This is a genomic window from Streptomyces sp. GESEQ-35 (genome assembly GCF_017948485.1).
In the GTDB taxonomy this organism is placed as follows: domain Bacteria; phylum Actinomycetota; class Actinomycetes; order Streptomycetales; family Streptomycetaceae; genus Streptomyces.
Map to the genome: position 1 here is coordinate 168,392 of NZ_JAFFSX010000007.1, position 201,086 is coordinate 369,477.

A 201,086-nucleotide genomic window follows, 5' to 3' on the forward strand; every position below is an offset into this window, starting at 1 on the left:
CAGCGCACCGCCCCGGAGATCGTCCACTTCATCGGCAGCGGCTACGAGAAAGCAGCCGACAACTACGAGGCCGACCTCGAATTCCTCGCCCGCGTCGCCAACAAGGTCGCACGCATGGAAGAGGACCTCGGCAAGGTCAACGCCGTCCTCGCCGACGCCGTACAGCGCAGGATGACCGGAGACCTCGGTGCCGACTTCGACGTCGAGCGGGCTGAGGCATACGCGGGCCGCAAGGCCAAACGCGGCGGCAATGTGACCGCCGAGCGCGACGTCCAGGCACAGGCCCAGCGCCTGAAGGATCAGGTTGACGCCACCGTGAGCACGCTCGGCATCACGCCACCGAGGGTCGCGCGAGTGGTCTCCACAGCCCTTCCTCTCGCCCGCCAGCAGGACATCACCCCTGTCATCGACGACCGGGAATTCGCTCCGGGCTTCTACGAAGTCCCCACGCTCACCGGCTCATGGGAGCGCGCCAGCCAGGGACTCGCAGACAAGCTGCGCCCGGAGATCCAGCGCCCCATTACGTTCGACGCGCAAGGCGCCAAGGGCCGCGACGACGTGGTCCTTGCCCATCTCGGCCACCCCCTGGTCACCATGTCCACGCGCCTGCTCCGTGCGGCTGTGTGGAACAAGGACCAGACCGGCCTGGCCCGGGTGGCCGCCGTTGTCAGCGACCACCCAGAGCTGGAGACCACCCTCGTAGGTGCCTTCGCTCGCTTCGTGCTGGTCGGCGCGGACGGCGTACGCCTCCACGAGGAGGTCCTCCAGGCGGGAGGCTGGCTCCGCGACGACGAGACGTCAGCCGGCTCGGTCCGCTTCAACCGCCTTGAGAAAATCACCACGTTGCGCGAGATCCTCGACAACGCACTCGCTGACTCAACCAAGGCTTCCACGCTCCTCGAGCGCCGGCTGACCGATGCCTGGCCTCACGTGAGCGAAGCCCTGGTCTCCTCTCTCGAATGGCGCGCCCGCAACCGCCAGACCGCGCTGGAGGGCCGCCTCGAAAACCGCCGCCGTGAGGAGACGGAGCGCATCGCCGCCAACATCGACGCCTTCCGCGCCTCGCTGCGCGCCGCCATCGGCAAACCGGCCGAGGAGGAGGAAGGTCAGCTGGAGCTCATCTTCGACGAGGCCGAGCAGCAGCGCCGAGACCGCGAGAACTGGGCGAAGCGGCTCGATGCCCTGGAGACCGAGAAGGAACGCGAGTTCGCCTCGATCGCCGCGCGCTACGCCCAGCCCAAACCGCTGCTGTTCCCCGTCGCCGTCGTCTTCGTCGTTCCCCGCCGGGAGGCCGTGAAGTGAGCACCACCGTCCGTACGAACCACGGCCGCGGACGCGCCCGCAGCGGGGCACCGCTGCCGGACGGCAGGCAGCAGCACCTGGACTGGCTGAGCCTGGTAGACGTGTCGGGACCGTTCCTGACGCTGCCCGTGCTGCTGAGGACCTGGCAGCAGCTCGACTCCATCGACAAGCCGATGCGTGCGCGGCTGCGGTATGAACACGGTGTCTGGCTGTCCGACCAGGAGACGGGGCAGGAGGCGTGGATCCACTTCCTTCTGAGTGAACTCCTGGGCTGGGGCGATGCGTTGGGGCAGGGTGCGGGGCTGACCGATGCCCTCGCCGTCGATGTCCCGGAGCATGACGAGCGTGTCGCGCCGACGTTCGCGCTACTCGACCCTGGGGTGGAGGGGGAAGGGGACGACACGGCCGCGCTCGTGGCTGGCACTTCGATGCTCGGTCTGACGGTCCCGGCCGGACAGCACCCTGCCCGCCGCATCCCGGACTCACCCTGGTCGGCCACCCCGATCGACCGCATGGCCCACCTGTGCCGTCACCACGGTGTGGAGCTGGGCCTGGTGACGGACGGCCGCTGGTGGGCCCTCGTGTGGGCACCGCGCGGCGGCGTCGCCACGTCGGCCGTTTTCGACACGGTGGCCTGGACGGAACAGGCCGAGCGCGTGGTGGTACGAGCCTTCGTGTCGCTCCTGAATCGGCGCCGCTTCTTCTCCGTCGAGGACGACCAGATGCTGCTCCCGCTGCTGCGGGAGTCCCTGGACAACCAGGAAGACGTGACGGACGCTCTCGGCGTCCAGGTCCGCCAGGCTGTCGAGCTGTTGGTGGAGGCGATCGGCCGGGCCGATATCAGCGAGCGCGCAAAAGGGGGCAGGGGTCTCGCCGACGTCCCCGCGCAGGAGGTCTACCGGGGCGCGGTCGCCATCATGATGCGGGTGGTGTTCCTGCTGTTCGCAGAGGAGCGCGGCCTACTCCCGAGCGACAACGAGCTGTATACGCAGGCGTATTCGGCAAGCCGCCTCGCCGAGGAACTGGAGCGGCGGGCCAGGGAGACCACCGAGGAGGACCTGGAGCAGACGAGGGCAGGCTGGCATCGGCTGATTGCCTTGTTCAACGCGGTGTACGGGGGAGTGGAGCACCCCAAGCTCACCATGCATGCGTACGACGGCTCGATCTTCGACCCGAACGCCTACCCCTGGTTGGAGGGGCGCGGAACGGGTGAGGACGACCCGAGCGATCCCCTGCCGATCGACGACCGGACTGTCCTGCACATGCTCCAGTCGGTGCAGCATGTCTTGATCGGTGTAGGCAAGAAGCGGGAACGGCGGCGACTGACGTTCCGGACGCTGGACGTCGAACAGATCGGTTACGTGTACGAGGGCTTGCTCTCGTATCAGGGGCGGCGGGCCGAAGACACGGTTGTCGGGCTGGTGGGGAAGCCGGGGCTTGAGGCGGAGGTGCTGCTCTCATGGCTTGAGGCGAAGGCGGCCGGTGTCCAGGAGCCGGCGGACCTGGGGGCGCTCCTGGCGGACGAGTACAACAAGACGACAGGGCTGGGCAGTGCGGCCAAGGTCGCCAAGTCGCTTGCCCCGCTGAGTGATTCGGAGCGCGAGGCCGCGCGGCGCAAGTTGCTCGCCGCGACGGGCGGCGACGCGGAGCTGACGGAGCGGCTGCTCCCGTTCTACGGGATCATCCGGCGTGATCTGCGGGACCTGCCGGTAGTCATCCGGCCGGGCGCGCTTTACGTCACAGAATCCGCACTCCGGAAGAACACGGGCACGCACTACACGCCCAAGTCCCTTGCGCAGAAGGTGGCGGATGGGGCGCTGGAGCCGCTGGTGTACGAGGCCGAGCATGGGCCGCTGGCGACCTCTGACCGTTCGCAGTGGCGGCCGAAGTCGTCGACCGAGCTGCTGAAGCTGAAGGTCGCGGACATCGCGATGGGCTCGGCGGCATTCCTAGTCGCTGCTTGCCGGTACCTCGCCCATTCCTTGGTCGAGGCGTGGGCCCGGGAGAGGGATGCGCGGGCTATCGCGTATCTGGAGGCGGCGCGGTCGCTTTCTGCTTCTGCGGTGGACGCGGAGGCCGACCCGGTGATGGTCGAGGCACGGCGACAGGTTATTGAGCATTGCTTGTACGGGGTCGACATCAACCCGATGGCTGTGGAGATGGCCAAGCTGTCGCTGTGGCTGGTGTCCATGGACCCGGAGCGTCCCTTTACGTTCCTGGACGACCGGCTGGTGGCGGGGGATTCGCTGCTGGGGATCACATCTGTGGAGCAGTTGGAGGCCATGCATTTGGATCCGGTGCGGGGGCGTCGGATTCATGGGGATGGGATCGACTTCACGGGGGGTGTGCGGCGGCTGGTGCGTGAAGTCGCCGATGAGCGGAGGAAGCTGGCGGGAATTCCAGGAGCTGGGCTGGAGGAGCTGGTGGAGAAGCGGGCGATTCTGGCTTCTGTGCGGAAGAAGACTCGGCACGCCGGGGTGTTTGCGGATTTGGTGGTGGGGGCGGCCATGGCGGGGGCTGGACGAGGGGAGAAGGAGCGGGATCAGCTGGCGTTTGAGGCGGTTACGGCGGCTCATGCGGTGGTTGATGCGCAGGATGACGAGGTGGTGGCTGCGGGGCGGTTGGGACTGGCTGAGGGGCTTGCGCAGGGGTGGCTGGCTACGGGGCAGCCGGAGGGAGGGTTTGATCGGGAGCCTGTGCATTTGCCGCTGGCTTTTCCTGAGGTTTGGGAGGAGCGGGGCGGCTTTGATGCAGTGGTGGGGAATCCGCCATTCCTGGGGGGCACAAAGATCAGTGGCTCCATGGGGGTGTCATATTTCAGATTTCTCGGCGAATGGATCGCCGGAGTTAAGGCTGATCGGTGCGATCTGGTTGGGTACTTTGTTCTGCGAATTGACAGCTTGCTCAATGAAGCAGGGCAAGTGGGTGTGGTGGCAACAAACTCATTGGCCCAGACAGATACCCGGAAAGCCTCCATTGGTCGGCTAGCGTCCGACGGGTCGGTAATTCGAGCTGCAGTAAAGAGTGAGCCTTGGCCGTCGAAGTCTGCCATGCTCGAATATTGCGCTGTATGGTTGAGCAGAGCTCCAGTCGCAGATGGTGTCGTCAGAATATTGGACGGTGTCGAGGTTGTCGCGATCTCCCCGTCTCTAACTCCGGAGAGCAGAGCCGAGGGAGAGGCCCATCAGCTCGTAGCCAACCGTGGGATCTCATTCGAAGGATCGAAACTTACGGGAATGGGTTTCGTTCTGACGGAAGAGGCGGCAAACCAGCTGTTGAAGGCAGATCCTAAGAATCATTCTGTCCTCTACCCGTATTTGGTTGGAGACGACGTCGGGAAACGTTCAGATGGAAGTGCGAGTCGCTGGGTTATCAATTTTCACGACTGGTCGATTGAGCATGCTCAACAATATGGTGACGTCTTCCGTATTGTCGAGAGTGAAGTGAAGCCCGAGAGGCAGAGGCGCAAGTCGGACGGTTCTTACGTATTGCGTAAGCCCTTGCCTGAGAGGTATTGGCAGTATGCGGATAAGCGCCCGGCGATGGTCAAGGCTATTAGTGGACTGTCGCGCGTAATCGTCATTATTAAGCACAGCAAGACGGTGATGCCGGTAATGGTGCCGACTGGGCAAGTTTTTTCGCATGCACTAGCTGTCTTTGCGGCAGACGATTTGGCGCTTCTCGGCTTGCTGAGCAGTGCGGCACACTACTGGTGGGTGGTTGAGCACGGATCGACTCTTGAAACCCGGATTCGATATACCGCTTCCGACGTGTTCGAAACTTTCCCTCGCCCGGAATACACCCAAGATCTGCGGGATTTGGGCGCTCAGTTGGACACTCGCCGTGGTGAAGTCATGCGCACTCGTGGCGGCCTCACGGTCACCTACAACCTTGTCCACGATGAGACCTGCACGGATCCGGATATCACTGAACTCCGCGCCATTCACCGGGCCATCGATGAAGAAGTAGCCCGCGCGTACGGCTGGCAAGATCTCCTTGGCCAGCCCAGCAGCCTTGACCACGGCTTCCATGACACCCGCCAAGGCCCCCGGTGCACCGTCGGCCCCGTCGTTCGCCAGGAGATCCTCGACCGTCTCCTCGAAGAGAATCAGCGCCGCTACCAGGCCGAGGTCGACGCGGGCCTGCACGCCAAGAAGCAGCCCAAGGAGTCCATCCCGGCCATGGCCAAGAAGGCGGCTCGCCCCAAGCCTCCCGCCGAGGAGCCCCCGGGCCTCTTCTGACCTCACCTCAACAAAGCTGTGGCCCCGGCAAGTTGTCCGCCGGGGAGCCACACTCATGTGCCGTACCGCTCAGCCCGCCTCACGCACAAGCGCGACGAACGCGGCCCACCCCTGCGGGCTGAAGCCCAGACGCGCGCCCTGCTTGTTCTTTGAGTCGCGTACGTGGACCGTGCCGGGGCAGGCCGCGACCTCGACGCATTCGGGGCCTTCGTTGCTGCTGTAGCTGCTCTTGAACCACTCCAATCCGGCAGCACCGTCGGCAGAGGGCTTGATCGTCATGTCTCTCCCAGCACTTTCTCGATGAACGCCAGTGACTCCCGTGGCGTGAGAGCCTGCGCGCGGATAATCCCATACTGGGCTTCCAGGCGGCGGACTTCATTCCGTTCAGGGATCACGCGACTGAAGCGCTGCGCCTCGATGTGCCCCACCTTTGGGCCATGGTGCGGATCGACCAGCATGAACGAGCCGCCCATCGCAGCGTGGTCCTCGCGGTCCGTCGGCATCACCTGGAGGTCGGCACGCCGCGAGCGGCCCACTTCCAACAGTCGTTCGAGCTGTAGCCGCATCACCATCTTGCCACCGAGGGGGCGCCGTAGCGTCACCTCCTCCTGGACGAAACTGAGGACGGGAATGGGGCGCCGCTCGAAGATCTGCTGGCGTGCCATCCGCGCTGCGACGTATTGCTCGATCGTCTCCTCATCGAGCATGGGGCGGCGCATCCGGTATAGCGCCCGGGTGTACTCCTCGGTTTGAAGGAGGCCGTGGATGTGAAGAGCGGCATACGCCCCCAACTCCGCCGCGTCCCCCTCCAGTCGAGCCAGGTCCCGCACCTTCTTCGGGTACCGAAGCTTCTCCACGTCCTCCTTGAACTCCGCCAGCATCCCCTCCGCTCCCACCACCTCATCCGCCTTGTCGAGGAACGCTGGCTTGGGGATCCGTCGCCCTCGCTCAACAGCCGACACCTGATGCTCTGTGTACCCGATCCGGCTCCCCAACTCGGCCTGCGTCAGCCCCGCCCGCTCCCGCCACCGCCGCACATGTCGCCCCACCATCTCCAGGACCTCGGACATCCCCTCGTCCCAGTCCTGCGCCTCCGCCGAGCTTCCCGTACCGCCACCCGTCTCTTCCGACTCCGTACCCGTCATGCCAGCCACCTCCGGCCGTACCGTCATCACCCCGCACTCACCTGACACCGCTCCACACCGCGTGCAGTCACGCCCGACAGCCCGGACAACTCGCTTGGACAGCCCGACAACTACGCTCCGTATCGGCGTCATCGCTGTTCAAGATAGACGCACCCGACCACGCTGAGTGACATGAACCAGCAGATCTCCACCCCCCTCCCCGCCACCCAACTCGTCCCACCAGCCCGTCACTTCACCATCCAGCTCAGCGCCACCCGCAGAGGCGCCCGCCTGGCCCGCCGCCTAACGACCCACCAGCTCGACGAGTGGGGCATCTCGCACGGCACCGACCTCTCCGACCGCGCCGCCCTCGTAGTGGCGGAGCTCGCCGCGAACGCCGTCGCGCACGGGCACACCCCGGGCCGCGACTTTCGCCTCACCCTGACGTTGGCCCGCACGCTCCACGGCATCCCATCCACCTACATCCTCCGTGTCGAGGTCACGGACACCCGCCCGGAGCGCCTACCACCGCCCTCGCAGGACCTCACACCTGCCGCCCCCGACGCACCCGCCGGTCGAGGTCTGCTCATCGTCGACACCCTGGTCACCCGCTGGGGCACGCGGGCGGACGACCGGCTCACCAAGACCGTATGGGCGGAACTGACCGATGCCCGGCCCGGAGCAGACCAGGCCGCAGGGCATGGCCTGCGGTAACTTGGCCGGTGTGACTGCCCAGGGCATCGAAGAGGTCCGCCTGACCGCGTTCAAGAGCTTCCGCGGTGAGGCCTTCCGGCTCGCTCCGCTGACCGTGTTGATCGGACGCAACAGCAGCGGCAAGTCGAACGCGCTCGACGGACTCGAAGTGCTGTCTCGTCTGGCACGTGGCGAGGACATCGCCGAGGCGCTGGAGAGCCGGCGCAGCCCGGCAGGGCCGGTGCGCGGCGGGCTCGCCGGATGCGTGCCGCACGGATCGGACAGATTCTCGCTCGGGTGCACTGTGAGCAGCGAGTACGGGCCGATCCACCTGGATGTGACGATCCAGGTGGAGCCGGAGGTGCAGATCGTCGAGGAGCGCCTGTCCGGGCCCACCGTCAGCGGTCATCGCGACGTACTCGTGAGCGGCGCGCCGAGCCCGCACCTCGGTGACATCCAGGCGTCGTGGCACAACGGCAGGCCCGGCCGGAATCCGAGCGGCCCGTTCCGTAACTCACGTCTCCTCACGTCACAGCTGCCGTTGCGCCTGGCCGGTGACACAGAGGGCGAGCACGACTGCATCTGGATCGCCCAGTCGGTGCTGTCGGCTTTGGTCGGCGCCTTTCACCTCGATCCGGTGCCGCACCTCATGCGCCAGTACGTCCCGTCGCGGGACGTACATCTGCGACGCACCGCGGAGAACCTGTCCGCCGCGATCGGCAACGTACAGAGGACGAGCCCTGAACTATTCGATCGGCTCGTGCAGTTGCTGCGCGGGCTGGCCGATCACGACATTGAGACGCTGGCGGTCACTAAGTCCGAGCTGGGCGATGTGATGCTGGCGCTGGATGAGGGGGAGCTGGGGCTGACTCCGGCCCGGGAGATGAGCGACGGGATGCTGCGTTTTCTCGCCATCACCACATCGCTCCTCACCGGAGGGAGGGGGCTCGACCTCGGTTCGTCGAGTGCGGGCAGTGCGAGGGGCGGTTCGGAACGCGCACTCATGTTGGTCGTTGAGGAGTTGGAGAACGGGCTGCACCCCTCCCAGGCGTCAGAAGTGCTGCAACTCGTCCGGCAGGCGAGCGCGGAGAACGACACGCAGGTGCTCATCACCACGCACAGCCCGGCCTTGTTGTCGGCGCTCGACAGCGCGGATCATGATGGGGTCGTGGTGTGCTGGCGGGACAGGGAGTCTGGCACGAGCCGGCTCACCAAGCTCACCGAGCTCGACGGGTATCCGGCAGCCATGGCGGCCGGACGCCTGGGCGATGTGATCACACAGGGGCGGCTGGAAGCCCGCGGGCAACAGGACCGCGACTACACGGAGTTCGACCGTCTTCTGGGGATCGGGTGAGGCGTGGCTCGCAGGGTTGAATTCGTCGACACGTCGATTCTCTGCAATCTCCTTGAGGTGCCTGGCAAATGCCAGGACCGCGAGAAGGTGATCGAAGAGCTGCGTCGCAAGAGGGAGGCTCGGGACTGTGACCTGCTGCTCCCTGTGACCGCGGTCATCGAGACGGGAAACCACATCGCGCAGTTGCCTGACGGGCGGCAGAGGCGTACATGCGCGGAGCGGTTCGCCGGCGTGCTGCGCACGGTGGTGGAGGGCAAGGCGCCCTGGGCGCTCAACGAGGTGGAGTGGGACGCGGCGCATCTCAATGCGCTGATCGGGGGCGGCAGCACGGGCAGCAGCCTGGTGGAGCACGCCTGCAATCAGCTTGGCTGCGGCGACCTGAACATCCTCATCGAACGGGACCGGTACCTTGCCCGGACGTCCGGGGTCGCGGCGACTGTGTGGACGCTGGATGCGCTGTTGGCGTCGTACGCGTGAGGGATGACTCGTCGAAGGGGAGAGACTCCTGCCTGGGGTGGAGGCCTGCGTCGGCCTCGGCTTGGTGGCGGCGTTGGTTCTCTTCGAGTAGGCGGTCGAGGATTTCCTGGCGGACGATGGGGCCTACGGTGTAGCGGGGGCCCTGGCGGGTGTCGTGGAAGCCATGGTTGAGGCCGCCGGGTTGGTCGAGGAGGTCGTGCCAGCCGTAGCTGCGGGCCACTTCCTCGTCAATGGCGCGGTGGATGGCCCGCAGTTCCGTGACATCCGAGTCCATGCACCTCTTGTCGTGGACGAGGTTGTATGTGGCAGTGAGCCCGCTTCGTACAAGCATGATCTGGCCACGGCGGGTGTTCAGTTGGTTGCCTAAGCGTCGGAGTTCTGGGGTGAGCTCCGGCCGTAGGAAGGTCTCGAACACGTAGGAAGGTGTGTAGCGGAGATCACCCCTCATGGTTGATGAATGACGGATCGCCCACCAATAGTGCGGTGCGCTGCTGAGCAACGCCAGCATCCCGGTGTCATCTGTTGCGAAAACAACTGTTGCCTCACTCATGACTTGGCCAGTTGGTACCAGCATGGGCATTACGACTTTACTAACGCGTGTTATCACGAGCACCTGTTTCAAGCCTGTAATGGCTTGATGTAGATCCCCTCGAATTCGCCAGTAGAGCCACCATCGATCCATTAGGCCTGCGTACGTGCGCGGGTCCTTCGCAGCCCTCTCGGGCTTCACCCGCCGACGCACCTGTTCGTACGCTTCGGGATATTGCTTGGCGCGCTGCTCGCTCCAGTCGTGGAAGTTGATGATCCATCGACTTGCCGAGCCGTCGGGGTGCGAATTCAGATCCTGCCCGTTGAGATAAGGGAAGAGCACCTCCCGATACCGTTTGTCTTTTCCGATCAAGGCTTGAGCTGCCTCTGGCTCCATGGTAAATCCGGTGCCGAGGACTAGTGTCCCCTGGAATGCGATTCCTTCGTTCTCTTTCAGCCGATGTGCTGTTCCAGTGACGCGTGAAACCGGGTCCAGCGATGGAGTGATCCCCTTAACTGGTATTCCATCCGAGAGCCGCAGCCCACCTGCAGCTAAATTGCTCCGGCTTGCCCACACGGCGCAGTACTCCAGCATAGCGCTGCGGGACGGCCAGGGATTGCTCTGTACGGACTGACGGATTTCGAGTCCATCTGCCACGAGTCGATCAAGTCCAACCTCCCGTGTGTCCCCCTGCGCCAGGGTGTTCGTGGCGATTAACCCCATCTGCCCGCGCGCGTTCAGCAGGTTGTGCATGCGTAGGAGGAAGTACGCTGCTAGGTCTGCATTCCCGCGAACCCCACGCCCCAGGACATGAACCAGATACTCTCGATACCCCCTCCCTAAGGTTCCGGTAAGCTTCTTGCCGCCCAGATATGGCGGATTTCCCACTATAGCGTCGAAACCGCCACCCTGGAAAACTTCCGGGAATCGGTGTGGCCAATTTAGCGGCTTCCATTCGTCGGGGTCTCCGAGGCCTGCGGCGCGGCGCCACCGCGCTATGTCTTCTCTTGCTCGGCTCTTGATGCTCGCCTGATCCTCTGTATGAACCTTGCCCAACTGGTAAGGGCGAGTAGCCGCCGCGACGGCGGCCGTATCCAGGCCTGGCGCACCATGCTGGGCTTCCGCCAAGGATGCGGTTACGATGAGCTCGCCGAACAACTCTAAGAGTTCGACGGAATGTTCAGCTTCTTCCAATATCCTCCTCTTTCTTTCGAGAGCTGTGAGTGACGTTCCGGGAATGTCGACGATGCTCTTTCGTAACTGCGCCGCGTGCTGGATGTAGGCGCCCATCCCAAGCTGCTGCGAAATGGTCGACGTGTAATCGACCGGGGACCGGCGATGAACCGTATTCTCTGCCGTCGGCAATAGGTGCATGTACTCCACTTGCTCGGCCGATGAGATCCCTGCGAGCGCGTCTCCGTCAATCAGCCGGTCATCCAGGAACGTGAACGGCATCCCGGGCTCGACTGTGTCCAACCACAGGGAAAACTTGGCGAGCTCGACGGCGAGCGGATTGATGTCGACGCCGTACAAACAATGCTCCGTAATTTCTCGGCGCGCCCGGATCATCACCAGGTCGAACCCGTCATCCTCTCGTTCCCGAAAGGGCTCGTGCCGACGGATGACATCAGCCTCGAACTGTTCCTTGATGCGTCCTGCCGCCTCTGTTTGCTGCTCGATTGCTCGAGCCTCGACCAGACGCTCCGCCAGATACCGACAGGCCGCGACGAGGAATGCCCCTGAACCACAGGCGATGTCAGCGACCTTGAGCTTCAGAATGTCTCCGCTGGGCTTGAGCTTCCAGACCTGGCTGTCGGCCGTCTCCAGTGGTCCGGGGAAGTAGACCAATGGCTCCAATGTGCTGCGTACCACATCCGAAGCTAACCACTCAGGCGTGTAGTGCGCGCCCGTCGCCTTACGTTTCGACGACCTGCCGACGTAGAGGCCTCCCGGAAGGACGACGACGGGAAGCCCGCGCAGATCGCTGCGGATGATGCCGTAGAAGGGCAGGAGTCGCTCGGTGAGAGCGGCGTCGCCACCCGTCGCAGCTAGCAACTTCCGCTCAGCCAAGATATGTTCATGCCCGTCGAGTGCACGCAGTGCCCGCTCCACTGCCTTGGGCGTGCCAATGCCAGAGTTTTTGTACGCGCTGGAGAGCGACGTGGCAAACGTGCTGAGCTGGGTGCTTCCCCGAGTAGTCTCGGCAGCAAGACTCTCGATTGCGGCGAGTTCTACTTGGATTTCTTGGCCCGGCTTGCCCGATAGGCCGATGACCGCGGTGGCCGCGCGCTGGCCCTCATACTCAAGGAGTCCCTCGTAGACCTGGCCGATTTCACCGAGCGACAGATGACTGAACGCAGTTTTGCGTCGCTCCCGGGTTGGGCCTTGACCGGTGGTGATGTACTGGACGGAACGCAGCATGTGCAGCACGGTCCGGTCGTCCACAGGCCATGGAGACTCTCCGTCGCCCGGCTCGAGCCAGGGGTGTCGCCGAGGGTCGAAAAGGGAGCCGTCGTATCCACAAATGCGCATGCTGGGGTGATCTACACCCTGGTAGATGGCGTGGAATAGCGCCACAAGCCGGTGCCACGCTGCAGTGCTTTGCTCCAGGTCCTCTTCGCTCGTATCCCGGGCCTGCGCTTCGAGTTCGGCACACAAGCCGCCCGCCGAATAGGACCGTGCGTAGAGTGGGTTGTCGGCGGGCAGTAGCGCTTTCTCCTCGGCGAAGAACGCGAAGAGGATCCGCATCTGGGTCGCGAGGGCGGCGTTGTAGACCTCAGCTGCTGACTGTTTCTCCAGCCCGGCCCGGCCAGCCTCACGCGCTTCTCTATCTGCGCGGCCGATGGCGGCCACGAGAAGCTCGACGGCCGCCTTCACCTGTCGGCCCAGCGACTCGGTGAGCTCTTCTGCTCGATCCTCCGCATTGTTGAGGAGGAACGTCAGCGTCTCGTCGTCCGGTACGGAGAAGAAGCGTCGACGGCTGAGCAGCGAGATGAACGCCCTTACCATCGTCCGATCGGCCGCCGATCCCCAGTCCGCGGTGTCGAAGGTGATGTATGTGGCCGCTGCCTCACGGGGAGCCCAGATAAGAGTCCACCAGCGGCCTGCCGCGACCAGTCCGAGACCGATGCCGTGGTGGCGGCAGAGGCGAGCCAGCCGGTCCGCCGGAGAGGCGGACCACGCGGTGCCGGACTGCCGGGCCGTCGGCAGCACGTCCGGGACGCAGACGAGGCCCAGCAGAGGGATCGCGTCCGGCGCGGGACTGGACGCATCGGAGGCGTCCGGGTGGATCAGGGCGAACGACGGAGTCACCGTCTCCTGGTGCTCCGGAACGGACAGGGCAAGGTTGCCCAGGAGCGCAGGATCCTCGGACAGTGCGTCCCCCCAGCCCAGCAGGTCACGGAGGAGGTAGCCGATCCACGCGTCGTGGTAGACGCCCGGCTTCGAGTGCCACTCGCGGTGCTCGATCCGTAAGGAGCGCCTCGCCGGTCCGTCCAGGGCATCGAGCTGCGGCCATACGCGGGTCAGCGCCGGGATTCCGAGGAACGGGCCGTCAATCGTGACAAGACCCAGCCATTCCTCGTGCTGGCTACGGCCTTCCGCCGCGGGTGACCGGTTGCCGGCGGCCTGGCCGCGCCTCCTGGAGCCGAGTCGTGCCGATGTCGTACCGGTAGCCATAAGGCACCCCCGCTGCGAGACAACGATTGCGCACGGCGATCTGAGTAGGTACGTGGTCAGGCCTCAGAACTGACGGTAGCCGGACGAGTACCAAATCGGATAGAGCGCCTGCGGCATAGGACCTCCGGCTGTGCTGATGGGGACCGAGCGACGCACGAGTGCCGAGTTTGTCCCACAAGTGCTCGCCGACTGGCCGGCGTTGAGCGGCGCCTGCCAGCGGGACGGATCGCTTCATCGATCGTGGAGTCGCGGCTGCCTCGCTGGAGAGGTTCGAGGAATGCAGCGACGGAGACCACGCCGAGTATCCAAAACAAGCCATAGCTGCCCCGACCGTCCCGTTCTGAATGTCAGACGTGACCATTAGCATCCAGGTGATGGCAGGTCGTCACGGTCGTGGGTGATGGGTGCCGCGGAGCTGGCAGGGCCCTCGTGGGCCGCGTATGACGTACGAAAGAGGGACGCCCCGATGCCCAGTCAGTCCGCTGCGGTGCCGCCGGGCTCGTTGGAAGAAGATCTCCTCCAGCGGGTCCGCGAAGTACCGCAGACCTTCGTCCCGGCCGGCTCCTATGAAGTCCGGGACGATCTGGGTGAGCTCATCAGCCGCGATCTGCTCGGTCCCTGGGACGGCCCGAGCGAGGAGTTCGACCACCGGGCGGCCGGTCCCCGCGATCGCTATCTGGTTGGTTTGATCGGACCCAAGCGCACCCTCACGACCTCGCTGGCGGCCACCGGCGAGCAGTTGAACGACGACTCCGACGGCGAGGGCGACAGCAGTGACCAGAGCCTGCCCGAGAAGCTCACGACACAGAACGCCGGCCGTATGTGGGCGTCATCCATGGGAATGATGTTCGCCGTCGCTGCGGACGACGGAGTGGATACGGTCTCCGTGCGTGTCCGGTGGGGGCGTTACGACAAGTCCCAGGTGCTGAGCGACGACGGAGTCGCCCGTACGACCTGGAGTCGCGAGCAAGTCGAGAAGAACCCCGAGATCCGGCTCGACGGCAAGCCTCGGCAGGTTCTCCCGCTCACCGCCGACGACCCGGACGCCCCAGGGGTGCGTCTGATCGCCGAAGTACGGAACCGACCGGGTTCCGGCGGCCCGACCCGAGTGGTCGAACTGTCCCTGGTGAACGCCCAGGAGGAGCCCCAGCAGTCGAAGGACACCGCCTGGCTGTTCCAGACGGAGTTGCGGGTCACCGCGCTTGATGGCGCGGCACCCGTCTTCCTGCCCATTTCCGACCCGCTCGACGGAGCTGCGGAGGCCTACGACGCGTTCGGCGGGGCCGATCCGGAGGAGCAGCACCTGACGCTGCTCTATCGCAATCAGCTGAAGCACGCGGCGGGCCGCAATGTCGCCGTCGCGGTGACGATCGATGAAGGCGAACGGCGAGCCCGCGCGCTCACCACCACTTGGCTTCCCGTCTACGATGTTCCGGCCACCATCGCGCCGTCCGGCGAAGACGCAGCGCATCTCGCCGGGCTCGAACTCTCAATGGACGCGCTCGCCGAGCTTGCACCTGTTGAACTGACGGCAGCGCTCGCCCCGTTGGCAGACGGATACAGTGCCTGGCTCGACGAGCGGCAGGCGCAGGCCGAGCAACTGTCCCCCGGGCTACGGGACAGCGCGCTCGCCGCGGTGGAACAGGCTCGTGAGGTGTCTGTCCGGATCACCCTCGGAGCGGACCTCCTGAACGATCCGGACCGGCCCGAGGCTCTAGAAGCATTCCGGTTCGCCAACCGGGCGATGGCGCTCCAGCGGCGGCACACTGCCATCGCGGGGCTGCGCGAGAGGGAAGGCCTCAGTTTCGCCGAGGCCCAGCAACGGATCGCCGATCAAGGACCCGCTGCCGCGTCCTGGCGTCCGTTCCAGCTGGCCTTCGTTCTCCTCAATCTGCGAGCGCTGGCCATTCCGACACTTCCCGAACGGGAAGCAGGCGCCGATGCCATCGTTGACCTGCTCTTCTTTCCGACTGGTGGCGGTAAGACCGAGGCCTATCTCGGCCTCGCCGCCTTCACCTTCGCCATTCGCCGTCTTCAGGGAACCATTGGCTCCGGGGCGGATGCCCGTAGCGGTGACGCGGGCGTCGCCGTATTGATGCGCTACACCTTGCGGCTACTCACCGCCCAGCAGTTCCAGCGTGCCGCTGCCTTGGTCTGCGCCGCGGAAGTGCTGCGCCGAGAGGCGTTCGAGGGCGGGGACACCCGCTGGGGCGCGACGCCCTTCCGGATCGGACTGTGGGTGGGCGGAGCTGTCTCCCCGAACCGCTACGAAGAAGCGGCACAACAGATCGCCGAAGCGAAAGAAGCAGGGGACAGCCGCGGTGCCAAGGTGCTGCAGACCCTGGCCTGCCCCTGGTGCGGTACGGCGCTCAGCGCTCAGCGCGACCTCCATCCCGACGATGATCTGCGCCGGGTTCTTCTCTACTGCGCCAACGGCGAGGGCAAAAACGCCTGCCCGTTCTCACAGCGACGCTCCCCACGTGAAGGGCTGCCCATCCTCACGGTCGACGAGGAGATCTACCGCCTGGCCCCCAGCCTGCTGATCGCCACCGTAGACAAGCTTGCCCAGCTGCCGTGGCGCGGCTACGCCGGAATGCTCTTCGGGCGGGTGTCCCAGCTCTGTCTGCGCCACGGTTACCGGCACGCCGACCTGGACGCGCGGACCAAGTGCGGAGAGAAGCACAACGCCAAGGGCAAGTACGAAGCGGTCAAGAGCCAGGAAGTGACACGCCTGCGACCGCCAGACCTGATCATCCAGGACGAACTCCACCTGATCTCAGGTGCCTTGGGCACAACAGTCGGCCTCTTTGAAGCGGCCGTCGACGAGTTGTGCAGCTGGTCAGCGCCCGACAGTACGGGCGCCACGAAACTGGTGGGCCCCAAGATCGTTGCATCCACGGCCACGACGAAGCGAGCAGCCGACCAGATCCTCGGCGTCTTCGCCAGGAAGGCGGCAATTTTCCCGCCCCAGGTGATCGACGTCGAGGACACCTTCTTCTCGCAGCAGGTCGCACTCTCGCAAGAGGCGCCCGGCCGGCGCTACCTGGGAATCTGCGCACATGGCGTGAGGATGAAGCAGGCGGAGATCCGCGTGGCCGAGATCCTGCTGCTCGCCGGCCAGACGCTCTTCGACAAGCACGGCGAGCCCGCCGACCCGTATATGACGCTGGTGGGTTACTTCAACGCCACGCGTGAACTCGCGGGGATGCGCCGCTTCCTGGACGACGACATCGCCACTCGTGTCCGTGTCCACGGCAACCGCAAGGGCCTTTCCAATCGGCTGCTCCGCAGGACGGACATGCTGTCCGTGCAGGAGCTGACCTCGCGCATCTCCTCCGGGGACATCACGGAGGTGCTCGCTCGCCTGGAGATCGGCTTCGACGAGGAGGCAGACACGACGGTCCGCAAGGCCGCCTTGACCGACGAACTAAAAGCCGCTGCGCAGCACAAACAGCGACTCGACCCGTCGAAGCTGCACCTTCGCACCGAGGGCGCGGGCGCCGTCGACACGGTCATCGCTACCTCCATGCTCCAAGTCGGCGTGGACGTCTCCCGGTTCGGCCTGATGATCGTGGTGGGGCAACCGAAGAACACCGCCGAGTACATTCAGGCGTCGTCCCGCGTCGGCCGCGACGCGAAGCGCCCAGGTCTGGTCGTCACGCTCTACAACTGGACACGGCCTCGTGACCTGGCGCACTTCGAGAACTTCGGCCACTACCACGCCACCTTCTACCGCGAGGTCGAAGCTCTGTCCGTCACGCCCTTCGCGCGCCGGTCCCTGGACCGCACCACGGCGGCCGCATGGATTGCCGCGGTGCGTAACGCGACCGATCCCAACTCGCGCAATGCGGACGCGTTCGACGTCGATCTCGACGGCCCGCCCGCGCAGCAGATCACCGAGCGTTTCCTTCGGCGTGCCGAGGCGGTCGGCGGTGAACGGGCCCGCGGCTATCTCGTCGAACGTATCGACACCCTCAAGGACGCCTGGGCGCAGAAGAAACAGGGCAACGCGCGACTGGGCTACGAGGAGGGCAGGTGGAAGGGCCAGCAGCTCACCGGCTTGCTGAACAGGGCAACCGGCGCGCGCTGGGATGAACTCACCGTCGCTCAGTCGATGCGTGAGACGGAGAACGAGATCAATCTGCTGGTGTCCGGCAGCGGCTTGTTCGACGTGGTCGGCGGAGCTCCCGCGTGGAGCTATCCAGGGGGCGGTGGGCAGGACGGCCCCAGCGACGAGGACACGCCCGAAGGCGACGAGACCGGAGCCGTACTGGACAACAAGGCCGTGGCGAACGGACAGAGCGGAAAGCAGGCGCACTCATGATGGACAAGGCCCAGTACCGCCGCCGCGTTGGCTCCGTGCGCCCCAGCCACCTGATGTTCACAGGGGGTGTCGGAGCGTTGGTCGATCTGCCGAACTTCGCCGTTCTCGTCCGAGGTATCGACGATTGGCAGTACGACTCCTTCGAATGGGCCGATCTGAAGGAACCGCGACTGCTACGGGCCGTCAATAGCCTGCTTGCCGATCAGTACGGGCCTCAGGTCACCCAACTTCGTCCGGCGCCCTGGATGGATGGAGCGGACACTGACCCCAACGGACCTGCGGCAAAAGTGGGTGTGCCCGTCCTGCCGTTCCCGCAGTGGCTGCGCTGTACCGCGTGCAACGAACTGGGTGCGCTGGACTCGAAGGTCTTCAAGTTCGAGAACGCCCAACCGCGCCGCCCGGACAAGGCCCGCTTCTTCCACGAGAACTGCACGACGAAGCGAAAAGGCAAGCGCCCGCTGGCCGTGGCGGCGCGCTTTGTACTCGTGTGCCCGTCCGGGCATCTGGACGACTTCCCGTACACGACCTTCGTGCACCGCGGCGGCGAGTGCACGGCGGTCAGCCATCCCCGCCTGCAGATGCTCGACCACGGTGGCAACCAGGCTGCCAACGTGAAAATCAAGTGCGTGAACTGCGGCAAGGAACGGAACATCCGCGACGCAATGGGCTCCCGGGGGGAAGCAACCCTGCCCAGTTGTCGTGGCCGTCACCCTCATCTGGCGACCTTCAGTCCAGGTGGCTGCGAGCAGCTTCCCAAGCCGCTGGTGATCGGTGCGTCCAATCAGTGGTTTGCGCAGACGCTGAGCGTCCTGGCAGTCCCGCCCACCAGCGGTAGCGCATTGCAGGGCAAGATCGAGCAGCTTTGGGACACGCTTCAGAAGGTCACAGCGCCCGCCATGCTCGAACTGCTCTGGGATCTACCGCAGTTCAAACCGCTTCACCAATGGGAGCAAGCAGACGTATTCGAAGCCATCCAGACACAGCAGGCTGCCACTGAAGCAGGTTCGATCCCACAGCCGACGTCATATCCCGATCTCCTCACCCCGGAATGGGAGATCTTCACCAGCCCTGATACCCCAGAGCCCACAGAAGACTTCACGCTCCGGGATGTCTCTGTCCCATCCGCCTTGACCGGCACGTTCTCGCATATTGTCCAAGCGGAACGGCTCAGGGAAGTCCGTGCCCTCGTCGGTTTCACCCGGCTCGACGCCCCCGATCCCGAAGACCCAGATCTGGTCACCCGTGCGCCCCTGTCCCGCAGCAGCACACCCGCCTGGGTTCCGGCCAGCGAGGTACGAGGAGAGGGCATCTTCCTGCGTATGCCCGAGTCGTTGGTGGCTGCCTGGGAACAACGAGTAGCCGGCTCCGCCGCCCTCGCGGCACACCGCGAGGCGTACGTCGAATTCCGCCGTAACCGTTACTCGGGACGTGTCCAGGGCAACGACAACCCTCTGCGCGGCTGGCCCGGAGCGCGGTACATCGCTCTGCACACTCTCTCCCACCTGCTGATCCGGGCCATCGCGTTGGAGTGCGGATACTCTTCGGCGAGTCTGTCGGAACGGATTTACTCCGGCCGGGATGAAGATCCGCGTACGGGCATCCTGATCTACACAGCCGTACCCGACGCCGAAGGCACTCTGGGCGGCTTGGTCTCGCTCGCTGAACCCAAGACGATCACTCGCATTGTGCGACGCGCCTTGGCTGACGCGGAGCGCTGCTCCTCCGATCCGCTCTGCGCAGAGCGACTTCCGCGTCCCCCGCACGAGGACTTCCTGCACGGTGCGGCCTGTCACGTCTGCCTCTTCGTGTCAGAGACCACGTGCGAGCGCGGCAACCGATTCCTGGACCGCCGGTTCATAGTGCCCATCGACGACCCGGACCTTGTTCTGTTGCAGGGAGCCAAGTGACCGGAGCGGCATTTGAGCGAGCTGCGGCCGATGCTCTGACGACAGTGGGAGCGGACGGTGTTCGTACTCTCGCCGAAGGCATAGGGAAACAACGCCCGAGGGCCTCGGTCCTCTCCGCTCGCGCGTTCCCAGGATTTGCGGACGCGGCGACGGCCCTTCTGGAGGCGATAGAAGCCGACGGTGTGGCCTCGTCAGCGGCGGCCGCTTACCTGCACGGACTCGCTGCCGGGCACGCTCTGAGGGCCAAGGAGCAGGAGATCTCACTGGTTTGGAGTGGGCCGTCATCGCATCGGGTCCCTGTCAGGACGACAAGTCGAGCTTTGCTCCAGCTCGTCGAAGCAGCCCAGCAGGAGCTGCTGCTGATGACCTACTCGGCAACCCGCTATACGCCGCTTACGAATGCGTTGGATGCCGCTGTTGGCCGGGGGGTGCACATTGACGTCGTAGTCGAAACGTTGCAGGGCGCCGGCAGCGCTCTCTCCGGGACAGAACCTGCGTCTGCTTTTCTCGAGGTGCCAGGGCTGAGGGTCTGGCACTGGCCTCTCGGTAACAGGGCGGAACCGGGAGCCAAGACCCACGCCAAATTGGCGCTGGCTGACCGGCGGGTCTTGCTCACCACCAGCGCCAACTTCACACAGTCAGGAGTAGATCGGAACATTGAGGCTGGAGTGCTGATCACGGGAGGCTCGGTGCCCGCCCGTACCTCAGAACACATCCAGGAGCTACAGCGAACGGGTGTGCTGCAACGGTATTGGTGACCGGCCCCTTCCCGCCTGCCAGAACCTGTTGTGTGGAGGGGGGCGAACCCCTCGTGCCGGGACTGCCGCGAGAAGATCAACGCCATGTGAGGGCCGAGCCGGAGGCAGAAGGGCTCCAACGGGCCACTATGGTCAGGTCCTTGGACACCGTGGGGCTCCTCTCACGTCTCGGCGAAGCGGATCGCGTACCGGCTGATTTTCACTCCCGTCGCCCGCTCGACGAGAGCTCACGGCTATCCAACGTCGCGGGAGCCGTCACGCGGCGCTCAACGCTGTTCCCACCATCGCCGCCGAGACGCGAGTGAAAGGCCGGTATCCCCAGCCCATCGCCGAACCCGGCCAGGGCGCCGCGCGCCTCCGATGCCCGAACCGTCCGTCAGTTCCGCCGCCCCCGTGCCAACGCCACCCCCGCCACAACCCCCGTCACAACCCCCGTCACCACAGCCGTAACAACAAGAACCACCAACCACGAAGCCCAGTAATCCCGAGGCAGCACCGTCGGATTCGCCGGATTCCCCGGCCGAAGCAGCAACGGCAAGGCCAGCAGAGTCAGGCACCCCCCAGTCAGCAACCCACCCCGCAGCACCGGCCGTAGCCGTGACCGCCCGATGAGCAGGCCCAAGAGCAGCACGGCCGGTACCAGGAGGCCGTCATGCAGTACCACCGCCCCGCCCAGCCACACCGCCAGATCCCATACGTCAGTCAGGTCGGGGTGAGTCCGTATGACGAACTCCCGGATGCCGAAACCCGCGGCCGCCAGGCCGGGCGCCGCAAGTAGCAGACGTACGACCGTCGTTCTCGTCACGCGAGCACCTCCAGCCTCGTAACCCACTTGGTCTGCACGACGCCAGGCCGGTTCGGGGCGATGATGCGGGCCGGGTAGCCGTGGTCCGGGGCGAGGGTGGCGCCGTTGAGGCGGAGGGCGAGGAGGGTTAGGTCGTCTCGGGTGTAGGGGTGGTCCATTTCGGTCACTCCGTAGCCTCCTCGGCGTTGTAGGGAGACGATGCGTAGGCGGGCGCCGTCGGGGAGGCCGGCTCGGGCCAGGAGGTCCTTGATGCGTACGCCCTCCCAGTGGGCGGACTTGGACCAGCCCTCGACGCAGGCGATGGGGAGTTCGACTCGGTGTTGCGGCATCGCGCGCAACTCGTCCAGCGTCAGCTCGTAAGGGGTGGGTCCTTCCACCCGTAGCCGCCAGTCCCGTACTGCCTCCTCCGTGACTCCCGCCGACCTCGCCGTTCGGTTCACCGGGAGTCCCTGCGGGCCCACGTCCGGGTCTCTCGGGGCCAGTAGTGCCAGGTCCTTCAACGGAGTTATCGACTGGCCCGCCGTGAAGAGCGTTACGGCGCCTACCGCTGTGCCTATGCCCAGCAGCAGGGAGCGTCGGTCGACCTCGTCGCGCAGTTCCGGCTGGGGCGGCTCTGCTCGTCTGCGGCGCCAATTCGCCGCAATCACAGGGGCCTTCACCGCCAGGTGCAGCAGCAGCGAGCCGATGATGACCCACGCCAGCGCCCAGTGCACCTCGCGGAAGGAGAACGGCCACGCGTACCACTGGATCGTGTTGAGCAGGCCCATGAACAGTTCGAGGAGGGTGGCTGAGACCAGGACGGCTATGGACAGGCGTTCCAAGGCGTGGGCGATCGAGCGGACAGGGGGCCATTCGAAGACGTGGGGGTAGACCGTCCATAGCTTGACCAGGAGGAGTGGTACCGCTGCTATGCCGCTGATCACGTGTAGGCCTTGTGTGACGCGGTAGCCCCACGCGGGGCGGGTGGGCAGGTGTGGGGAGAGCCAGGTGGGCGGCTCCTGGAGGTAGTGGCTGATCACGCCGGACAGGAAACAGACCAGGATCGTTAGACCCAGGAGGCGGCCGACCACGGTTGCCGTGCGTGGGTCGTGCAGTCTGCCTCGGAAGCGGGGGAGTAGGGCGGGTGCGGGCATGGTGCCATTGCACGTGTGCGGGACCGCCGAGGGGAATCAAATCCGTCTTACGGAACTCTGACGCACCCCGGCCTGCATCGAAGGATGTCCGCGACCCGGACGGTTACCGTCGCCGCGCGCGGCAGCTTCAGTACGCCGGTCCTGGACGGATGGCCGTCGCCCTGGGGGCCGCGCGGACCTCGGGGGTCAGACCCCGGCGTTCAACCCCACTCGTCTGCCGGTCTTCAGAGGGCATCCACCCCGCTCACCTTCCAGCCCTCGCCCGCCCGGGCCATCGTCATCCGCACCCGGTTCAGATCCACCCGCGACCCCGACACCTGCGTGCTCTCGGTGACCTGGTTGACGAAGAGCAGGACCACGACCTCGTCCGGGGAGGCCGATACGACCGAAGTCGCCGGGGATCTGCCGGAGGCAGGGGAGGCGATCGTCGCCTTCACCACGCCGCGGTACTTCTTGGCAGTCGGTCCGACCACGGTCCTCGTGGTCTTGCCGTACTCGTCGCGGAAGCTGCCGGTCAGGTGGGTGCGGGCCTTCGTGAAGTCGCGGTCCAGGTGGCGGTAGTCGTACGACAGCACGACCGGCGCTGCCTTTTGCGCTGCTGTGACCGCCTCGCTCCGTGCGCTGTCCGTGCGTCGGCCGTCCCAGTACTGGCGGCCCAGTACGGCGGCCGCGACCAGGGCGGCGAGGAGCAGGGCGCCCAAGGCCAGGGTGAGCAGTCTCCGGGTTCGGGGTGCGCCCCGGTCCTTCTGCTCCGGCGGGGCGTCCTCGTTGAACTGCTCCGGCGACGGCTCGGGCGGGTCCTCCCAGCCGTTCTTCGGGGCATCGATCAGAACCGTGCGGCCCGCAAGTGGTTGCGAGGTCTCCTCGTCTGCGGCCGCCGCGGAGCGGACGCCGCGCTCCGCGCGCTTGGTTGCCGCGCGGGCGGCCGCCGTCATGGTGCGCCGGGTGCCGGGGGTGCGGCCGGTGGTCGTCTTCGCCATGGTCGTACTCCTCATTCATGTCACCTGGTCAGCCGACGAACTCGACGTCGGACGTCAGCCAGCGGCCGTCCCGGTGCACCAGGTCGAGCTGCAGGCGGTAGGTGCGTGCCTCCCCCTTGGGCACTGCGGTGTTGGTCACCTTGCTGTCGGCCACCACCAGGACGCGGGCCGAGTTCTCGTCGGAGCGGACGATGCCCGCTTCGAGGACCTGGCCCTCGGAGACCGACTTGTTCTGGGCGACCAACTGCGTCAGCTCGTCCGTCTGTGCCGCGAACTGTTTCTTGAAGTCACCGGTGGCGCCCGCCAGTACATTCGCGCTGTCCCGGTCGTAGTGCCGGTAGTCCAGGGATGTGAAGTTCAGGGCCGACTGGCGGGCCGCGGCCAGGATGTCCTGGCGGTGCTGGTTCGCCTCGCGGTGCTTGTAGAGGCCTAGGGCCAGCCAGATCGTCAGGGTGGTCGTGACGACCGTCGCCACAATCAGTCCCAAGGACAGGGCCCTTCCGGACAGTGCCTTGCTCATGCCATCGGTCCGACCAGCAGCCATTGCCATGACTCCCCTCCGAATAGTGCCTGTTGGCCGCCCGTCGAGCCGATCTCGACGGGCCTTCCGTCCGGGCCGGTGGCGGTTCCGGTCTCCGGGTCGTACGGGGAGACGTACGGCGCGTTCTGCGCGCCCCGCACCGACGTCTCGCTGCCGCGCGGGGTAGTGCAGCGTGCGTCGCTGTTCGCCTCGCGCGTGCTGGTGTCCTCGGGGTCGCGTCGCGCCGTGCCGTAGCCCTGGGTGCAGGCCGGTGGGTCGTCGGCGTTGATCACCAGGCCGAAGTGGGTCGTGCCGTCGCCCGGTACGACCGTGTAGCTGCCCGCCACCATCACCGGGAAGGTGACCAGGGCCTGCTCTACGCCGGGCAGCCTCGCCAGCGTCACCTGGCCGCCGCTGATCAGGTTCGCCAGCAGGACCGACAGCCTCGGCGACACCGACTTCAACAGCGAGTTCACCTCCTGCGCCGCCGGTCTCGCGTTGCCGATCAGCTTGCGCAGGTCCCCGTCGCTCGCCTTCAACTGGGCCGAGAGGGCTGCGAGATCGCTTGCGAACGACTTGATCGACGAGCCCTGATCCGCCTGTGTCTTCAGGACCTTCCTTGAGTCCTCGATCAGCGCGATCGTCTCCGGCAGCGTCTCCGACGCCGACTCGATCAGCTCATTGCCCGAATCCACCAGGCGATTCAGGTTCGGGCCGGTTCCGGCGAATGCCTTGCCCAACTCGTCGACCGTTACTCGTAGATCGTCCTTGCCGACCGAGTTCACCAGGCGGTCCAGGCTGAGGACCAGGTCCGTCGTCGGCAGCGGCACGCGGGTGCTCGTGCGTGGGATCCTGCTGCCGTCCAGCAAGTACGGGCCGTGGGGCGAGCGGGGTTGCAGGTCTACGTACTGCTCGCCCACCGCCGAGCGGTTCGCCACCACGGCGAGGGTGTTCGCCGGGATGCGCGGTGCCCCGTCCTCGATGTCCAGGGCGACCGAGACGCCGTCGGACCCCGTCAGGTGCAGCGCGCCCACCCTCCCCACCGGCACCCCGCGATACGTCACCTCGGCGCCGGGGAAGATGCCCCCGGAGTCGGCGAAGTCCGCCCGGACCGTGTAGCCGCGGTCCAGGACCTCGTCCACCAATCCCGTGTACTCGGCGCCGACGTACGACACCCCTACGGCGGTGATGGTGGCGAAGGCGAGCAACTGGGCCTTGACCGTACGTGTGATCACGGCTGGACCCCCTTCAGCATCAACTCGGCGAGGCCGAGGTCGATGCCCTCGGGCCAGTCGCCCCGGGCGCCGTATCTGCCGTATCTGCCGTAGCTGCTGGTGCACACCGGCGGGCACAACGCGTCACCGCCACCGCCACCGCCACCGCCCGACGGCGCCGACGGCGACGGCACGCTCGGCAAGGCGGTGGGTGTGGGGACGCCCGGTACTTCCGGCACTTCCGGGAGTTCCGGTACGTCCGGCAGGCCGGGGGCCCCGGGGACCTCGGGGAGATCGGGCCCCTGCGTGTCCCCCTCGCCGCCCCCACCGCCCGGCTCGTCCGTCAAGTTGCCGTAGATCCCCGCCAGGTCGAGGTCAGCCGTGATGTGGAGGTTGACGTAGTCGCCCTTGATGGCGTCCACCACGTTGCGCGGGAACGGGTAAGTGGTCAGCAATTCCAGGGAGTTGGGCAGATCCGCGCCCGCCTCGTTGAGCTGTTGCAGGATCGGGCGCAGCTGCTTCAGGTTGGCGACCGTGTCGTCGTGCGAGGCGTTGACCACCTTGGTGCCCGTCTCGCCGAGCTTCGACAACGCGGTGAGCATGCGCGTCAGGTCCCGGCGCTGGTCGGCCAGGACCTTCAGGGCCGGCGGCATCGCGTCGACGGCCTCGGCGATGGTTTCCTTCTCCTTGCCGAGTCGCTTGGCTAGGCGGTCCACGGCGTTCAGCGCCCGGATGATGTCGCCCTTCTGCTCGTCCAAGCCACCCAGGAACGTGTCCAGTTCCTTCAGCAGCGACTTGACCCGGTTCTCCCGTCCCTCCAGCGCCCTGTTCAGCTCCACGGTGATCGTCTTGAGCTGGGCCACTCCGCCGCCGTTGAGCAGCGCGGACAGGGCGGACAGCACCTCCTCGATCTCCGGGTTGCGGCCGCTGCGGGAGAGGGGGATCACATCGCCGTCGCCGAGGCGTCCGACCGGTGCGGTGCCCGGCGGCTTGGACAGCGCCACGTACTTCTCGCCGAGCATGCTCGTCTGGCGTAGTTCCGCGATCGAGTTGCTGGGCAGCCTCACCGAGTCGGCCACCCGCAGCCGTACGCGCGCGTGCCAGCCATCCAACTCCACCTTCTCGACCGCGCCTACCGTCACGTTGTTGACCTTCACCGCCGACTGCGGCACCAGGTCGAGGACGTCACGGAACTCGACGGTGACGTGGTACGCGTGGCCGTCCGAGGCAGCTCCGCCGGGCAGTTGGACGTCGTACCAGCCGTTGAACTCGCAGCCGGACAGAAGCAGTGAGCCGACGGCCGTCCACGCCGCCACCCCGCCCTTGCGCTGCACGCTCATGCGCTCGCCCCCAGGATTCCGCCGAGCGTCCGGTCGACCGTGCCCGTCACCGCGGGGCCCTGCGGCACCTCCGGCAGGGAGTCGAACAGGTCCCTCAGCTCCTTGCAGTCCGTTTCGTCCCCGGTCGTCCTGAGTACGGAGCACAGCAGCGAGGCCGGATCCTGTGCCTGGTCCGCGTTGTTGCGGGTGTCGAGGGTGCCGGCCGACGGGTTGTAGGCGTTGTTCAGGTTCGACATGCCGGTCGGGGCCACCTCCAACAGCTCCTCCAGCGCCGTCCGTTGGGTGACGAGCACCCTGGTCACCTTGCTCAGCCCCTCCACGTTCGAGGTCAGCGACTTCTTGTTCTTCTTCACGAAGCCGGACACGTCGCCGAGTGCCGTCCCGAGGTTCTTCAGCGCCGCCGCCAAGTCCTCGCGTTCGCCCGCGAGTTGGTCGGCGACCTTCGCGAGGCTGCTGTTGAACGACCGCACGCTCTTGTCGTCGGCCGCCAGCGCCGCCGTGAAGACCTGGAGGTTCCGGATCGTGCCGAACAGGTCCGTGCGGCCGTCGGACAGGGTGGTGACCGCCGCCGAGAGGTCCTCCACCGTCCGGTGCAGGTTCTCGCCCTGGCCGTCGAAATTGTCCGCGCTCACCCCGAGCAGCCGCGACAGGGAGCCGTTCTTGTTGGCACCCTCGGGGCCGAGCGCCTCGGCCGTGGTGTGCAGGCTGTCGAAGACACGGTCCAGTTCGACGGGTACGGCCGTGCGCGACTCGGGGATCTCGTCGCCGTCCCGCAGGACCGGACCGCCGCCGTACACCGGCAGCAGCTGCACATAACGGTCGCTGACCACCGAGGAGTTGATGATCGCGGCCTGGGCCTCGGCTGGGACCTTGCGGTCCGCGTCGTACTCCAGCTCCACCCGCACCCGGCCGCCCTCCGGCGTGATCTTCCTGACCTCACCGATCCGCACGCCCAGGACGCGGACGTCCGAGCCGGGGTAGATGCCGACGGTGCGCGGGAAGTACGCCGTGACGCGGACCGGTTCGGGGCGCGGCCACAGGACGTAGGTGAGCGCGGCGACGAGGGCCAGGGTGGTCAGCATGGCCAGGCGCTTCCTCCAACGGCTGCTCACTGTGCGCCTCCCGTCCGCGGCACCACCGGAGCCGCGACCAGGTTCTGGACGTAGGAGTCGAACCAGCGGCCGTTGCCGAGAGTGTTGGTGAAGAGCCGTACATAGGGCGCCAGGAGCTTGATGCTCCGGTCCAGGTTGGACTGATTCCGTTCGAGCATCTCCACCACGCCGTTCAGGCCCTCGAGCGCGGGCCCGATCTCCTTGTCGTTGTCCTGGACCAGGCCGGAGAGCTGGATGCCGAGCGCGGCGGAGCTCTTCAGCAGGTTGTGGATCGCCTCGCGACGCCTGCTGATCTCCTTGAACAGCTTGTCGCCGTCCTTGACCAGGGCGGTGAAGTCCCCTGAGCGGTCGGCGAGTACACCTGTGACGCCGTTCGCGTGGTCGAGCAGCTCGCGCAGCGCCTTGTCGCGGGAGGCGACCGTCCGGGATATCTGCGACAGGCCCTTGATGGATGCTCGTACCTCCTCCGGGGAGTCCTCGAAGGTGGTGGAGATGGTGTCCAGGGCCTTCGCCACACGGTCGGTGTCGACCTTCTCCGACGTCGTGGTGAGGTCGCTGAAGGCCTGTACGACGTCGTACGCGGGGACGGTGTGCTTGAGCGGTATCTCGCTGCCGGGCGTCAACTGACCCCGGCCCTTGGGGTGCAGCGCGAGGTACTTCGCGCCGAGGATCGTCTTGACCCGGATCGACGCGCCGGTCCCGGTGCCGAAGCCCGGCTCACCCTTGATCTTGAAGGTGACCTTGACGTGGTCGCCGTCCAGGTCGACCTCCTCGACCTTGCCGACCTTGACCCCCGCGATCCGCACCTCGTCACCGGGCTTGAGTCCGCCCGCCTCCGCGAAGGCCGCGCTGTACGTCTCGCCGTCGCCGATCACCGGCAGGCTGTCGGCGTTGAATGCGGCCACGGCCAGCAGCGCGAGGGTGGTGAGGCCGACGGCGCCAATGGCGACGGGGGTTCGCTCTCGGAAGGGGCCGAGGCGCGGGCGGCGGAGCCGTATCTTCTTCGGCAGCTTGGGTGGCTCGACGCGCACCTTGAACAGCGGCTGCGGGCGGTGCCGGCGGGGCTTCCGGTGCGGCAGGAGCCGTACCTTCGGCAGCCGTATCCTCGGCAGCTTGGGCGGCTCCACACGCACCCTGAACAGCGGCTCCGGGCGTTTCTTCCGGCTCATGCTCCACACCTCGCCCTCGCCACATGCAGATCAGGCGTCAGCACCTGCTGTGACGTCGACTCCGTCTTCGGCAGCACGATCCGGCCGTCGAAGTCGCAGAGGTAGAAGTTGAACCACGAGCCGTAGGACGCCGTCCCCGTCAGCTCGTTGAGCTTGTTCGGCAGCCGCTTCAGCACGCCCTCCACGGTCTCCTCGTTGTCGTTGAGCGTTCCGGTGAGCTCGGTCAGCTCTGCGATGCCGTCCCTCAGCGGCGGGCGCGCGTCCTTCAGCAGGCCCGAAGTCGCCTCCGTCAGGTCGCCGATGCTCACCAACGACTCCCCGATGGGCTTGCGGTCGGCGGACAGGCCCGAAATCACCCGGCGCAGCTGCTTGAGCAGCCCGGAGAAGCGGGCGCCGCGCTTGTCGAGGGTCTCCAGCACGGTGTTGAGGTTGTCGATCACCGAGCCGATCAGCTGGTCGCGGCCGGCCAGCGTCGACGTGAGCGACGCCGTGTGCACGAGCAGGCTGTTGACGGTGCCACCCTCGCCCTGAACGGTCTTGATGATCTCGGTGGCGAGCTGGTTGACGTCCTTCGGGCTGAGCGCGGCGAACAGCGGCTTGAAGCCGTTCAGTAGGGCGTTGAGGTCCAACGCCGGCTGTGTGCGGGACAGCGGGATCGTCGCGCCGGGCCGCAGCCGGGTGCCGTCGCCCGCGCCCTCGGCCAGCGCGACGTACCGCTGCCCGACCAGATTGCGGTACCGGATGACCGCGCCCGTGCTGGTGACCAGCGGCCGGTCCCGGCCGACCGTGAAGGTGACCTCGGCCAGCGTCCGGTCCTTGATCCGGATCCCCTCGACCTCGCCGACCCGCACCCCGGCCACCCGGATGTCGTCGCCCTTCTCCAGGCCGGTGACGTCGCTGAAGACCGCGCGGTACTTGTGCTCGGGGGCGAAGGAGATGTTGACGATGGTGGCGGCGAGCAGGGCCGTCGCCAGGATCGTCACCAGCGCGAAGAGGCTGAACTTGATGAGCGGGGCCGCGGTCTGCCGGGCTCCCGCGCTCCTCATACGACCGGTCCTCATGCCACACTCACCGCCGTCCCGCGCGCCAGCGGCCCGAACAGCAGCGTCGCGACCGGCGGCACCTCGTCGGCGGGCACACCCAGGACAGGGGCCACGAGCGAGCCGAGGGCCCGCTGCTCGGCCCGGGTGGCAGACACGCCGGCCGGACCCGACGATGAACTCGCCTTACTGGAACCGTCGTTGAGATGTGCCCCGGGCGCCGGCACCGGAGGATGCGGCAGGTCACGGCAGTTGGGGCCCGACCGCTCGCCGTAACGCGGCTCCTCACCGGGCTCGTACGCCCCCTGCGGCCGTACGACCTCCAGCGTGATGTGCATCCTGCCGCCCCGGAACGCCTCCTCGGAGGCCTTCTCCTGCCGGACCAGACCGGCCAGCAGACACGGGTACTCGGGGGAGTAGCGGGCGAACAGCTCCAGCGTCGGACGCGAGACCCGGCCGAGGGTGATGAGCCGGTCGTCGTTCGCGTCGAGGAACTCCTCGGCCGTGTCCGCGACGGTCGCCGTCGAAGTCAGCGCGGCCGCGAGTCGGTCCTTCTCCTCGACGATCGTGCGGCTGGTGGTCACGGTGTTGCGCAGGATCTCCATCAGGTCGGGCGCCGCGTCGCCGTACATCTCGGCGACCTCGGCGAAGCGGGCGATGTCCTCGGTGAGGGACGGCAGATGGGGGTTGAGGCGGCGCAGGTAGGCCTCCAGGCGCGTGAGGTTGTCGCCGATCCGCTCGCCGCGGCCTTCGAGGGCGGTGGCGAACGCGGAGAGGGCGGCGTTGAGCTTGCCGGGCTGGACCGTCCGGAGCAGTGGCAGCAGGTCGTTCATCAACTGCTGGAGTTCGATGCCGACTCGGGTGCGGTCCTGGGTGATGACGTCACCGGCGCGGATGGGGCGGGCAGAGGAGCGAGAGGGGGCCACCAGGTCGACGTACTTCTCGCCGAACAGCGTCTTGGGCAGCAGCCGCGCGTGCACATCGGACGGGATGTGGCCGACGTGCTCCGGCTTGAGCGCGATGTCCAGCGTCGCCTTCGTCCCGTCGGCCCGCACCTCGCGCACCTCGCCGACCAGCAGCCCGCGCACCTTGACGTCGGCCCGCGGATCGAGCTGGTTGCCCAGGCTGTCGGCCTCCAGCGTGATCCGCACGACCGGCGTGAACGCCTGCTGATAGACCGCTACCGACAGCCCCAGCAGCAGTGCGAGCACGGCGATGAAGACGACGCCGTACAACCGCAGCCTCAGCACCCTCATACGACGCACCCTCATACGACGGCTCACCCCGCGATCCGTACGGTCGTGTTGGCGCCCCAGATTGCCAACGACAGGAAGAAATCGAGGACGTTGATCGCAACGATCGAGGTCCGCACCGCACGGCCCACCGCCACGCCGACGCCCGCCGGACCGCCGCTCGCGTAGTAGCCGTAGAAGCAGTGCACCAGGATGATCAGGACGGCGAAGACGAGCACCTTGCCGAAGGACCACAGCACGTCGACCGGTGGCAGGTACTGCTGGAAGTAGTGGTCGTAGGTGCCGGCCGACTGTCCGTAGTAGACGGTGGTGATGGTGCGGGCGGCGAGGTACGAGGACAGCAGGCCGATCACGTACAGCGGGATGACCGCGACGAACCCGGCGATCATCCTCGTCGTCACCAGGAACGGCAGCGAGGGCACGCCCATGACTTCGAGCGCGTCGGTCTCCTCGCTGATCCGCATCGCGCCCAGCTGTGCCGTGAAACCGGCGCCGACGGTCGCGGACAGCGCGAGCCCGGCCACCAGCGGGGCGATCTCCCGGGTGTTGAAGTAGGCGGACAGGAACGCCACGAAGTTCGAGGTGCCTAGCTGGTTGAGGGCCGCGTAGCCCTGGAGGCCGACCTCGGTGCCGGTGAAGAAGGACAGGAAGGCGATCACACCGACCGTGCCGCCCACCACCGCGAGCGCGCCCCGGCCGAAGCTCACCTCGGCGAGCAGCCGCAGGATCTCCTTCTTGTAGCGGCGCAGGGTGCGGCCGGTCCAGGCCAACGAGCGGCCGTAGAAGGCCAGTTGGACGCCGAGCTCTTCGAGTGAGCGCAGAGGGCGTTGCAGCAGTCTCATCGGCTAACCCCTCTCAACCTCTCTGCGGGACGACCTGGAAGTACACCGCGGTCATCACGAAGTTGGTCACGAACAGCAACATGAAGGTGATCACCACCGACTGGTTCACCGCGTCGCCCACGCCCTTCGGGCCGCCCTTCGCGGTGAGTCCCTTGTACGAGGCGACGATCGCGGCGATAGCCCCGAACACCAGCGCCTTGACCTCGGCCGCCCACAGGTCGGAGAGCTGGGCGAGGGTGGTGAAGGAGGCGAGGTAGGCGCCCGGAGTGCCGTTCTGCAGGACGACGTTGAAGAAGTAGCCGCCCGCCACGCCGACCACCGACACCAGGCCGTTGAGCAGCACCGCCACCACCATCGACGCCAGCACGCGCGGGACGACCAGCCGGTGGATGGGGTCGATGCCCAACACCTGCATCGCGTCGATCTCGTCGCGGATCTTCCGCGCCCCGAGGTCCGCGCAGATCGCCGTGCCGCCGGCGCCCGCGATGAGCAGCGCGGTGACGATCGGCGAGGCCTCGCGCAGCACGGCGAGCACTGAGGCGGCTCCGGAGAATGACTGGGCGCCCAACTGCCTTGTCAGGCTGCCGATCTGCAGGGCGATGACCGCGCCGAAGGGGATGGAGACCAGGGCGGTCGGAAGGATCGTCACGCTCGCGACGAACCACGCCTGCTGGATGAACTCCCTTGCCTGGAACGGCCGTCGGGGGATCGTCCGGACGACGTCCAGCGCCATCGCGAACAGGCTTCCCGAGTGCCGCAGCGCTCCGATCGGTGACAGACTCATGCGCCGGCCACCACCGTCTGGCGCAGCGCGGCCTCGCGCCGGGCGATCGCCTCCCAGCGGGGTGGCCGTGGGATACCCGGCCCCGGCAGCAGGCGGGGAGTCAGCGCCTGACTGCCGGGAGACTGTGTGCCTTTGCCGTCGTCGCCGAGGGCGGCCAGCTCCTGCTCGACCTGGGCGGCGTCCTTCTCCTCCGCCATCCCGATCGGCCCCTGCATGCGGCCGTTCAGGAACTGCCGTACGACGGGCTCGTTGCTGGTGAGCAGCTCCTCGCGCGGCCCGAACATCACCAGCTCGCGGCGGAACAGCAGCCCGATGTTGTCCGGGACCTGGCGGGCCGAGGCGATGTCGTGCGTGACGATCAGGAAAGTCGCGTCGATCTGGGCGTTGAGGTCGACGATGAGCTGGTTGAGGTAGGCGACGCGGACGGGGTCGAGGCCGGAGTCGGGCTCGTCGAACAGGATGATCTCGGGGTCGAGAACCAGAGCCCGGGCCAGTCCTGCCCGCTTCCGCATTCCGCCCGAGATCTCGCCGGGCAGCTTCCCCTCGGCGCCGATCAGCCCGACCATGTCCATCTTCTCCAGCACGATGCGCCGGATCTCGCTCTCGGACTTACGGGTGTGCTCGCGCAGGGGGAAGGCGATGTTGTCGTACAGGTTCATCGAGCCGAACAGCGCGCCGTCCTGGAACAGCACGCCGAAGAGTTGACGCACCTCGTACAGGTCGCGCTCGCGGAGCCTCGTGATGTCCCGGCCCTGGATCGTGATCGAGCCATGCTCCGGCTTCAGCAGTCCGACGAGCGTCTTGAGGAACACCGACTTGCCCGTCCCGGAGGGGCCGAGCATGACCGAGACCTCCCCGGCGGGCAGCGTCAGCGAGACGTCCTGCCAGATGACCTGGTGACCGAAGGACTTGGTCAGCCCTTCCACACAGATCTCGACACCCATCCGGTTCACCCTTCGCCCACGTGAGCAGCTCCGACATCTGCTCTACGGGGAGGGAGCGGGCGTCCGTCGCTGGGGTGGCGGAATTTTTTCGGGCGGTTTCCGGGAGCGCGTCCAGGGGTGCCCAGGGCCTGCGTCCAGGGGTGCCCAGGGCTACGGAAGCGGGCTCACCGTGGGCGTGGGAACGGCAGAGGGCTCGACGGGCAGGTCGGGGACCCCGGGGACCTCGGGGAGCTCAGGGACGTCCGGGATCTCGGGCACTTGCGGGATCTCCGGCGCGGACAGCACTGGCAGCGGCGCCACCGGGACCTCGGGGACTTCCGGCAGCGGGGGCACCGACAGTGGGAGGAACGAATCGCCCGACGGGGACTCGGCCGCTCTCCGTTCGGCCGCCATGGCCGTGGGCTCATCGTCCCGAGGAGTACGACCCCCGCCGCTGCCGTCCGGCCGCAGCGCCTCCGTGCCCGGCGAGGTGACGGCGGGCCGAGGCGCCGTACCGCCCCCGTCCCCGCTCCCGTCGAGCGTGTACGGCAGCACGAACCCCGCCACCGCCAGGGTCGCCGCCGTCGAGGCCACCGCCACGGCCTGTGCCTTGCCGACCGGCCGGGGCCGTCCCCAGCCGATCAGGAACAGGGCGAACCCGAGTGTCGCCGCCAGCGAGTTCCGCAGCGTCCGTCGGGCCCGGGCCAGCAGCGACTCGACGGTCCGGTAGCTGAGTCCCATCCGTACGGCGACCTGGCCGACGTCCAGGTCCTCGGACTTCAGCCGGAGCGCCTCCGCCTGCCGGGCGGGCAGTTCGCCACTGCGCCCGGCCAGCCACTTCGCCTCGGCCCGGTCGCACACCGCCTCCTCGACGGGCACCGGACCAGGGGCGATCAGCGTGGGACTGGTACGGACCTCGGCCTCGCGGTTGACCTGCCGGTGGCGGTCCACGCACAGCCGCATCGTCACCGTCGTCAGCCAGGCCGCGAGCCGCTCGTCGTCCAGGTCGGGGCGCTCCGCGGCGCGCAGCATCGCCTCATGCACCGCGTCCTCGGCGTCCTCCGCGCTCATCGATCTGCGCCGGGCCACCTTGAGCAGTTGCTCGCGGTGGCCCCACATGCGTTCCCAACGGTCGTCGGCCGCCTGCATCTCCGCAGGTATGTCCGGCATGTCCGTCGCCATGAGGGCCCCTTCGCGCTCATCCGCCGGTCTCGTGCCGTCCGGCGGGTGGCGACATTACCGCCCGGTATCCGGGGTTGTGGAGGGGGTGGAGGCCTTCGAGTCCACACCGTTGCTGGTCAGCGGAGCGCCGCTGGCCAGCAGGTCGTCGCCGGGCAGCTCCAGGTCCGCACCGGGCGTGGGGAGTTGGGGCTCCGCCGTGTCCTCGGCCCGGCGGGCCCAGGCAAATGAGGGGCTGCACATGCCCACTCCTGCATGGAATGCGCGGATTGGCGCCAAGTGCCCCTGCGCCTCGTCCGATCGGCCGAGCGTCGCTAACCGCGAGCCGTGCCCAGCGAGCGCTCCGTGACCTTTGCCAGGTGGGCCGAGAAAATCTCGCGCGTGTCCGGGGTGAGAGTGCGCAGCGCGACCAGTGCCGTGATGACCACATCGCACAGTTCCGACTGGACGTCGTCCCAGGTGTGGGTCGTCCCCTTGCGCGGGTTCTGGCCGGTCGCGCCGATCACCGCCTGGGCGACCTCGCCGACCTCCTCCGACAGCTTGAGCATGCGCAGCAGCAGGCCCTCCCGGTCGCCGTGGGCCCGGTTCTCGTCCAGCCAGGTCCACAGGGCGTCGATGGAGGTCCAGAGGTCGGCGGGCGGGTGGGTGTCCTGGTCAGCACTCATGCGCGCAGCCTGCCATGCCCGGTCACTCCTCGAACAACGCCTCCTGCTCCCCCTGCTCGGCCTCCTCCGCCTTCGCCAGCCGCTTGTTGCGGGTGCCCACGATCACCGCCGTGGCCGCCGCCGTCACGCCGAGCGCCGCCGGCACCATCCAGCCTCGGTCGAAGACGTGCCCGAGCGCGTGGTCGAGGGAGAGACGGCCGGGGCCCGTCACCGCGAGGCCGGTGGCGGCCAGGCCCAGGGTGGCGGCGTACTCGTAGCCGCCCTCCGCGTTGAAGAAGCCGTTCGGCATGTGCACCGCGGCCGCGCCCGCCATCGCGCCGGTTGCCGCCGCGCCCGCCGCCGGGGTGGCCAGGCCCAGCGCCAGCAGTGCGCCGCCGCCCCACTCCGCCAGGCCGGCCGCCGTGGCGCTCGCCTTGCCGGGCGCGTACCCGACGGACTCCATGAACTGGCCGGTCCCCTCGATCCCATGTCCGCCGAACCAGCCGAACAGCTTCTGCGCGCCATGCGCGGCCAGCACTCCGCCGGTACCCAGCCGGAGCAGCAGCAGACCCAGATCTCGTCGGTCGTAACACGTCACGGTGACTCCCGGAACAGACGGCAGGAACAGCCCCCGCTGGATTCCACCGTTGCACCCCCAACACCCCCCGTGCCTCCCCGGACCGCCGTTCGGGTGGCGCACTCCCGTGAGCGGTGTTTGTCTGGCAGTCATGACGATTCAGCCCAAGAACCTCAGCGACCCGGTCGTCCGGGAGTTCGTCACCGCCGTCAACGCGCACGACCGCGACGCCTTCCTGGCGCTCCTCACCCCGGACGCGACGATGGCGGACGACGGCTCCGACCGTGACCTCGACGACTGGATCAGCCGGGAGATCTTCGACTCCCACGGGCACATGGAGGTCGACCGCGAGACCGCCGGCGGCCGTGCCCTCGTCGCCCGCTACAGCAACGACACCTGGGGCGAGATGCGCACCCAGTGGCGCTTCGACGTCGACGACACCGGCAAGATCCGGCGCTTCGAAACCGGCCAGGCGTAAACCGGCCAGGCGTAGACGGGCGTAAGAACTACTCAGAAACCCCTTGCCCTGAAGTGCACTCCAACCCATAGCGTCCCCGGTCATGGAGACGATCTCGCACACCCGCACTCTCGGCCGCACCGGCATCGAAGTCAGCGCCCTCGGCTTCGGCTGCTGGGCCATCGGCGGTGAGTGGCAGGACCCGGACGGGCAGCCGCTCGGCTGGGGCAGGGTCGACGACGAGGAGTCCGTACGGGCCGTCCGGCGCGCCCTCGACCTCGGCGTCACCTTCTTCGACACCGCCGACACCTACGGCACCGGACACAGTGAGCGCGTCCTCGGCCGTGCGCTCGGCAAGCGCCGCGCCGACGTGGTCGTCGCCACCAAGTGGGGCAACGTCTTCGACGAGGAGACCCGCACCCTCACCGGCGGCGACGACTCCCCGGCGTACGCCCGCCGCGCCCTGACCGCCTCCCTGCGCCGCCTCGACACCGACTACGTCGACCTCTATCAGCTCCATCTGTCCGACGCGGACCCGGAACAGGCCGCCGAACTCCGGGACACCTGCGAGGAGTTCGTCCAAGAGGGGCTCATACGGTCGTACGCCTGGAGCACCGACGACCCCGCCCGCGCCGCCGTGTTCGCGGAGGGCGCCCACTGTGCGGCCGTACAGCATCGGCTCAACATTCTTCAGGACGCGCCCGAAATGCTCGCCCTGTGCGAGGAGTTGGGGCTCGCCAGCATCAACCGCAGTCCGCTGGCCATGGGGTTGCTCACCGGGAAGCGGGCGGCGGGGCAGGCGATCGAGGCCGGGGACATCCGTAGCACCCCGCCCACGTGGCTGCCCGGGTTCGCCGCAGGCGCGGGTGCCGACCCTGAGTGGCTGGGACGGGTCGACGCGCTCAAAGACATCCTGACCAGCGGCGGCCGTACGCTCGCCCAGGGCGCCCTCGCCTGGATCTGGGCGCGCTCCCCGCGCACCGTGCCGATCCCGGGGTTCCGCACGGTCGTCCAGGCCGAGGAGAACGCGGGCGCCATCGCCCAAGGGCCGCTCACCGCCGCGCAGTTGACCGAGATCGACGGCATCCTGGGGCGGTGAGCGAACCAGCCGGCCCTACGCCACTCTCTGCTCCGTCAGCGTCAGCCTGCCCGCCTTGATGGTGGCCAGGCGTGGCGCGCGGCGGGCGATCGACGAGTCGTGGGTGACCAGGACGAAGGTCAGGCCGTACTCGTGCCACAGGCCTTCGAGCAGCGCCATGATGTCGTCGCGGGTGCCCTCGTCGAGGTTGCCGGTGGGCTCGTCCGCGAGCAGCACCTTCGGCTTCTTGACCAGGGCCCGCGCGATGGCGACGCGCTGCTGCTGGCCGCCGGACAGTTCCGACGGCGCGTGGCCCAGCCGGTCGCCGAGGCCGACCGAGCTCAGTGCCTCGGCGGCCCGCTCGCGCCGTTCCCGGGGCTGCACGCCGAGCGGGACGAGGGCCGTCTCGACGTTCTCCTGCGCGGTCAGGGTCGGGATGAGGTTGAACGCCTGGAAGATGATGCCGATCTTCTCGGCGCGCATCCGGGTCAGCTTGGCCTCGTTGATGCGCGCGAGGTCGACGCCGTCCAGCTCGACGCTGCCGGAGGACGGACGGTCCAGGGCGCCGATCATCTGGAGCAGCGTCGACTTGCCGCCGCCGGTGGGGCCCTGGATGACGAGCTGGTCGCCGTCCTCGATCGTGAGGTCGACGCCGCGCAGCGCCTCCACCGTCTCCTTGCCCCGCGTGTATCTCTTGGTGACGTCGGTGAGCTTGTACATGGGATGAACTCCGTGACTGGAAGAAGGGGGTGGGGCGCCGCGTCCCGGGGGGAGTGGACGCGGCGCCCCAGATCAGGGGATGCGTTACGAGACGCTGCGGAGCGCGTCCGCCGGGCGCATCCGGGAGGCACGCCAGCCGCCCATCGCTCCGGCGATCAGACCGCCGGTCACCGCGAGGCCGACCGCGAGCGCGATCGTGGTGAGCGAGACGGGCGCGGACAGCGCGATCTCCATCGTGTTCGACGCCGCCTGCTGGCCGGGGCCGCCACCACCAGGGCCGCCGCCCATGCCGCCGCCTCCGCCACCGCCGCCGGTCGAGCCCAGCTGGGCTTCCAGCGTCGGGCTGATCGCCGTCACCGTGTACGCGGCGATCAGGCCCAGCGCGATACCGAGCGCCCCGCCGAGCAGACCGTTCACCATCGACTCGCCGACCACCTGCCGGGTCACCTTCCGGCTCGGCCAGCCCAGCGCCTTCAGCGTGCCGAACTCCCGCACCCGGCGCGACACCGCCGACGAGGTCAGCAGCGCGGCCACCAGGAACGCCGCCACCAGCACCGCGACGGACAGCCACTTGCCGACGCTGGTCGCGAGGTTCGAGGCCGTGGAGAGGGAGCCGGAGACGGTCTCCGCGAGGTCCGCGGAGGTCGTCACCGTCGTACCCGAAATGTTCTTCTGGATCGCGGACTTGACGCTGTCGATCTGCTGCGAGTCGGACGCCTTGACGTAGATCGTGCTGACCTTGTCCGCCGAGTCGCCCAGCGTCTGCGCCTGCTTCAGCGGCAGGTACACGTCGGTGGTGGACTCGCTGCTCTCGGGCGTCGCGATACCGATGATCGTGTACTTGGTGTCGGAGATCGTGAGGGTCTTGCCGACCTTGTACTCGTTCTCCTTGGCGTACGACTGGCTGAGCACCGCGACCTTCGCGTTGGTCTGCGTCGCCGTGAACGTCTTGCCGGAGGTGATCTCCGAGCCGGCCAGCGGGCCGAGGTCCTGGTTCGTGACGTCGACGCCGGCGACGGAGTAGGAGTTCACGTCGAAGGCGGCGCCGCCGCCCTGGACCCGGGGCTGGGCGGTGGAGCCGCTCGCGCCGCCACCCGGGCCGCCGCCCTGCGACTGGCCGCTGTCCTGCGACTCCGCCTGGCCCTGCGTGAAGGAGCCGTTGACCTTGGTGACGTTCAGCGTGAGGGCACCGACCGCGTTCGCCACGCCGTTCTGTGTGGCGACCTTCTTCACCAGTGAGGCGCTGAGGGACTCGCCCCCCTGTGTCATCACGCGGTCCGAACTCTGTTCCTCGTCCTCGTCGGACCCGGCGTCGAATTCGAATCTCGGCCCGCCCGAACTGTTGTCGGTGGGCGCCGATCTCGCTTTGGTGACGGTCATGTCGGTGCCGAGACCGTAGAGCGACTTCAGGACCTTGTCCTGCGCCTGTTGCATGCCGGCCGACACCGAGTTGACGGTGATGACCAGCGCGATTCCGAGCGCCAGACCCATCGCGATGACCAGGGCCGCCTTTTTGCGGCGGCTCAGCTCGCGCTTGAGATAGATGCCAAACATCCCGTTCCTCGAAGGTTCTTGGCGCCCGCTGTGGGCGCGGACACACGCTAGGGACGAACCTTTGAGCAGCCGTGAATAAGGGATGTGTAAGACCTGAGAAGGGATGTGTGCGAGCTGAGAGTTTCCCGGATCCGGGAAATGTGCGCACGTTCGCGGACGTTTATGGCAGCCGCTCCACGGCCCGGTGTGTACCTCGCGGTCCCACGCGAGGCCACCCCCACCCGGTGCCGTGGAGCGGCCGCCACATCCCCCCTCGGTGTGGCCACGGAAGCAGTGCATTCCAACTGTGAAGCTCTTGTGGAGGGGAGTCGAGCATAAGCCTCTCACCGGCTGCAATGCAGTGGAAGGTCATATTCCGGTTGTGCACGTTGTGAAGCCTGTGGCTCAGGGGTGTGCTCAGCCGCGGCCGACGTACGGCATCGCCGTCGCCAGCACCGTCGCGAACTGCACGTTCGCCTCCAGCGGCAGCTCCGCCATGTGCCGCACCGTGCGTGCCACATCGGCGACATCCATCACGGGCTCGGGTGCCACGGAGCCGTTCGCCTGGAGCGCGCCCGTCTGCATCCGGGCCGTCATGTCGGTCGCCGCGTTGCCGATGTCGATCTGCCCGACGGCGATGTTGTACGGCCGTCCGTCCAGCGACAGCGCCTTGGTCAGGCCGGTCAGCGCGTGCTTGGTCGCGGTGTAGGCGACGGACCGCGGGCGGGGCGTATGGGCGGAAATCGACCCGTTGTTGATGATCCGGCCGCCCTGCGGGTCCTGCTCCTTCATCTGCCGGTACGCCGCCTGCGCGCACAGGAACGCCCCGTTGAGGTTGGTGTCCACCACATGCCGCCAGGCGTCGTACGGCAGCTCCTCCACCGGCACCCCGCCCGGTCCGAACGTCCCCGCGTTGTTGAACAGCAGGTCCACCCGCCCGAACCGGTCCGTTGCCGCGGCGAACAGCGCGGCGACGTCTTCCGGCCGCGAGACATCCGTGCGTACGGCGATGGAGGCGCCCTCGGGCACCAGTGCCGACGTCTCCTCCAGCGTCTCGGGGCGGCGCCCGGCCAGCGCCACCGACCAGCCCGCGCGCAGCAGTTCCACGGCGACCGCACGGCCGATGCCGGATCCCGCGCCGGTCACGACCGCGATCCGGGCCCGGTCGCCCGTCTGCCTGTTCGTTTGCATGGCATTCATGGGGCCGCAGCGTAAGCGCTCCGCGGTGAGTGCCGCGATTGGCCGTCGCTTGTCTGCGGGTCCGTCGTGGCTGGTCGCGCAGTTCCCCGCGCCCCTTTGGGGCGCGTCTGCACCGGGGAACTCATCAGGCCGCCATCTGGGTGTTGTGTACGTGCCAAACGTGAGTCGTCCGGGGTCACTGCAATACGGGGTGCATCCAATTGCCAGGGGAGGACCGGATGACACCCGCCGCACGTCAGTCCCAGCACGCCCCCGAACTCCGTGAAGCCGCACGGCATCTGAGCCGGCGTCGCTTCCTGACCGTCACCGGCGCAGCCGCCGCGCTCGCCTTCGCCGTGAACCTGCCCGCCGCCGGCGCCGCGAGCGCGGCCGAGTTCGACGCCGCGCAGCTCACGGACGACCCGTTCACGCTCGGCGTCGCCTCCGGCGACCCGCAGCCCGGCTCCGTGCTCCTGTGGACCCGGCTCGCGCCCGCCCCGTTCCAGCCGGACAGCGGCCTGCCCGCCGCACGCGTCACCGTGCAGTGGGAGGTGGCCCGCGACGAGAGTTTCCGCCGGCTCGCCAGACGCGGTACGGCGACCGCCCACCCCGAGTTCCACCACACCGTGCACGTCGCCGTCGACGGCCTCGACGAGGCCCGCGTGTACTACTACCGCTTCCGGGTGGGCCGTTGGGTCAGCCCGACCGGCCGCACCCGCACCTCCCCCGGCCAGGGCAGCGGGGTCTCCGCCCTGACCATCGGCGTGGTCTCCTGCCAGCGCTACGACCAGGCCTACTACACCGCCTACCGGCACCTCGCCGAGGACGACGTGGACCTCGTCTTCCACCTCGGCGACTACCTCTACGAGTACCCGGTCACCTCCGTCGGCGGCGCCCGCGCCTACCCGGCCGGCACCCTGCCCGACGTGCTCAACCGCGAGACGGTGACGCTGGAGGACTACCGGCTCCGGTACGCGCTCTACAAGTCGGACGCCGACCTCGCGGCCGCCCACGCGGCCCACCCGTTCATCGTCACCTGGGACGACCACGAGACCGAGAACAACTACGCCGACGACATCCCGGAATCCGGCGGATCGCCGGAGGAGTTCCTGATCCGCAGGGCCGCCGCCTACCGCGCGTACTGGGAGAACATGCCGCTGCGCCGCCCCCAGCAGCCCGACGGCCCCGACCTCCAGCTCTACCGGCGCCTGCACTGGGGCCGGCTCGCCCAGTTCGACGTACTCGACACCCGGCAGTACCGCTCCAACCAGGCGTACGGCGACGGCTGGCAGTTCCCCGGGCCCGAGTCCGAGGACCCGACGCGCACGCTGACCGGCGACGCGCAGGAGCAGTGGCTGATCGACGGCTGGCACCGCTCCCGGGCCCTGTGGAACGTGCTGCCGCAGCAGGTCACCTTCTCCCGCCGGTACAACAGCACCATGCTGCCGTCCCAGGTCTCCATGGACTCCTGGGACGGCTACCCGGCCTCCCGTGAGCGCGTCCTCGCCGGAGCCGACGCGGCCGGCATCGAGAACCTCATGGTCCTCACCGGTGACGTGCACGTGCACTTCGGCCTCGACATCAAGCGGGACTTCGCCGACCCCGACTCACCGACCGTGGGCACCGAGATCGTCGCCACCTCGATCGCCAGCGGCGGCAACGGCTCCGCGAAGCCCGCCAACTGGGCCACCAACATGGCCGCCAACCCGCACATGAAGTTCTACAACGGGCTGCGCGGCTATGCGACGGTCGCGCTGGGCCGGGAGTCGGCGCGCGCCGACTTCAAGACCCTTGCCCACGCGACGACGCCGGGCGCGCCGGTGACGACCGCCGCCTCCTTCGTGACGGAGGCGGGGGCGCCGGGGCTCAAGCCAGCCTGAGCGCCGGGGGGTTGCCCTCGCCGGGGTAGCGGACGCCGATGCGGTTCCGTATCGCGTCGAGCGTCCGCATCACGGCGAGGGTGCCCTCCAGCGGGATGACCGGGGACTCGGTCTCGCCGGCCCGCAGGGCGCGCATCACCTCGCGGGCCTCGTACTTGAAGCTGTTGTGCGGGCCGGTGGACGGATCGTGGGCGAACACCTCCGGCTCGCGGCCGTCCCGGTGCAGGACGAAGCGGTCGGCGTGGAAGAAGCCGGCCGGGATGTCGATGCGGCCCTGCGAGCCGGTGACCGACGCGGAGACCGACGTACCGCCGACGATGGAGCAGTGCACCGAAGCGAGAGCGCCGCTCTCCCACGAGAGCAGCGCTCCGGTCTGGAGATCGACACCCTCCTCCGAGAGCACCGCTCGCGCCGCGATGTCCGACGGCTCCCCGAGCAACAGGTGCGTGAACGACACCGGATACACCCCGAGGTCGAGCAACGCGCCGCCGCCCTGCGCGGGATCACGGAGCCGGTGCGAGGGCGGGAAGGGGCCCGCAAGACCGAAGTCGGCCTGCACCGTGCGCACTTCGCCGATCCCGCCGTCGTCGACGAGGGCCTTCAGCCGCCGGATCACGGGATTGCAGTACATCCACATGGCCTCCATCAGGAAGCTCCCGCGCTCCTTCGCCAGCGCGACCAGTTCCTCGGCCTCGACCGCATTCAGCGTGAACGCCTTCTCGCACAGCACGTTCCGCCCGGCCTCCAGGCACAGACCGGCGGCCGCCCGGTGCGCCGAGTGCGGGGTGGCGACGTACACGACATCGATGTCCTCGTCCGCCGCGAGGGAGCCCCAGTCGCCGTACGCCCGGGGTATCCCGAACCGTTCCGCGAACGCCTTCGCCGAGTCCGAGGTCCGTGAGGCCACCGCCACCACGTCCGCGTCCGGCAGATCGACCAGATCCGCCGTGAACGCGGCCGCGATCCCGCCGGTCGCCAGGATCCCCCACCGCACGTTCTCCGCCGTCATCCCGTCCCGCCCTCGTTCATGTGACCCCAGCCACTGTGTTCGAACTGAGAGCATAGGTGCCGTATCGCGGAGAGAGGGAGGGCACATGCCCGAGCGTGGGGCGTCCAGGGCACCCATATCGAAGAGACCCAACGAGACACAGGCGGCCGTACCGGAAACGGAACCGGCCGCCCGTGCTGTGCGCCGCACCGGACTGCTCGTCACTCTCATCCTCGGCGGTCTGACCGCCGTGCCGCCGCTGTCGATGGACATGTATCTCCCGGCGCTGCCGGAGGTCACCGGGTCCCTGCACGCGTCCGCCGCGACCGTCCAGCTCACGCTCACCGCCTGTCTGGCCGGCATGGCGTTCGGGCAGCTGGTGGTCGGCCCGATGAGCGACAAGTGGGGACGGCGGCGCCCGCTGCTCATCGGCCTCGCGGTCTACATCGTCGCCACCGCCCTGTGTGCCGTGGCGCCCACCGTGGAACTCCTGGTCGCCTGCCGACTGGCACAGGGACTCGCGGGCGCGGCCGGGATCGTGATCGCGCGAGCGGTCGCCCGCGATCTCTACGACGGCATGGCCATGGCCCGCTTCTTCTCCACCCTCATGCTGATCTCGGGGGTCGCGCCGATCGTGGCGCCGCTGATCGGCGGGCAGATCCTCCAGGTGACGGACTGGCGGGGCGTGTTCGTCGTGCTCGTGGTGGTCGGGGTGGCGCTGACCGCCGTCGTCTGGGTGAAGCTGCCCGAGACGCTGCCGCCCGCCGAACGCCACAGCGGCGGCACGGGCGAGGCCCTGCACGCGATGCGGCGGCTGCTCGCCGACCGCACCTTCTCCGGCTACATGATCGCGGGCGGCTTCGCCTTCGCCTCCCTCTTCGCCTACATCTCCGCCTCGCCGTTCGTGATCCAGGAGATCTACGGAGCCTCGCCGCAGACCTTCAGCCTGCTGTTCGGCCTCAACTCGGTCGGCCTGATCGCCGTCGGCCAGCTCAACGGGAAGGTGCTGGTCGGGCGGGTCAACCTCGACAAGGTGCTGGGGACCGGACTCGTGATCGTCATCGCCGCCGCGACCGCGCTGCTGCTGATGTCCCTCGACGTGTTCGGCGAGGTGGGGCTGGTGCCGGTGGCCGCCGCGCTGTTCGTGCTGATGTCCGCCATGGGCATCACCCTGCCCAACACCCAGGCCCTCGCCCTCATGCGCACCCGGCACGCCGCCGGCTCCGCGTCCGCCCTGCTCGGCACGTCCTCCTTCCTCATCGGTGCGATCGCCTCCCCGCTGGTCGGCGTCGCCGGTGAGGACACCGCCCTCCCGATGGCCGTCGTCCAACTGGCGGCGGCACTGGTGGCACTGGCCTGCTTCATGGGAATGTGCCGTCCTTGGAACACACGTACGGAAATGGAGGGAGCGGGGAGCTGAGCGCGCCGAGACTGCGCAGCGGCACACCGGAACGGGCCGGACTCGACCCCGGGGAACTCCGCCATCTCGTCCGCGAGGTGGGCAACCTCACCGCCGGCGAACGCCCCTGGGCGGCGGGCACCGTCCTGGTCGCCGGGCGCGGCCCCGTCATCGCCGTCGAGGAGGCCGCGGGTTGGGCCGTACGGTACGAGGCCTACGACCCGGAGACCGACGCGGGCGTGGAGCTGCCGCCGGGCGACCGGGTCCCGATGACGGTCGGCACCCCCTTCGACATCGCGTCCCTGACCAAGCTGTTCACGGCCGTCGCCGCCGTCCAGCAGATCGAGCGGGGGACGCTCGGCATCGACGCGCGCGTGGGCGCGTACCTGCCGGACTTCCGGGCGGCGGCCGCGCACGGCATCACGGTCCGCCAACTGCTCACCCACACCTCGGGACTCCGCCCCGAACTCCCGCTGTACGACTGCGCCGACGACGCCGAACGGCTGGCGCTGCTGCGGGCGGAGGCACCCGTGGGCGTGCCCGGCACCTACTGCTACTCCGACCTCAACCCGCTCCTCCTCCAGTACCTCCTGGAACGCATCACCGGCCGCACCCTCGACGTCCTCGTCCACGACGGCATCACCCGACCGCTGGGGATGACGGCGACGACCTACGGCCCCTGCTCCAACGCGGCCGCCACGGAGGACCAGCGACGCCCGTGGGCCAAAGCGGACCGGGGCATGCTGCGGGGCGTGGTCCACGACGAGAACGCGTGGGCGCTCGGCGGGGTCGCCGGTCACGCGGGCCTGTTCTCGACGGGCCCCGACCTGGCGGTGTTCTGCCGGGCACTCCTCGCGGGCGGTTCCTACGGTCCGGCCCGCATCCTCGGCGCCGACTTCGTGGAGCTGCTGCTGACCGCGCCGGGGCTGGGCTTCGCGGTGGACCAGCCGTGGTTCATGGGGGAGCTGGCGGGGGAGGGGGCGGTCGGTCATACGGGGTTCACGGGGACATCGCTGGTCCTGGACCCGGTGACGGACACGTTCCTGGTGCTGCTGGCGAACACCGTCCATCCGCGGAGACGGGCCGCGGACAGCGGGCCGAGGGCGAGGGCGGGGACGAGGGTGGCACGGGCGGTGCGGGGGCTGTAGCGGGAGTGTTTGGGCTGAATTGTGCGGACCTGCGCTGAAATCCAGCCCCTCCGGCGTTTGAGGAGCGGGGTCGAAGGGGCGGAGCCCCTTCAGGACGGGACGGGTAGGGGCGGCGGGGGCGAGGAAGGTCCAGGCGCGCACCCCCACCCGGCCGCACTCGTAGAATCGCCGGGTGAACGCCCCCGCACACCCGGCCGAGACCCTGCGCGGCACCCTCGCGACCCTCCTCGACGGCCTCCCGCCGCGCCAGGCCGCGCAGGCCGTGGAGCGTCTGATCGCGAACTACCGCGGGGCCACCCCGACCGACGCCCCCATCCTCCGCGACAGCGCCGACGTCGCCGCGTACGCCGCCTACCGCATGCCCGCGACCTACGAGGCGACACACTCGGCGCTGGAGGCGTTCGCGCAGGCAGTGCCGGACTGGGCGCCGGGCAGCCACGTCGACGTCGGCGGCGGGACGGGCGCCGCGACCTGGGCGGTCACCGCGACCTGGTCCGGCGAGCGCAGCGTCACCGTCCTCGACTGGGCCGAGCCCGCCCTCGCCCTGGGCCGGGAGATCGCCGCCGCCAACCCGGCCCTACGGGACGCCCGCTGGCAGCGCTCTCGAATCGGAGCGGCGCTCAAAATCGAGAGCACTGATCTCGTCACGGTCTCCTACGTCCTCAACGAACTCACCGCCCCCGACCGCGCCACCCTCGTCGAGACCGTCGCCTCCGCCGCACAGGCCGTCGTGATCGTCGAACCGGGCACCCCCGACGGCTACGCCCGCATCATCGAGGCCCGCGACCGCCTCATCACCGCCGGCTTCCACATCGCCGCCCCCTGTCCGCACAGCGCCGACTGCCCCATCGTCCCCGGCACGGACTGGTGCCACTTCTCGGCCCGCGTCAGCCGTTCCTCTCTGCACCGCCAGGTCAAGGGCGGCTCCCTCCCCTACGAGGACGAGAAGTTCGCCTACGTCGCCGCCACCCGCCTCCCGGTCACTCCGGCCCCCTCCCGCGTCGTACGCAAGCCGCAGATCCGCAAGGGCCAGGTCCTCCTCGACCTCTGCGAAACCGACCCCGCCCTCCACCGGACCACCGTCACCAAGCGCCACGGCGACCTGTACAAGGCGGCGCGGGACGCCGACTGGGGCGACGCCTGGCCCCCTCCGGCGGAGGACTAGGACACCTCCGCCCAGCGGCGCAGGGTGGCGACGGCCGCGGCGTGGTCGGCGGGGGACAGGTCCGTGAGCCTCACGTGGTGGTTGGTGCCGGGCGCCCACAGGACGCGTGAGTCGTGGGCGCCGGGACGGAAGGGTTCGGCGACGGCCGGGTCCAGGGCGCCGTTGACGAAGAGCAGCCGGCTGCCGCGCCGGCGGACCCAGTGGTCGACGTCCGGCATGGCGTCGGAGTCGAAGCGCAGCGGGATGTCGCGGGGCACGAAGCTGCGGGGTTCGATGGCGCCCGGATGGCGGAGCACGTCCGCCAGGTGGCCGGTGGGGACGCTCAAGTACCCCATCTGCGTGCCGAGTTGGTACCAGTACGGGATGTAGAACGCCGCGATCTCGTCGGCGTACACAGGGAGGGCCGCGGTGCGCTCCAGCCACGCGTAGAGCTCGTCGGTGGTGGCGTCCGGGCGGGGGATGGTGCCGCCGTCCCCGGTGCCGTTCTGCCAGAACATGAACAGCACGCGCAGTACGGCTATCTCGAGCGCCTTGTCGGCGCTGCCGATGATGCGGAATCCGGTGCCGGCGGAGGCCGCCCAGGCCTGGTAGCGGGCGACCATCTCGGGACGGCGCAGGAGGATCTCGCGCTGCGCCGCCTTCAGCGCGTCACGGGTCTCGGCGGTGCCGACCCGCTCCAGGAAGCGGAGGTAGGCGGAGTCGTCGCGGTCGTCGACGTTGTTCGGCGCGGAGTAGGCGACGGTGCCGTCCACGTCGTACGGGTGGAACCGGCGGTGGTAGACGCTCGCCATCCCGCCCTTGCTGCCGCCGGTGGAGATCCACGGGCCGCGGTACAGCCCGCGGAACAGACGGACGACGCGGTGGTGGTCGTCGGCGGCCTGCCGGATCGTCAGGTGGGTGTAGTCGAGGGTCGCCGGGCGTGACGTGCCGAAGTAGCGGTGCTCGACCTGGAGTTGGTTGGCGTCGAGCAGGACGGTCGGCTCGGCCCGCCAGGGCGTGAGGTTCGCCTCGTATCCGGTCGAGGCCAGCACGGTGGGCCGGCCGGTGGAGGTGTGCAGCAGGGTGAGGCGCTGTTCGAAGGTGTCGGCCGCGGGGTCCGTGTGGTCGACCGGCTGGCGCAGGCCGAGGACGAAGAAGCGGTACCCGGGCTCGGCGCCCGGCCGTTCCTCGATCAGCCGCAGCCCCGGCAGGGCCCGTAAGGCATCCGCCACGTCGCCGCACCCGGCGCGGACCCGGCCCGTGGCCGCCTGCGCGGGAACGGGGGTCGCGGCGAGGGCCAGGCCCGCCGTCGAGGCCGTCGAGGTGAGCAGACGTCGTCTCGTCCAGGTACGCATCGTGATTCCTCCCCGGTGTCGCTGACCGTTTCAGTACAGCCACCGGACACCGGGGAGGAGATCCCGCGTGTGGGGGGACGTCGTCCCCCGGGCGGGGGAGACGCGGTCACGACGAGGTGTCCGCGGTGCCCCCCTGTTCGCGCTGTTCCTGGAGCTTGCGCAGCAGCTCCCGCTTCTGGGCCTGGGGGTCGACGGACCCTCCGACGCGGCCGCCTCGTGCGCCGCCGCGCAGCGCGGCGCGGCCGAGGTTGCTGCGGGTGCCGCCGACTCCGAGCATGTTTCCGCCTCGCGACATCGCGATCTCCATATCTGACGACTGCATTGAACGAGACGTCTCGTCTCGCTTTCGACTGCACCACTGTCCAACGAGACGTATCGTCTTGTCAACCTGATAGATTCGACCCATGGCCAAGAACCACGTACTTGAGACGTCCTCCCCCGCCAAGCCCGCCCCCGACTCCACCCGCCGCAGCGAGAAGTCCCGTCGCGCCATCTACGACGCCGCCATCGAACTCGTTGCGGAAGTCGGCTACCCCAGGACCACCATCGAGGGCATCGCCGCCCGCGCCGGCGTCGGCAAGCAGACGATCTACCGGTGGTGGACCTCGAAGGCGGACGTCCTGCTGGAGGCCTTCCTCGATCTGAGCGAACAGGCGTCGCGGGACGCGGGCTCGGAGGAGGCGTACGTCATTCCGGACACGGGCGACCTCGCCGCCGACCTCAAAGCCGTGCTGCGGCTCACCGTCGACCAGCTCAAGGACCCCAGGTTCGAGGCGCCGTCCCGTGCCCTGGCCGCCGAAGGCGTGGTCGACGAGAAGCTCGGCCGGATCTTCATGACCAAGCTCCTCGAACCGTCGCTCCAGCTGTACGTCGACCGGGTGCGGGCCGCGCAGGACGCCGGCCAGGTGCGCCGGGACGTCGACCCGCGCATCGCCCTGGAGCTCTGGGTCTCCCCCCTCGCCCAGCGCTGGCTCCAGTACACGGGCCCGATCTCCTACGAGTACACCGACACCCTCGTCGACTACGCCCTGTACGGCCTGGCACCCCGCTAAATACCGCCAAAGCAGTCGATGAACCCTTATTCAGGAGCCGCGTACGCCTCGTCCCACCTACCCCGGATGTGAGCTCCGGCCCCCCGGAGCGCAGGATGGTGGGACCATAGGGCATGCTGTCCGCACAACGGCGAGGGCGAGGGGATAGATGAGCACGGAGTTCGGCGGTCGTTCCGGCCGGCAGGGCAAACTCTCCCAGTGGCTGCGCGGACGCCGCCCGAAGGAGGCCGCCGGCGACGGCGGCCGTGAGGTCCTGCTGCTCGCCGCCGCCGGAGCGGGCCTGCCGCTCGCACCCGCCGCATACCCGGCCCCCGGCTACCGCTGCTCCTGCGACCGCGTCGGCTGTCCCACCCCGGCCCGGCACCCGGTCTCCTTCGCCTGGCAGACGCAGTCCACCACCGACCGCGCCCAGATCGAGCGCTGGGCCCGGCACCAGCCGCAGGCCAACTTCATCACCGCGACCGGCATGGTGCACGACGTCCTCGACGTGCCCCTGGAAGCCGGGCGCGAAGCGCTGGAGCGGCTGCTCGGCGCCGGCATCGAGGTCGGCCCGGTCGCCGAGAGCTCCGACGGCCGCCTGCTGTTCTTCACCCTCACCCGCGGCACCCCCGAGGACGAGGACGAGTGGTGGCCCTGCGAGCTGGACTGCCACCCCGAGACCGCGGACGAGCACCCCGGCCTGCGCTGGCACTGCCGCGGCTCGTACGTCCTCGTGCCGCCCGCCCGGCTCCCCGGCGACGACGGCCAGTCCGTGCACTGGGTACGCGGCCTGGAGCACCCGCTCCCCGACCCGCTGAGCGTGCTGGAATTCCTCACCGACGCCTGCGCCCGCTACGCCGGCGCGGAGCCCGACCACGTGTCCGCGGCCTGGCCCCACCGCCATTGAGGGCCACTCAGGACCACTGAGGACCGTACGAAGAGCGGCTACTCGCCCTTCGCCGACGTGAGCCCCTGGATCCGGCCGAGGATCGTCACCTTGCCGGCCCCCTTGGGGTCCAGCGCCACCTCGTTGGAGACGAACTCCATCGTCAGCGACTGCTTGATCTCACCGGTGGTCAGCGCCAGCACGTCATCGAGCGGCGTCGGCACCGACGTACCCGCATACGCCGTCTGCTTCTCGTAGTGGCGGGTGGTGAAGAACACCAGCGCCCCGCCGTCCTTCGTCCGCACCGCCAGCGGCGCGTAGTCGCCGTCCGTCAGCGGTTCGTCGATGAACTGGGTGACCAGACCCGGCTTCTTGGCGATCTTCTGCCGCTCCGTGCGCCACCCGCTGGTGTGCGAGTTCTCCGCGAAGGCGGATTCCCCGCCGTCCTTGAGGTACTTGGCGTACTCCTGGCTCAAGTCCGCCGGTTCGGCGGCCAGTCCGGCGGAGTTCACGGGCACGCCCTCGGCGTATCCGTCCGCGTCCTTCTTGAACTCCGGTACGTCGTCGGGCGCGACCAGCGTCAGATACGCCACCTCCCACGCCTCGTCGAGACCGCCGCGGGTGAACACGAACAGCCAGCGTGCGCTGCCGCCCTTGTTGGCCGCCGCGTCGGCGACGAACCAGCGCGGCCAGCCCGCCTTCTCGACGATCGTGTACGTCACGTCCGACAGTTTCAGCGGCAAGTGGTTCGCATTCCCCTCGGGGCTGCCCGCCTGCCCGGCTTTCAGCCGCGCCGCGTCGATGTCGCCGAGGGCGCCGGTGACGTGATCGGCGTCCAGGGAACTGTCGTACGCCTTGTCGGCATCGTTGTATGCGGTCGTGAACTGCTGGAGCGCCTTGGCGGCTTCGGCCCGGGTGGCCGCGGGGAGTACCTCGCGCTCCCCGTGCACCACCATGCAACCGCTCGCTGTCAGCGACAAAGCGGTCATGGAGGCTGCTATCAGCGCGCTCCGGTCAATCCTGCGACGACTGAGCAGCCTTCGAAGGCCGCGATCCCTGCTCATCGGCTACCTTCACCTTCCCCTTCCCGGAGGCGAACCCTACCGGGGCGAAGAACAACGCGAGCGTCGGGATCAAGTACAGCAGCCACACCGTGACCTGGAGGACGGTCGGATCCGGCTGGAAGTTGAAGACACCCTTCAGCAGAGTGCCGTACCAGCTGTCCGGCGGGATCGTGCCGCTGATGTCGAAGGCCTTGTTGTTCAGGCCCGGCAGCCAGTCGGCCTCCTGGAGATCGTGGAAGCCGTACGCCAGCACGCCCGCCGCCACGACGACCAGCATGGCGCCGGTCCAGGTGAAGAACTTCGCGAGGTTGATCCGCACAGCACCCCGGTAGAACAGCCAGCCGAGGACGACCGCGGTGACGATGCCCAGGGCCACGCCGACCAGCGGGCGCGGGGTCCCGTCGCCGGCCGCGCGCACCGACGCCCACACGAACAGGGCCGTCTCCAAGCCCTCGCGGCCCACCGCCAGGAACGCCGTCGCCACCAGTGCGCCGGTGCCCATCTGGAGGGCGGCGTCGAGCTTGCCGTGCAGTTCGGCCTTCAGATGCCGGGCGGTGCGCCGCATCCAGAACACCATCCACGTCACCAGGCACACCGCGAGGATCGACAGCGAGCCGCCGAGCGCCTCCTGCGCCTCGAACGTCAGCTCCTGGGAACCGAATTCGAGCGCGCAGCCGAAGCCCAGCGCGATGGCGATCGCGACGCCGATGCCGAGCCAGATCGGCTTCAGCGCGTCCCTGCGGTCCGTCTTCACCAGATAGGCGATCAGGATGCAGACGACGAGGCTGGCCTCCAGGCCCTCGCGCAGACCGATCAGGTAGTTGGAGAACACGGGCTACGCCTCCTTGGAGAACAGCGTCCGGCCCCACCAGTCGTCCTTGTCGCGGACGCCGGGCGGGACCGCGAAGATCGCCGAACCCACGTGCTGGATGTACTCGTTGAGGACGTCCGGCGCCAGGCTGCGCTGGATCGGGATGAAGCCCTTGCGGACGTCCCGCTGGTACGCGAGGAAGAACAGGCCCGCGTCCAGGCGGCCCAGGCCGTCCGTGCCGTCGGTGAAGGAGTAGCCGCGGCGCAGGATCGTCGCCCCGTGGTTGGTGTCGGGGTGCGCGAGCTTCACATGCGCGTTGGGCAGCATCGCCTTCAGGAACGGCTCGTCGCGCTCCTTGGCCTTGCCGACCGGGGCGCCCTCGCCCTTGTCCCGGCCGATGATGTCCTCCTGCTCCTGGAGCGAGGTGCGGTCCCAGGTCTCGATGTGCATGCGGATGCGGCGGGCTACGAGGTAGGAGCCCCCGGTCATCCAGGCCGAGTTCGGAGTGCCGTCCTTCTCGTCCGCCCACACGAACTTCTTCAGGCGGTCCGTCTCCGTGCCCGCGATGTTGCGGGTGCCGTCCTTGAAGCCCATCAGGTTGCGCGGGGTCTGCTCGTCCGGTGTCGTCGAGGACGTCTTGCCGAAGCCGAGCTGCGACCAGCGGATGACGACCTTGCCGAAGCCGATGCGGGCCAGGTTGCGGATGGCGTGCACGGCGACCTGCGGGTCGTCCGCGCAGGCCTGGATGCACAGGTCGCCGCCGCTGCGGTTCTTGTCGAGGTTGTCGCCGGCGAACTTCGGCAGGTCGACGAGCGCCTCGGGGCGGGCGTCCGCCAGCCCGAACTTCTCGAACAGGGAGGGCCCGAAGCCGATGGTCAGCGTCAGCCGCGACGGCTTGAGGCCCAGCGCCTCGCCGGTGTCGTCCGGCGGAGCCTCGGCAAGACCGCCGTACGCGCCCTCACCGACCGTCTGCCCGGCCGTCATCCGCCGCGCCGCCACCGTCCAGTCCTTGAGCATCTGTACGAACTCGGCGCGGTCGTCGGTCTTCACGTCGAACGCGGCGAAGTGCAGCCGGTCCTGCACGGGCGTGGCGATGCCCGCCTGATGGGCGCCGTGGAAGGCGACCGCAGCGCCCGACTCGGCGGCGGTCGGGTCCAGGTCGTCGCCGGTGCGGGCCATCGCCACCGCACCGCCGGCCGCGGCGGCACCGAGCGCGAGCCCGGCACCGCCCCAGCCGATCAGCGCACGCCGGGAGGGGGATTCGGAGGTCTCGGTCATGAGGGCCCCTACCTCACTTCACGACAACTGCGGCGGCCAGCTTGGACAGGGGCTCGGCGAGCGCGTTGACCGCGTCCGACAGCTCCTTGCGGTCGGCCTCGCCGACCTTGTCGTACGAGGTGAAGTCGTACGAGGTCTTGTCCGCGCGGTACTTGTCGAGCAGTCCGTTCAGCGCCGCGAACTGCTTGTCGAGCTCCGTCACCAGCGCCGGGTCGTTCTCCTTGGCGACGGCCTTCAGCAGCTCGTACGACTTCTCCGCGCCCTCGACGTTGGCCTTGAAGTCGACCAGGTCGGTGTGGGAGTAGCGCTCCTCCTCGCCGGTGACCTTGCCGGTGGCGACCTCGTCGAGGAGCTCCTTGGCGCCGTTGGCCATGGAGGTCGGGGTGATCTCGGCCTTGCCGACCCGCTTCTGCCAGTCCGTGAGGTCGGTGATCAGCTGGTCGGCGAGCTCGGAGTCGCGGGCGGTGAGCTTCTTGTCCTTCCAGAGCGAGCGCTCGATGCGGTGCCAGCCGGTCCAGTCCTTCTCCAGGTCCTGGCCCTCCTCCAGACCGTCCTCGCGCAGGTCGACCTTGGGGTCGATGTCACCGAAGGACTCGGCGACCGGCTCGGTGCGCTCCCAGCCGATACGGGACGGTGCGTAGGCCTTCTTCGCGGCCTCGATGTCGCCGTCCTTGACCGCCTTGGCGAACGTCTCGGCGAGCGGCAGCGTCTCGTCGGCCTGGGTCTGGGAGTACTCGCGGTAGGCGGCAACGGCCTTGTCGAGACGGGCGTCGCGCTTGGCGGCGGTGCCGCCGGTGACCTTGATGTCCTGGCGGATGCCGTTGCCCTTCATGCCGGGCTTGCAGGCGATCTGGTAGGCGCCGGCCTTCACTTCGGCGGTGACCCGCTGCTTGGTGCCGGGGCCGATGTTCTCGCGCTCGGTCACCACCCGGTCGTCCGGGAAGAGGATGTAGACCTCGTTGACCTTGGAGCCCTTGTTCTCTATGGCGAGTTCGACGTGCCCGGCCGGGACCTCGTTCTTCGACACCTCGCACTTGTCGTCCGTCGCGGTCACGTTGATCACGTTGTCGCCGCTGCCCGAACCGCCCTTCTCGGTGCAGCCGGTGACAGCGGTCAGAGCCGCCACGGCGGTGGCGGCGGTGATGACGGAGAGTCTGGCGGCGCGCATACAGGCTCCATGAGAGTGGCGAGAAAACGCTTACAGGGAACTCACAGTTTTGGCTAGGCTCGCCTAACTTATCTGAGCCTTACCTGCGTGATACCCGGTTGTGCGGTGATTCAGCTCTCATGGACGCTGTATGAGCACGAGCCGATCACGCTGGCTCAAATCGGACCCCACGGGAAGGTCAAGGGAGGGTCAAGGATCGCGTCGCGGGGTGACCAGGACCGCGCCCGTGCGGGGGTGCGGCAGCACCTCGACCGGCTGGTCGTACACCTCGGAGAGCAGCCGCTCCGAGAAGACGTCCTCGGGTGGTCCGTCCGCGGCCACCTGCCCGGCGCGCAGGATCGCGACCCGGTGCGCGTACGCCGCCGCGAGCCCCAGATCGTGCAGTACGACGACCACCGCGTCCCCGGCCCGCGCCCGCTCCCGGCACAACCGCAGCACCAGCTCCTGGTGTTTGAGGTCCAGGGCCGCCGTCGGCTCGTCGAGCAGCAGCAGCGGCGCGCGCTGAGCGAGCACCCGGGCGAGCGCGACCCGGGCCCGCTCGCCGCCACTGAGCGCCGAGAACGGGCGGGCGGCGAACGCGGTCACCTCCGCCCGCGCCATCGCTTCGGCTACGGCGGTGTCGTCGTCCTCCGCTCCGACGGCCGCCCAGGGTGCGCGGCCCATCCGGACCACCTCCTCCACCGTGAACGGGAAGGACAGCGCCGCCGACTGCGGCAACACGGCCCGACGCAGGGCGAGTTCGGGCGCGGACCAGTCCGACGCCGGGCGACCGTGAATCCGTACGACCCCTTCCGCGGCCGGGAGATCGGCGGCCAGGGCGCCCAACAGGGTCGACTTTCCCGCCCCGTTGGGACCGACCAGGGCGAGGACCTCGCCGGCACGGGCCGTGACGGACACTCCGTGGAGGACGACGCGGGAACCGAGGCGGACGTGGAGGTCCTGGGCTTCGGCGAGGATGTCGCCGGGTTCGGCGGGGGAGGGAGGAGTGGGGCGGGGGCGGAGGAGTCGCATGGGCGGGGTCCTTGTGGAGGAGGGGGACTGAAGAACCTCAGGGGCGCGGGGAACTGCGCGACCAGCCACCACGCACCTGTAGACGACACACAACCTCTAGGCCCAACCCCCCTGCCGACGCCGAGTCCTGCGCAACAACCAGAAGAAGAACGGACTCCCAAGAAGCGCCGTCAGAACCCCGAGCGGCAGCTCCGCCGGCGCCGCCACAGTCCGCGCAGCAAGATCCGCACCGAGCAGGACGACCCCGCCCCCCAGCGCGCTGCCTGGGACCAGGAAGCGATGCCCGGGCCCGGCGGCCATCCGCAACAGGTGGGGTACGACGAGACCGATGAAGCCGATGACGCCGGCCACGCTCACTGCGGCAGCGGTCAGCAGCGCGATGACGAGTATCAGCACGATCCGCAGCCGCTCCACGTCCACGCCCAGATGCCGGGCCGGCCGGTCGCCGAGCGCGAGCAGGTCCAGACGGCGCGCGTACAGCGGCGCGAGCACCAGACCGATCGCCGCGCACGGCAGTACCGCGAGCACCTTCGGCCAGGTCGCCTGGGCGAGAGAACCCAGCTGCCAGAAGGTGATCTGGTTCACCGCGGCGGTGTCGGCGAGGAAGATGAACAGGCCGACGAGCGCCCCGCAGAACGCGTTCACCGCGATACCGGTGAGGATCAGCGTCACGACCTCCGTACGGCCGCCCGAGCGGGACATCCCGTACACCAGCAGCACGGTGGCGAGACCGGTGACGAAGGCCATCGCCGGGAGGGTCCAGTTGCCGAAGAAGGTCAGACCGAGCGCGATCGAGGCCACCGCACCGACCGCCGCGCCCAAGGAGACGCCGATCGTGCCCGGTTCGGCCAGCGGATTGCCGAACACGCCCTGCATCAGCGCGCCCGCACACCCCAGCGAGGCGCCGACGAGCAGCGCGAGCACGATCCGGGGGAAGCGGACGTTCCAGAGCACGGACTCCGCGACCCGGTCCAACTCCGCGCCGCCGAGCCCGGCTTTGTGCTGTACGGAGCTGACGACGTCGCCGATCGGGATCGGGTAGGCGCCGATTCCGGCGGCCATCGGGGTGAGGACGAGGAGCGTGATGAGGAGACCGGCGGTGAGGAGCCAGGCAGTGCTGCGTCGTCTTCGGGCGGTGGGTTGGGGCGGGGCCTTCGTTTCGGTCTTCTCGTCCAGTACGGTCACGCCGCACCGCCCTTGTCCTCGATCGGGACGCGCATGCGTCGCACCGTGTCGTCCGTTCCTCTTGGCTCACTGTCGTTTTCGGTCAGCAAAGCTTAGGTTAGCCTTACCTTCGCCCGCTACCGGCAGTCGTATCCGGAGGACTCCTCATGCCCGCGCGCCTTCGTGCCCTGGTCACCGTGTTGTGCGCAGCCGTCCTCGGGGCGCTGCTTCCGGCGGCCGTCGCGCAGGCCGCGGCCCGTGAGGTGCAGGGCGGCCGGCTGGACTGGGGCATCAAGTCGTCCTTCCAGAGCTATGTCACCGGGCCTATCGCCAACGGAAGTTACTCACTCACCGGTGGCGCGGCGACCGTCGGCGACAGCCAGTTCCGGTTCCACTCGGCCGCCGGCACGTACGACGGCGACACCGGCGCATTCGCCGCGTCCTTCTCCGGCGGGGTCCACTTCGTCGGACACAAGACGGACGCCGGGGCGTATCAGCTCGACCTCACCATCAGCCGGCCCACCGTCCGCGTCTCCGGGTCCACCGGGACGCTGTACGTGGACGTCACCAGCAAGGCGAAGGGCACCGGGACGGTCACGACGTCCAGTCAGGTGCCCTTCGCCTCCCTCGCCCTCGGGGGGATCGACATGAGGGGCGGGGGCAGTTCCGTTGTGCTCAACAACCTTCCCGCCACGCTTACTTCGGAGGGGGCCGAGTCCTTTGCCGGGTACTACACGGCGGGGACCGCGCTGGATCCGGTGAGTCTGTCCGCGGATGTGGCGGCGGGGGGTTCTGGTGGGGGTGCGGGTTCCGGTTCGGCTACGCCGAGTGCGTCCAACTCCTCGGAGGCGGACGGTGCCCTCGCGGACGGTGCCGTGGACTGGGGGGTGCGCCGGACCTTCCGGGAGTACGTCACCGGCGGTATCGCCAAGGGCAAGTGGACGCTGTCCGACGGGGCCGAGGACGGGGGCGCGATCTTCCGCTTCGGGGGTGGCGAAGGGGCGTACAAGAGCGGTGATTTGGACGCCGAGTTCGAGGGTGCGCTGCGCTTCACGGGGGCGCACGGTCTCGATCTGAAGCTGAGTGGAGTCCGTGTTGTTGTCGATGACGGCAAGGGCACGCTGTACGCCGACGTGGCGAGTGCGGAGTACTCCGCGAAGAAGGTTCCGCTGGTCACCTTCGCCGCGAAGGGGCTGAAGGCGAAGGGTGGTCTCGTCGCCGTGACCGAGGCGCCGGCGAAGCTCACCGGCCGGGGTGCGAAGGCCTTCGGCTCGATGTATCAGGCGGGCACGGAGATGGACCCCGTCTCGCTCGCCGTCGCCCTCACCTCGGACGCCGCGCTGCCGGCACTGCCTGATCTGGGCAGTACGCCTACGGCGAGCGTGACTGCGGAGGCCGAATCCGCGTCGCCGGGTTCGGCCGAGCCCGTCGCGAGTTCGTCGGACGGTGGCTCAGTGGGCCTGCCGATCGGGCTGGCCGTCGGTTCGCTGCTGGTCGTTGTGGCTGCGCTCGTCGTGGTCCGTAAGCGCCGTACGGGCTCCGCCTCGGACGGCGACTGAATCCCCCTACCCATCTGAGCAAGGAGAACCACGGACATGACCTCGACGATCAGTAGACCGCGCCGCCGTACCCTCGCCGCTGCCGTTGCCACGGCCGCCGCGATGGGTGCCACCGCCCTCGCCACCGTCGGCGCGACCGCCGCCTCTGCTGCCGAAGTGCCCCTGAGCGGATATGAGTTGACCTGGGGCATCAAGCAGTCGTACCGCTCGTACGTGACCGGCATGGCGGCCGGCAGCTTCACGGCGTCGGACGGGGCGTCGCAGGCGGCGGACAATGGCGCGTTCACTTTCGTGGACGGCGTGGGCACCTACGACTCCACCGCTCACACGGTGGATCTTGCCTTCAAGGGCAGCCTGAACATCAAGTCCGCGCTGCATGGTTTCGAGATCGGCCTGTCCGACGTCAAGTTCGACAGCGCGGCCGCCGAGATCACCGCCGACGTGACGAAGAGCGGGGCGACTACGGACGACGTGCCGCTCGCCAAGGTCACCGTCACGCAGGCCATGACGGACATGGCGACCACGCTCACGAAGGAGGCGGCGGACGTCTTCGGCAGCGCGAGTTACGAGAACGCGGCGGGTGATCCGTTGTCGGTGGTGAAGACGGCGAGCCCGTCACCGACCACGTCTCCCTCTCCGTCGCCGAGCGAGAGCACGTCGCCGTCCCAGTCGCCCTCGCAGTCCGTGTCCCCGACCGTGTCGACATCGCCGTCCGGCAGCGCGAGCCCCTCGGTGACCGCTTCCGAGCCCGCGACGGAGGGCGAGGTCGTCGACGGCACGCTCGGCTGGGGTGTGAAGGAGTCGTTCCGTACGTACGTGGTGGGCAGCGTGGCGAACGGGGAGATCACGGCGTCGGGGGGTGCGACGCAGGCCGCGGGCAACGGGGTGTTCACGTTCGTCGACGCCACGGGGACGTATGACGCGGACGCCGATGCGCTGAGCGCTGCTTTTGAGGGCTCGGTGAACTTCAAGGGTCACGAGGAGAACGGCACGTACGGGCTCGACCTCACCCTGGCTGACGTCAAGGTGACGGTGGAGGACGGCACGGGCGAACTCACGGCGGACGTCACCAGCCTGGGCGAGAAGTCCGAGGACGTGGTTCTGGCCGATCTGACGGCGGGCGGCGGGGAGTTGGTGGCGAAGAACGACGTCATCACCTTGTCGGACGTCACCGCGAAGCTCACCGCCGAGGGGGCGGACGCCTTCGCCGGCTTTTACACGGAGGGCACGGAACTCGATCCGGTGGACCTCTCGGTGGCTCTGACGGACGACGCGGAACTCCCGACCGGTGAGCCCTCGGCCTCCACGGGCACGGGTGCCTCCGGCGGTACGGCGGGTTCCACGACCGGCGGTGTAACGGGCGGCCTCGCCTCGACCGGCTCGGACGTGCCGGTCGGTGCGCTGGGTACCGCTGCCGCGGTGGCTGTGGCGGCGGGTGCGGGTGTGGTGTTCTCGGTCCGTCGGCGGCGTGCGGCTGAGTAGTGCCGGGTGCCTCCCGGCGGGGGTGCGGGTTTGTGGGGGTGCGCGTTGCGCCTTTCGGTTTGTGGGGGTCGGGGACGTGGTGGGGGTGTCCGTCCTCGGAACGGCGCGGAATCGGTCTCTTACCAACTCGCCCGTGTTGACGCGCCAACCGCTGCGGGCGGACACCCCCACCACGTCCCCTTCTCGCCGCGGACGACTGCGGGTCCGTGCACCGGCCCGCCCCCGCCGCCGAGTGGTGTTTCAATGCCGGGGTGACTGATTACGACGTGCTGCGTGTGTTCTGCGGTGCAGGGGGCGGGTACGGCAACGAACTCGGCGTCGTCCGCGAGGGTTCGGCGATGCCCGAGCGGGACGAGCGGCAGGCCTTCGCGGCGAAACTCGGGTTCAGCGAGATCGTGTTCGTGGATGATCCCGAGCGGGGGGTCGTCGACATCTACACGCCCAGCGTTCGGCTGCCGTTCGCCGGGCACCCTTGCGTCGGCACGGCCTGGCTCCTCGACGTCCCCGAACTCGTCACCCCGGCCGGGGTGGTCGGGGCCCGTCTGGACGGTGAGTTCAGCTGGATCGAAGCGCGGCCGGAGTGGGCGCCGCCGCGCACCCTGCGTCAGTACGCCACGGCCGCCGAGGTCGAGGACCTGCCGGTGCCGCCACCCGGCGAGTGGGTGTACGCCTGGGCCTGGGAGGACGAGGCCGCCGGCCGTGTCCGCGCCCGTGGCTTCCCCGGCCGCGCCGACGGCATCGACGAGGACGAGGCGACAGGCGCGGCGGCCCTTCTGCTCACGCGCCTGCTGGGCCGGGCCCTCAACATCAGCCAGGGCGCGGGCTCCCAGATCCTGACGGCTCCGCAGCCGGGCGGCTGGGTGGAGGTCGGGGGACGGGTGTTCCTGGAACGCTAGTTCCGGTGCCCGCCGACCTGCTGAAGCGGCGATTCCGTCCCTAGCCTTGCCCTGCGTGAGGACGGGCCTTCCGGCATGCGTCGCTTCGCGCCGGGAGGCTTCGTGTCGAGCGACCACTACAGCAGTCAACTTCCGGCGGAATACCGCCGCGAGGACATCTTCCCGTGTCTGTCGTACGACGCTCAGATCTACTTCGCGTGCGCCCACTGCCGCCGCGAATTCCGCCTGAACCAGACACTGAACCTGGGCGATCCGACCGTCTACGGCGGCAGAGACTGCCCGTCGGGTGACAGGGGGACGCTGAGGCTGGTGGTGCACCGGTTCGATCAGGAGGCCCTCTGTCACGACTGCGGCCGGCAGTGGAACGTGCGGGTGACCGGCTTCGACCCGGTGGTGTGCCCGCAGTGCCACTCCCGGCACTACCTCGCCCTCTCGACCTGGCTGCGGCCGCCAATGCCGGCCCGCTTCCACGAGCTCACCCCCCTCGGCGCCGAGCCACGGGCTCACGAGTGGGGCCATGACGCGGACGCCGACGCCGAACTCGTACACGAACAGCTCGAATACATCGGCATGCTGTCCAACCCGGACCAGTATCTGGTGCCGGCGATCCTCTTCCTGAACCGGCTGCGGACCACGGGCGAACACGACCCGGCACGGGTCTGGATCCTGACCAACCTCCACGGTCTGATGCTGCGCGAGTACTACCGGCAGACCGGTGAACTCACGGCGGGAACCGCCGCCGTGGAGGTGCTCGGGGAGATCGGCGAAGCCTCGCCGGATCCCTTCGAGCGGGGCCTGCTGCTGCACAACGTGGCCATGGCCGCCTACAGCCTGTTGGCCCGCCAACAGCCCGAGCTGCACTTCTACGGTGGCCCGGAGCACTACCGGAGCATCGGCACCGACGCCGCCCGCCGGGCGATCGCCTCCTACGAGTCGCTCCAGGCCACCGCAGATGCCGAACTCGACGACTCGCTGCGCCTGCAGATCGCCCGGGTGCGGCACGTCCTCGCCGATCTCCTCAAGGCGGGAGCCGCGTCGGCGGCCACCCTTGCTGCGGCGCTCGACCTGTTGGACCAGGTTGTCGCCGAGCCTGTCCTTCCTGAGGACATGCGGATCGCGGCACGGCGCTCTCGGGCCGAGGTCGTCCACCGGTCGGCGGACCGGGCCGGCACACCGCCAGGGCAGGTCCTGGACGACCTTTCGGCCAGCCTGCCGGAGCTGGAGAACCTGCCCCTCTGGGAACAGAACTCGTTGCTGTCGAGCGTCGCGGAGTACCGCGAGAGGACCGGCGACCTGGCCGGGGCGCTGGACTTCCAGCAGCGTGCGGCCCAGGCCGCCGAGGACGCGCTGATACGCGCCGACGACGAGACGAGCCTGGGACAGCTCGGCCGTCAGTACGGACATACCTTTGCCCTGCTGACCCGTGTCGAGGTGAAGTGTGGTCGGCCGCGTGCCGCGCTGGCGGCCGTGGAGAGGGTGCGCGCGGCGACGGTGAGGTTCGGGCATCAGGGCGAGACCGATGCGCGGCAGCGGTTCGAGGCCGAGCTCACGCGCCTGTTCGGCGGCCCCGGCAGCGGAGTTCGTCCGGGCCCGGACTCGAGCGGGGGTGAGCAGGGACCCACCGCACAGGCGCTCGCCGCCCTGCACCGCGCGGGGTGGCCGCGGACCACGGCGTACTGTGCGTTGTCCGGAGCGGCGGGTGAGGTGACCGCCGTGCTCGCCATGCCGGACGGCACGGACCGATGGGAGGTTCGGGGTCTCCAATGGCCGGTGCGCGAGCGGGAGTTCATGCACATGACGCAGGGGATCAACCTGGAACACGGCGTGTTCCGCGAGCGGCGTCTGGCGGTCGCTTGCGCCATGGCCCGCGCGGTCCTCTTCGATCAGCTGCTGCCCACTCTGCGCGCTTGGGGCGCCCATGGACTGGCCATCAGCGCGCCGGGCCTGCTCAGCCACCTCCCGTACGAGGCGGTGCCGACCTCCGAAACCGGCGTGCTCGGCGACGAGTTCGAGGTGTTCTACCTCCCGTCACTCCAGCTCGGAGCCATGCTTCGGGCTCGCCACGACGGACCTGGACATGTCTCTCGGGCGCTGGCCGTGGTGCACGGTGGTGAAGGACTGCCCGGCGCGCGGTGGGAGGCGGAGCGGTTGGCCGAGCTGTGGGGGAACCGGCTCGATGTCCTGGATGGCGCCGAACACCACAAGAAGGACGTCCTCGACGCCCTGGCCGGCGACTACGACGTCGTCCACTTCGCCTGCCACGGTTCCTACGATCTGCTGCGCCCCCTGGAGTCCGCGCTCTATCTCACCAACGACCAGGGCCGGGACGCCCGCCGGCTCACGGCCGCTGACCTTATGGGACGCTCCTTCACGCGTGCTCCGGTGGTCACGCTGGCCGCCTGCGAGTCGGGACTGACGTCGTACGGGATGACCAGCGACTGCACAGGGCTCACCGGTGGTCTGCTGAGGATGGGCGCGCGGGGCGTGATCGCCAGCCGCTGGGCGGTGAAGACCGCCGCAGAGGTGGGGCAGGAGCTGGCGGCGGAGCGGTTCACGGACCTCGTCCACAGGTCGCTGGCCGACGGCACCGGCGTCTCGGGGCGGCTGGCCGTCACCTCGGCGCAACGTGAACTGGCCCGGCAGGGCAACGGAATCGAGGACTGGGCCGCGTTCTCGTATCTGGGCATACCGTGAGCGGTAAGCGCGGGACGCCGGCCGAGAAGGGGGACGCGGATGGAACAGGTCACGATCGAGGTGCGCATCGACACCCAGGAACCGGACGCGGTGCGTGCCGTCGAAGAGGTCTTCGACGCGGTTCCCGGCGCGACGGCGGAGCGGTGGCCCGATGTCAGGACAGTCGACCCGGTGACGGTCCTCGCCGTCGTCGGTAATGCCGCCGCCCTTCTGCAGGCGCTGATCGCCCTGCGCGACACCTGGCGGTCGCGTCGCTCGGCTCCTGGCGTCCTGGCGGGCAACGCGGACGGCTCCACCGTGGCCGTCACCGTGGCCACGGTGGAGGAGCTGCGACGCCTCCTCGAACCGGAGACCGAGGGAGACGAGGAAGGTGACGAAGAGGAGGGCAGGGGAGCCTAGGGGCGGGGGCGCGGGGCGGGGGGTGCGCCGTGATGTCCTCGCTCACGCCGACAGCGGGAACTCCTCGCCCAAGGCCCGGAAGACCGCCGTGTTGAGTGCGAATGCCCTCTTGCACTCCCCGATGATGCGCTGCTTTTCGAGGTCGTCCGCGTGGACCTGGTCCAGCAGCTCTCGGTAACCCCGCTTGAACGCCGCCGGGTTGGCGATCTCCTCGAACACGTAGAAGCGGACCCCGTCGCCCTTCCTCGCGAAGCCCCAGGTCCGCTCCGCCTTGTCGCGGATGATCTGGCCGCCGGAGAGGTCGCCGAGGTAGCGGGTGTAGTGGTGGGCGATGTAGCCCGCCGGCCAGGCGTCGGCGCACTCGGCGATACGGGTCGCGTAGCTGCGGGTGGCCGGGAGCGCGGTGAGGGTCGCGCGCCAGTCGGGGCCGCGCAGGTGCTCCAGGTCCCGTTCCAGCGCCGGCAGCCGGAAGAGTTCCGGCTGGATGAAGGGGCCGGCCACCGGATCCGACGCCAGCCGCCCGGCACCGGTCTCCAGTGCCTCGTACACGAACCACAACTGCTCGGTGTAGCGCGTGTACGCGTCGACGCCGAGCTTTCCGCCGAGCAGGTCGCTCATGAACGTCGAGGTCTCTGCCTCCACGTGCTGTTCGTGGGACGCGGTGCGGATGAGTGTCGAGAAGGAGTCCATGAACCCAGATTTTCTATGGTTAGGCTTACCTAAGTCAACCACTTCCCGACCCCCTGTCGGGAAACTTGCCGACGTCCTGTCGGTAAAAGGATACCCGCAGCTTCGGTCGGGCACCCATACGAAAGCCCGCCCTCCTGGAGAAAGAGGGCGGGCTTGCGGGGCGGTGGGTGGTTACGGGAGCGTCAGGATCTCCGCTCCGGTCTCCGTCGCCACCAGCGTGTGCTCGAACTGGGCCGTCCGCCTGCGGTCCTTCGTGACGACCGTCCAGCCGTCGTCCCACATGTCGTACTCGTGGGTTCCCAGTGTCAGCATCGGCTCGATCGTGAAGGTCATGCCGGGCTGGATGGTGGAGGTTGCGTGCGGGCTGTCGTAGTGCGGGATGATCAGGCCCGAGTGGAAGGACGAGTTGATGCCGTGGCCCGTGAAGTCCCGGACCACTCCGTAGCCGAACCGTTTCGCGTAGGACTCGATGACCCTGCCGATGATGTTGATCTGGCGGCCCGGCTTCACCGCCTTGATCGCTCGGGTCAGGGACTCGCGGGTGCGGTCCACGAGGAGGCGGCTCTCCTCGTCCACCTCGCCCACCAGGTACGTCGCGTTGTTGTCGCCGTGCACCCCGCCGATGTACGCCGTCACATCGAGATTGATGATGTCGCCGTCGCGCAGGACGGTGGAGTCGGGGATGCCGTGGCAGATGACCTCGTTGAGGCTGGTGCACAGGGACTTCGGGAAGCCTCGGTAGCCGAGCGTCGACGGGTAGGCGCCGTGGTCGCACATGTAGTCGTGCGCCGCCTTGTCCAACTCGTCCGTGGTCACCCCGGGGGCGATCAGCTTGGCCGCCTCCGCCATCGCTTGCGCCGCGATGCGGCCGGCTACGCGCATCGCCTCGATCGTCTCGGGCGTCTGCACCTCCGGACCGGTGTACGGCGTCGGCGCGGGCTTGCCGACGTACTCGGGACGACGGATGTTCCCGGGCACGGGACGGGTGGGAGACAGCTCCCCTGGTACGAGCAGCGACTGGCCAGACATGCCAGCGAGTCTAGACGGCGGGCATGGGGGAACATGTCTGTGGTGAAAGGAGCCGGTCATGGCCCTGTTCAAGAAGCGGACCGTCGGGAAGCCGGGCGAGTGGTACTACTGCCTGGAGCACAAGAAGGTGGAGGAGGGGCCGGAGTGTCCCGCCAAGGACCGCTTCGGGCCGTACGCCACCCGCGCGGAGGCCGAGCACGCGATGGAGACCGCCCGCGAGCGGAATCTGGAGTGGGAGAACGACCCCCGGTGGCACGATGCCTCGGCGGGCGGCAAAACCGACGATGACTGATGACGATGACGATGGCTGATTAGGCCTTCGCCGGTGTGGCCGTGGCGCGCTGTTTGCGCTGCCGTACCGCGTGCTCGTTGGTGCGCTCGTCGTACTTCATCAGCTTCGGCAGGCACACTGCCAGGAGTCCTACCGCGCCGGCACACAGCAGGCCGCCCGACCAGACCGACGCCCGTACGCCCCACAGTGCGGCGAAGCCGCCCGAGCGGACCTGGCCCACGGTCGGTCCCACCGAGTACGACAGCAGTTCGATCCCGGCGAGCCTGCCGCGCAGCTCGTCCGGGATCGTCTGGTTCCACATGGCCGCGCGGAAGATCCCGCTGACCATGTCGCAGCCGCCGGCCACGGTCAGGAACAGCAGCACGAGCCATACGTTGCCGACGACGCCGGCGGCCGCGATCGCCAGGCCCCAGAAGGCTGCCGACACCACCACCATGCGGCCGTGGCGGTGGATGCGGGCCGTCCAGCCGCTCGTCGCGCTCACCAGCATCGCGCCGAGCGGGACCGTCGCGTACATCAGGCCCAGCGCCCACTCCGCGTCCAGCTCGTCCGCGAGGAACGGCAGTACGGCCAGCGGCATCGCCAGGAACATCGCGGCGAGGTCGACGGCGTAGGTGCCGAGGAGTTCCTTGCGGCTCCACGCGTACCGGGCGCCCTCGGCGATGGCCTTCAGGGACGGTTTCGCCGCCTCGTGGGAGGCGGGGGAGGAGGCGATACGGATCATCAGTACGGCGGAGACGGCGAAGGTGGCCAGGTCGGCGCCGTACGCCCAGCCCAGGCCCGCGTACGCCACGACCACACCCGCCAGCGCCGGGCCCGCGACCCCGCCGAGCGTCCAGCGGAACGCGTTCAGCGAGGCCGCCGCCGGCAGATGCTCATGGGCCACGATCCGGGGCCAGAGTGAGTCGAGCGCGGGCCGCTGCACGGAGAACAGGGCGGAGGACAGGGCGGCGACGACGTAGAGGGGCCAGATGGTGGGGTGCGGGAGGAGTGCGTTGATCAGCAGGGCCGCGGTGAGCAGGCCCTGGCCGGCCTCCGTCCAGAGGATCAGCTTGCGCTTGTCCCAGGCGTCCGCGAGTGCCCCGCCGTACAGCCCGAAGACCAGCAGCGGTATGAGTTCCACCGCTCCGATCGCGCCCACCGCTGCCGCCGATCCGGTCAGCTCCTTCAGCTGTACCGGCAGCGCCACGAACGTCAGAAAACTCCCGAAGTTCGAGATCAGCCCCGACCACCACAGCCGCCGGAAGTCACGGGAGGCCCGCCAGGGAGCGAGATCGGGGAGCAGGGCCCGGAGGCCGGACGGGGGGCTGGGGGCGGGATCGTCGGTCACGGGGAGTCATGTTCGGGCGGGGGCGGGAGCAGGGGCAACTGCTTTTCGCCGTACCTGCCTGCCGAAGGCAGCCAACCGACCGAGACGGGTGGGTGGGTGGGAAATGTATTACCAAGGGGTGGGGGGCGGTGCGGTCAACTCGTCCGCCAGCCGCGACAACCTGTCCCGGAAACGCCGCCGCCCTCTCGGAACGGGCAATGAGTTCTCTCCGGCCGCCGCGCTGACAAGGTGCTGCACGGTATCCAGGTCCAGCTCAGCCGCGTCCGGCACGGCCAGCCCTTCATGTGCCATCGTCGCCAACTCCCCCTCGCCGGCAGCAAGGCTGAGCACCGTCACCCCGGCCCGCCGAGCATCGTGCACCCGTTCGAGCAGGGGAGGAGAGGCACCCCCTGCCGAGACCACCAGCAGCGTCTCTCCACGCCGGGCCGCCGCCAGCCGCCCCAGCCCCACCGCCAGGTGCGCCGGATCCGAGGGACGCGCGTCATGTCGTACGAGAGTCGGCGACAGCTCCGGCGTCCCCGACCAGGCCGCCTCGTCCACCAGATGGGCGGCCAGATGCCACGGCTCGTACGTGGGTGTGCCCACCAGGAGCAGGCCGCCGCCGTGCGACACCACCGAGCCCCGCAGCACCCCCGCGAAGCGGCGCGTGGCTCCCAACCACTCGGTCCCGGCGAGCACTTCGCGCAGCAGCGCGACACGTACGGCATCCATGCGACGGCATCCTGCCGCAACCCGCCACTCGTGATGTGGAGTTCACCGCGAATTCGCCCATCATGGGCAGAGGGCGGGGTCAGCACAGCACAATTCATGAGGAGTCCGCCGATGACAGACACCAGCGTCCCCTTCCGCGCCGGCGACGACGGCTACGCCAGCTACCGGATCCCGGCGGTCGTCGCCACCGCCTCCGGCGCCCTCCTCGCCTTCTGCGAGGGCCGCGTCGAGTCCGCGAGCGACCACGGCCATATCGACATCGTCCTGAAACGCTCCACGGACGGCGGTCGCACCTGGGGGGCGTTGCAGGTCGTCGCCCACAACGGCACCGACCTCGCCGGCAACCCCGCCCCCGTCGTCCTCGACACCGGCCGCGTCCTGCTCGTCCAGGTCCGCAACGCCGCCGGTGCCACCGAGGCCGCGATCGTGCGCGGCGAGGTGAAGGACGTGGACGGGCGCCGGGTGTGGGTGCAGCACAGTGATGACGAGGGGGTGACGTGGTCCGAGCCCCGGGAGATCACCCAGCAGGTCAAGGAGCCGGGCTGGCGCTGGTACGCCACCACCCCCGGCCACGCCCTCCAGCTGAGCACCGGCCGGGTCGTCGTCCCCGCCAACCACACCGTGCCACCCACCGGCACCGACCTCGGCAACGAGCCGCAGTACAACGGCGGCCACTGTTTGCTGAGTGACGACCGGGGCGAGAACTGGTACCTCGGTTACGTCGACGACAGCGCGAGCGACTACATCAACGCCAACGAGACCACCGCCGCCGAACTCCCGGACGGGCGCGTCTACTTCAACACCCGCACCGACTCGCGGTCTCCCGGCAAGCGTGCCGACGCCCACTCCGAGGACGGCGGCCGGACTCTGGTGAAGCCGTTCCGCCCGCAGGCCGGCCTGACCGCCCCCGTCTGCGAGGCGAGCGTCCTCCAGATCCGCGACCCCGATCTGCTCCTGTACTCCGGTCCCGCCAACGGCCGCGCCCTGATGACCGTGCGTGCCTCCGTCGACGGCGGTACCACCTGGCGGCCGGTGTTCACGGTCGACGGTCTGCCGGCCGGGTACTCCGACCTCGTCCGCGTCGACGCGGCCACCGTCGGACTCCTCTACGAGACGGGCGACTTCGGCCCGTACGAGACGATCAGCTTCCGGCGCGTCCCTGTGACGGAGCTCACCTGACCCGGTGGGGCCGTGGGGGCGGACGTAAAGTCGGCCCATGACCTCTACCGACAGTGCTGCACAGAAGCCCGCGAAGGCCCCCGCCAAGGACCCCTGGGACCTGCCCGACGTCTCCGGTCTCGTCGTCGGTGTGCTCGGCGGGACCGGGCCGCAGGGCAAGGGCCTCGCCTACCGGCTGGCCCGGTCCGGCCAGAAGGTGATCATCGGCTCGCGGGCCGCCGAGCGCGCGCAGGCCGCCGCTGAGGAACTGGGACATGGCGTCGAGGGCGCCGACAACGCCGAGACGGCGCGCCGCAGTGATGTGGTGATCGTCGCCGTGCCCTGGGAGGGGCATGGCAAGACGCTCGAATCCTTGCGGGAGGAGCTTGCGGGCAAGCTTGTCGTCGACTGCGTCAATCCGCTCGGTTTCGACAAGAAGGGCGCCTACGCGCTGAAGCCGGAGGAGGGCAGCGCCGCCGAGCAGGCCGCCGCCCTGCTGCCGGACTCGCGGGTGACCGCTGCCTTCCATCATCTGTCGGCGGTGCTGCTGGAGGACCCGGAGATCCAGGAGATCGACACCGATGTGATGGTGCTGGGGGAGGAGCGGGCCGATGTGGAGGTCGTGCAGGCGCTCGCCGGGCGTATCCCGGGCATGCGCGGCATCTTCGCCGGGCGGCTGCGCAACGCCCATCAGGTCGAGTCGCTGGTGGCGAATCTGATCTCCGTGAACCGCCGGTACAAGGCACACGCGGGGCTCCGCATCACGGACGTATGAGCCGATGGGGGACACTGGAGGCCGTCAGTCCATCCGCCGGTCCATCCGCAGTGTCCCCCTGATTCTCTTCACAGGAGCCGACCCCATGCCCCGCCTTGCCCTGTACGCCCTCGCCGTCTGCATCCTCGCCGTCGCCGCGGCCGTCGTCTCCTTCGTGCAGGGCAGCTGGCTGGGTGTCGTGTGGGTGCTGCTGGCCGGGCTGTCCTCCAACATGACCTGGTACTACATCAAGCGCGGCAAGGTCGGCCGGGACTCCGTCAGGGGCTGACCTGGCAGTACTCGTTCGCGCCCTGCCAGAAGCGGTACAGGTCCTGACCGCAGTAGGTCTCGAAGTCGGTGATCCCCATGGCGGACAGGATCGAGTCCACGGCGTCGAAGAACACGCTGTTGATCGACGGCACCCACAGCAGCGCGAACACGAACAGCAGGCCGAACGGCGCGAACGGCTCCACCTGGCGCTTGACGTTGTGCGACAGCCAGGGCTCGATGACCCCGTAGCCGTCCAGACCGGGCACCGGCAGGAAGTTCAGGATCGCGGCCGTGACCTGGAGCAGCGCCAGGAACGCGAGGGCGTACTGGAAGTCGCGCGGTACGCCGTCGAGCGCGTCGAGCCAGAAGGGTGCGGTGCAGACGGCGGCGAAGAGGACGTTCGTCAGCGGACCGGCCGCGGAGATGAGGCTGTGCCGCCAGCGGCCCCGGATCCGGCCGCGCTCGATGAAGACGGCACCGCCGGGGAGCCCGATCCCGCCCATGATCACGAACAGCACGGGCAGCACGATGCTGAGCAGGGCGTGTGTGTACTTCAGCGGGTTGAGGGTGAGATAGCCCTTCGAGCCGACCGAGATGTCGCCGCTGTGCAGCGCGGTGCGCGCGTGTGCGTATTCGTGCAGGCACAGGGAGACGATCCACGCCGCCGTCACGAACAGGAACACGGCCACGCCGGGCTGCTCGGCGAACCCGGTCCAGGTGGCCCATCCCGTGACCGCCGTGACGGCCAGGATCCCGAGGAAGACGGGACTGATCCGCCGGTCACTGCGGCGGGTGGTGGCGGTGGTCATCGGGCTCCCCCTGGACTCATGTGCAATGCGGTGGGACTGCCCGACGGTACCGGGCCCACGAGGGAAACGTCTCTCGATGGGTTGTGGGTTCCGTGGAAACCCCCGCCTCTCGGCTCCTCGCGGTTCATGCGCGTGTAAACCCGGAGGCAGGGCCGGGGCGACAGCAGGGACAATGGGCCCGTGCGCTATCGCATCCTCGGTACCACTCAGGCACTCCGCACCGACGGCACCACCGTTCCGGTCGGCGGTGCGCGCCTTCGTGCCCTGCTGACCGTGCTCGCGCTGCGGCCAGGGCGGACCGTGCCGGTGAGCCTGCTGGTCGACGAGGTGTGGGACGGGGAGGCGCCCGCCGATGCGACGGGGGCGGTGCAGGCGCTGGTGGGGCGGCTGCGCAGGGCGCTCGGGGCGGATGCCGTCGAGTCCCTGGAGGGCGGGTACCGGCTCTCCGCCGCGGGCGACGACATCGACCTGCACCGATTCGAGCGGCTCGTCGGCGACGGCATGCGTGCCCTCGCCGACGGCGACCCCGCCAAAGCGGCCGTCGTCCTCGACGACGCCCTCGCCCTGTGGCGCGGCCCCGCCCTCGCCGACCTCCCCGACCGCACCGCGGAGGCGGCCCGCTGCGAGACCCGGCGGCTGGACGCGCTCCGCGCCCGCCACGCCGCCGCCCTCGCTCTCGGCCAGGCCGAGCAGTCCCTGCCCGAGCTGACCGCCCTGTGCGACAGCCACCCCCTTGACGAGCCCCTCCAGGCCCTGCGTCTGCGCGCCCTGCGCGACACCGGGCGGGCCGCCGAAGCGCTGGCCGCCTATGACGACGTACGACAACTGCTCGCGGACCGGCTCGGGTCCGATCCCGGGGTCGAACTGCGGGCGCTGCACGGGGAGTTGCTGAACCCCGAGGAGGCCGTGCAGGTCGCGGGCCGGCCGCTCGGCAACCTCCGTGCCCGCCTCACCTCCTTCGTCGGCCGGGAGGCCGACATCGATGCCATCCGCGGGGATCTCGCCGCCGCCCGGCTCGTCACGCTGCTCGGGCCAGGCGGGGCGGGCAAGACACGGCTCTCGCAGGAGGCCGCCGAGGCCGCGCGGGACGCCGCCCGGGACGGGGTGTGGCTGGCCGAGCTGGCGCCCGTCGACGACCCCGCCGCCGTGCCGGAGGCCGTGCTCACCGCGGTCGGCGCCCGCGAGACCGTGCTGTACGGGGCCGGGGCGGAAGAGATTCGGGCCGGCCTGGAGCGGCATGACGACCCCCTCACGCGTCTCACCGAGCACTGCGGCCGGCGCCGGATGCTGATCGTCCTCGACAACTGCGAGCATGTCGTCGAGGCCGCCGCCCGGCTGGTCGAGCAGCTGCTGGAGCGGTGCCCGGGACTCACCGTCCTGGCCACCAGCCGTGAACCCCTCGGCGTACCGGGGGAGTTGCTGCGGCCCGTGGAGCCGCTGCCGGAGCCCGTGGCGCTGCGGCTGCTCGCGGACCGGGGGGCCGCCGCCCGGCCCGGTTTCCGGATCGAGAGCGATCCCGAGGCCGCCGCCGAGATCTGCCGGCGGCTCGACGGGCTGCCCCTCGCCATCGAGCTCGCGGCCGCCCGGCTACGGATGTTGACGCCCCGTCAGATCGTCGACCGGCTCGACGACCGCTTCCGGCTGCTCACCTCCGGCAGCCGCACCGTGCTGCCCCGCCAGCAGACCCTGCGTGCCGTCGTCGACTGGTCCTGGGACCTGCTCGACGAGGACGAACGCGACGTCCTGTGCCGGCTGTCGGTGTTCGCCGGCGGCTGCGACCTCGCCGCCGCCGAAGCGGTCTGCGGGCCGGCCGCCCTCGACGCGCTCGGCTCCCTCGTCGACAAGTCCCTTGTCGTGGCGGCCCCTTCGGGCGAGGGCGGCGAGATGCGCTACCGGCTCCTGGAGACCGTCGCCGAGTACGCGGGCGAGCGGCTCGACGAGGTGGGTGACCGGGCAGCCGCCGAACGTGCGCATCTGACGTACTTCCGCGAACTCGCCCGCACCACCGACCCGTTGCTGCGCGGCCGGGAACAGGCCGCCGCCATCGCACTGCTGGAGCGCGAGTACGAGAACCTGCGCACCGCCCTGCGCCACGCCGTCGCCCTCCACGACGAGCAGGAAGCGCTGTGCCTGGTGTTGTCGCTGGGCTGGTACTGGCAGATGCGCGACCTGCGTATCGAGGCCCGCACCTGGTCACGCGAGGTCATGGCCCTTGGCCCCGACCCGTTCGCCGCACCCGTGCGCACGGCCGACCCGCTGTGGGAGCGCTGCACGGACGTGCCGCCGCCCTGGACGGGCCTGGTCCTCGACGAGGCACGGCGCGGCGTCCATCTGATCCATCTCGCCTGCATGGACACCGAGTTGGACGCCTGGCAGACCCCCGAGGCGCAAGAGAAGCTGCGGGCCATCGCCGCGAGCTACGAGCCCGGCCTGCCGCAGACCTGCCGCAGCCCCGGCCTGCTCTGGTTCTTCGCTGTGATGATGACCGGCGACATGGACCGGGTGCGCACGATCGGCGACGCCACCGTCCGTACCTGCCGGAGCGCGCCCGGCTACGAGTGGGAGCTGGCCAGCTGTCTGCAGATGCGTGCCAACCTCCTGGCCAACCGCGCCGACTGGGCCGGAGACGCCGCCCGCGACGCCGACGAGTCGCTGGAGATCTACCGGCGCCTCGGCGACGCCTGGGGCATCGCGGAGGCGCTCTCCGCCCGCGCCGAGGCCCGCGAACGCGAGGGCGACTACCGCCTCGCCGTCGTGGACTTCGAGGCGGCCATCGAGCAGGCCGACCGGCTCGGCGCCCGCGGCCACACAGCCGTGCTCCGCGCCCGCCTCGGCAGCGCACTGCTGGAGGCGGGCGAGGCCGAGCGCGGCGAACGCATCCTGCGCGACGTCGTCGCCCAGCAGAACGGCTTCCACAACGAGGCCATGCCCGCCGCCCGGCTCTTCCTCGCCGGCTGGCTCGGCATGACCGACCGCGTCCCGGAGGCGCGCGAGCACCTCCGGCTGCTGCGCGAGGAGTTCGCCATCGCCCACTTCGTCGTCTTCGACGCCTTCATCCTGGGGGCGGAGGCCTGGCTGGACGCGGTCGACGGCTGCCACGAGGAGTCCCTGGACCACATTCGGCGAGCGCTGGAGCATGCCCGGGACCCACTGTCCGAGGCCATTGCGCCGCACATGCGCTCGGCGTATCTGACCACCGCGGCCGTCGCCCTGGCGGGCCTCGACGGCGGCCGCCGTGCCCGCGACGCCGCCCGCTGCCTCGGCGCGGCCGACGCCGCGATGCCGCCCCGCCACATCCGGTCGACCCTGGAGCGCACCTGCCGCGAGCGGGCCGAGCAGCCCCTCCGCGAACTGCTCGGCGACGAGGAGTACCAGACGGCGTACGCGGAGGGCGGCGGCCTCTCCCCGGAAGAGGCCGCCGCCCTGGTGTGAGGTGGGTCAGCTCTTGGTGCGGAACTTGTGGATCGCGTACGGCGCCGCCACCGCCGTGATCGCCGCCGACCAGCCCAGCGTCACCCACAGGTCGTGCGCGACCGGACCGCCCACCATCAGTCCGCGCGCCGCGTCCGCGAGCGTGGAGAGCGGGTTGTAGTCGGTGAAGGCCTGGAGCCAGCCCGGCATCGTGTCGGTCGGCGTGAAGATCGACGAGCCGAACTGCAACGGGAACAGCACCAGGAAGCCCATCGCCTGCACGGACTGCGCGTTCTTCAGGACCACGCCCAGGGTGAGGAACACCCACATGATCGACGAGGCGAACACCGCGGACAGGCCCACGGCCGCGAACAGTCCGGGCCAGTTGGTGATGTCGAAACCGACCAGCAGGGCGACGATCATCAGCACGGTCGTCGCGAACAGCATCCGCGCCAGCTCGACCGAGATCTTCGCGAACAGCACCGAGCCGCGCCCGATCGGCAGGGACCGGAAGCGGTCCATGACACCGGAGTTGAAGTCCTGGCTGAAGCCGGTGCCGACGCCCTGGGACATCGTCATGGCCATCATCGCCAGCATGCCGGGGATCACGTACTGCACGTACGCGTCCTGCCCGCCGCCCAGGGCCTGCCCGATCGAGCCGCCGAAGACGAACACGAACAGCAGGGTGAAGACGACCGGCATCAGCAGCGCGTCGAACATCGACTCGGGGTCCTGCCGGATCCACAGCAGGTTGCGGCGGACCAGTGCCCCCGTGTGGCGCAGATGGCCCCGCAGGGGGATGCGGGCGTCGTCCTTCAGGTCTGTCGGGTGGGTGGCGATGGCGCTCATACGGCGACCTCCTCGCGTGCGTCGGCGGGCGCGGCGTCCTGCGGGGCGCTCGCTCGGTGGCCGGTCAGGGACAGGAACACCTCGTCCAGGCTGGGCAGTTCGGTGGTGATCGAGCTGATCGTGATGCCCTGGGCGATGACCGCGCCGGTCACGGCGGTGAGCTGCTCGTCGCTGAGGATCGGCACCAGGACGCTGCCGCCCTCGGTGTCGACGGTGGTGGTGGCGAGGCCCGTGATGCCCAGCTCGTCCAGGTCGCGGGCGAGCGGCCGGAGTTGGAGCGGGTCCGCCGGCTTGACCCGCAGCGTGCGGCCGCCGACCTTCGCCTTCAGCTCCTCGATCTCGCCTCCCGCGATCACCTTGCCGCGGTCCACGACCGTCAGCTCGGAGGCCAGCTGCTCGGCCTCCTCCATGTACTGGGTGGTCAGCAGGACGGTCACACCCTCCCCGACCATCCGCTTGACCTCGACCCACACCTCGTTGCGGGTGCGCGGGTCCAGGCCGGTCGTGGGCTCGTCGAGGAAGAGCACGGCAGGGCGGCCGATCATCGACGCGGCCAGGTCCAGCCGGCGCCGCATACCGCCGGAGTACGTGTTCACCGGGCGCTTGGCGGCGTCCGTCAGCGAGAAGCGCTCCAGGAGTGCGTCGGCGCGGGCCCGGGCCTCCTTGCGCGGCAGGTCGAGCAGCCGCCCGATCATGTACAGGTTCTCCCAGCCGGGAAGCTTCTCGTCCACGGAGGCGTACTGCCCCGTGAGCCCGATCACCCGGCGCAGCTGCCGGGGCTGCCGTACGACGTCGTACCCGGCGACGGTGGCCTGTCCGGTGTCCGGCGTGATGAGGGTGGACAGAATCCGTACGAGGGTGGTCTTTCCGGCCCCGTTCGGCCCGAGCACACCCATCACGGTGCCCTCGCGCACGTCCAGGTCGACGCCGTCCAGCGCCTTGGTCTCGCCGTAGTGCTTGACCAGCCCCCGCACGCTCACTGCGACTGTGGCGTTCTTGTCGATTCGCGTCATGGCAGTGACAGTGCCAGGGCCCACCGACAAACCACCGACAGGGCGCCGACAGCTCGCCGACGCGCCCCTTCACACACCACAGCCCCGCCGACGGGGGAAGATCGGCGGGGCTGCTCGGTGGTGCCGCAGTGGCTCTGTACGTCAGTGGACGGAGTGCTCCTCCAGCGGGAACGTTCCGCCGACGACGTCCTCGGCGAACGCCTTGGCGGCGTTGCCCATGACCGCACGCAGATCGGCGTACTGCTTCACGAACTTCGGCACCCGGCCGCCGGTCAGCCCCAGCATGTCGGTCCAGACGAGGACCTGCGCGTCCGTCTCCGGCCCCGCCCCGATCCCGACGGTCGGGATGTGCAGCGTCCGCGTCACCTCGGCCGCCAGCTCCGCCGGCACCAGCTCCAGCACCACCGCGAACGCACCCGCGTCCTGTACGGCCTTGGCGTCCCGCAGCAGCTGGTGCGCGGCCTCCTCGCCGCGCCCCTGGACGCGGTACCCCATCGCGTTCACGGACTGCGGCGTCAGGCCGATGTGCGCCATCACCGGGATCCCGGACTCGACCAGCAGCTCGATCTGCCGGTGCGACCGCTCGCCGCCCTCCAGCTTGACGGCCCCGACCCCGGCCTCCTTCACCAGCCGGGTCGCCGAGCGCAGCGCCTGCACCGGACCCTCCTGGTAGGACCCGAAGGGCAGGTCGCCGACGATGAGGGCGCGTGACGTGCCCCGTACGACGGCTGCCGACAGCATGGTCATCTCGTCGAGTGTGACGGGCACGGTCGTTTCGTACCCGAGGTGGCAGTTGCCCGCCGAGTCGCCGACGAGCATGACCGGGATGCCGGCCTCGTCGAAGACGGACGCGGTCATCGCGTCGTACGCGGTGAGCATGGGCCACTTCTCGCCGCGCTCCTTGGCGGTGGCGAGGTCGCGAACAGTGATACGGCGAGTGCCCTTGCCCCCGTACAGCGTCTTGCTGCCGTCGGAAGGTTTCTGCTGTGCAGTGGGGGCAGCCGAAAGCTGCGTCATGGCAACGGCTCCTTACGTCATCTCGAGGCACCCTGACGGCGTCCCCGGATCACCTCCATGGTGGCACCTCGTGCCAGAGGACGGCTAGAGGACCCTCGTCACGTAAGCGTGGTGCCGCACGTAAGAGCTGGGTAAAAGATTTACAATACGAGACGGTCTCGTATCGTAAAGGCCCTACGCTCGACGCCATGACTACCCCTGCCGTCCCCGAAGCTCCCCGGATACCGGAAGCCGTCCACCGGCGCCGCTGGGCGATCCTCGGCGTCCTGATGCTGAGCCTGCTGATCGTGGTGCTCGACAACTCCATCCTGAACGTCGCCATCAAGACGATCTCGACCCCCGCTCCGACCGGTCTGGGCGCCACCCAGAGCGAGCTGGAGTGGGCGATCAACTCCTACACCCTGGTCTTCGCCGGTCTGCTCTTCACGGCCGGCCTCCTCGGCGACCGCCTGGGCCGCAAGAAGGTCCTGCTCGGCGGCCTCGTCCTGTTCGGCATCGGATCCGCCCTCGCCGCCTCGTCCGGTACGCCCGGCGAGCTGATCACCTTCCGTGCGGTGATGGGCTTCGGTGCCGCCTTCGTCATGCCGGCCACCCTCGCCGTCCTCATGCACGTCTTCGAGCGCGAGGAGCAGCCGAAGGCCATCGGCATCTGGGCGGGCGGCGTCGGTCTCGCCATCGCCATCGGCCCGATCACCGGCGGTGTCCTCCTGGACCACTTCTGGTGGGGCTCGGTCTTCCTCATCAACGTGCCGATCGTGATCGTCGCGGTCGCGCTGATGGTGTGGCTCGTCCCGGACTCCCGCGACCCGAAGCCCGGCCGGATCGACCCGGTCGGCGTGGTCCTGTCGGTGGTGGGCCTGGTCCTGCTCGTCTACGGCATCATCAAGGGCGGCCAGCTCGCCGACTTCGCCGACCCGCAGGTGCTGGCGACGATCGGTGCGGGCCTCGCCGTACTCGTCGGCTTCGTCGTGTTCGAGGCGCGCAGCGACCATCCGTCCATCGACGTCAAGTACTTCAAGAACAAGGTCTTCTCGGCCGCGATCGCCGCCATCGCGCTGGTCTTCTTCGCGCTGATGGGCGTGACCTTCTTCTCCGTCTTCTACACCCAGAGCGTGCGCGGCTACTCGCCACTGGAGACCGGTCTGCTGATGCTGCCGCTGGCCGTCGCGCAGCTGATCTTCGCGCCGAGGGCCCGGCTGGTGGTGGACCGCTTCGGCTACAGGGCGACGACCACGGCCGGGATGCTGATCATCGCCGCGATGCTGGCCGCGTTCGCCACGCTGGAGGCGGACACGCCGATCTGGATCCTCGAGGTGATCTTCTTCTTCATGGGCACCGGCATGGCCCACATCATGACCCCGACCAGCGTCGTCATCATGCAGGCCCTGCCCCGCGAGAAGGCCGGCTCCGCCTCCGCCCTCAGCAACACCTTCCGCCAGGTCGGCGGCGCCCTGGGCATCGCGGTGCTCGGCTCCGTCCTGTCGACGGCCTACCGCACGGGCATCGAGGACAAGCTGGCCGTCCTGCCCGCGGGCCTGCGCCACACCGCCGGCGAGTCCATCGAGGCCACGCTCGGCGTCGCAGCGAAGCTCGGCCCCCAGGGCCGGTCCCTCATCACCCCCGCCAACGACGCCTTCCTGCACGCCATGCACCTCACCGCGCTGTGTGGGGCGGGGGTCGCGCTGATCGGAGCCGTCGTGGTGGGCCTGTTCCTGCCGGGGAAGATGACGGCACCGCAGGAGGGCAAGGAGCAGCAGGAGTTGGTGGCGGCCGAGTAAGGACGTGCCCGGGGGAGAATCACCTCAGGCCACAGAAGGGACGGAGCAACGTGAGCAGCCTCGGCGGGAGCCAGTTCAAGCAGGAGGGCCCCGCACGGGGCCGCCCTCGCAGCGAAGCCGTGGAGCGTGCCATCGTCGAGGGCGTCGTGAAGCTCCTGGAGGAGGGCGTACCGCTCGCGGAACTGTCCATCGAGCGCATCGCCCGCACCGCCGGTGTCGGCAAGGCCACCATCTACCGTCGCTGGAGCGGCAAGGAGGAGCTCTTCGTCGACGTCGTGCGCACGGCTGAGCCACCGGATCCCGAACTTCCCGGCGTGTCGATGCGCGACGACCTCGTGGCCCTCCTCGAACAGCTGCGCAGGCGTGGGCTGATGACCCGTTCCTCCGCGCTTCTGCACAACGTCCACGCCCAGATGAAGAGCAGCCCGAAGATCTGGGCGGCGTACGAGAACGCCGTCATCGGCCCCCGCCGCAGGCTCGGCCGCGAAGTCCTGCGCCGCGGTCAGGAGAACGGCGAGCTGCGCACGGACGTCGACATCGAGGTGCTGCACGACATCATCGTCGGCCCCATGCTGGTCAGGGCCGTCATGCGCCCGGACGCCGAACTCCCCGACGGCCTCGCCGAACAGATCGTCGACACACTGCTCGAAGGAGTACGGCCCGTCAGTTCGCCGCCCGCGTAACCCGCATGTGCGCGTTACGTCACAGAGCGCGCTTTCCATACCTGCGACCGGAACTGGCGGCGCCGACTTGTACGTCCTCGTGCCCGTACGGCCGTCAGGAGACGGCATGAACGGAACCGAAAATCCCCTAGGGTCTGTAGGACACGGGGGACGGACGGTGTGCACGGCAGGTAGTGAGGCGACGGTATGGCGCAGCAGGCATACGTGACGGAGACGGACAGCGACGGCTCGGGGCCCGAGTCGCGGACTCCCCGGTTCCGGCGCCTGCTCGGCCGGATGACGGCCGGCTGGCGCGGCGACCCCCGGATCTGGCGCCGGGGCCTCGTCGTGGCCGTACTCGCGCTGCTGCTGGCCCTGGTGATGGTGCTGCACTCGCGCATCCCGAACGCGATCGGCAACCTGGGCAGCCTCACGGAGACGTTCCTGCCCTGGCTGGGACTGGCCATCCCGGTGCTGCTCCTGCTGGGGCTGGTACGGAAGTCGCTGACCGCGTTGATCGCGGTGCTGGTTCCGGCGATCGTGTGGCTGAACATCTTCGGCGGCCTGCTCACCGACAAGACCGGCGCCGGCGGCGACCTCACGGTGGCCACGCACAACGTCAACGCCGACAACGCCGACCCGGCCGGCACCGCCCGTGACGTGGCCGCCTCCGGCGCCGACGTGGTGGCCCTGGAGGAGCTGACCGGCGCGGCTGTGCCGACGTACGAGGACGCGCTGGCGTCGACGTACAAGTACCACTCGGTGGAGGGCACCGTCGGGCTGTGGAGCAAGTACCCGCTCACCGGTGTCCAGTCCGTCGACATCAAGCTGGGCTGGACGCGTGCCATGCGCGCCACCGTGACCACGCCCGCCGGGCAGATCGCGGTGTACGTCGCCCACCTCCCGTCGGTGCGCGTGAAGCTGGAGGCCGGGTTCACCGCCCGGCAGCGCGACAAGAGCGCCGACGCGCTCGGCGAGGCCATCGCCGACGAGAAGCTGACGAAGGCCGTGCTGCTCGGCGACCTCAACGGCACGATGAACGACCGCGCGCTGAACGCCGTCACCGCCCAGATGCGCTCCACGCAGGGCGCGGCGGGCAGCGGGTTCGGGTTCAGCTGGCCGGCGTCGTTCCCGATGGCGCGGATCGACCAGATCATGGTGAAGGGCGTCGAGCCGATGAGCTCGTGGACGCTGCCGGAGACGGGGAGCGACCATCTGCCGGTGGCGGCGCGTGTGAAGGTCGACACAGCCGCTTCCTGAAAGGCCCTGTCAGAGGGGTTTCGGTGGATCGCTGCAACCGAGGCTTAACCTCGCGGAATACTGGCCCTGAGAGGCTTTGTTCCGTACATGAACTTAATGTGTACGGAACTCCGCTCCTCTTGAAAGGCTCAGGCACCTCATGCCCCTGGCCCTGCTCGCCCTCGCCGTGGGCGCCTTCGGCATCGGCACCACCGAGTTCGTGATGATGGGCCTGCTGCCCGACGTCGCGGACGACCTGAACATCTCGATCCCCACCGCCGGCCACCTCGTCTCCGCGTACGCGCTCGGCGTCGTCATCGGCGCCCCGCTGCTCGCCGCCGTCACCGCGCGCATGTCCCGGCGCACGGTGCTGATCGGGCTGATGGCCCTGTTCGTCGCGGGCAACGCGCTCTCCGCCTTCGCCCCCGACTACCACTGGCTGCTCGCCGCCCGCTTCCTCAGCGGGCTGCCGCACGGCGCCTTCTTCGGCGTCGGCGCGGTCGTGGCGACCGGGCTCGCGGCGCCGGAGCGCAAGGCGCGCGCGGTGTCGCTGATGTTCCTCGGCCTGACCGTCGCCAACATCGCGGGCGTGCCCGTGGCCACGCTGATGGGCCAGTCCCTGGGCTGGCGGTCCACGTTCCTCGGCGTCAGCGTGATCGGTGTCGCGGCCATCGTGTCCCTGGCGCTGCTCGTCCCGCGTGACGGCACGCACGCCCCCTCCGCCGGCCTGCGCGGCGAACTGGCGGCGCTGAAGTCGCTGCCCGTGTGGCTCGCGCTCGGCACCACGGTCGCCGGCTTCGGCGCGCTGTTCGCCGCGTACAGCTACATCACGCCGATGCTCACCGACTCTGCTGGGTACGCCGACTCCAGCGTGACCCTGCTGCTGGCGCTGTTCGGCGTCGGCGCCACGGCCGGCAACCTGCTCGGCGGGCGGCTCGCGGACCGCTCGATGCGGGGCACCTTGTTCGGCGGCCTGATCTCGCTGGCGGCGGTCCTGGCCCTCTTCCCGGCCCTGATGGGCACGGCGTGGAGCGCGCCCCTCGGCGTCGTCCTGCTCGGCACGGCGTCCTTCGTCACCAGCTCCCCGCTCCTGCTGATGGTCATGGAAAAGGCGTCCTCCGCCCCGTCCCTGGCCTCCTCCGCCAACCAGGCGGCCTTCAACCTGGCGAACGCCGGCGGCGCATGGATCGGCGGGCTGGCCCTCGCCGCGGGCTTCGGAGTCACCTCTCCGGCACTCGCGGGCGCGGCACTGGCGGTGCTCGGGCTGGCGGTGGCGGGGGCGGCGTACGTCGTCGACCGGCGCCGGGATCCGCAGGCCGGGCGCGAACGGCTGGTTGCGGGGCATGTGCCGGAGCGGTCGGAGACCGTGCACTTCTGATCGGCACGGGCCTTGCTTTCGGCGCCGGTCGGGCCATCTCGGCCCGTCCGGCGCTTTGGGGCGAGGCCGTTCGGCGCTTTGGGGCGAGGCCGCGCGGCCGTTCGGGGCGAAGCGGGGGACACCGAGTGGCCGACAGTCCGCGAGCGTCGGCCCCACGCGCGGGATGGAGCCTTACGAGGCCAATCGCTCAGGTGTGTTGCGGCCGGAGTCGGTCGGTTCAACGCCACGTTCGGGCTCGCTGATCTCGGCCCACACCGCATCGAGGGAGAGGCCGAGGACGTCGGCGATCGCCGCGATGGTCGGGAAGGCGGGGGTGGCCACGCGGCCCGACTCGATCTTCCGGAGGGTCTCCGGCGAGACACATGCGTCGAGCGCGACACGGAGCATCGAGCGCTCCCCCCTGGCCCGACGGAGAAGGGCGCCGAGGCGCTGTCCGCGTTCGACCTCTGCGGGAGTGAGCGGCAACCTGACCATGACTCCGATTCTAGTACCGGTATAGTTTGGCCGGGATAGTTATTGGTTGCATGAGAAGGGCGCCGCATGATCGAGATCCTGAACCCCACCCTGCTGGCCCGGGCAAAAGACACGGGCGCCCTGGTCGCCGACATCCTTCAGACGCTGAAGAGCCGTAGCGCGACGGGCACGAACCTTCTGGATATCGACCGGTGGACCAAGGCCATGATCGTCGAGGCCGGCGCGCAGTCCTGCTACGTCGACTACGAACCGTCCTTCGGACGCGGCCCGTTCGGCCACTACATCTGCACGGCTGTCAACGACGCCGTGCTCCACGGACGGCCGTACGACTACCCGCTCGCCGACGGCGATCTGCTGACCCTCGACCTCGCCGTCTCCCGAGGCGGAGTCGCCGCGGACGCTGCCATCAGCTTCATCGTGGGCGACGCAAAGCCCCCGGAGAGCGTCGCGATGATCAGCGCAACCGAACGCGCGCTGGCCGCAGGGATCGCCGCTGCCGGGCCCGGAGCTCGCATCGGCGACCTCTCCCACGCGATCGGCACGGTCCTCAGCGAGGCGGGGTACCCGATCAACACCGAGTTCGGAGGTCATGGCATCGGATCAACGATGCACCAGGACCCGCACATCGCGAACACCGGACGGCCCGGCCGTGGCTACAAACTGCGCCCCGGCCTGCTGCTGGCACTGGAGCCGTGGGTCATGGCGGACACCGCTCAACTCGTCACCGATGCCGACGGATGGACGCTCCGAAGTGCGACAGGCTGCCGGACGGCACACAGCGAGCACACGATCGCCATCACCGACGACGGAGCCGAAATCCTCACGTTGCCGAAGGGGGCGCAGCCGTGAGGTCGTCCCCGATCAGTACGTCTAGTCCTCTAGTCCTCTAGCCCTCGGAATCGGGGTCCCTCTCGGGGATGTCGTCGTACAGCGTGATCCTCCAGGAGAGGTCCTGGCGTCCGGCGGTGTCGGCAGGGTGCAACTCGCTGGAGATGTCGATGCCGAGCCCGAGTTCTGCCGCGGACTCCAGAGCACGCTTGACGTCGTCCAGCGAAGAGGTCCACATCAGCTTGATCGGGTTCGGTTCGGCCACGTCCGTCACGTGTCCTCCACGCCTCATCGAGCGGGCAAACCCATCTGACCTGCGCTTACAGCACCGGCAGCGACTTCCGCAGCTCGAACGCCGTCACCTCGGAGCGGTACTCCTCCCACTCCTGCCGTTTGTTGCGGATGAAGTGTTGCGGCCCAGGAGCGACCTCGCTCGATCGACGTCAGCGCAGCGTTGGTGGGCGGCTGAGCGGTCGTCGTTGGTCGCCGTGGGCTGCCGTTCGACGGCCCACGGACGGCCCCGCTCATGCGCAACGGCAGATTTACAGCGGGCTGGCCATGTTGCCCCTGACCAAGTGATTCGGCCCCTCAATGCTTGCTTGGGGGACACCTGGGGGGAAGTGCTCCCCCGACTCGCCACGCCGTGGCGCGCCACTCGGGCTCTCAGACCCGAGAGTGGGCCTAACCACCCCACGCCCCACAGGTGCCGACCGCAGCCACTCCGCAACTGCCCCTAGCGTCCGTGAAGCGTTTCGCGGAGCACTTGAGATGCACCACCTGGACTGGAGCTATGTGGCGTGGCGGACCGTCAGTCGTTTTACGGTCCGGCCTGGGGCTCGCAGGTAGGCGCCAGCCACCGTAACGCGACAGGCATTGCATTGCCATGCCGCGAGTGCCCTACGATGCAGGGAATCCCTTGCAAGTCTTAAGAGACAAGGAAGGGCCCGACGCTGCTGGAACAGCGCCAGGCCCCAAGAGGGTGCAGATCACGAGCCCGGCCGATCAATTCGCGGTCGGGCTCACTGCTGGGCCCTCCGGCCGGTTCGCGCAGTCCCGCCTAAGACGAGAAGCACTGCACCACTTCCCTGATGACCAAGGCGATCACTGGCACCCAGTCGGCCACCGCCTGCCGAAAAGCCAGGCGACTTGCACACCGCGTGCAGTGACCATCTGGAGAAGACTCCTCGGCCACTACATCCCTCCCTTCGATCCCACAGGGGTACCTGAGCGGGCTCAGGTGTTCGCCTCCCATCGAGGCGAACGGCTTTGGTGGGACTTCTGGGAGGAACTGGGCCCAAGCATAGGCGCGTTGAACCAAGACACTTGCGCACTCCACGCTGCGACAGAGGCGCCAACCAACGCGACGTTTGCTAAAATAACCGCCCGCACGACGCATCTACGGGTGCGTTAGGGTGGGGCTGACCTGGGGCGATCTACCGTAGCCGCGTGGGCATGGCATTGCAATGCCTAAAGGATGAGGCTAGCCCTTCTGCCAGGTCGCACGCATGATCCCGCGCGCCAGCGCTTGCCCCTCCACAGGTCCAGCGCGAAGGCTGGCCTTGATGGCGACACATGAGTGAGCCACGACGCCAGATTGCCATCGCAGTGCCGCTCCAGACTTGCAGCACACATCAAACTTTTACCTCTCCATGACCCGGAGTTCGGGCTCCGCTGACCTCGGCACGAGTCAGGATCGCTTCTAGCCCCGCAGCTCGGACAGAGCCGGTTCGGGCATCAATTGAGCCCTCAGTTACGGGCCGGTAGTGGAGTCGCCGTCAGTGCACGGGCACGGGCGGAACTTCCACCTCGGCCCCGCTATTGCCAGCGCCTTGCACACGCCACTTGCCGCTCCCGAGTGGAACAGAGCGCGCCCGAATCTGCATCGCAAGCGCATCGGGCCAAAGTGTCTGCTCTGACCAAGTCAAATCCACAAAATCTGCGTCGCGCAGGTCCGCGTCGCGCAGGTCCGCGCCGGTCAGATTCGCGCCGGTCAGATTCGCGCTGGTCAGATTCGCGCCGGTCAGGTCCGCGCGGAACAGGTTCGCCTTGTTCAAGTGTGCGCCGGTCAGGTCCGCGCGAATCAGGTTCGCGCGAATCAGGTTCGCGCTGATCAGGTCCGTGCCGGTCAGCTTCGCGCCGGGCAGGTCCGCGCCGTACCAGTGCGCGCGGGTTAGGTTCGTGTCGCGCAGGTCCGCGTTGCGCAATTCCGCGCCGGTCAGGTTCGCGCGGGTCAGGTTCGCGCGGGTCAGGTTCGCGCCGGTCAGGCCCGCGTCGTACAGGTTCGCGCCGGTCAGGTCCGCGCCGGTCAGATCCGCGTCGTACAGGTTCGCGCCGGTCAGGTCCGCGTTGTACAGCTTCGCGCCGGTCAGGTCCGCGCCGGTCAGTTTCGCGTTGTTCAAGTGCGCGCCGGTCAGGTCCGCGCCGGTCAGGTTCGCGCGGGTCAGGTTCGCGCCGGTCAGTTCCGCCGCGGTCAGGTCCGCACCGCGCCAGTTCTTCCCCGCCCACGGCGCTTGTTGGGCTCCGGCGGCGAGCAGGACGCAGCGCCACCAGCGGGAGGCGCGGATGTGCAGCCACGGCCGGGAGGGGCGGGCGGCCAGCGCGAGGCGGCCAAGCGGGGTGTCAGGGTGCGTCTTCACGGACCTCTCCCGGGCCGGGGGCGGGCAGGGATGCGCGAGGCGCGGACGTTCGCGGCACGGACTCAGGGAGTGGTGTGGGGTCGGAGCGGGGGGCGACCTCGACGCCGGAGAGTAGGCCGCGGAGCGTTGCGGGGGCGCCGACGCCGAAGATGAAGGCTGGCCAGGGGCCGCTGATCTGGTCATGTGCGGCGGCCGCGACTGCGGCGCCCAGCAAGGCCCCGGCGGCCAGCACGAATAGCCGCGGTCCCAGCTCCCCGGCCGGCTCCCCGTCGTCGTTCTTCTTCCTCCAGGGCCAGGAGTACCCGGACGACACCACGGCCGTCGTGAAGGACAGCACCGAGGCCGCTCCTCCGCCGGCCAAGCCCCAGAGGGCCGCCTGCCACCACGTCATACAAGCACGGTAGCCAGCTGACCCGGCCGTGCGGGAGGAAAGCCGGAAACGGGGACACCGGCTGCGCAAGAATCGCGGTCGTGGCACCAACCTCATGCGACAGCACACCTAGTCCAGGAAACCGAGCGCCGTGTGCGGACGGCAGAACGTGAACGCTGGCACCTGCTGCCGCAGCGCATCGAGCGCCTCCGCCCGGCTCGCCGGGCGGCCACCCAGCAGTCGCCGGCGTGTACCGAGTCCACATTCCGCCGGTTCAAGCCGTATTGAAGCAGCCACTCAGGCGGTGGCGACTTCCGCGCCTCAAGCTGGCGCCGCTCCGCTTCCCGGCGTTCCTCGTCCTCGATCCACCGGTCGATCTGCGCCAGCCCCGATGTCGCCTGCTGTACAAGTACGCGCCGCGCGACGTGCAGGAGTTCCAGTCGGGACGGCAGATCTTCGTTCACATGTTCGAGTCTAGATCCGCTCGGCGCTTAGCGCCCGCGGTCCGGATCGCCCGGGGATCCCAGCGGTACATCCGCCTGTACGTGACCATGGCCTCCCACTCGCGCTCGTAGAACGGGATCCATGCGTCCATCACTACCCGGCCCTCGGTGCGCCCGTTGTGGCGGCACCACAGTTCGGCCCGGTGCCAGCGACCCCCGGCGCGCACCTCGATGTCGCGGCGCGGCCGGAACGTGGTTCAGTCGCCGTCGAAGCAGTCGCTCATCTCGCCGACGTCGATCCGGTGGGCGTCGCCCTCGTGCCATTCGATCTCGGCCGCGGCGAGGGCTCCCCGCGCCCACCGGTTGGCCAGCCGCATGTGGTCCGGGTGCCAGTAGACCCATGCCATGCGAATCCTGCGCGAGGGATCCGGCAGGCACTGGGTGTTGACGATGGTGGGCACGGCGCGACCTTCCGGGAGGTCGCGAACCTCCAGGAGCTCCGTCCGCTCGCGCCGTCCGTCCCATTGCAGCTCGATAAAGAGCCCGGTGAGGTCGGTAACCGTCTAGCGCCAGCCCGGCGCCTTGTCCGGCACTGGCACAGGAGCCTCTTCCACATCACGTAATTCGCTCACATGTTTGAAATTGGCGACTTGGGACCCGTCTGGCTAGGTGATCCCGTTAGACGCGGCAGTCGATCGCATCTGACGTGGGAAGCTGGAATCGGAGAGGCGCCGCAGGGAAGACATCGGCAAGGTCGAGGAAGGGGAAGGCCACGTGCCGCAGGCCAGTCCGAGAGGTACGCACTTGCAGGTTTCTGAAGCTCTGAGCCAGAAGATCAAGAAGGGCGAGATCACTGAGGCGCTGCCATCTCAAGCCACGCTCATGAGTACTTACGGCGTGAGCCGCAGCACCATCGAGCGGGCGCTAAGCGCACTCAAGGCTGATGGTGTGATCGAGTCAGTCCAGGGCGCCGGCTGGTTCGTGGCGGGGACCGGTGACCGCCGTCCCCTGGTCGAGAGGGTGACAGACCTGTTGCGCGCCGACGGCGTCAAGGTTGGCGACCGCTTCCCGACCGAGAAGGAACTGTGCGACCTGTTCGGCGCATCACGGACCGCCGTCCGCTCTGCCATCGCACAGCAGAGGGCATCTTGCGGAGGGCCTGCGCGGCTGCCGAGGTGGACCCAGACGGAATCAAGCTTCTGCGCTTTGGGGACCACGCAGTGTTCCGCATCAACGGAGGCCGGATCGTCTCACGCGTGGGCCGTAGTCCCGACCGGTTGCCGTCCATCCGTCGGGAGGTGTCCGTGGCGGGATGGCTCGCCGCTGAGGGATACCCGGCGGCCCGGCTCGTCACGGGAGCGGAACAGCCCATCGTCGTCGACGGCCACCCTGTGACCTTCTGGGAAGGGTTGGCCGACGGCGACACTTACGCAAGTACTGGCGAAATGGGCACTCTTCTGCGGCGACTCCATGAACTGGAGCCGCCCCCCTTTTCGTTGCCCCCGCTTCGGCCTTTCGACAAGGTCACACAGCGTTTGAAGCGTGCAGTGATCTCGGACACGACCCGCGCCTATCTCAGCTCGATGGCGGACCAGTTGGCGGCTGAGTACGGCCGTCTCAGGTTCGTGCTCCCCGCAGGGCACTTGCACGGAGACTTCAACATCGGGAACGTCCTGCGTGACACGGCAGGCCGCCCTAAGATCATTGACCTGGACGGGTTCGTCACGGGCCCGCGTGAGTGGGATCTGATGCAGACGGCCATGTACTACGACAGCTTCCGGTTGGCGCACAGGGGCCGAGTACGCCGATTTCGTCGCTGGCTACGGCTTCGACGTCCGGGAGTGGTCGGGGTACGCCGTCCTGCGGGGCATTCGCGAACTCCTCATGGTCACGTGGCTTTCGCAGAACGCCGGCGCGAGCCCGCGCGCCGCTGAGGAAGTTGAGAAGCGGGTGGAGAGCCTGCGCTCAGGCGGCTCGCGCCGAGACTGGGCGCCGTTCTAGGTTCCCGATGGCTGATCACCCAGACTCCAGAAACGGCATCGAGATGCACAGGGCGTCTCCGCCCACTCTGTCACGCACTGCAATAGGTGTGGCACGACCTGGAACGCGAAAGGCGCAAGCGCCAGCCCGTAGCGCTAATCTCCTAGATCTGTCGGGGAATCGCCTGTTCTCTTGCGGAATTTCTCCTGAGCTTCTCGTAGAGCCTGACCCGCTTGCTGCTGACGACGCAGTGCCCGCCCCACACTAAACGCCCCGGCGCTTAAGATGGTATTGGCGGCTATAGCCGCCAATACCCAAGCTGACGTTGCATCAGAGCTACGCAGCCCTGATGCGAGGATAACAGCAATTAGCGCCACAAGAATTGTTACCAGGGTGCCAATCCAAGCAGCTGCGATTTGGACCGCTCGAATCGCTAGGTCGTGACGCTCTTTCTGGGCGCGGATTAGGGAATCCCGAGCGGCTGCTTCAGGATCCATAGGTGCTCACCCCTGTTGCTACGGAAGACAGTAATATCAGAAGGCCAACGGCGTCAGCCGCGATCACGTAGAGCCATCCCTTCATTCGCCCATGGCCGTCGTAGCAAAGGAATCGAAACCCGAACGGAATAAACATTCCACCCAGCCCCAACACCACTAATGCGGCGAAGACTTGTGGAGTGCCGAGGGGTCTGTCCTGCTGCGCAGCGGCCAACATGAACAGGAAGAACGTTGATATGGCAGTCACGATCCAGTCGATCCAGAAGACCGCATCATCCATGGTGAGAGCATGTCTCTTACCCGCCGGGGGCTCCCTGGATACCAACTTGAACCAGGTTTGCGTGCCCGAGACGACAAGAGCCAGCAACAGTGTAAGAAGCCACGCAGGCATGAAGTCCCCCGGTCCGCTCACGGACATCAGCACGCCCATCATCGCGCTAGCGGCGACTGAATGGCAGAGGCACGGGTGATTGGATCCAGCAGCGGGGCCCGAGCGCCTCAAGGATCTCTTCGACGCTGCCAGGGGTCGTGAGCGCTCGACTTGACCACCCAGGTGCTCAGTCCGAGGGTGGCCAGGCAGTTTGCTGCCAGAGGCGGAAGCCGCTGGCCTGTTCTATGAAGTCGCGGAACTCCGCTGCCCGCTGCATGCCAGGAGTGACGCGCCCCTGGAACTCTCGTACGTACTGCACACAGCGCGCGGACTTCAGGCTCTCACCAAGTTGCAGGGCTTTTAGGGCGATGTCGAAGCCGCGGCTGATCTCCCCTTGGGCGATGTAGGACTCAGCCTGAACCATGGTCGCGAAGAAGTCGCTTCGGTTGTTGAGGCCGTCGCCGATGATGGACCCCGCGCCACGCTCCGTGGCTTCGACGGATCGTCCCAGGTCACGGAAGCAGTGACCGAACTCGGCAGCAAGCTCCACTTCGTCGAAGTACGCGATCCATGGCGGGTCGCTGTCGGTGGTGCGGAGGCCGAGCTGTCGCTCTGCTTCCGCAAGCGCCAGGTCACAGCCGCGATCGTCGCCCATGCGGGCAAGCGCCCTGGCTTTCATAGCCCTGAACTGAGCCGCCAGGGTAGGCGTGAGGCTCGCCGCCGGCCCCATACTCGCCGCGCGCGCCAGTGTGGCGGCTTCACGGTAGTTGCCGACAAAGGTCGCTTGGTGGCTCATCGCGGAGAGGATGCTGCTCCCCAAGAGCCTGTCACCTGCGGCTTGCCCCATCCGTAGGGCATGCACGCCCTGAGGCACTTCTACGCCTCGGTTCTGCTGGACGCCGGCGAGAACATCAAGGCACTGAGCAACTACCTCGGACACAACGATCCGGGGTTCACGCTCCGCGTCTACACGCACCTCATGCCGAGCAGCGACGCACGGGCCCGGAAGGCCGTGGACAGCCTGTACGAGGGCACCGATCCGGCGCACGACGGCCCAGGGACGGCCCAGGGACGGCCCAGGAGGAGTGAGACGCCACGGGGCCGACGGTCCGCGACCGTCGGCCCCACTCGTCGAATGAGCAGGAAACCCGCTCTGACCTGTGTCTACAGCACCGGCAGCGACTTCCGCAGCTCGAACGCCGTCACCTCGGACCGGTACTCCTCCCACTCCTGCCGCTTGTTGCGGATAAAGAAGTCGAAGACGTGCTCGCCCAGGGTGTCGGCGACCAGGTCGCTGCGCTCCATCAGGGACAGCGCCTCGCCGAGGTTCTGCGGCAGCGGCTCGATGCCCATCGCGCGGCGCTCGGCGTCGGAGAGGGCCCAGACGTCGTCCTCGGCGCCGGGCGGCAGCTCGTAGCCCTCCTCGATGCCCTTGAGGCCGGCGGCGAGCAGGACGGCGTACGCCAGGTACGGGTTCGCGCCGGTGTCGAGTGAGCGGACCTCGACTCGCGCCGAGCCCGTCTTGCCGGGCTTGTACATCGGGACGCGAACCAGGGCCGAGCGGTTGTTGTGGCCCCAGCAGATGTAGGAGGGAGCCTCGCCGCCGGCGCCGGCGGTGCGCTCGGAGCCGCCCCAGATGCGCTTGTACGAGTTCACCCACTGGTTGGTCACCGCGGCGATCTCCGCGGCGTGCTTCAGCAGGCCCGCGATGAAGGAGCGGCCGACCTTGGAGAGCTGGTACTCGGAGCCGGACTCGTAGAACGCGTTGCGGTCGCCCTCGAAGAGGGAGAGGTGCGTGTGCATGCCCGAGCCGGGGTGCTCGGAGAACGGCTTCGGCATGAAGGTCGCCTGGACCCCCTGCTCCAGCGCCACCTGCTTCATGACCAGGCGGAACGTCATGATGTTGTCGGCCGTGGAGAGCGCGTCCGCGTAGCGGAGGTCGATCTCCTGCTGGCCCGGGGCGCCCTCGTGGTGCGAGAACTCGACCGAGATGCCCATCGACTCCAGCATCGTGATCGCCTGACGGCGGAAGTCCTGGCCGACGTGGGTGGGCGTGTGGTCGAAGTAGCCCGAGTTGTCGGCGGGGGTCGGCCGCGAGCCGTCCAGCGGCTTGTCCTTCAGCAGGAAGAACTCGATCTCGGGGTGCGTGTAGAAGGTGAAGCCCAGGTCGGAGGTCTTGGACAGGGCCCGCTTGAGGACATACCTCGGGTCGGCGAAGGACGGGGAGCCGTCCGGCATGAGGATGTCGCAGAACATGCGGGCCGTACCGGGGGCCTCGGCGCGCCAGGGCAGGACCTGGAAGGTCGACGGGTCCGGCTTGGCGATCATGTCGGACTCGTACACCCGGGCGAAGCCCTCGATCGCGGAGCCGTCGAAACCGATGCCCTCGTCGAAGGCCTGCTCCAGCTCGGCCGGGGCCACCGCGACGGACTTGAGGAAGCCCAGCACGTCCGTGAACCACAGGCGTACGAAACGGATGTCGCGCTCCTCCAATGTACGGAGCACGAACTCCTGCTGCTTGTCCATCTTCCGCTTCCCCATCCTTGCTGGTCAGGCCGCCTGTCCTCTGCACCGTGGGAGGCGGTCGGGCACCTGAGCATCACACCACAACACCATTTCATGCGCGTTGCCGACCATGATCGCCCCGCCGACCTCGGCGTGAACGCCTCCGATCCGGGAGGTGTACTGCTCAGTGCCCATAGTGCCTGCTCGCACCGACATCCGTAACGCCCGGCCGTACTGGAAGCCGCCATTACTGTGATCGCCCTACGAATTGCCCCTCCTCCCCCATTACGATCAGCTGACCCGACCCTTTCCCCAGAAGGACACACCCCATGGGCTCCGCCAAGAAGAGCAACTCCGCTGAGCGCAAGGCGCGAATAGAGGAGATGCGGCGCGCCGAGCGTGCCCGCGAGCGCCGCAATCGCATCCTCACCATCGCGGCCAGCGCGGTGGTCGTCGCCGGTCTCGTCGTCGGCGGTGTTGTGCTCATGCAGTCGCAGTCCGACGACGACGCCGCCACGGCGAGCGACTCCAGCACCGGGAAGTTCGTCACGGGCGCGGACGGCGTGAAGACCTGGGAGGGCAAGCTGACCCAGACCCACGTCACCAAGACCGTGAAGTACCCGGTGGAGCCCCCGGTCGGCGGCGACCACAACCAGGTGTGGATGAACTGCAACGGGGACGTCTACACCGAGGAGATCAACAACATGAACGCCGTGCACTCGCTGGAGCACGGCGCGGTCTGGGTGACGTACACCAGCAAGGCGGCCAAGAAGGACGTGGACGCGCTGGCGGCGAAGGTGAAGCAGACGCCGTACTCGCTGATGAGTCCGGACGAGAAGCAGAAGGACCCGATCATGCTCACGGCGTGGGGGCATCAGCGCACGGTGACGAGTGCGGACGACCCGAATGTCGGCAAGTTCTTCGAGAAGTACGTCCAGGGTGAGCAGACGCCCGAGCCGGGTGCCGCCTGCACGGGTGGGCTGTCGAAGTGAAACGGTCGCAGGCCGGCTGGATCGGCGGGACCGCGGCTGCCGTGCTCGTCGCCGCGGGCGCGATCACCTACGCGGTCGCCGAGGACGGCAACTCCGGTGTCGAGCCGCCGGCCGCCGACTCCGCGGATGCCGGGTTCGCGCGTGACATGGCCGTACATCACCAGCAGGCCGTGGAGATGTCGTACATCGTGCGCGACCGCACCGACGACACGGAGGTACGGCGGCTCGCGTACGACGTCGCGCAGACGCAGGCCAATCAGCGCGGCATGCTGCTGGGCTGGCTGACCCTGTGGGCGTTGCCGAAGGTGTCGGCGGACGGGCCGATGACCTGGATGGACATGGGCGGCATGGCCTCAGGCGAGGACGGCGCGCTGATGCCGGGCATGGCGACCAACTCCGACCTGGAGAAGCTGGGGAAGCTCAACGGCAAGCAGGCCGAGATCTTCTATCTGCAGCTGATGACGGACCATCACAAGGGCGGCATCCATATGGCCGAGGGGTGTGTGGAGCGCTGCTCGGTCGGGGTGGAGAAGGATCTCGCGCAGGGCATGGTCGACGCGCAGGAGTCGGAGATCCAGCTGATGGCGGATCTGCTCAAGGAGCGGGGCGCGAAGGCGCGTTGACGCAAGGCTTCGGGGGACGTATGCCTCAAATCCCCTGTGTATACGGTTCCTTGGGGGCTTCTTGGGTTACCCATTCCCCCCGGATTCCCCTGGCATGAACGGTTCATCGCGAGAGTGGCCACCGTCGAGTGATCACTCGCGACGAACCGCATCCAGGGGGTTCCATGAGATCCAACCGCGCCAAGGCGCGCGCCGTGGCGGGCATGGCGGCGACACTGCCGATGCTCGCCGGGGCGCTGGCCTTCGGCATACCCGCGGCGCACGCCGCGGACAACCCGGTCCGGGACCTGCTCGCGGGCACCAAACCCGCGTGGGCCACGACCAAGGCCGACAAGGGGGCCGCGTCGGACAGTTCCGCGGTCTCCGCCCGGGTCTATCTCGCCGGCCGGGACGCCACCGGTCTGGCCGCGTACGCCAAGGCCGTGTCGGACCCGGACTCGGCCTCGTACGGCAAGTACCTGAGCGCCGATCAGACGCAGGCCCGGTTCGGTGCGACCGCGGCCCAGATCGCCGCCGTCAAGGCGTGGCTGAAGTCCGCGGGGCTCGCGGTCACCGGTGTCACACAGCACTACGTCTCCGTGACCGGTGAGGTGGCCGCCGCCGAGAAGGCGTTCGGCACCCAGCTGCACAAGTACACCAAGGGCGCGAAGACCTACCGCGCGCCCGCCAAGACTGCGTCCGCGCCGGACAGCCTCAACGGTGCCGTCCTGACCGTCACCGGCCTGGACAACGCCCCGCACCGGGCGAGCCACGACGACCAGTTGCCCGGGCCGTCCACCGTGTTCAAGAACGCGGGGCCGTTCTCCTCGTACTACGGCTCCAAGGTCGCGACCACGCTGCCGGACGCGTACGGCACGAAAATCCCGTACGCCGTCAAGGGCTACACGGGCAAGCAGCTGCGCGCCGCGTACGGCGCGGGCCAGCACACGGGCAAGGGAGTGCGGGTCGCCATCACCGACGCGTACGCCTCGCCGACGATCGCCCACGACGCGGCCACCTACGCGGCGAAGCACGGCGACGCCGCCTGGAAGACCGGCCAGTTGAGTCAGGTGCTGCCCAAGAAGTACACGCACACCGGTGCCGACGAGTGCGACGCCGCCGGCTGGTACGGCGAGGAGACCCTCGACGTCGAGGCCGTGCACGCGGTGGCGCCGGACGCGCACGTCACCTACGTGGGCGGCGCGTCCTGCATGGACGACGATCTGCTCGACTCGATCAGCACGATCGTCGACAACCACCTGGCCGACATCGTCTCCAACTCCTGGGGCGACATCGAGGCCAACCAGACGCCGGATCTCGCGGCCGCCTACGACCAGGTGTTCCAGTTCGGCGCGGTCGAGGGCATCGGCTTCTACTTCTCCTCCGGCGACAACGGCGACGAGGTCGCCCACACCGGTACGAAGCAGGTCGACACTCCGGCCAACTCGGCGTGGGTGACGGCTGTCGGCGGTACGTCGCTGGCGGTCGGCAAGGGCGACACGTACCAGTGGGAGACCGGCTGGGGCACCCAGAAGGCGCTGCTGTCGGACGACGGCAAGAGCTGGGTCGACTTCCCGGGCGCGTACACCTCGGGCGCGGGCGGCGGCACCAGCAGGACGGTCACCGAGCCCTTCTACCAGAAGGGTGTCGTCCCGGACGCACTCGCCCAGGCCAACAGCGCCTCCGGCAACCGCGTCGTCCCGGACATCTCGGCCATCGCCGACCCGAACACCGGGTTCCTCGTCGGCCAGACGCAGACCTTCCCCGACGGCTCGCCGCAGTACAGCGAGTACCGGATCGGCGGCACCTCGCTCGCCGCGCCGGTGATCGCGGCGGTGCAGGCGCTGGCGCAGGAGGCGCGCGGCGGGAAGGCGATCGGTTTCGCCAACCCGGCGATCTACGCCAAGTACGGCTCGACGGCGTACCACGACGTCACGGACGCCCCCACGGGCTCCGGACTCGCCGTGGCCCGCGTCGACTTCGTCAACGGCTATGACGCGAGCGGCGGCCTGGCCACGTCCGTGCGCACCCTCGGCGACGACAGCTCGCTGAAGGCGGTCAAGGGGTACGACGACGTGACGGGCGTGGGGTCGCCCGCGCGGGGATACGTGGAGTCGTACGGCCGACGCTGAAGTGATCGGCCCAGGTGATGCCGTACGCCCGCTCCCGGTTCTCCGGGGGCGGGCGTACGCGTATACCCGGTGGGGGTAAGGTGCCTCGCATGGCCGGGACGAGGAGAGGGACGTACGGGCGGCTGCTGCTGTTCGCCGTGCTGCTCCTCGGGGTCGTGACGATGCACACGGTGGGGCATCCGGCGGAGCACTCCGGGGTCCACTCGCCGGCCGCCGTGCACCAGACCCACGTGCCTCCGGCGGATTCGGCGCACGACGAGACGCCTCCGATGAGCGGCATGGATCCGGCGTCGGTGTGTCTGGCGGTGCTGGGCGCCTTCGCGTTCGTATGGCTGCTGTCGGTGGCGCTCGGTGGGGACCTTCGGGCGGCCGCCCGCACGGTCGTGCCGGTCCGCCCGCTGTACGCCCTTCGGCCGAACCGGCCCCCGCCCCGTCTTCTCCTCGCCCAACTGTCGGTGCTGCGCATCTAGGCCTGCGCACCGGCTGCTTCGGACTGCCCGCGCGTCGGTGGGATCCCGTGCGGGCCGGTGAGCGGGTGCGGCTGGAGTTCTCGAACCCGACGACGATGTGGCACCCGATCCATCTGCACGGCCACACGTTCTCACTGGCCAATGTGGTGGGCGGCCCACGCAAGGACACGGCGATCGTGCTGCCGAACGGCACGCTCACGGTCGACTTCGACGCCGACAATCCAGGGCTGTGGATGATCCACTGCCACAACGTCTACCACTCGGAGGCAGGGATGATGACCGTCCTCGGCTATCGCAGCCGATGAGGCCGTAGGGGCCGGCGTGGGGTGCCCCACACTCCACGCCACCCCATCGCGTCGCTCTGACGATTACACTGGGCGCGTGCCTCAACTTCGCCTCGCTCTGAACCAGATCGACTCACGCGTCGGTGACCTCGCCGGGAACACCGAGTCAATCGTCCGCTGGACCCGGCACTCCGCCGAGCAGGGAGCGCATCTGGTGGCGTTCCCGGAGATGGTGCTGACCGGCTACCCCGTCGAGGACCTGGCCCTGCGATCGTCCTTCGTCGAGGCCTCCCGCGCCGCCCTGCGGGACCTGGCCGCGCGCCTTGCCGGCGAGGGCTTCGGGGAGCTGCCGGTGATCGTCGGCTACCTCGACCGTACGGAGGCCGCCCAGCCGAAGTTCGGCCAGCCGGCCGGCGCCCCGCGGAATGCGGGGGCGGTGCTGCACCGCGGCGAGGTCGTGCTGACCTACGCCAAGCACCACCTCCCCAACTACGGCGTCTTCGACGAGTTCCGCTACTTCGTGCCCGGCGACACGATGCCGGTCGTGCGGGTCCACGGAGTGGATGTGGCCCTCGCCATCTGCGAGGACCTCTGGCAGGACGGCGGCCGTGTGCCGGCGGCGCGTTCGGCCGAGGCGGGCCTCCTGCTCTCGATCAACGCCTCGCCGTACGAACGCGACAAGGACGACACCCGCCTTGAACTGGTCCGCAAGCGGGCCCAGGAGGCGGGCTGCACGACGGCGTATCTGGCCATGATGGGCGGGCAGGACGAGCTGGTCTTCGACGGCGACTCGATCGTGGTCGACCGCGACGGCGAGGTGATCGCGCGGGCGCCCCAGTTCTCGGAGGGCTGTGTGGTCCTGGACCTCGATCTGCCGGCCGCGTCGCACAACGCGCCCACCGGCACCGTGGACGACGGTCTGCGCATCGACCGGCTGGTGCTGTCGGAGGAGCCCCTCGCCCCGTACGAGCCGGAGCTTTCCGGCGGCTACGCGGACCGGCTCGACGACGACGAGGAGGTGTACTCGGCGCTGGTGGTGGGCCTGCGGGCCTACGTCGCCAAGAACGGCTTCAAGTCGGTCCTGATCGGTCTGTCCGGCGGCATCGACTCGGCGCTGGTGGCGGCGATCGCGTGCGACGCGCTGGGCCCACAGAACGTGTACGGCATCTCGATGCCGTCGAAGTACTCCTCCGACCACTCCATGGGCGACGCGGCGGAGCTGGCGCGGCGGACGGGGCTGAACTTCCGTACCGTGCCGATCGAGCCGATGTTCGACGCGTACATGGGGTCGCTGGGCCTGTCGGGCCTGGCGGAGGAGAACCTCCAGTCCCGGCTGCGCGGCACCATGCTGATGGCGGTCTCCAACCAGGAGGGCCATATCGTCCTCGCCCCCGGCAACAAGTCGGAGCTGGCGGTGGGGTATTCGACGCTGTACGGCGACTCGGTGGGCGCGTACGGCCCCATCAAAGACGTCTACAAGACGTCGATCTTCCGCCTCGCCGAGTGGCGCAACCGTGCGGCGGCGGAGCGGGGCCAGACCCCGCCGATCCCCGAGAACTCCATCACCAAGCCGCCGAGCGCGGAGCTGCGGCCGGGGCAGGTCGACACCGACTCCCTGCCGGACTATCCGGTGCTGGACGGGATCCTCGCGCGATACGTCGACCGGGACGAGGGCGCCGACATGATCGTCGCCGCCGGGTACGACCCCGCGCTGGTCACCAAGACGCTGCGCATGGTTGACACCGCCGAGTACAAGCGGCGGCAGTATCCGCCGGGCACGAAGATCTCGCCGAAGGGCTTCGGGAAGGACCGGCGGCTGCCGATCACGAACGGGTGGCGCGAGACGGCGTAGACGGGCCGAAGGCCGGCGTCGGCTCGGCGTGTGCCGGGCGATGTACTCGATGCCGACCTTCGCGCGCCGTTCGTGGCAGCCATCCGGTGTGGTGCTGTCGGCACTCAGGCGCCCTGTGCGTCGCTCTCGCGACAGGGGTTGCCGTCGGCCGGAGCCCACGCCAGAACGTCTCTGCCGTGGCCCCGTGTCCCACACGTCAGACCCTTTGGCCCGCTATCCCTGACCTTGGTTCTTCAGATCTGCGAGCGCCTGGTGCAGCGGCTCCGTCGCCCTGCGTCGGTACTCCTGGATCGACCACCCATTCCCGTCCGGGTCCTTGAAGTACATGAACGTCGCGCCGTCGTCGGGGGAGTACTGGACCGGCTCGGAGACCTCCAGTCCTCGCTCGACCAGTTCGGCGTGTGCCGCCTTGATGTCGGCCACGCAGAGCTGGAGGCCCTGGTAGGAGCCGGGTGCGGGCTTGGTCTCGCTCTGGATCAGCTCCCAGACGCTGTCGCCGAGGGCGATCGAACAGCCGGAGCCCGGCGGGGTCAGCTGGACGATGCGCATACCCGGCATGACCTCCTGGTCGATGTCGACGTGGAAGCCGACCTTGTCGCGGTAGAAGTCGCGGGCGCGGTCGATGTCGGTCACGGGCAGAGGGATCACTTCGAGCGTGAAGTCCACGGCTACGCCTCCTGGTCTCCGCCGAACCGCCAGCGGGTCTGGCTGAACGGCTCCCCCTTACCGAAGCCGAAAACCGTGACCGGCGCCACCGAAAAGACATACGCGTGCCCCGCCCCGTGGTGGAAGCAGTTGTTCCGCACCTCGTAGTGCCAGAAGGGGCCGTACTTCGTCTCCCAGAGCGCCGCCAGTTCGCGCAGCTCCGCGTCGTCCGTCACGCGCCTGGCCGCGCCCTCGACCACCAGGTCGTACCCCTTGTCCCAGGTGTTCGTGCCCGTCGTCAGGACGACGTGCGGGTTCTCGGCCAGGTTGCGGGCCTTGCGCTCCTCGGGGCCGGTGCAGAAGTGCAGCGCTCCGTGCACCCAGACCGTGGGCAGCGGGGTGACGTGCGGGCGCCCGTCGGGTCGTACCGTCGAGATCCAGAACAGCTCGGCCTCGGTGAGCTGCCTCTCGGCCTCCGGCCAGGGGGTCGCGGTCGCTGTTTCGTCGCTGTAGCGGGTGTCCAGTCGGGTCTGCGGGTTGTCGTCGGTTCGGGTCTGCGGGTTGTTGTCGGTCATAGCTGCCTCCAGCCTCCGGATGTGCCTCGACAGGGCAGACCGCACTCGGCCCCGGAAGTCATCGGCTCACACGGCTTCCGCCTCCGGGAACACCCGGGCGACGGCCGCCGTACGGCTGGAGACACCCAGGCGGCCGAAGACGTTTTCCAGGTGCTTGCGGACAGTGCTGGGCGAGATGACGAGTTGTTCGGCGATCTCCGGGGTGGTCAGGCCCAGAGCCACGCAGCGCAGGACGTCCAGTTCCCGGTGGGTCAGCCGCACGGCGGGGCGACTGCGGCGGGCGGCGTCCTGGTAGATCCCGTACAGATGCGGGGCCATCAGACGGAGCGTGGTCATCTCGTGGTCGGTGAACGGTTTGCCCTCCTCGCGCAGGAACTGGAAGACGCGGGTACGGTTCGGCGCGGTGGGCAGGGCGACGGCCGCGATGACCTTGAAGGGGCGCAGGTGCTCGGTGTAGATCGGCAGGTTCATCAGCTCGCGCAGTGACATGTAGTCGGTCAGCTGTGTGGCCTCGGGCGTGCTGTGCGGCCCCGCGACCCACAGGCACTGGAGATGCTGGTGCCGCCATCGCCAGTAGCCGTCCAGAGTGCCGTCGTCCCCGCCGATGTTCGCCCAGTTGTCGTAGGGCGTCTCCTGCTCGTTGACATGGATCCGGGTCGGGACGTCCAGTTCGGAGAAGCAGGCGCAGTCGCAGGGGACCAGTCGCTGGAGGCCGAGCAGCAGGGACTTCGGCGGCACCGCGTCCGAGGGGTCCTTCCGGGCCTCGTCCAGGACGTCCGCCATGCGCCGCAGATGGACCTCGGCCGTCGTACGCGCTGCTGCCATGGCGGCCTCCCGGGGCCGGTTCTCACCTCCTGCGAAGGTACGCCCCGCGCGGGCCCGGGGCGTCAGGGATTCGTCAAATGACGAATGGGCTACGGCCGTTGAGGGGCGCATCGTCGACACAGGCAGCCGGCCCGGCTGCCGGGAGAGACGGAGGCATCCCATGCGTACCCACTTTCGACCCGCGGCCCTGGCCGTGGGCGCCGTCCCGCTGGCCGCCGCCCTGCTGGTCACCGGGTGTGACGCGTCGTCCACCGCGACCGCCTCGGTGCCGGGCGAGGCCTTCTCCAGGGCCGGGTTCACGCTCGGCCCCCGGGGCGGCATCGAGCTCTCAGGCGCCTCCCGCGAGGCGGTCACGCCGGCCGGTTCGTACCCGGTGACCGCGGGCCGCGCCCACGGGTTCGCCCGCCCCGACGACAAGCTCCTCGTCGTCCTGCGCCACTGGCCGCAGGAGCGTGCCGCACGCGGCGCGGCACACCGGCTGCCGCCCCTGGAGGAGCCCGCCGTCGAGACCGGATTCCTTGTCGACACCGCGAACTGGACGCTGGCCGAACTCGACGGGCATCCGCTCCAGTGGCTGCGCCGGGCCACGATCCGCGTCGACACCACCAACGGCACCGTCGGGGACCTCACCCGCCTCACCCTGTCCGGACCGCACGGGGGTCGGTCCGGACAGCCGGTGGAGCCGCCGGACGACCGCGCGTGTGCAGGGCTCGACCCGCTGGTGAACCGGCGTGTGACCCTGCCCGACATCGAGCCCGGCACACCCGTCACGGACGCGCTGACACGGCTGCGCGGCCAGTGCCTGAACGTCCAGTACGCCTCCCGGCCCGACAGCGGCCGCCCGGGCACCGTGCACAGCGTCGTGGTGCCGGTCGCCGGGCAGTCGGCTCCGGCGGCGGTCGTGCCGGGGTTGGGGGCGGGTGATGTGGTGCTGGCGGAGCCGTCGCGTCCGGCCACGGTGGTGGTGGCCCGCTGAATCGCTGCGCGCCGTGTGCGGGGTGGTGGTGTGGGTTGCCGGGCGGTCGGCTTGGGGGGTCGTCGTGCCGGGGTTGGGGGCGGGTGATGTGGTGCTGGCGGAGCCGTCGCGTCCGGTCACGGTGGTGGTGGTCCGTTGAATGGCTGCGCGCTGTGTGCGGGGTGGTGGTGTGGGTTGCCGGGCGGTCGGCTTGGGGGGGCGTCGTGCCGAGGTCGGTGGCACGGTGGTCGCCGAGCCGTCGCGCCCGGTCACGGTGGTGGTGAGCCGCTGAAACGCCCCGGCGCTTGTCCCGGCTTCTCCGGTTAGGCTCTTGGCCGGACGACCTTGATCCGACAGGAGGCCGGGGATGACGGCGCCGGGGCGCAGGAGCAGTACCTTCACGCGGCTGCTGCGGCACGGTTTCACCGATCCCTCGGCCGCCGAGCGGCTTCTGGACAGCGTGGAGCTCGCGCCCATGCGGAGCGACCCGGTGCTGCTGGAGGCGCTGGGCGCGACCGCCGACCCGGATCTCGCGCTGCACGGTCTGGTACGGCTGCTGGAGGTGCAGCCCGGCCCCCTGGCACAGCGCGAACTGCTCGACACGGTGATAGCGGCGAAGCCGCTGCGCGACCGGCTGCTCGGCGTGCTCGGGGCCTCCGCCGCGCTCGCCGACCATCTCGCCCGGCACCCCAAGGACTGGCAGGCGCTGGTCACGTACGAGCCGCGCGACCTCCACCCCGGTGTGGCGGAGTTCGAGCGCGGTCTCGCCGAGGCCACCGACCCGGTCTCCCTCCGCGTCGCCTACCGGCGCTGTCTGCTGTCGATCGCCGCCCGTGACGTGTGCGGCACCACCGATCTCGCCGAGACCGCCGCCGAACTCGCCGACCTGGCCACCGCGACCCTGCGCGCGGCCCTCGCCCTCGCCCGCACCGCCACGCCCGAAGATGCCGCGCTGTGCCGGCTCGCCGTGATCGCGATGGGCAAGTGCGGCGGCCACGAGCTGAACTACGTGTCCGACGTCGACGTGATCTTCGTGGGTGAGGCCGTCGACGGCGCGGACGAGACCAAGGCACTGCGCTCCGCCACCAGGCTCGCCTCGCACATGATGAGGATCTGCTCCGAGACCACCGTCGAGGGCTCGATCTGGCCCGTGGACGCCAATCTGCGGCCCGAGGGCAGAAACGGTCCGCTGGTGCGCACGCTCAGCAGCCACCTCGCCTACTACCAGCGCTGGGCGAAGACCTGGGAGTTCCAGGCGCTGCTCAAGGCCCGCCCGGTGGCCGGCGACATCCAGCTCGGCGAGGAGTACGTCGCCGCCCTCGAACCCCTCGTCTGGAAGGCCGCCGAGCGCGAGAACTTCGTCCCCGACGTCCAGAAGATGCGCCGCCGGGTCGTCGAGAACATCCCGGTCGCCGAGGTCGAGCGGGAACTGAAGCTCGGCCCGGGCGGCCTCCGGGACGTCGAATTCGCCGTCCAGCTGCTCCAGTTGGTGCACGGGCGCGCCGACGCCTCCCTCCGCAGCGGCACCACCCTGGACGCCCTGCAAGCCCTCGCCGCCGGCGGATACGTAGGCCGCGCCGACGCCGTCCAGCTCGACAGCGCGTACCGCTTCCTGCGCTCCATGGAGCACCGCATCCAGCTCTACCGGCTGCGCCGCACCCACCTCGTCCCCGAGGACGAGGCCGACCGGCGCCGCATCGGCCGTTCGCTGGGCCTGCGTACCGACCCGGTGGCCGAGCTGAACCGTGAGTGGAAGCGGCACAGCAGTGTCGTACGACGGCTGCACGAGAAGCTCTTCTACCGGCCGCTGCTCGATGCCGTGGCCCAACTCGCCCCCGGCGAAGCACGGTTGAGCGCCGAGGCGGCCCGCGAACGCCTGGTCGCCCTAGGCTACGCCGACCCCGCCGCCGCCCTGCGCCACCTGGAGGCGCTGGCCTCGGGCGTCACCCGCAAGGCCGCGATCCAGCGCACCCTGCTGCCGGTGCTGCTCGGCTGGTTCGCGGACTCCGCCGACCCGGACGCGGGACTGCTCAACTTCCGCAAGGTGTCGGACGCGTTGGGCAAGACGCCCTGGTATCTGCGGCTGCTGCGCGACGAGGGCGCGGCGGCGGAGAACCTCGCCCGCGTCCTGTCGGCCGGCCGCCTCGCCCCCGACCTCCTGATGCGCGCACCGGAAGCCGTGGCGCTGCTCGGCGACGGAGACGGTACCGGCGGCGGCCTCGCCCCTCGCTCCCACGCCCACCTGAACCAGGAGATCCTCGCCGCCGTCCGCCGCGCCGACGGAGCCGCCCAGGCGGTCGCGGCCGCCCGCGGAGTCCGCCGCCGCGAGCTGTTCCGTACGGCGGCCGCCGACATCGTCGGCTCCTACGGCACCGAGACCCAGCCCGCCGAGGCCGACCAGGGTGCCCTGGTCGACCGCGTCGGCGGCGCGATCTCCGACCTGACGGCCGCCACCCTGGCCGGCACCCTGCGCGCGGTCGTCCGATGGGGGTCCGCCCGCTCGAGCGAATTCGAGAGTGGGGGAGGCTGGGGCGACGAACTGCCCACCCGGTTCACGATCATCGGCATGGGCCGCTTCGGCGGGCACGAACTCGGCTACGGCTCCGACGCCGACGTCCTGTTCGTGCACGAGCCCCGCGACGGCGTCGACGAGCGGGCGGCCGCGGACGCCGCCAACAAGGTCGTCTCCGAGATGCGCCGGCTGCTTCAGATCCCGAGCGCAGACCCGCCGCTGCTGATCGACGCGGACCTGAGACCGGAGGGCAAGTCGGGGCCGCTCGTACGGACGTTGAAGTCGTACGAGGCCTACTACCGCCGCTGGTCCCTGGTCTGGGAGTCGCAGGCCCTGCTGCGGGCCGAAGTCGTGGCCGGTGACGAGGACCTGGGCCGCCGTTTCATCGAGCTGATCGACCCGCTCCGGTATCCGGCGGAGGGACTCGGCGACGACGCCGTCCGTGAGATCCGGCGTCTGAAGGCCCGTATGGAGTCCGAGCGGATGCCGCGCGGCGTCGACCCCAAGCTGCACACCAAGCTCGGGCCCGGCGGGCTCTCCGACGTCGAATGGACCGTCCAGCTCTTCCAGCTGCACCAGGGCTGGGCCGAGCCGGGCCTGCGCACCACCCGCACCCGCGAGGCCCTCGCCGCCGCCTGCGCCGCCGAGCTCATCTCCGGCGAGGACGCGGCGACCCTGGACGAGGCATGGGTGCTGGCGACGCGGGTGCGGAACGCCGTGATGCTCGTCCGCGGCCGCGCCGGCGACACCTTCCCGTCCCACGGACGTGAACTGGCCGCGGTGGGACGGTACTTGGGCTACGGCCCCGGTCACGTGGGCGACATGCTCGACGCATACCGCCGTACGGCGCGACGGGCACGGGGCGTGGTGGAGGAGCTGTTCTACGGAGCGTGACCCCTCACCGCCGGGTGGCCGCCTCGACGCAGCCGCCGCACACCTACGACGTACGGATGGTCCCGGCGACGGCACACAGCCGAAGGGCCTGGACCCGGTGACCGCTCCTGTCCAGGTGCGACTGACGGTGACCGGCGGTCACGTCGTGTACCGGGTCAGCGGACGGACGGGTGCCGCTACACCTTCCCCGGCAACAACGCCCGGCCCGTCCCCCGCACGGGCACCAGCTTCGGCAGCGCGTACGGCAGTGTCCCGTACCAGAGCCGGGCCACCCCGTAGCCGAAGGCGAGGCACATCAGGCCGCCGACGGCGTCCAGCCAGAAGTGGTTGGCGGTGGCGACGATCACCACCAGCGTGGCCACCGGGTAGAGCAGACCGAGGACGCGGACCCACGGGACCGAGGCGAGCGCGAAGATCGTCAGTCCGCACCACACCGACCAGCCGATGTGCATCGACGGCATCGCGGCGTACTGGTTGGACATGTTCTTCAGGTCGCCGGAGGCCATCGAACCCCAGGTCTGGTGGACCATCACCGTGTCGATGAAGCTCTGGCCGTTCATGAGGCGCGGCGGGGCGAGCGGATACAGGTAGTAACCGACGAGGGCCACGCCCGTCGTCGCGAAGAGCACCAGCCGGGTCGCCGCATAGCGGCCTGGATGACTGCGGAACAGCCACACCAGGACACCCAGAGTGACCACGAAGTGCAGTGTCGCGTAGTAGTAGTTCATGCCGACGATGAGCCAAGTCACCGAATTCACCGCGTGATTGACCGACTCCTCGACAGCGATCCCGAGATTATGCTCGAGCCGCCAGAGCCAGTCGGCGTTGCGCAGAGCCTGTCCTCTTTGTTCCGGGACGGCGTTGCGGATCAGTGAGTACGTCCAGTAACTCACCGCAATCAAAAGGATCTCGAACCACAACCGGGGCCGGCGCGGAGCGCGCAGCCGACCCAGCAGACCGGGCCTCGATTCGACCGTGACAGGGTGCGGAACGGCCTCCTCGCGGCCTTCCTCGGTGGTCGTCACGGTCGTCTCACCCATAGGCACAGAGTCTGCCAGAAAAGCCTTGGCCCTCCGATCATCCCTCGGTCGGGTTCGGCCCGCACGTTCTACGACGACCGTACGCCCGCAATCTCCTACCAGCGCACTGCTGCGGAGGGGGGTTCTCCGCCTCAGGGACGATTCCGGTCCCCGGTCCGCTCACCAGGCGCCGAAGCCGTCGAACCGCGTACCACCAGTTCCGGCATGAACACGAACTCACTGTGCGGCGCGGGCGTCCCGCCGATCTCCTCCAGCAACGTCCGCACCGCCGCCTGTCCCATCGCCGGAACCGGCTTGCGGACCGTCGTCAGGGGCGGGTCGGTGAAGGCGATCAGCGGGGAGTCGTCGAAACCCACCACCGAGATGTCCCGGGGGACTTCCAGACCGTGCTGCCGCGCCGCCCGTATCGCGCCCAGCGCCATCATGTCGCTGGCGCACACCACCGCCGTACAGCCGCGTCCGATCAGTGAGGTGGCCGCCGCCTGGCCGCCCTCCAGCGTGTAGAGGGAGTGCTGGACCAGCTCCGACTCGATCGTGTCCGTGGCCAGCCCGAGCTGGTCCTGCATCGTGCGGACGAAGCCCTCGATCTTCCGCTGGACCGGCACGAAACGCTTCGGGCCGAGCGCGAGACCGATCCGGGTGTGCCCCAGCGACACCAGATGCGTGACCGCAAGGGTCATCGCCGCGCGGTCGTCCGGCGAGATGAACGGTGCCTGCACCTTGGGGGAGAAGCCGTCCACGAGCACGAACGGCACGCCCTGAGCGCGCAACTGCTCGTAGCGCTGCATGTCGGCGGAGGTGTCCGCGTGCAGTCCGGAGACGAAGATGATCCCGGCGACGCCCCGGTCGACGAGCATCTCGGTCAGCTCGTCCTCCGTCGAACCGCCCGGGGTCTGGGTGGCCAGCACCGGCGTGTAGCCCTGACGCGTCAGGGCCTGGCCGATCACCTGGGCCAGCGCCGGGAATATCGGGTTCTCCAACTCCGGCGTGATCAGGCCCACCAGGCCCTCGCTGCGCTGCCGCAGCCGTACGGGACGCTCATAGCCGAGGACGTCCAGTGCGGCCAGCACGGACTGGCGGGTGGTGGCGGCGACGCCCGGCTTGCCGTTGAGGACGCGGCTGACGGTCGCCTCGCTCACCCCCGCCTGAGCAGCGATGTCGGCAAGCCGTGTGGTCACGGGATTGGACTGTACCGGCCGCCCCGCGCCTTGCACACCAATCCGGCGTCCTGGGCGACCTGTTGACCGGACCGGTCGGGGCTGCTGGGTCATCGCGCTCCCTCGTGAAAGTGATGGCAAGAGCTTGCAGAGTCTTGCATAAGCCGCCCCAACCGCTCTACGGCCGTAAACAAGCGTCTCACGGCGGTCGCCGTCCGGTCACGTCCGGATAACTTCGGTGATCGCTTGCACTTTTTTGCAGCAAGGTCTTTCGTGACGCTTGCAACCTTGTTACGTTCACGTCGCCCGGCGGCGGCAACGGCGCAGTCGGCAAGTCGACAGGAACAGCGGACGGGACCGCTTCCTGAGGCCCACGGGCTTTCACCCTCAAGGAGAACTCATGCGGCGTGGCATAGCGGCCACCGCGCTGGTGGCGTCCCTCGCCCTCGCGGCGACGGCCTGCGGCGGAGACGGCGACAGTGGCGACAAGGCCGACGGCCCGGTCACCATCACCTGGTGGGACACGTCCAACGCCACCAATGAGGCGCCGACGTACCAGGCCTTGGTCAAGGAGTTCGAGGCCGCCAACAAGGACATCAAGGTCAACTACGTCAACGTCCCCTTCGACCAGGCGCAGAACAAGTTCGACACCGCCGCCGGCGCCTCGGGCGCCCCGGACGTGCTGCGCTCCGAGGTCGGCTGGACGCCCGCCTTCGCCAAGAAGGGCTTCTTCCTTCCGCTGGACGGCACCGAGGCCCTCGCCGACGAGAGCAAGTTCCAGCCCAGCCTGATCGAGCAGGCCAAGTACGAGGGCAAGACGTACGGCGTACCGATCGTCACCGACACCCTCGCGCTCGTCTACAACAAGGAACTCTTCGAGAAGGCCGGCGTCGAGGCCCCCAAGACCTGGGACGACCTGAAGAAGGCCGCCGCCACGATCAAGGACAAGACCGGCGTCGACGGCTACTGGGGATCCACCGCCGGCTACTACGCCCAGTCGTTCCTCTACGGCGAGGGCACCGACACGGTCGACGCCGACGCCAAGAAGGTCACCGTCAACTCGGCCGAGGCCAAGAAGGCGTACGGCACCTGGCTCGGCCTCTTCGACGGCAAGGGCCTGCACAAGGCCGACACCACCGCCGACGCCTACGCCCACATCCAGGACGCCTTCGTCAACGGCAAGGTCGCCGCGATCATCCAGGGCCCGTGGGAGATCACCAACTTCTACAAGGGCTCCGCGTTCAAGGACAAGCAGAACCTCGGCATCGCCACCGTCCCGGCCGGCTCCACCGGCAAGGCGGGCGCCCCGACCGGCGGCCACAACCTCTCCGTGTACGCCGGCTCCGACGAGGCGAAGCAGCAGGCCGCGCTGAAGTTCCTGAAGTTCATGACCTCGGCGAAGTCCCAGGAGACCACCGCCCTGAAGAACTCCACGCTGCCGACCCGCGACGACGCCTACACCGCCGAGGTCAAGGCCGACCCGGGCATCGCCGGCTACCAGGGCGTCCTCTCCGCCGCCCAGCCGCGCCCCGCGCTGCCCGAGTACAGCTCCCTCTGGGTCCCGCTGGACACCGAGCTGCCCAAGATCGCCGGCGGCAAGGAGTCCCTGGACGACGGCCTGGGCAACGCCGAGACCGCGATCGCCAAGCTGGTGCCGGACTTCAGCAAGTGACCCCGAGTGGCCGTCGGATCCGCGCCTGAAATGGGGGGACGGATCCGGCGGCCATCGGCCTGTGCGTCGTAACCCCCGAGCTTCCAGAAAGTGCCGAACATGACAGTCGCCGTCCAGCGCCTGAAGCACAGCTACCAGAAGTACTGGTACGCGTACGCGATGATCGCCCCGGTGGTCATCGTGCTCGGCGTCCTTGTGCTGTATCCGCTCGCGTACGGTTTCTACCTGACGCTCACGGACGCCAACAGCCTCAACACCGGTCGCACGATCGGCGTCAACGAGATCGAGGCCACCTACAAGTTCATCGGCTTCGACAACTACGCCGACATCCTGTGGGGCGAGACCTCCTACGACCGCTTCTGGTCGCACTTCATCTGGACGGTCTTCTGGACGGCGGCCTGTGTCGCCCTGCACTACTGCGTCGGCCTCGGCCTCGCGCTGCTGCTCAACCAGAAGCTGCGCGGCCGCACCTTCTACCGGCTGATCCTGGTCCTGCCCTGGGCCGTGCCCACCTTCGTCACGGTCTTCGGCTGGCGGTTCATGCTCGCCGACGGCGGCATCATCAACTCGGCGCTGGAGACCCTGCACCTGCCGACGCCGCTGTGGCTGGAGGACACCTTCTGGCAGCGATTCGCCGCGATCATGGTCAACACCTGGTGCGGTGTGCCGTTCATGATGGTCTCGCTGCTGGGCGGCCTTCAGTCGATCGACTCGACTCTGTACGAAGCCGCGGAGATGGACGGCGCCACCCCCTGGCAGCGCTTCCGGTACGTCACCCTGCCCGGCCTGAGGTCCGTCAGCTCCACCGTCGTACTCCTCGGCATCATCTGGACCTTCAACCAGTTCGCCATCATCTTCCTGCTGTTCGGCGACACCGCCCCGGACGCCCAGATCCTCGTCACCTGGGCCTACTACCTCGGCTTCGGACAGCAGCCGCGCGACTTCGCGCAGTCGGCGGCCTACGGCATGCTGCTGCTGGCCATCCTGATCGTCTTCACCTCCTTCTACCGCCGCTGGCTGAACCGCAATGACCAGCAGCTCGCGATCTGAGGCGGGAGCCCCCATGAGCACTACGACCGTCAAGACGTCCGCTCCGGCGGACCAGCCCCCCTCGTCCGACGCACCCCGCAAGGCGCGCCGGCGCGGAGAGCACGGCCCGGGCGCGTCCCTCGCATCGCACGGCCTGCTGATCGTCGCGAGCCTGATCGCGCTCTTCCCGATCGCCTGGCTGGTCTTCCTCTCCCTCGGCCCGGACAAGGACGACTATCTGCACCCCGGAGGGATCTGGGGAAAGATGACGTTCGACAACTACTCGTTCGTCCTGTCGGACACGAACTTCATCGACTGGCTGAAGAGTTCGCTCATCGTCTCGCTGGGTGCCACCGTGATCGGTGTGCTGGTCGCCGCCACCACCGGATACGCGGTCTCCCGGATGCGCTTCCCCGGCTACCGGAAGTTCATGTGGGTGCTACTGGTCACCCAGATGTTCCCGGTAGCCGTACTCATGGTGCCGATGTACCAGATCCTGTCGGAGCTGAAGCTCATCGACAGCTACGGTGGCCTCGTCCTCGTCTACTGCTCGACCGCGGTGCCGTACTGCGCCTGGCTGCTCAAGGGCTACTTCGACACCATCCCGTTCGAGATCGACGAGGCCGGGCGCGTCGACGGGCTGAGCCCCTTCGGCACGTTCGCGCGGCTGATCCTGCCGCTCGCCAGGCCGGGACTGGCGGTGGCCGCGTTCTACAGCTTCATCACCGCGTTCGGCGAGGTCGCCTTTGCCTCGACGTTCATGCTGTCCGACACGAAGTACACGCTGGCGGTTGGACTGCAGAGCTTCGTGAGTGAGCATGACGCTCAGCGGAATCTGATGGCTGCGACGGCTGTGTTGATCGCGATACCTGCGGCTGCGTTCTTCTATCTCGTGCAGAAGAACTTGGTTACCGGGCTTACTGCCGGTGGCACGAAGGGCTGAGTTTCAGGCGCGGCGCCGTCGTGGCTTGTCGCGCAGTTCCCCGCGCCCCTAAAAGACGGGCGTTGCCCTTCCCTTCCTGAAAACTCGAGGCGGCCGCGGTGGCCATCCGACCCCGCTGTCACCGTGGCCGCCTCGTCACCAACTCCCCATGACCAGAACCCCGTTACGTACCAAGGACGCCATGACCCAGCAGCACTCCGCCATCGCCCCGGCACCCAACTCCGCCAAAGCCAAGCGCAGCGACTGGTGGCGGGACGCGGTGATCTACCAGGTCTATCCGCGCAGCTTCGCCGACAGCAACGGCGACGGTATGGGGGACCTGGAAGGCGTACGAACCCGGCTGCCGTATCTGCGTGACCTCGGCGTCGACGCGGTGTGGCTGAGCCCCTTCTACGCCTCCCCGCAGGCCGACGCCGGCTACGACGTCGCCGACTACCGGGCCGTCGACCCCATGTTCGGCAACCTCCTCGACGCCGACGCGCTGATCCGCGACGCCCACGAGCTGGGTCTGCGCATCATCGTCGACCTGGTCCCCAACCACTCCTCCGACCAGTACGAGTGGTTCAAGCGGGCGGTGGCGGAGGGACCGGGTTCCCCCCTCCGCGACCGTTACCACTTCCGCCCCGGCAAGGGCGCGAGCGGCGAACTCCCGCCGAACGACTGGGAGTCGATCTTCGGTGGACCTGCGTGGACGAGGGTCGAGGACGGGGAGTGGTATCTGCACCTCTTCGCGCCCGAACAGCCCGACTTCAACTGGGAACACCCGGCCGTCGGGGACGAGTTCCGCTCGATCCTGCGCTTCTGGCTGGACATGGGCGTCGACGGCTTCCGCATCGACGTGGCGCACGGCCTGGTGAAGGCGGAGGGCCTCCCTGACCTGGGCTCGCACGAACAACTGAAGCTGCTGGGCAACGATGTCATGCCGTTCTTCGACCAGGACGGCGTGCACGCGATCTACCGTCAGTGGCGCACGGTCCTGGACGAGTACGCGGGGGAGAGGATCTTCGTCGCGGAGGCCTGGACCCCGACCGTCGAGCGCACCGCCAACTACGTCCGCCCGGACGAACTCCACCAGGCCTTCAACTTCCAGTACCTGAGCACCGACTGGAACGCGAAGGAACTCCGCAAGGTCGTCGACCTCACGCTGGAGGCGATGCGCCCCGTCGGCGCCCCCGCCACCTGGGTGCTGTCCAACCACGACGTGACCCGGCACGCCACCCGCTTCGCCAACGAACCCGGCCTCGGCACGCAGATCCGCCTGGCGGGAGACCGCGAACTGGGCCTGCGCAGGGCCCGCGCGGCGACCCTGCTGATGCTGGCGCTGCCCGGCTCGGCGTACATCTACCAGGGCGAGGAACTCGGACTGCCGGATGTCGTCGACCTGCCCGACGAGGTGCGCCAGGACCCCGCGTACTTCCGCGGCGCCGGCCAGGACGGCTTCCGCGACGGCTGCCGGGTGCCGGTCCCGTGGACGCGCACGGGATCGTCGTACGGTTTCGGCACGGGCGGCAGTTGGCTGCCGCAGCCCGCGGGGTGGGGCGAGCTGAGCGTCGAGGCCCAGACGGGCGAACCGGACTCGACCCTCGAGCTCTACCGCTCCGCCCTCACCGTCCGCCGTTCCCAGCCCGACCTCGGCGCGGGCGACGCCGTCGAGTGGCTCAAGGCCCCCGAAGGCGTCCTCGCCTTCCGCCGCGGCGACTTCGTGTGCGTCGCGAACACCGGCGGCGAGTCGGTCACCGTGCCCACCCACGGCCGCGTGCTGCTCGCGAGCGGTGAGGTGACGGAGGCGGAGGGAGAGGCGAAGGTACCGGCGGACACGACGGTGTGGTGGGCCACGGCCTGAGAGGAATCGCCGTCCGATGCCGCGACCGTACACGTCGCGGCATCAACTCCCGCTGACCGCCGCCGACTCGTAGCCCGTGATGTCGTCGGTCGTCACCAGGCCGTCCTCGATCGCCCGGGCCAACATGTCTGCCTTTGTCGGTGCGGTCCTGCCGACCTGCGCGTACTTGACTCTTGCCCGACGGATGTACACGTCCACGGTGTGAACCGATACACCCATGCGCCGGGCGACTGATGCCTTCGACATGGACTGGAACCACCACAGCAGCGCGGTACGTTCCTGTGCGGACAGCTTGGGCCTGCTCGCGCCGCGGTCACCTACCAGGACCCCGGCGGCTGTCGGCGTGACGTAGGGTCTGTCTCCCGCCGCGGCCAACACCGTGTTCACCAGGTGGGCCCGTCCTTCGTTCTTCGCGACGAACTCGCATGCTCCGGCCTCCAGCGACTCGAGCACCACCCGCTGCTCGGTGAACTGAGAGAAGGCGATGACCCGTTGGCCTGCCGCGGCCAGCGTGGCGATGTCGCCGATGACGAGTCTGCCGTGCAGATTCAGATCGAGAATCAGGACATCCGCGACGCCGGCCTCCACATCTGTGGTTTCGCCGGTGTGCCCCACCGAGATGCGGGGCTCCTCGGACAGCCAGGTCTGTATGCCTTCGATGACGACAGGGTGATCGTCGATGATGGCAACGGTCAGGGAGCCGGTCGTAGCGGCCATCGGGTTTCCCACCACAACTGGTCCTCCTCCTGGTCGTATATGGAGGATGCGGTGAGGGGGCCCGGCGGTTCCACGAGCGTCTCCGGCGGGGCGTCGGCCACCACGCTCACCACGACGTCCTCGGGCGTCGTCACCACGGTCACCCGCGCTCGGGTGGCGGCGGTGGCCAGGACCAGCAGGGCCCCTTCCGCCAGTTCTCGGCGGACGGATGCCGGCAGGTCGGGCAGGTCGCCGTAGCTCAGCACGGCCACGCTTACGCCACGCCGCTCGGCGACGTCGGCGCAGGCCCGCAGTTCGTGCAGGAGCGGGTGCGGGGTGTCGTCCGTCTCCACGAACAGCCTCCGCAGGCGTGCCGCCTCCACGGCGGCACGCCGGCGTACGACGGTGTCCCCCGGGTCCAGTTGATGTTCTGCCAGACCACGCAGCAGCGGTTCCACTCTGCTGCGCAGGTACTCGTAACGGCGCTGGCGCTCGGCGTGCACGGTCTCGTCGGCGGTCGCACGGGCGAGGCGCTCGGCCTGGCCGGCAGCGATCTCGGTGGCTTCCCGCGCACCGTCGTTGAGCTGCCGTGCCAGATACGCGAGGGTCAACTGGACACCGGCGGTGGTGTACGTCACGGCCAGCAGACGGGCGACCATGACATGGTCGAGCGCGTCGTGGGCGGCCAGGAAGCCCACCGTGACAGCCGTGTTGGCGCAGAGCAGGGCGACCAGCTCCCACAGCGGACGCTGCACCAGAAGCAGTACGCCGAACCAGCCCACGGTGTTCCACGCCCAGCTCACGTCGCTGATCATCGCGCCCGCCGGGTACGTGGCGGTGGCGACGACGCCGGTGACCAGCGCCGCCCCCGTGAGCCACCGCGCGGTGTGCCCGCTGAGCGCGGAACGCAGCAGCAGGATCGACCCGACCGTCAGGATGACCGTGAGGGCCAGCCAGGACCCCGCGGCGGCGGCCCGCGGCTCGTACACCGGCCAGCCCCTGAGCACCAGCAGGGTGTCCAGACCCAGGTGCCAGACGCCGACGATCGCCACCAGCCCGATATTGACGGCCTTGGCAAAACGGGTGGCGACCATCCCCTTGGCGACGCCGGCGGTCAGGGTTCCCACCTCAGCACGACCCGGGTGCCGGTGCCGGGGGACGAGACCGCCCGGGCGCTGCCTCCCACGGCACGCATCCGGCCGTAGACCGATTCCCGCAGGCCGCGTCGGTGGGAGGCTACGGCCACCGGGTCGAACCCGCGTCCGCTGTCGCAGACTTCGACGGTGACGCCCTCCCCGGCACGTCGGGCCGTGACCCGGGCAGCGCGGGTGTTCGCGTGCTGGGCCGCGTTGGTCAGGGCCTCGGCGACCCCCTGCGAGAGGGCCAGCACGACTTCGTGGGGAAGATCCAGCGGCGGCACGTCGAACTCGATGTCCAGTGACGGGAGTCCGGCGCGGCGCGTCAGTACGACGGTGCGCAGCGCGACATCCAGCGGTGCCGGCTCGTGCGCCGCGTCGCGTGCCACGCCGGGATGCGCCCGCAGGTCCGCAATGACGGCCAGGTCGGCCGCGGCCCGTTGGGGCAGCGCGGCAGAGTCACGGGTGATGCTGCCGGTGCCCACGATGGTGAGCGTGGCGAGCACGGTGTCGTGCAGCAGTCGCTGCTGGTCCAGTTCGTCGGTGCGGGCGGCGGATCGGGCCCGCGCCGATGCGCGCGCCGCCGCCTCTTCGGACAGCGCGAGGTCCGCCCTACGCGCTCCGTGTCGCAGCAGGGCCACGACAGTGGCGGCGAGCAGTCCCTGGAGCACCATGATCAGGGGGGCATCCCGGATGCCGGGGGCGCCCACCGCGTAAGCCGCCGCGATGGCGATCGCCGCGGCCATCGCCAGGGGCTGGCGCAGACCGAACTGTGCGATGAAGATGCCGCTGCCGGCGACCATGTCGATCCATCCGCTGCCCGCGCTCGCTCCCAGGACCTCGGCCGGGACGAGCTTGCCGTGCGCCAGGCAGAGCACCACAACGACAGTGGTGTCACCGGCGCAGAGCCAGGGACGAGGTTCCGGCCTGAACATCAGCACGGTGAACAGGCCGCTCCACATAAGGAGTCCGACGACCGCGACGGTCACCCAGACGGAGCGTGCGGGCGGTGCGAAACCGACCACGGCGACCAGGGCCGCTCCGACAGCACTCGCTGCTCTCAGGACAGCCGACAGGCGTGCGGACTTGCGCCGAAGCTGAAGTTGGGCGGGTCCCTGCGTCAGCACGCCGCCTCCACCAAGGGAATTCACGCCTCCGTCAAGAAAAGCACGGGACCCGACCGTATTTCTCACAGTGTTTCCCCCGCCCGCCCGATGAGACCCGTTTCCCAACTTAGTTGAGGAGCTGCAGCGTTGTCACGCGTTCGCGTGACATGCCTCTCAACGGTCCGCCACGTAATCTTCCGTACCAGCCGCCCGGGGGGAATCTCGGTTGCTCGGATGCAATTCGAGGTTCGGCTGAAATCCTGAGAGCGGAAATTCGGGCAATCCGCCCGAATAATCGGAAGGTGGAGCGGAATTGAACAGTATCCGAAGAGGGCACGCGAAGTCGACCGCGGCCGCAGGGGCCCTTGTGGCCAGCCTCCTCGGCGGCGTTCTCGTCGGTACGCCGTCCGCAGCCGCAGCCGCCGGTTCGGGGGATGACCCGGAGGCTCTCGGTAGATGCGACAGGGTATGGGTGACGAACGTCTACAACTACAAGAGCAAGCACCACGGCAAGGGCCCCATCTACAAGGACGGGCGCGGCGGAACGATGACCCTCACGAAGCACGAAGCAGGGGAGTTCAGTTCGTCGGTCAGCGCCACGGTCGGGGTGTCCGTAAAGGCCGCCGTCGCCGAAGCGAAGGCGGAGGGCACCGTGGGCGCCACCGTCAAAACCACGTGGGGCACCAGTCACAGCTTCTCGCACAAGATCGCGAGCAACAAGTACGGCAACGCGCAGTACGGGACGTTCGGGCACACTGCCAGCGTGGAGAAGTACCTCACGCTCCCCGACTGCAAGAAGTCACAACGCAAGACCGGGACCGCGAAGATAGGAAACAAGACGCAGGGATTCCGGTTCTGGCAAACCAACTCCTGATGCGGCGGACGGTGGCGCTTTTGGCAGCTGCAGCCCTCGTTTCTGCGGTCGCGGCCTGCGCCGGTGGCGAGGAAACGGGGCGTGCCCACACGGACACCCCATCGACCACCGTGTCCGAGGCGCCACCGGCGCTGCCCGCGCCCGACCTGGAGACGGGGTTCACGGAAGTCCTGGCCGAAGGACCGACGCGTGGCAGATACGTGTCGAGCCCTGTGCCGCTGCAAAAGGGCGTCACATGGATAGCGCTCAATTGCCTGGCTGATTCCGGATCGCCGATGGTGGATGTCGTCGTCGATACCGTAGCGACCTTCACAACCGAGTGTAAGAGCGGTGAAGTCAGCTACTACGCACACGAACTCAACCTCTCCACGAACGGCAACGGGAAAGTCTCGATCGAGACGCCGGACGCTGTGCGGTGGACGATGAGCGTCCAGGTTTCCAAGCCTGACGACACGTAACACATAACACCTGACACGCAAGAAGAACCAGAGATATTCAACTGGCAGACCAGGAGGGGCTTTTCATGAGGCTCGAGCGTGTGGGCCGGTTCGGCACCACCGGCGCGTTGGTCGCCGCGGCGCTTGGCGCGTCGGTCGTCTTCACCCCGTCGTCGGCATCCGCGGAAAGCGAGTGGTGGTGCTACGGCACCCAGGTCAAGCGCTGCGCCGCCGTCTGGTGGGACGAGACCGCCGACACCTACCGAGCGCGGGCGAAGATCACCGACGTCGCCGGTGGCGGCAGCTACCAGGTCAAGGTCACCAACGTGAAGCTTCAGCGCTTCAACGGCAGTGGCTGGGTGACGGTGCGCACCGCGAAGGACGGCGACGGCTGGCATGGCACCGAGGACTTGGCCGGCACCAGCACCGTCAACCCGTGCAACTGGCCACGGCAGAGTTTCGGCGTGGTGGCGACGTTCAGCTGGAGGGGTGCAGGCTCCGGCGAGAAGACCTGGCGTCCCAATAACTCCTGGGCCCTTCTCTGCGACTGACCCACCGAACACGTCCGCCCCGCACCGAACGGTGCGGGGCGGACGTGTTGCTTCAACCACCTGTGAGAGTGAGGCAGGTGTGAAGGCGCGTCAAGGCGGTCGGTGAAAGTTCTTTCTATGAATTTCAACCTCTTGCTGTAACGCTTTCGTTGGCGGTACGTTCCCGCCGACGCCCGGCAACGACGCCGTGCCGCGGCGCAGGGGGGATCCGAACTGAGCCGCACTCGCAAGGAGTTCAGCCTGTGACATCGCCAAGCTCGGCGCCCTCGAAGCGCCACCGGAAGCACCGCCGCACAGCTCCCGCCGCTGCCTTGACCGCGCTCGCCGCGGCCGCGGCCACAGCCCTCATGGTCCCCGGCGGCACCGCGTCCGCCTCCCCGCCCGGCACCAAGGACGTCACCGCCGTGATGTTCGAGTGGAACTTCGCCTCGGTCGCCAAGGAGTGCACCAACACCCTCGGCCCGGCCGGTTACGGCTACGTGCAGGTCTCGCCGCCCGCAGAGCACATACAGGGATCGCAGTGGTGGACGTCGTACCAACCCGTGAGTTACAAGATCGCGGGGCGGCTGGGTGACGCCACCGCCTTCCAGGGCATGGTCAACACCTGTCACGCGGCCGGTGTGAAGGTCGTCGTCGATGCCGTCATCAACCACATGTCCGCGGGCAGCGGCACCGGCACCGGCGGGTCGTCGTACACGAAGTACAACTACCCGGGCCTGTACTCCTCGGCCGACTTCGACGACTGCACGTCGGCCATCTCCGACTACACCAACCGCACCAACGTCCAGAACTGCGAACTCGTCGGCCTCGCCGACCTGGACACGGGCGAGGAGTACGTCCGCTCCGCCATCGCCGGCTACATGAACACGCTGCTCGGCTACGGCGTCGACGGCTTCCGCGTCGACGCCGCCAAGCACATGCCGGCGGCCGACCTCGCCAACATCAAGTCGCGGCTGAGCAATTCGTCCGTGTACTGGAAGCAGGAGGTCATCTACGGCAGCGGGGAGGCCGTCCAGCCGACCGAGTACACGGGCAACGGTGACGTCCAGGAGTTCCGGTACGCGTACGACCTCAAGCGGGTCTTCAACAACGAGAACCTCGCCTATCTGAAGAACTACGGCGAGGGCTGGGGGTACATGAGCAGTGGTGTCTCCGGCGTCTTCGTCGACAACCACGACACCGAGCGCAACGGCTCGACCCTCACCTACAAGGACGGCGCCAACTACACGCTGGCCAACGTCTTCATGCTGGCCTACCCGTACGGAGCTCCGGACATCAACTCCGGTTACGAGTGGTCCGACGCGGACGCGGGCCCGCCCAACGGCGGTACGGTCAACGCCTGTTGGCAGGACGGCTGGAAGTGTCAGCACGCCTGGCCGGAGATCATGCGCATGGTCGCCTTCCGCAACGCCACGCGCGGTGAGGCCCTCTCCAACTGGTGGGACAACGGCGCCGACGCGATCGCCTTCGGGCGGGGCGCCAAGGGCTACGTCGCCATCAACCACGAGTCCAGCAGCCTGAGCCGGACCTATCAGACGTCGATGCCCGCCGGGACGTACTGCAACGTGCAGAGCAACACGACGGTGACCGTGAACTCCAGCGGCCAGTTCACCGCCACCCTGGGCGCCAACACCGCCCTCGCGATCTACGTGGGCAAGTCCAGCTGCTGAAAGTTCTTACCGGTCGTTTCAAGACTCTTGCTGTAAGCCTTTCGGCGGCGATACGGTCACGCGGGGTCGGACCCGAAGAGCCGTACATCGCAAGGAGTCCAGGTCTTGATACCGAGATGGCCGGTGGCGTCTAGGCGCCGCACCGCGTATGCCGGACGGGTCGCTGCGGTCACCGTGACCGCGCTGGCCGCAGCGCTCGTCCAGCCCCTCGCAGCCGGGGCCGACACCCCGCCCGCACCCCCGACCGACGCGAAACTCGCCGCCGAGCCCGCCCGGCACGACGCCACCCGCGAGCAGTTCTACTTCGTCCTCCCGGACCGCTTCGCCAACGGCGACACCGGCAACGACAAGGGCGGGCTCACCGGTTCACGGCTCTCCACCGGCTACGACCCCACCGACAAGGGCTTCTACCAGGGCGGCGACCTCAAGGGCCTGACCAACAAGCTCGACTACATCAAGGGCCTGGGCACCACCTCCATCTGGATGGCCCCGATCTTCAAGAACCGGCCCGTACAGGGCACCGGCACCGACGCCTCGGCCGGCTACCACGGTTACTGGATCACCGACTTCACCCAGGTCGACCCGCACTTCGGCACCAACAAGGACCTTCAGACCCTCATCTCCAAGGCCCACGCCAAGGGCATGAAGGTCTTCTTCGACGTCATCACCAACCACACCGCCGATGTCGTCGACTACGAGGAGAAGTCCTACGACTACCTCTCCAAGGGCGCCTTCCCGTATCTGACGAAGGACGGCGAGCCGTTCGACGACGCGGACTACGCGGACGGCACACAGGACTTCCCGGCGGTCGACGCGGACTCCTTCCCGCGCACCCCGAAGGCCACGGAGAACACCAAGGTCCCGTCGTGGCTCAACGACCCGACGATGTACCACAACCGCGGTGACTCGACCTTCGCCGGCGAGAGTTCGACCTACGGTGACTTCTCCGGTCTCGACGACCTGTGGACCGAGCGGCCCGAGGTCGTGCAGGGCATGGAGAAGATCTACCAGCGCTGGGTGCGGGACTTCGACATCGACGGCTTCCGGATCGACACCGTGAAGCACGTCAACATGGAGTTCTGGACGCAGTGGGCCACGGCCCTCGACTCCTACGCGGCCAAGCAGGGCCGCGACGACTTCTTCATGTTCGGCGAGGTGTACTCCGCCGACACGAACATCACTTCGCCGTACGTCACTGAGGGCCGCCTCGACTCCACGCTCGACTTCCCCTTCCAGGAGGCGGCCCGGCAGTACGCCTCCCAGGGCGGCAGCGCGCAGACGCTCTCCAAGGTCTTCGGCGACGACTACAAATACACGACCGACAAGGCCAACGCCTACGAGCAGGTCACCTTCCTCGGCAACCACGACATGGGCCGCATCGGGTACTTCCTCGACCAGGACGACCCGGACGCGACCGACGCCGAACTGCTCAAGAAGGACAAGCTCGCCAACGAGCTGATGTTCCTCAGCCGTGGCAACCCCGTCGTCTACTACGGCGACGAACAGGGCTTCACCGGCTCCGGCGGTGACAAGGACGCCCGGCAGTCGATGTTCGCGTCCACCACCGCCGACTACCTGGACGACGACCAGCTCGGCACCGACCGCACCCACGCGAGCGACGCCTACGACACGGGAGCACCGCTCTACCAGCAGATCAGCGCTCTCGCCGAGCTCCGCAAGGCCAACCCGGCCCTCACGGACGGCGTCCAGACGGAGCGGTACGCCGCCGATGGCGCCGGAATCTACGCGTTCTCGCGCACGAGCAAGACCGAGTACCTCGTCGCCTTCAACAACGCCGGCGAGGCCAAGACGGCGAGCATCCCGGTCGGCTCCGCGGACATGACGTATACGGGCATCTACGGGAGCAGTGACTCCCTGAAGAGCGACGCCGACAACAAGGTCACCGTCACCGTCCCGGCCGGCTCGGCGGTCGTCCTCAAGGCGGCCGGCAAGCTCGCCAAGCCCGCGACCGCGCCGACGATCACCCTCAAGGCCCCCGCCACCGGTGCCACCGGCACGGTGGAGATCAGTGCCGACCTGGACGGCGGACAGCTCAACCGCGTCGTCTTCGCCGCCCAGGTCGGCAACGGCAAGTGGAAGACTCTCGGTTCCGCCGACCACCCCCCGTACAAGGTCACCCAGATCATCGGGAAGGACGTACCGGCCGGAACGGCCTTGCGCTACAAGGCGGTTGTCATCGACTCGGCCGGGCGTACGGCGAGCGCCACGGCCTCGTCGGCCACCGGCACACCGCCCGCCGAAGAGGTCCCGAGCGCGTCCTCCCGCGACTACGCGATCGTCCACTACAAGCGCACCGACGGCGACTACACCGACTGGGGCCTGTACGCCTGGGGCGACCTCGCCGACGGGGAGTCGACGACCTGGCCGGACAGTCACCCCTTCATCGGCCGGGACGCGTACGGCGCCTTCGCCTACGTCAAGCTGAAGCCGGGTGCCTCCGGTGTCGGCTTCCTGGTGATCGACAAGGACGGCAACAAGGACGTCTCCGCCGACCGGACCATCGACGTCACCAAGACCGGCGAGATCTGGATCGAGCAGGGCAAGGAGGCCGTGGTCACCGAGAAGCCCGAGTACCCCGCGCAGGACAAGACCAAGGCCGTCCTGCACTACCACCGCGCCGACGGGAACTACGACGGCTGGGGCCTGCACACCTGGACGGGCGCCGCGAACCCCACCGAATGGTCGAACCCCCTGAAGCGGGTGAAGACCGATGCCTATGGCGCGGTCTTCGAGGTACCGCTCACCGACGGTGCCACCAGCCTCAGCTACATCATGCACAAGGGCGACGAGAAGGACCTCTCCGCCGACCAGTCGCTGGACCTCACGGCGAACGGCCACGAGGTGTGGCTGTTGAGCGGCCAGGAGAAGTACCTGCTCCCGCAGCCCGCCGGCTCCGCGGCCGCGCTCGACCTGACCACCTCCAAGGCGGTCTGGATCGACCGGAACACGGTCGCCTGGAACGGCTCCGACACGGCCGCCTCCACCCAGCTGCTGTACTCGCGCACCGGCTCGATCACCGTCGAGGACGGCGCCCTGACCGGCGACGACCAGAAGTGGCTCCGCCTCTCCAAGACCGCCCTCACCGACGCCCAGAAGGCGAAGTTCCCCCACCTCAAGGACTACACCGCCTGGTCAGTCGACCCCCGCGACCGCACCCGGGTGCGCGAGGCGCTGCGCGGTCAGGTCGTCGCCTCCCAGCGGGCCGCGAACGGCGCCGTCCTGGCCGCGACCGGCGTCCAGATCGCCGGCGTACTCGACGATCTCTACTCAGGCGCGACCAACGCCGACCTCGGCCCGACCTTCGACAAGGGCCGCCCCACGCTGGCCGTCTGGGCGCCGACCGCGCAATCGGTCGCACTTGAGCTGGACGGCTCGCTGACACAGATGCACCGCAACGACACCACCGGCGTCTGGTCCGTCACCGGCCCCAAGTCCTGGAAGAACAAGGCCTATCGGTACGTCGTGAAAGTCTGGGCGCCCAGTGTCGGCAAGGTCGTCACCAACAAGGTCACCGACCCGTACTCGGTCGCCCTGACCGCCGACTCCGAGCGCAGCCTGGTCGCGGACCTCGACGACAAGTCCCTCGCCCCCAGCGGCTGGACGTCACTGAAGAAGCCCAAGGCCGTGCCGCTCAGGGACGCCCAGATCCAGGAGTTGCACATCCGCGACTTCTCGGTGGAGGACAAGACGGCCGCCAACCCCGGCACCTACCTCGCGTTCGCCGACAAGTCGAGCGACGGCTCCCGGCACCTCAAGCAGCTTGCCGGGGCCGGGACTTCGTACGTCCATCTCCTGCCCGCCTTCGACATCGCCACCATCCCCGAACGCCGCGAGGACCAGGCGACCGTCGACTGCGACCTCGCCTCCTACCCGGCGGACTCCGAGCAGCAGCAGGCGTGCGTCTCGACGGTCGCGGCGAAGGATGCCTACAACTGGGGCTACGACCCGTACCACTACACGGTTCCCGAGGGCTCGTACGCCACCGACCCGGACGGCAGCGGCCGTACGGTCGAGTTCCGGAAGATGGTCAAGGCGCTCAATGAGGACGGCCTCCGGGTCGTCATGGACGTCGTCTACAACCACACGGCGGCGAGCGGCCAGGCGGCGACGAGTGTCCTCGACCGGATCGTGCCCGGCTACTACCAGCGGCTCCTCGCCGACGGCTCGGTGGCGAACAGCACCTGTTGTGCCAACACGGCCACCGAGAACGCCATGATGGGCAAGCTCGTCGTCGACTCGATCGTCACCTGGGCCAAGGAGTACAAGGTCGACGGCTTCCGCTTCGACCTCATGGGCCACCACCCGAAGGCCAACATCCTGGCGGTGCGGAAGGCTCTCGACGCGCTGACCCTCGCCGAGGACGGCGTCGACGGCAAGAAGATCATCCTCTACGGCGAGGGCTGGAACTTCGGTGAGGTCGCCGACGACGCCCGGTTCGTGCAGGCCACGCAGGCGAACATGGCGGGCACCGGCGTCGCGACCTTCTCCGACCGGGCGCGGGACGCCGTACGCGGCGGCGGGCCCTTCGACGAGGACCCCGGCGTGCAGGGCTTCGCGTCCGGGCTGTACACCGACCCCAACTCCTCGACGAGCAACGGGAGTACGGCCGAACAGAAGGCCCGTCTGCTGCACTACCAGGACCTGATCAAGGTCGGCCTCTCCGGCAACCTGTCGTCGTACCGCTTCACCGACACCGGCGGCAAGGAGGTCACCGGCGCCGAGGTCGACTACAACGGTTCGCCCGCCGGTTACGCGGACGCGCCCGGCGACGCCCTCGCCTACGCCGACGCGCACGACAACGAGTCGCTGTTCGACGCGCTGACGTACAAGCTGCCCGCGAACTCGTCCGCGGCCGACCGCGCCCGGATGCAGGTCCTCGCCATGGCCACGGCCACCCTCTCGCAGGGCCCGGCCCTCTCCCAGGCGGGCACCGACCTGCTGCGCTCCAAGTCCCTGGACCGCAACTCCTACGACAGCGGGGACTGGTTCAACGCCGTCCACTGGAACTGCGCGGACGGCAACGGCTTCGGGCGCGGGTTGCCGATGGCGGCCGACAACGAGTCCAAGTGGCCGTACGCCACACCCCTGTTGGGCTCGGTGCGGGTCGGCTGCGAGCAGATCGAGGGCGCCTCGGCGGCGTACCGGGATCTGCTGAGAATCCGTACGACGGAGAAGGCGTTCTCCCTCGACACCGCCGGCCAGGTGCAGTCGGCGCTCTCCTTCCCGCTGTCCGGGAAGGACGAGACACCCGGGGTGATCACCATGGCGCTCGGTGACCTGGTCGTCGTGTTCAACGCGACGCCCGAGAAGCAGGAGCAGCGGATCGAGACGATGGCCGGCACCGGTTACCGGCTGCATCCGGTGCAGGCGTCGGGAGCGGACCCTATCGCCAAGTCGGCTTCGTACGAGCGCATATCGGGCACGTTCGCCGTTCCGGGGCGGACCGTAGCAGTATTTACCCGGACTTCCTGATAAGGGCATTACCTTGGTGGGGCAGACCGTACATCCTGGTCTGCCCCACCGGTGCTGTCCCAAGGGCTGACACATGGACGTCAACGGCAAGCGAACCGACACCACCGTGCTGGTCGTCGACGACGTGGCGGCCAGCCGGTACGCCATGGGCGCCATGCTGCGCCGCGCCGGTTACCAGGTGGTCCCGGTCGCCACCGGCAACGAGGCGCTCGTCGAACTCGACGTACGGCTGCGCAAGGGGCTCCTGCCCGATGTGGCCCTGGTCGACATCGATCTGCCGGACATGAGCGGCTTCGAGCTGTGTCGCCGACTCAAGGCCCGGCCGCACATGGCAGGCCTGCCCGTCGTGCACTTCTCGGCCACCGACGCCGCCACCGGTGATCGTTGCCGTGGTCTCGAAGTGGGCGGGGAGGCGTATCTGACGGTGCCCGCCGAGCCCGAGGAGATCGACGCGGTGATCCGGGCCGCGGTGCGCGCGGCGCGGCTGCGGGCGGGCGACCAGGCGCAGGCGCGGCGGCTGATGATGCTGTCGGAGACGATCGTCACCATCCAGGCGGCCCGCTCCCTTCAGGAACTCGCCGACGCCGCCGCCGACGGCACCGCACGGTTCACGGGCTCGCCCGCCGCCGTCTTCGTCCTCGCCCCGGACGACGATCTGTACCGCGCCACCTCCCGGGACCGCACCTCCCTCGCACTGCCGGACGAGGGCGCCCACCGGACCGTGGCGGCACTGCTGCGCCGGCTCACCCGGGGGCAGGACGGCGTGCGGATCACCACCGTGCCCGCTCCGCTGTGGCCCGCCGGGTTCTTCCGGCCCGGCGTGCAGCACGACGCCCGGCTGGCGCTGATCCGCACCCAGGACGGCAAGGCCGCGGTGTGCCTGGCCATGCCCACCCGCGGGCTGCACCGGGTGAACCCGGCCGACGAGACCCTGGTGGCCCGGCTCGCCCAGGCCACCGCGCTCGCCGCCGAGCCGCTGCTCATGTACCAGGTCGAGCGGCATGTCGCCCTCACCCTCCAGCACAGCTTCCTGCCCCAGCCGCACCGGTTGCCCGAGCTGGCGGGCATCGACGTCGAGGTCCGCTATGTGCCCGCGTCCCGGCAGACCGAGATCGGCGGCGACTTCTACGCCGCGCTGCGCACCCGGGACGGTGTGCTCACCGCGGTCGGCGACGTCGTCGGACACTCGCTGGAGGCGGCCACGGTCATGGTCGAGATCCGGCATGCGCTGCGCGCCTACTGCGTCGAGGAGAGCGACCCGGCCGTGCTCGCCGAGCGCCTCGACCGGATGCTCCTGCACTACCACCCCGAGGTCACGGCCACCGTCTGCCTGGTCCTGATCGACCCGAGCACCGGGCGCACCCAGGTCGCCAACGCGGGACACATCCCGCCGCTGATCATCCGGGACAACGACAGCGCCGACTACGCCAAGGCGTCGGGACCGCTGCTCGGCGTGGGCCTGCCCCATCCGCCGCCGACCGAGCTGTTCCTCGACCCCGACGACCGGCTCCTCATGGTCACCGACGGTCTGATCGAGACCCGGGGCACCGACCTGGAGGCCTCGATGGAACAGCTCCGCACGGCCGCCGCCGACGCCCCGCCCGGTCTGGACGCCCTGTGCGACACCCTCCTGGCCTGCTTCGGTCACGACCGCGAGGACGACATCGCGATGCTGGCGCTGCGGCTAGGGTGAGCCCTGCTGACCTTGCCGAACAGGAGTGCCCATGCCGCAGATCACCGTCGACTACTCCGAGCAGCTGGCGGACGACTTCGACCGACCCGGATTCGCTTCTGCGCTGCATATCGCCGTGGTCGAGATCGCGGCCGCCAGGCCGGGGGCGTGCAAGACGCAGTTCCGGCGGGGCGAGGACACGGTGGTGGGCGCCGACGCCGACGGGCATGCGGTCGTGCATGTCACCCTTGGGCTGCTTGCCGGGCGTGCGGACGAGACGAAGGTTCAACTCACCGAGGCGGTACTGGAGTTGCTTCGGCAGTATGTGAAGCCTGCGGAGGGGTTGGCGCTGCATGCCTCTGCGGAGGTGCGTGAGCTTGATCCGTCGTACCGGAAGTTCGAGAGCTGAGCGCTCCGCTGGGGGTGCCGTGATGGGTTGTCTGTCGGCTGCGGCGCCGTTGTGGCTGGTCGCGCAGTTCCCCGCGCCCCTAAAGGGGCGCTGGTCAGGACGCCAGTCTGATTAGTCGGGTGACCAAGTCGCTGAAGGGGCCGTCCGGTGGCTCTTCCTTGAGTGTGCGGCGTAGTAGGGCGGCCATTTCCTCGTCGTGGGCGGCGCTTACGGCGGACAGGGCGGCGAAGTCGTGGACCAGCTGTGCCTCCAGTTCGGCCCGCGGGATGCGTCGGCCGTCCAGCCAGATCAGGGCCGTCGACTCGGCGAGCGAGATCCAGGAGCGGATGACCAGTTCCAGTCGCGCGGGCGGATCGTCGACGCGCAGGTGCGAAAGGATTTGGACATACGCGGCCTGCCGTACGGAGTCGATGAGTGCGTTCGTCGTCGACGAGCCGACGGCCGGGCCGCCGCGCATCAACGCCGAGAAACCGGGCCCGTGGTCCTCCACGAAGTCGAAGTATCGGCGCATCACCCGCAGCAGCCGGGCCCCCAGCGGACCCTCCTGCGGTTCGACGAACCGGGCCGCCAGTTCGTCCGAGGCGCGCCTCAACGCGGCCTCGTACAGGCTGAGTTTGCCGGGAAAGTAGTGGTAGACCAGCGGCCGCGAGATGCCGGCTGCCGACGCTATCTCGTCGATGGAGACCTCGTCGGGCGAGCGACGGCTGAAGAGTTCGAGAGCGACTCCGATCAGCTGCTGCCGCCGCTCCTCGACGCCCATTCTGCGACGTACCCCGATACTCATACGAACACCTTACCGATCGGATTCGGCCCCGAACGGACCGGCCCGACCGTCGTGTTCACATGAACCCGTCACATATCCAGCACCAGACGATCACTTCGGGCCCTCGACACACAGATCAGCATCGAGTCACCGCGCTCGGCATCCGTCAGCAACTCGTCCCGGTGCTCCACCTCGCCCTCCAGCACCCGCTGTTGGCAGGTCCCGCAGAACCCCTGCTCGCAGGAGTACGCGGTGTCCGGCAACTCCGCCCGTACGGCGGCCAGCACAGTGCTGTCGGCGCCCACCGTCAACGTCCGTCCGCTGCGCCGGAGTTCGACCTCGAAGGCGCTGTTGCCGTCGGTCGAGGTGCGCGGCGCGAACCGCTCCAGGTGGACGCCGGGGAACCGCCGTTCGACGGCCGCCATCAGGCCCTCGGGCCCACAGCAGTACACGGCGGCACCGTCAGGCGCAGTCGCGAACAGCTCGTCGAGAGCGGGCTGGCCCTCCGCGACGGTCACGCGGTCCGCACCGAGCTTCTCGACCTCCTCCAGAAACGGCATCGAGGCCCGAGACCGCCCGCAGTACAGCAGCCGCCACTCCACGCCGGCCGGCAGGGCCCGCACCATCGGCAGGATCGGCGTGATCCCGATACCGCCGGCGACGAAGACATACGAGTCCGCCTCGACGAGCGGGAAACGGTTGCGCGGCCCCCGCACCTCCAACTCCACGCCCGCCCGCACCTGTTCGTGCACCTCCCGCGAACCGCCCCGCCCGTCCGGCACCAGCCGGGTCGCGACGGTGTACGACGAGGTGTCCTCCGGGTCCCCGCACAGCGAGTACTGCCGGACCAGCCCCGACGGCAGCACCACATCGAGATGCGCCCCGGGCTCCCAGCGCGGCAACTCCCGCCCTTCGAACCGCAGTTGTACGACCCCTTCGGCGACCGTCTCGTACGAGGAGACCAGCAGTCGCAGGGCCCGTGACCGGGGCCGCCCGGAGACCGGTTCCTCCAGGGCGGGCATCGGCCACAGCGGCGAGGCCTGGATACGGCGGCGCAGGGCCCGCCGGGCGAGCAGCGCGGCGCCGGTGACGACGACGAGAGTCCGCAGCTTCGGCATCACGCGGCGCCCTTCTCGGCGGCGACGGCCGCGGGGGAGGAGGCGAGATAGGCGACGGCCTGCTCGGTGGAGCCCTCCTGGGAGGGGTGGTAGTCGCGGCTCAGGTACCGGGGTATGGACCTGACCATGTCGCCCGTGGCGGGCAGCAGACCCCGCCGCCCCCGCACGTAGAAGTCCTTGAAGCTCGCCTTCCCGTCGACGAGCATCGGGTCGTTAGCCATGAAGAAGCGGGCCCCGCGCTGCCACAGGAACACCAGCGCCGTGAACGCCGTCGCCCAGGTGCGCACCCGGCGCCGGTAGCCGCCGTCGACGTGCATGAACAGGTCGAAGGCGACGGACCGGTGCTCGACCTCCTCGGCGCCGTGCCAGCGCAGCAGGTCCAGCATGGTGGGGTCGGCGCCGCGCCGGTCCAACTCCTCGGCGTTCAGCACCCAGTTGCCGAGGAAGGCGGTGTAGTGCTCGATCGCCGCGATGATCGCGACCCGCTCCATCAGCCACCACTTGCGCGCCTTGCCCGGGGGCAGCGTCCGGTCTCCGAGCAGCTTCTCGAAGAGCCAGTCGACCTGCGCGGTGTACGGCGTCGGATCGAGCCCGAGATCCTTGAGGTGGGGGAGTACCTCGTCGTGGGCCTGCGCGTGCATGGCCTCCTGGCCGATGAACCCGATCACGTCCGCCCGGAGCCGCTCGTCCCGGATGTACGGCAGCACCTGCTTGTAGACATGCACGAACCACCGCTCGCCTGCGGGCAGCAGCAGATGCAGCACATTGATGGTGTGCGTGGTGAACGGATCCTCCGGCACCCAGTGCAGCGGGGTGTCCTCCCAGGAGAAGGACACCTTGCGCGCCTTGAGTCCGGCCTGCGTGTTAGACATGGCGTCAATGTACTGACGGGTAGGGGTGGGGTGAACCCCTGTGCAGCGACTTGTTGACGCGAGTGTCAGCTAGTGCAGGCCGTTGATCGCCGTCCCGTCCTTGAGCGTCCCCTTCAACCCGGCCTGAGCCCCCTGCTTCGTCTCCACCGCCAGCAGATAGCCCTGCGCGGACCCGCTCACCCCACCGGTCACATTGATCGAAGCGGTGTCCCTGCTGCCCGCGGCCAGCAGGTACCAGTTCCCCGCGTCCGACCTCCACAACACCCCGGCCAGCACATGAGGGTCACGGGGGCCGCACGCCGGAACGTTCTCGGCCTTCGCCGCCACCGCCCCGTAGACCCCGCCCGGAGTGTGGAACTGCGCCAGTACCCGAGCCCCGCCGCCCCGCCAGGTCTCGGCCCGCGTGCACACCCACGCGGCCGCCCCGCTCGCGTCGGGCAGCGACTGCCGCGCGTACTCCCAGGCGTTCACCGACCGCACCCCCTGCGAACGCACCGCCTGAAGCGAGCAGGCCATCGGCGACCAGGTGCGCAGCGCCTGCGCACCGGACGCCTCCTTCGTGTACCCGGGCTTCCCGGTGGTCAGATGCGCCGGGACCAGCTCGCCGAGGTCGGTCATCAGCCGGGTGCCCGAGGCGTCCGTCACTTGCAGCACGTTCCACGAGGTGCACGCGCCGTTCTGCTGCTGCGGGCCGGCCATCGGTGAGGTCACACCGTCGGTCAGGCCGAGGCCCATCGCCCCCGAGCGCGGCTGCATCAGGTCCCGCTCGGCCGCCTTGGTCACCCAGGGAGCCGTCAGATAGCGGACGTTCCCGTCGGCCCGCGCCAGCACCACCGCGTTCGCCTCGGCCCGGGTCGCGCCGTCGGCCCGCCCGAAGTCGAGGGCGGCGCCACTCGTGCCGTCCTTCGGTTCGGCGTACCGGACGATGCGCAGACCGTCGTAGAGGATCACCACGTGCGCGTCGTCGACGGTTCCGGCGTAGAGGAGCTGGGGCGGTCCGGCGGGGCCGCCGGACGGGGTGGAGGGGGTGGCCGACATACGGACGGTCTCGCCGGGGCGGGCCCAGACGGCGAGGGCGCGGCGCAGGAGGGCGTTGTCGTTGGTGAGGTCGCCGCGCGCGGGCCAGACGGAGAAGTCGGTGCGCGAGGAGGACTGCCAGGCCGCCGGGGCGACCTTCTTCAGCTTGGCCGGGTCGAGTGCGGCCTGGGCGGACGGGTTCTGTGCGTACGACGGTGCGGCGGCGCCGTCGCGGCCCCAGCCGTCACCGGGCAGGCCGAGCAGCGCCCCGCACACGGCGAGCGCCGCCGCGGCGACGAGCGCGGCCTTGGTGTGCTGCCTGCGGCGCATCAGATCGGTGGGCCGGGCCTGGAGCGAGCAGGGGTCGAACTCGGGGGAGTCGAGCAGGGAGTACTGCGCGGGGACGTCGTCGGCCTCGGACAGCGCGGCCTCCACGTCGGCCACGCCCACGGCCGTCAGGACCTTCTGTACGTCGCCGTCCGGGAGCCGCTCCAGGCCGCGCAGTACGTACGCGGCGCGGGCCGGGGCGGACAGGGCGGACAGCTGCTGGTCCAGGGCGAGTTCGTCGGCGCCGCCGGAGCGCGGGAACAGGCGCAGGCCCCACACCTGGGGGAGCAGCGGGGGCAGCTGGGAGCGCCTGGGCCGCGCCTTGAAGGTGAGCGGCAGGCCCGCCTCCAGCGCCGTACGCAGCACCTGGAGGCGGACGAAGGCGTAGCCCGGGTCGCCGTCCCGCCCCGTCGACTGGGCCGGGATCACGGACGCCGAGGCGCGGCCCCGGGGCAGGGCGCGCTGGGTGAGCGAGTGGGCGGTCAGGACGCGCCGGTTGCGGCCGAGACTCGGCGGCAGCACCAGGTAGGCGAGGCGGACCAGCCGCGGGTAGTGCTCGACGAGCGCGGCCTCGGCCTGCTCGACGTCGACGACGGGGGTGGGGCGCGGGGCGACATCCTGTGACTGCACGTTCAGCAAAACGAGCGAATCGACGGCGGGTTACCCGCCGAGCGCTCCGCTGGGTGCCGCGATATGCCGTCGTTCGGCTGCGGCGCCGTCGTGGCTGGTCGCGCAGTTCCCCGCGCCCCTTCGGGGCGCTGCCGACACGCGGGCTGCAGAGCGCCCCGTCAGGGGCGCGGGGAACTGCGCGACCAGCCCCCACCGGCCCGCGGAATAGTTACCGCGCCTCCAGCGGAGCGCCCAGCGCCGCCGCATAGTTCGCCATCGACCTCTGGTACCGCGGCAGATGCGGGGCGAGCGCGCCGAGGACAAGGGACAGGCCCTCGCGGTCGCGGCCGAGACTGGACAGGCACAGCGCGAGAGTCGCCCGTACCGCGTCGTCCAACTCGTCGGACGGCGCGTCCAGTTCGGGCGTCAGCAGCTTGACGCCCTCCTCCGCCTGTCCGATGTTCCGCAGCGAACTGGACAGCTGGATCTTCGCGCGCCGGCCCTTGTAGCCGGTGAGCCCGAGTGCCAGCGCCTCCCGGTACAGCGGCACGGCCTGGTCCGAGTGGCCGGTCGAGTCCCAGGCGCAGGCCCGCTCGAAGGGACCCAGCGGGCTGCCGGCGGGCAGTTCGGCGACGAGGGTGTCGATCACGGACCGGAAGTCCGCGGAAGCGTCTTCGGCGTAGTCGTCGAGTGTGGCCCAGGCGGCGGTGACACGGTCTTCCCAGTCTTGATCTTCCCAGTCTTGGTTCACCGGCTTACCCTCGCACGGGTGTGTCCGGTGCGACACCGGTAATTTTGAGTGCTTCGCGCGTGGCAGCCGTATCCGACTTCGGCAGGTGCCCTACCCATGCCCGTACCGGAGGAACAGATGAGGTTGACCCGACCGATGCTCGCGCTCGTCGGCGCGGCGGCGGCACTGGCGCTGGCGGGCTGCGGCTCGGGCGATGACCAGGCGGCCGTACCGGAGACGGCGACCGGGAGCCTGGAGCACATCGCCGCCGAGGCGAAATGCAAGCCGGACATGCAGACCGACGCCGACGAGATCCGCCAGGCCCTGTGCAAGACCGGCAAGGAGAAGTACGTCCTCGCCACCTTCGCCACCGACCGCGGCCAGCGTGAGTGGATCAACGGGGCGAAGGACTACGGCGGCTACTACCTCGTCGGCCGCAAGTGGGTCGCCGTCGGCGAGCAGAAGACGGTCACAGCGCTACAGACCACGCTCGGCGGGACCATGGAGGAGGGATCGGCTCACATGAATCACCACGGTGGGGCGAGCGGGTCCCCCTCGCCCTCGGGCCACGACGGCTGACCGCGCGAGTTCGGACGGCACAGACGAAAGCCGGCGGTGGGAAATCCCACCGCCGGCTTCGTCCTGCTACCGGGTCCGGACTACTGGCAGTCCTCGCCGTTGTTGATGCAGTCGACCATCTGGTTCATCACGTCCTCATCGAAGAAGTTGATGAAGTCGTTGTGGTCGGTGATCGGCTTGTGCAGCTGCTCCGGGAAGGAGTCCACCGCGAATGCGTTGGTCACCTGCCCATTCTCGATCTGCGGGGCCGCGACGTTGTAGACCAGACGGACCTGCAGCTGGGGGATGGCCTGGAAACCGTTGGCGCAGGTGCCGTCCTCCTGGACGAAGGCGACGTGCGTGCGGTGGTTGGCGCTGTCGATGTTCTGGCCGTCCCAGCAGCTCTGGAAGGCGGACGTGCGCACCACGGAGCTGCCCTCGGGGCAGATCGGGTACTTGTCCGTCGACTGCCGGTCCTCGAAGCCGGTGCAGCTCCAGGCCGTGTTGGCGTTCGCCAGGCCGTTGGTGAAGGCCTTGGCGTCACCGGTGATGATGCGCAGGGCCGTCGGCATCGCCACGACATCGCTCGTCCTGTTGCCGACGAACTTGAGCTCTGCCTCGGCGGTCTGCTGGATCGTGCCGACGTTGCTGTCCTGACCGCCACCGGGCGCGTCCGCGTCGATGTCGTTCTGACCGTCCTGCACACGCAGCACCGGCCAGAAGTACGACGACTTGTCACCCTGGTTCTGGCAGGTGGTGTCGCCGTTGGCCAGGTCCTCGTCGCTCGCGAAAGCGTTGTTGGCCTGGTTGCCGACGTAGTCGTGCTGGTGCTGCGCACCGTTGCTGACACCCGGAGCGACGATCACGTTGTCCGAGTTGCGGTTCTCGTTCTCGTTGGTGCCGCAGTTGGTGGTGAAGGAGCCCGTCGAACCGCCGTCGCCGTTCGCGGCGAGCCCGTTCGGCAGGTTGCGGGAGTTGGGCTGGACGTCTTCGATGTTGATGAAGTCGTCGGCCACCGGGCCGTTGCCGGCCTGACCGCCGTTGCCCTGGTCCTGCCCCTCGTCACCGCCCTGGTCCTGACCGTCACCCTGGTCCTGACCGTCACCTTGGTCCTGACCGCCGTCCTGGCCCTGGTCCTGACCGTCGTTGTTCTGGTCCTCGCCCTGGCCGTCGTTGGTTTCCGGCTGTTCGGCCGGGACGCCCTGGCACTCGGCGAGATCGCCCATCCCCTGCGGAGCCTTGCCGCCCGCGCGGTTGATGTTGATGCCGATGCGGTCGAGGGTGGCGGTCCGCTTGGACTTCAGCGGGCTGAGGATGGCGTTGTTGACGTAGCCGGCGTCCCCTGCCTGGGCTTGACGCGTCGAGGCGAGACGCGTGTAGGCGTCCGTGATCTGCCGGTCGAGCTGCGACAGCTCCTTGGCGACGCCTCGGCGCGCGCTCCGCGGCACCTTCGTCAGCTGCTGACCGACGTCAGGACAGTTGATCGTCGCGACTTGGGCACCGGCTGACCTGGTCTGGTTCCCGTATGAGTTTTCCTCATGCGCAGATGCGTAGAAGTTAGCCCAGATCAGCCCGCCCCCACCGAGCGCTAGGGCCGCCGATGCGGCTATGGCCTTGGTGGCCAGCGGCGTACGGCGTTTTCGTGTGTTGCGTCCCATGGAACTCCTCTGACTTCCTTGCGGGGCAGCGAGACGCCCGACAGGAGTGAAGCGGCTCCCATCCATACGCAGGAGGTCCCAGGAGTGTTCAGCAGTCTCAGAAATTGATGAGAGGTTCGAAGAACAATTCCCCCTCAACACCCCCACAAAACGCGGGAGTTGTGATCATCGGGAATCAGCGGTCCTGGTCCAGATACGCGAGAACCGCCAGCACACGGCGGTTGTCGTCGTCCGAGACCTCAAGTCCCAGCTTCGCGAAGATATTTGAGGTGTGTTTGGCGATGGCCCGCTCGGTCACGACGAGCTGTGCCGCGATCGCCGCGTTCGAGCGGCCCTGCGCCATAAGCTCCAGAACCTCCCGTTCGCGGGCGGTGATCCGCCCCAGCGGCCGGTCGTCGGCCTCCCGCCGGGACAACAGCTGCTGGATCACCTGCGGGTCCATCGCCGTACCGCCCGCCGCGACCCGTCGTACGGCATCCACGAACTGCTCCGCGTCGAACACCCGGTCCTTCAGCAGATACCCCACCCCGCCGCTGCCGTCGGCGAGCAGCTCACGCGCGTACAGCTGCTCCACGTGCTGCGACAGGACCAGCACCGGCAGACCGGGCTTGTCCCTGCGGGCCTGGAGCGCGCACTGGAGCCCCTCGTCGGTGTGCGTCGGGGGCAGGCGTACGTCGACGACGGCGACGTCCGGCTCCAGCTCGGCCAGCGCACGGGTCAGCTCGGGGCCCGTCTCGACGGCCGCGGCGATCTCGAAGTCGTAGGCCTGGAGAAGCCGGACCAGTCCGTCGCGCAGCAGGAACAGGTCTTCGGCTAGGACAACGCGCAAGGGATCTCCATGGTGACCATGGTGGGACCGCCCGCGGGGCTGCTGACGGCCAGGACGCCGTCGAATGTACCCAGTCGGCGCTCCACTCCGGCCAGCCCCGAACCGGCACCGATGATCGCGCCGCCCTTGCCGTTGTCGGTGACCGAGATCCGCAGCATGCCGTCGGTGTGGTGGAGGTCGACATAGATGCGGTCGGCATCCGCGTGCTTGACCGCGTTGGTGAGCACCTCGCTGACCGCGAAGTAGGCTGCCGACTCGACGGGTTCGTCCGCCCGCCCGGGGAGCTCCACCGTCACCTCGGTCGGTACGGGCATCCGCAGCGCCAGCGCCCGTACGGCGTCGCCCAGACCGCGCTCGGCCAGCACCGGCGGATGGATGCCGCGCACCAGGTCCCGGAGTTCGGCGAGGGCCTCGACGGAGGACTTGCGGGCCTGCGCCAGGAGCAGCCTGGCCTGCTCCGGGTCCTTGTCGAGGAGCAGCTCGATCGTCCCGAGGTCCATACCCATGGCGACCAGCCGGGCCTGTGCCCCGTCGTGCAGGTCGCGCTCGATGCGGCGCAGCTCGGCGGCGGAGGTGTCGACGGCGTCCCGTCGGGTCTCGGTGAGGACGCGGACGCGCTCGGTGAGTACGCCCTGGTCGGAGGCGAGGACGGCCCGGGTGAGCTGGAAGTGGGCGGTCAGCAGGCGGGTGGTGAGGAAGTGGGCGAAGAAGAGAAGGACGAGGGCCAGGACACCCGCGCCGAGTGCGGAGGCCTGCCCGGTAACCGGCACGAAGCCGTACCAGTAGTCATCGTCGACGATCTGCCACAGCCCGGCCGCCAGAGCGAACCCCTCCACGGGGTAGAGGAGCAGCACGGCAGGCAGGAGCGCGGTGACGAAGCCCGCCGTCATGTCGACGGGCAGCCACATCAGATCCCGCCAGGTCGCCGGATCCCGGAGCATCCCGAAGGTGCGGGTCCACGGGTTGGCGCCCTCGGGGAGCGGCCGGTACGCCGACGGGATCCGCACCCCGCACCACTCTGCCGCGAGGATCCGCCGCCAGTCCGCGAAGGCGCGCACTCCGGTGAGCACCCACGGTGTGGTGACGATGCCGACCCCGATCGGAATGAGCAGGATGGACACCACGGACAGCACGAAACCGAGAATCGCTCCCGGCAGCACCACCAGCGAAAGCCCGAGCCCCCGCACCCCCGCCAGTCCCATGCCCCGCGCCCGTGAACGCACGGCGTCGTTCCTCTTGCCCGTCGTGCTCTGCGTGTCGATGTCCATGCCGTCAGCATGGCCGAGCGGACAGGGCCGGTCACTGGGGTAAGGGCCCGGACCAGGGGGTGGCGTCAGGTACACCCCCCGGCGAGTGGGGAGGGCACGGTCACCGGCCGCCGAGGACCTTCGCCTCCACCTCCGGATCCAGCCCGACCGGTGGCCGGTCCGGCCGCTGGGGTGCAGTGCCGCCGATGCCGGTCAGCCAGGTCCAGGTGTCGGTGACGGTCTCGGCGACGGGGCGGCAGTCCAGGCCCGTCGCGAGCGCTCGGGACACGTCGGCGCCGTGCAGGGCCGCGTGCAGCTCGCTGTCCGGCGGCACCCACACCGGCAGCTGGGTCCACGGCTCGACACCCGCGCCGAGGACGACGTCCGGATCGGTCCACCGCAGCTCGGCCGCCGCGCCGGTGGCCCGTACACACGCCTCCAGCAGCCCGGCCGTCGTCGCGTGCCCCGGCGGACTGATCAGGTTGTACGGCCCGCTCAGCTCCCGCTCCACCGCGCCGAGAATCCACTCGGCGAGATCGCGGACGTCGACATACTGGAGCGGCAGGTCCTTCGGCCCGGGCGCCAGCACGGGGCCGCCGCGTGCGATCCGGGTGAGCCACCACGGCAGTCGCCCGATGTTCTCGTACGGCCCGAGGATCAGCCCCGAGCGGACGAGCAGCGCACGGTCCGCGCCGAACCCGGCCACGGCGGCCAGCTCGCCGCCCCGCTTGTCGCGCGCGTACTCGGTCGCCTCCGCGTCGGCCGAGGCGCCCTCGACCAGGGGTGCGTCCTCGGTGTACCCGGCGGCGGGCGGCCACGAGTACACCGAGCAGCTCGACACGTACACATACCGCCCGGCGCGGCCCCGCAGCAGCCGCGCCGAGTCCCGTACGGCATACGGCGCCGACGACCAGGTGTCGACGACGGCGTCCCACTCGCCCTCCGCCAGGGCGGCGAGCCCGTCGGACGCGGTGCGGTCGCCGCGCAGCGACCGCGCACCGGGAGGCGGTGTGTGCCGGCCCCGGTGGAGGACGGTCACCTCCCAGCCCCGCCCGAGCGCCGCCTCCACGACGGCCCGCCCCGCGAACTCCGTACCACCCAGCACCAGAAGTCTCATGACCTCGACTCTGCCTGGCCGGGCCGCGGGACGGAACGTGAATCTGCCGTGGGCAGACGGTCAGCGCCCGGTCGGCGGCACGTACTTGTATCCGACCCGCCGCACCGTCTGGATGGTGTTGCGGTGCTCGGCGCCCAGCTTGCGGCGCAGCCGGGCGATGTGGACGTCGACCGTGCGGCCGTCGCCGACGTGTCCGTACCCCCAGACCGTGGTGACCAGCTGGTCGCGGGTGTGCACCCGGCCCGGGCGGGTAACCAAGTGCGCGAGCAGCTCGAACTCCAGGTACGTGAGGTCGAGTTCACGGCCGTCCACCTCGGCGGTGCGCCGCGCGGTGTCGACCCGGACGAGCGGATCGTCCTCGGCCTCGGGCCGGTCGGGCACCGCCACCGGTGTGAACGGCTGCTGCTGGTCTGCCGGGACCAGCACCAGGTAGCCGACCATCGGTGGCCGGCCCGGCAGGGTGGGCAGGGTGTGCTGGGGAGCGGGCAGCCAGGTGGCGCCCGGCGGCAGCAGGTCCGCGACGTCCACCACCTCGTCCCGGCCGACGGCACGCAGCCGGTGCCGTGAACCGTCGGGGGCGGGGGTGCTGAGCGCGGCGGTGGGCAGAGAACGAGTGTTCGCCATGAGAGGTCAGCTCTTTCGCGCGAGAGGTCGTCTGGGGGACGTACGTCATGCGCGCGGGCCGAAGGCCGGGGTGTACGGCGGCAGGGGCCGTGTACGGCTTTAGAGGGCCGGCGCGTTCATCGCGCGGCGACACACACGGTCGAAGTCGTGGTGCTGACGGGAGGGCCAGAAGGGCTCGAGGTCATGGCGACCCGTCGCGGTGTGCTTCTGGAAGCCGGCCATGCCCCCATTGAAGCAGACGGCCTGCCCCGGCAGGAGCTTCCTCTCACTGCTTGGACGCTTCCTTGACGCGAAAGGGCGCCCACCGTGCGGTGGGCGCCCTTTCACGGAGCTGTGGCGGGGATCAGATCTGGCCGGCCTTCTCCAGGGCCGAGCAGCAGGTGTCGACGATCAGGCGCGTCACGACGTACGGGTCGACGTTGGCGTTCGGACGGCGGTCCTCGATGTAGCCCTTGCCGTCCTTCTCGACCTGCCACGGGATACGCACCGAGGCACCGCGGTTGGAGACGCCGTAGGAGTACTTGTCCCACGGGGCGGTCTCGTGCAGACCGGTCAGACGGTCGTCGATGCCGGCGCCGTAGTGCTTGACGTGGTCGAGCGGCTTGGAGCCCTCGCCGAGCGACTCGGCCGCGGTGATGATCGCCTCGTAGGTCTCGCGCATCGCCTTGGTGGAGAAGTTGGTGTGCGCGCCGGCGCCGTTCCAGTCGCCCTTGACCGGCTTCGGGTCGAGGGTGGCGGCGACGTCGAAGTCCTCGGCGGTGCGGTAGAGCAGCCAGCGGGCCACCCACAGGTGGTCGGAGACGTCCAGCGGGGAGACCGGGCCGACCTGGAACTCCCACTGGCCGGGCATGACCTCGGCGTTGATGCCGGAGATGGCGAGACCCGCCTTGAGGCAGTTCTCCAGGTGGGCCTCGACGATGTCACGGCCGAAGATCTCGTCGGCGCCGACACCGCAGTAGTAGCCGCCCTGCGGGGCCGGGAAGCCGCCCTTCGGGAAGCCGAGGGGGTAGCCGTCCTTGAAGAAGGTGTACTCCTGCTCGATGCCGAAGATCGGCTCCTGGGCGGCGAACTTCTCGGCGACCTCGGCCAGCGCGGCGCGGGTGTTCGTGGCGTGCGGGGTGAAGTCGATGTTCTGGACCTCGCACAGGACCAGGATGTCGTCGCCGCCGCGGATCGGGTCCGGGCAGGAGAAGACCGGCTTGAGCACACAGTCCGAGGCGTGGCCTTCGGCCTGGTTCGTGGAGGACCCGTCGAAGCCCCAGATCGGCAGCTCGGCACCCTTGGCGTCATCGGCCAGTATCTTCGTCTTGGAACGGAGCTTGGCCGTCGGCTCGGTGCCGTCGATCCAGATGTACTCAGCCTTGAAGGTCACGGGCCACATCCTTCGGGGGTGGGTCTAGGCGCACTTGCGGGTGCTGCGGCGCTGCGGCACTGGGGCGCCGCTCTTGTTGCCCGCGAGCCTGTCAACAGGCGATTTCCCGATCATTGCTCGACTGTGAACCCCGTGTTACCTGGTCGTGCTGTGGTGCGATTCACGGTGTGAGGCCGACGCACAGGGGAACTGCGTGGCCGTAACCGTGTAGGTCCTGCCGCCCCTGGCCGGGAGCGACAGGACCTGTGACACGTACGAGGTGGCGGAGTGGGGCCGCCGCCTCACTGCTTGCGGATGCGGCTGGGTATCACCCCACCTTCTCGATCACGGCCCGGCGGATCAGGAACTTGCCGGGCTCACGGACCTGCTCGAAAGCCGCGTTGTTCAGCAGTGCACAGCTGCCGGAGACCGAAGTGACCTCCACCGTCGTGGACTTGTTGTTGTCCAGGTTGGTGACCTTCAGCTTCGTACCCGCCGGGAACTGGTTGCTGGACGCGGCCGGGGCGCCGGCCTCGCCGGAGAGGGTGACGGTGGAGCCGTTGCAGACCTGCTCGCCGGATACGGCGGCGTCGTCACCGGCGTTGCCCGCCGGGGCGGTCGCGGCCTGCGAGGGCTGCGTGCCCCCTGCCTGCTGGCCGGCGTCCTGGCCGTTCTGCGCCGGCTGTGTCGCCTGGGAGCCCTGAGCCGATTCCCCAACGACGCAATCCGACGCTTCCTGCTGCACCTTGATCTGTGCGATGACCGCCTCACGGTTGGCGATCCGGGCCTCGGACTGCGCGTCCGGGTTGGCCCGTTGTCCCGCGATGAACGCCTCGTTGTTGCCGAGGGCGGTGGCGAGGCCCTGGCAGACGGTCGAGTCGGCGGAGGTCTGCGCGGCGTTCGAGGTGGCCGCCATGGCGAAGGCCCCGCCTCCCGCCACCGCGGCCGCGGTCACCAGCAGGGCGACCTTCTTCTTCGTGCTGAGGGTTCTCCTACGCGACATGCGCGCCTCCTGACGAGGTGGGGGACGTACGTCGCTATGTACGAGATGCCGAACGACGTTACTCAGCGGTTACAGGAGTCACCGAAGTAACCTGCGTCACACCGGAGTTGGAGTCGTGCTCGGCCAGTGCCTTGATCCAAGCAGGCTGATCGCGCTGCGGCACTTCGAGCAGGCCGGGTTGATCCAGATCTCCATGCGGACCACGGTAGCTCTTTCGGGTCCCCGGAAAACTCGTCTTCCACCTGCGTCACAGCACCCCCGAAAGCCCTTGTGGCCAGGGGCTTTGTCAGTGGCGGGCGGTAGAATAGAAGCAGTGTTCGAGGGTGTCGCCGGGGCCGCCGAAGTCTCCGGTCGATGCCCTTACCGCGACAGGAGGATGCCTGTGCCCGCTGCCGCACTGAAGCCGAAGCCGACCCAGTCCACTGCGATGCGCCCCGTCCTGCTCGATCTGCCGTACGAACCCGTGGAGAAGCGCCCGCTGCCGCCGGGCCGTCCCCGCGAGTGGTACGTCACGCACAACCGCCGCCTCAAGGCCATGCGCCTCGCCATCGCCCTGCTCGACTCGGGCGTGTACCTGCCGAACCAGGCCCGCAACGAGACGATACGAAGCACGGCGCAACTCATCGGAGTCCACCAGCCGTCGGAGACGACGTGCCATATGGTCCGGGCGTTCATGCGTTACAACCGGTGAGGTCGGGGCCGGGCGCCGTGCGTTGACGCGGTGCCCGGCGTCGGAAGGGGAGTCGTGGCCCTACGCCGACAACTCCCTCTCCAGCGGCGTCCGGAACCGCGGTGTGATCCGTGTCGTCCCCACCCACCCCCGCAGCCGCTCCGCCTCCCTCTCGATCACGGTTTCCGCCTCTGGGCCGATCCCCTCCCGGTCCAGCACCCGCCACACGATCTCGCCGTCGGCCCGCTGGGCCCACCCGCCGATCACCCGGCCGTTCCACCACACCGTCGGACCCACGTTGCCGCTGCGGTCGAAGAGGGCGGGGCGGAGGTCGGGGGAGAGGTACCAGTCGCGGTGCTGCCAGCCCATCGCTGTGGGGTCGAGGGCGGGCAGCAGGGCGGCCCAGGGCTCGGCGGGCTCGGCCACGGGGGCGGTGTCACCGGCCGTGACGTGGCCCGTGCCCTCGTCGAGCCGCACCTCCTCGGCGCCGATCGCCTTGAGGGCGCGGCGCACCTCGGTCACGTTCCAGCCGGTCCACCACTTGAGGTCGGCCTCGGTGGCCGGGCCGCACGCCGTCAGCCAGCGGCCGAGGAGGGCGGCCTGGGCCCCTGCGATGTCCAGCTCCGGATGCGCGGGCGCCGGAGCCCAGCGGAACTGGGACGACGTCCAGGAGCCGAGCGGCCGGCCGCGCACGACCTTGCCCTCCTGGCCCAGCAGGCGCAGCAGCCGTGTCGAGACGGTGTGCAGGCCCTCGTAGCTCTTCCCGGCACCGTAGGTAAACCGCTCTCTCAACCGCGGCTCGTCCTGGGCGAGTTCGGCCGCCGTCGCCTGTCCGCGGCGCTCCAGCACGGCCAGCGTGGACTCCTCGACCTCCTTGAGCCAGGCTGCGTCCGGCGCTCCGCCCACAGCCATCTGCTTGAGCAGGTTGGCGCGTTCGCGGGCGGCGACGGCGATGCCCGTGGAGGCGTGCACGACGGCGGTCAGCCGGGACGGGAACACGAACACGGTGTTCCGCATGCCGTGCATACGCACCAGGCTGCCGTCCCCGTACAGCGCCCGCTCCGTCTCGGTCACCGTCTTCGCCGGATCCCCGAGCCGCGCGCCCACCGCCAGATACACCGTCGCCGGGTCGGTGCCGTGCAGCGCGACCAGCGAGCGGGCGATCTCCTCCGGCGACGCCGCCCGTGCCGTACCCGCCAGGCGGTGCCGCAGCGCGAGCCGGGCCCGCCGCTCCGCCACACCGACGTGCCGCTGCCCGTCGCTCATACCATCCTCCACCCGTCACTTCACCTCTGTGACCTCATCCTCTCGGACACCACTGACAATCGGCCGTCGGCCGGTCGGGCCGGTCAGCACCTCATTCACGAAGTCCCGTCGGTCGTCCGCGTGTTCGCGGAACCACTGGCCCAGCATGTGCTCCGCCTCGGGAAGGTCGAAGCGGGTGAACTGTGCGCGCGTGGCGAGCGCCTGCTGGATGGCCTCCGTCACGGCGGGCGGGATGATCGTGTCCGTGCCGGGGACCGCGAGGACCGCCCGGCCCTCGTACGCCCGGAGCGCGTCCAGCGCGGGGGAGGCCCGCCAGCTGTCCGGCGTGCGGATGATCTCGCTGAACCGGCCGTCACCGTCCCCGAACGGCACGTCCCATGCCTCGGCCGCGTAGACGGCGGGTGCGCACATGCCGAGGGCCACGACCCGTTTCCCGTAGTGCCGGGCGAGGTCCGCCACGGTCTGGCCGCTCATGCTGAACCCGACCAGCACCAGCGGGCCGCACGCGCGCGTGTCGATCACGGCGACCGCCTGCTCGAAGCGCCGGCGCAAGGTCAACTCCCGCAGTTCGCCGCTGCTTTCCCCGTGTCCCGAGAAGTCGAAGGCGAGGCCACGGCAGCCGCGGGCGACGAACTCGCCGAGCAGCGGGAGGAGTCGCTCCTTGCTGCCGAGTACGCCCGCACCGTGCAGCAGAACGACGGTGGGCCGGTCGTCCGGACCGCCGTCACCGCCGTACACCCCTCTGAGCAGTTCACCGTCGTACTCGGCAACGAAAGGCGCGAAGGAGGAAGGCTCAGTCATGCGCCCCATTCACTCATGGGGCATGCACCCGTCAGGCCGCAGACCCTGGGAAAAGCAGATGCACACCGAGTGACCGGTTCCCTACGCTGGACACGCATAGCGGAGCTGTCCTCCACCGGTTCCCGCAGGGCAGGCACCACCTTGCGGACACGGGGCTACTCTCTACGCACCGACGGCAGGACGCCCACCCCCAGCGCCCCGTCGGGACACTTCATCACCGCTCAGCCATCACCCACGCCCACGGAGGCCCATCATGGGCACCATCATCTTTTCCGGGACCGCGGTCCTGGTCGTCCTGGGATTCGGAAACCACCTGTACTGGCTTGCCGCCGTCGCGGTGCTCTTCCTGTACCTGCAGTACGGGCGCGACTCCTCGCCGACTTCGTCGTCGGGCGGGTCCGGCCGGATGCCGTCCGACTACCGCTCGTACCGCAATCGCCGGGACGAGCAGGCCAAGTGGGAGCGCCGCTACCGCCGCGAGCGCCCCTTCGAGTCGCGCCGTCAGGAGCGCGAGAAGGGCAAGGAGAAGAGCAAGTGATCCATGGAGTGGTGTGTGGTGAGCGCCGGTCACAGACCGGGGGCGCCCCACACCGGGAACCAGCGGTTGAGGTCCTGCTCGATGCGCAGGTCGTCGCCGAGGGTCGCTTTCACGCGCAGTTCCAGCGCGTTGTCGCGCCGCTGTCCGTCGCCGGGCAGCGGCGCGAACGGGTAGAAGGTGCCCCGCTTGTAGAGGTAGACCAGCGCCAGCCGCCGGTCCTCCTCATCCTGGAAACCCGCGAGTGAGCACAGCAACTGCGGGCCGAAGCCGTTGACCTCCATCGAGCTGTTCACCGCATGCAGGTCGTTGACCAGAAGCGGCAGCTCGTCGGGGGCGCGATGCGAGACCAGCCAGGAGTAGCCGTACTTGTCCCGTTGCAGTTCCACGGGCAGGCCGTCGCGATCCGCGTCCGCGTCCAGCAGCGCCTGGACCTCGCGGTGCGTCTGCTCGAAGGCCGCGCCCTCGACCGTGGCGAAGCACACCGCCCCGCGCCCGGTCGGTGTGAAGGACGCCGCCGCCTGGAGCGTCACGGCCGCCGACGGCAGTGCGAAAAGCTGGTCGAGGTCGGGCGCGATGGGCTTCGTACGACCGAGCAGGATGTCCAGCAATCCCATACTCACGCCTTTCCGGGAGCCGCCGCCTCACCCAACTCGGCGGAGATCCGTGCCAGTTGGTCGAGCCGCTGCTCCAGGCTGGGGTGGGTCGAGAAGAGCCGGGCGAGGCCGGGCTCCTTGCCCAGGGCCGGGGTGAAGTAGAAGGCGTTGAAGGCCTGTGCCGTGCGCAGATCCTTGGTCGGGATACGGGCGATGTCGCCCGACACCTTGGTCAGCGCGGACGCCAGCACGGAGGGACGGCCGGTGAGCAGCGCCGCCGCCCGGTCTGCCGCCAGTTCCCGGTACCGGGACAGGGCCTGGATCAGCATGAAGCTGATCGCGTAGACGGCCGCGGAGACCGCCATCACCGCCATGAAGATCACCGCGGTGTTCTGGTCCCGGCGCCCGCCGCCGAAGAGCTGCGAGTAGAACGCGAACCGTACGATCAGCCCGGCGATCACACCGAGGAACGACGCGATGGTGATCACGGCGACGTCCTTGTGCGCCACGTGCGACAGCTCGTGCGCCAGCACGCCCTCCAGTTCGGCCGGCTCCAGGCGTCGGAGCAGACCGGTGGTCACACAGATCACGGACTTGTCCGGGTTGCGCCCGGTGGCGAACGCGTTCGGCATGTCCATATCGGACACGGCGACCACCGGCTTGGGCATGTCCGCCATCGTGCACAGCCGGTCGATCACGCCGTGCAGCTCGGGATACTCCTCGCGCTCCACGACCCGCCCGCGCATCGCGAACAGCGCGATCCGGTCGGAGAACCAGTACTGCGCGCCGAGGAACGCGGCCGCCACCACGACGACCAGCACCCAGGACTTCAGCAGCACGATCAGCGCCGCGATGAACACCACGTACAACAACCCGAGCAGAAAAAGCGTGACCGTCATGCGCACGGTCAGGCGCCGGTCGCTCCCAAATCGGCTCTGCATCTGCATCACCTCAGCAGTCAGGCACTCGCCCCACTGCCAGTGTGCACCCGGGCACACCATGACGCGGTCGCGATCAGCTCTAGGGCCCGCAAAGGGACGCTGTGAGCGTCCTCACTCAGTAGGACGGCCGGAAGTTCAGGTACCCGAGGAGCAGGATGATCGCCGCCATGGAGCCGAGCACGATGGCCGTCGATATCCAGGACGAGCGGCGACCGCTCCGTATCCGGGACGAGCGGGGACGGCTCCGTATCCGGGACGAGCGGCGACGGCTCCGCACCGGACCCGGGTCGGCCCGGAACGGCACCGGTCCCGGCGGGTTCTTCTTCCAGCGCTCGGCGAGCATCCGGGCGCGGGCCGAGGGCTCCTTGTGCTCGGCCTTGTCCGCCCACTTGAGGTCGAACTCCCGCTCGGCGTCGTCCTGCTCGGACATCTCAGCAACCCCCGTCACTCCGTCTCGAACAATCGTGCCAGAAAACACACGACGGCGCCCCCGCCCTGAGGAATCAGGAACGGGGGCGCCGCAGAGCTGCCGAGGGGCGACGATCACACGTCGAAGTACAGCTCGAACTCGTGCGGGTGCGGACGCAGCTGGAGCGGCGCGATCTCGTTCGTGCGCTTGAAGTCGATCCACGTCTCGATCAGGTCGGACGTGAAGACGTCGCCCGCGAGCAGGAACTCGTGGTCGGACTCGAGGCGGTCGAGGACGGCCGGGAGCGAGGTCGGGACCTGCGGGACGCCCGCGTGCTCCTCGGGAGCCAGCTCGTACAGGTCCTTGTCGATCGGCTCGGCCGGCTCGATCTTGTTCTTGATGCCGTCCAGGCCCGCGAGCAGCAGCGCCGAGAAGGCCAGGTACGGGTTGCCGGAGGAGTCGGGCGCGCGGAACTCGACGCGCTTGGCCTTCGGGTTGGAGCCCGTGATCGGGATACGCATCGCGGCGGAGCGGTTGCGCTGCGAGTACACCAGGTTCACCGGGGCCTCGAAGCCCGGCACCAGGCGGTGGTACGAGTTCACCGTCGGGTTGGTGAAGGCCAGCAGCGACGGGGCGTGCTTGAGGATGCCGCCGATGTAGTAGCGGGCGGTGTCCGACAGGCCCGCGTAACCGGCCTCGTCGTAGAAGAGCGGCGAGCCGCCCGTCCACAGCGACGAGTGGATGTGCATGCCCGAGCCGTTGTCACCGAAGATCGGCTTCGGCATGAAGGTCGCGGTCTTGCCGTTGCGCCAGGCGACGTTCTTCACGATGTACTTGAAGAGCTGGAGGTCGTCGGCGGCGGCGAGCAGCGTGTTGAACTTGTAGTTGATCTCGGCCTGGCCGGCGGTGCCCACCTCGTGGTGCTGACGCTCGACCTGGAGGCCGGAGTTGGCCAGCTCCAGGGAGATCTCGGCACGCAGGTCGGCGAAGTGGTCGACCGGCGGGACCGGGAAGTAGCCGCCCTTGTAGCGGACCTTGTAGCCGCGGTTGTCCTCCAGCGCACCAGTGTTCCAGGCGCCGGCCTCGGAGTCGATGTGGTAGAAGGACTCGTTCGCGTTGGTCGCGAAACGGACGCTGTCGAAGACGTAGAACTCGGCCTCGGGACCGAAGTACGCGGTGTCGGCGATACCCGTGGACGCGAGGTACGCCTCGGCCTTCTTCGCCACGTTGCGCGGGTCACGGCTGTACTGCTCGCCGGTGATCGGGTCGTGGATGAAGAAGTTGATGTTCAGCGTCTTGTCACGGCGGAAGGCGTCGACCCGGGCGGTCGACAGGTCCGCGCGCAGGGCCATGTCGGACTCGTGGATGGCCTGGAAGCCGCGGATCGAGGAGCCGTCGAAGGCCAGCTCGTCATCCGGGTCGAACGCATCGACAGGCACCGTGAAGTGCTGCATGACGCCCGGGAGGTCGCAGAAGCGGACGTCGATGAACTTGACGCCCTCGTCCGCGATGAACTTCTTGGCCTCGTCGGCGTTCTGGAACATCCAGCTCCTCCTACTCCCGACCGTCCCGCCGGGGTGGTAGTTCGTTTGTGCGGCCAGTGCGGTGGCACACGTTGACCTCGACCCTAGGGACGCGTGATTTCTCGGGCGTGACCCATTTGTTTCGCACAAGTTAACCGACCCTGGTCCCACCGTAGCTCGGAAACACCCCGCCGTGCCCTGGTCAAACAAGGGCGCAGTACCGTGTACGGGTGGACAAGAGGCAAGCAATCGGATCGTGGCTTTCCGGGCCGCGCGCGGCCATGGAAGACGCCGGCGCCGACTTTGGATACCGGGGGGAGCAGCTCGGTCTCCCGGAGGAAGGGCCCGGCTCGATCGCCCGCCCCGGCCGCCGCCTCGGCGCCCTCGCCGTGGACTGGGCCCTGTGCCTCTTGATCGCATACGGCCTGATCACGGACGGCTACCAGCAGGCGACCGGAAACTGGGCCCTGCTCATCTTCTTCGTGCTGAGCGCCCTGACCGTCGGTACCCTCGGCTTCACCCCGGGCAAGCGCCTCTTCGGCCTGCGCGTCGTCCACCTCGACACCGGCGCCGTGAACCCGCTCCGCACGTTGCTGCGTACGGCCCTGCTGTGCGTCGCGATCCCCGCCCTGATCTGGGACCGCGACGGACGGGGGCTGCACGACCGGCTGGCCCGCACGGTCGAGGTACGGAGCTGAGCCGCCGCAGTCCGCATATATGACGCCGGTCGGGTGACGGCCGACCCGGCCACGGCCCGGGGTCCCGTCCACGTCGAACCGCGTTCGAAACACTGCCGCCATACCGGCGGAGGTGGTTGGACAATATGTCGTACGACAACATGTCGACGATCGTGGCTCGGGCGCCCCAGGTCGCCGACATCGCGGCCCGGCACACGGAGGAGGCGGAAATCGCCCGGCGGCTTTCACCGCAGGTGATCCACGCGGTGCGGGACGCCGGTTTCGCGCGGCACTTCGTGCCGGTGGCCCACGGCGGTGCGGCCGGCGCCTTCAGTGAGCTGACCTCGGCGGTGTTCCTCGTCGGGGAGGGGTGTACGTCGGCGGCCTGGGCGGCGTCGCTGGCCGCCTACGCCGGACGGTACGCGGCCTTCCTGCCCGCTCAGGGGCAGGCGGAGATCTGGGCGGACGGCCCGGACGCGCTGCTGGTCGCCGCGCTCATGCCGTCCGGCACGGCGGAGCGCGTGGCGGACGGCTGGCGGCTGAACGGCGAGTGGAAGTACATCAGCGGCGTGCACTTCGCCGACTGGGCGCTCGCCTGCGCGGCCGTACCGGACGAGCGGTCCGATGATCCCCAGGGGCGGCCCGCGGTGCGGTACTTCGCGGTGCCGCGGGCCGACTTCACCATCGCCGACAGCTGGTTCTCGGTGGGCATGCGCGGGACCGGCAGCGACACCCTGGTCCTCTCCGACGTCTTCGTGCCCGAGCACCGCACCCTGGCCCGGTCCGCCGTCCACGCCGGCCGGGCACCCGCGTCCGACGCGCGCTGCCACATCGTGCCGATGTACGCCGTGAACTCGCTGCCGTTCGCCGCGCCGCTGGTGGGCGCCGTGCGGGGCGCGATGCGCACCTGGATCGAGCGGACCGGGTCGCGTGTCGACCGGCGGGGCCGGGCCGTCCGCGAGATGCCCTCGGTGCAGGTCTCCCTGGCCCGCTCGGCCGCCGAGGTGGACGCCGCGGAACTCCTCGTCCGGCGTACGGCCGCGGTCGCCGACGGCACGGAGGCCCCGCCGGAGGGCGAGGCCGCGGTCCGCGGGGCCAGGGACCTCGCACTCGCGGTGGAGCTGCTGGTCTCGGCGGTCGACCGGGTCTTCCGCACCAGCGGGACGTCCGGACAGTCCTCGACCGACCCCGTGCAACGCTTCTGGCGGGACGTGAACAGCGCCGCCTCGCACGTGGCGCTGTCCTTCGAGTCCACCGGTGCCGCGTACGGCGCCTGGGCACTGTCCGGTGACGGACGGACCAGCCCCGTCTGACGCCGTCGTCCGGTTGCTGGGCCGGGGTGGCGAGCGCATAGTCGACCTGAACGCGGATGATGATCTCGTACACACTCGAGCACGGTCAGTGAGTCGTCGGCGAGGTCCGACAGGTGGTGCGACCGTCATGACGGAGCAGCAGGACATAGACGTCGACATAGACGACGTGGGCATGGACATAGCCCTGGCGGCAGCGACGGTGGCGCCCGAGGACTTCCGGGCCGCGATGGCCCGCTTCCCCTCGGGCGTCGTGGTGGTGACCACCCGGTGCCAGGACGGCACCCCCCGCGGGTTCACCGCCAGTTCCTTCTGCTCGGTGTCGCTGGAGCCGCCGATGATCCTGGTGTGCCTGGCGAACACGGCCGACTCGGCGATGTCGTTCGCGCGCTGCGACCGCTTCGCGGTGAGCATGCTGGCCCCGGTCCATCTCCCGCTCGCGCTGCGCTTCGCCAGCAAGGGCACCGACAAGTTCGCGTCCGGCGGGATGTGGCTCAGCCCCGGTGGACTGCCGACGGTCAAGCAGGCACTGTCCGAGCTGGACTGCGAGGCACACGCACGTCACCCGGCCGGGGACCATATGGTCCTGATCGGCCGGGTGACGGGTGTACGGCTGGGGGAGGGGTCCCCGATGGTCTACTACGACCGGGATTTCAGGACGCTGGCCTGACCCCGTCCGGTCTACCGGGCCTTCGGTCCGCCCTTCGGGAGCTTCATGCCCTTGGGCATCGGCCCCTTCGGCAGCGGCATGTTGCTCATCATGTCGCCCATGGCACGCAGCCGGTCGTTGGTGGCCGTGACCTGCGGACCGGACAGCACACGCGGCAGCTTCAGCATCGTCGTACGCAGCTTCTTCAGCTCGACCTGGCCCTCGCCGGTGCCGACGATCAGGTCATGCACCGGGACGTCGGCGACGATGCGGTTCATCTTCCTCTTCTCGGCCGCCAGCAGGCCCTTCACCCGGTTCGGGTTGCCCTCGGCGACCAGCACGATGCCGGCCTTGCCGACGGCTCGGTGCACCACGTCCTGGCTGCGGTTCATCGCCACCGCGGGGGTCGTCGTCCACCCCCTGCCGACGTTGTCGAGCACCGCCGCGGCCGCGCCCGGCTGTCCCTCCATCTGCCCGAAGGCCGCCCGCTCGGCCCGGCGCCCGAACACGATCGCCGTCGCGAGGAAGGCGAGCAGCAGGCCCAGGATGCCGAGATAAATGGGGTAACCGATCAAGAAACCGATCGCGAGGAAGACACCGAAGGTGACGATTCCGACTGCCGCGAGTACAAGACCGATCTTCTTGTCGGCCCTGCGGGTCATCTTGTAGGTCTGAGCGATCTGCTTGAGCCGCCCGGGGTTTGCAGCGTCCGCTGCCGTGTCCTTCCTCGCCATGCCACGAAGTCTACGTGGCCCCGGGAGCGCCGACGACGGCAGTGCCCGGAAGGAAGCGGAGGGGGAGCTTCAGAGGACGCACGGGTCAGGGGCGCCCGGCGAGGGTCTGCTCCAGCACGCGCTGGGCCTCGACCCGGTCCTTGGCCCGGCGGCGGTCCTCCAGGACGGAAGTCCAGGCGTTGCGACGGGCGGTGCGCTGGCCGCTGCTCATCAGCAGCGACTCGACGGCGCGCAGTGCGTCGGTGACGGACGGGATGGCGGTGGCGCGGACGGGCGCGGCCTGCATAGTGGAGGTCCCCCCTCGGAACGGCTGCGGATACGGGTGTACGCGGTGTAAGTCGAGTGTCACTGATTGGTGTTACCAGGGCGTGACCGACCGGTCAAACGCCAATGAAGCCTTGATACGGGGGGCGAAAACGCGGACGCGGCCCTGATGTGCGCCCTCATCTGCGAGGACGTTCAGGGCCGCGTCGACATCTTCGCTACCAGCGGGTAGTTTCTTGTGCGCGAATTCACACGCTGTCTCGTGCCTTACGGGACAAGGCAGATGACGATGTGTCAGACGGCCTGCGAGGCGACGTACGCCCCGCGCTTCTCCACGGCCATCTGGTAAAGGCGTCCGGCGCGGTACGAGGAGCGGACCAGTGGGCCGGACATCACGCCCGAGAAGCCGATCTGCTCGGCCTCGTCCTTCAGCTCCACGAACTCGTTCGGCTTGACCCAGCGCTCCACGGGGTGGTGCCGGACGCTCGGCCGCAGGTACTGCGTGATGGTGACCAGTTCGCAGCCGGCGTCGTGCAGCTGCCGGAGCGCCTCGCTGACCTCCTCGCGGGTCTCGCCCATGCCCAGGATGAGGTTCGACTTGGTGACCAGGCCGTAGTCGCGGGCGGCGGTGATGACCCCGAGCGAGCGGTCGTAGCGGAAGCCGGGGCGGATGCGCTTGAAGATCCGGGGGACCGTCTCGACGTTGTGCGCGAAGACCTCGGGGCGGGAGGCGAAGACCTCGTCGAGCAGCTCCGGGACGGCGTTGAAGTCCGGGGCGAGGAGCTCGACCTTGGTGCGGCCGGCCTCACGGGCAGCCGTCTGCTCATGGATCTGGCGGACCGTCTCGGCGTACAGCCAGGCGCCGCCGTCCGGGAGGTCGTCGCGGGCGACGCCGGTGATCGTGGCGTAGTTCAGGTCCATGGTGACCACGGACTCGCCGACCCGGCGGGGCTCGTCGCGATCGAGGGCCTCGGGCTTGCCGGTGTCGATCTGGCAGAAGTCGCAGCGCCGGGTGCACTGGTCGCCGCCGATGAGGAAGGTCGCCTCGCGGTCCTCCCAGCACTCGTAGATGTTGGGGCAGCCGGCTTCCTGGCAGACCGTGTGCAGGCCCTCGCTTTTGACGAGGCTCTGCATCTTCGTGTACTCGGGACCCATTTTCGCCCGGGTCTTGATCCACTCGGGCTTGCGCTCGATGGGGGTCTGGGCGTTCCGGACCTCCAGGCGCAGCATCTTGCGTCCGTCGGGTGCGACTGCGGACACGACTGGCTCCCTAGCGGTTGATTCTTCGGCGTGCTCAAGGGTACGCCCGTTGATTTGTTGCCCGGCGTGGGTGCTGGCCTTGCTAAGGGGCTGCCGCCCCCAGGCCCTCGCTTCGGCCCTGAACGGGCCTTGTCCTCAATCGCCGGACGGGCTGGTTTATGCCGGCGTCTTCTCGATTGCTCGCGGCTTCAGGTCCGCGTTCTCCAGTACGTCCTTCAGGTGCCGCTCGGCCACCGGCAGTACCTCCGCGATCGTCACGTCCCGCCCGAGTTCGCTCGCCAGCGAGGCGACGCCCGCGTCTCGGATTCCGCAGGGGATGATCCGGTCGAACCACTTGTTGTCCGGGTTCACGTTCAGGGCGAAGCCATGCATCGTCACGCCCTTGGCGACGCGGATGCCGATCGCGGCGATCTTGCGGTCCTCGCGGCGCTGGCCGGCGTTGGAAGGGGCGTACTCGGGGCCGTTGAGGCGGGGGTCGAACTCCTCGTCGTGCAGACGCGGGTCGAAGTCGAGGGAGAGTCCGCCGAGGGAGGACGGGCGCTGGTCCACCGGGTCACCCAGGACCCACACCCCGCTGCGGCCCTCGACCCGGCTGGTCTCCAGGCCGAATTCCGCGCACGTGCGGATGAGGGCCTCCTCCAGGCGTCGTACATGCGCCACGACGTCCACCGGGCGCGGGAGCTTCTGGATGGGGTAGCCCACCAGCTGGCCCGGACCGTGCCAGGTGATCTTGCCGCCGCGGTCCACATCGATGACCGGGGTGCCGTCGAGGGGACGCTCGTCGTCGGCCGTGCGCCGGCCCGCCGTATACACCGGAGGGTGCTCCAGGAGCAGCACGGTGTCGGAGATCTGGTCCTCGAAGCGCGCCGCGTGCACCCGGCGCTGCTCGTCCCATGCCTCCTGGTACTCGACGGCGTCCCCTCCGAATCCCATGCGGACGAACCGCAACCCACTCACGGCAAGCGCCTCCCTCAGCGATGGCTGTGTCAGGCACGTAACGTGCCCACGCCACTGTACGTCCGGTCGATGCCCGTCAGTCCTGCGGGCAATCCTCACACGATCGGATGAATGCGCGGAGAAGTGCGCAGTCGGACGCTTACTCTCCGCTACATTCGCGCCGTTCACAGAGGCCAAAAAGGCTGCTCACAGGCAATCCGGGCACCGCAGGGCCTTCGCGAGGCCCGAAAGGCAGGAGACCGCACCGCAGATGACGGAACGACCCGCGCAGCGCACGCCCAACCGACAGCTCGCCGCGCTCATCGCAGAAGCGGGGTTCTCCAACGCGGGTCTCGCCCGTCGAGTGGACCAGCTCGGACTCGAACACGGGCTGGATCTCAGATACGACAAGACATCCGTCACCCGGTGGCTGCGCGGCCAGCAGCCCCGAGGGACCACGCCCGCACTTATCGCCGAGGTGTTCACCCGGCGGCTCGGGCGCCGGCTCACCGCCCAGGATCTCGGCCTCGACGCCTGTGCGCCGGTGTACGCCGGCCTGGAATTCGCCGGCACCCCGGAGGAGGCCGTCGACATCGTCAGCGGGCTGTGGCGCAAGGACTCCGGCAGCCACGCCGAGCTGCGCAAGATCGCGTTCACCGCGGCCGGCCTCGTCGTGCCCAGCCGGGACTGGCTGATCGGCCGCGCCGACGACAAGGTGGCACGCGGCGAGCTGCCCGCACCCACTCTCGCCTTCGCGCGAGCGGGAGGGGCCCCCACCGTCCCCGCGCAGGGCCGCCCGATGGTGCCCCGCCAGCGCGGCCAGGCCGAACGCGGTCCCGGCCAGAAGGTCACCGGAGGCGACATCGCCGCCCTCCGCTCGGTCGGCGACCTGTTCCGCACCCTGGACGACATGTACGGCGGCGGCCACGCCCGGCAGGCCCTCGTGCGCTACCTGGAGCACGAGTGCGAGCCGATGCTGCGCGGCACGTACGGCGAGCAGACCGGCCGCCGCCTGTTCGCGGCCGCCGCCGAGCTGACGAGGCTCGCGGGCTGGACGTCGTACGACATCGCGGCACACGGGCTCGCCCAGCGGTACTTCGTGCAGGCGCTCAGGCTCTCGCAGGCGGCGGCGGACCGGGCGTTCGGCTCGTTCGTGCTGATCACCATGAGCCGGCAGGCCGTCTATCTCGGGCACGGGCGGGAGGCCGTACAGCTCGCGCGCGTGGCGCAGCAGGGGGTCGGGACGACGGCGCCGCCGGTTGTGCAGGCGCTGTTGCACTCGGTCGAGGCGCGGGGGCACGGGGTGCTCGGGGAGGTGCGGGCGTGCACGGCGTCGTTGGTGCGGGCCGAGCGGGCGCTGGAGGCCTCGCGGCCCGGCGATGAAGTCCCGCACTGGGCGCGGTTCTTCGACGAGGCGCAGCTTGCGGATGAGTTCGGGCACTGTCATCGGGATCTGCAGCAGTTTCGTGCCGCCGCGCAACATGCCGAGCGGTCGCTGCAGTTGCGTGCGCCGGCGTTTGCGCGCAGTCGGCTGTTCTGCCGTGTGGTGCTTGCCTCCGCCCGGCTCGGGCTCGGTGAGCTGGACCAGGCGTGTGCGCTGGGGGCGGAGGCGGCGGGGGCGGCCGCGGAGATGCGGTCGGTGCGGGCGGTGGAGTATGTGCGGGACTTCGAGCGGCGGTTGGAGCCGTACAAGGATGCTGCGCCTGTGCGGGGGTATCGGGACAAGGTCGCTGCGCTGGGGTAGCCGTTCCGCCGTAACTTCGACCGTTGAGTTGCTGGTGCGGCGCCGTCGTGGCTTGTCGCGCAGTTCCCCGCGCCCCTGAAGGGGCGCTCAGGCCGCCTGCGTTGTTGGTAGTGGGTCCGTCCGATTCATCGACCCCAGGTCCGTCAGGATTGCTGACGATGCCCTGTGGCCTGAGTGCAGTGCGCCTTGCACTGTGCTTGTGTCTCGGTGGTCGCCGCATACGTACAGGCCCGCCAGCAGGCGTACGGGGCGCCGTAGATCGTGTGGGGGGCGCATTGCGGGGACGGCCTCGGGGGTGTGGTGGACGGCGAGGGTCTCCCAGCGGGCGGTGGGGGTGCCGTAGAGGCGGGAGAGGTGTATGCGTACGGCTGTGTCGGCGTCCGGTGGGAGTGGGCCGAGGATCGTGGAGGAGATCAGGGCGCGGCCTGCGGGGGCGCGGCTCGGGTCGACCTCGCTGGCCACCGACGTGTGTGCCACGGGGCCGCTGCGGTCGGCGTCGAGGAGGAGGGAGGCACCGGTCTCCGGGGGCTCGTCCGTGGTGTGGTGGATCACCGTCAGCGGGTGGAAGTCGGGGACGCGCAGTCCGGGCAGCAGGTCGGCGGCCGTGCGGGCGTCGGTGGCCACGAGGACGGCCCGGCAGCGGAACTCGCCGTGCTCGGCGGTGGTCACCGAGGTCGTGGCGACCGAGGTGACCCGCACCCCGGTGTGCACGGTGCCCGGCGGCAGCGCCCGCGCCAGCAGCTCCGGCAGTACCTCGGCGCCGCCCTCCGGCACACACAGCCGCCCGCTCGCGAAGGCGCGCAGTGCGAGGTCCGCGCAGCGGCTGGACGTGGTGAGTTCGGGGTCGCAGAGCAGGGCGGCGAGCAGCGGCCGCAGGAAACCGTCGATCGTGCGCGCGGGGACACCCCGGGCCGCGAGGGCCTCGCCGGCCGGCAGTTCGGGGCGGGCCAGCAGCCGCTCGACGGGCGTGCCCGCCAGCCGGGCGAGTGCGGCGGCGAGCCGGGCCTGGTCGACGGCGGTGCCGAGGGGGGCGCCGGTCCGCGGGCGGGGGACGGCCGTCTGGTTCCGGGGGTGGACGGAGGTCGGCAAGGGGGCGCTCGCCAGGGCGCGCACGGCGTGTAGTGCGCCCCTTGCGCCCCCATCGTTCGCCGGGGCGCCCGCGCGGTGGCGCCGTCCGCCGCTGTGCAGCAGAACACCCGGCGCGAAGGGGCGCAGTACGAGTGCGTCGAGCCCCGGGGTCATGCCCAGTTCGGGATACGAAGTGGACAGCAGCTGTCCGATGCGGTCGAGCCGGAATCCGTCGACCTTCTCGGTCGACATCCGGCCGCCGAGGTAAGGGGCGGCCTCCAGGACCGCGGTCGTTACTCCTGCGCTGGTCAGCCGATGAGCCGCCGAGAGTCCGGCGACCCCGGCTCCCACGATGACGACGTCCGCCTGGTACGCGGGCTCAAGCACGTGCCCCTCCTCGACGTTGCGCGGCCGGTGGAGACGTCATGCCCCCAACAGGCTCTGGGGATACCCGAGTTCGGGTCGAGGTTAGGGCGGTGATCGGTCAAAGAAAGTCGCGCACCGGCAGGGCACGGTCGCACGACGGTCGCATGCAGCCATCCGGTGACCGGGGGGATCACAGTGCGGCCCGGATCGCTCCCTCGATGTCCGGGAACGCGAACGTGAAGCCCGATTCCAGCAGGCGGGTCGGCAGCACCCGCGCGCTGCCCAGCACATCCCCGGCCATCTCGCCGAGCACGGCCCGCAGCACGGGCGCGGGCACCGCGAAGAGGGTCGGCCGGTGCAGCACGCGGCCCATCGCCGCGGTGATCTCACGGTTCGTCAGCGGCTGTGGGGAGGTCACGTTGAACGGCCCGGACAGCCCGTCGGTGTCGATGAGATGGCGAATCGCTGCCACCTCGTCGTGCAGCGAGACGAACGACCAGTACTGCCGTCCGTCGCCCATCCGCCCGCCGAGCCCCGCCTTGAAGAGCGGGAACAGCTTCCCCCAGGCCCCGCCCTTGGGGGACACGACAAGTCCCGTGCGCGTGAACACCGTTCGTACGCCGGCCTTCTGCGCGGCCACCGCGGCGCCCTCCCACTCCACGCACAGCTCGGGCAGGAAACCGGCACCGTGCGGGGTGCTCTCGTCGACCGTACGGTCACCCGTCTCGCCGTAGAAGCCGATGGCACTGCCGTTCACGAAGACCCGCGGCGGGGTGTCCAGGGAGGCGATGGCCTCCGCCAGTGCCGAGGTGCCGAGGACCCGGCTACAGCGGATCCTCGTCTTGTACGCGTCGGTCCAGCGCCGGCTGCCGACCCCGGCGCCCGCGAGATTGACCACGGCATCGCACCCGGCGAGCCCGGCCGCATCCACCTGCCGTGCCTCGGGGTCCCAGCGGACCTCGTCCTCGGCCCGGGGCGCGCGGCGCACCAGGCGTACCACTTCGTGCCCGTCCGCGGTCAGGGACCGCACCAGGGCACTGCCGATCAGACCGGACGCGCCGGCCACCGCGATTCGCGAGGGTTCCATGACTCCCAGCATGACCGTAGGCGTGCGGTAAGGCCCGGACGGGTGCGGCGCGAAAACCGGATCGGGCGGCCGTCATAGGGTTGCCGCCATGTCTGTCCCGTACATACGCCACGCCACCCTCGACGACGAAGAGACGCTCGGCCGCCTCGACCGGGCCACCTGGTCGACGGTGCACTCCGTCCAGCCGCGCCCCCAGCCGCCGTACGAGCCCTTCTACAACGAGCGGTTCGGGCCGCGTGACCATCTCGTCGCCGAACTCGGCGCGGCTGTCGTCGGCTACATCCGGCTGGGATTCCCGACGCCGCTCGCGTGCAACACCCACGTCCGCCAGATCCAGGGTCTCGCCGTCGCCGAGGAGGCACGCGGTGCGGGAGTCGCGCGGGCGCTGCTGCGGGCCGTGCAGGACGAGGCACGGCGGCAGGGGGCACGCCGGATCACCCTGCGCGTCCTGGGCCACAACACCGCGGCCCGCAAGCTCTACGAGTCGGAGGGCTTCGTGGTGGAGGGCGTGCTGCCGGAGGAGTTCTTCCTGGCCGGCGAGTACGTCGACGACGTGTTCATGGGGCGCAGCCTGAGCTGAGCCCGCGCCCCGAAGGGGCGCGGGGCTGTATCGATGTGCGGCTCCGCCGCGTGGGCGCGACCAGCCACGACGATGCCGCAGACGATCGACGGCATATCGCGGCACCCAGCGGAGCGCTTGGCTACGTCGTGACCAGCTCGCCCGTGTCCACCGGTGCCGTCGCGTCCGCCGCGCGCCGGGCGTCGCCGGCGACCTCGTCGGCCGTGAGGACGTAGCCGGTCCGGGCGTCCGAGGTGGAGCGGGCGAAGACGACGCCGTACACCCGGCCGTCGGTGGTCAGCAGCGGGCCGCCGGAGTTGCCGGGGCGGACCGTCGAGCGGACCGAGTAGATCTCGCGGGTGACCGTGTCGTCGCTGTAGATGTTCTGGCCGGTCGCCTGAACGCGGTTCGCGAGCGTCGCCGCCTGGAGGTTGAGGTCGCCGCCCTCCGGATAGCCCGCGACCACCGCGGCGTCGCCGCGCGAGGCCTCGTCGTCGAACCGCAGGACGGGCGCGCGCAGGTCGGGGACGTACAGCACCGCCACGTCCTTGTCCGGATCGAAGAGCACCACGCGCGAGTCGTACGACCGCCCGACCCCGCCGACCCGGACGCTCGGGTCGTCGATGCCGGCCACCACGTGCGCGTTGGTCATCACATGCTCGTCGGCGTAGACGAAGCCGCTGCCCTCGCGGCCCTGGGTGCCGGAGACCCCCTCGATCTTCACGGTGCTGAGCTTGGCGGCGTTGGTGGCGCTCGCGGTGACGCTGTCGCCGGAGGGCTCGGCGACCTGGGCCGTCGACTCGTTCTCGAAGGGGTTGAAGACCTGGGGGAAGCCCGCCTCGGTGAGCGCGGACGTGGCCCGCGAGAACCAGCTGGGGGTGGTGTCCGGCATGACGTCCTGCACCGTCCCGAGCAGGCTCGAGTCCCGGATCGCGGTGGTGACCAGCGGGGACGAGGACGCGCCCAGGACGCTCGCGGCCACCCACGCCACGATCAGCACGGCCACCGAGTTCGCCACGGCGCCGCCCACTCCGTCGGCCACCCGCAGCGGCCCCTGGTCCAACTCGCGCCGTAGCCGCAGGGCGAGGCGTCCCGCCAGTTCGTGGCCCGTCACCGCGGGGACGAGCACCGTGAGCACGGCGGTCACCGTCGCCGTCGTCGTGCCCGGCGTCGCCAGGTCCATCATCCACGGCAGGATCCATACGCCGATCGCCGCTCCGCCCACGAAGCCGGCCAGCGAGACACAGCCGGCCACCAGTCCGCGCCGGTAGCCGGAGGCCGCGTAGGCCAGGATCAGCAGCAACAGCAGGATGTCGAGCAGGTCCACGAGGCCGCCTTTCTCTCGGACCCCTTAATACGCGGGGAAGTAGCCCAGTGATCAGCCACGCGCGCGTGGCCTCCGGAACCAGCCACGCGTGCGTGTACCCGCAAAAACGTCCCGGACCCGGACGTTGGTTCCACCAGGTGGCACAGCACACATCGCGGGCGGAACGGATCCGGCCGACAGTGGGGTCATGCGTGTCTTCCGAAGAGCGCCGGGTGCACGAAGACCTGGCGCCGCACGAACACCGCGCACCGATGTCCACATACCGGCTGCCGCCCGGGTGCTGCTCGGCTGTCTGCCCGGGCTCGCCGCCGTGACCGCGCTGATGCTGTGTGCGAGCGGAGTCGAGCGGAACGGCACGACGTCCGGGCAGGCGGTCGCGGCCCGGCCCGCCGTCGCCCGGCACTCCGCGGTGCAGCCGCACATCGTGCCGAGGTCGGCCTGGCTGGACGCCGGCGCACGGCGCGCCCAGCCGCCGCCGCGCTACGACGCCAAGGTCACCGCCGTCTTCGTTCACCACACCGACTCGCCCAACGGCTACGACTGCGCTGACGCGCCCCGCATCATCCGCTCCCTGTACGCGGGCCAGACCGGCTCCCGGCAATGGGACGACATCGGCTACAACTTCCTCGTCGACCGCTGCGGCACGATCTACGAGGGCCGCGCGGGCGGCGTCGGCCGCCCGGTCACCGGCGCGCACACCCAGGGCTTCAACCACGGCACCACCGGCATCGCCGCCCTCGGCACCTTCACGGCGGGCGTACCCGTGCCCAAGACCATGACCGACGCGATCGCCCGCCTGGCCGCCTGGAAACTGGGCCTGTCCGGAATCGACCCCCGCGCGAACGTGCCCCTGGTCTCCAGCAACGGCCTCAGCCGGTACGCGGCCGGTACGACGGCCAGGCTGCCCGCCCTCGCGGGCCACAAGGACGGCTTCATGACGAACTGCCCGGGCGCCGCGCTCAGCGCCCTCCTCCCGCAGATCAGGCAGACGGCGGCCCAGCTTCAGGGCCGACGCTGAGCGGTACTGATGAAGTCCGGTGCGGGGCGAAGTCGGCTACGGTCCGGCAGCGCCCCGAAGGGGCGCGGGGCTGTATCGATATGCGGCTCCGCCGCGTGGGCGCGACCAGCCCCCACCGGCCCGCAGCCAACGAACCGCACACCCCGCAGAGCGCTTGCCGCGATTCACCGCCGCCCCAGGTACGCCTTCAGCGCCCGCTGGAGCACCCTGCCCTGGGTGCCCACCGGCCGCTCCCACTCCCCGAGGTACTCCACGGCCATGCCGCCCGCCCCCGTCTTGAACAGCAGCCGGCCGAGCAGGACGCCCTCGGTGAGGGCGGGCGTGATCGAGCGCAGGTCGTACGTCGCGGCGTTCGACGCCCACGCGTCGTACAGCATCCGCCACAACAGCGCGCTGCTGGGCCGCAGTTGGCGACCCCGGCGGCCGGAGGCGGCGTACGAGTGCCAGGACCGGGAGCCGACGTTGATCATGAGTGCGGCGGACAGGACCTCCCCCTCGTACTCGGCGAGATAGAGCCGCAGCCGGTCGCTGTCCTCGGCGGTCAGGGCCTTCCACATGCGCTGGAAGTAGTCCAGCGGGCGGGCCTTGAAACCGTCGTGGGCGGCGGTCGCGGTGTACAGGCGGTGGAACTCGGGCAGATCGCCGCCCGTGCCCGAGACGACCCGGACGCCCGCCGACTCGGCCGTACTCAGGGCCTGCTCCCAGTGCGGTGCGAGGGCGCCGCGCAGGTCGTCCACCGAGCGCTCCTGGAGGGGTATCAGACAGCCGAACCGCGGCTGTCCGAGGCCGAAGCCGCTGCCCTCGTTCTCCTTGCACCGCCGCCACCCGAGCTGCCGCAGCCGCTCCCCGGCGTCCAGCGCGAACCCGTCGATGTCCGCCGCGGGCAGCTCGTGCAGATGCCGTACGCCGGGATCGGCGACGCCCGCCGCGACGACGGACGGATCCCAGCACCGTACGACCACGGGCGGCCCGATCCGGACCGCGAACGCGCCCTCCCGCTCCAGGTGGGCGACGAGCGGGTCCAGCCAGCGCTCCAGCCGCGGGGTCCGCCAGTCGATGTCGGGCCCGTCGGGGAGATAGGCGAGAAAACGCCGGGTCCCGGGCAGCGGCCGGTACAGCACGAGCGCCGTGGCGGCCATCGACTTGCCCTCGAACCAGCCGATGCTCTGCGCAAGCCAGCCCGGCTTCACATCGCCCCACTCGGGGATCTGGAGATGGCTGGCGTCGGGATGCAGCCGCAAGTGGGCGAGGTGTTCCTCGCGCGTGATCTCCCGCACGTACGGGCTGGTCATGGGCAGGGTGCTCCTGTTCGGGGCGGCCACCGTAAACCGGGGACGACGGGACGGGTCAAGGGCCCACGGTTCACAGGTTTCTCGTAGTCGGTTCACCGATCTCCCCGAGATCGGATTTCTATCGTCATGCACACGCACTGACTGGAGGTGGGGAAGAAATGAACAGCAGTCGCACCGAAACCCGGAAGAACACCCACGGTTGGACGAGGAGCGCCCGCGGTCCCTGGGCCGTGGTCTGCGCGGTGGCCACGGTCGTCCTCGGCCCGGCCGCGGTCACGGCCTCGGCCCTCGACCAGGCCAACGCGGCCCCGATGCACCACGCGGTGAAGGTGGACCAGACGCACGCGTACATCCCGTCCGACGCGGGGCGCCGACGCACCGCCGCGTGAGCCTCAGTCCCTGAACCGCTCCCACAGCTTGGGATACCGCCCGGCCAGCGCCCGCTCGTTCTCGAAGTCGATCGGCGTGCCCTCCGGCTCCGGGGGCGCGGGCGGAATGCCGAGGTCCGGGGCGACGGTACCGGTGAGCTGCTCATAGGCCTCGTCGGCCGCGTAGCCGAGCTCCTCGCCGTCGCCGTCGAGTTCCTCGTCGAAGTCGTCGAGCAGATCGGCGAGCGAGTCGGGATCGTGCACGGCACCCTCGTACACCTCCCGGCCCTGGCCGATCAGCCAGCACCGGAAGAAGTCGAACGCGTCGTCGCTCACCCCGTCCAGCAGCACCCAGGCGGCGCCCCACAGGTCCCAGGTGTACGCGCGGTGGTAGCGCGCCTCGAAGTGACGGGCGAAGTCCAGGACCGAGTCCGGGTCGCGCTGGAGGAGGCGCTCCACGAGCAGGTCGGCCTGCTCCTCGGGGTCGCCCTCGGCCGCCTCGCCGGCCCCGTCGATCAGCTCCCAGAACTCCGTCTCGTCCATCACGGGTCAAGCATCGTGCCTGGACGGGTGGGGCGCACGTGGAGTGGGACGGATTGTTATGGGCGGTACGGCGTGATCAGTGGTACGTGACCTGATCGGTACGGAGTCATCGGTCGTACAGGACCGCCAGCCGCGCCGCGTCCCCCGCGAACCGCGCCCGCAGGCCTTCGGGCGCCAGCACCTCGGCCTCCGGACCGAGCGCCGTCAGCTGCGTGTGGGCGACCTCCTCGGACTCCACGGGGAGGGTCACGGTCACCCGACCGCCGGAGTCCGGGGCGTCCGCGTTCCGCAGCGCCTCCCTCGCGGCGAGCGGATCGACGGCGTGCGGCAGCCTGCGCACGCCGTCCGCGGACAGCCGTACGACGACCTCGGCGCGCAGAATGGACCGGGCGAACTGTTCGGCCCGCTCCTCCCAGAAACCGGGCAGATCGAAGTCCTCGTCGCGGGTGAAGCGCTCGGCACCGGGCTCGACGGCCTGGAACCGGTCGATCCGGTAGACCCGGGGGGAGCCGTGCGGGGCGGCTCGCGCGCACAGGTACCAGACCCCCGCCTTCAGCACGAGCCCGTACGGCTCCAGCTCCCGCTCGACCTCACCGGCGCCCTTGCGGTACCGGGCGGTGATCCGCCGGTCGTCCCACACGGCGTCCGCCACCACCGGCAGCAGCGGGGGTGCCTTCGGCTCGGTGAACCAGTTGGGGGCGTCCAGGTGAAAGCGCTGGGCCGCCGTCCTGGACGCGTCCCGCAGGGAGGGGAGCAGCGCGGCCGACACCTTCAACCGGGCGGCGGAGGCGGCATCATCCAGGCCCATCTCGCGCAGCGCACCCGGCACACCGCTCAGAAACAGCGCTTCGGCCTCGCTGCGCGCCAGCCCCGTCAGCCGCGTCCGGTACCCCCCGATCAGCCGGTACCCCCCGGCCCGCCCCCGGTCGGCGTACACCGGTACTCCCGCCTCCGACAGCGCCTGCGCGTCCCGCGTGACGGTCCGCTCGGACACGTCCAGCTCCCGCGCTAGCTCGGATGCGGTCATGGCAGGCCGGGATTGGAGGAGCAGCACCATCTTGATGAGGCGGGCAGCACGCATAGGTCCATGATGCCGGGGCTGTGCGGGCGGGTGCGGGTCCGGATGTGGCTGGTCGCGCAGTTCCCCGCGCCCCTAAAGACAAAAGCCAGGGGCGCAGCCCCAGCTTTCAGGGGCGCGGGGAACTGCGCGACCAGCCCCCACTCACCCGCGGCCGAATTACAACCCGTACCGCTCCCGCGCTTCCTTCACCGCGGTCGCCTTGACCTCACCGCGTCGCGAAAGCTGGGCCAGCGCGGCCACGACGATCGACTCGGCGTCGACGCCGAAGTGACGGCGGGCGGCGTCACGGGTGTCCGACAGGCCGAAACCGTCCGCACCCAGCGAGGAGTAGTCCTGCTCGACCCACTGCGCGATCTGGTCCGGCACCTGGCGCATGTAGTCGGAGACCGCGAGGACAGGGCCCTCGGCGCCGTGCAGCGCCTGACGGACGTACGGCACCTGCTCCTCGCCCCGCAGCAGCGCCGCGTCGGCCTCCAGCGCGTCCCGCCGCAGCTCGCTCCATGACGTCGCCGACCACACGTCGGCGGCGACACCCCACTCCTCGGCGAGCAGCTGCTGCGCCTTGAGCGTCCAGTGGATCGCCGTACCGGAGCCCAGCAGTTGGATGCGCGGCGCGTTCGCGGCCGGTGAAAGCCCCGCCGACTCCGCCGTGTTGAAGCGGTAGAGGCCCTTGATGATGCCCTCGTCGACACCGGGACCGGCCGGTTTCGCGGGCTGCGGCATCGGCTCGTTGTAGACGGTGAGGTAGTAGAAGACGTTCTGGTCCTCACCCGGGGCGGCCTCGCCGTACATCCGGCGCAGACCGTCCTTGACGACGACCGCGATCTCGTACGCGAACGCCGGGTCGTACGTCATCGCCGCCGGGTTCGTCGCCGCGATCACCGGCGAGTGACCGTCCGCGTGCTGGAGACCCTCGCCCGTCAGCGTCGTACGACCGGCCGTCGCGCCGACCAGGAAGCCGCGGCCCAGCTGGTCGCCGAGCTGCCACATCTGGTCGGCCGTACGCTGCCAGCCGAACATCGAGTAGAAGATGTAGAACGGGATCATCGTCTCGCCGTGCGTCGCGTACGACGTGGACGCGGCGATGAAGTCGGCCATCGAACCGGCCTCGGTGATCCCCTCGTTGAGGATCTGGCCGTTCTTGGCCTCCTTGTAGTACATCAGCTGGTCGCGGTCGACCGGCTCGTACGTCTGGCCCTTGGGGGAGTAGATCCCGAGCGACGGGAACAGCGACTCCATGCCGAAGGTGCGCGCCTCGTCGGGGACGATCGGCACCCAGCGTTTACCCGACTCCTTGTCGCGGACCAGGTCCTTGACCAGACGGACGAAGGCCATGGTCGTCGCCACGTTCTGCGAGCCGGAGCCCTTGTCGAAGGAGGCGAAGGCCTTCTCGGCGGGCGCGGGCAGCGGGGCCACGGCGTGCGTACGGCGGGCCGGGGCCGGGCCGCCGAGGGCCGCGCGGCGCTCCTGGAGGTAGCGGACCTCGGGGGAGTCGGCGCCGGGGTGGCCGTACGGCACGACACCGTCGACGAAGTCACTGTCCTTGATGGGCAGTTCGAGCAGATCACGCATCTGCTTGAACTCGTCCACCGTCAGCTTCTTCATCTGGTGGTTGGCGTTCTTCGACGCGAAGCCCTGACCGAGGGTGTGGCCCTTGACCGTCTGGGCCAGGATCACGGTCGGCGCGCCCTTGTGCTCGACGGCGGCCTTGTACGCGGCGTACACCTTGCGCGCCTCGTGACCACCGCGGGAGAAGTGGAAGATCTCCAGGATCTTGTCGTCGCTCAGCAGCTTCGCCATCTCGGCGAGCGCCGGGTCGCCGCCGAAGAAGTCCTGGCGGATATAGGCGGCGTCGCGGGTCTGGTACGTCTGCACCTGCGCGTCCGGTACCTGGCGCAGCCGGCGTACGAGCGCGCCGGTCGTGTCGAGCCGGAACAGCTCGTCCCACGCCGAGCCCCACAGCGTCTTGATGACGTGCCAGCCGGCGCCGCGGAACTGGGCCTCCAGCTCCTGCACGATCTTGAAGTTGGCGCGGACCGGGCCGTCGAGGCGCTGGAGGTTGCAGTTGATGACGAAGGTGAGGTTGTCCAGCTCCTCGCGGGCGGCGAGCGCGAGGGCCGCCGTCGACTCCGGTTCGTCCATCTCGCCGTCGCCGAGGAAGGCCCAGACGTGGGACGCCGAGACGTCCTTGATGGAGCGGTTGGTGAGGTAGCGGTTGAAGCGCGCCTGGTAGATGGCGGAGAGGGGACCCAGACCCATGGAGACGGTCGGGAACTCCCACAGCCAGGGCAGACGGCGCGGGTGCGGGTACGACGGGAGGCCGTCGCCGCCCGCTTCCCGGCGGAAGTTGTCGAGGTGCTGCTCGCCGAGCCGGCCGTCGAGGAAGGCGCGGGCGTAGATGCCGGGGGAGGCGTGGCCCTGGATGTAGAGCTGGTCGCCCGAGCCGTCGGCCTCCTTGCCCTTGAAGAAGTGATTGAAGCCGGTCTCGTACAGCCACGCGGCCGAGGCGAAGGTGGCGATGTGGCCGCCGACGCCGTACTTGCTGCCCCGGGTGACCATCGCGGCCGCGTTCCAGCGGTTCCACGCGGTGATCCGGTCCTCCATCGCCTCGTCACCCGGTACGGCGGGCTCGGCGGCGGTGGGGATGGTGTTGACGTAGTCGGTCTCGAGGAGCTTGGGCAGCGCGATGCCGTTGCCCTCCGCGCGCTCCAGTGTGCGGCGCATCAGATACGCGGCACGGTGCGGGCCGGCAGCCTTCGTGACGGCGTCCAGTGAGGCCTGCCATTCGGCGGTCTCCTCCGGGTCGCGGTCCGGGAGCTGGTCGAGCTCGCTCGGCTGGATGGCGTTGGGGTCGGTCATGTCGCCGCCTTCCTCAGTCGAAGGGGGTTCCCTCATCGGTAAGGGTTCGGGGGTGCCCTTGGTCTTTGGCAGGACAGGGCTGGGGCCCCGGTAGAAGCCCGTCGGCGACTCTAACTCCCTGATCGATGATCGATCAAAGGGTTGATGAGCAAAACCTCTTGATCACGAGAAAGTCGGCACGGGGTGCCTTCGGGGTAGGCACCGGGTGCCGTAAATTCTGTGGGTTTTCGCAGGTGGGGACGCGTTTGAGCAAGGGCATGCTCAGGCTCGCGGTGCGCACCCCAGCACATGGGCCTTCACGATCTCGGCGATCCGCGGATCCCTGCGGCGGAACGCCTGCACCAGTTCCTCGTGCTCCTCGGCGTACGACTGCTGCACCGTCCCCAGCCACCGGATCGACAGCGCCGTGAACACCTCGATGCCGAGCCCCTCCCAGGTGTGCAGCAGCACCGAGTTGCCGGCCGCCCGCACCAGCTCCCGGTGGAAGCCCACCGTGTGCCGTACCTGCGCCGTGCCGTCCGACTCGCGGTCGGCGTCGTACAGCGCGGCCACATGCGGCTCCAGGGCCGAGCAGTCCTCCGCCAGCTTCTCCGCCGCCAGCTCCGCCGCGATCGCCTCCAGGCCGGCCCGGACCGGGTAGCTCTCCTCCAGGTCGGCGGCGGTCAGATTCCGCACCCGTACGCCCTTGTTGGGCGCCGACTCGATCAGCCGCAGCGACTCCAGCTCACGCAGTGCCTCGCGTACGGGTGTCTGGCTGACCTCCAGCTCGGTGGCGATCCGCCGCTCCACGATGCGCTCGCCCGGCTTCCAGCGGCCGCTGACGATCCCCTCCACGATGTGCTCGCGGATCTGTTCGCGCAGCGAGTGGATGACGGGGGCGGTCATGAGGGCTCCTTCGGGCGCGTTTGACGCTTAGACAATAAGGCCGGTTCGCTCCGCGGGGTGGCGTATGGGGGGTGCTTTTGTGCAGGTGAGACGAGACTTACACGCCTAGTAGCTCGGAGGGTTCTGTTGTCTGGCGGCTGCGGGTTGTCTGTGGTTGTTCGCGCAGTTCCCCGCGCCCCTACGGCGATGCCCTCGCCCGGAATCCCCGGGCGAGGGCATCGATGCGTGCGTCTGAGGGCGTTTACAGGCCGAGCTCTACCTCGAACTCGCCTGCCTCCAGGATCGCCTTGACTGCCGTCAGGTAGCGGGCCGCGTCGGCGCCGTCCACCAGGCGGTGGTCGTAGGAGAGGGTCAGGTAGGTCATGTCGCGGATGCCGATGACCGTGCCCTCCTCCGTCTCGATCACGGCGGGGCGCTTGACCGTGGCGCCGATGCCGAGGATCGCGACCTGGCCCGGCGGCACGATGATCGTGTCGAACAGCGCACCGCGGGAACCGGTGTTGGAGATGGTGAAGGTCGCGCCGGACAGTTCGTCCGGGGTGATCTTGTTGGCGCGGACCTTGCCGGCCAGCTCCGCCGTGGCCTTGGCGATACCGGCGATGTTGAGGTCGCCGGCGTTCTTGATGACCGGGGTCATCAGGCCCTTCTCGGAGTCCACCGCGATACCGATGTTCTCGGTGTCGAAGTAGGTGATGGTCCCGTCGGCCTCGTTGATCTTGGCGTTGACGGGTGCGTGGGCCTTCAGCGCCTGGGCCGCGGCCTTGACGAAGAACGGCATCGGGGAGAGCTTGACGCCCTCGCGGGCCGCGAACCCGTCCTTGGCCCGGCCGCGCAGCTTCATCAGCCGGGTCACGTCGACCTCGACGACCGAGGACAGCTGCGCCTGCTCGTGCAGGGCCTTGACCATGTTGTCGCCGATGACCTTGCGGATGCGCGGCATCTTGACGGTCTGGCCACGGAGGGGGGAGACCTCCAGCGCCGGAGCCTTCTTCGCGGCCGACGGAGCTGCGGCGGCGGGGGCCGGAGCAGCGGCGGCGGCCTTCGCGGCCTCGGCGGCGGCGATGACGTCCTGCTTGCGGATACGGCCGCCGACGCCGGTGCCCTTGACGGTGGCCAGGTCGACGCCGTTCTCGGCGGCGAGCTTGCGCACCAGCGGGGTGACGTAGGCGCCCTCGTCGGTGGCCTGCGCGGCGGGCGCCGGAGCGGCCGGAGCCGGGGTGACCGGGGCCGGAGCGGCCGGCGCGGGGGCCGGGGCGGCGGGCTGGACCGGAGCCGGGGCGGCAGCGGCGGGCGCGGCCGGAGCGGCGGGTGCAGCCGGAGCCGCGGGGGCGGCCGGGGCAGCGGGAGCCGGAGCCGGAGCGGCGGGGGCCGGGGCGGCCGCCGGAGCGGCACCCGCGACGCCGATGACGGCCAGCTTGGCGCCGACCTCGGCGGTCTCGTCCTCGCCGACCACGATCTCCAGCAGCGTGCCGGAGGTGGGCGCCGGAATCTCGGTGTCGACCTTGTCCGTCGACACCTCCAGCAGCGGCTCGTCGGCCTCGACGCTGTCGCCGACCGACTTCAGCCAGCGGGTGACGGTGCCCTCGGTGACGGACTCGCCCAGGGCGGGCAGGACCACGTCGGTGCCTTCAGCGGCGCCACCGGCCGGAGCGGCGGGTGCGGCCGGAGCCTCGGGGGCGGCGGGTGCGGCCGGAGCCTCGGCCACGGGGGCCGGGGCGGCGGGCGCGGGGGCCGGCTCTGCGGCCGGGGCCGGGGCGGCAGCGGGGGCGCCCGTGCCGTCGTCGATCACGGCCAGCTCGGCGCCGACCTCGACCGTCTCGTCCTCGGCGACCTTGATGGACGCCAGGACGCCGGCGGCGGGGGAGGGGATCTCGGTGTCGACCTTGTCGGTGGAGACCTCGAGCAGCGGCTCATCGGCCTCGACGCGTTCGCCCTCGGCCTTCAGCCAGCGAGTGACAGTGCCCTCGGTGACGCTCTCGCCGAGCGCCGGAAGGGTTACGGAAACCGCCATGGTTTCGGTTGCTCCTTACGAATTGCGGAAGTCTGTGTCGTCGCGTGGTCGCTTCGTCGACCGAGGGTCAGTCGTGCGAGTGCAGCGGCTTGCCGGCCAGGGCCAGGTGGGCCTCGCCGAGCGCCTCGTTCTGCGTCGGGTGAGCGTGGATGAGCTGGGCGACCTCGGCGGGCAGCGCCTCCCAGTTGTAGATCAGCTGGGCCTCGCCGACCTGCTCGCCCATGCGGTCGCCGACCATGTGGACGCCGACCACCGCACCGTCCTTGACCTGGACGAGCTTGATCTCGCCCGCGGTGTTCAGGATCTTGCTCTTGCCGTTGCCCGCCAGGTTGTACTTCAGAGCGACGACCTTGTCCGCACCGTAGATCTCCTTGGCCTTGGCCTCGGTGATGCCCACGGAGGCGACCTCGGGGTGGCAGTACGTCACCCGGGGCACGCCGTCGTAGTCGATCGGAACGGTCTTGAGCCCGGCCAGACGCTCCGCCACCAGGATGCCCTCGGCGAAGCCGACGTGCGCGAGCTGGAGCGTCGGGACCAGGTCGCCGACGGCGGAGACGGTCGGGACGTTGGTGCGCATGTACTCGTCGACCAGGACGTATCCGCGGTCCATGGCGACACCCTGCTCCTCGTAGCCGAGACCGGCGGAGACGGGGCCGCGGCCGACGGCGACGAGCAGGACCTCGGCCTCGAACTCCTTGCCGTCGGCGAGGGTGACCTTGACACCGTTCGCGGTGTACTCGGCCTTCGAGAAGAAGGTGCCCAGGTTGAACTTGATGCCGCGCTTGCGGAAGGCGCGCTCAAGAAGCTTGGAGGAGCTCTCGTCCTCGACCGGGACGAGGTGCTTGAGGCCCTCGATGACGGTGACGTCGGAACCGAAGGACTTCCAGGCGGAGGCGAACTCGACGCCGATGACACCGCCGCCCAGGATGATCGCGGACTGCGGCACGCGGTCCAGGACGAGGGCGTGGTCGGAGGAGATGATCCGGTTGCCGTCGATCTCCAGGCCGGGCAGCGACTTCGGCACGGAGCCGGTCGCCAGCAGGACGTGACGGCCCTGGATGCGCCGGCCGTTCACGTCGACGGAGGTGGGGGAGGACAGTCGGCCCTCACCCTCGATGTACGTCACCTTCCGGGAGGCGACGAGTCCCTGGAGACCCTTGTACAGGCCGGAGATCACGCCGTCCTTGTACTTGTGGACCCCGGCGATGTCGATGCCCTCGAAGGTGGCCTTCACACCGAACTGCTCGCTCTCGCGGGCCTGGTCGGCGATCTCGCCCGCGTGCAGCAGTGCCTTGGTGGGAATGCAACCTCGGTGCAGGCAGGTGCCGCCGACCTTGTCCTTCTCGATCAGGGCGACGTCCAGGCCCAGCTGCGCCCCGCGCAGGGCCGCGGCGTAACCACCGCTACCACCGCCGAGGATCACTAGGTCGAAAACGGTGCTGGCGTCGTTCGCCACGTCACGTCCTCCATGCATGTGCGCCACGCCGGTCTCCAGTGACCGGTCGGCGGCTGGTGTCCGGCCGCTCTGTTTCGGCCCTTCGGTGGGGCCCTGTCCTGCCAGGCCCCATCTTCGCACTTGTCAGCACAGGACGAGACGCGGGGCTGGAGTGTGAGACGCCACACGCTCACTTGTGACCATGGGGAGGAGACGTACCCAAGGGGCGCGGGGAACTGCGCGACCAGCCCCCACGCGCCCGCAGCCGCCCTACAACGGATGGGACCGAGTTATTGGGCGAACGTCACCCCAAGTCACCCGCAGCCGTCAGCTCGGCAAGCCGCACCAACGTCCGCACTGCCGACCCCGTGCCACCCTTCGGCGTGTACCCAAAGGGCCCCTGCTCATTGAAGGCCGGCCCCGCGATGTCGATGTGCGCCCAGGTGATCCCCTCACCGACGAACTCACGCAGGAACAGACCGGCGACCAGCCCACCACCCATCCGCTCACCCATGTTCGCGATGTCGGCGGTGGGAGAGTCCATCCCCTTACGCAGGTGGTCCGGCAACGGCATCGGCCAGGACGCCTCCCCGACCTCCTCCGCCGCCTCGACGATCGCCGTACGGAACGCCTCGTCGTTGGCCATCACACCGAACGTCCGGTTGCCCAGCGCCAGCACCATCGCCCCGGTCAGCGTCGCCACGTCCACGATCGCGTCCGGGTTCTCCTCCGACGCCGCCCACAGCGCGTCGGCCAGCACCAGCCGCCCCTCGGCGTCGGTGTTGAGCACCTCCACGGTCTTGCCGCTGTACATGCGCAGCACGTCACCCGGCCGGGTCGCGGTGCCCGACGGCATGTTCTCGGCCAGCGCCAGCCAGCCGGTGACGTTGACCTCGAGCCCGATGCGCGCGGCGGCGACGACGGCGCCGAAGACGGCGGCCGCACCGCTCATGTCGCACTTCATCGTTTCGTTGTGGCCGGCCGGCTTCAGCGAGATGCCGCCCGAGTCATAGGTGATGCCCTTGCCGACGAAGGCGAGGTGCTTCTTCGCCTTGGAGTGCGTGTACGACAGCTTGACCAGCCGGGGGCCGGCGGCCGAACCCACACCGACGCCGAGGATGCCGCCGTAGCCGCCCTTCTCCAGGGCCTTCACGTCGAGCACCTGCACCTTGATGCCGTGCTCCTTGGCCGCGGTCTGGGCGACGGCGGCGAAGGACTCCGGGTTGAGGTCGTTCGGCGGGGTGTTGATCAGGTCGCGGGCGCGGTTCAGCTCCTCGGTGACGGCGGTGGCGCGCTCGACGGCCGCCTTGTGCGCCTTGTCGCGGGGCTTGCCGCCGAGCAGGGCGACCTCGGCGAGCGGCACCTTGCCGTTCTTGGCGTCCTTACCGTTCTCCTTGTACGCGTCGAAGGAGTACGCGCCCAGCAGCGCGCCCTCCGCGACGGCACCGATGTCGGCGGCGTCCGCGAGCGGCAGGGCGAAGGCGGCCTTCTTGGCGCCGGCCAGGGCACGGGCGGCCGTACCGGCGGCCTTGCGCAGCGTCTCGGCGTCGAATTGGGCGTCCTTCTCCGGCTCGGCGCCCAGGCCGACCGCCACCACGAGCGGTGCCTTGAAGCCCGACGGCGCGGGGAGCTTCGTCACCTCGCCCTCGGCACCGGAGGCACCGAGGGTCTCCAGGACGCCGGCGAGCCTGCCGTCGTACGCCTTGTCCACGGCTTCGGCGCCCGGTGCGACGACCAGGTCCCCAGACCGGGATCCAGAGCCCTTGGCGACACCGACGACGATCGCGTCGGCCCGCAGGCCGGGCGCCGCGGCGGTGCTGAGAGTGAGAGCAGTCACGGTGGTGATATCTCGCTTCCGATGTGAAGTTGCTGTGGCCGATGGGGGTGGGTCGACCGGGCCCGTCGCCGACCCTGGGCATCGCCGAGGGTTCGGACTCATCCGGGGCCTTCACCCTGTCGGCGAACACCCGGGGACGAGCCTACGCGCGTATGTGCGTCGGCTCTGCTTGCGGGCGTTCACCTGTCGGTGGCGTCCCGCTGTGCCGGCCATCCGGTCGGCGAGGGAGCGGCGGCTGGGGGCGAGGACGGGGAGCGGGATTTCGAGTCATCCCGTGTCAGAACTCGAGTCACCCCAGCGACAGAACGACGAGCGCCGTCGTCGCCGCCGTCTCCGCGAGCCCGCCGAAGACATCACCGGTGACCCCGCCGAAGCGGCGGACGCAGTGCCGTAGAAGAAGCTCGGCGGCGGAGAGGGCGAGGACCACGGCGGCTCCTGCCTGGACGACGCCGTACGCCCCGAAGGCCGCGCCCGCGCCGGCGGCGGCCCCGGTGACCGCGAGGGCGACGAGGACCGCACCGCGCACCGGAACGACTCCGGCGACCGCGGCCCCCAGCCCCTCCGGCCGTGCGGCGGGCACCCCGGCCCGCGCGGCCGTCGTCATCGCCAGCCGCCCGGCGGTCGCGGAGACGAGAGCGGCGAAGGCGCCCCAGGTCCAGGACTCGTCGTAGGCCTCCGTCAGCGCGGCCACCTGGGCGAGGAGCACGAACACGAGCGTGATCACACCGAACGGCCCGATGTCCGACTGCTTCATGATCCGCAGCGCGTCCTCGGCGGGCTTGCCGCTGCCGAGGCCGTCGGCGGTGTCGGCCAGCCCGTCGAGATGCAGCCCACGGGTGAGTACGGCGGGTACGGCGACGGTGGCCACGGCGGCGAGGAGAGGCCCGGCGCCGAGGACAAGCAACAGGAGCCCGAGTCCGGCGGCGACTCCACCCACGACCGCCCCGGCCAGGGGAGCGCACAGCATGCCGCCCCGCGCGGTCTCCCGGTCCCACCGGGTCACCTTCACGGGCAGCACGGTGAGGGTGCCGAAGGCGAAACGGAGGCCGTGCAGGGGCGGGGTCCTGGGCATCCGGGAAGGCTACGACAGGCCCCGGACGCCGCATACGCAGGGCGGCCCGCCCGCAGTCCGGGCAAAATCGGAGATATGGGGAACTGGCTGGAGCGCAACATCATCGAACCGGGCAAGCTCCCCCTGCTCCTGGCCCTGTTCGCGTTCGTCGTCACCTTCCTGGTCACCCGGCTCGTCACACGGCTGATCCGTGCGGGCAAGGGCCCCTTCGGCAACGTCCAGGCCGGCGGCGTACACATCCATCACGTGGTCCCCGGAATCGTCCTCACCATCATCGGCGGCTTCGGAGCGGTCGCCGGCGGCTACCGCGGCTTCGGCTCGGCCCTCGCCGCCGTGGTCTTCGGCATCGGGGCGGGCCTGGTCCTCGACGAGTTCGCCCTGATCCTCCATCTCGACGACGTCTACTGGACGGAGGCGGGCCGCAAGAGCGTGGAGGTCGTGGTGCTGACCGCCGCCCTCGTCGGCCTGGTCCTGGTCGGATACACGCCCTTCGGCGTCAACGACCTCAGCGACGACGAACTCCAGGACCGCGGCACCGTCATCACCACCGTCCTCACGAACTTCGCCTTCTCCCTGCTCGCCCTCAGCAAGGGCAAGGCCCGCACCGCGCTCTTCGGCGTGATCATCCCGATCATCGCCGTGGTCGGCAGCATCCGGCTGGCCCGCCCCGGCTCCCCGTGGGCCAAGCGCCTCTACCGCCGTCGTCCCCGCGCCCGTGCCAAGTCCTTGCGCCGCGCCTACCGCCACGACCGCCGCTGGGCGGGCCCCAGCCGCAGGCTTCAGGACTTGATCGGCGGCAAACCCGACCCCGTCGAACCGGTCCGGGCCATCGACCGCCGCTGACGCACCGCCGACACGGCACACAGCACCAGCACGCAGGCGATCGCCGCCAGATGCTCCTTGCCGGCCAGGTTCTCCTTCACCAGCACCTCGATCACCATCGCCAGAATCACCGCCCCAGCGGTGGCATACGCCCGGTAGCGCCGGCCGAGGAACACGGCGAGCCCCACCACGGCCGCCGACGGCCCGGTGTCCACGACGTAGGCGTCCGCGGCGGGCAGCCCCAGCAGTCCGCCCGGGCCCAGCGCGATCCCCACGCGCGCGTACAGCGTTCCGGCGAGCGTGGCCGCGTACGCGATGGCGAGCGTCCGCCACCACCCCAGACAGATCTCGGCGATCCCGAACACCAGCAGGATCTGGAGGAGGGCTCCCCACACCGGCAGGTCCAGAGCGGGCACGAACAGGGACAGCGGGGTACGCAGCAGGGCCGGACCCAGGGGATCCTTGGCCCGCACGGCCCCCACGTCCTGGACGAACCCGTACCCCCACGACTGGTTGTGCACGAGGTGCAGCAGAGCCGTCAGACACACGGCGCCGGTCGCCATGGGGATCGCCCGCCATCGCCGCTCGGCGATCGCCCCGCGCACGGTGACATACAGCGGTCCCCATTCGGCGCGGGCCCGGCGGGCGAGCGTACTCATCGCTGCGACCTCATCCGTGCAACCTCATCTACGCGTCTCCAGGTGCCTGCGATGCATCCACTTCGGCAGTCCCGGCGCCTCCAGGAAACCCTCCGCGCGGGCCGCGGCGACGCCGATGCGGGGCAGGTCCGCGCTCTTCTCGAAGAGCAGGAACCTCGGTTCCCAGATGGGCCGGTACTTGGCGTTGGCGCGGTACAGCGACTCGATCTGCCACCAGCGCGAGAAGAAGCTGAGGAGCGACCGCCACAGCCTCAGCACCGGTCCGGCACCGAGGCGTCCGCCACGTTCGAAGACCGAGCGGAACATCGCGAAGTTGAGTGAGACCTGGGTGACCTGGATCTCCTGGGCGCGCTGGAGAAGATCGATCACCATGAACTCCATCAGCCCGTTGTCGGCGTCGCGGTCCCGCCGCATGAGGTCGAGCGAGAGGCCGCGCGGCCCCCAGGGCACGAAGGAGAGCACCGCCTTCAACTCGCCCGCACCTTCCCCAGCGCGGCTATCCCTGCATTCGAGCATCACGCACCGCCCGTCGTCCGGATCCCCGAGCCGTCCGAGGGCCATGCTGAACCCCCGCTCGGTGGCCCCGTCCCGCCAGTCGTCCGCGCGCCCCAGCAGGTACGTCATCTCGTCGGCCGGAATGTCCTCGTGCCGCCGGATGCGTACGACGTACCCCGCGCGCTTCACCCGGTTGTACGCCTGCCGTACGGTCCGTATGGCCCGCCCCTCCAGCGTGAACTCGGCGACCTCCACCACGGCCTCGTCACCGAGCTCCAGCGCGTCCAGCCCGTGCCGCGCGTACACGGTCCCCGCCTCCTCGCTGGCCCCCATCACGGCCGGAATCCAACCGTGCGCACGTGCCTGGGCCAGCCAGGGATCGATGGCGCCGGGCCACGCCTCCGGGTCGCCGACCGGATCCCCGGACGCCAGCGCGACACCGCCCACGACCCGGTACACCACACCCGCCTTGCCGGTCGGCGACCAGACGACGCTCTTCTCCCGGCGCAGCGCGAAGTACCCGAGCGAGTCGCGGTCGCCGTGCCGCTCCAGCAGCGCCCGCAGCCGCCGCTCGTCGTCCTCGGTGAGTGGGTCGACGGCGCGCGTGGAGCGGAAGGCGGCGTAGAAGACGGCGAGGACGAGCAGTGTGCTCAGTACGTTGATGGCGACGTTGACCCAGTTGGGGCTGGTGATCCCGGGGAACCGGTCGTCGTCGGCGACGACGGAGACGAGCCGCAGCGTCCCGTACCACCAGCGCTCGGTGAACGTCGAACGGTGCTCGTCGTGCGCCTGGTTGGTCACCGTCACCAACAGCGCCGCCAGCAGCGAACAGACCAGCAGCCCGCCCACCGCGACGGCGGCGGCGAGCTTCGGGTTGGACCGGTCGCCCTTGGCGTAGAACTCCCGCCGCCCCACGAGAAGCGACGCCACGAAGGCGGCGGTGAGGACCAGGGAGACCCAGTTCTGCGCATGGCGCCGGATCTCCGGGAAGAACATGATGAAGGCGAGCAACAACAGGAACAGCCCGCTGAGCACGAGGTTCAGAATCCACGCGGCCCGCTTGCGACGCCGCATGGTGATCGCCAGAAACACCGTGAACACACCGGAGGCGAAGCCGGCGGTCAGCAGATACGGCGTGAAGTAGTCCTCCTGGTTGTGCCGCCGCAGGTCCTGTCCCAGGGACACCCACACAGCACTGAGGAAGTTGACGAACGCGACGACCCGCAAGTACCAGACGGCAAAGGCAGCGGCCCGCCGCGAGGCCGCCGCTCCGTGCCCTGTGTCCGGTCCGGACTTCACGTCAACGCGGGCGTCTCCCATAGGGAGGGATGATATGGGGCAAATTTGCCGATTACGGTCCCCTACTCGTCCTCGGCCTTTTCCGCCTCTTCGACCTCGTCGGGCTCCTCGGCCTGCTCCGGCAGCTCCGCCGCCAGCGCCGCGGCCGCCTGCACCAACGGCAGCGCAAGCAGGGCTCCGGCGCCTTCGCCCACCTTCACGCCCTGGTCGAGCAACGGCTCCAGGGCCATCCGGTCGAGCGCCTTCGCCTGCCCCGGCTCCCCGCTGCTGTGCGCGGCCAGCCACCAGTCCGGCGCCCGGAACGCGATCCGCTGCCCCACCAGCGCACAGGCGGCCGCCACCACCCCGTCCAGAATCACCGGCATCTTCCGCACCGCACTCTGGAGCAGAAACCCGGTCATGGCGGCCAGATCGGCACCGCCCACCGTCGCCAGCAACTGCAACTGATCCCCGAGAACGGGCCGGGCCCGCCGCAACGCGTCCCGAATCGCGGCACACTTCCGCATCCACGCGAGGTCGTCGATGGCCAGCCCGCCGCGCCCGGTGACGACCGACGCATCGGTCCCGCACAGCGCGGCGACCAGCACGCCCGCCGCCGTGGTCCCGCCCACGCTCACATCGCCGAGCACCACCAGATCCGTACCTGAGTCGGCCTCTTCGTCGGCCACCGCGACCCCGGCCCGGAACGCGGCCTCGGCCTCCTCCGCCGTCAGGGCGTCCTCGAGGTCGATCCGTCCACTGCCCCGCCGTACCCGATGCCGTACGACCTCGTCGGGCAACGTCTCCGGATCGCAGTCCAGCGCCATGTCCACGACCCGGACGGGAACGCCCAGCCGCCGGGCGAGGACCGAGACCGGACGGCCGCCCTCCAGGACCTCCCGCACCAGCGCCCCGGCGCTGCCCGCCGGCCGCGCGGAGACGCCCAGTTCGGCGACGCCGTGGTCGCCGGCGAACAGCACCACGCGCGGCCGTTCGACCGGCCGTACCGGTACGGCGCCCTGTGCCGCGGCCAGCCACTCGCCCAGTTCGTCGAGGCGGCCCAGCGCTCCGGGCGGCACGATCTGACGCCCCCGGCGCGCCTCCGCATCGCGGCGCACCCCGCCGTCGGGGCGCTCGATCAGATCGGTGAAGTCGTCGAGATTAAGCGAGCTCATTCGCCGAACAGTACCGGCCCCGATCGAACGGAACGGCGCCACATCACCACCACGCGCGCGTGACGTCATTGCGCCCAAGATCGCGATCCCATACGTTCCGTTTTGCAGTGGAATGTCGTACGTCTTCAGGGGAGCCGCCCATGCCACCCGCACGCCGCGACGACTGCCCCTGGTGCGGTTCGAAACACCTGCGCGCCCGTACCGGCACGGTGGACGAGTGCCGTGACTGCGCGCACGTGTTCCGGAACCCCCAACGCGCCGTCGAGGAAAGGTTGTTGGAAGAGCATGTAAGGCCGTGTTCCGGCACCCGCCGCCAACACCGCCGCACCGCCCTCGCGATGCTGCGCCTGAGGCCCGAGCCGGAGAACTGGCTGGACGTGGGCACGGGCGACGCCGGCTTCCCGGAAACGGCGCGGGAGTTCTTCCCGTACACGTCCTTCGACGGTCTGGACCCCACCGCGCGCGTGATGCGGGCGCGCAGGGCGGACCGCATCGAAGAGGCCTACGTGGGCAACCTGCCGGACCCTGCCATCACGACCCTCCTCCGCGCGCGCTACGACGTGATCAGCCTCCTCAACCACCTGCACCACACGGCCGACCCCCGCAAGGAACTCGACGCCGCGCTCACGCTCCTCCGCCACGGCGGCCACCTGGTGATCGAGGCCCCCGACCCGCAGTCCGCGTTCGCCACCCTGCTCGGCAGGCAGTGGCGCCCCCAGACCCACCCGGGCCACACCCATCTGATCCCCCTGGCCAACCTCCACACGGAGCTGGAGTCCCGGGGCTGCACGATCATCTCGAAAGACCGCCGGCGCATCATCGCCCGCAAGTCCTGACCCGCGCCCGGCTCAGCCCCGCAGCACGACAGCCTGTCCCGCCACCACCAGCAGAACGTGCTCGCACTCGCCCGCGAACGCCGCGTTCAGCCGCCCCAGCTCATCCCGGTACCGCCGCCCGGAGGCAGTGGCCGGCACAATCCCCGACCCCACTTCGTTCGACACGGCGACAACGGTCCGCCGAGCCCTCCGCACGGCCCCGGTCAACTCCCGTACGCGCTCCCGCACAGCGCGCTGCCCGCCGTCCGCCCACACCGCGTCGTCCCACGCCCCGACGGAATCCATCGCGTCCGTCAGCCACAGGGAGAGACAGTCGATCAACAACGGCGCACCGTCGGCCTCCAGCAACGGCACCAGGTCACACGTCTCCGCCGTACGCCAGGACCCGGGCCGCCGCTCCCGGTGCGCGGTGACCCGCGCGGCCCACTCGCTGTCCTCGTCCCGCGTGCCGCCCGTCGCGACGTACAGCACATCGGCGAAGGCCTCCAGCCGCCGCTCGGCCTCCACGGACTTCCCCGACCGCGCCCCGCCGAGCACCAGCGTCCGCCGCGGCACATCCGGTACGTCCTCGTACACCCCCACGACCAGCGTCGTCCCGTCCGGCACGGCCCGCGCCCCCGCCGCCGCGAGCCGCCGCCGCAGCTCGGCCCCGGGCGGTACGCCGTGATCCAGATGTACGGCGATGACATCCGTCGTCGGCCCCACCGCCCCTGCCGCCCGCAGCCGGGCCAACGCGTCCGGCCGCCCCACGACATCGGCGACGACCATGTCGTACATCTCGCCGTTGCCCTCCTCCAGCCCGGCCGGCGCGCTGCCCGGCGGCACATACAGCAGCCGCTGCCCGTCCGGCCCGGTCACCGCATACCCCGTACCGCCCGCGTCCATCGCCACCGCCCGCACCCGATGCCCCGTCAGCAGCGCCAACTCCTGCCCGTCCGGCACCCGCCCGGGCCGCGGCAGCCCCGCCGGCACCTCGACCGCCGGCCCGTCATGCGGATGCGAGAGCAGCACCTGCCGTACGCCGCCGAGCGACCGCCCGGCCCGAGCGGCCGCGAACGCCGCACCGGGCGTCAGGTCGATCAGCAGCGCCCCGTCCACGAGCAACGCGGTCGCAGCCCGCGCATCCGGCCCGAGAGCGGTCGCACAGGCAGCACAGGGACAGGAGGGGCGGGGGAGTCCCGCGGGGGCACCGGTACCGAGCAGAGTTACGTCCACGAAGATGATTTTCGCCGTTCACTCGCCGTCACGCGCGACTGGACGCCCCTTTAGGGGCGCGGGGAACTGCGCGACCAGCCCCCACCGGCCCGCGGCCGACGAACAACCGCATACGCTGCTGCTCTGTAACCACTCAGACACGGGAGGCGCACATGGCCCTATGGACGTGGCGATTCGAGAAGGCCGACGGCGCGGAGGTCCAGCCCGCGGTGCAGCCCGAGGAGTTCACCACGCAGGGGGACGCGGAGTCCTGGATCGGGGAGCACTGGAAGGACCTGCTCGCCGGCGGTGCGGACCAGGTGCGGCTGTTCGAGGACGCCACGGAGATCTACGGCCCGATGAGCCTGGACGCCGCCGAGGCGTAGGACCGGCGGGGGAGGGGGCGACCGTAACGGGCCGCCTCCTCCTCACTGCTCACCCAGCGTCACATCCACCGTCTTCTCGGCCCCGTTGCGCGAGAACGTCACCGTCGTCTTGTCACCCGGCTTCTCCCCGGCCAGCGCCTCGGTCAGCGAGGTGATGGTGGTGATGCCGGTGTCGCCGAGCTTGGTGATGATGTCCCCGGCCGCCAGGCCCGCCTGGTCGGCCGCTCCGCCGTTCGTCACCTCGACGACGGCGACCCCGGCGGCCTGGTAGTCGTCGTCGACGACCGTACGGCCGGTGATGCCGAGCGCGGCCCGGCCCGAATCCGTCACCCTGCCGTCCTTGATGATCTGGTCGGCGATGGTCTTCACCATCGACGCGGGGATCGCGAACCCGATGCCGGGTGCCGCGCTGTCCCCGACGTTGGGGTCGGTGGCGGCGAGCGTCGGGATGCCGATGACCTGGCTGTCGAGGTTCACCAGGGCGCCGCCGCTGTTGCCGGGGTTGATGGCGGCCGACGTCTGCACCATGTTCGCGATGGTCGCGCCCGTACCGCCGCCGGTCCGGCCCTCGCTGACCGTCCGTCCGGTCGCCGAGACGATGCCCTGTGTCACGCTCGACGACAGCCCGAGCGGCGAGCCCATCGCGAGGACGATCTGCCCGACCTCGACCTTCGAGGAGTCCCCGAACTTCGCGGCCCTGAGACCGTCCGGTACGTCGTCGAGCTTGATGACGGCGAGATCCTGCTGCGGGTATGCGTGGACGAGCGTGGCGGTGAGTACGTCCTCGCTGTTGGCGGTCGTCACCTGGAAGGTCTTCTCGTCCCCGACGACGTGCGCGTTGGTGACGATGTGGCCCTGGCCGTCGTACACCACCCCGGAGCCCAGATCGGTCCTGGCCTGGATCTGCACGACCGACGGCAGAACGTCCTTGATCACCTTCGTGTAGTCGTCCTGAAGGTCGCTGTCCACCGCCGGCACGGCCGCCTGCGTGGTGGTCGAGCCGTCCTTCTTCGACCCCGAGGACTTGGCGGATCCGGAGCCGGAACAGCCGGAGACGAGCGCGAGGGAGCACGCGACTGCGGCGACGAGCGCGCCAAGCCGCAGGGCACGGATACAGGAAGCGTCCATGCCCCGAGTCTCTCCGCGGGGTGAATGTCCGTCCCCCGCTGTTGACCCGAACGGGCTCAGGGCATGTCCGGCGGATCAGGCCGGCGTCGCGGGGTCAGGCTCCCGCTCGGGTTGCCTAAGCCGGTCAGGCGAAGTCCGCTGCGGTCGGCAGCGCCCCGAAGGGGCGCGGGGAACTGCGCGACCAGCCACAACGGCCCCGCAGACGACCGACGACCCATCACGGCACCCCCGCGGAGCGCTCAGCCGCGCACCCCGCACAGATGCAGCAGCGCCGCGACGCGCCGGTACGGATCCGTCCGCCCGGCCCGCTCCTCCGCGGCCAGCAGCGCGTCGATCTCGCCGGGTATCTCCGCCCCGTCCGCCGCCGTGTCCGTGAAGACCCGCACGCCGTACCAGGCGTTCAGCGGCGCCCCGATCCCGGCCAGCGTCGCGGCCAGCGCGTCCAGCCGGTCCGCACGCACGTCGAGCCCGAGCCGGTTCCGGTAGGACACCGTGTCGAAGGCGCCCAGCGCGCCCGTCCAGTCCCCGGACAGGCCCGGCCGCATCGCGAGCGCCTCCGCGTTGCGCACCAGCAGCGACAGCAGACCACCCTGGGCGAGCATCCGGGCCAGCCCCGCCAGCAGGGGGTCGGGCTCGTCGACGTACATGAGCACGCCATGACACAACACGACGTCGAAACTGCCCGGCAGAAAGTGCACGCCGGTGTCGCGGCCGTCGCCCTGGACGATCCGCATCCGCTCCCGGATCCCCTCCGGCTCGGCGGACAGGGCCTCCCGCGCCACGGAGATCATCTTCGGATCCTGCTCGACACCGGTCACCTGATGCCCGGCCCGGGCCAGTCGCAGCGCCTGCGTGCCCTGGCCCATCCCCACGTCGAGCACCCGCAGCCGCTGCCCGACCGGGAACCGGCCCGCTATCTGCTCGTCGAGCTGCCGGGCCACCAGCTCCTGGCGTACGACGTCACGGAGCCCGCCGAGCTTGCTCAGCCAGGCATCCGCCGCGCCCCCCGAGAACGAATGCGTGCCGGTCAGGGCCGCTCTCCGCGCTTGACCTGCGGCTTCGGCAGCCGGAGCCGGCGCATCTGGAGGGAACGCATCAGCGCGTAGGCGACGGCGCCGCGCTTGTTCTCGTCCGGGAAGCGTTCGTTCAACTGCTTCTTCAGTCGGACCGAGGTCATGATCGAGTCGAGCACGATCAGGACGATCACGACGAGCCACAGCAGCAGCGCGATGTTCTGGAGGGAGCCCACCCGCACCATGCTCAGCACGAGGATGACCACGGCCATCGGCAGGAAGAACTCTGCGACGTTGAACCGCGAGTCGATGAAGTTCCGCGCGAACTTGCGGATCGGCCCCTTGTCACGCGCGGGCAGATAGCGCTCGTCGCCGCCGGCCAGCGCCTGGCGCTGCTTGTCCATGGCGGCACGACGCTCCTCGCGCTGACGCTTGGAGGCGTCCTTGCGGGTCGTCGACGTATTGGCGACGCTGCGGCGCTGGGACTGGGCCTCACTCCGCTTGGGAGTGGGCCTGCCCTTCGGGGCCTGCGGGTCACGGGTCTGAGTGGAGTCGGTCAGCGACGCCTTGTCGGCGAGCGCGGCCTTCTCTTCCTTTGAGCGGCTACGGAACACAAAACCCAAGGGTACGGGGTCCGGGGCATGGACCACAGCCCCGCGGGGAACGATCCCGCAACACCAGTCGTCGTACTGGGGCAGAGGGGACGTTGCTCTTAAGGGGTCACCTACTCCCTACGCCGGAGCGGGGCCGAACGCAGTCGTCCTTGGGGATGAGCGCATCCATCCCCGAACAGTGCGGTAATGGATGCAGGGCCCGTACTGTGGGTTCTGTCGCAGCAGCTGGAGCTGGAGTCCGTCAGAAGGGGGCGCGCGAAGCCCATGAGCGGTGTCATGAAGCGTATGGGGATGATCTTCCGCGCGAAGGCGAACAAGGCCCTTGACCGGGCCGAGGACCCGCGCGAAACCCTCGATTACTCGTACCAGAAGCAGCTCGAGCTGCTCCAGAAGGTGCGCCGCGGAGTCGCCGACGTGGCGACCTCACGCAAGCGCCTGGAGCTCCAGCTCAATCAGCTTCAGCAGCAGTCCACCAAGCTGGAGGACCAGGGCCGCAAGGCGCTCGCCCTGGGCCGCGAGGACCTGGCGCGCGAGGCGCTGTCCCGCCGCGCCGCCCTCCAGCAGCAGGTGACGGATCTCGAGACGCAGCACGCGACCCTCCAGGGCGAGGAGGAGAAGCTCACCCTGGCAGCCCAGCGCCTCCAGGCCAAGGTCGACGCCTTCCGTACGAAGAAGGAGACCATCAAGGCCACCTACACCGCCGCCCAGGCCCAGACCCGAATCGGCGAGGCCTTCTCCGGCATCTCCGAGGAGATGGGCGACGTCGGCATGGCCATCCAGCGTGCCGAGGACAAGACCGCGCAGCTCCAGGCCCGCGCCGGCGCCATCGACGAGCTCCTCGCCTCCGGCGCCCTGGACGACCAGTCCGGAATGCACAAGGACGACCTCCAGGCCGAGCTGGACCGCCTCTCCGGTGGTACGGATGTAGAGCTGGAGCTCCAGCGCATGAAGTCGGAGCTGGCGGGTGGCTCCTCGTCGCAGCAGGCGATCGAGGGCGGCAGCGATCAGTCCCAGTCGCAGTCCCAGCAGCAGCCGAAGGACACCCCGCGCTTCGACAAGCAGTAATCGCCGAACGGAGGGCGACATGATCGTACGGATCATGGGGGAGGGGCAGGTGAAGCTGGCCGACAGCCACTTCGCCGAGCTGAACAAGCTGGACGACGAACTCCTTCAGGAAATGGAGAGCGGCGACGGCCCAGGCTTCCGCGCCACTCTCCACGCCCTGCTCCACAAGGTCCGCGAACTGGGCGAGCCTCTGCCGGACGACTCACTGGAACCCTCGGAGCTGATCCTGCCGTCGCCGGACGCGACGCTGGAGGAGGTCCGGGAGATGCTGAGCGACGACGGGCTGATTCCGGGGTGAGGCCCACGTCCCGGCCCACCGAGTCGGGTGGCGGGGTGGGCACAGGCCCGGGGGTCCGGCGGCGACCTTGGTATCGACGCCGGTACTTTTGGACAGCGTGACCACCATCGAGCGTGCCCGGCGTCACCTCCAAGCGCACTCGCCGGCGCTGGACGCGGTACTCGCGGCCGCCGTGCTCGTCTGCATGGTGGCCAGCTCCTTCGTCGACCCGCACGGCGAACACGGCGTCACCTGGGGAGTGCGCACCCCCGACGCCCTCAGCCTCGTCCTCATGACGTTCGGCGCCGCAGCCCTGGTCTTCCGTCGCCGCGTCCCCATGACGGTCCTCGCCGTCACCGGCACCCTCTCGGTCATCGAGAGCCTCACCGGCGACCCGCGCGCCCCCGTGGCCATGTCCGCGGTCATCGCGCTCTACACCGTCGCCGCCAGCACCGACCGGCACACCACCTGGCGCGTCGGCCTGCTCACCATGACCGTGCTGACCGGCGCCGCGATGCTCGCAGGCCCGCTCCCCTGGTACGCCCAGGAGAACCTCGCCATCTTCGCCTGGACCGGCATCGGCGCCACCGCGGGCGACGCGGTCCGCAGCCGCCGTGCCGTCGTGCACGCCATCCAGGAGCGCGCCGAGAAGGCCGAGCGCACCCGCGAGGAGGAGGCCCGGCGCCGGGTCGCCGAGGAGCGTCTGCGGATCGCCCGCGATCTGCATGACGTGGTCGCCCACCACATCGCCCTGGTCAACGTCCAGGCGGGAGTCGCCGCCCATGTCATGGACAAGCGGCCCGACCAGGCCAAGGAGGCGCTGGCCCACGTACGGGAGGCCAGCCGCTCCGCGCTCAACGAACTGCGCGCAACCGTCGGCCTGTTGCGTCAGTCCGACGACCCCGAGGCGCCGACCGAACCCGCACCCGGCCTGGTCCGCCTCGATGAACTCGTCGGCACCTTCCGCAGCGCCGGACTGCATGTCGAGGTCGCCCGCACCGACCACGGCACCAGCCTGCCCGCCGCCGTCGACCTCGCCGCCTACCGCGTCATCCAGGAAGCCCTCACCAATGTGCAGAAGCACGCCGGCACCGAGGCCAAGGCCGAGGTCAGCGTCGTACGCGTGGGTCCCAACGTCGAGGTCACGGTGCTCGACAACGGTGCCGGGGAGGACGACACCCCCGACGCGGGCGGCGGACACGGGCTGATCGGCATGCGGGAGCGGGTCACCGCCCTGCGCGGCACCCTCACCACCGGTCCCCGGTACGGCGGCGGTTTCCGCGTGCATGCGATCCTGCCGGTCAAGACCCGCACCAGCCCAGCGAAGGACTCCGTATGACCATCCGTGTCCTGCTCGCCGACGACCAGGCGCTGCTCCGCAGCGCCTTTCGTGTGCTCGTCGACTCCGAGCCGGACATGGAGGTGGTCGGCGAGGCGTGCGACGGCGCGGAGGCGGTACGCCTGACCAAGGAACAGCGCGCGGACGTCGTCTTGATGGACATTCGTATGCCGGGTACGGACGGGCTCGCGGCCACCCGCATGATCAGCGCCGACCCGAGCCTCGCCCATGTCCGGGTGGTGATACTGACGACCTTCGAGGTCGACGACTATGTGGTGCAGTCGCTGCGCGCGGGCGCCTCCGGCTTCCTCGGCAAGGGCTCCGAACCCGAGGAACTCCTCAACGCGATCCGGATCGCGGCCGGCGGGGAGGCGCTGCTGTCCCCGGCCGCCACCAAGGGCCTGATCGCCCGCTTCCTCGCCCAGGGCGACGGGGCGGACGACGACCGCGACCCCGCCCGCGCCGAACGCCTCGACGCGCTCACCGGGCGGGAGCGCGAGGTGCTGGTCCAGGTCGCCGGCGGCCACTCCAACGACGAGATCGCCGAACGCCTCGAAGTCAGTCCGCTGACCGTGAAGACGCACGTCAACCGGGCCATGGCCAAGCTCGGCGCCCGGGACCGGGCACAGCTCGTGGTGATCGCGTACGAATCGGGGCTGGTACGTCCAAGGGTGGACTGAGCTCCACCCGGTCGTACTGCGGCCGGAGTATGCGCGGGATAAGGAACGGGACCCAGGGGCGACGGATCGCCGTCTGTCGATGGCTCAGGGTGTAGGGGCGGGCGCTCACTTGCCCCCCCCCTTCCTCCGCTCGGCCACAGAAGAGAGACGCTGACCCATGTCCTGGCTGTCAAGATTCAGCCTCGCGCAACGGGCCCTCATAGGGCTGATGTCGATCATCGCGCTCGCCTTCGGAGCGATCGCGATTCCACAGCTCAAGCAGCAGTTGCTGCCCTCCATCGAACTTCCCATGGTGTCCGTGCTCGCCCCGTACCAGGGCGCGTCCCCGGACGTGGTCGAGAAGCAGGTCGTCGAACCCATCGAGGATTCCCTCGAGGGCGTCGACGCCATCACCGGTGTCACCTCCACGGCCAGCGAGGGCAACGCCCTGATCATGGCCTCCTTCGACTACGGCAACGACACCAAGCAGCTCGTCGCCGATGTCCAGCAGGCCGTCAACCGGGCCCGCGTCCAGCTCCCGGACGACGTGGACCCGCAGGTCGTCGCCGGTTCCACGGACGACATCCCGACCGTCGTCCTCGCCGTCACCTCCGACAAGGACCAGCAGGCCCTCGCCGACCAGCTCGACCGGACCGTCGTAGCGGACCTGAAGGACATCGACGGCGTCGGACAGGTCACCGTCGACGGCGTACGCGACCTCCAGGTCACCGTCACCCCGGACCAGGCGAAGCTCGCGAAGGCGGGCCTGAGCTCGGTGGCCCTGTCCCAGGCGCTCCAGGCGGGCGGCACGACCGTCCCGGCCGGCTCCTTCGACGAGGACGGCAACAACCGCACCGTCCAGGTCGGCGGCGGCTTCACGTCCCTGAAGCAGATCCAGGACCTGATGGTCACCGGCGAGGCCGGCGGCGATCCGGTGCGCCTCGCCGATGTGGCGACCGTCGAGCAGGAGCAGGCCACCGCCGACTCCATCACCCGCACCGACGGCAGGCCCAGCCTCGCCGTGAGCGTCACCATGGACCAGGACGGCAGCGCGGTCGCGATCTCGAACGGCGTCGAGGACAAACTCGCGGACATGCGGAAGGACTTGGGCACCGGGGCCACCATCACGGTCGTCAGCGACCAGGGCCCGGCGGTCTCGAAGTCCATCTCGGGTCTGACCACCGAGGGCGGGCTCGGTCTGCTCTTCGCGGTCCTCGTCATCCTGGTGTTCCTGGCGTCGATCCGCTCGACGCTGGTGACCGCGGTCTCCATCCCGCTGTCGGTGGTGCTGGCCCTGATCGTCCTGTGGACCAGGGACCTCTCCCTCAACATGCTGACGCTCGGCGCGCTCACCATCGCCATCGGCCGCGTCGTCGACGACTCGATCGTGGTCCTGGAGAACATCAAGCGGCACCTCGGATACGGCGAGGAGCGCGAGGAGGCCATCCTCAAGGCGGTCCGTGAGGTCGCGGGCGCGGTGACCTCCTCGACCCTCACCACCGTCGCCGTCTTCCTCCCGATCGGCCTGACCGGCGGCATGGTGGGCGAGCTGTTCGGCTCGTTCAGTCTGACGGTGACGGCGGCCCTGCTGGCGTCGCTCCTGGTGTCGCTGACGGTCGTCCCAGTCCTGTCGTACTGGTTCCTGCGCGCCCCCAAGGGCACGCCGGAGGACGCCGACGAGGCCCGCCGCCAGGCGGAGGAGAAGGAGGCCAAGAGCCGCCTCCAGCGCATCTACGTCCCCGTCCTGCGCTTCGCGACCCGCCGCCGTCTCACCAGCGTGGCGCTCGCGATCGTGATCCTCATCGGTACGTTCGGCATGACGCCGCTGCTGAAGACCAACTTCTTCGACCAGGGCGAGCAGGAAGTCCTCACCGTCAAGCAGGAGTTGAAGCCGGGCACCAGCCTGGCGGCCACCGACGAGCAGGCGAAGAAGGTCGAGAAGCTGCTCGGCTCCGTCGAGGGCGTGAAGGACTACCAGGTCACCATCGGCTCGTCCGGCTTCCTGGCGGCCTTCGGCGGCGGCACGGACACCAACCAGGCGTCGTACCAGGTGATGCTGGAGGACTCGGCGTCGTACGACGACGTGCAGACCGGTATCGAGGACGGCCTGAAGAAGCTCTCCGGCATCGGTACGACGACCATCGCGGCCGGTGACGGCTTCGGCAGCCAGGACCTGAGCGTCGTCGTGAAGGCGGCCGACGCCAATGTGCTGGGCGAGGCCGCGGAGGAGGTCCGCAAGACGGTCGCCGGTCTCGACGACGTCACCGACGTGACCAGCGACCTGGCGCAGAGCGTGCCGCGTATCTCGGTCAGGGCCAACGACAAGGCGGCCGCGGCGGGCTTCAACGACACGACCCTCGGGGCGGCCGTCGCCGAGGCGGTCAAGGGCACCACCGCCGCCAAGGCAACCCTGGACGACACCGAACGTGACGTCGTCATCAGGTCGGCGAAGCCGGCCGAGACGCTGGCGGAGCTCAGGGCGCTGCGCCTCGGCCCGGTGCAGCTGTCCGACATCGCGACGGTCCGGATGGTCGACGGGCCGGTGTCGATGACCCGCATCGACGGTCAGCGTGCGGCCACCATCACGGCCAGGCCGACCGGCGACAACACGGGCGCGGTGAGCACGGACCTCCAGTCCAAGATAAACGGACTGGACCTCCCGGACGGCGCCACGGCCGCGATCGGCGGCGTCTCCGAGGACCAGGACGACGCGTTCGCCAACCTGGGCCTGGCGATGCTGGCGGCGATCGCCATCGTCTTCATGCTGCTGGTGGCGACGTTCCGCTCGCTGGTCCAGCCGCTGATCCTGCTGGTCTCCATACCCTTCGCGGCAACGGGCGCCATCGGCCTCCTGGTCGCGACGGGTACTCCGCTGGGCGTCCCCGCGATGATCGGCATGCTGATGCTGATCGGCATCGTGGTGACGAACGCGATCGTGCTGATCGACCTCATCAACCAGTACCGCAGACAGGGCTACGGCGTCGTGGAGGCGGTCGTCGAGGGTGGCCGCCACCGGCTGCGCCCGATCCTCATGACGGCCCTGGCGACCATCTTCGCCCTGCTCCCGATGGCGCTCGGTGTCACCGGCGAGGGCGGCTTCATCGCCCAGCCGCTGGCGGTGGTCGTGATCGGCGGTCTGATCAGCTCCACACTGCTGACCCTGCTTCTGGTCCCGACGCTGTACGCGATGCTGGAGCTCCGCAAGGAGCGCCGGGCGAAGAAGCGCGCGGCGAAGAGGCAGGCGAAGCTGCCCTCCCAGCCGACGCAGGCTTCCGAGGAGCCGGAGCCCGCGGGCGTGTGACGGCCTGATCCACGGCGGCGGCCGGGTACCGAACCCCGAAGGTTCGGTACCCGGCCGCCGCCGTTCGGCCGTTACGTATCCTGTGGCCCGAACTGCTTTGCGGCGAAGGGGATCCGGGCGTGCCACTGCACAAGGACGACCCGAAATCGGTCGGCGGCTACAAGCTCGTGGACCGGCTCGGGGCCGGCGGCATGGGGATCGTCTACTGGGGCAGATCGCGCTCGGGCCGTGACGTCGCCGTGAAGGTGGTGCACGCCCAGTACGCCGAGGACAGGGTCTTCCGCGCCCGGTTCCGGCAGGAGATCGACGCCGTCCGCAAGGTGAGCGGCGCCTTCACCGCCCCGGTCGTGGACGCCGACCCGGAGGCGGTCCGGCCCTGGATGGCGACCCAGTACGTGCCCGGCAGCTCGCTCGCCCAGCGGATCCGCGACCAGGGTGCGCTCCGCGGCACCGAACTACGGCGGCTGGCCCTGGGACTTGTGGAGGCGCTGCGGGACATCCACCGGGCGGGGGTCGTGCACCGCGACCTGAAGCCGGCCAACGTCCTGATGGCCGAGGACGGCCCGCGCGTCATCGACTTCGGCATATCCCGGGCGGCGGAGAACCACAACACCCTCACCGAGACCGGCCAGATGATCGGCACCCCGCCGTTCATGTCCCCCGAGCAGCTCACCGACGCCCGCACGGTCGGTCCCGCCTCGGACGTCTTCTCGCTCGGGGCACTGCTGGTGTTCTCCGTCACCGGACGCGGTCCCTTCGACGCCGACAGCCCCTATCTGACGGCCTACCGGGTGGTCCACGACGAACCCGTACTGGACGGGCTGCCGTTGCCGCTGCGCGCGGTCCTGGAGCGCTGTCTGGCCAAGGAGGTCAAGGACCGGCCCGAACTCGACGAGCTGGCACGGGAGTTCGCGGACGTCCTGCCCGAATCGGCCCTCGATGACCCGCTCACGGTGACGCTGCGCACGGACATGCTGCGGACCGTGGGGGAGACCTCCTCCGGGGCCGACCCGGCGGCGCTGACGAAGCTCCCCGGGCTCAGCCGCCGTACCGGCGGGCGGGGCCGCCGCATCCGCCCGCTGGTGGCGGCCGGCACGGTGTGCGCGATGGCCCTGGGCCTGCTCTGGTTCATACGGTTCGGACCGGGATTCTCGGACAGCCCTCCGACGGCGACCTCCGCCACGTCCGCCACGTCCGCCGCCTCCCGGTGGGCGGCGGTGCCCACCGGCTTCAAGTCCTGGCAGACGACGGTGTTCAAGACGGCACCGCGGGGCGAGCCCAAGGCGCTGGGGAAGGACAGTGGCGACCCGACCGACGTCACCTGTCAGAGGTACGAGGACGCGGTCTACTGCGCGGGCAACAACATCCTTCCGGTACGTCTGGACGGCCGTACCGGCAAAACCGTCTGGCGCGCCTCCCTCGCATCCACCGGCGTCGACACAGGGCTGAAAACCTTCACGGTCCTCGGGGTGAAGGACAGCGCGGTGCTCGTCCGGCAGGTCGTCTACCCGGACGGCCCCGGGGACGGCACGGTGAGCATGGTCGCCCTCGACGCGGACAGCGGCGAGCGGCTGTGGTCCCGCAAGATGAACGATGGGAGCGTCGACGTCCTGACCGGAGACCTCGCTCTGACCACCGATACCACCGGTCGGCTGCTGACGGCCCGTTCCCCGCGCACCGGCGCCGGCCGCTGGACCGTACAGCTGCCCGCCGACAACTACTGCCAGTTCCTGACGGTCGGCTCCGGCCTGTACGAGCACTGCTTCCCGGCGGACGAGACCCAGGCCTCCGAGGTCCTGGAGCTGAACCGGACCGACGGGTCGGTGGTCCGGCGTCTGAGGACCCCGTCCGCGAGCGGCCTGCTCGGCGCCGTGGACGGCCGGCTGGCCTTCGTGCTCGGCGAGGTAGGACCGACGCGCCCCGAGGAAGTGACGTTCGGCGAGATCCTGCTGGTCGACCCGGACACCGGCGCCGGCACCACGACGAAACTGACGAAGACCTACGACGGCGCGGTGACGCTGGCCGCCGACACCCTGTGGATCACCGGTGCCAACGGCCTGGTGACCGCCGTGTCCCCACTGACCGGCAAACAGCTGTGGCAGACCCGGACCGGCGCCGAGGGCTCGGGTCAGCCCATGTACGACGCCCGCACCCGCACCCTCTGTCTGACCAGCACCAGCGGCCGGGTCGCGGCCCTCGACGCGCGCAAGGGCACGCTGCTGTGGGAGACGGGCGCGCACGCCCAACAGCTCGCGAGCGGCGACGTGATCAAGTCCGAGGTGCTGCCGTACGGCGGCGCGCTGATCGTGACCACCCCGGACGGCACCGTCTTCGGTCTCGACCCGGCTCACCCCGGGCAGAACCCGGGGTGAGTGCTCCGGTGAGTGCTCCTCGCAACGGTCCTACGGCAGCGCCAGCATCCGCTCCAGTGCCAGCTTCGCGAACGCCTCTGTCTCCTTGTCGACCTCGATGCGGTTGACGAGGTTGCCCTCGGCCAGGGACTCCAGGGCCCAGACCAGGTGGGGGAGGTCGATGCGGTTCATGGTCGAGCAGAAGCAGACCGTCTTGTCGAGGAAGACGATCTCCTTGCCCTCCGGTGCGAAACGGTTCGCCAGCCGGCGGACCAGGTTCAGCTCCGTGCCGACGGCCCACTTGGAGCCGGCGGGAGCGGCCTCCAGAGCCTTGATGATGTACTCGGTCGAACCGACGTGGTCCGCCGCGGCCACGACCTCGTTCTTGCACTCGGGGTGGACGAGGACATTGACACCCGGGATGCGTTCACGGACGTCGTTCACCGAGTCCAGCGAGAAACGACCGTGCACCGAGCAGTGGCCGCGCCACAGGATCATCTTCGCGGCGCGCAGCTGGTCGGCGGTCAGGCCGCCGTTCGGTTTGTGCGGGTTGTAGAGGACGCAGTCCTCCAGCGTCATCCCCATGTCCCGCACCGCGGTGTTGCGGCCGAGGTGCTGGTCGGGCAGGAAGAGCACCTTTGTTGTTGCGGGCTCCCCCTGCTCGAAGGCCCACTCCAGGGCGCGCTGGGCGTTCGAGGACGTGCAGATCGTGCCACCGTGCTTGCCCGTGAACGCCTTGATGTCCGCGGACGAGTTCATGTACGAGACGGGCACGACCTGCTCGGCTATCCCGGCCTCGGTCAGCACGTCCCAGCACTCGGCGACCTGCTCGGCCGTCGCCATGTCGGCCATCGAGCAGCCGGCGGCCAGATCCGGCAGGACGACCTTCTGGTCGTCGGAGGTCAGGATGTCCGCCGACTCCGCCATGAAGTGCACACCGCAGAACACGATGTACTCGGCCTCCGGACGCGCGGCCGCGTCCCGGGCCAGCTTGAAGGAGTCCCCGGTGACATCGGCGAACTGGATGACCTCGTCGCGCTGGTAGTGGTGGCCGAGCACGAAGACCTTGTCCCCGAGCTTCGCCTTGGCCGTACGGGCGCGCTCCACCAGGTCCGGGTCGGACGGCGAGGGCAGGTCGCCGGGGCACTCGACGCCGCGCTCGCTCCGCGGGTCGGCCTCGCGGCCGAGGAGCAGCAGGGCGAGGGGCGTCGGCTGTACGTCGAGCTCCTGGGTCTGGGCGGTGGTCACGACACGCACCCTTTCTGTTCTGCGGCTCGCCGACCCGGGAGCCGGGGCGGCGGGACATGCGGGACATCGTTCACCGGCGGGAAGAAGCGACTTCTCGTCGATTTGACGTTATCTATCATAACCGCTTCACGTCAGTTTGACGATGGCCATCGTGTCGATGTGACGTGAATCCCGACACCTGGACGTCGGGTCGCGTTGTCGTGCTGTCCGTGCTGCCGTCCGTGCTGCTGTCCACAGGTCGCTGTCCGCTTCCGGGCGCATGTGCGAGCATGAAGGGACAAGCCAAGGGAAAGTCACGGGCGTGCCCGGAATGAATCCGGGGCCGCGCCGGTTGCAACCGTCGGCAAGCAGTCTCCGTACTACCCGGGAGAGATGTAGATGTCCGTATCGGACGAGACCAGCACCGTCACCGACGGCATCATCCTGTCCGAAGGCGCAGCGGCGAAGGTCAAGGCCCTGCTCGACCAGGAGGGCCGGGACGATCTGGCCCTGCGCGTCGCCGTTCAGCCGGGTGGCTGCTCAGGCCTTCGCTACCAGCTCTTCTTCGACGAGCGTTCCCTCGACGGTGACGTCGTCAAGGAGTTCGGCGGCGTCAAGGTCGTCACCGACCGCATGAGCGCCCCGTACCTGGGCGGTGCCTCCATCGACTTCGTGGACTCCATCGAGAAGCAGGGCTTCACGATCGACAACCCGAACGCGACGGGCTCCTGCGCCTGCGGCGACTCCTTCAGCTAAGCCCAGAGACCGATGTGAAGGCGGCGGCCCCCTCCGACGGGGCCGCCGCCTTCACGTTTCTGTGCCGCGAATCACCTGGTGCCGGAGGTCTCCGGCAGCCGCGCCCCCGCCTTCTCCAGCGGGACCGCCTTGCCGTCCGACCCCACGACCTTGCGGTCACCCAGCGGCTCGTCCAACTGCACGGCCTGGTGGTACTGCTTCGCGATCATGATGCAGACCTTGTCCGGCCAGGGTGTCTCGGTCACCGTGACCGTCACCTGGCCGCCGTTCTCGGTCGCCGTCGCCTTGTAGTCGGCGCAGACCCCGCCGGTGAAGGCGACGGTCAGCTCGTTGCCCTCGGCCGTGTAGCCCTCGACCGTCACCTCACGGGTGGCCGGCGCGGAGGTCGGCTCGTCGCCGGGTGAGGTCGGCAGCGTGCTGGGCTGCCCGCTCGGCGCCGACGGCGAGGCCAGGAACTTCGGGTCGACCGCGGGATGCGTCACCGTGAAGGAGTCCTCGCCGCCCGGCGCCCGTACCTCGTACAGCCAGGACGGCACCAGCGCCGGCTGCCCGCCCACGGTGTGCGAGGCCAGCCCGAACACCGCCTTCTCGACGGCGATCGTCTGCTTCTGCGGAGCGTCGGTCGACGATCCGCACGGCGCCTCCAGCCGGTCCTTCAGCGGCACGGGACTGGCGCATCCGCCGATGCCCATACGGTGGTCGGCCGCCGGAGCCGTGTTCATCAGGCCCAGCGTCTTCTCGGCGCTCAGGACGGGATACGTGTCCCCCTTCACCGGCGCCTTCAACTGGCCGCTGCCGCCCACGACTTCGCCCTCCGGACTGATCGTGAGCCCGGTCGTCCAGCCGTACGTCGGCAGCTCGCCGACCGCCCGATCGGCGTTCACCACCCGCTGGGCGCCGATCACCTGGCTCGTGTCGAGCTTGGCGTCGTCCTGCCCGACCGCCTTCAGGATCGGCGCGGCCGCCTCCTGCGCGGCCTCGGCGCTCACCGGGTCGCCGGCCGGATTGGCCGGGTCCTTGGAACAGACGGTGGTGCTTTGACAGTCATCCGTCCCGGGCGCGTACCGGTGGAACGTCCAGGTACCCGGCGCCGCCTTGCTCACCTGAAGACTCGGCCCCGCCGCGTCCTGCGCCCCCACCTTCCAGGCCTGTCCCTCGGCAACCGGCGTCCCGTCCACCCCGAGCGCGGCGGCCAGCTCGGCCACCTCGTCCTCTGTGACCTCGCCCTTCGCCCCGTACACGGGCGCGGAGTCGGGACCGTCCGGCAGCTCACCCTCGGCCCGATACGTCACCCCGTTCGGGTCGGGCTCGCCCGGCGCGATACCCGCGGCGCCCTCGGAGTACCCGTCGAGCGCGAGCGGCGGGGGAGTGTCGTCGCCGGGGGCCCCGGACGTCGTACCACCACCGTCAGAACCACCGGACGCGGTAGCGGCGAAGTACGCCCCACCACCGCCCACGAGCAGCACGGCGGCGGCGACGGAGGCGACGGCAACGGGCGAACGCCGCCGACCGGGCCGCACGGCACCGCCGTCCTTGGCGGCGACCACATGGATGTCGGAGGTGTCGGCGTCGGGGGAAGTGGCGTCGGGTTCGTCGGAGCCGGACGCTTCCGCGCTGAGGGGTGTTACGCCGGTTCCTGGCGCTTCCGCGCCGGAGGGCGTGGCGTCGGGTCCGTCGGCGGCGTCCGCGTCGCGCGTCTCGGGGGCGGAGCCGTCGCCTTTCGCCAAGGCGTCCTTGTCCTCGTCCTCCCGGACGCTCGGCTCCTCAGAGGCGCCGTCTGTCTCCTCGGCACCCTGTTCCTCCGACGCACCCGTCCCTTCCGGGACCCCCGTCTCCTCGGCCCTCTCGGCCCCGTGGACCCCCTCGCCGTTCCCGGCGGTGTCATCGGCGTCCCGAGTCCTGCCGCTGTTCTCGGCGGCACCGGCCTCGGCGGCGTCGTCGTTGTCGGGTCGCTCGGCGTTCACCGCATCGCTCCTTCTGCTGCACGCTGTCCCTTTTGACCCGGCCCTGCCAAATACCGAATACAGGCGGCCGTCGGGTCGTATGACGCATCCCCTCTACGGGGGACAGCGATGGGACGCAGCGGGGGAGCGCGCGGTTCCCCTGAAGGCGTCGATTAAGGGCCTGTCCGGCGGATCATGCCGCAGACGCGGGGCCTGGCACGCCCATCTGCGGCGTTGTCGTCAGTCTCCCCCACTCTCGGCTGCGCTCGAGCGGGGGGACCCCCATCGCCCCGCTCACCAGCGCTGATTCGGCACCGCTTCTTTCCTGCGACCTGATCCGCCGGACAGGCCCTAGTCGCCGTAGTCCGACATCGCGTCCAGCAGCCGCGCGGACTTCTTCGGCACGCTCACCCCGTGAATGAGTGACGGGGAGACGGGAAGGGCGGCGCTCCGGTCGGGAACCGTCCAGTGGGGGGCCATCCGGGCGCAGTCGCCGCGCAGCGACGCCAGATCGCCTTCCAGGTCGACCGGGACCGGAGCATGGACGTCGAGTTTCGTCATAACGGCACCGTAGGCACGCCCGAGTCGGCGAAGAAAGATCTACTATCGGGTAGTTTTGGTCGCTTCAACGTCACCACGCCGACCCGGTAGCGTTAACTGTCAATCCGCCTCCGCATCCGCAGGAGAGTCCTAGCCGTGCGCATCGCAGTCACCGGCTCCATCGCCACCGACCACCTCATGACCTTCCCCGGCCGCTTCGCCGACCAGCTCGTCGCGGACCAACTGCACACGGTCTCGCTCTCCTTCCTGGTCGACAACCTCGACGTACGCCGGGGCGGGGTCGGCGCGAACATCGCCTTCGGTATGGGCCAGCTCGGCACGAAGCCGATCCTGGTCGGCGCCGCAGGCTTCGACTTCGACGACTACCGTGCCTGGCTCGACCGGCACGGCGTCGACACCGACTCGGTCCGTATCTCCGAGACGCTGCACACCGCCCGCTTCGTCTGCACCACCGACGCCGACCACAACCAGATCGGCTCCTTCTACACCGGTGCGATGAGCGAGGCCCGCCTCATCGAGCTGAAGACCGTCGCGGACCGCGTCGGCGGCCTCGACCTGGTGCTGATCGGCGCGGACGACCCGGAGGGGATGCTCCGCCACACCGAGGAGTGCCGCACCCGGTCCATCCCGTTCGCCGCCGACTTCTCCCAGCAGATCGCCCGGATGAACGGCGACGAGATCCGGATACTGCTCGACGGAGCGACGTACCTCTTCTCGAACGAGTACGAGAAGGGCCTCATCGAGTCCAAGACGGGCTGGACGGACGAGGAGATCCTGGGCAAGGTCGGCCACCGCGTCACCACGCTCGGCGCACGCGGTGTCCGCATCGAGCGGGCCGGCGAGGACCCGATCGAGGTCGGCTGCGCCGAGGAGGAGCGCAAGGCCGACCCCACCGGCGTCGGCGACGCCTTCCGCGCCGGCTTCCTCTCCGGCCTCGCCTGGGGCGTCTCCCTGGAGCGCGCCGCCCAGGTCGGCTGCATGGTCGCCACGCTGGTCATCGAGACGGTCGGCACCCAGGAGTACCAGCTGCGCCGCGCCCACTTCATGGACCGCTTCACCAAGGCGTACGGCCATGACGCCGCCGCCGAGGTCCAGAAGCACCTCGCGTAACCAAGCGGCCCCGGGGCCGCTAGGAGACCCGGCGGACCAGGTACGCGGTGCCTCGGTCCGCCGGCTCCTCACCGACGTACTGCTGCCCCCGCATCTCGCACCACGCCGGAATGTCCAGTCGGGCCGCCTCGTCGTCCGACAGCACACGGACCGTGCCGCCGACCGGTACGTCCCCGATGACCTTCGCCAGTTCGATGACGGGGATCGGGCACCGCTTGCCGAGCGCGTCCACGACCAGGACGTCCTCCCGCACGCTCGTCGCCGGTGCCGGTGCCGGTGCCGGTGCCGGTGCCCCCAGCTTCTCCCGCACCGCGGCCACCGCCCCCGGCAGCACCGCCAGGAACCGTTCGACGTCCTCTTCCGGTGTCCCGAGCGGCAGCGAAACCCGTACGTTTCCCTCACTCAGCACCCCCATCGCCTTCAGCACATGGCTGGGCGTCAGCGTGCTGCTCGTACAGGACGATCCGGAAGAGACGGAAAAGCCGGCGCGGTCCAGTTCATGGAGCAGAGTCTCTCCGTCGACATAGAGACAGGAGAAGGTGACGATCCCGGGCAGCCGGCGCACCGGATCCCCGACCACCTCCACATCGGAGACCGACTCCGGCACCCGCGCCCGGATCCGCTCCGTCAACTCCCGCAGCCGTACCGCCTCCTGCGCCGCCTCCGCCCGCACCGCCCGCAGCGAAGCCGCCGCCGCCACGATCGCCGGCAGATTCTCGAACCCGGCCGCCCGCCCCGACTCCCGCTCGTCCACCGGCCCTTGAGCCGCGAACCGCACCCCTTTCCGCACGACGAGCAGCCCGACCCCCGACGGCCCACCCCATTTGTGCGCGCTGGCGGTCAACAACGACCAGTCACCCGCAACCCGCCCCCACCCCAGCGACTGAGCGGCATCCACCAGCAGCGGCACCCCCGCCTCCCGGCACAACTCCGCCACGGCGCCGACGGGCTGCTCGCTACCGACCTCATGGTTGGCCGACTGAAGACACGCCAACGCGGTGTCAGGGCGGAGGGCAGCGGCGTACGACGACGCACTCACCACACCCATGCGATCCACGGCCACCTGCCTCACCGCCCCACCATCCGCCTCATGCACATCGGCCGAATGGAGCACCGAGGAATGTTCGACGGCCGACACGATCAGGTGACGTCCGACCCGCCGCCGCCCCGCCAACGCCCCCGCGATTCCGGAGTGCACGGCACGCGTACCGGACGAGGTGAACACCAGCTCATCCGGCCGACACCCCACCGCCTCAGCAGCCGCCTCCCGAGCAGCATCCAACAACAACCGAGCCCGCCGCCCTTCCCGATAGAGGCGGGCAGGATCAGCCCACCCCTCATCCAGAGAGGCCATCAGCGCCTGCCGAGCAACGGGATGAAGCGGAGCGCCAGAAGCGGCATCAAAGTAGGACACACAGCAACGCTAAACCCCCGTTCACTACAACGCCTTAAGGGGCGCGGGGAACTGCGCGACCAGCCACAGTCAACCCGCACCCGCCAAACCAGCGAACCGACGGAGTTACTAGGCACCCCTCCTCGCGAACCCTCGGAGAGCGTCGGCTAGGGTTTGGTCCGCATAAACATCCAAACCCCTGCCCGACGCAGGGCGGCGACCGACCACCGAGTAGGGCAGGCCGCAGCCAAACCGCGCGGGCGAGACTCTCGGGAAGGCGCTACGTGAGTCCCAACGGCTCCGACCTCCCCCACGCCCTGGGGGGCGCGGGCGGTACCCCCACGCCGCGGCGCCCGATGCGGCGGAAGCTGCTGCAGGCACTGACCGTGGGCTTGGTCCTTGCGACCGCAACCGGTTGCACATCCGAGGACTTCCCCCGCCTTGGTATGCCCACCCCCACCACCGAAGAGGCCCCGCGAATCCTCTCCCTGTGGCAGGGATCCTGGGCGGCCGCGCTCGCCACCGGCGTGCTGGTCTGGGGCCTGATCCTGTGGAGCACCATCTTCCACCGGCGCAGCCGCACCAAGGTCGAAGTCCCTCCGCAGACCCGGTACAACATGCCCATCGAGGCGCTGTACACGGTGGTCCCGCTCATCATCGTCTCGGTGCTCTTCTACTTCACGGCCCGCGACGAGACGAAGATTCTCAGTCTCGACAAGAAGCCCGACGTCACGGTCAACGTGGTCGGCTTCCAGTGGAGCTGGGGCTTCAACTACATCGAGAACGTCGACGGTTCCACCGGTGACGCGAAGACCGACAAGAACCTGGACGCGATCCCGGACCGGTTCAAGAAGGAGTTCCCGGCGAACGCCGGCGGTGTCTACGACGTCGGCACGCCCGGCACGAAGAACCCGCAGACCGGCAACCCGGGCCCGACCCTCTGGCTCCCCGAGGGCAAGACGGTCCGCTTCGTCCTCACCTCGCGGGACGTCATCCACTCCTTCTGGGTGGTGCCGTTCCTCATGAAGCAGGACGTCATCCCGGGCCACACCAACTCCTTCCAGGTGACCCCCAACAAGGAGGGCACCTTCCTGGGCAAGTGCGCCGAGCTGTGCGGCGTCGACCACTCCCGGATGCTGTTCAACGTGAAGGTCGTCTCCCCTGAGCGCTACGAACAGCACCTCAAGGACCTCGCCAAGAAGGGGCAGACCGGTTACGTTCCCGCCGGCATCGCGCAGACGAGCCACGAGAAGAACCGGGAGACGAACAACCTGTGAGCATCCTCAACGAACCCCAGGGTGCCGCCGCAGCGGAGTCCCACTACACGGACGAGCTGCCGGTCAGGCGCAAGCAGCCCGGCAACGTCGTGATCA

Annotated in this window: 174 protein-coding genes and 4 pseudogenes (1 of these 178 cut by a window edge); 76 read left to right on the plus strand and 102 right to left on the minus strand. The window is 69.4% G+C overall.

Going from position 1 to position 201,086, the window contains the following annotated elements; all coding sequences use genetic code 11:
• On the plus strand, positions 1-1,302 hold the 3' end of the coding sequence (gene drmD, locus KCH87_RS16325) for a DISARM system SNF2-like helicase DrmD (RefSeq protein WP_210586810.1). It extends 1,947 nt beyond the left edge of the window; 1,302 of the gene's 3,249 nt are visible here — the last part of the coding sequence; its start codon lies beyond the left edge, outside the window; the stop codon is at positions 1,300-1,302.
• Entirely contained in the window at positions 1,299-5,543 is a 4,245-nt protein-coding gene (locus tag KCH87_RS16330) for an Eco57I restriction-modification methylase domain-containing protein (RefSeq protein ID WP_210586811.1), read from the plus strand. Before drmD ends, KCH87_RS16330 begins: the two co-directional genes overlap by 4 nt.
• 69 nt (positions 5,544-5,612) lie before the next feature.
• Here KCH87_RS16330 and KCH87_RS16335 read toward each other — a convergent pair whose 3' ends face one another.
• On the minus strand, positions 5,613-5,822 hold the full coding sequence (locus KCH87_RS16335) for a DUF397 domain-containing protein (protein ID WP_210586812.1): 210 nt from the start codon (positions 5,820-5,822) through the stop codon (positions 5,613-5,615).
• Positions 5,819-6,688: a helix-turn-helix transcriptional regulator gene (locus tag KCH87_RS16340; RefSeq protein ID WP_210586813.1), complete on the minus strand. Its 870-nt coding sequence runs from the start codon at positions 6,686-6,688 to the stop codon at positions 5,819-5,821. The genes KCH87_RS16335 and KCH87_RS16340 overlap by 4 nt, the downstream gene beginning before the upstream one ends.
• A gap of 171 nt (positions 6,689-6,859) precedes the next feature.
• Here KCH87_RS16340 and KCH87_RS16345 point away from each other — a divergent pair, with 171 nt between their 5' ends.
• The 3 genes from KCH87_RS16345 (at position 6,860) to KCH87_RS16355 (ending at position 9,191) form a co-directional block, all read left to right on the plus strand.
• Entirely contained in the window at positions 6,860-7,381 is a 522-nt protein-coding gene (locus tag KCH87_RS16345; RefSeq protein ID WP_210586814.1) for an ATP-binding protein, read from the plus strand.
• 10 nt (positions 7,382-7,391) lie between these two features.
• On the plus strand, positions 7,392-8,714 hold the full coding sequence (locus KCH87_RS16350; protein ID WP_210586815.1) for an AAA family ATPase: 1,323 nt from the start codon (positions 7,392-7,394) through the stop codon (positions 8,712-8,714).
• A gap of 144 nt (positions 8,715-8,858) precedes the next feature.
• On the plus strand, positions 8,859-9,191 hold the full coding sequence (locus tag KCH87_RS16355) for a hypothetical protein (RefSeq protein ID WP_247196305.1): 333 nt from the start codon (positions 8,859-8,861) through the stop codon (positions 9,189-9,191).
• Here the strand turns inward: KCH87_RS16355 and KCH87_RS16360 are convergent.
• On the minus strand, positions 9,103-13,398 hold the full coding sequence (locus KCH87_RS16360; protein ID WP_210586817.1) for an Eco57I restriction-modification methylase domain-containing protein: 4,296 nt from the start codon (positions 13,396-13,398) through the stop codon (positions 9,103-9,105). The two genes, KCH87_RS16355 and KCH87_RS16360, sit on opposite strands and share 89 nt — an antisense overlap.
• A gap of 466 nt (positions 13,399-13,864) precedes the next feature.
• Between KCH87_RS16360 and drmA the strand changes: the two genes are divergently transcribed.
• The 4 genes from drmA to KCH87_RS50080 all read left to right on the plus strand — a co-directional run bounded on the left by drmA (position 13,865) and on the right by KCH87_RS50080 (position 21,165).
• Complete coding sequence (gene drmA / locus KCH87_RS16365) at positions 13,865-17,722, plus strand: DISARM system helicase DrmA (protein ID WP_210586818.1); 3,858 nt, start codon at positions 13,865-13,867, stop codon at positions 17,720-17,722.
• On the plus strand, positions 17,719-19,629 hold the full coding sequence (gene drmB / locus KCH87_RS16370; protein ID WP_210586819.1) for a DUF1998 domain-containing protein: 1,911 nt from the start codon (positions 17,719-17,721) through the stop codon (positions 19,627-19,629). The genes drmA and drmB overlap by 4 nt, the downstream gene beginning before the upstream one ends.
• Before the next feature lie 44 nt (positions 19,630-19,673).
• Positions 19,674-20,387, plus strand: coding sequence for a DISARM system phospholipase D-like protein DrmC (gene drmC / locus KCH87_RS16375; RefSeq protein ID WP_308298846.1), 714 nt, complete (start codon positions 19,674-19,676; stop codon positions 20,385-20,387).
• A gap of 652 nt (positions 20,388-21,039) precedes the next feature.
• Positions 21,040-21,165 carry a hypothetical protein gene (locus tag KCH87_RS50080; protein WP_282612951.1) on the plus strand — a complete coding sequence of 42 codons (126 nt, stop codon included), beginning with the start codon at positions 21,040-21,042 and terminating at the stop codon, positions 21,163-21,165.
• A 23-nt stretch (positions 21,166-21,188) separates the two neighbouring features.
• Here KCH87_RS50080 and KCH87_RS16380 read toward each other — a convergent pair whose 3' ends face one another.
• The 16 genes from KCH87_RS16380 to KCH87_RS16455 all read right to left on the minus strand — a co-directional run bounded on the left by KCH87_RS16380 (position 21,189) and on the right by KCH87_RS16455 (position 35,923).
• Entirely contained in the window at positions 21,189-22,325 is a 1,137-nt protein-coding gene (locus KCH87_RS16380) for a molybdopterin-dependent oxidoreductase (protein WP_210586821.1), read from the minus strand.
• A 224-nt stretch (positions 22,326-22,549) separates the two neighbouring features.
• Entirely contained in the window at positions 22,550-23,305 is a 756-nt protein-coding gene (locus tag KCH87_RS16385; RefSeq protein WP_210586822.1) for a hypothetical protein, read from the minus strand.
• 28 nt (positions 23,306-23,333) lie between these two features.
• Complete coding sequence (locus KCH87_RS16390; RefSeq protein ID WP_374199003.1) at positions 23,334-23,849, minus strand: hypothetical protein; 516 nt, start codon at positions 23,847-23,849, stop codon at positions 23,334-23,336.
• A complete protein-coding gene (locus tag KCH87_RS16395; RefSeq protein WP_210586824.1) occupies positions 23,822-25,060 on the minus strand; it encodes an MCE family protein in 1,239 nt (412 codons plus the stop codon). Before KCH87_RS16395 ends, KCH87_RS16390 begins: the two co-directional genes overlap by 28 nt.
• Positions 25,057-26,379 (minus strand): MCE family protein, encoded by a 1,323-nt coding sequence (locus KCH87_RS16400; RefSeq protein WP_210586825.1) that lies wholly within the window; start codon positions 26,377-26,379, stop codon positions 25,057-25,059. The genes KCH87_RS16395 and KCH87_RS16400 overlap by 4 nt, the downstream gene beginning before the upstream one ends.
• Positions 26,376-27,461, minus strand: coding sequence for an MCE family protein (locus KCH87_RS16405; RefSeq protein ID WP_210586826.1), 1,086 nt, complete (start codon positions 27,459-27,461; stop codon positions 26,376-26,378). Before KCH87_RS16405 ends, KCH87_RS16400 begins: the two co-directional genes overlap by 4 nt.
• Before the next feature lie 26 nt (positions 27,462-27,487).
• Positions 27,488-28,660 (minus strand): MCE family protein, encoded by a 1,173-nt coding sequence (locus tag KCH87_RS16410; RefSeq protein ID WP_210586827.1) that lies wholly within the window; start codon positions 28,658-28,660, stop codon positions 27,488-27,490.
• Positions 28,657-29,706 (minus strand): MCE family protein, encoded by a 1,050-nt coding sequence (locus KCH87_RS16415; protein WP_210586828.1) that lies wholly within the window; start codon positions 29,704-29,706, stop codon positions 28,657-28,659. Before KCH87_RS16415 ends, KCH87_RS16410 begins: the two co-directional genes overlap by 4 nt.
• Positions 29,707-29,717: 11 nt before the next feature.
• Positions 29,718-30,956 carry an MCE family protein gene (locus KCH87_RS16420; protein WP_210586829.1) on the minus strand — a complete coding sequence of 413 codons (1,239 nt, stop codon included), beginning with the start codon at positions 30,954-30,956 and terminating at the stop codon, positions 29,718-29,720.
• Between the two features lie 23 nt (positions 30,957-30,979).
• Positions 30,980-31,795: an ABC transporter permease gene (locus KCH87_RS16425; protein ID WP_031476521.1), complete on the minus strand. Its 816-nt coding sequence runs from the start codon at positions 31,793-31,795 to the stop codon at positions 30,980-30,982.
• Positions 31,796-31,808: 13 nt separating this feature from the next.
• Complete coding sequence (locus tag KCH87_RS16430) at positions 31,809-32,579, minus strand: ABC transporter permease (protein WP_210586830.1); 771 nt, start codon at positions 32,577-32,579, stop codon at positions 31,809-31,811.
• Positions 32,576-33,523, minus strand: coding sequence for an ABC transporter ATP-binding protein (locus KCH87_RS16435; protein ID WP_210586831.1), 948 nt, complete (start codon positions 33,521-33,523; stop codon positions 32,576-32,578). The genes KCH87_RS16430 and KCH87_RS16435 overlap by 4 nt, the downstream gene beginning before the upstream one ends.
• Positions 33,524-33,673: 150 nt before the next feature.
• Positions 33,674-34,684, minus strand: a complete 1,011-nt coding sequence (locus KCH87_RS16440) for an RNA polymerase sigma factor (protein ID WP_210586832.1) — start codon at positions 34,682-34,684, stop codon at positions 33,674-33,676.
• Positions 34,685-34,738: 54 nt separating this feature from the next.
• Positions 34,739-34,924, minus strand: coding sequence for a hypothetical protein (locus tag KCH87_RS16445; protein WP_210586833.1), 186 nt, complete (start codon positions 34,922-34,924; stop codon positions 34,739-34,741).
• Positions 34,925-34,995: 71 nt separating this feature from the next.
• Positions 34,996-35,346, minus strand: a complete 351-nt coding sequence (locus tag KCH87_RS16450; protein ID WP_210586834.1) for a MazG-like family protein — start codon at positions 35,344-35,346, stop codon at positions 34,996-34,998.
• A 22-nt stretch (positions 35,347-35,368) separates the two neighbouring features.
• A complete protein-coding gene (locus tag KCH87_RS16455; protein WP_210586835.1) occupies positions 35,369-35,923 on the minus strand; it encodes a DoxX family protein in 555 nt (184 codons plus the stop codon).
• Between the two features lie 130 nt (positions 35,924-36,053).
• Between KCH87_RS16455 and KCH87_RS16460 the strand changes: the two genes are divergently transcribed.
• Both KCH87_RS16460 and KCH87_RS16465 read left to right on the plus strand, forming a co-directional pair.
• Positions 36,054-36,380, plus strand: coding sequence for a nuclear transport factor 2 family protein (locus KCH87_RS16460; RefSeq protein WP_210586836.1), 327 nt, complete (start codon positions 36,054-36,056; stop codon positions 36,378-36,380).
• A gap of 82 nt (positions 36,381-36,462) precedes the next feature.
• Positions 36,463-37,458, plus strand: a complete 996-nt coding sequence (locus tag KCH87_RS16465; protein WP_210586837.1) for an aldo/keto reductase — start codon at positions 36,463-36,465, stop codon at positions 37,456-37,458.
• A 15-nt stretch (positions 37,459-37,473) separates the two neighbouring features.
• Here the strand turns inward: KCH87_RS16465 and KCH87_RS16470 are convergent, their stop codons facing one another.
• The 3 genes from KCH87_RS16470 to KCH87_RS16480 form a co-directional block, all read right to left on the minus strand.
• Positions 37,474-38,157, minus strand: coding sequence for an ABC transporter ATP-binding protein (locus tag KCH87_RS16470; protein WP_210586838.1), 684 nt, complete (start codon positions 38,155-38,157; stop codon positions 37,474-37,476).
• 84 nt (positions 38,158-38,241) lie between these two features.
• Positions 38,242-39,711 (minus strand): ABC transporter permease, encoded by a 1,470-nt coding sequence (locus KCH87_RS16475; protein ID WP_210586839.1) that lies wholly within the window; start codon positions 39,709-39,711, stop codon positions 38,242-38,244.
• Between the two features lie 396 nt (positions 39,712-40,107).
• Positions 40,108-40,890 carry an SDR family oxidoreductase gene (locus tag KCH87_RS16480; RefSeq protein WP_210586840.1) on the minus strand — a complete coding sequence of 261 codons (783 nt, stop codon included), beginning with the start codon at positions 40,888-40,890 and terminating at the stop codon, positions 40,108-40,110.
• A gap of 218 nt (positions 40,891-41,108) precedes the next feature.
• Here KCH87_RS16480 and KCH87_RS16485 point away from each other — a divergent pair, with 218 nt between their 5' ends.
• Positions 41,109-42,749, plus strand: coding sequence for an alkaline phosphatase (locus KCH87_RS16485; protein ID WP_210586841.1), 1,641 nt, complete (start codon positions 41,109-41,111; stop codon positions 42,747-42,749).
• Here the strand turns inward: KCH87_RS16485 and KCH87_RS16490 are convergent.
• On the minus strand, positions 42,736-43,758 hold the full coding sequence (locus KCH87_RS16490; protein WP_210586842.1) for a Gfo/Idh/MocA family protein: 1,023 nt from the start codon (positions 43,756-43,758) through the stop codon (positions 42,736-42,738). The genes KCH87_RS16485 and KCH87_RS16490 overlap by 14 nt on opposite strands.
• Positions 43,759-43,843: 85 nt before the next feature.
• Between KCH87_RS16490 and KCH87_RS16495 the strand changes: the two genes are divergently transcribed.
• The 3 genes from KCH87_RS16495 (at position 43,844) to KCH87_RS16505 (ending at position 47,449) form a co-directional block, all read left to right on the plus strand.
• Positions 43,844-45,157 carry a multidrug effflux MFS transporter gene (locus KCH87_RS16495; protein ID WP_210586843.1) on the plus strand — a complete coding sequence of 438 codons (1,314 nt, stop codon included), beginning with the start codon at positions 43,844-43,846 and terminating at the stop codon, positions 45,155-45,157.
• Complete coding sequence (locus KCH87_RS16500; protein WP_210586844.1) at positions 45,109-46,284, plus strand: serine hydrolase; 1,176 nt, start codon at positions 45,109-45,111, stop codon at positions 46,282-46,284. The genes KCH87_RS16495 and KCH87_RS16500 overlap by 49 nt, the downstream gene beginning before the upstream one ends.
• 172 nt (positions 46,285-46,456) lie before the next feature.
• Complete coding sequence (locus tag KCH87_RS16505; protein ID WP_210586845.1) at positions 46,457-47,449, plus strand: small ribosomal subunit Rsm22 family protein; 993 nt, start codon at positions 46,457-46,459, stop codon at positions 47,447-47,449.
• Here KCH87_RS16505 and KCH87_RS16510 read toward each other — a convergent pair.
• Together KCH87_RS16510 and KCH87_RS16515 are read right to left on the minus strand one after the other, a co-directional pair.
• Positions 47,446-48,783: a S28 family serine protease gene (locus tag KCH87_RS16510; RefSeq protein ID WP_210586846.1), complete on the minus strand. Its 1,338-nt coding sequence runs from the start codon at positions 48,781-48,783 to the stop codon at positions 47,446-47,448. The genes KCH87_RS16505 and KCH87_RS16510 overlap by 4 nt on opposite strands.
• A gap of 106 nt (positions 48,784-48,889) precedes the next feature.
• Positions 48,890-49,078, minus strand: a complete 189-nt coding sequence (locus KCH87_RS16515) for a DUF6243 family protein (RefSeq protein WP_210586989.1) — start codon at positions 49,076-49,078, stop codon at positions 48,890-48,892.
• Positions 49,079-49,187: 109 nt separating this feature from the next.
• Here KCH87_RS16515 and KCH87_RS16520 point away from each other — a divergent pair, with 109 nt between their 5' ends.
• Together KCH87_RS16520 and KCH87_RS16525 are read left to right on the plus strand one after the other, a co-directional pair.
• The gene (locus tag KCH87_RS16520; RefSeq protein ID WP_210586847.1) at positions 49,188-49,835 is read left to right on the plus strand and encodes a TetR/AcrR family transcriptional regulator; all 648 of its coding nucleotides are present in this window, start codon (positions 49,188-49,190) and stop codon (positions 49,833-49,835) included.
• Between the two features lie 148 nt (positions 49,836-49,983).
• Positions 49,984-50,721, plus strand: coding sequence for a bifunctional DNA primase/polymerase (locus tag KCH87_RS16525; protein ID WP_210586848.1), 738 nt, complete (start codon positions 49,984-49,986; stop codon positions 50,719-50,721).
• A gap of 38 nt (positions 50,722-50,759) precedes the next feature.
• Here KCH87_RS16525 and KCH87_RS16530 read toward each other — a convergent pair whose 3' ends face one another.
• The 6 genes from KCH87_RS16530 to KCH87_RS16555 form a co-directional block, all read right to left on the minus strand.
• Positions 50,760-51,764 (minus strand): hypothetical protein, encoded by a 1,005-nt coding sequence (locus tag KCH87_RS16530; protein WP_210586849.1) that lies wholly within the window; start codon positions 51,762-51,764, stop codon positions 50,760-50,762.
• The gene (gene efeU / locus KCH87_RS16535; RefSeq protein ID WP_210586850.1) at positions 51,715-52,596 is read right to left on the minus strand and encodes an iron uptake transporter permease EfeU; all 882 of its coding nucleotides are present in this window, start codon (positions 52,594-52,596) and stop codon (positions 51,715-51,717) included. The genes KCH87_RS16530 and efeU overlap by 50 nt, the downstream gene beginning before the upstream one ends.
• A 3-nt stretch (positions 52,597-52,599) precedes the next feature.
• A complete protein-coding gene (efeB, locus tag KCH87_RS16540; RefSeq protein ID WP_210586851.1) occupies positions 52,600-53,853 on the minus strand; it encodes an iron uptake transporter deferrochelatase/peroxidase subunit in 1,254 nt (417 codons plus the stop codon).
• Between the two features lie 13 nt (positions 53,854-53,866).
• Positions 53,867-55,021, minus strand: a complete 1,155-nt coding sequence (efeO, locus tag KCH87_RS16545; protein WP_210586852.1) for an iron uptake system protein EfeO — start codon at positions 55,019-55,021, stop codon at positions 53,867-53,869.
• A gap of 189 nt (positions 55,022-55,210) precedes the next feature.
• Entirely contained in the window at positions 55,211-56,032 is an 822-nt protein-coding gene (locus KCH87_RS16550) for a heme ABC transporter ATP-binding protein (RefSeq protein ID WP_210586853.1), read from the minus strand.
• Positions 56,033-56,128: 96 nt separating this feature from the next.
• Positions 56,129-57,208, minus strand: a complete 1,080-nt coding sequence (locus KCH87_RS16555; protein ID WP_247196350.1) for an iron ABC transporter permease — start codon at positions 57,206-57,208, stop codon at positions 56,129-56,131.
• A 155-nt stretch (positions 57,209-57,363) separates the two neighbouring features.
• Here KCH87_RS16555 and KCH87_RS16560 point away from each other — a divergent pair, with 155 nt between their 5' ends.
• The 5 genes from KCH87_RS16560 (at position 57,364) to KCH87_RS16580 (ending at position 64,226) form a co-directional block, all read left to right on the plus strand.
• On the plus strand, positions 57,364-58,755 hold the full coding sequence (locus KCH87_RS16560; RefSeq protein WP_210586855.1) for an HtaA domain-containing protein: 1,392 nt from the start codon (positions 57,364-57,366) through the stop codon (positions 58,753-58,755).
• Between the two features lie 36 nt (positions 58,756-58,791).
• On the plus strand, positions 58,792-60,237 hold the full coding sequence (locus tag KCH87_RS16565) for an HtaA domain-containing protein (protein WP_210586856.1): 1,446 nt from the start codon (positions 58,792-58,794) through the stop codon (positions 60,235-60,237).
• Positions 60,238-60,488: 251 nt separating this feature from the next.
• Positions 60,489-61,133 carry a PhzF family phenazine biosynthesis protein gene (locus KCH87_RS16570; protein ID WP_210586857.1) on the plus strand — a complete coding sequence of 215 codons (645 nt, stop codon included), beginning with the start codon at positions 60,489-60,491 and terminating at the stop codon, positions 61,131-61,133.
• Positions 61,134-61,208: 75 nt separating this feature from the next.
• Entirely contained in the window at positions 61,209-63,827 is a 2,619-nt protein-coding gene (locus KCH87_RS16575) for a CHAT domain-containing protein (RefSeq protein ID WP_210586858.1), read from the plus strand.
• A 39-nt stretch (positions 63,828-63,866) separates the two neighbouring features.
• The gene (locus tag KCH87_RS16580) at positions 63,867-64,226 is read left to right on the plus strand and encodes a hypothetical protein (RefSeq protein WP_210586859.1); all 360 of its coding nucleotides are present in this window, start codon (positions 63,867-63,869) and stop codon (positions 64,224-64,226) included.
• A 42-nt stretch (positions 64,227-64,268) separates the two neighbouring features.
• Here KCH87_RS16580 and KCH87_RS16585 read toward each other — a convergent pair whose 3' ends face one another.
• Positions 64,269-64,916, minus strand: a complete 648-nt coding sequence (locus KCH87_RS16585; RefSeq protein ID WP_210586860.1) for a heme oxygenase (biliverdin-producing) — start codon at positions 64,914-64,916, stop codon at positions 64,269-64,271.
• A gap of 171 nt (positions 64,917-65,087) precedes the next feature.
• Positions 65,088-65,945 (minus strand): type I methionyl aminopeptidase, encoded by an 858-nt coding sequence (map, locus tag KCH87_RS16590; RefSeq protein WP_210586861.1) that lies wholly within the window; start codon positions 65,943-65,945, stop codon positions 65,088-65,090.
• Between the two features lie 58 nt (positions 65,946-66,003).
• On the opposite strand from map (KCH87_RS16590), the gene KCH87_RS16595 reads away from it, so the two are divergent.
• Positions 66,004-66,237, plus strand: coding sequence for a hypothetical protein (locus KCH87_RS16595; protein ID WP_210586862.1), 234 nt, complete (start codon positions 66,004-66,006; stop codon positions 66,235-66,237).
• Positions 66,238-66,256: 19 nt separating this feature from the next.
• Here the strand turns inward: KCH87_RS16595 and KCH87_RS16600 are convergent, their stop codons facing one another.
• A complete protein-coding gene (locus KCH87_RS16600; RefSeq protein WP_210586863.1) occupies positions 66,257-67,567 on the minus strand; it encodes an MFS transporter in 1,311 nt (436 codons plus the stop codon).
• Positions 67,568-67,675: 108 nt separating this feature from the next.
• Positions 67,676-68,278 (minus strand): hypothetical protein, encoded by a 603-nt coding sequence (locus KCH87_RS16605; protein ID WP_210586864.1) that lies wholly within the window; start codon positions 68,276-68,278, stop codon positions 67,676-67,678.
• A gap of 111 nt (positions 68,279-68,389) precedes the next feature.
• On the opposite strand from KCH87_RS16605, the gene KCH87_RS16610 reads away from it, so the two are divergent.
• The 3 genes from KCH87_RS16610 (at position 68,390) to KCH87_RS16620 (ending at position 70,479) form a co-directional block, all read left to right on the plus strand.
• Entirely contained in the window at positions 68,390-69,457 is a 1,068-nt protein-coding gene (locus tag KCH87_RS16610) for an exo-alpha-sialidase (RefSeq protein WP_210586865.1), read from the plus strand.
• A 37-nt stretch (positions 69,458-69,494) separates the two neighbouring features.
• Positions 69,495-70,211: an NADPH-dependent F420 reductase gene (npdG, locus tag KCH87_RS16615; RefSeq protein WP_210586866.1), complete on the plus strand. Its 717-nt coding sequence runs from the start codon at positions 69,495-69,497 to the stop codon at positions 70,209-70,211.
• An 85-nt stretch (positions 70,212-70,296) separates the two neighbouring features.
• On the plus strand, positions 70,297-70,479 hold the full coding sequence (locus KCH87_RS16620) for a hypothetical protein (protein WP_210586867.1): 183 nt from the start codon (positions 70,297-70,299) through the stop codon (positions 70,477-70,479).
• Here the strand turns inward: KCH87_RS16620 and KCH87_RS16625 are convergent.
• Positions 70,469-71,269, minus strand: coding sequence for a site-2 protease family protein (locus KCH87_RS16625; RefSeq protein ID WP_210586868.1), 801 nt, complete (start codon positions 71,267-71,269; stop codon positions 70,469-70,471). The genes KCH87_RS16620 and KCH87_RS16625 overlap by 11 nt on opposite strands.
• Before the next feature lie 180 nt (positions 71,270-71,449).
• Here KCH87_RS16625 and KCH87_RS16630 point away from each other — a divergent pair, with 180 nt between their 5' ends.
• A complete protein-coding gene (locus KCH87_RS16630) occupies positions 71,450-74,701 on the plus strand; it encodes a BTAD domain-containing putative transcriptional regulator (RefSeq protein WP_210586869.1) in 3,252 nt (1,083 codons plus the stop codon).
• 6 nt (positions 74,702-74,707) lie between these two features.
• Here KCH87_RS16630 and KCH87_RS16635 read toward each other — a convergent pair whose 3' ends face one another.
• The 3 genes from KCH87_RS16635 to panB form a co-directional block, all read right to left on the minus strand.
• Positions 74,708-75,529, minus strand: a complete 822-nt coding sequence (locus KCH87_RS16635) for an ABC transporter permease (protein WP_210586870.1) — start codon at positions 75,527-75,529, stop codon at positions 74,708-74,710.
• Positions 75,526-76,542: an ATP-binding cassette domain-containing protein gene (locus KCH87_RS16640; protein ID WP_210586871.1), complete on the minus strand. Its 1,017-nt coding sequence runs from the start codon at positions 76,540-76,542 to the stop codon at positions 75,526-75,528. Before KCH87_RS16640 ends, KCH87_RS16635 begins: the two co-directional genes overlap by 4 nt.
• 141 nt (positions 76,543-76,683) lie before the next feature.
• A complete protein-coding gene (gene panB, locus KCH87_RS16645) occupies positions 76,684-77,559 on the minus strand; it encodes a 3-methyl-2-oxobutanoate hydroxymethyltransferase (RefSeq protein WP_210586872.1) in 876 nt (291 codons plus the stop codon).
• A 188-nt stretch (positions 77,560-77,747) separates the two neighbouring features.
• Here panB and KCH87_RS16650 point away from each other — a divergent pair, with 188 nt between their 5' ends.
• From KCH87_RS16650 to KCH87_RS16665, 4 genes are all read left to right on the plus strand, one after another.
• Positions 77,748-79,337: an MFS transporter gene (locus KCH87_RS16650; protein ID WP_210586873.1), complete on the plus strand. Its 1,590-nt coding sequence runs from the start codon at positions 77,748-77,750 to the stop codon at positions 79,335-79,337.
• Positions 79,338-79,387: 50 nt separating this feature from the next.
• Complete coding sequence (locus KCH87_RS16655; protein ID WP_210586874.1) at positions 79,388-80,020, plus strand: TetR/AcrR family transcriptional regulator; 633 nt, start codon at positions 79,388-79,390, stop codon at positions 80,018-80,020.
• A gap of 276 nt (positions 80,021-80,296) precedes the next feature.
• Complete coding sequence (locus KCH87_RS16660) at positions 80,297-81,259, plus strand: endonuclease/exonuclease/phosphatase family protein (protein WP_374199005.1); 963 nt, start codon at positions 80,297-80,299, stop codon at positions 81,257-81,259.
• Positions 81,260-81,398: 139 nt separating this feature from the next.
• Positions 81,399-82,616: an MFS transporter gene (locus KCH87_RS16665; RefSeq protein ID WP_210586876.1), complete on the plus strand. Its 1,218-nt coding sequence runs from the start codon at positions 81,399-81,401 to the stop codon at positions 82,614-82,616.
• A 171-nt stretch (positions 82,617-82,787) separates the two neighbouring features.
• On the opposite strand, the gene KCH87_RS16670 is transcribed toward KCH87_RS16665, so the two are convergent.
• Entirely contained in the window at positions 82,788-83,090 is a 303-nt protein-coding gene (locus KCH87_RS16670; RefSeq protein WP_210586877.1) for a helix-turn-helix domain-containing protein, read from the minus strand.
• Between the two features lie 66 nt (positions 83,091-83,156).
• On the opposite strand from KCH87_RS16670, the gene map (KCH87_RS16675) reads away from it, so the two are divergent.
• Positions 83,157-83,939, plus strand: coding sequence for a type I methionyl aminopeptidase (map, locus tag KCH87_RS16675; protein ID WP_210586878.1), 783 nt, complete (start codon positions 83,157-83,159; stop codon positions 83,937-83,939).
• A 37-nt stretch (positions 83,940-83,976) separates the two neighbouring features.
• On the opposite strand, the gene KCH87_RS16680 is transcribed toward map (KCH87_RS16675), so the two are convergent.
• From KCH87_RS16680 to KCH87_RS16695, 6 genes and pseudogenes are all read right to left on the minus strand, one after another.
• Positions 83,977-84,192 carry a hypothetical protein gene (locus KCH87_RS16680; RefSeq protein ID WP_210586879.1) on the minus strand — a complete coding sequence of 72 codons (216 nt, stop codon included), beginning with the start codon at positions 84,190-84,192 and terminating at the stop codon, positions 83,977-83,979.
• A gap of 46 nt (positions 84,193-84,238) precedes the next feature.
• Positions 84,239-84,325, minus strand: a pseudogene (locus KCH87_RS50755) (glutamine synthetase); the annotation flags it as partial.
• 1,368 nt (positions 84,326-85,693) lie between these two features.
• The gene (locus tag KCH87_RS16685) at positions 85,694-86,554 is read right to left on the minus strand and encodes a pentapeptide repeat-containing protein (RefSeq protein WP_210586880.1); all 861 of its coding nucleotides are present in this window, start codon (positions 86,552-86,554) and stop codon (positions 85,694-85,696) included.
• Complete coding sequence (locus tag KCH87_RS16690) at positions 86,538-86,945, minus strand: hypothetical protein (RefSeq protein WP_210586881.1); 408 nt, start codon at positions 86,943-86,945, stop codon at positions 86,538-86,540. Before KCH87_RS16690 ends, KCH87_RS16685 begins: the two co-directional genes overlap by 17 nt.
• A 108-nt stretch (positions 86,946-87,053) precedes the next feature.
• Positions 87,054-87,221, minus strand: coding sequence for a DUF6233 domain-containing protein (locus tag KCH87_RS50415; RefSeq protein ID WP_308298841.1), 168 nt, complete (start codon positions 87,219-87,221; stop codon positions 87,054-87,056).
• A 403-nt stretch (positions 87,222-87,624) separates the two neighbouring features.
• Complete coding sequence (locus KCH87_RS16695; protein WP_210586882.1) at positions 87,625-87,828, minus strand: hypothetical protein; 204 nt, start codon at positions 87,826-87,828, stop codon at positions 87,625-87,627.
• A 313-nt stretch (positions 87,829-88,141) separates the two neighbouring features.
• Between KCH87_RS16695 and KCH87_RS49080 the strand changes: the two genes are divergently transcribed.
• Both KCH87_RS49080 and KCH87_RS16705 read left to right on the plus strand, forming a co-directional pair.
• The gene (locus tag KCH87_RS49080; protein ID WP_308298842.1) at positions 88,142-88,762 is read left to right on the plus strand and encodes a GntR family transcriptional regulator; all 621 of its coding nucleotides are present in this window, start codon (positions 88,142-88,144) and stop codon (positions 88,760-88,762) included.
• A complete protein-coding gene (locus KCH87_RS16705) occupies positions 88,645-89,301 on the plus strand; it encodes a phosphotransferase enzyme family protein (RefSeq protein WP_247196308.1) in 657 nt (218 codons plus the stop codon). Before KCH87_RS49080 ends, KCH87_RS16705 begins: the two co-directional genes overlap by 118 nt.
• A gap of 532 nt (positions 89,302-89,833) precedes the next feature.
• Here KCH87_RS16705 and KCH87_RS16710 read toward each other — a convergent pair.
• Positions 89,834-90,124: a hypothetical protein gene (locus KCH87_RS16710; protein ID WP_210586883.1), complete on the minus strand. Its 291-nt coding sequence runs from the start codon at positions 90,122-90,124 to the stop codon at positions 89,834-89,836.
• Between the two features lie 277 nt (positions 90,125-90,401).
• Positions 90,402-91,010, minus strand: coding sequence for a hypothetical protein (locus KCH87_RS16715; protein WP_247196309.1), 609 nt, complete (start codon positions 91,008-91,010; stop codon positions 90,402-90,404).
• A 57-nt stretch (positions 91,011-91,067) separates the two neighbouring features.
• Between KCH87_RS16715 and KCH87_RS16720 the strand changes: the two are divergent.
• Positions 91,068-91,283 (plus strand): annotated as a pseudogene (locus KCH87_RS16720) (tyrosine-type recombinase/integrase); the annotation flags it as partial.
• Between the two features lie 95 nt (positions 91,284-91,378).
• Here KCH87_RS16720 and KCH87_RS16725 read toward each other — a convergent pair.
• The gene (locus KCH87_RS16725; protein WP_210586884.1) at positions 91,379-92,740 is read right to left on the minus strand and encodes a glutamine synthetase family protein; all 1,362 of its coding nucleotides are present in this window, start codon (positions 92,738-92,740) and stop codon (positions 91,379-91,381) included.
• Between the two features lie 308 nt (positions 92,741-93,048).
• Between KCH87_RS16725 and KCH87_RS16730 the strand changes: the two genes are divergently transcribed.
• The 6 genes and pseudogenes from KCH87_RS16730 (at position 93,049) to KCH87_RS16755 (ending at position 99,051) form a co-directional block, all read left to right on the plus strand.
• Positions 93,049-93,711, plus strand: a complete 663-nt coding sequence (locus KCH87_RS16730; RefSeq protein WP_210586885.1) for a DUF3105 domain-containing protein — start codon at positions 93,049-93,051, stop codon at positions 93,709-93,711.
• Positions 93,708-94,334, plus strand: a complete 627-nt coding sequence (locus KCH87_RS16735; protein ID WP_210586886.1) for a DUF305 domain-containing protein — start codon at positions 93,708-93,710, stop codon at positions 94,332-94,334. Before KCH87_RS16730 ends, KCH87_RS16735 begins: the two co-directional genes overlap by 4 nt.
• Positions 94,335-94,498: 164 nt before the next feature.
• A complete protein-coding gene (locus tag KCH87_RS16740) occupies positions 94,499-96,445 on the plus strand; it encodes a protease pro-enzyme activation domain-containing protein (protein WP_210586887.1) in 1,947 nt (648 codons plus the stop codon).
• Positions 96,446-96,534: 89 nt separating this feature from the next.
• On the plus strand, positions 96,535-96,915 hold the full coding sequence (locus KCH87_RS16745) for a DUF6153 family protein (protein WP_210586888.1): 381 nt from the start codon (positions 96,535-96,537) through the stop codon (positions 96,913-96,915).
• Between the two features lie 44 nt (positions 96,916-96,959).
• Positions 96,960-97,220: pseudogene (locus tag KCH87_RS16750) on the plus strand (multicopper oxidase domain-containing protein); the annotation flags it as partial.
• 76 nt (positions 97,221-97,296) lie between these two features.
• Entirely contained in the window at positions 97,297-99,051 is a 1,755-nt protein-coding gene (locus KCH87_RS16755) for an NAD+ synthase (protein WP_210586889.1), read from the plus strand.
• Positions 99,052-99,264: 213 nt separating this feature from the next.
• Here the strand turns inward: KCH87_RS16755 and KCH87_RS16760 are convergent, their stop codons facing one another.
• The 3 genes from KCH87_RS16760 to KCH87_RS16770 form a co-directional block, all read right to left on the minus strand.
• Entirely contained in the window at positions 99,265-99,717 is a 453-nt protein-coding gene (locus tag KCH87_RS16760) for a VOC family protein (RefSeq protein ID WP_210586890.1), read from the minus strand.
• Positions 99,718-99,719: 2 nt separating this feature from the next.
• Complete coding sequence (locus KCH87_RS16765) at positions 99,720-100,271, minus strand: pyridoxamine 5'-phosphate oxidase family protein (protein WP_210586891.1); 552 nt, start codon at positions 100,269-100,271, stop codon at positions 99,720-99,722.
• A 66-nt stretch (positions 100,272-100,337) separates the two neighbouring features.
• The gene (locus KCH87_RS16770; RefSeq protein ID WP_210586892.1) at positions 100,338-101,096 is read right to left on the minus strand and encodes a response regulator transcription factor; all 759 of its coding nucleotides are present in this window, start codon (positions 101,094-101,096) and stop codon (positions 100,338-100,340) included.
• A gap of 160 nt (positions 101,097-101,256) precedes the next feature.
• Between KCH87_RS16770 and KCH87_RS16775 the strand changes: the two genes are divergently transcribed.
• Both KCH87_RS16775 and KCH87_RS16780 read left to right on the plus strand, forming a co-directional pair.
• Entirely contained in the window at positions 101,257-102,072 is an 816-nt protein-coding gene (locus KCH87_RS16775) for a hypothetical protein (RefSeq protein WP_210586893.1), read from the plus strand.
• A gap of 346 nt (positions 102,073-102,418) precedes the next feature.
• The gene (locus KCH87_RS16780; RefSeq protein WP_210586894.1) at positions 102,419-105,457 is read left to right on the plus strand and encodes a bifunctional [glutamine synthetase] adenylyltransferase/[glutamine synthetase]-adenylyl-L-tyrosine phosphorylase; all 3,039 of its coding nucleotides are present in this window, start codon (positions 102,419-102,421) and stop codon (positions 105,455-105,457) included.
• A gap of 176 nt (positions 105,458-105,633) precedes the next feature.
• Here the strand turns inward: KCH87_RS16780 and KCH87_RS16785 are convergent, their stop codons facing one another.
• The gene (locus tag KCH87_RS16785) at positions 105,634-106,497 is read right to left on the minus strand and encodes a phosphatase PAP2 family protein (protein WP_210586895.1); all 864 of its coding nucleotides are present in this window, start codon (positions 106,495-106,497) and stop codon (positions 105,634-105,636) included.
• 131 nt (positions 106,498-106,628) lie between these two features.
• Positions 106,629-107,675, minus strand: coding sequence for a LacI family DNA-binding transcriptional regulator (locus tag KCH87_RS16790; protein ID WP_308298843.1), 1,047 nt, complete (start codon positions 107,673-107,675; stop codon positions 106,629-106,631).
• Positions 107,676-108,054: 379 nt separating this feature from the next.
• Between KCH87_RS16790 and KCH87_RS16795 the strand changes: the two genes are divergently transcribed.
• From KCH87_RS16795 to KCH87_RS16810, 4 genes and pseudogenes are all read left to right on the plus strand, one after another.
• On the plus strand, positions 108,055-109,326 hold the full coding sequence (locus KCH87_RS16795; RefSeq protein ID WP_210586897.1) for an extracellular solute-binding protein: 1,272 nt from the start codon (positions 108,055-108,057) through the stop codon (positions 109,324-109,326).
• Positions 109,327-109,443: 117 nt separating this feature from the next.
• Positions 109,444-110,376: pseudogene (locus KCH87_RS16800) on the plus strand (carbohydrate ABC transporter permease); the annotation flags it as partial.
• Between the two features lie 13 nt (positions 110,377-110,389).
• The gene (locus KCH87_RS16805; RefSeq protein WP_210586899.1) at positions 110,390-111,298 is read left to right on the plus strand and encodes a sugar ABC transporter permease; all 909 of its coding nucleotides are present in this window, start codon (positions 110,390-110,392) and stop codon (positions 111,296-111,298) included.
• 181 nt (positions 111,299-111,479) lie between these two features.
• Positions 111,480-113,141: a glycoside hydrolase family 13 protein gene (locus KCH87_RS16810; RefSeq protein WP_210586900.1), complete on the plus strand. Its 1,662-nt coding sequence runs from the start codon at positions 111,480-111,482 to the stop codon at positions 113,139-113,141.
• A gap of 42 nt (positions 113,142-113,183) precedes the next feature.
• Here KCH87_RS16810 and KCH87_RS16815 read toward each other — a convergent pair whose 3' ends face one another.
• From KCH87_RS16815 to KCH87_RS16825, 3 genes are read right to left on the minus strand one after another with little or no spacing between them, the layout of a single operon-like run.
• Entirely contained in the window at positions 113,184-113,858 is a 675-nt protein-coding gene (locus tag KCH87_RS16815) for a response regulator (RefSeq protein WP_210586901.1), read from the minus strand.
• A complete protein-coding gene (locus KCH87_RS16820) occupies positions 113,834-114,964 on the minus strand; it encodes a hypothetical protein (protein ID WP_210586902.1) in 1,131 nt (376 codons plus the stop codon). The genes KCH87_RS16815 and KCH87_RS16820 overlap by 25 nt, the downstream gene beginning before the upstream one ends.
• Positions 114,952-116,100, minus strand: coding sequence for an ATP-binding protein (locus KCH87_RS16825; RefSeq protein ID WP_210586903.1), 1,149 nt, complete (start codon positions 116,098-116,100; stop codon positions 114,952-114,954). The genes KCH87_RS16820 and KCH87_RS16825 overlap by 13 nt, the downstream gene beginning before the upstream one ends.
• Before the next feature lie 346 nt (positions 116,101-116,446).
• Here KCH87_RS16825 and KCH87_RS16830 point away from each other — a divergent pair, with 346 nt between their 5' ends.
• The 7 genes from KCH87_RS16830 to KCH87_RS16860 all read left to right on the plus strand — a co-directional run bounded on the left by KCH87_RS16830 (position 116,447) and on the right by KCH87_RS16860 (position 127,185).
• Positions 116,447-116,953 (plus strand): hypothetical protein, encoded by a 507-nt coding sequence (locus KCH87_RS16830; protein ID WP_210586904.1) that lies wholly within the window; start codon positions 116,447-116,449, stop codon positions 116,951-116,953.
• On the plus strand, positions 116,953-117,411 hold the full coding sequence (locus KCH87_RS16835; RefSeq protein ID WP_210586905.1) for a hypothetical protein: 459 nt from the start codon (positions 116,953-116,955) through the stop codon (positions 117,409-117,411). The genes KCH87_RS16830 and KCH87_RS16835 overlap by 1 nt, the downstream gene beginning before the upstream one ends.
• Before the next feature lie 65 nt (positions 117,412-117,476).
• A complete protein-coding gene (locus KCH87_RS16840) occupies positions 117,477-117,941 on the plus strand; it encodes a hypothetical protein (RefSeq protein WP_210586906.1) in 465 nt (154 codons plus the stop codon).
• Positions 117,942-118,288: 347 nt separating this feature from the next.
• A complete protein-coding gene (locus KCH87_RS16845; RefSeq protein WP_210586984.1) occupies positions 118,289-119,611 on the plus strand; it encodes an alpha-amylase family protein in 1,323 nt (440 codons plus the stop codon).
• A gap of 105 nt (positions 119,612-119,716) precedes the next feature.
• Positions 119,717-125,104 carry a pullulanase-type alpha-1,6-glucosidase gene (gene pulA, locus KCH87_RS16850; RefSeq protein WP_210586907.1) on the plus strand — a complete coding sequence of 1,796 codons (5,388 nt, stop codon included), beginning with the start codon at positions 119,717-119,719 and terminating at the stop codon, positions 125,102-125,104.
• A gap of 73 nt (positions 125,105-125,177) precedes the next feature.
• Positions 125,178-126,797, plus strand: a complete 1,620-nt coding sequence (locus KCH87_RS16855; RefSeq protein ID WP_210586908.1) for a SpoIIE family protein phosphatase — start codon at positions 125,178-125,180, stop codon at positions 126,795-126,797.
• Positions 126,798-126,828: 31 nt separating this feature from the next.
• Positions 126,829-127,185, plus strand: coding sequence for a 5-carboxymethyl-2-hydroxymuconate Delta-isomerase (locus KCH87_RS16860; RefSeq protein WP_210586909.1), 357 nt, complete (start codon positions 126,829-126,831; stop codon positions 127,183-127,185).
• Positions 127,186-127,279: 94 nt separating this feature from the next.
• Here the strand turns inward: KCH87_RS16860 and KCH87_RS16865 are convergent, their stop codons facing one another.
• The 5 genes from KCH87_RS16865 to KCH87_RS16885 all read right to left on the minus strand — a co-directional run bounded on the left by KCH87_RS16865 (position 127,280) and on the right by KCH87_RS16885 (position 132,642).
• Entirely contained in the window at positions 127,280-127,969 is a 690-nt protein-coding gene (locus KCH87_RS16865) for a TetR/AcrR family transcriptional regulator (RefSeq protein WP_210586910.1), read from the minus strand.
• A 68-nt stretch (positions 127,970-128,037) separates the two neighbouring features.
• The gene (locus KCH87_RS16870; protein WP_210586911.1) at positions 128,038-129,066 is read right to left on the minus strand and encodes a PDR/VanB family oxidoreductase; all 1,029 of its coding nucleotides are present in this window, start codon (positions 129,064-129,066) and stop codon (positions 128,038-128,040) included.
• Positions 129,066-129,938: a metal-dependent hydrolase gene (locus tag KCH87_RS16875; protein ID WP_210586912.1), complete on the minus strand. Its 873-nt coding sequence runs from the start codon at positions 129,936-129,938 to the stop codon at positions 129,066-129,068. Before KCH87_RS16875 ends, KCH87_RS16870 begins: the two co-directional genes overlap by 1 nt.
• 69 nt (positions 129,939-130,007) lie before the next feature.
• The gene (locus KCH87_RS16880; protein WP_210586913.1) at positions 130,008-131,912 is read right to left on the minus strand and encodes a hypothetical protein; all 1,905 of its coding nucleotides are present in this window, start codon (positions 131,910-131,912) and stop codon (positions 130,008-130,010) included.
• A 208-nt stretch (positions 131,913-132,120) separates the two neighbouring features.
• Positions 132,121-132,642, minus strand: a complete 522-nt coding sequence (locus KCH87_RS16885; RefSeq protein ID WP_210586914.1) for a tetratricopeptide repeat protein — start codon at positions 132,640-132,642, stop codon at positions 132,121-132,123.
• 117 nt (positions 132,643-132,759) lie between these two features.
• Here KCH87_RS16885 and KCH87_RS16890 point away from each other — a divergent pair, with 117 nt between their 5' ends.
• Positions 132,760-133,200: a hypothetical protein gene (locus KCH87_RS16890; RefSeq protein ID WP_210586915.1), complete on the plus strand. Its 441-nt coding sequence runs from the start codon at positions 132,760-132,762 to the stop codon at positions 133,198-133,200.
• A gap of 80 nt (positions 133,201-133,280) precedes the next feature.
• Here KCH87_RS16890 and KCH87_RS16895 read toward each other — a convergent pair whose 3' ends face one another.
• From KCH87_RS16895 to KCH87_RS16925, 7 genes are all read right to left on the minus strand, one after another.
• On the minus strand, positions 133,281-134,837 hold the full coding sequence (locus KCH87_RS16895; RefSeq protein WP_210586916.1) for a DUF1996 domain-containing protein: 1,557 nt from the start codon (positions 134,835-134,837) through the stop codon (positions 133,281-133,283).
• 175 nt (positions 134,838-135,012) lie between these two features.
• A complete protein-coding gene (locus KCH87_RS16900) occupies positions 135,013-135,666 on the minus strand; it encodes a response regulator transcription factor (protein WP_210586917.1) in 654 nt (217 codons plus the stop codon).
• Positions 135,651-136,934, minus strand: coding sequence for a sensor domain-containing protein (locus tag KCH87_RS16905; protein ID WP_210586918.1), 1,284 nt, complete (start codon positions 136,932-136,934; stop codon positions 135,651-135,653). The genes KCH87_RS16900 and KCH87_RS16905 overlap by 16 nt, the downstream gene beginning before the upstream one ends.
• A 100-nt stretch (positions 136,935-137,034) precedes the next feature.
• Positions 137,035-138,030 carry an NAD-dependent epimerase/dehydratase family protein gene (locus KCH87_RS16910; RefSeq protein ID WP_210586919.1) on the minus strand — a complete coding sequence of 332 codons (996 nt, stop codon included), beginning with the start codon at positions 138,028-138,030 and terminating at the stop codon, positions 137,035-137,037.
• Positions 138,031-138,090: 60 nt separating this feature from the next.
• Positions 138,091-138,654 carry a winged helix-turn-helix domain-containing protein gene (locus KCH87_RS16915; protein ID WP_210586920.1) on the minus strand — a complete coding sequence of 188 codons (564 nt, stop codon included), beginning with the start codon at positions 138,652-138,654 and terminating at the stop codon, positions 138,091-138,093.
• Between the two features lie 343 nt (positions 138,655-138,997).
• The gene (gene glnII, locus KCH87_RS16920) at positions 138,998-140,026 is read right to left on the minus strand and encodes a glutamine synthetase (protein WP_210586921.1); all 1,029 of its coding nucleotides are present in this window, start codon (positions 140,024-140,026) and stop codon (positions 138,998-139,000) included.
• A 307-nt stretch (positions 140,027-140,333) separates the two neighbouring features.
• Positions 140,334-141,008: a hypothetical protein gene (locus KCH87_RS16925; protein WP_210586922.1), complete on the minus strand. Its 675-nt coding sequence runs from the start codon at positions 141,006-141,008 to the stop codon at positions 140,334-140,336.
• 382 nt (positions 141,009-141,390) lie between these two features.
• On the opposite strand from KCH87_RS16925, the gene KCH87_RS16930 reads away from it, so the two are divergent.
• The gene (locus KCH87_RS16930; RefSeq protein ID WP_210586923.1) at positions 141,391-141,699 is read left to right on the plus strand and encodes a hypothetical protein; all 309 of its coding nucleotides are present in this window, start codon (positions 141,391-141,393) and stop codon (positions 141,697-141,699) included.
• 60 nt (positions 141,700-141,759) lie between these two features.
• Here the strand turns inward: KCH87_RS16930 and KCH87_RS16935 are convergent, their stop codons facing one another.
• Both KCH87_RS16935 and KCH87_RS16940 read right to left on the minus strand, forming a co-directional pair.
• Positions 141,760-142,944 (minus strand): winged helix DNA-binding domain-containing protein, encoded by a 1,185-nt coding sequence (locus tag KCH87_RS16935; protein ID WP_210586924.1) that lies wholly within the window; start codon positions 142,942-142,944, stop codon positions 141,760-141,762.
• A gap of 15 nt (positions 142,945-142,959) precedes the next feature.
• The gene (locus tag KCH87_RS16940; protein ID WP_247196313.1) at positions 142,960-143,745 is read right to left on the minus strand and encodes an alpha/beta fold hydrolase; all 786 of its coding nucleotides are present in this window, start codon (positions 143,743-143,745) and stop codon (positions 142,960-142,962) included.
• A gap of 253 nt (positions 143,746-143,998) precedes the next feature.
• Between KCH87_RS16940 and KCH87_RS16945 the strand changes: the two genes are divergently transcribed.
• Positions 143,999-144,283, plus strand: a complete 285-nt coding sequence (locus KCH87_RS16945) for a hypothetical protein (protein WP_210586926.1) — start codon at positions 143,999-144,001, stop codon at positions 144,281-144,283.
• A 29-nt stretch (positions 144,284-144,312) separates the two neighbouring features.
• Here KCH87_RS16945 and KCH87_RS16950 read toward each other — a convergent pair whose 3' ends face one another.
• From KCH87_RS16950 to glnA, 4 genes are all read right to left on the minus strand, one after another.
• Positions 144,313-144,897 carry a hypothetical protein gene (locus KCH87_RS16950; protein ID WP_210586927.1) on the minus strand — a complete coding sequence of 195 codons (585 nt, stop codon included), beginning with the start codon at positions 144,895-144,897 and terminating at the stop codon, positions 144,313-144,315.
• Between the two features lie 2 nt (positions 144,898-144,899).
• Positions 144,900-145,817, minus strand: coding sequence for a zinc metalloprotease HtpX (gene htpX / locus KCH87_RS16955; protein ID WP_210586928.1), 918 nt, complete (start codon positions 145,815-145,817; stop codon positions 144,900-144,902).
• A 115-nt stretch (positions 145,818-145,932) separates the two neighbouring features.
• Positions 145,933-146,247 carry a hypothetical protein gene (locus tag KCH87_RS16960; protein WP_210586929.1) on the minus strand — a complete coding sequence of 105 codons (315 nt, stop codon included), beginning with the start codon at positions 146,245-146,247 and terminating at the stop codon, positions 145,933-145,935.
• A gap of 113 nt (positions 146,248-146,360) precedes the next feature.
• Entirely contained in the window at positions 146,361-147,770 is a 1,410-nt protein-coding gene (glnA, locus tag KCH87_RS16965; protein ID WP_210586930.1) for a type I glutamate--ammonia ligase, read from the minus strand.
• A 209-nt stretch (positions 147,771-147,979) separates the two neighbouring features.
• Here glnA and KCH87_RS16970 point away from each other — a divergent pair, with 209 nt between their 5' ends.
• From KCH87_RS16970 to KCH87_RS16980, 3 genes are all read left to right on the plus strand, one after another.
• Complete coding sequence (locus KCH87_RS16970; protein WP_210586931.1) at positions 147,980-148,447, plus strand: RDD family protein; 468 nt, start codon at positions 147,980-147,982, stop codon at positions 148,445-148,447.
• 125 nt (positions 148,448-148,572) lie between these two features.
• The gene (locus KCH87_RS16975; protein ID WP_210586932.1) at positions 148,573-149,739 is read left to right on the plus strand and encodes an acyl-CoA dehydrogenase family protein; all 1,167 of its coding nucleotides are present in this window, start codon (positions 148,573-148,575) and stop codon (positions 149,737-149,739) included.
• Positions 149,740-149,911: 172 nt separating this feature from the next.
• Positions 149,912-150,406: a flavin reductase family protein gene (locus tag KCH87_RS16980; RefSeq protein ID WP_210586985.1), complete on the plus strand. Its 495-nt coding sequence runs from the start codon at positions 149,912-149,914 to the stop codon at positions 150,404-150,406.
• A gap of 11 nt (positions 150,407-150,417) precedes the next feature.
• Here the strand turns inward: KCH87_RS16980 and KCH87_RS16985 are convergent, their stop codons facing one another.
• From KCH87_RS16985 to lipB, 4 genes are all read right to left on the minus strand, one after another.
• Positions 150,418-151,119, minus strand: a complete 702-nt coding sequence (locus tag KCH87_RS16985) for a DUF4191 domain-containing protein (protein WP_210586933.1) — start codon at positions 151,117-151,119, stop codon at positions 150,418-150,420.
• Positions 151,120-151,204: 85 nt separating this feature from the next.
• Positions 151,205-151,405, minus strand: coding sequence for a hypothetical protein (locus KCH87_RS16990; protein WP_210586934.1), 201 nt, complete (start codon positions 151,403-151,405; stop codon positions 151,205-151,207).
• Positions 151,406-151,677: 272 nt separating this feature from the next.
• Positions 151,678-152,643, minus strand: coding sequence for a lipoyl synthase (gene lipA, locus KCH87_RS16995; protein ID WP_210586935.1), 966 nt, complete (start codon positions 152,641-152,643; stop codon positions 151,678-151,680).
• 156 nt (positions 152,644-152,799) lie between these two features.
• A complete protein-coding gene (gene lipB, locus KCH87_RS17000; protein ID WP_210586936.1) occupies positions 152,800-153,600 on the minus strand; it encodes a lipoyl(octanoyl) transferase LipB in 801 nt (266 codons plus the stop codon).
• A gap of 250 nt (positions 153,601-153,850) precedes the next feature.
• On the opposite strand from lipB, the gene KCH87_RS17005 reads away from it, so the two are divergent.
• Positions 153,851-155,323, plus strand: a complete 1,473-nt coding sequence (locus KCH87_RS17005; protein WP_210586937.1) for a regulator — start codon at positions 153,851-153,853, stop codon at positions 155,321-155,323.
• An 87-nt stretch (positions 155,324-155,410) separates the two neighbouring features.
• Here KCH87_RS17005 and KCH87_RS17010 read toward each other — a convergent pair whose 3' ends face one another.
• Together KCH87_RS17010 and KCH87_RS17015 are read right to left on the minus strand one after the other, a co-directional pair.
• Positions 155,411-156,778, minus strand: a complete 1,368-nt coding sequence (locus KCH87_RS17010) for an NAD(P)/FAD-dependent oxidoreductase (RefSeq protein WP_210586938.1) — start codon at positions 156,776-156,778, stop codon at positions 155,411-155,413.
• A gap of 169 nt (positions 156,779-156,947) precedes the next feature.
• Complete coding sequence (locus KCH87_RS17015) at positions 156,948-157,844, minus strand: TIGR01777 family oxidoreductase (protein WP_210586939.1); 897 nt, start codon at positions 157,842-157,844, stop codon at positions 156,948-156,950.
• 88 nt (positions 157,845-157,932) lie between these two features.
• Between KCH87_RS17015 and KCH87_RS17020 the strand changes: the two genes are divergently transcribed.
• A complete protein-coding gene (locus KCH87_RS17020; RefSeq protein ID WP_210586940.1) occupies positions 157,933-158,424 on the plus strand; it encodes a GNAT family N-acetyltransferase in 492 nt (163 codons plus the stop codon).
• A 121-nt stretch (positions 158,425-158,545) separates the two neighbouring features.
• Here KCH87_RS17020 and KCH87_RS17025 read toward each other — a convergent pair whose 3' ends face one another.
• The gene (locus KCH87_RS17025; RefSeq protein WP_210586941.1) at positions 158,546-159,730 is read right to left on the minus strand and encodes a MarP family serine protease; all 1,185 of its coding nucleotides are present in this window, start codon (positions 159,728-159,730) and stop codon (positions 158,546-158,548) included.
• Positions 159,731-159,917: 187 nt separating this feature from the next.
• On the opposite strand from KCH87_RS17025, the gene KCH87_RS17030 reads away from it, so the two are divergent.
• Positions 159,918-160,748 (plus strand): peptidoglycan recognition protein, encoded by an 831-nt coding sequence (locus tag KCH87_RS17030; protein WP_210586942.1) that lies wholly within the window; start codon positions 159,918-159,920, stop codon positions 160,746-160,748.
• Positions 160,749-160,912: 164 nt separating this feature from the next.
• On the opposite strand, the gene KCH87_RS17035 is transcribed toward KCH87_RS17030, so the two are convergent.
• Positions 160,913-162,040, minus strand: coding sequence for a peptidoglycan bridge formation glycyltransferase FemA/FemB family protein (locus KCH87_RS17035; RefSeq protein WP_210586943.1), 1,128 nt, complete (start codon positions 162,038-162,040; stop codon positions 160,913-160,915).
• A gap of 158 nt (positions 162,041-162,198) precedes the next feature.
• Here KCH87_RS17035 and KCH87_RS17040 point away from each other — a divergent pair, with 158 nt between their 5' ends.
• Positions 162,199-162,429, plus strand: coding sequence for a hypothetical protein (locus tag KCH87_RS17040; RefSeq protein ID WP_210586944.1), 231 nt, complete (start codon positions 162,199-162,201; stop codon positions 162,427-162,429).
• A gap of 3 nt (positions 162,430-162,432) precedes the next feature.
• Here the strand turns inward: KCH87_RS17040 and KCH87_RS17045 are convergent, their stop codons facing one another.
• The 8 genes from KCH87_RS17045 to KCH87_RS17080 all read right to left on the minus strand — a co-directional run bounded on the left by KCH87_RS17045 (position 162,433) and on the right by KCH87_RS17080 (position 174,131).
• Positions 162,433-162,951 carry a DUF4240 domain-containing protein gene (locus KCH87_RS17045; RefSeq protein WP_210586986.1) on the minus strand — a complete coding sequence of 173 codons (519 nt, stop codon included), beginning with the start codon at positions 162,949-162,951 and terminating at the stop codon, positions 162,433-162,435.
• Between the two features lie 106 nt (positions 162,952-163,057).
• Complete coding sequence (locus tag KCH87_RS17050) at positions 163,058-164,032, minus strand: YafY family protein (protein ID WP_210586945.1); 975 nt, start codon at positions 164,030-164,032, stop codon at positions 163,058-163,060.
• 156 nt (positions 164,033-164,188) lie between these two features.
• A complete protein-coding gene (gene aceE, locus KCH87_RS17055) occupies positions 164,189-166,891 on the minus strand; it encodes a pyruvate dehydrogenase (acetyl-transferring), homodimeric type (protein WP_210586946.1) in 2,703 nt (900 codons plus the stop codon).
• 261 nt (positions 166,892-167,152) lie between these two features.
• Complete coding sequence (locus KCH87_RS17060; RefSeq protein WP_210586947.1) at positions 167,153-167,776, minus strand: GntR family transcriptional regulator; 624 nt, start codon at positions 167,774-167,776, stop codon at positions 167,153-167,155.
• A gap of 241 nt (positions 167,777-168,017) precedes the next feature.
• Positions 168,018-169,787 (minus strand): 2-oxoglutarate dehydrogenase, E2 component, dihydrolipoamide succinyltransferase, encoded by a 1,770-nt coding sequence (gene sucB / locus KCH87_RS17065; RefSeq protein ID WP_210586948.1) that lies wholly within the window; start codon positions 169,785-169,787, stop codon positions 168,018-168,020.
• A gap of 67 nt (positions 169,788-169,854) precedes the next feature.
• Positions 169,855-171,243 carry a dihydrolipoyl dehydrogenase gene (gene lpdA, locus KCH87_RS17070; protein WP_210586949.1) on the minus strand — a complete coding sequence of 463 codons (1,389 nt, stop codon included), beginning with the start codon at positions 171,241-171,243 and terminating at the stop codon, positions 169,855-169,857.
• Positions 171,244-171,526: 283 nt separating this feature from the next.
• The gene (locus KCH87_RS17075) at positions 171,527-173,059 is read right to left on the minus strand and encodes a leucyl aminopeptidase (RefSeq protein ID WP_210586950.1); all 1,533 of its coding nucleotides are present in this window, start codon (positions 173,057-173,059) and stop codon (positions 171,527-171,529) included.
• 289 nt (positions 173,060-173,348) lie between these two features.
• Positions 173,349-174,131, minus strand: a complete 783-nt coding sequence (locus tag KCH87_RS17080) for an adenosylcobinamide-GDP ribazoletransferase (protein WP_210586951.1) — start codon at positions 174,129-174,131, stop codon at positions 173,349-173,351.
• A gap of 75 nt (positions 174,132-174,206) precedes the next feature.
• Between KCH87_RS17080 and KCH87_RS17085 the strand changes: the two genes are divergently transcribed.
• Positions 174,207-174,974, plus strand: coding sequence for a hypothetical protein (locus KCH87_RS17085; RefSeq protein WP_210586952.1), 768 nt, complete (start codon positions 174,207-174,209; stop codon positions 174,972-174,974).
• Here the strand turns inward: KCH87_RS17085 and KCH87_RS17090 are convergent.
• From KCH87_RS17090 to cobT, 3 genes are read right to left on the minus strand one after another with little or no spacing between them, the layout of a single operon-like run.
• The gene (locus KCH87_RS17090) at positions 174,911-175,612 is read right to left on the minus strand and encodes a hypothetical protein (RefSeq protein ID WP_210586953.1); all 702 of its coding nucleotides are present in this window, start codon (positions 175,610-175,612) and stop codon (positions 174,911-174,913) included. The genes KCH87_RS17085 and KCH87_RS17090 overlap by 64 nt on opposite strands.
• Positions 175,613-175,636: 24 nt before the next feature.
• Positions 175,637-177,427, minus strand: coding sequence for a phosphatidylglycerol lysyltransferase domain-containing protein (locus tag KCH87_RS17095; RefSeq protein ID WP_210586954.1), 1,791 nt, complete (start codon positions 177,425-177,427; stop codon positions 175,637-175,639).
• Positions 177,428-177,468: 41 nt separating this feature from the next.
• Positions 177,469-178,560 (minus strand): nicotinate-nucleotide--dimethylbenzimidazole phosphoribosyltransferase, encoded by a 1,092-nt coding sequence (gene cobT / locus KCH87_RS17100; RefSeq protein WP_210586955.1) that lies wholly within the window; start codon positions 178,558-178,560, stop codon positions 177,469-177,471.
• A gap of 140 nt (positions 178,561-178,700) precedes the next feature.
• Here cobT and KCH87_RS17105 point away from each other — a divergent pair, with 140 nt between their 5' ends.
• Positions 178,701-179,396 (plus strand): class I SAM-dependent methyltransferase, encoded by a 696-nt coding sequence (locus KCH87_RS17105; RefSeq protein WP_210586956.1) that lies wholly within the window; start codon positions 178,701-178,703, stop codon positions 179,394-179,396.
• A gap of 12 nt (positions 179,397-179,408) precedes the next feature.
• Here the strand turns inward: KCH87_RS17105 and KCH87_RS17110 are convergent, their stop codons facing one another.
• Entirely contained in the window at positions 179,409-180,611 is a 1,203-nt protein-coding gene (locus KCH87_RS17110) for a bifunctional adenosylcobinamide kinase/adenosylcobinamide-phosphate guanylyltransferase (protein WP_210586957.1), read from the minus strand.
• A 152-nt stretch (positions 180,612-180,763) separates the two neighbouring features.
• Here KCH87_RS17110 and KCH87_RS17115 point away from each other — a divergent pair, with 152 nt between their 5' ends.
• Positions 180,764-180,976 carry a hypothetical protein gene (locus KCH87_RS17115; protein ID WP_210586958.1) on the plus strand — a complete coding sequence of 71 codons (213 nt, stop codon included), beginning with the start codon at positions 180,764-180,766 and terminating at the stop codon, positions 180,974-180,976.
• 42 nt (positions 180,977-181,018) lie between these two features.
• Here KCH87_RS17115 and KCH87_RS17120 read toward each other — a convergent pair whose 3' ends face one another.
• The 3 genes from KCH87_RS17120 to KCH87_RS17130 all read right to left on the minus strand — a co-directional run bounded on the left by KCH87_RS17120 (position 181,019) and on the right by KCH87_RS17130 (position 183,731).
• Positions 181,019-182,104 carry a S1C family serine protease gene (locus tag KCH87_RS17120; protein WP_210586959.1) on the minus strand — a complete coding sequence of 362 codons (1,086 nt, stop codon included), beginning with the start codon at positions 182,102-182,104 and terminating at the stop codon, positions 181,019-181,021.
• Between the two features lie 239 nt (positions 182,105-182,343).
• Positions 182,344-183,045 carry a bifunctional 2-polyprenyl-6-hydroxyphenol methylase/3-demethylubiquinol 3-O-methyltransferase UbiG gene (locus KCH87_RS17125; RefSeq protein WP_210586960.1) on the minus strand — a complete coding sequence of 234 codons (702 nt, stop codon included), beginning with the start codon at positions 183,043-183,045 and terminating at the stop codon, positions 182,344-182,346.
• 86 nt (positions 183,046-183,131) lie between these two features.
• Positions 183,132-183,731, minus strand: coding sequence for a DUF3043 domain-containing protein (locus tag KCH87_RS17130; RefSeq protein ID WP_210586961.1), 600 nt, complete (start codon positions 183,729-183,731; stop codon positions 183,132-183,134).
• A gap of 276 nt (positions 183,732-184,007) precedes the next feature.
• Here KCH87_RS17130 and KCH87_RS17135 point away from each other — a divergent pair, with 276 nt between their 5' ends.
• The 6 genes from KCH87_RS17135 to KCH87_RS17160 all read left to right on the plus strand — a co-directional run bounded on the left by KCH87_RS17135 (position 184,008) and on the right by KCH87_RS17160 (position 192,744).
• Positions 184,008-184,796 carry a PspA/IM30 family protein gene (locus KCH87_RS17135; RefSeq protein ID WP_247196314.1) on the plus strand — a complete coding sequence of 263 codons (789 nt, stop codon included), beginning with the start codon at positions 184,008-184,010 and terminating at the stop codon, positions 184,794-184,796.
• Between the two features lie 19 nt (positions 184,797-184,815).
• Positions 184,816-185,094, plus strand: a complete 279-nt coding sequence (locus tag KCH87_RS17140) for a hypothetical protein (protein ID WP_210586963.1) — start codon at positions 184,816-184,818, stop codon at positions 185,092-185,094.
• 97 nt (positions 185,095-185,191) lie between these two features.
• A complete protein-coding gene (locus KCH87_RS17145) occupies positions 185,192-186,412 on the plus strand; it encodes a sensor histidine kinase (RefSeq protein ID WP_210586964.1) in 1,221 nt (406 codons plus the stop codon).
• A complete protein-coding gene (locus tag KCH87_RS17150; protein WP_210586965.1) occupies positions 186,409-187,092 on the plus strand; it encodes a response regulator transcription factor in 684 nt (227 codons plus the stop codon). The genes KCH87_RS17145 and KCH87_RS17150 overlap by 4 nt, the downstream gene beginning before the upstream one ends.
• A gap of 157 nt (positions 187,093-187,249) precedes the next feature.
• Positions 187,250-190,372, plus strand: coding sequence for an efflux RND transporter permease subunit (locus tag KCH87_RS17155; protein ID WP_210586966.1), 3,123 nt, complete (start codon positions 187,250-187,252; stop codon positions 190,370-190,372).
• 119 nt (positions 190,373-190,491) lie between these two features.
• Positions 190,492-192,744 (plus strand): protein kinase, encoded by a 2,253-nt coding sequence (locus KCH87_RS17160; protein WP_210586967.1) that lies wholly within the window; start codon positions 190,492-190,494, stop codon positions 192,742-192,744.
• A 30-nt stretch (positions 192,745-192,774) separates the two neighbouring features.
• Here KCH87_RS17160 and nadA read toward each other — a convergent pair whose 3' ends face one another.
• Positions 192,775-193,971, minus strand: a complete 1,197-nt coding sequence (gene nadA / locus KCH87_RS17165) for a quinolinate synthase NadA (protein ID WP_210586968.1) — start codon at positions 193,969-193,971, stop codon at positions 192,775-192,777.
• Positions 193,972-194,349: 378 nt separating this feature from the next.
• On the opposite strand from nadA, the gene KCH87_RS17170 reads away from it, so the two are divergent.
• A complete protein-coding gene (locus KCH87_RS17170) occupies positions 194,350-194,706 on the plus strand; it encodes an iron-sulfur cluster assembly accessory protein (RefSeq protein WP_210586969.1) in 357 nt (118 codons plus the stop codon).
• Positions 194,707-194,777: 71 nt separating this feature from the next.
• Here KCH87_RS17170 and KCH87_RS17175 read toward each other — a convergent pair whose 3' ends face one another.
• Together KCH87_RS17175 and KCH87_RS17180 are read right to left on the minus strand one after the other, a co-directional pair.
• The gene (locus KCH87_RS17175) at positions 194,778-196,670 is read right to left on the minus strand and encodes a hypothetical protein (RefSeq protein ID WP_308298845.1); all 1,893 of its coding nucleotides are present in this window, start codon (positions 196,668-196,670) and stop codon (positions 194,778-194,780) included.
• A gap of 330 nt (positions 196,671-197,000) precedes the next feature.
• Complete coding sequence (locus KCH87_RS17180; RefSeq protein ID WP_210576199.1) at positions 197,001-197,210, minus strand: hypothetical protein; 210 nt, start codon at positions 197,208-197,210, stop codon at positions 197,001-197,003.
• A gap of 135 nt (positions 197,211-197,345) precedes the next feature.
• Between KCH87_RS17180 and KCH87_RS17185 the strand changes: the two genes are divergently transcribed.
• On the plus strand, positions 197,346-198,320 hold the full coding sequence (locus KCH87_RS17185) for a carbohydrate kinase family protein (RefSeq protein WP_210586970.1): 975 nt from the start codon (positions 197,346-197,348) through the stop codon (positions 198,318-198,320).
• A gap of 19 nt (positions 198,321-198,339) precedes the next feature.
• Here KCH87_RS17185 and KCH87_RS17190 read toward each other — a convergent pair whose 3' ends face one another.
• Positions 198,340-199,734, minus strand: a complete 1,395-nt coding sequence (locus tag KCH87_RS17190) for a cysteine desulfurase/sulfurtransferase TusA family protein (protein ID WP_210586971.1) — start codon at positions 199,732-199,734, stop codon at positions 198,340-198,342.
• 263 nt (positions 199,735-199,997) lie between these two features.
• On the opposite strand from KCH87_RS17190, the gene coxB reads away from it, so the two are divergent.
• Positions 199,998-200,990 carry a cytochrome c oxidase subunit II gene (gene coxB / locus KCH87_RS17195; protein WP_374199004.1) on the plus strand — a complete coding sequence of 331 codons (993 nt, stop codon included), beginning with the start codon at positions 199,998-200,000 and terminating at the stop codon, positions 200,988-200,990.
• The last annotated feature ends 96 nt before the right edge of the window (positions 200,991-201,086 follow it).

Coding starts and splice junctions, on each gene's coding strand:
- KCH87_RS16525 (WP_210586848.1), top strand. CDS start 49,984: ATGAGCACGGAGTTCGGCGGTCGTTCCGGCCGGCAGGGCAAACTCTCC.
- KCH87_RS16640 (WP_210586871.1), bottom strand. CDS start 76,542: ATGACGCGAATCGACAAGAACGCCACAGTCGCAGTGAGCGTGCGGGGG.
- KCH87_RS16575 (WP_210586858.1), top strand. CDS start 61,209: ATGCGTCGCTTCGCGCCGGGAGGCTTCGTGTCGAGCGACCACTACAGC.
- KCH87_RS16435 (WP_210586831.1), bottom strand. CDS start 33,523: ATGGGTGTCGAGATCTGTGTGGAAGGGCTGACCAAGTCCTTCGGTCAC.
- KCH87_RS16890 (WP_210586915.1), top strand. CDS start 132,760: ATGAGGTTGACCCGACCGATGCTCGCGCTCGTCGGCGCGGCGGCGGCA.
- KCH87_RS16765 (WP_210586891.1), bottom strand. CDS start 100,271: ATGACCGACAACAACCCGCAGACCCGAACCGACGACAACCCGCAGACC.
- KCH87_RS16385 (WP_210586822.1), bottom strand. CDS start 23,305: ATGGCGAAGACGACCACCGGCCGCACCCCCGGCACCCGGCGCACCATG.
- KCH87_RS16425 (WP_031476521.1), bottom strand. CDS start 31,795: ATGAGACTGCTGCAACGCCCTCTGCGCTCACTCGAAGAGCTCGGCGTC.
- KCH87_RS17115 (WP_210586958.1), top strand. CDS start 180,764: ATGGCCCTATGGACGTGGCGATTCGAGAAGGCCGACGGCGCGGAGGTC.
- KCH87_RS16690 (WP_210586881.1), bottom strand. CDS start 86,945: ATGACGTGGTGGCAGGCGGCCCTCTGGGGCTTGGCCGGCGGAGGAGCG.
- KCH87_RS16865 (WP_210586910.1), bottom strand. CDS start 127,969: ATGAGTATCGGGGTACGTCGCAGAATGGGCGTCGAGGAGCGGCGGCAG.
- KCH87_RS17050 (WP_210586945.1), bottom strand. CDS start 164,032: ATGCGTGCTGCCCGCCTCATCAAGATGGTGCTGCTCCTCCAATCCCGG.
- KCH87_RS16360 (WP_210586817.1), bottom strand. CDS start 13,398: ATGGCTACCGGTACGACATCGGCACGACTCGGCTCCAGGAGGCGCGGC.
- KCH87_RS16605 (WP_210586864.1), bottom strand. CDS start 68,278: ATGGATGCCGTACGTGTCGCGCTGCTGCGCGAAGTGCTCGCCGGGACC.
- KCH87_RS16915 (WP_210586920.1), bottom strand. CDS start 138,654: ATGGCGAACACTCGTTCTCTGCCCACCGCCGCGCTCAGCACCCCCGCC.
- KCH87_RS16770 (WP_210586892.1), bottom strand. CDS start 101,096: ATGGCAGCAGCGCGTACGACGGCCGAGGTCCATCTGCGGCGCATGGCG.
- KCH87_RS16905 (WP_210586918.1), bottom strand. CDS start 136,934: ATGGACATCGACACGCAGAGCACGACGGGCAAGAGGAACGACGCCGTG.
- KCH87_RS50080 (WP_282612951.1), top strand. CDS start 21,040: ATGCAGTACCACCGCCCCGCCCAGCCACACCGCCAGATCCCATACGTC.
- KCH87_RS16460 (WP_210586836.1), top strand. CDS start 36,054: ATGACGATTCAGCCCAAGAACCTCAGCGACCCGGTCGTCCGGGAGTTC.
- KCH87_RS16650 (WP_210586873.1), top strand. CDS start 77,748: ATGACTACCCCTGCCGTCCCCGAAGCTCCCCGGATACCGGAAGCCGTC.
- KCH87_RS17015 (WP_210586939.1), bottom strand. CDS start 157,844: ATGGAACCCTCGCGAATCGCGGTGGCCGGCGCGTCCGGTCTGATCGGC.
- efeB (WP_210586851.1), bottom strand. CDS start 53,853: ATGACCGAGACCTCCGAATCCCCCTCCCGGCGTGCGCTGATCGGCTGG.
- map (WP_210586878.1), top strand. CDS start 83,157: ATGATCGAGATCCTGAACCCCACCCTGCTGGCCCGGGCAAAAGACACG.
- KCH87_RS16950 (WP_210586927.1), bottom strand. CDS start 144,897: ATGGGATTGCTGGACATCCTGCTCGGTCGTACGAAGCCCATCGCGCCC.
- KCH87_RS16475 (WP_210586839.1), bottom strand. CDS start 39,711: ATGTTTGGCATCTATCTCAAGCGCGAGCTGAGCCGCCGCAAAAAGGCG.
- KCH87_RS16440 (WP_210586832.1), bottom strand. CDS start 34,684: ATGGCGACGGACATGCCGGACATACCTGCGGAGATGCAGGCGGCCGAC.
- KCH87_RS16980 (WP_210586985.1), top strand. CDS start 149,912: ATGGACATAGCCCTGGCGGCAGCGACGGTGGCGCCCGAGGACTTCCGG.
- KCH87_RS16835 (WP_210586905.1), top strand. CDS start 116,953: ATGCGGCGGACGGTGGCGCTTTTGGCAGCTGCAGCCCTCGTTTCTGCG.
- KCH87_RS16665 (WP_210586876.1), top strand. CDS start 81,399: ATGCCCCTGGCCCTGCTCGCCCTCGCCGTGGGCGCCTTCGGCATCGGC.
- KCH87_RS17045 (WP_210586986.1), bottom strand. CDS start 162,951: ATGGACGAGACGGAGTTCTGGGAGCTGATCGACGGGGCCGGCGAGGCG.
- KCH87_RS16795 (WP_210586897.1), top strand. CDS start 108,055: ATGCGGCGTGGCATAGCGGCCACCGCGCTGGTGGCGTCCCTCGCCCTC.
- KCH87_RS16805 (WP_210586899.1), top strand. CDS start 110,390: ATGAGCACTACGACCGTCAAGACGTCCGCTCCGGCGGACCAGCCCCCC.
- KCH87_RS16595 (WP_210586862.1), top strand. CDS start 66,004: ATGGCCCTGTTCAAGAAGCGGACCGTCGGGAAGCCGGGCGAGTGGTAC.
- KCH87_RS16870 (WP_210586911.1), bottom strand. CDS start 129,066: ATGCCGAAGCTGCGGACTCTCGTCGTCGTCACCGGCGCCGCGCTGCTC.
- KCH87_RS16710 (WP_210586883.1), bottom strand. CDS start 90,124: ATGGATGATGCGGTCTTCTGGATCGACTGGATCGTGACTGCCATATCA.
- KCH87_RS17020 (WP_210586940.1), top strand. CDS start 157,933: ATGTCTGTCCCGTACATACGCCACGCCACCCTCGACGACGAAGAGACG.
- efeO (WP_210586852.1), bottom strand. CDS start 55,021: ATGCGCGCCGCCAGACTCTCCGTCATCACCGCCGCCACCGCCGTGGCG.
- KCH87_RS16960 (WP_210586929.1), bottom strand. CDS start 146,247: ATGTCCGAGCAGGACGACGCCGAGCGGGAGTTCGACCTCAAGTGGGCG.
- KCH87_RS16515 (WP_210586989.1), bottom strand. CDS start 49,078: ATGTCGCGAGGCGGAAACATGCTCGGAGTCGGCGGCACCCGCAGCAAC.
- KCH87_RS16480 (WP_210586840.1), bottom strand. CDS start 40,890: ATGAATGCCATGCAAACGAACAGGCAGACGGGCGACCGGGCCCGGATC.
- KCH87_RS16380 (WP_210586821.1), bottom strand. CDS start 22,325: ATGCCCGCACCCGCCCTACTCCCCCGCTTCCGAGGCAGACTGCACGAC.
- KCH87_RS16935 (WP_210586924.1), bottom strand. CDS start 142,944: ATGAGCGACGGGCAGCGGCACGTCGGTGTGGCGGAGCGGCGGGCCCGG.
- KCH87_RS17080 (WP_210586951.1), bottom strand. CDS start 174,131: ATGCCCAGGACCCCGCCCCTGCACGGCCTCCGTTTCGCCTTCGGCACC.
- KCH87_RS16815 (WP_210586901.1), bottom strand. CDS start 113,858: ATGGCCGCTACGACCGGCTCCCTGACCGTTGCCATCATCGACGATCAC.
- KCH87_RS16840 (WP_210586906.1), top strand. CDS start 117,477: ATGAGGCTCGAGCGTGTGGGCCGGTTCGGCACCACCGGCGCGTTGGTC.
- KCH87_RS16845 (WP_210586984.1), top strand. CDS start 118,289: ATGGTCCCCGGCGGCACCGCGTCCGCCTCCCCGCCCGGCACCAAGGAC.
- KCH87_RS16860 (WP_210586909.1), top strand. CDS start 126,829: ATGCCGCAGATCACCGTCGACTACTCCGAGCAGCTGGCGGACGACTTC.
- drmA (WP_210586818.1), top strand. CDS start 13,865: ATGCCCAGTCAGTCCGCTGCGGTGCCGCCGGGCTCGTTGGAAGAAGAT.
- KCH87_RS16560 (WP_210586855.1), top strand. CDS start 57,364: ATGCCCGCGCGCCTTCGTGCCCTGGTCACCGTGTTGTGCGCAGCCGTC.
- KCH87_RS17090 (WP_210586953.1), bottom strand. CDS start 175,612: ATGAGTACGCTCGCCCGCCGGGCCCGCGCCGAATGGGGACCGCTGTAT.
- KCH87_RS16585 (WP_210586860.1), bottom strand. CDS start 64,916: ATGGACTCCTTCTCGACACTCATCCGCACCGCGTCCCACGAACAGCAC.
- KCH87_RS16400 (WP_210586825.1), bottom strand. CDS start 26,379: ATGAGCGTGCAGCGCAAGGGCGGGGTGGCGGCGTGGACGGCCGTCGGC.
- KCH87_RS17155 (WP_210586966.1), top strand. CDS start 187,250: ATGTCCTGGCTGTCAAGATTCAGCCTCGCGCAACGGGCCCTCATAGGG.
- KCH87_RS16490 (WP_210586842.1), bottom strand. CDS start 43,758: ATGACGGCGGAGAACGTGCGGTGGGGGATCCTGGCGACCGGCGGGATC.
- KCH87_RS17060 (WP_210586947.1), bottom strand. CDS start 167,776: ATGACCGCCCCCGTCATCCACTCGCTGCGCGAACAGATCCGCGAGCAC.
- KCH87_RS16730 (WP_210586885.1), top strand. CDS start 93,049: ATGGGCTCCGCCAAGAAGAGCAACTCCGCTGAGCGCAAGGCGCGAATA.
- KCH87_RS16445 (WP_210586833.1), bottom strand. CDS start 34,924: ATGTGCAGCCCCTCATTTGCCTGGGCCCGCCGGGCCGAGGACACGGCG.
- panB (WP_210586872.1), bottom strand. CDS start 77,559: ATGACGCAGCTTTCGGCTGCCCCCACTGCACAGCAGAAACCTTCCGAC.
- KCH87_RS16620 (WP_210586867.1), top strand. CDS start 70,297: ATGCCCCGCCTTGCCCTGTACGCCCTCGCCGTCTGCATCCTCGCCGTC.
- KCH87_RS16340 (WP_210586813.1), bottom strand. CDS start 6,688: ATGACGGGTACGGAGTCGGAAGAGACGGGTGGCGGTACGGGAAGCTCG.
- KCH87_RS17095 (WP_210586954.1), bottom strand. CDS start 177,427: ATGGGAGACGCCCGCGTTGACGTGAAGTCCGGACCGGACACAGGGCAC.
- KCH87_RS16450 (WP_210586834.1), bottom strand. CDS start 35,346: ATGAGTGCTGACCAGGACACCCACCCGCCCGCCGACCTCTGGACCTCC.
- KCH87_RS16810 (WP_210586900.1), top strand. CDS start 111,480: ATGACCCAGCAGCACTCCGCCATCGCCCCGGCACCCAACTCCGCCAAA.
- KCH87_RS16990 (WP_210586934.1), bottom strand. CDS start 151,405: ATGCAGGCCGCGCCCGTCCGCGCCACCGCCATCCCGTCCGTCACCGAC.
- KCH87_RS16415 (WP_210586828.1), bottom strand. CDS start 29,706: ATGAGGAGCGCGGGAGCCCGGCAGACCGCGGCCCCGCTCATCAAGTTC.
- KCH87_RS16910 (WP_210586919.1), bottom strand. CDS start 138,030: ATGAGACTTCTGGTGCTGGGTGGTACGGAGTTCGCGGGGCGGGCCGTC.
- KCH87_RS16945 (WP_210586926.1), top strand. CDS start 143,999: ATGGGCACCATCATCTTTTCCGGGACCGCGGTCCTGGTCGTCCTGGGA.
- KCH87_RS16495 (WP_210586843.1), top strand. CDS start 43,844: ATGCCCGAGCGTGGGGCGTCCAGGGCACCCATATCGAAGAGACCCAAC.
- map (WP_210586861.1), bottom strand. CDS start 65,945: ATGTCTGGCCAGTCGCTGCTCGTACCAGGGGAGCTGTCTCCCACCCGT.
- KCH87_RS17035 (WP_210586943.1), bottom strand. CDS start 162,040: ATGACCAGCCCGTACGTGCGGGAGATCACGCGCGAGGAACACCTCGCC.
- KCH87_RS16660 (WP_374199005.1), top strand. CDS start 80,297: ATGACGGCCGGCTGGCGCGGCGACCCCCGGATCTGGCGCCGGGGCCTC.
- KCH87_RS16625 (WP_210586868.1), bottom strand. CDS start 71,269: ATGACCACCGCCACCACCCGCCGCAGTGACCGGCGGATCAGTCCCGTC.
- KCH87_RS16390 (WP_374199003.1), bottom strand. CDS start 23,849: ATGGCTGCTGGTCGGACCGATGGCATGAGCAAGGCACTGTCCGGAAGG.
- KCH87_RS16420 (WP_210586829.1), bottom strand. CDS start 30,956: ATGAGGGTGCTGAGGCTGCGGTTGTACGGCGTCGTCTTCATCGCCGTG.
- KCH87_RS16520 (WP_210586847.1), top strand. CDS start 49,188: ATGGCCAAGAACCACGTACTTGAGACGTCCTCCCCCGCCAAGCCCGCC.
- KCH87_RS16345 (WP_210586814.1), top strand. CDS start 6,860: ATGAACCAGCAGATCTCCACCCCCCTCCCCGCCACCCAACTCGTCCCA.
- KCH87_RS16410 (WP_210586827.1), bottom strand. CDS start 28,660: ATGAGCCGGAAGAAACGCCCGGAGCCGCTGTTCAGGGTGCGTGTGGAG.
- KCH87_RS16785 (WP_210586895.1), bottom strand. CDS start 106,497: ATGGGTGAGACGACCGTGACGACCACCGAGGAAGGCCGCGAGGAGGCC.
- KCH87_RS17085 (WP_210586952.1), top strand. CDS start 174,207: ATGGGGAACTGGCTGGAGCGCAACATCATCGAACCGGGCAAGCTCCCC.
- drmB (WP_210586819.1), top strand. CDS start 17,719: ATGATGGACAAGGCCCAGTACCGCCGCCGCGTTGGCTCCGTGCGCCCC.
- KCH87_RS16610 (WP_210586865.1), top strand. CDS start 68,390: ATGACAGACACCAGCGTCCCCTTCCGCGCCGGCGACGACGGCTACGCC.
- KCH87_RS16530 (WP_210586849.1), bottom strand. CDS start 51,764: ATGAGCAGGGATCGCGGCCTTCGAAGGCTGCTCAGTCGTCGCAGGATT.
- KCH87_RS16550 (WP_210586853.1), bottom strand. CDS start 56,032: ATGCGACTCCTCCGCCCCCGCCCCACTCCTCCCTCCCCCGCCGAACCC.
- KCH87_RS16470 (WP_210586838.1), bottom strand. CDS start 38,157: ATGTACAAGCTCACCGACGTCACCAAGAGATACACGCGGGGCAAGGAG.
- npdG (WP_210586866.1), top strand. CDS start 69,495: ATGACCTCTACCGACAGTGCTGCACAGAAGCCCGCGAAGGCCCCCGCC.
- KCH87_RS16780 (WP_210586894.1), top strand. CDS start 102,419: ATGACGGCGCCGGGGCGCAGGAGCAGTACCTTCACGCGGCTGCTGCGG.
- KCH87_RS16740 (WP_210586887.1), top strand. CDS start 94,499: ATGAGATCCAACCGCGCCAAGGCGCGCGCCGTGGCGGGCATGGCGGCG.
- KCH87_RS16670 (WP_210586877.1), bottom strand. CDS start 83,090: ATGGTCAGGTTGCCGCTCACTCCCGCAGAGGTCGAACGCGGACAGCGC.
- KCH87_RS16405 (WP_210586826.1), bottom strand. CDS start 27,461: ATGCTGACCACCCTGGCCCTCGTCGCCGCGCTCACCTACGTCCTGTGG.
- KCH87_RS16895 (WP_210586916.1), bottom strand. CDS start 134,837: ATGGGACGCAACACACGAAAACGCCGTACGCCGCTGGCCACCAAGGCC.
- KCH87_RS16940 (WP_247196313.1), bottom strand. CDS start 143,745: ATGACTGAGCCTTCCTCCTTCGCGCCTTTCGTTGCCGAGTACGACGGT.
- KCH87_RS16635 (WP_210586870.1), bottom strand. CDS start 75,529: ATGAGCGCCATCGCCACCCACCCGACAGACCTGAAGGACGACGCCCGC.
- KCH87_RS17105 (WP_210586956.1), top strand. CDS start 178,701: ATGCCACCCGCACGCCGCGACGACTGCCCCTGGTGCGGTTCGAAACAC.
- KCH87_RS17170 (WP_210586969.1), top strand. CDS start 194,350: ATGTCCGTATCGGACGAGACCAGCACCGTCACCGACGGCATCATCCTG.
- KCH87_RS16875 (WP_210586912.1), bottom strand. CDS start 129,938: ATGTCTAACACGCAGGCCGGACTCAAGGCGCGCAAGGTGTCCTTCTCC.
- KCH87_RS17120 (WP_210586959.1), bottom strand. CDS start 182,104: ATGGACGCTTCCTGTATCCGTGCCCTGCGGCTTGGCGCGCTCGTCGCC.
- KCH87_RS17005 (WP_210586937.1), top strand. CDS start 153,851: ATGACGGAACGACCCGCGCAGCGCACGCCCAACCGACAGCTCGCCGCG.
- KCH87_RS16465 (WP_210586837.1), top strand. CDS start 36,463: ATGGAGACGATCTCGCACACCCGCACTCTCGGCCGCACCGGCATCGAA.
- KCH87_RS17030 (WP_210586942.1), top strand. CDS start 159,918: ATGCGTGTCTTCCGAAGAGCGCCGGGTGCACGAAGACCTGGCGCCGCA.
- KCH87_RS16775 (WP_210586893.1), top strand. CDS start 101,257: ATGCGTACCCACTTTCGACCCGCGGCCCTGGCCGTGGGCGCCGTCCCG.
- KCH87_RS17140 (WP_210586963.1), top strand. CDS start 184,816: ATGATCGTACGGATCATGGGGGAGGGGCAGGTGAAGCTGGCCGACAGC.
- KCH87_RS16745 (WP_210586888.1), top strand. CDS start 96,535: ATGGCCGGGACGAGGAGAGGGACGTACGGGCGGCTGCTGCTGTTCGCC.
- KCH87_RS16925 (WP_210586922.1), bottom strand. CDS start 141,008: ATGTCGCGTAGGAGAACCCTCAGCACGAAGAAGAAGGTCGCCCTGCTG.
- KCH87_RS17150 (WP_210586965.1), top strand. CDS start 186,409: ATGACCATCCGTGTCCTGCTCGCCGACGACCAGGCGCTGCTCCGCAGC.
- KCH87_RS17040 (WP_210586944.1), top strand. CDS start 162,199: ATGAACAGCAGTCGCACCGAAACCCGGAAGAACACCCACGGTTGGACG.
- KCH87_RS17180 (WP_210576199.1), bottom strand. CDS start 197,210: ATGACGAAACTCGACGTCCATGCTCCGGTCCCGGTCGACCTGGAAGGC.
- KCH87_RS16580 (WP_210586859.1), top strand. CDS start 63,867: ATGGAACAGGTCACGATCGAGGTGCGCATCGACACCCAGGAACCGGAC.
- KCH87_RS16335 (WP_210586812.1), bottom strand. CDS start 5,822: ATGACGATCAAGCCCTCTGCCGACGGTGCTGCCGGATTGGAGTGGTTC.
- KCH87_RS16985 (WP_210586933.1), bottom strand. CDS start 151,119: ATGGCGAGGAAGGACACGGCAGCGGACGCTGCAAACCCCGGGCGGCTC.
- sucB (WP_210586948.1), bottom strand. CDS start 169,787: ATGGCGGTTTCCGTAACCCTTCCGGCGCTCGGCGAGAGCGTCACCGAG.
- htpX (WP_210586928.1), bottom strand. CDS start 145,817: ATGCAGAGCCGATTTGGGAGCGACCGGCGCCTGACCGTGCGCATGACG.
- KCH87_RS16565 (WP_210586856.1), top strand. CDS start 58,792: ATGACCTCGACGATCAGTAGACCGCGCCGCCGTACCCTCGCCGCTGCC.
- KCH87_RS16975 (WP_210586932.1), top strand. CDS start 148,573: ATGTCGTACGACAACATGTCGACGATCGTGGCTCGGGCGCCCCAGGTC.
- KCH87_RS16715 (WP_247196309.1), bottom strand. CDS start 91,010: ATGAGCCACCAAGCGACCTTTGTCGGCAACTACCGTGAAGCCGCCACA.
- KCH87_RS17135 (WP_247196314.1), top strand. CDS start 184,008: ATGAAGCGTATGGGGATGATCTTCCGCGCGAAGGCGAACAAGGCCCTT.
- glnA (WP_210586930.1), bottom strand. CDS start 147,770: ATGTTCCAGAACGCCGACGAGGCCAAGAAGTTCATCGCGGACGAGGGC.
- KCH87_RS16510 (WP_210586846.1), bottom strand. CDS start 48,783: ATGCGTACCTGGACGAGACGACGTCTGCTCACCTCGACGGCCTCGACG.
- cobT (WP_210586955.1), bottom strand. CDS start 178,560: ATGAGCTCGCTTAATCTCGACGACTTCACCGATCTGATCGAGCGCCCC.
- aceE (WP_210586946.1), bottom strand. CDS start 166,891: ATGACCGACCCCAACGCCATCCAGCCGAGCGAGCTCGACCAGCTCCCG.
- KCH87_RS16485 (WP_210586841.1), top strand. CDS start 41,109: ATGACACCCGCCGCACGTCAGTCCCAGCACGCCCCCGAACTCCGTGAA.
- KCH87_RS16855 (WP_210586908.1), top strand. CDS start 125,178: ATGGACGTCAACGGCAAGCGAACCGACACCACCGTGCTGGTCGTCGAC.
- KCH87_RS16430 (WP_210586830.1), bottom strand. CDS start 32,579: ATGAGTCTGTCACCGATCGGAGCGCTGCGGCACTCGGGAAGCCTGTTC.
- KCH87_RS16725 (WP_210586884.1), bottom strand. CDS start 92,740: ATGGACAAGCAGCAGGAGTTCGTGCTCCGTACATTGGAGGAGCGCGAC.